The sequence below is a fragment of the Methylopila jiangsuensis genome (genome assembly GCF_027922305.1).
Lineage (GTDB): Bacteria > Pseudomonadota > Alphaproteobacteria > Rhizobiales > Methylopilaceae > Methylopila > Methylopila jiangsuensis.
The window spans coordinates 561,768-787,022 of sequence record NZ_BSFK01000005.1 but is presented as its reverse complement, the minus strand read 5'-3'; the positions used below and the strand labels follow the sequence as shown (position 1 = coordinate 787,022).

206 protein-coding genes, 7 tRNA genes and 2 pseudogenes (2 of these 215 running past the window's edge) are annotated in these 225,255 nt (G+C 70.3%); 112 read left to right on the top strand and 103 right to left on the bottom strand.

Annotated elements, in window-relative coordinates:
* From PKE85_RS05225 to PKE85_RS05200, 6 genes are all read left to right on the top strand, one after another.
* Positions 1–657 carry the 3' portion of a metal-dependent hydrolase gene (locus PKE85_RS05225; RefSeq protein ID WP_271203716.1) on the top strand. The gene continues 57 nt to the left of window position 1, outside the view, so the window shows 657 of its 714 coding nt (coding positions 58–714); the start codon falls outside the window, past its left edge; its stop codon occupies positions 655–657.
* Positions 654–953, top strand: a complete 300-nt coding sequence (locus PKE85_RS05220) for a hypothetical protein (protein ID WP_271203715.1) — start codon at positions 654–656, stop codon at positions 951–953. Before PKE85_RS05225 ends, PKE85_RS05220 begins: the two co-directional genes overlap by 4 nt.
* An 84-nt stretch (positions 954–1,037) precedes the next feature.
* Positions 1,038–1,325 (top strand): Asp-tRNA(Asn)/Glu-tRNA(Gln) amidotransferase subunit GatC, encoded by a 288-nt coding sequence (gene gatC, locus PKE85_RS05215; protein ID WP_271203714.1) that lies wholly within the window; start codon positions 1,038–1,040, stop codon positions 1,323–1,325.
* A 45-nt stretch (positions 1,326–1,370) separates the two neighbouring features.
* Positions 1,371–2,849 (top strand): Asp-tRNA(Asn)/Glu-tRNA(Gln) amidotransferase subunit GatA, encoded by a 1,479-nt coding sequence (gene gatA, locus PKE85_RS05210; RefSeq protein WP_271203713.1) that lies wholly within the window; start codon positions 1,371–1,373, stop codon positions 2,847–2,849.
* Positions 2,846–3,163, top strand: coding sequence for a chorismate mutase (locus PKE85_RS05205; RefSeq protein WP_271203712.1), 318 nt, complete (start codon positions 2,846–2,848; stop codon positions 3,161–3,163). Before gatA ends, PKE85_RS05205 begins: the two co-directional genes overlap by 4 nt.
* A 125-nt stretch (positions 3,164–3,288) precedes the next feature.
* Positions 3,289–3,735 carry an energy transducer TonB gene (locus PKE85_RS05200; protein ID WP_271203711.1) on the top strand — a complete coding sequence of 149 codons (447 nt, stop codon included), beginning with the start codon at positions 3,289–3,291 and terminating at the stop codon, positions 3,733–3,735.
* Positions 3,736–3,742: 7 nt separating this feature from the next.
* Here the strand turns inward: PKE85_RS05200 and PKE85_RS05195 are convergent, their stop codons facing one another.
* A complete protein-coding gene (locus tag PKE85_RS05195) occupies positions 3,743–4,354 on the bottom strand; it encodes a Uma2 family endonuclease (protein WP_271203710.1) in 612 nt (203 codons plus the stop codon).
* Between the two features lie 129 nt (positions 4,355–4,483).
* Here PKE85_RS05195 and gatB point away from each other — a divergent pair, with 129 nt between their 5' ends.
* The 3 genes from gatB to kdsA all read left to right on the top strand — a co-directional run bounded on the left by gatB (position 4,484) and on the right by kdsA (position 7,775).
* Positions 4,484–5,962, top strand: coding sequence for an Asp-tRNA(Asn)/Glu-tRNA(Gln) amidotransferase subunit GatB (gene gatB / locus PKE85_RS05190; RefSeq protein WP_271203709.1), 1,479 nt, complete (start codon positions 4,484–4,486; stop codon positions 5,960–5,962).
* Between the two features lie 4 nt (positions 5,963–5,966).
* Positions 5,967–6,776 carry a VOC family protein gene (locus PKE85_RS05185; RefSeq protein WP_271203708.1) on the top strand — a complete coding sequence of 270 codons (810 nt, stop codon included), beginning with the start codon at positions 5,967–5,969 and terminating at the stop codon, positions 6,774–6,776.
* A gap of 153 nt (positions 6,777–6,929) precedes the next feature.
* On the top strand, positions 6,930–7,775 hold the full coding sequence (gene kdsA / locus PKE85_RS05180; protein ID WP_271203707.1) for a 3-deoxy-8-phosphooctulonate synthase: 846 nt from the start codon (positions 6,930–6,932) through the stop codon (positions 7,773–7,775).
* Positions 7,776–7,886: 111 nt separating this feature from the next.
* Here the strand turns inward: kdsA and aroC are convergent, their stop codons facing one another.
* Positions 7,887–8,972, bottom strand: a complete 1,086-nt coding sequence (gene aroC / locus PKE85_RS05175) for a chorismate synthase (protein ID WP_271203706.1) — start codon at positions 8,970–8,972, stop codon at positions 7,887–7,889.
* A gap of 120 nt (positions 8,973–9,092) precedes the next feature.
* Between aroC and PKE85_RS05170 the strand changes: the two genes are divergently transcribed.
* The 5 genes from PKE85_RS05170 (at position 9,093) to argC (ending at position 13,542) form a co-directional block, all read left to right on the top strand.
* Positions 9,093–9,626 carry a 3'-5' exonuclease gene (locus PKE85_RS05170; protein ID WP_271203705.1) on the top strand — a complete coding sequence of 178 codons (534 nt, stop codon included), beginning with the start codon at positions 9,093–9,095 and terminating at the stop codon, positions 9,624–9,626.
* Between the two features lie 24 nt (positions 9,627–9,650).
* On the top strand, positions 9,651–9,866 hold the full coding sequence (locus tag PKE85_RS05165; RefSeq protein WP_271203704.1) for an alkylphosphonate utilization protein: 216 nt from the start codon (positions 9,651–9,653) through the stop codon (positions 9,864–9,866).
* Between the two features lie 223 nt (positions 9,867–10,089).
* The gene (locus tag PKE85_RS05160) at positions 10,090–11,310 is read left to right on the top strand and encodes an MFS transporter (protein ID WP_271203703.1); all 1,221 of its coding nucleotides are present in this window, start codon (positions 10,090–10,092) and stop codon (positions 11,308–11,310) included.
* Positions 11,311–11,390: 80 nt separating this feature from the next.
* The gene (gene acuI / locus PKE85_RS05155; RefSeq protein WP_271203702.1) at positions 11,391–12,374 is read left to right on the top strand and encodes an acrylyl-CoA reductase (NADPH); all 984 of its coding nucleotides are present in this window, start codon (positions 11,391–11,393) and stop codon (positions 12,372–12,374) included.
* A gap of 115 nt (positions 12,375–12,489) precedes the next feature.
* A complete protein-coding gene (gene argC, locus PKE85_RS05150) occupies positions 12,490–13,542 on the top strand; it encodes an N-acetyl-gamma-glutamyl-phosphate reductase (RefSeq protein WP_271203701.1) in 1,053 nt (350 codons plus the stop codon).
* Between the two features lie 24 nt (positions 13,543–13,566).
* Here the strand turns inward: argC and PKE85_RS05145 are convergent, their stop codons facing one another.
* The 3 genes from PKE85_RS05145 to PKE85_RS05135 form a co-directional block, all read right to left on the bottom strand.
* The gene (locus tag PKE85_RS05145; protein ID WP_271203700.1) at positions 13,567–14,229 is read right to left on the bottom strand and encodes a DsbA family oxidoreductase; all 663 of its coding nucleotides are present in this window, start codon (positions 14,227–14,229) and stop codon (positions 13,567–13,569) included.
* Between the two features lie 78 nt (positions 14,230–14,307).
* Positions 14,308–15,813 (bottom strand): AMP-binding protein, encoded by a 1,506-nt coding sequence (locus PKE85_RS05140; RefSeq protein ID WP_271203699.1) that lies wholly within the window; start codon positions 15,811–15,813, stop codon positions 14,308–14,310.
* A gap of 22 nt (positions 15,814–15,835) precedes the next feature.
* Positions 15,836–17,683 (bottom strand): extracellular solute-binding protein, encoded by a 1,848-nt coding sequence (locus tag PKE85_RS05135; protein WP_271203698.1) that lies wholly within the window; start codon positions 17,681–17,683, stop codon positions 15,836–15,838.
* Positions 17,684–17,926: 243 nt separating this feature from the next.
* Between PKE85_RS05135 and PKE85_RS05130 the strand changes: the two genes are divergently transcribed.
* Positions 17,927–18,625 (top strand): invasion associated locus B family protein, encoded by a 699-nt coding sequence (locus PKE85_RS05130; RefSeq protein ID WP_271203697.1) that lies wholly within the window; start codon positions 17,927–17,929, stop codon positions 18,623–18,625.
* A 117-nt stretch (positions 18,626–18,742) separates the two neighbouring features.
* On the opposite strand, the gene hspQ is transcribed toward PKE85_RS05130, so the two are convergent.
* From hspQ to PKE85_RS05110, 4 genes are all read right to left on the bottom strand, one after another.
* Positions 18,743–19,081: a heat shock protein HspQ gene (gene hspQ / locus PKE85_RS05125; RefSeq protein WP_271203696.1), complete on the bottom strand. Its 339-nt coding sequence runs from the start codon at positions 19,079–19,081 to the stop codon at positions 18,743–18,745.
* Positions 19,082–19,413: 332 nt separating this feature from the next.
* Positions 19,414–20,454: an HpcH/HpaI aldolase/citrate lyase family protein gene (locus PKE85_RS05120; RefSeq protein WP_271203695.1), complete on the bottom strand. Its 1,041-nt coding sequence runs from the start codon at positions 20,452–20,454 to the stop codon at positions 19,414–19,416.
* Positions 20,455–20,563: 109 nt separating this feature from the next.
* Positions 20,564–21,391 carry a lysophospholipid acyltransferase family protein gene (locus PKE85_RS05115; RefSeq protein WP_271203694.1) on the bottom strand — a complete coding sequence of 276 codons (828 nt, stop codon included), beginning with the start codon at positions 21,389–21,391 and terminating at the stop codon, positions 20,564–20,566.
* 113 nt (positions 21,392–21,504) lie between these two features.
* The gene (locus PKE85_RS05110) at positions 21,505–22,050 is read right to left on the bottom strand and encodes a hypothetical protein (protein ID WP_271203693.1); all 546 of its coding nucleotides are present in this window, start codon (positions 22,048–22,050) and stop codon (positions 21,505–21,507) included.
* Positions 22,051–22,275: 225 nt separating this feature from the next.
* On the opposite strand from PKE85_RS05110, the gene ispH reads away from it, so the two are divergent.
* From ispH to rnhA, 3 genes are all read left to right on the top strand, one after another.
* On the top strand, positions 22,276–23,238 hold the full coding sequence (gene ispH, locus PKE85_RS05105) for a 4-hydroxy-3-methylbut-2-enyl diphosphate reductase (RefSeq protein WP_271203692.1): 963 nt from the start codon (positions 22,276–22,278) through the stop codon (positions 23,236–23,238).
* 72 nt (positions 23,239–23,310) lie between these two features.
* A complete protein-coding gene (locus PKE85_RS05100; RefSeq protein WP_271203691.1) occupies positions 23,311–24,282 on the top strand; it encodes a homoserine kinase in 972 nt (323 codons plus the stop codon).
* Between the two features lie 68 nt (positions 24,283–24,350).
* Complete coding sequence (gene rnhA / locus PKE85_RS05095; protein ID WP_271204078.1) at positions 24,351–24,821, top strand: ribonuclease HI; 471 nt, start codon at positions 24,351–24,353, stop codon at positions 24,819–24,821.
* A gap of 101 nt (positions 24,822–24,922) precedes the next feature.
* On the opposite strand, the gene sseA is transcribed toward rnhA, so the two are convergent.
* Both sseA and PKE85_RS05085 read right to left on the bottom strand, forming a co-directional pair.
* Positions 24,923–25,771 carry a 3-mercaptopyruvate sulfurtransferase gene (gene sseA / locus PKE85_RS05090; RefSeq protein WP_271203690.1) on the bottom strand — a complete coding sequence of 283 codons (849 nt, stop codon included), beginning with the start codon at positions 25,769–25,771 and terminating at the stop codon, positions 24,923–24,925.
* Positions 25,768–26,805, bottom strand: coding sequence for a cysteine synthase A (locus tag PKE85_RS05085; protein ID WP_271203689.1), 1,038 nt, complete (start codon positions 26,803–26,805; stop codon positions 25,768–25,770). Before PKE85_RS05085 ends, sseA begins: the two co-directional genes overlap by 4 nt.
* Positions 26,806–26,991: 186 nt before the next feature.
* Here PKE85_RS05085 and PKE85_RS05080 point away from each other — a divergent pair, with 186 nt between their 5' ends.
* Positions 26,992–27,615 (top strand): cupin domain-containing protein, encoded by a 624-nt coding sequence (locus tag PKE85_RS05080; RefSeq protein WP_271203688.1) that lies wholly within the window; start codon positions 26,992–26,994, stop codon positions 27,613–27,615.
* A 3-nt stretch (positions 27,616–27,618) separates the two neighbouring features.
* On the opposite strand, the gene PKE85_RS05075 is transcribed toward PKE85_RS05080, so the two are convergent.
* Together PKE85_RS05075 and rpe are read right to left on the bottom strand one after the other, a co-directional pair.
* Positions 27,619–28,371 (bottom strand): HAD-IA family hydrolase, encoded by a 753-nt coding sequence (locus PKE85_RS05075; protein WP_271203687.1) that lies wholly within the window; start codon positions 28,369–28,371, stop codon positions 27,619–27,621.
* 1 nt (position 28,372) lies between these two features.
* On the bottom strand, positions 28,373–29,056 hold the full coding sequence (gene rpe / locus PKE85_RS05070; RefSeq protein ID WP_271203686.1) for a ribulose-phosphate 3-epimerase: 684 nt from the start codon (positions 29,054–29,056) through the stop codon (positions 28,373–28,375).
* A 196-nt stretch (positions 29,057–29,252) separates the two neighbouring features.
* On the opposite strand from rpe, the gene PKE85_RS05065 reads away from it, so the two are divergent.
* The gene (locus PKE85_RS05065; protein WP_271203685.1) at positions 29,253–30,029 is read left to right on the top strand and encodes a DeoR/GlpR family DNA-binding transcription regulator; all 777 of its coding nucleotides are present in this window, start codon (positions 29,253–29,255) and stop codon (positions 30,027–30,029) included.
* 18 nt (positions 30,030–30,047) lie between these two features.
* Here PKE85_RS05065 and queF read toward each other — a convergent pair whose 3' ends face one another.
* Complete coding sequence (gene queF, locus PKE85_RS05060) at positions 30,048–30,494, bottom strand: preQ(1) synthase (RefSeq protein WP_271203684.1); 447 nt, start codon at positions 30,492–30,494, stop codon at positions 30,048–30,050.
* A gap of 133 nt (positions 30,495–30,627) precedes the next feature.
* On the opposite strand from queF, the gene eno reads away from it, so the two are divergent.
* Together eno and PKE85_RS05050 are read left to right on the top strand one after the other, a co-directional pair.
* Entirely contained in the window at positions 30,628–31,914 is a 1,287-nt protein-coding gene (gene eno / locus PKE85_RS05055; protein ID WP_271203683.1) for a phosphopyruvate hydratase, read from the top strand.
* A gap of 7 nt (positions 31,915–31,921) precedes the next feature.
* Positions 31,922–32,509, top strand: a complete 588-nt coding sequence (locus PKE85_RS05050) for a hypothetical protein (RefSeq protein ID WP_271203682.1) — start codon at positions 31,922–31,924, stop codon at positions 32,507–32,509.
* 7 nt (positions 32,510–32,516) lie between these two features.
* Here PKE85_RS05050 and PKE85_RS05045 read toward each other — a convergent pair whose 3' ends face one another.
* Entirely contained in the window at positions 32,517–33,053 is a 537-nt protein-coding gene (locus PKE85_RS05045) for a hypothetical protein (protein ID WP_271203681.1), read from the bottom strand.
* A 70-nt stretch (positions 33,054–33,123) separates the two neighbouring features.
* Entirely contained in the window at positions 33,124–33,843 is a 720-nt protein-coding gene (locus tag PKE85_RS05040; RefSeq protein ID WP_271203680.1) for a DUF1428 domain-containing protein, read from the bottom strand.
* Between the two features lie 101 nt (positions 33,844–33,944).
* Between PKE85_RS05040 and PKE85_RS05035 the strand changes: the two genes are divergently transcribed.
* Positions 33,945–34,391 carry a MarR family winged helix-turn-helix transcriptional regulator gene (locus PKE85_RS05035; RefSeq protein WP_271203679.1) on the top strand — a complete coding sequence of 149 codons (447 nt, stop codon included), beginning with the start codon at positions 33,945–33,947 and terminating at the stop codon, positions 34,389–34,391.
* A gap of 13 nt (positions 34,392–34,404) precedes the next feature.
* Here the strand turns inward: PKE85_RS05035 and PKE85_RS05030 are convergent, their stop codons facing one another.
* Positions 34,405–34,842: a DUF2147 domain-containing protein gene (locus PKE85_RS05030; protein ID WP_271203678.1), complete on the bottom strand. Its 438-nt coding sequence runs from the start codon at positions 34,840–34,842 to the stop codon at positions 34,405–34,407.
* Positions 34,843–34,997: 155 nt separating this feature from the next.
* Positions 34,998–35,903, bottom strand: a complete 906-nt coding sequence (locus PKE85_RS05025; RefSeq protein ID WP_271203677.1) for a cation diffusion facilitator family transporter — start codon at positions 35,901–35,903, stop codon at positions 34,998–35,000.
* A 125-nt stretch (positions 35,904–36,028) separates the two neighbouring features.
* On the opposite strand from PKE85_RS05025, the gene recO reads away from it, so the two are divergent.
* Complete coding sequence (gene recO / locus PKE85_RS05020) at positions 36,029–36,754, top strand: DNA repair protein RecO (RefSeq protein WP_271203676.1); 726 nt, start codon at positions 36,029–36,031, stop codon at positions 36,752–36,754.
* Here the strand turns inward: recO and PKE85_RS05015 are convergent.
* Positions 36,751–37,764 carry an LLM class flavin-dependent oxidoreductase gene (locus PKE85_RS05015; protein WP_271203675.1) on the bottom strand — a complete coding sequence of 338 codons (1,014 nt, stop codon included), beginning with the start codon at positions 37,762–37,764 and terminating at the stop codon, positions 36,751–36,753. The two genes, recO and PKE85_RS05015, sit on opposite strands and share 4 nt — an antisense overlap.
* 155 nt (positions 37,765–37,919) lie before the next feature.
* On the opposite strand from PKE85_RS05015, the gene parC reads away from it, so the two are divergent.
* Entirely contained in the window at positions 37,920–40,163 is a 2,244-nt protein-coding gene (parC, locus tag PKE85_RS05010; protein ID WP_271203674.1) for a DNA topoisomerase IV subunit A, read from the top strand.
* Between the two features lie 118 nt (positions 40,164–40,281).
* Here the strand turns inward: parC and PKE85_RS05005 are convergent, their stop codons facing one another.
* On the bottom strand, positions 40,282–40,950 hold the full coding sequence (locus PKE85_RS05005; protein ID WP_271203673.1) for a MarC family NAAT transporter: 669 nt from the start codon (positions 40,948–40,950) through the stop codon (positions 40,282–40,284).
* A gap of 588 nt (positions 40,951–41,538) precedes the next feature.
* On the opposite strand from PKE85_RS05005, the pseudogene PKE85_RS05000 reads away from it, so the two are divergent.
* Positions 41,539–41,740 (top strand): annotated as a pseudogene (locus PKE85_RS05000) (transposase); the annotation flags it as partial.
* Here PKE85_RS05000 and PKE85_RS04995 read toward each other — a convergent pair.
* From PKE85_RS04995 to PKE85_RS04925, 15 genes and pseudogenes are all read right to left on the bottom strand, one after another.
* Positions 41,730–41,971: pseudogene (locus PKE85_RS04995) on the bottom strand (DDE-type integrase/transposase/recombinase); the annotation flags it as partial. The pseudogenes PKE85_RS05000 and PKE85_RS04995 sit on opposite strands and share 11 nt — an antisense overlap.
* Positions 41,972–41,998: 27 nt before the next feature.
* Positions 41,999–43,918: an iron ABC transporter permease gene (locus PKE85_RS04990; protein WP_271203672.1), complete on the bottom strand. Its 1,920-nt coding sequence runs from the start codon at positions 43,916–43,918 to the stop codon at positions 41,999–42,001.
* A complete protein-coding gene (locus tag PKE85_RS04985; protein ID WP_271203671.1) occupies positions 43,915–44,766 on the bottom strand; it encodes an ABC transporter substrate-binding protein in 852 nt (283 codons plus the stop codon). The genes PKE85_RS04990 and PKE85_RS04985 overlap by 4 nt, the downstream gene beginning before the upstream one ends.
* Positions 44,760–47,201, bottom strand: a complete 2,442-nt coding sequence (locus PKE85_RS04980) for a TonB-dependent siderophore receptor (protein ID WP_271203670.1) — start codon at positions 47,199–47,201, stop codon at positions 44,760–44,762. Before PKE85_RS04980 ends, PKE85_RS04985 begins: the two co-directional genes overlap by 7 nt.
* Before the next feature lie 103 nt (positions 47,202–47,304).
* Positions 47,305–48,231 (bottom strand): FecR family protein, encoded by a 927-nt coding sequence (locus PKE85_RS04975; protein WP_271203669.1) that lies wholly within the window; start codon positions 48,229–48,231, stop codon positions 47,305–47,307.
* A gap of 65 nt (positions 48,232–48,296) precedes the next feature.
* Complete coding sequence (locus tag PKE85_RS04970; protein ID WP_271203668.1) at positions 48,297–48,791, bottom strand: RNA polymerase sigma factor; 495 nt, start codon at positions 48,789–48,791, stop codon at positions 48,297–48,299.
* Positions 48,792–49,301: 510 nt separating this feature from the next.
* Positions 49,302–50,156, bottom strand: coding sequence for a cell envelope integrity protein TolA (gene tolA / locus PKE85_RS04965; protein ID WP_271203667.1), 855 nt, complete (start codon positions 50,154–50,156; stop codon positions 49,302–49,304).
* 3 nt (positions 50,157–50,159) lie between these two features.
* Positions 50,160–50,759, bottom strand: coding sequence for a biliverdin-producing heme oxygenase (locus PKE85_RS04960; RefSeq protein WP_271203666.1), 600 nt, complete (start codon positions 50,757–50,759; stop codon positions 50,160–50,162).
* Between the two features lie 41 nt (positions 50,760–50,800).
* On the bottom strand, positions 50,801–53,467 hold the full coding sequence (locus tag PKE85_RS04955; RefSeq protein WP_271203665.1) for a TonB-dependent receptor: 2,667 nt from the start codon (positions 53,465–53,467) through the stop codon (positions 50,801–50,803).
* Positions 53,468–53,583: 116 nt separating this feature from the next.
* Complete coding sequence (locus PKE85_RS04950; RefSeq protein WP_271203664.1) at positions 53,584–54,510, bottom strand: FecR family protein; 927 nt, start codon at positions 54,508–54,510, stop codon at positions 53,584–53,586.
* A gap of 114 nt (positions 54,511–54,624) precedes the next feature.
* Positions 54,625–55,143: a sigma-70 family RNA polymerase sigma factor gene (locus PKE85_RS04945; RefSeq protein ID WP_271203663.1), complete on the bottom strand. Its 519-nt coding sequence runs from the start codon at positions 55,141–55,143 to the stop codon at positions 54,625–54,627.
* 225 nt (positions 55,144–55,368) lie between these two features.
* A complete protein-coding gene (locus PKE85_RS04940; protein WP_271203662.1) occupies positions 55,369–55,902 on the bottom strand; it encodes a hypothetical protein in 534 nt (177 codons plus the stop codon).
* 133 nt (positions 55,903–56,035) lie between these two features.
* Positions 56,036–56,111, bottom strand: a tRNA-Ala gene (locus tag PKE85_RS04935).
* 163 nt (positions 56,112–56,274) lie between these two features.
* Positions 56,275–56,350 (bottom strand) — tRNA-Ala (locus tag PKE85_RS04930).
* Positions 56,351–56,511: 161 nt separating this feature from the next.
* Positions 56,512–56,910, bottom strand: a complete 399-nt coding sequence (locus tag PKE85_RS04925) for a TIGR02300 family protein (protein ID WP_271204077.1) — start codon at positions 56,908–56,910, stop codon at positions 56,512–56,514.
* 169 nt (positions 56,911–57,079) lie between these two features.
* On the opposite strand from PKE85_RS04925, the gene aroA reads away from it, so the two are divergent.
* From aroA to PKE85_RS04895, 6 genes are all read left to right on the top strand, one after another.
* Positions 57,080–58,429: a 3-phosphoshikimate 1-carboxyvinyltransferase gene (gene aroA / locus PKE85_RS04920; RefSeq protein WP_428981314.1), complete on the top strand. Its 1,350-nt coding sequence runs from the start codon at positions 57,080–57,082 to the stop codon at positions 58,427–58,429.
* Positions 58,426–59,058, top strand: coding sequence for a (d)CMP kinase (gene cmk / locus PKE85_RS04915; RefSeq protein WP_271203660.1), 633 nt, complete (start codon positions 58,426–58,428; stop codon positions 59,056–59,058). Before aroA ends, cmk begins: the two co-directional genes overlap by 4 nt.
* Before the next feature lie 300 nt (positions 59,059–59,358).
* On the top strand, positions 59,359–61,065 hold the full coding sequence (rpsA, locus tag PKE85_RS04910) for a 30S ribosomal protein S1 (protein WP_271203659.1): 1,707 nt from the start codon (positions 59,359–59,361) through the stop codon (positions 61,063–61,065).
* 135 nt (positions 61,066–61,200) lie between these two features.
* On the top strand, positions 61,201–62,166 hold the full coding sequence (sppA, locus tag PKE85_RS04905) for a signal peptide peptidase SppA (protein WP_271203658.1): 966 nt from the start codon (positions 61,201–61,203) through the stop codon (positions 62,164–62,166).
* Between the two features lie 51 nt (positions 62,167–62,217).
* Entirely contained in the window at positions 62,218–62,529 is a 312-nt protein-coding gene (locus PKE85_RS04900) for an integration host factor subunit beta (RefSeq protein WP_271203657.1), read from the top strand.
* Entirely contained in the window at positions 62,526–62,873 is a 348-nt protein-coding gene (locus PKE85_RS04895; RefSeq protein WP_271203656.1) for a LapA family protein, read from the top strand. The genes PKE85_RS04900 and PKE85_RS04895 overlap by 4 nt, the downstream gene beginning before the upstream one ends.
* Positions 62,874–62,895: 22 nt before the next feature.
* Here the strand turns inward: PKE85_RS04895 and PKE85_RS04890 are convergent, their stop codons facing one another.
* The 4 genes from PKE85_RS04890 to PKE85_RS04875 all read right to left on the bottom strand — a co-directional run bounded on the left by PKE85_RS04890 (position 62,896) and on the right by PKE85_RS04875 (position 66,820).
* Entirely contained in the window at positions 62,896–63,435 is a 540-nt protein-coding gene (locus tag PKE85_RS04890; RefSeq protein ID WP_271203655.1) for a TetR/AcrR family transcriptional regulator, read from the bottom strand.
* A gap of 41 nt (positions 63,436–63,476) precedes the next feature.
* A complete protein-coding gene (locus PKE85_RS04885) occupies positions 63,477–64,082 on the bottom strand; it encodes a glutathione S-transferase family protein (protein ID WP_271203654.1) in 606 nt (201 codons plus the stop codon).
* Between the two features lie 19 nt (positions 64,083–64,101).
* Entirely contained in the window at positions 64,102–64,503 is a 402-nt protein-coding gene (locus PKE85_RS04880; RefSeq protein WP_271203653.1) for a VOC family protein, read from the bottom strand.
* A 352-nt stretch (positions 64,504–64,855) separates the two neighbouring features.
* Positions 64,856–66,820, bottom strand: a complete 1,965-nt coding sequence (locus PKE85_RS04875) for an acetoacetate--CoA ligase (RefSeq protein ID WP_271203652.1) — start codon at positions 66,818–66,820, stop codon at positions 64,856–64,858.
* Positions 66,821–66,998: 178 nt separating this feature from the next.
* On the opposite strand from PKE85_RS04875, the gene PKE85_RS04870 reads away from it, so the two are divergent.
* Positions 66,999–68,702: an AsmA family protein gene (locus PKE85_RS04870; RefSeq protein ID WP_271203651.1), complete on the top strand. Its 1,704-nt coding sequence runs from the start codon at positions 66,999–67,001 to the stop codon at positions 68,700–68,702.
* A gap of 9 nt (positions 68,703–68,711) precedes the next feature.
* On the opposite strand, the gene PKE85_RS04865 is transcribed toward PKE85_RS04870, so the two are convergent.
* The 4 genes from PKE85_RS04865 to PKE85_RS04850 form a co-directional block, all read right to left on the bottom strand.
* The gene (locus PKE85_RS04865) at positions 68,712–69,533 is read right to left on the bottom strand and encodes an ABC transporter permease (protein WP_271203650.1); all 822 of its coding nucleotides are present in this window, start codon (positions 69,531–69,533) and stop codon (positions 68,712–68,714) included.
* A 37-nt stretch (positions 69,534–69,570) separates the two neighbouring features.
* Positions 69,571–70,494, bottom strand: a complete 924-nt coding sequence (locus PKE85_RS04860) for an ABC transporter permease (RefSeq protein ID WP_271203649.1) — start codon at positions 70,492–70,494, stop codon at positions 69,571–69,573.
* A gap of 14 nt (positions 70,495–70,508) precedes the next feature.
* The gene (locus tag PKE85_RS04855; protein WP_271203648.1) at positions 70,509–71,678 is read right to left on the bottom strand and encodes an ABC transporter ATP-binding protein; all 1,170 of its coding nucleotides are present in this window, start codon (positions 71,676–71,678) and stop codon (positions 70,509–70,511) included.
* Between the two features lie 185 nt (positions 71,679–71,863).
* On the bottom strand, positions 71,864–72,967 hold the full coding sequence (locus tag PKE85_RS04850; protein WP_271203647.1) for a polyamine ABC transporter substrate-binding protein: 1,104 nt from the start codon (positions 72,965–72,967) through the stop codon (positions 71,864–71,866).
* Positions 72,968–73,327: 360 nt separating this feature from the next.
* Between PKE85_RS04850 and PKE85_RS04845 the strand changes: the two genes are divergently transcribed.
* Together PKE85_RS04845 and PKE85_RS04840 are read left to right on the top strand one after the other, a co-directional pair.
* Positions 73,328–74,731, top strand: a complete 1,404-nt coding sequence (locus PKE85_RS04845) for a glutamine synthetase family protein (RefSeq protein WP_271203646.1) — start codon at positions 73,328–73,330, stop codon at positions 74,729–74,731.
* A gap of 10 nt (positions 74,732–74,741) precedes the next feature.
* Positions 74,742–76,022 carry an NAD(P)/FAD-dependent oxidoreductase gene (locus PKE85_RS04840; protein ID WP_271203645.1) on the top strand — a complete coding sequence of 427 codons (1,281 nt, stop codon included), beginning with the start codon at positions 74,742–74,744 and terminating at the stop codon, positions 76,020–76,022.
* Positions 76,023–76,172: 150 nt separating this feature from the next.
* Here PKE85_RS04840 and PKE85_RS04835 read toward each other — a convergent pair whose 3' ends face one another.
* Positions 76,173–76,880 carry a hypothetical protein gene (locus PKE85_RS04835; protein WP_271203644.1) on the bottom strand — a complete coding sequence of 236 codons (708 nt, stop codon included), beginning with the start codon at positions 76,878–76,880 and terminating at the stop codon, positions 76,173–76,175.
* Positions 76,881–77,232: 352 nt separating this feature from the next.
* Here PKE85_RS04835 and rplM point away from each other — a divergent pair, with 352 nt between their 5' ends.
* Both rplM and rpsI read left to right on the top strand, forming a co-directional pair.
* Complete coding sequence (rplM, locus tag PKE85_RS04830) at positions 77,233–77,712, top strand: 50S ribosomal protein L13 (RefSeq protein ID WP_271203643.1); 480 nt, start codon at positions 77,233–77,235, stop codon at positions 77,710–77,712.
* A 2-nt stretch (positions 77,713–77,714) separates the two neighbouring features.
* Entirely contained in the window at positions 77,715–78,191 is a 477-nt protein-coding gene (gene rpsI / locus PKE85_RS04825; protein ID WP_271203642.1) for a 30S ribosomal protein S9, read from the top strand.
* Between the two features lie 240 nt (positions 78,192–78,431).
* On the opposite strand, the gene PKE85_RS04820 is transcribed toward rpsI, so the two are convergent.
* Positions 78,432–79,580: a hypothetical protein gene (locus PKE85_RS04820; protein WP_271203641.1), complete on the bottom strand. Its 1,149-nt coding sequence runs from the start codon at positions 79,578–79,580 to the stop codon at positions 78,432–78,434.
* Positions 79,581–79,694: 114 nt separating this feature from the next.
* On the opposite strand from PKE85_RS04820, the gene PKE85_RS04815 reads away from it, so the two are divergent.
* On the top strand, positions 79,695–80,279 hold the full coding sequence (locus PKE85_RS04815) for a nitroreductase family protein (protein WP_271203640.1): 585 nt from the start codon (positions 79,695–79,697) through the stop codon (positions 80,277–80,279).
* Positions 80,280–80,306: 27 nt separating this feature from the next.
* Here the strand turns inward: PKE85_RS04815 and PKE85_RS04810 are convergent, their stop codons facing one another.
* A complete protein-coding gene (locus PKE85_RS04810) occupies positions 80,307–80,726 on the bottom strand; it encodes a hypothetical protein (protein ID WP_271203639.1) in 420 nt (139 codons plus the stop codon).
* 64 nt (positions 80,727–80,790) lie between these two features.
* On the bottom strand, positions 80,791–81,246 hold the full coding sequence (locus PKE85_RS04805) for an outer membrane protein assembly factor BamE (protein WP_271203638.1): 456 nt from the start codon (positions 81,244–81,246) through the stop codon (positions 80,791–80,793).
* 176 nt (positions 81,247–81,422) lie between these two features.
* Between PKE85_RS04805 and PKE85_RS04800 the strand changes: the two genes are divergently transcribed.
* The 12 genes from PKE85_RS04800 to PKE85_RS04745 all read left to right on the top strand — a co-directional run bounded on the left by PKE85_RS04800 (position 81,423) and on the right by PKE85_RS04745 (position 96,739).
* Positions 81,423–81,989: a ubiquinol-cytochrome C chaperone family protein gene (locus tag PKE85_RS04800; protein ID WP_271203637.1), complete on the top strand. Its 567-nt coding sequence runs from the start codon at positions 81,423–81,425 to the stop codon at positions 81,987–81,989.
* Positions 81,986–82,519: a YceD family protein gene (locus tag PKE85_RS04795; protein WP_271203636.1), complete on the top strand. Its 534-nt coding sequence runs from the start codon at positions 81,986–81,988 to the stop codon at positions 82,517–82,519. Before PKE85_RS04800 ends, PKE85_RS04795 begins: the two co-directional genes overlap by 4 nt.
* 119 nt (positions 82,520–82,638) lie before the next feature.
* Positions 82,639–83,721 (top strand): phosphate acyltransferase PlsX, encoded by a 1,083-nt coding sequence (gene plsX, locus PKE85_RS04790; RefSeq protein ID WP_271203635.1) that lies wholly within the window; start codon positions 82,639–82,641, stop codon positions 83,719–83,721.
* Positions 83,718–84,695: a beta-ketoacyl-ACP synthase III gene (locus PKE85_RS04785; RefSeq protein ID WP_271203634.1), complete on the top strand. Its 978-nt coding sequence runs from the start codon at positions 83,718–83,720 to the stop codon at positions 84,693–84,695. Before plsX ends, PKE85_RS04785 begins: the two co-directional genes overlap by 4 nt.
* A 141-nt stretch (positions 84,696–84,836) precedes the next feature.
* On the top strand, positions 84,837–85,181 hold the full coding sequence (locus tag PKE85_RS04780; protein ID WP_271203633.1) for an integration host factor subunit alpha: 345 nt from the start codon (positions 84,837–84,839) through the stop codon (positions 85,179–85,181).
* Positions 85,178–85,837, top strand: coding sequence for a MerR family transcriptional regulator (locus tag PKE85_RS04775; RefSeq protein WP_271203632.1), 660 nt, complete (start codon positions 85,178–85,180; stop codon positions 85,835–85,837). The genes PKE85_RS04780 and PKE85_RS04775 overlap by 4 nt, the downstream gene beginning before the upstream one ends.
* 126 nt (positions 85,838–85,963) lie before the next feature.
* Positions 85,964–87,895 carry an autotransporter assembly complex protein TamA gene (locus PKE85_RS04770; protein WP_271203631.1) on the top strand — a complete coding sequence of 644 codons (1,932 nt, stop codon included), beginning with the start codon at positions 85,964–85,966 and terminating at the stop codon, positions 87,893–87,895.
* 118 nt (positions 87,896–88,013) lie between these two features.
* Positions 88,014–93,884, top strand: coding sequence for a translocation/assembly module TamB domain-containing protein (locus PKE85_RS04765; protein ID WP_271203630.1), 5,871 nt, complete (start codon positions 88,014–88,016; stop codon positions 93,882–93,884).
* Positions 93,872–94,240 carry an Hpt domain-containing protein gene (locus tag PKE85_RS04760; RefSeq protein WP_271203629.1) on the top strand — a complete coding sequence of 123 codons (369 nt, stop codon included), beginning with the start codon at positions 93,872–93,874 and terminating at the stop codon, positions 94,238–94,240. Before PKE85_RS04765 ends, PKE85_RS04760 begins: the two co-directional genes overlap by 13 nt.
* Before the next feature lie 63 nt (positions 94,241–94,303).
* Positions 94,304–95,104, top strand: coding sequence for a hypothetical protein (locus tag PKE85_RS04755; protein WP_271203628.1), 801 nt, complete (start codon positions 94,304–94,306; stop codon positions 95,102–95,104).
* A gap of 142 nt (positions 95,105–95,246) precedes the next feature.
* Positions 95,247–95,780 carry an SRPBCC family protein gene (locus tag PKE85_RS04750; protein WP_271203627.1) on the top strand — a complete coding sequence of 178 codons (534 nt, stop codon included), beginning with the start codon at positions 95,247–95,249 and terminating at the stop codon, positions 95,778–95,780.
* 11 nt (positions 95,781–95,791) lie between these two features.
* Positions 95,792–96,739, top strand: a complete 948-nt coding sequence (locus PKE85_RS04745; RefSeq protein WP_271203626.1) for a YVTN family beta-propeller repeat protein — start codon at positions 95,792–95,794, stop codon at positions 96,737–96,739.
* 6 nt (positions 96,740–96,745) lie between these two features.
* Here PKE85_RS04745 and PKE85_RS04740 read toward each other — a convergent pair whose 3' ends face one another.
* From PKE85_RS04740 to PKE85_RS04730, 3 genes are all read right to left on the bottom strand, one after another.
* On the bottom strand, positions 96,746–97,123 hold the full coding sequence (locus tag PKE85_RS04740) for a response regulator (protein ID WP_271203625.1): 378 nt from the start codon (positions 97,121–97,123) through the stop codon (positions 96,746–96,748).
* A 73-nt stretch (positions 97,124–97,196) separates the two neighbouring features.
* Positions 97,197–97,469, bottom strand: a complete 273-nt coding sequence (locus PKE85_RS04735) for a hypothetical protein (protein WP_271203624.1) — start codon at positions 97,467–97,469, stop codon at positions 97,197–97,199.
* 104 nt (positions 97,470–97,573) lie between these two features.
* Positions 97,574–97,753: a hypothetical protein gene (locus PKE85_RS04730; protein WP_271203623.1), complete on the bottom strand. Its 180-nt coding sequence runs from the start codon at positions 97,751–97,753 to the stop codon at positions 97,574–97,576.
* A 434-nt stretch (positions 97,754–98,187) separates the two neighbouring features.
* Between PKE85_RS04730 and PKE85_RS04725 the strand changes: the two genes are divergently transcribed.
* Positions 98,188–98,433 (top strand): hypothetical protein, encoded by a 246-nt coding sequence (locus PKE85_RS04725; protein ID WP_271203622.1) that lies wholly within the window; start codon positions 98,188–98,190, stop codon positions 98,431–98,433.
* Between the two features lie 150 nt (positions 98,434–98,583).
* On the opposite strand, the gene PKE85_RS04720 is transcribed toward PKE85_RS04725, so the two are convergent.
* A tRNA-Ser gene (locus tag PKE85_RS04720) sits at positions 98,584–98,675 on the bottom strand.
* 111 nt (positions 98,676–98,786) lie between these two features.
* Entirely contained in the window at positions 98,787–99,053 is a 267-nt protein-coding gene (locus tag PKE85_RS04715; protein WP_271203621.1) for an SEL1-like repeat protein, read from the bottom strand.
* A gap of 425 nt (positions 99,054–99,478) precedes the next feature.
* On the opposite strand from PKE85_RS04715, the gene PKE85_RS04710 reads away from it, so the two are divergent.
* The 11 genes from PKE85_RS04710 to hflX all read left to right on the top strand — a co-directional run bounded on the left by PKE85_RS04710 (position 99,479) and on the right by hflX (position 112,614).
* Positions 99,479–99,781: an FAD assembly factor SdhE gene (locus PKE85_RS04710; RefSeq protein ID WP_271203620.1), complete on the top strand. Its 303-nt coding sequence runs from the start codon at positions 99,479–99,481 to the stop codon at positions 99,779–99,781.
* 299 nt (positions 99,782–100,080) lie between these two features.
* Positions 100,081–101,628 (top strand): 2-isopropylmalate synthase, encoded by a 1,548-nt coding sequence (locus PKE85_RS04705; RefSeq protein WP_271203619.1) that lies wholly within the window; start codon positions 100,081–100,083, stop codon positions 101,626–101,628.
* A 475-nt stretch (positions 101,629–102,103) separates the two neighbouring features.
* Positions 102,104–103,081: a tripartite tricarboxylate transporter substrate binding protein BugD gene (locus PKE85_RS04700; RefSeq protein ID WP_271203618.1), complete on the top strand. Its 978-nt coding sequence runs from the start codon at positions 102,104–102,106 to the stop codon at positions 103,079–103,081.
* A 118-nt stretch (positions 103,082–103,199) separates the two neighbouring features.
* A complete protein-coding gene (locus PKE85_RS04695) occupies positions 103,200–103,694 on the top strand; it encodes a tripartite tricarboxylate transporter TctB family protein (protein WP_271203617.1) in 495 nt (164 codons plus the stop codon).
* Positions 103,695–103,710: 16 nt separating this feature from the next.
* Complete coding sequence (locus PKE85_RS04690) at positions 103,711–105,228, top strand: tripartite tricarboxylate transporter permease (protein WP_271203616.1); 1,518 nt, start codon at positions 103,711–103,713, stop codon at positions 105,226–105,228.
* 85 nt (positions 105,229–105,313) lie between these two features.
* Positions 105,314–105,389 (top strand) — tRNA-Lys (locus tag PKE85_RS04685).
* A gap of 671 nt (positions 105,390–106,060) precedes the next feature.
* Complete coding sequence (locus PKE85_RS04680) at positions 106,061–108,322, top strand: sensor histidine kinase NtrY-like (RefSeq protein ID WP_271203615.1); 2,262 nt, start codon at positions 106,061–106,063, stop codon at positions 108,320–108,322.
* 34 nt (positions 108,323–108,356) lie between these two features.
* Positions 108,357–109,721 (top strand): nitrogen assimilation response regulator NtrX, encoded by a 1,365-nt coding sequence (ntrX, locus tag PKE85_RS04675; protein ID WP_271203614.1) that lies wholly within the window; start codon positions 108,357–108,359, stop codon positions 109,719–109,721.
* 142 nt (positions 109,722–109,863) lie between these two features.
* Positions 109,864–110,721, top strand: a complete 858-nt coding sequence (locus PKE85_RS04670; protein ID WP_271203613.1) for a D-amino-acid transaminase — start codon at positions 109,864–109,866, stop codon at positions 110,719–110,721.
* Between the two features lie 218 nt (positions 110,722–110,939).
* Positions 110,940–111,206 carry an RNA chaperone Hfq gene (gene hfq, locus PKE85_RS04665; protein WP_271203612.1) on the top strand — a complete coding sequence of 89 codons (267 nt, stop codon included), beginning with the start codon at positions 110,940–110,942 and terminating at the stop codon, positions 111,204–111,206.
* Between the two features lie 52 nt (positions 111,207–111,258).
* Positions 111,259–112,614 (top strand): GTPase HflX, encoded by a 1,356-nt coding sequence (hflX, locus tag PKE85_RS04660; protein WP_271204076.1) that lies wholly within the window; start codon positions 111,259–111,261, stop codon positions 112,612–112,614.
* A gap of 19 nt (positions 112,615–112,633) precedes the next feature.
* On the opposite strand, the gene PKE85_RS04655 is transcribed toward hflX, so the two are convergent.
* The 13 genes from PKE85_RS04655 to ssb form a co-directional block, all read right to left on the bottom strand.
* Positions 112,634–115,303, bottom strand: coding sequence for a nitrate reductase (locus PKE85_RS04655; protein WP_271203611.1), 2,670 nt, complete (start codon positions 115,301–115,303; stop codon positions 112,634–112,636).
* A 43-nt stretch (positions 115,304–115,346) separates the two neighbouring features.
* Positions 115,347–116,987 (bottom strand): sulfite reductase subunit alpha, encoded by a 1,641-nt coding sequence (locus PKE85_RS04650; protein ID WP_271203610.1) that lies wholly within the window; start codon positions 116,985–116,987, stop codon positions 115,347–115,349.
* Positions 116,988–116,994: 7 nt separating this feature from the next.
* The gene (locus tag PKE85_RS04645; RefSeq protein WP_271203609.1) at positions 116,995–118,788 is read right to left on the bottom strand and encodes a NirA family protein; all 1,794 of its coding nucleotides are present in this window, start codon (positions 118,786–118,788) and stop codon (positions 116,995–116,997) included.
* 13 nt (positions 118,789–118,801) lie between these two features.
* A complete protein-coding gene (locus tag PKE85_RS04640; RefSeq protein ID WP_271203608.1) occupies positions 118,802–120,016 on the bottom strand; it encodes an NAD(P)/FAD-dependent oxidoreductase in 1,215 nt (404 codons plus the stop codon).
* A gap of 11 nt (positions 120,017–120,027) precedes the next feature.
* Complete coding sequence (locus PKE85_RS04635; protein ID WP_271203607.1) at positions 120,028–120,825, bottom strand: ABC transporter ATP-binding protein; 798 nt, start codon at positions 120,823–120,825, stop codon at positions 120,028–120,030.
* 12 nt (positions 120,826–120,837) lie between these two features.
* Positions 120,838–121,752, bottom strand: coding sequence for a nitrate ABC transporter permease (gene ntrB / locus PKE85_RS04630; protein WP_271203606.1), 915 nt, complete (start codon positions 121,750–121,752; stop codon positions 120,838–120,840).
* 59 nt (positions 121,753–121,811) lie between these two features.
* Positions 121,812–123,122, bottom strand: coding sequence for a CmpA/NrtA family ABC transporter substrate-binding protein (locus tag PKE85_RS04625; protein WP_271203605.1), 1,311 nt, complete (start codon positions 123,120–123,122; stop codon positions 121,812–121,814).
* A gap of 359 nt (positions 123,123–123,481) precedes the next feature.
* Positions 123,482–124,585 carry a CmpA/NrtA family ABC transporter substrate-binding protein gene (locus PKE85_RS04620; protein WP_271203604.1) on the bottom strand — a complete coding sequence of 368 codons (1,104 nt, stop codon included), beginning with the start codon at positions 124,583–124,585 and terminating at the stop codon, positions 123,482–123,484.
* Positions 124,582–125,184, bottom strand: a complete 603-nt coding sequence (locus PKE85_RS04615) for an ANTAR domain-containing response regulator (protein WP_271203603.1) — start codon at positions 125,182–125,184, stop codon at positions 124,582–124,584. Before PKE85_RS04615 ends, PKE85_RS04620 begins: the two co-directional genes overlap by 4 nt.
* 58 nt (positions 125,185–125,242) lie before the next feature.
* Positions 125,243–126,511 carry an O-antigen ligase family protein gene (locus PKE85_RS04610; RefSeq protein ID WP_271203602.1) on the bottom strand — a complete coding sequence of 423 codons (1,269 nt, stop codon included), beginning with the start codon at positions 126,509–126,511 and terminating at the stop codon, positions 125,243–125,245.
* The gene (locus tag PKE85_RS04605; RefSeq protein WP_271203601.1) at positions 126,508–128,016 is read right to left on the bottom strand and encodes an undecaprenyl-phosphate glucose phosphotransferase; all 1,509 of its coding nucleotides are present in this window, start codon (positions 128,014–128,016) and stop codon (positions 126,508–126,510) included. Before PKE85_RS04605 ends, PKE85_RS04610 begins: the two co-directional genes overlap by 4 nt.
* Before the next feature lie 90 nt (positions 128,017–128,106).
* Positions 128,107–129,249 (bottom strand): glycosyltransferase family 4 protein, encoded by a 1,143-nt coding sequence (locus tag PKE85_RS04600; RefSeq protein ID WP_271203600.1) that lies wholly within the window; start codon positions 129,247–129,249, stop codon positions 128,107–128,109.
* A 168-nt stretch (positions 129,250–129,417) separates the two neighbouring features.
* Positions 129,418–129,927 (bottom strand): single-stranded DNA-binding protein, encoded by a 510-nt coding sequence (gene ssb / locus PKE85_RS04595; protein WP_271203599.1) that lies wholly within the window; start codon positions 129,925–129,927, stop codon positions 129,418–129,420.
* Between the two features lie 240 nt (positions 129,928–130,167).
* Here ssb and uvrA point away from each other — a divergent pair, with 240 nt between their 5' ends.
* Entirely contained in the window at positions 130,168–133,287 is a 3,120-nt protein-coding gene (gene uvrA, locus PKE85_RS04590) for an excinuclease ABC subunit UvrA (protein WP_428981313.1), read from the top strand.
* A 75-nt stretch (positions 133,288–133,362) separates the two neighbouring features.
* Here uvrA and PKE85_RS04585 read toward each other — a convergent pair.
* A tRNA-Lys gene (locus tag PKE85_RS04585) sits at positions 133,363–133,439 on the bottom strand.
* A gap of 25 nt (positions 133,440–133,464) precedes the next feature.
* The gene (locus PKE85_RS04580; RefSeq protein ID WP_271203598.1) at positions 133,465–133,734 is read right to left on the bottom strand and encodes a sulfurtransferase TusA family protein; all 270 of its coding nucleotides are present in this window, start codon (positions 133,732–133,734) and stop codon (positions 133,465–133,467) included.
* 194 nt (positions 133,735–133,928) lie between these two features.
* On the opposite strand from PKE85_RS04580, the gene fdnG reads away from it, so the two are divergent.
* From fdnG to PKE85_RS04565, 3 genes are read left to right on the top strand one after another with little or no spacing between them, the layout of a single operon-like run.
* Positions 133,929–137,015, top strand: coding sequence for a formate dehydrogenase-N subunit alpha (fdnG, locus tag PKE85_RS04575; RefSeq protein ID WP_271203597.1), 3,087 nt, complete (start codon positions 133,929–133,931; stop codon positions 137,013–137,015).
* 14 nt (positions 137,016–137,029) lie between these two features.
* Entirely contained in the window at positions 137,030–137,968 is a 939-nt protein-coding gene (gene fdxH / locus PKE85_RS04570) for a formate dehydrogenase subunit beta (protein WP_271203596.1), read from the top strand.
* Positions 137,968–138,633 (top strand): formate dehydrogenase subunit gamma, encoded by a 666-nt coding sequence (locus tag PKE85_RS04565; RefSeq protein ID WP_271203595.1) that lies wholly within the window; start codon positions 137,968–137,970, stop codon positions 138,631–138,633. Before fdxH ends, PKE85_RS04565 begins: the two co-directional genes overlap by 1 nt.
* A 116-nt stretch (positions 138,634–138,749) precedes the next feature.
* Here the strand turns inward: PKE85_RS04565 and PKE85_RS04560 are convergent, their stop codons facing one another.
* Positions 138,750–138,899 (bottom strand): hypothetical protein, encoded by a 150-nt coding sequence (locus PKE85_RS04560; protein WP_271203594.1) that lies wholly within the window; start codon positions 138,897–138,899, stop codon positions 138,750–138,752.
* A 296-nt stretch (positions 138,900–139,195) separates the two neighbouring features.
* Here PKE85_RS04560 and fdhE point away from each other — a divergent pair, with 296 nt between their 5' ends.
* The 5 genes from fdhE to PKE85_RS04535 all read left to right on the top strand — a co-directional run bounded on the left by fdhE (position 139,196) and on the right by PKE85_RS04535 (position 144,535).
* Positions 139,196–140,158, top strand: a complete 963-nt coding sequence (gene fdhE, locus PKE85_RS04555; RefSeq protein WP_271203593.1) for a formate dehydrogenase accessory protein FdhE — start codon at positions 139,196–139,198, stop codon at positions 140,156–140,158.
* A gap of 61 nt (positions 140,159–140,219) precedes the next feature.
* The gene (gene selA, locus PKE85_RS04550) at positions 140,220–141,644 is read left to right on the top strand and encodes an L-seryl-tRNA(Sec) selenium transferase (protein WP_271203592.1); all 1,425 of its coding nucleotides are present in this window, start codon (positions 140,220–140,222) and stop codon (positions 141,642–141,644) included.
* Positions 141,645–141,733: 89 nt separating this feature from the next.
* A complete protein-coding gene (locus PKE85_RS04545) occupies positions 141,734–142,477 on the top strand; it encodes a tetratricopeptide repeat protein (RefSeq protein ID WP_428981324.1) in 744 nt (247 codons plus the stop codon).
* Positions 142,474–144,426 (top strand): selenocysteine-specific translation elongation factor, encoded by a 1,953-nt coding sequence (gene selB, locus PKE85_RS04540; protein ID WP_271203590.1) that lies wholly within the window; start codon positions 142,474–142,476, stop codon positions 144,424–144,426. Before PKE85_RS04545 ends, selB begins: the two co-directional genes overlap by 4 nt.
* Before the next feature lie 13 nt (positions 144,427–144,439).
* Positions 144,440–144,535, top strand: a tRNA-Sec gene (locus PKE85_RS04535).
* A 78-nt stretch (positions 144,536–144,613) separates the two neighbouring features.
* On the opposite strand, the gene PKE85_RS04530 is transcribed toward PKE85_RS04535, so the two are convergent.
* Positions 144,614–145,858, bottom strand: a complete 1,245-nt coding sequence (locus PKE85_RS04530; protein ID WP_271203589.1) for a YeeE/YedE thiosulfate transporter family protein — start codon at positions 145,856–145,858, stop codon at positions 144,614–144,616.
* Positions 145,855–147,714, bottom strand: coding sequence for an ABC-F family ATP-binding cassette domain-containing protein (locus PKE85_RS04525; protein WP_271204074.1), 1,860 nt, complete (start codon positions 147,712–147,714; stop codon positions 145,855–145,857). The genes PKE85_RS04530 and PKE85_RS04525 overlap by 4 nt, the downstream gene beginning before the upstream one ends.
* Positions 147,715–147,859: 145 nt before the next feature.
* Here PKE85_RS04525 and PKE85_RS04520 point away from each other — a divergent pair, with 145 nt between their 5' ends.
* Positions 147,860–149,881 (top strand): PhoX family protein, encoded by a 2,022-nt coding sequence (locus PKE85_RS04520; RefSeq protein WP_271203588.1) that lies wholly within the window; start codon positions 147,860–147,862, stop codon positions 149,879–149,881.
* A 132-nt stretch (positions 149,882–150,013) separates the two neighbouring features.
* Here the strand turns inward: PKE85_RS04520 and PKE85_RS04515 are convergent, their stop codons facing one another.
* Positions 150,014–150,199 carry a CsbD family protein gene (locus PKE85_RS04515; RefSeq protein WP_271203587.1) on the bottom strand — a complete coding sequence of 62 codons (186 nt, stop codon included), beginning with the start codon at positions 150,197–150,199 and terminating at the stop codon, positions 150,014–150,016.
* Between the two features lie 49 nt (positions 150,200–150,248).
* Positions 150,249–150,575 (bottom strand): hypothetical protein, encoded by a 327-nt coding sequence (locus tag PKE85_RS04510; protein WP_271203586.1) that lies wholly within the window; start codon positions 150,573–150,575, stop codon positions 150,249–150,251.
* A gap of 202 nt (positions 150,576–150,777) precedes the next feature.
* Between PKE85_RS04510 and PKE85_RS04505 the strand changes: the two genes are divergently transcribed.
* The 3 genes from PKE85_RS04505 to PKE85_RS04495 all read left to right on the top strand — a co-directional run bounded on the left by PKE85_RS04505 (position 150,778) and on the right by PKE85_RS04495 (position 152,231).
* Positions 150,778–150,854 (top strand) — tRNA-Pro (locus PKE85_RS04505).
* A 274-nt stretch (positions 150,855–151,128) separates the two neighbouring features.
* Positions 151,129–151,887: an AzlC family ABC transporter permease gene (locus PKE85_RS04500; RefSeq protein ID WP_271203585.1), complete on the top strand. Its 759-nt coding sequence runs from the start codon at positions 151,129–151,131 to the stop codon at positions 151,885–151,887.
* On the top strand, positions 151,884–152,231 hold the full coding sequence (locus tag PKE85_RS04495) for an AzlD domain-containing protein (protein WP_271203584.1): 348 nt from the start codon (positions 151,884–151,886) through the stop codon (positions 152,229–152,231). Before PKE85_RS04500 ends, PKE85_RS04495 begins: the two co-directional genes overlap by 4 nt.
* Before the next feature lie 4 nt (positions 152,232–152,235).
* Here the strand turns inward: PKE85_RS04495 and PKE85_RS04490 are convergent, their stop codons facing one another.
* Genes PKE85_RS04490 through PKE85_RS04475 form a run of 4 tightly spaced genes read right to left on the bottom strand, consistent with a single transcriptional unit; the run spans position 152,236 to position 155,198 of the window.
* Positions 152,236–152,661, bottom strand: coding sequence for an HIT family protein (locus tag PKE85_RS04490; RefSeq protein WP_271203583.1), 426 nt, complete (start codon positions 152,659–152,661; stop codon positions 152,236–152,238).
* A gap of 53 nt (positions 152,662–152,714) precedes the next feature.
* Positions 152,715–153,902, bottom strand: coding sequence for a GNAT family N-acetyltransferase (locus PKE85_RS04485; RefSeq protein WP_271203582.1), 1,188 nt, complete (start codon positions 153,900–153,902; stop codon positions 152,715–152,717).
* Between the two features lie 35 nt (positions 153,903–153,937).
* Positions 153,938–154,729, bottom strand: coding sequence for a glycerophosphodiester phosphodiesterase family protein (locus tag PKE85_RS04480; RefSeq protein WP_271203581.1), 792 nt, complete (start codon positions 154,727–154,729; stop codon positions 153,938–153,940).
* Positions 154,730–154,733: 4 nt separating this feature from the next.
* Positions 154,734–155,198 (bottom strand): RidA family protein, encoded by a 465-nt coding sequence (locus tag PKE85_RS04475; protein ID WP_271203580.1) that lies wholly within the window; start codon positions 155,196–155,198, stop codon positions 154,734–154,736.
* Between the two features lie 163 nt (positions 155,199–155,361).
* Between PKE85_RS04475 and PKE85_RS04470 the strand changes: the two genes are divergently transcribed.
* Complete coding sequence (locus tag PKE85_RS04470; RefSeq protein WP_271203579.1) at positions 155,362–156,252, top strand: cell envelope integrity EipB family protein; 891 nt, start codon at positions 155,362–155,364, stop codon at positions 156,250–156,252.
* Positions 156,253–156,285: 33 nt separating this feature from the next.
* Here the strand turns inward: PKE85_RS04470 and PKE85_RS04465 are convergent, their stop codons facing one another.
* On the bottom strand, positions 156,286–156,927 hold the full coding sequence (locus PKE85_RS04465; protein WP_271203578.1) for a uracil-DNA glycosylase: 642 nt from the start codon (positions 156,925–156,927) through the stop codon (positions 156,286–156,288).
* The gene (locus tag PKE85_RS04460) at positions 156,924–157,511 is read right to left on the bottom strand and encodes a LabA-like NYN domain-containing protein (protein ID WP_271203577.1); all 588 of its coding nucleotides are present in this window, start codon (positions 157,509–157,511) and stop codon (positions 156,924–156,926) included. The genes PKE85_RS04465 and PKE85_RS04460 overlap by 4 nt, the downstream gene beginning before the upstream one ends.
* Positions 157,512–157,694: 183 nt before the next feature.
* Between PKE85_RS04460 and rpoZ the strand changes: the two genes are divergently transcribed.
* The 7 genes from rpoZ to era all read left to right on the top strand — a co-directional run bounded on the left by rpoZ (position 157,695) and on the right by era (position 164,131).
* Positions 157,695–158,078, top strand: a complete 384-nt coding sequence (gene rpoZ, locus PKE85_RS04455) for a DNA-directed RNA polymerase subunit omega (RefSeq protein ID WP_271203576.1) — start codon at positions 157,695–157,697, stop codon at positions 158,076–158,078.
* A 181-nt stretch (positions 158,079–158,259) separates the two neighbouring features.
* A complete protein-coding gene (locus PKE85_RS04450; protein WP_271203575.1) occupies positions 158,260–160,473 on the top strand; it encodes a RelA/SpoT family protein in 2,214 nt (737 codons plus the stop codon).
* A 13-nt stretch (positions 160,474–160,486) separates the two neighbouring features.
* Complete coding sequence (locus tag PKE85_RS04445; RefSeq protein ID WP_271203574.1) at positions 160,487–161,242, top strand: pyridoxine 5'-phosphate synthase; 756 nt, start codon at positions 160,487–160,489, stop codon at positions 161,240–161,242.
* Positions 161,239–161,640, top strand: a complete 402-nt coding sequence (gene acpS / locus PKE85_RS04440; RefSeq protein WP_271203573.1) for a holo-ACP synthase — start codon at positions 161,239–161,241, stop codon at positions 161,638–161,640. Before PKE85_RS04445 ends, acpS begins: the two co-directional genes overlap by 4 nt.
* Before the next feature lie 97 nt (positions 161,641–161,737).
* On the top strand, positions 161,738–162,490 hold the full coding sequence (lepB, locus tag PKE85_RS04435; RefSeq protein ID WP_271203572.1) for a signal peptidase I: 753 nt from the start codon (positions 161,738–161,740) through the stop codon (positions 162,488–162,490).
* A complete protein-coding gene (gene rnc / locus PKE85_RS04430; RefSeq protein WP_271203571.1) occupies positions 162,487–163,203 on the top strand; it encodes a ribonuclease III in 717 nt (238 codons plus the stop codon). The genes lepB and rnc overlap by 4 nt, the downstream gene beginning before the upstream one ends.
* Positions 163,196–164,131 carry a GTPase Era gene (gene era, locus PKE85_RS04425; RefSeq protein ID WP_271203570.1) on the top strand — a complete coding sequence of 312 codons (936 nt, stop codon included), beginning with the start codon at positions 163,196–163,198 and terminating at the stop codon, positions 164,129–164,131. The genes rnc and era overlap by 8 nt, the downstream gene beginning before the upstream one ends.
* A 36-nt stretch (positions 164,132–164,167) precedes the next feature.
* Here era and PKE85_RS04420 read toward each other — a convergent pair whose 3' ends face one another.
* Together PKE85_RS04420 and PKE85_RS04415 are read right to left on the bottom strand one after the other, a co-directional pair.
* Complete coding sequence (locus PKE85_RS04420) at positions 164,168–165,244, bottom strand: GGDEF domain-containing protein (RefSeq protein WP_271203569.1); 1,077 nt, start codon at positions 165,242–165,244, stop codon at positions 164,168–164,170.
* Positions 165,245–165,403: 159 nt separating this feature from the next.
* Positions 165,404–166,861, bottom strand: coding sequence for a DEAD/DEAH box helicase (locus tag PKE85_RS04415; protein WP_271203568.1), 1,458 nt, complete (start codon positions 166,859–166,861; stop codon positions 165,404–165,406).
* Between the two features lie 195 nt (positions 166,862–167,056).
* Here PKE85_RS04415 and PKE85_RS04410 point away from each other — a divergent pair, with 195 nt between their 5' ends.
* Positions 167,057–167,752, top strand: coding sequence for an alpha/beta hydrolase (locus PKE85_RS04410; RefSeq protein ID WP_271203567.1), 696 nt, complete (start codon positions 167,057–167,059; stop codon positions 167,750–167,752).
* A gap of 9 nt (positions 167,753–167,761) precedes the next feature.
* On the opposite strand, the gene PKE85_RS04405 is transcribed toward PKE85_RS04410, so the two are convergent.
* Positions 167,762–168,925, bottom strand: coding sequence for an FAD-dependent monooxygenase (locus tag PKE85_RS04405; RefSeq protein WP_271203566.1), 1,164 nt, complete (start codon positions 168,923–168,925; stop codon positions 167,762–167,764).
* Between the two features lie 229 nt (positions 168,926–169,154).
* On the opposite strand from PKE85_RS04405, the gene PKE85_RS04400 reads away from it, so the two are divergent.
* From PKE85_RS04400 to PKE85_RS04370, 7 genes are all read left to right on the top strand, one after another.
* Positions 169,155–170,105 (top strand): hypothetical protein, encoded by a 951-nt coding sequence (locus PKE85_RS04400; protein ID WP_271203565.1) that lies wholly within the window; start codon positions 169,155–169,157, stop codon positions 170,103–170,105.
* A gap of 13 nt (positions 170,106–170,118) precedes the next feature.
* Positions 170,119–171,093, top strand: a complete 975-nt coding sequence (locus tag PKE85_RS04395; RefSeq protein ID WP_271203564.1) for a quinone oxidoreductase family protein — start codon at positions 170,119–170,121, stop codon at positions 171,091–171,093.
* Positions 171,090–171,557, top strand: coding sequence for a nucleoside deaminase (locus PKE85_RS04390; RefSeq protein ID WP_271203563.1), 468 nt, complete (start codon positions 171,090–171,092; stop codon positions 171,555–171,557). Before PKE85_RS04395 ends, PKE85_RS04390 begins: the two co-directional genes overlap by 4 nt.
* A 67-nt stretch (positions 171,558–171,624) precedes the next feature.
* Entirely contained in the window at positions 171,625–172,089 is a 465-nt protein-coding gene (locus PKE85_RS04385) for a type II toxin-antitoxin system RatA family toxin (protein ID WP_271203562.1), read from the top strand.
* A complete protein-coding gene (gene thiL, locus PKE85_RS04380; protein ID WP_271203561.1) occupies positions 172,086–173,075 on the top strand; it encodes a thiamine-phosphate kinase in 990 nt (329 codons plus the stop codon). Before PKE85_RS04385 ends, thiL begins: the two co-directional genes overlap by 4 nt.
* 167 nt (positions 173,076–173,242) lie before the next feature.
* Positions 173,243–173,623: a hypothetical protein gene (locus tag PKE85_RS04375; RefSeq protein ID WP_271203560.1), complete on the top strand. Its 381-nt coding sequence runs from the start codon at positions 173,243–173,245 to the stop codon at positions 173,621–173,623.
* On the top strand, positions 173,620–174,873 hold the full coding sequence (locus PKE85_RS04370) for a molybdopterin molybdotransferase MoeA (RefSeq protein WP_271203559.1): 1,254 nt from the start codon (positions 173,620–173,622) through the stop codon (positions 174,871–174,873). Before PKE85_RS04375 ends, PKE85_RS04370 begins: the two co-directional genes overlap by 4 nt.
* A gap of 171 nt (positions 174,874–175,044) precedes the next feature.
* On the opposite strand, the gene mdoH is transcribed toward PKE85_RS04370, so the two are convergent.
* The 3 genes from mdoH to PKE85_RS04355 form a co-directional block, all read right to left on the bottom strand.
* The gene (mdoH, locus tag PKE85_RS04365) at positions 175,045–177,231 is read right to left on the bottom strand and encodes a glucans biosynthesis glucosyltransferase MdoH (protein ID WP_271203558.1); all 2,187 of its coding nucleotides are present in this window, start codon (positions 177,229–177,231) and stop codon (positions 175,045–175,047) included.
* Positions 177,219–178,763 carry an OpgD/OpgG family glucan biosynthesis protein gene (locus tag PKE85_RS04360; RefSeq protein ID WP_271203557.1) on the bottom strand — a complete coding sequence of 515 codons (1,545 nt, stop codon included), beginning with the start codon at positions 178,761–178,763 and terminating at the stop codon, positions 177,219–177,221. Before PKE85_RS04360 ends, mdoH begins: the two co-directional genes overlap by 13 nt.
* Before the next feature lie 141 nt (positions 178,764–178,904).
* Positions 178,905–179,492, bottom strand: a complete 588-nt coding sequence (locus PKE85_RS04355) for a hypothetical protein (protein WP_271203556.1) — start codon at positions 179,490–179,492, stop codon at positions 178,905–178,907.
* Between the two features lie 200 nt (positions 179,493–179,692).
* Between PKE85_RS04355 and glmU the strand changes: the two genes are divergently transcribed.
* Positions 179,693–181,063, top strand: coding sequence for a bifunctional UDP-N-acetylglucosamine diphosphorylase/glucosamine-1-phosphate N-acetyltransferase GlmU (gene glmU / locus PKE85_RS04350; RefSeq protein WP_271203555.1), 1,371 nt, complete (start codon positions 179,693–179,695; stop codon positions 181,061–181,063).
* A 13-nt stretch (positions 181,064–181,076) separates the two neighbouring features.
* On the opposite strand, the gene PKE85_RS04345 is transcribed toward glmU, so the two are convergent.
* The 6 genes from PKE85_RS04345 to PKE85_RS04320 all read right to left on the bottom strand — a co-directional run bounded on the left by PKE85_RS04345 (position 181,077) and on the right by PKE85_RS04320 (position 186,427).
* Positions 181,077–181,982, bottom strand: coding sequence for a hypothetical protein (locus PKE85_RS04345; protein WP_271203554.1), 906 nt, complete (start codon positions 181,980–181,982; stop codon positions 181,077–181,079).
* A 70-nt stretch (positions 181,983–182,052) separates the two neighbouring features.
* Positions 182,053–182,718 (bottom strand): leucyl/phenylalanyl-tRNA--protein transferase, encoded by a 666-nt coding sequence (aat, locus tag PKE85_RS04340; protein ID WP_271203553.1) that lies wholly within the window; start codon positions 182,716–182,718, stop codon positions 182,053–182,055.
* A 29-nt stretch (positions 182,719–182,747) separates the two neighbouring features.
* Entirely contained in the window at positions 182,748–184,115 is a 1,368-nt protein-coding gene (accC, locus tag PKE85_RS04335) for an acetyl-CoA carboxylase biotin carboxylase subunit (protein ID WP_271203552.1), read from the bottom strand.
* A 7-nt stretch (positions 184,116–184,122) separates the two neighbouring features.
* On the bottom strand, positions 184,123–184,596 hold the full coding sequence (accB, locus tag PKE85_RS04330) for an acetyl-CoA carboxylase biotin carboxyl carrier protein (protein WP_271203551.1): 474 nt from the start codon (positions 184,594–184,596) through the stop codon (positions 184,123–184,125).
* Positions 184,597–184,622: 26 nt separating this feature from the next.
* Positions 184,623–185,093, bottom strand: a complete 471-nt coding sequence (gene aroQ, locus PKE85_RS04325) for a type II 3-dehydroquinate dehydratase (RefSeq protein ID WP_271203550.1) — start codon at positions 185,091–185,093, stop codon at positions 184,623–184,625.
* A gap of 113 nt (positions 185,094–185,206) precedes the next feature.
* Positions 185,207–186,427 (bottom strand): threonine ammonia-lyase, encoded by a 1,221-nt coding sequence (locus PKE85_RS04320; RefSeq protein ID WP_271203549.1) that lies wholly within the window; start codon positions 186,425–186,427, stop codon positions 185,207–185,209.
* Positions 186,428–186,642: 215 nt separating this feature from the next.
* On the opposite strand from PKE85_RS04320, the gene PKE85_RS04315 reads away from it, so the two are divergent.
* Entirely contained in the window at positions 186,643–187,182 is a 540-nt protein-coding gene (locus PKE85_RS04315) for a TlpA family protein disulfide reductase (protein WP_271203548.1), read from the top strand.
* Positions 187,183–187,237: 55 nt separating this feature from the next.
* Positions 187,238–188,329 (top strand): transglutaminase-like domain-containing protein, encoded by a 1,092-nt coding sequence (locus PKE85_RS04310; RefSeq protein WP_271204073.1) that lies wholly within the window; start codon positions 187,238–187,240, stop codon positions 188,327–188,329.
* A gap of 9 nt (positions 188,330–188,338) precedes the next feature.
* Here the strand turns inward: PKE85_RS04310 and PKE85_RS04305 are convergent, their stop codons facing one another.
* Positions 188,339–188,980 carry a hypothetical protein gene (locus tag PKE85_RS04305; RefSeq protein WP_271203547.1) on the bottom strand — a complete coding sequence of 214 codons (642 nt, stop codon included), beginning with the start codon at positions 188,978–188,980 and terminating at the stop codon, positions 188,339–188,341.
* Positions 188,981–189,033: 53 nt separating this feature from the next.
* A complete protein-coding gene (gene parE / locus PKE85_RS04300; protein WP_271203546.1) occupies positions 189,034–191,085 on the bottom strand; it encodes a DNA topoisomerase IV subunit B in 2,052 nt (683 codons plus the stop codon).
* A 170-nt stretch (positions 191,086–191,255) separates the two neighbouring features.
* On the opposite strand from parE, the gene PKE85_RS04295 reads away from it, so the two are divergent.
* Entirely contained in the window at positions 191,256–192,200 is a 945-nt protein-coding gene (locus PKE85_RS04295) for an alpha/beta hydrolase (protein WP_271203545.1), read from the top strand.
* A gap of 6 nt (positions 192,201–192,206) precedes the next feature.
* Here the strand turns inward: PKE85_RS04295 and PKE85_RS04290 are convergent, their stop codons facing one another.
* Positions 192,207–194,090 (bottom strand): sigma-54 interaction domain-containing protein, encoded by a 1,884-nt coding sequence (locus PKE85_RS04290; protein ID WP_271203544.1) that lies wholly within the window; start codon positions 194,088–194,090, stop codon positions 192,207–192,209.
* A 179-nt stretch (positions 194,091–194,269) separates the two neighbouring features.
* On the opposite strand from PKE85_RS04290, the gene PKE85_RS04285 reads away from it, so the two are divergent.
* The 4 genes from PKE85_RS04285 to cynS all read left to right on the top strand — a co-directional run bounded on the left by PKE85_RS04285 (position 194,270) and on the right by cynS (position 197,894).
* On the top strand, positions 194,270–195,625 hold the full coding sequence (locus PKE85_RS04285) for a CmpA/NrtA family ABC transporter substrate-binding protein (protein ID WP_271203543.1): 1,356 nt from the start codon (positions 194,270–194,272) through the stop codon (positions 195,623–195,625).
* A gap of 2 nt (positions 195,626–195,627) precedes the next feature.
* The gene (ntrB, locus tag PKE85_RS04280; RefSeq protein ID WP_271203542.1) at positions 195,628–196,476 is read left to right on the top strand and encodes a nitrate ABC transporter permease; all 849 of its coding nucleotides are present in this window, start codon (positions 195,628–195,630) and stop codon (positions 196,474–196,476) included.
* A gap of 5 nt (positions 196,477–196,481) precedes the next feature.
* Positions 196,482–197,354: an ABC transporter ATP-binding protein gene (locus PKE85_RS04275; RefSeq protein WP_271203541.1), complete on the top strand. Its 873-nt coding sequence runs from the start codon at positions 196,482–196,484 to the stop codon at positions 197,352–197,354.
* A gap of 90 nt (positions 197,355–197,444) precedes the next feature.
* Complete coding sequence (gene cynS, locus PKE85_RS04270; RefSeq protein ID WP_271203540.1) at positions 197,445–197,894, top strand: cyanase; 450 nt, start codon at positions 197,445–197,447, stop codon at positions 197,892–197,894.
* 108 nt (positions 197,895–198,002) lie between these two features.
* Here cynS and gltA read toward each other — a convergent pair whose 3' ends face one another.
* Together gltA and gltX are read right to left on the bottom strand one after the other, a co-directional pair.
* On the bottom strand, positions 198,003–199,295 hold the full coding sequence (gene gltA / locus PKE85_RS04265) for a citrate synthase (RefSeq protein WP_271203539.1): 1,293 nt from the start codon (positions 199,293–199,295) through the stop codon (positions 198,003–198,005).
* 174 nt (positions 199,296–199,469) lie between these two features.
* Complete coding sequence (gene gltX / locus PKE85_RS04260) at positions 199,470–200,897, bottom strand: glutamate--tRNA ligase (RefSeq protein WP_271203538.1); 1,428 nt, start codon at positions 200,895–200,897, stop codon at positions 199,470–199,472.
* Positions 200,898–201,009: 112 nt separating this feature from the next.
* Here gltX and PKE85_RS04255 point away from each other — a divergent pair, with 112 nt between their 5' ends.
* The gene (locus PKE85_RS04255; protein WP_271203537.1) at positions 201,010–203,415 is read left to right on the top strand and encodes a ComEC/Rec2 family competence protein; all 2,406 of its coding nucleotides are present in this window, start codon (positions 201,010–201,012) and stop codon (positions 203,413–203,415) included.
* Here the strand turns inward: PKE85_RS04255 and lexA are convergent.
* On the bottom strand, positions 203,409–204,116 hold the full coding sequence (gene lexA / locus PKE85_RS04250) for a transcriptional repressor LexA (protein WP_271203536.1): 708 nt from the start codon (positions 204,114–204,116) through the stop codon (positions 203,409–203,411). The two genes, PKE85_RS04255 and lexA, sit on opposite strands and share 7 nt — an antisense overlap.
* A gap of 979 nt (positions 204,117–205,095) precedes the next feature.
* On the opposite strand from lexA, the gene PKE85_RS04245 reads away from it, so the two are divergent.
* From PKE85_RS04245 to PKE85_RS04205, 9 genes are all read left to right on the top strand, one after another.
* Positions 205,096–206,103: a septal ring lytic transglycosylase RlpA family protein gene (locus tag PKE85_RS04245; protein ID WP_271203535.1), complete on the top strand. Its 1,008-nt coding sequence runs from the start codon at positions 205,096–205,098 to the stop codon at positions 206,101–206,103.
* Positions 206,104–206,198: 95 nt separating this feature from the next.
* A complete protein-coding gene (locus PKE85_RS04240) occupies positions 206,199–207,407 on the top strand; it encodes a D-alanyl-D-alanine carboxypeptidase family protein (RefSeq protein ID WP_271203534.1) in 1,209 nt (402 codons plus the stop codon).
* Positions 207,408–207,421: 14 nt separating this feature from the next.
* Positions 207,422–208,087 carry a dTMP kinase gene (gene tmk / locus PKE85_RS17690; RefSeq protein ID WP_271203533.1) on the top strand — a complete coding sequence of 222 codons (666 nt, stop codon included), beginning with the start codon at positions 207,422–207,424 and terminating at the stop codon, positions 208,085–208,087.
* Positions 208,084–209,148 (top strand): DNA polymerase III subunit delta', encoded by a 1,065-nt coding sequence (locus PKE85_RS17685; RefSeq protein ID WP_271203532.1) that lies wholly within the window; start codon positions 208,084–208,086, stop codon positions 209,146–209,148. Before tmk ends, PKE85_RS17685 begins: the two co-directional genes overlap by 4 nt.
* 33 nt (positions 209,149–209,181) lie before the next feature.
* A complete protein-coding gene (gene metG / locus PKE85_RS04225; RefSeq protein ID WP_271203531.1) occupies positions 209,182–210,738 on the top strand; it encodes a methionine--tRNA ligase in 1,557 nt (518 codons plus the stop codon).
* Positions 210,735–211,553 (top strand): TatD family hydrolase, encoded by an 819-nt coding sequence (locus PKE85_RS04220; protein WP_271203530.1) that lies wholly within the window; start codon positions 210,735–210,737, stop codon positions 211,551–211,553. The genes metG and PKE85_RS04220 overlap by 4 nt, the downstream gene beginning before the upstream one ends.
* A complete protein-coding gene (locus PKE85_RS04215) occupies positions 211,550–212,347 on the top strand; it encodes an MBL fold metallo-hydrolase (RefSeq protein WP_271203529.1) in 798 nt (265 codons plus the stop codon). The genes PKE85_RS04220 and PKE85_RS04215 overlap by 4 nt, the downstream gene beginning before the upstream one ends.
* A 110-nt stretch (positions 212,348–212,457) precedes the next feature.
* Positions 212,458–213,876 carry an FAD/NAD(P)-binding protein gene (locus PKE85_RS04210; RefSeq protein WP_271203528.1) on the top strand — a complete coding sequence of 473 codons (1,419 nt, stop codon included), beginning with the start codon at positions 212,458–212,460 and terminating at the stop codon, positions 213,874–213,876.
* Positions 213,877–214,116: 240 nt separating this feature from the next.
* Positions 214,117–216,036, top strand: a complete 1,920-nt coding sequence (locus tag PKE85_RS04205) for a calcium-binding protein (RefSeq protein WP_271203527.1) — start codon at positions 214,117–214,119, stop codon at positions 216,034–216,036.
* 54 nt (positions 216,037–216,090) lie between these two features.
* Here the strand turns inward: PKE85_RS04205 and adhP are convergent, their stop codons facing one another.
* Both adhP and PKE85_RS04195 read right to left on the bottom strand, forming a co-directional pair.
* On the bottom strand, positions 216,091–217,113 hold the full coding sequence (gene adhP / locus PKE85_RS04200) for an alcohol dehydrogenase AdhP (RefSeq protein WP_271203526.1): 1,023 nt from the start codon (positions 217,111–217,113) through the stop codon (positions 216,091–216,093).
* An 18-nt stretch (positions 217,114–217,131) separates the two neighbouring features.
* Entirely contained in the window at positions 217,132–217,338 is a 207-nt protein-coding gene (locus PKE85_RS04195) for a hypothetical protein (RefSeq protein ID WP_271203525.1), read from the bottom strand.
* Between the two features lie 260 nt (positions 217,339–217,598).
* Here PKE85_RS04195 and PKE85_RS04190 point away from each other — a divergent pair, with 260 nt between their 5' ends.
* On the top strand, positions 217,599–218,690 hold the full coding sequence (locus tag PKE85_RS04190; RefSeq protein ID WP_271203524.1) for a GSCFA domain-containing protein: 1,092 nt from the start codon (positions 217,599–217,601) through the stop codon (positions 218,688–218,690).
* The gene (locus tag PKE85_RS04185; RefSeq protein WP_271203523.1) at positions 218,687–219,424 is read left to right on the top strand and encodes a hypothetical protein; all 738 of its coding nucleotides are present in this window, start codon (positions 218,687–218,689) and stop codon (positions 219,422–219,424) included. The genes PKE85_RS04190 and PKE85_RS04185 overlap by 4 nt, the downstream gene beginning before the upstream one ends.
* Positions 219,425–219,689: 265 nt before the next feature.
* Here PKE85_RS04185 and PKE85_RS04180 read toward each other — a convergent pair whose 3' ends face one another.
* The 5 genes from PKE85_RS04180 to PKE85_RS04160 all read right to left on the bottom strand — a co-directional run bounded on the left by PKE85_RS04180 (position 219,690) and on the right by PKE85_RS04160 (position 224,317).
* On the bottom strand, positions 219,690–220,397 hold the full coding sequence (locus tag PKE85_RS04180; RefSeq protein ID WP_271203522.1) for a hypothetical protein: 708 nt from the start codon (positions 220,395–220,397) through the stop codon (positions 219,690–219,692).
* 44 nt (positions 220,398–220,441) lie between these two features.
* Complete coding sequence (locus tag PKE85_RS04175) at positions 220,442–221,287, bottom strand: ABC transporter permease (protein WP_271203521.1); 846 nt, start codon at positions 221,285–221,287, stop codon at positions 220,442–220,444.
* Complete coding sequence (locus tag PKE85_RS04170) at positions 221,284–222,039, bottom strand: ABC transporter ATP-binding protein (RefSeq protein ID WP_271203520.1); 756 nt, start codon at positions 222,037–222,039, stop codon at positions 221,284–221,286. The genes PKE85_RS04175 and PKE85_RS04170 overlap by 4 nt, the downstream gene beginning before the upstream one ends.
* Positions 222,036–223,040, bottom strand: coding sequence for a YVTN family beta-propeller repeat protein (locus PKE85_RS04165; protein ID WP_271203519.1), 1,005 nt, complete (start codon positions 223,038–223,040; stop codon positions 222,036–222,038). The genes PKE85_RS04170 and PKE85_RS04165 overlap by 4 nt, the downstream gene beginning before the upstream one ends.
* A 62-nt stretch (positions 223,041–223,102) precedes the next feature.
* Positions 223,103–224,317: an ABC transporter substrate-binding protein gene (locus tag PKE85_RS04160; RefSeq protein WP_271203518.1), complete on the bottom strand. Its 1,215-nt coding sequence runs from the start codon at positions 224,315–224,317 to the stop codon at positions 223,103–223,105.
* A gap of 224 nt (positions 224,318–224,541) precedes the next feature.
* On the opposite strand from PKE85_RS04160, the gene PKE85_RS04155 reads away from it, so the two are divergent.
* Positions 224,542–225,255 carry the 5' portion of an ABC transporter substrate-binding protein gene (locus PKE85_RS04155; protein WP_271203517.1) on the top strand. It continues 372 nt past the right edge of the window, so the window shows 714 of its 1,086 coding nt (coding positions 1–714); its start codon is at positions 224,542–224,544; its stop codon lies beyond the right edge, outside the window.

The window sequence follows — 225,255 nt, the reverse complement described above, 5'->3', positions numbered from 1 at the left end:
GTGCTGATCGACCCCTTCCTCGACAACGGCCAGTTCAAGGGCGACAAGGCGGCCGCCGTGAAGGGCGTGACGCACATCCTGCTCACCCACGGCCATTTCGACCATGTGGGCGACACCGTCGCCATCGCGACCGAGTCCGGCGCCACCGTGGTGGCCGATTTCGATCTCGCCATGTGGATCGGCTCCAAGGGCGTGAAAGCGCTCGAGCCCATGAACACCGGCGGCTCGATCCCGCTTCCGGGCTTCCGCGTGACCATGACGCAGGCCTTCCACTCCTCCGCTCACCTCGACGAGAACGGCGTCTCCGTGGATCTCGGCGATCCGCACGGCCTGATCGTGACGCCGGACGGCGAGGACGAGCCGGTGGTCTACGCCATGGGCGACACCGGCATCTTCGGCGACATGAAGCTGATCAACGAGCTCTACGCGCCGACCGTCGGCTTCGTGCCGATCGGCGACCGGTTCACCATGGGCGCCAAGACCGCGGCCTACGCCTGCCGTCACTTCTTCGATTTCGACCTCGTGGTGCCGTGCCACTACGCCACCATGCCGATCCTGGACCAGAGCGCCGACCGCTTCGTGGAGCTGATGGACAGCGTGCGCGGCACCACCGTGAAGGTTCCGAAGATCGGCGAGGCGTTCGAGGTCGAAGGATGAGGGCGCTCGCCGCAGCTGCGCTCGGCGCGTTGATCGCCGGCTCAGGCATGGCTCAGGCGGCCTCGCCGGACGCCTGGAGGGAGCACGCCGCCGAGGTGGCGAAAGCCTGCGCCGCCGCGTCCGGCCTCGCGAAGGTCAAGCCGCGCGGACCCGCCGCCGAGTTCGAGGCCCATTCGGCGCTGCTGCTGGACGGCCGCGTCGCGTCCGGCGCCATGAAGGGAACGCCGGAGCGCATGGCCTGCCTGTTCGACAAGCAGACCCGCAAGGCCTCCGTGACGCCGGTCCAGGGCTGGTGAGTTCTTGTCGCCCCTGACGGGCGCATGCTAGAGCGCGCCATCAATCAAGCTTGATTGATGCTCAGAGTTGCTTGAAGGATCGAAATGTCCGTCGACGAAACCACCGTCCGCCGCGTCGCCAAGCTGGCGCGCATCAAGGTGGAGGACCACGAGGTCCCGAAGCTCAAGGGCGAACTCGACGCCATCCTCGCCTTCGTGGAGGAGCTGAAGGAGCTCGACGTGGACGGCGTGGAGCCCATGACCAGCGTCGCGCCCATGCGGCTGCGGCTGCGCGAGGACATGGTCAACGACGGCGAGGACGCCGAAAAGGTGCTGATGAACGCGCCCGCGCGGGAAGGCGACTTCTACGTCGTGCCCAAGGTCGTCGAGTGACCGCCGCCTCCGCCGCCCGCTGATCCGCCGAACCTCAGGCTTTCGATGTCCGACCTTCTCGATTTCACCTTCGCCGAAGCCCGCAAGAAGCTGGCGGCGAAGGATTTTTCCGCCGTCGAGCTGACGGGGGCCTATCTCTCCGCCATGGAGGCCGGCCGGGCCTTGAACGCCTATGTGCTGGAGACGCCCGAGATCGCGCTCGCCCGCGCCGCCGACTCCGACGCCCGCATCGGCCGCGGCGAGGCCGGCGCGCTGGAGGGCCTGCCGCTCGGCGTGAAGGACCTGTTCTGCACCGAAGGCGTGCGCACCACCGCCTGCTCCAACATCCTCGGCGAGTTCGTCCCGCCCTACGAGTCCTTCGTCACCGCGAAGATGCGGCGGGCCGGCGCGGTGATGCTGGGCAAGCTGAACAATGACGAGTTCGCCATGGGCTCGTCCAACGAGACCTCGCGCTTCGGCGCCTCGGTCAATCCGTGGCGGCGCGCGGGCTCGGACGCGAAGCTGACCTCGGGCGGCTCGTCCGGCGGCTCCTCCGCCGCGGTCGCGGGCGCGCTGTGCCTGGGCGCCACCGCCACCGACACCGGCGGCTCCATCCGCCAGCCGGCCGCCTTCACCGGCACGGTCGGGATCAAGCCCACCTATGGCCGCTGCTCGCGCTGGGGCATCGTGGCCTACGCCTCATCGCTGGACCAGGCCGGACCCATCGCCCGCGACGTGCGCGACGCCGCCATCCTGCTCGGCGCCATGGCGGGCCACGACCCCCGCGACAGCACCTCGGCCGACCGGGAGGTGCCGGACTTCGAGGCCGCCGTCGGCCGTTCGGTGAAGGGGCTGAAGATCGGCCTGCCGAAGGAGTACCGCGTCGACGGCATGCCGTCCGAGATCGAGGCGCTGTGGGAGCAGGGCGCGGCCTGGCTGCGCGCCGCAGGCGCCGAGGTGGTGGAGGTGTCGCTGCCGCACACCCGATATGCGCTGCCGGCCTATTACATCGTGGCCCCGGCGGAAGCGTCGTCGAACCTCGCCCGCTACGACGGCGTGCGCTACGGCGCCCGCGTGCCCGGCCGCGACATCACCGAGCTTTACGAGAACACCCGCGCCGCGGGCTTCGGCCCGGAGGTGCGCCGCCGCATCATGATCGGCGCCTATGTGCTCTCCGCCGGCTACTACGACGCCTATTACGTCCGCGCCCAGAAGGTGCGCAGCCTGATCAAGCGCGACTTCGAGACCGCCTTCGCCAACGGCGTGGACGCCATCCTGACGCCGGCGACGCCCTCCGCGGCCTTCGGGCTCGGCGACAAGGCCGACGCCTCGCCGGTGGAGATGTACCTCAACGACGTGTTCACGGTCACGGTGAACATGGCCGGCCTGCCGGGCCTCGCCGTGCCGGCGGGCAAGTCGGCGGACGGGCTGCCGCTGGCGCTGCAGCTCATCGGCCGTCCGTTCGACGAGGAGACGCTGTTCGCCACCGCCTCGGTGATCGAGGACGCGGCCGGCGGCGGCTTCCGGCCCGAGCGCTGGTGGTGAGCCTCCCTAAGCGCCCGGCCTACGCCTCCATGGACGAGGTGCGCGCCGCGATCGACGCGCTCGACGCGGAGCTGATGCCGCTCATGGCGGCCCGCGCCCACTGCATCGCCGAGGCCGCCCGCATCAAGAACGATCCCGAGATCGCGCTGGTGCCCTGGCGGGTGGAGCAGGTGGCCGACAACGCCCGCGACCTCGCCGCCGAACACGGGCTCGACCCCGATCTGGCGGAGAAGCTGTGGCGGGCGATGATGACCGAGTTCATCGCCCATGAGCGGCGGCTGATGGAGCGGGCCAAGGGCGGCGATCGCGACTGATCCTTCCGGTTGCGTCGGGCGCGTCCGTCGCGCTGGCGTCGGCGCCGTCCGTGCGCCACAGTGCGCGGCGGGGGCGGGCCGATCGACGGAGCGCCATTCGCGATTCTCGGTCTCAAGGTTCGTCCATGCGTCTCGTTCGCCGCCTCGCGCTTGGCCTCGCCGCGCTGTCCCTGCTGGCGTCGCCCGCCACGGCGGCCGGGCCGGGCTGGGCGAAATGCAGCGGCGATGTCGTGAACACCGGCGGAGCCCCGGAGCCGACCCGGCGGGACATCGAGAAGTATCACCGCACGATCGTCGGGATGATCATGATGCACATGCGCCCGCCGGGCGGCGCTTACCTGATCCGGGGACGGGGGCGCACGGTCGTGCGCTTCACGCTCGACCGAACCGGCAAGCTGCTGCGCGCCGAGGTCGCCGAAACGTCGGGAAGCGCCTCCTTCGATCGGGAAGCGGTCAAGATCGTCCGGCGGGCGTCCGACTGGTTTCCCGCAATGCCGGCGGGCTACCCCTGCGCGCAGAAAAGCTTCAGCCAGCCGATTTCGTTCTCTCAGCGAAGGACGCCTGTTTTTTGATCGAGCTTCACCCGCCGGGGGGGTCGCTGATCCCGCGGTAAAGCTCCGCCAGCGGCAGCGCGACGCCGAGGCCGTCCAGTGGCAGCGTCGCGTCCAGCCCTTCGATCTCGACCGGCGCGAGCGGGAACTCCCCATCCGCCCCTCGCGCCCACAGCGTGAGCTTCGGCGCGTTGGGGTCCGCCACCACATAGGCCTGCAGCGAGGGCAGGGCGAGATACTCGTCCCGCTTCACCACATGGTCGGCGTAGGCGGTGGAGGGCGACAGCACCTCGACGATCACGAGCGGCGTCTTCGACTCCAGCGCGCTTCCATCCGGTTCGGGGGCCTGCACCAGAACGTCCGGAAAGCGGATGCTGCCGCCCGTGCGCACGCCGAAGGCTTCGGCATGGACCTCATAGGCCTGCCCATCGAGGGCGCCCGACAGCAGATAGACGAACCGCGCTCCGAGCACCGAGTGGTTCCGCGTGACCCTCACCATCATGCCCACGGTCCCCCGGTCGTACTCGAACCTGCTTTCCTGCGTGTCGAGCCAGGCGAGAAACGCCTCCACCGGCACGGCCATGCCGGGCTGAAGCTCGGCGGCGTGGTGGTCGATCGCAGGGGCGTGACGGACGTTCATGGCGCGCCTCCTCTCGAGCGCGGACAAGGAGTTGTCATTCAAGCTAACCGGTTGTCACCTACGTTAACATAGGTCTAGGAACGTTCCCGAACGACTCCCCCTTCGATTGTCCAAGGCCGCGCCGTCCCGATGAACGCTCCCTCCCGCCTTCCCGCAAGCTCCCGGCTCATTTCCGGCGCCACAGGCGACTGGGAGGTGGTGATCGGCATGGAGATCCACGCGCAGGTGACCTCCGAGGCCAAGCTGTTCTCGGGCGCCTCCACCGGCTTCGGCGCGCCGCCGAACAGCCACGTGAGCCTGGTGGACGCCGCCATGCCGGGCATGCTGCCGGTGCTGAACCGGGAATGCGTGCGGCAGGCCATCCGCTCCGGCCTCGCCATCAACGCGGCGATCAACCTGACCTCCACCTTCGACCGGAAGAACTATTTCTACCCGGACCTGCCGCAGGGCTACCAGATCTCCCAGTTCAAGAGCCCGATCGTGGGCGAGGGCGAGGTCTCGGTGGACATGGGCGAGGGCGAGGCCATCACGGTCGGCGTCGAGCGCATCCATCTCGAGCAGGACGCCGGCAAGTCGATCCACGACCTCGATCCCGTCTCGTCCTATGTGGACCTGAACCGTTCGGGCGTGGCGCTGATGGAGATCGTGTCCAAGCCCGACATGCGCTCCTCCGACGAGGCCAAGGCCTACGTCACCAAGCTGCGCACCATCCTGCGCTACATCGGCGCCTGCGACGGCGACATGGACAAGGGCAACCTGCGCGCGGACGTGAACGTTTCCGTGCGCCGGCCCGGCGAGCCGCTCGGCACCCGCTGCGAGATCAAGAACGTCAACTCCATCCGCTTCATCGGCCAGGCGATCGAGGTGGAGGCGCGGCGCCAGATCGGGATCATCGAGGACGGCGGGACGATCGATCAGGAGACCCGCCTGTTCGACCCGAACAAGGGCGAGACCCGCGCCATGCGCTCCAAGGAGGAGGCGCACGACTACCGCTACTTCCCCGATCCGGACCTGCTGCCGCTGACCGTGGAGCAGGCGGAGGTGGACGAGCTGAAGGCCGCGCTGCCCGAACTGCCGGACGCCAAGAAGGCCCGCTTCGTGAGCGACTACGGCGTCACGGCCTACGACGCCATGGTGCTGACGCTGGAGCGGGAGAGCGCGGACTTCTTCGAGGCGGTGGCGGCCGCGGGCGATCCCAAGCTCGCCGCCAACTGGACCATCAACGAGCTGTTCGGCCGGCTGAACAAGGAAGGCCTCGGCATCGAGCGCAGCCCGGTCTCCGCCGCCCAGCTCGGCGGGCTGATCGGCCTGATCTCGGAGAACGTCATCTCCGGCAAGATCGCCAAGGACCTGTTCGAAATCCTCTGGACCGAGGGCGGCGATCCGCGCGAGCTGGTGGAGAGCCGCGGCCTCCGCCAAGTCACCGACACCGGCGCGATCGAGACGGTCTGCGACCAGGTCATCGCCGCCAACCCCGACAAGGTGGAGCAGGCCAAGGCCAAGCCCACGCTGATCGGCTGGTTCGTGGGGCAGGTGATGAAGGCCTCCGGCGGCAAGGCCAACCCACAGGCGGTGAACGACATCCTGAAGCGCAAGCTCGGGATCTGACGGCGTGGCCTCGCCGCGCGGGCTCGATCACATCGTCGTCCTGGTCCGCGATCTGGACGCGGCGGCCGAGGCGTGGGGCGCGCTCGGCTTCCGGGTCGGGCGCGAGAACCACCACCCCTTCGGCACGAAGAACCGGATCATCCAGTTTCCCGGCGTCTTCGTGGAGCTGCTGGCGATCGCCGATCGGGCGCTGGTCTCGGAGCATGGGCCGCGCTTCTTCTCCTTCGCCGCGTTCCATCGCGACCGGCTGGCGCGCGTGGGCGAGGGGCCGTCCGGCCTCGTGCTCGAAAGCCGCAACGCGGTCGCGGACGCAGAAGCCTTCGCCCGCGCCGGGATCGGCGATTTCGCGCCGTTCTTCTTCGAGCGCCAGGGCGTCCGGGCGGACGGCGCGGCCGTCGACGTGGCGTTCGAGCTCGCCTTCGCGGTGGACGCCGCCTCGCCGGACCTCTGCTTCTTCGCCTGCGAGCAGAAGCGGCCGGAGAACTTCTGGAGCGCGGAGGCGCAGGCGCACGCCAACGGCGGCGGAGAGGTCAAAGGCGTGATCCTGACGGCGGAGAACCCGTCCGATCATCACGTCTTCCTGCGCGCCTTCACCGGCATCGACGCCTTCCGCGCCACGTCGTCGGGCCTCGCCTTCGAGACCCCGCGCGGCGCGATCGAGGTGCTGACGGCGGAGGCCTTTCACCGCCGCACGGGACAGGATGTGAAAACGGGGCCGGAGCTCAAGCTCTCCGCGCTGCGGCTCTCCGCGCCGTCCGCCGCCGTCATCGCGCCGGAGCGCCTGTCGGGCCTGACGCTGCTGCTGGAAGCCTGAGCCCCGGGCTGCTAAGCCGACGCGGATCACATGCTCGGCGTCCTGCCCGCGCCTGTCGCGGGCGGCCACGCCTTCGACGCCGAGCGCTACGCCCCAAGTCGTGGATGCCCGGCGGATCGCCGGGCATGACGGCGCGTTTTGCGAAGAACCACCATGACCACACCCGCAGAGACCCGTCCCGCCGCCGTCGTCGAGGTCGGCTCCGTCCGCTTCGGCAACGACCTGCCGCTGGCGCTGATCGCCGGCCCCTGCCAGATGGAGAGCCGGGAGCACGCGCTGGAGGTGGCCTCGGCGCTGAAGGAGATCACGGCCAAGCTCGGCATCGGGCTCGTGTTCAAGACCTCGTTCGACAAGGCCAACCGCACCAGCGCCGCCGCCCAGCGCGGCATGGGGCTGGAGGCCGCGCTGCCGGTGTTCGCGGAGATCCGGGACAGCCTCGGCCTGCCGACGCTGACCGACGTCCACGACGCCCATCAATGCGCTCCGGTGGCCGAAGCGGTGGACGTGCTGCAGATCCCGGCCTTCCTGTGCCGCCAGACCGACCTGCTGCTGGCGGCGGCCGCCACGGGCCGCGCGGTGAACGTGAAGAAGGGCCAGTTCCTGGCGCCCTGGGACATGAAGAACGTGGTGGCCAAGCTCACCGGCGCCGGCAACCCGAACGTGCTGCTGACCGAGCGCGGCGCGTCCTTCGGCTACAACACGCTGGTCTCCGACATGCGCGCGCTGCCGGAGATGGCCAAGACCGGCGCGCCGGTGATCTTCGACGCCACCCATTCGGTGCAGCAGCCGGGCGGGCAGGGCACGTCCTCCGGCGGGCAGCGTGAGTTCGTTCCCGTGCTGGCGCGGGCGGCGGTGGCGGTCGGCGTGGCGGGCGTGTTCATCGAGACCCACCCCGACCCGGACCACGCCCCCTCCGACGGCCCCAACATGGTGCCGCTGAAGGAGATGCCGGCGCTGCTGGAACGGCTGATGGCCTTCGACCGGCTGGCGAAGGGCTGAGCGCTTCGACACCGCCGTCATACCCGGCTTCGCCGGGCATGACGGATATGACCGACTGACGCCGAGCCTGCTCTGACGAGCCCGTACCCTGAACGTGCGAGAGAAAACCCCTCAGCCGTTCTGGCCGCGGTGGCGCAGCAGGTGGTCGGCGAGCACGCAGGCCATCATGGCCTCGCCCACCGGCACCGCGCGGATGCCGACGCAGGGGTCGTGGCGGCCCTTGGTGGAGACCTCCACCTCGGCGCCGGTCGCATCGATGGAGCGGCGCGGCGTCAGGATCGACGAGGTCGGCTTAACCGCGAAGCGCGCCACCACCGGCTGGCCGGTGGAGACGCCGCCCAGCACGCCGCCGGCCTTGTTGGACAGGAACTCCGGATGGCCGTCGGCGCCGGCGCGGATTTCGTCGGCGTTCTCCTCGCCGGTCAGCCGCGCGACGGCGAAACCGGCGCCGATCTCCACGCCCTTGACCGCGTTGATGCTCATGAGCGCGGCGGCGAGATCGCCGTCGAGCTTGCCGTAGATCGGCGCGCCGAGCCCGGCCGGCACGTTCTCCGCCACAACCTCGATCACCGCGCCGATGGAGGAGCCCGCCTTGCGGATCCCGTCCAGATAGGCCTCCATCTCCTTCGCCGCGACCGGGTCGGGGCAGAAGAACGGGTTGCGGTCCACCTCGTCCCAGTCCCAGCGGGCGCGGTCGATCTCGATCTCGCCCATGGCCACCAGCGCGCCGCGGATGACCACGTCCGGGATGACGAGCTGGGCGATGGCGCCCGCCGCCACCCGCATGGCGGTCTCGCGCGCGGAGGAGCGGCCGCCGCCGCGATGGTCGCGCACCCCGTATTTCAGGTCGTAGGCGATGTCGGCGTGGCCCGGCCGGTAGCTCTGGGCGATGTTGGCGTAGTCCTTGGAGCGCTGGTCCACGTTGCGGATCAGCAGCCCGATCGGCGTGCCGGTGGTGGTGAGGAGGCCCGCGCCGTCGTCGATCACGCCCGACAGGATCTCCACCTCGTCCGGCTCGCGCCGCTGGGTGGTGAAGCGGGACTGGCCCGGCCGCCGCCGGTCGAGCGCGGCCTGAACGTCCTCGCGCCGGAAGGTCAGGCGCGGCGGACACCCGTCCACCACCGCGCCGATGGCGGGGCCGTGGCTTTCGCCGAAGGTGGTGACGCGGAACAGGTGGCCGAAGGTGTTGTGCGACATGGGGGGAGCCTATGCCACGGCCGGCGCTTGGGGAAAAGCGGCCCCATCGGCGTTTGAGGTTGCGCAAGCGGTGGACGGGGGTGTTAACCCTTTCAGGACGCGCGGAAATGACGGAATCACATGTCGACGCCCCTGGAACGCATCGCCGCCGGCGAGACGCCCTATGTCTTCTTCGACCTCGAGACCACCGGCCTGACGCCGAAACGGGACCGGGTGATCGAGATCGCCGCGCTCCGCTTCGATCGCGCCAGCGGCGAACTCGCGACCTTCCAGACGCTGATGAAGCCGGACCGGGCGATTCCAGCCTTCGTGCGCGCCATGACCGGCCTCGACGACGCCGCCTTCGTGGACGCGCCCGAGCCGAAGGACGCGCTGGAGCGGTTCTTCGTCTTCGTCGGACCGGCGCCGCTGGTGGCCTACAACATCCCGTTCGACCACGCCTTCCTGCTGGCGGAGGCGGAGCGGGCGGGGCTCACCGCCCCGGCCGAGACGGTGTGCGCCATGCGCTTCGCCCAGTCGCGGGTGAAGGACCTGCCGAACCACCGGCTGGAGACGGTGGCGAAAGCGCTTGATTGCCCGCGCCCGCGCGCCCGGCGCGCCATGGAGGATTGCCTTACGGGCCTGACCGTGTTCGAGAAGGCGCTGGCTATTTAACGTCAGCGACTCGGAGAATGCGTCATGGATGAGGTTCGGGACAGCAACGGCGCCCTGCTGGCGGACGGCGACTCCGTCACGGTGATCAAGGACCTCAAGGTCAAGGGCACCTCCGCGGTGCTGAAGCGCGGCACGCTGATCAAGGGCATCCGCCTCACCGGCGATCCGGCCGAGATCGAATGCAACGCGCCTAAGATGAAGGGGCTGGTGCTCCGGACGGAGTTCCTGAAGAAGGCGTGAGCCTTCGGCGGGGAACGGGAGGCGCGCGAAACACCTCGCGTCATGCCCGCCGAATGGCGGGCATGACGACGCGCGTTAAGGTCCGATCCCATCAGGATCGTAAGAGCCTCCGCGCCGCGCCATCAGCGGCCGCGATCGTTCGCATCATGGAGTTTCATGAGGCTGGAGCGACCGTCGGGCGTAGGGTGCCGCTCCGTCTTCTCCCCCGCCGCAGGGCCGCGCCATGTCCTCCTCCGTCCGGTCGCCGCTGATCGTCATCCTGTGCGGCTGCGCCATCGCGGCGCTGACCTTCGGGCCGCGCTCGGCGGTGGGCCTGCTGCTGACGCCGATCTCGGACAGCCACGGCTGGGGCCGGGACGTGTTCGCCATGTCCTTCGCCATCCAGAACCTGCTGTGGGGCGTGGGCCAGCCGTTCGCGGGCGCGATCGCCGACCGGTTCGGCGCGACGCGGGTGCTGATGGCGGGCGGCCTGCTTTATGCGGCGGGCCTCGCGCTGATGCCGTTCTCCACCGATCCGCTCGCCATGCACTTAAGCGCCGGCGCGCTGATCGGCTTTGGACTGGCGGGCGCCTCGTTCTCTCTGGTGCTGGGCGCCTTCGGCAAGCTGCTGCCGGCCGAGTGGCGCAACATCGGCTTCGGGCTCGGCACGGCGGCGGGGTCGTTCGGGCAGTTCGTGTTCTCGCCCTTCGCCTCGGCGCTGGTGCGGGGCTACGGCTGGGAGGCGACCGTGCTCGTCTTCGCCGCCCTAATGCTGCTGGTGGTCCCGCTGTCGCTGGCGCTCGCCACCCCGCGCTCCGACGCGGCCGGGGCGAGCCGCGCCGACGGGCCGGACACCGTGCTCGGCGCGCTCCGGGAAGCCTTCTCCACCCCAAGCTACTGGCTGCTGGTGACGGGCTTCTTCACCTGCGGCTTCCATCTCGCCTTCATCACCGCCCATCTGCCGCCCTACCTGCTGGACAAGGGCGTGCCGGCGGCGGTGGGAGGCTGGACGCTGGCGCTGATCGGGCTCGCCAACATCGTCGGCTCGCTGGCCTCGGGCGTGCTCATGGGGCGGATGCCGAAGCGCCTGCTGCTCTCCGCGATCTATTTCGCCCGCGCCGGCCTGATCGCGGCCTTCGTGCTGCTGCCGGTGACGCCCGCGAGCTCGCTTCTGTTCGGCGCCGGCATCGGGCTGCTGTGGCTCTCCACCGTGCCGCCCACCTCCGGCATCGTCGCCACCCTTTTCGGCGTGCGCTACCTGACCATGCTCTACGGCTTCGTGTTCTTCTCCCACCAGGTAGGCTCGTTCTTCGGCGTCTGGCTCGGCGGCCTGCTGTTCGAGCGCGACGGCAGCTACGACGTGGTGTGGTGGATCGCGATCGGACTCAGCCTCATGTCCGGGCTGGTGAATCTCCCGATCCGCGAGCGGCCGGTGGCGCGGGGCGCGCTGGCGCCGGCCGAATGAGTTCGGGGCGCGCGGGGTGACGAACCGCCGCCGCCCCTCTATCTACGCGAAGCCACAGATTTCCCGCACGAGGAGCCGTCATGTCCACCTTCAAGGCGCTGCGCATCGACAAGGGCGACGCGGGGCAGACGATCTCCACCGTCGATTTCGACGAGGCGGACCTGATGCCCGGCGACGTGACGGTGCGGGTGTCGCACTCCACCGTGAACTACAAGGACGGCCTCGCCATCACCGGCAAGTCGCCTGTGGTGCGGCGCTTTCCCATGATCCCCGGCATCGATTTCGCGGGCGAGGTGATCGCCTCGGACAGTCCTGAATTCGCCCCCGGCGACAAGGTGGTGCTGAACGGCTGGGGCGTGGGCGAGACCCATCTCGGCGGCTACGCCGAGATCGCGCGGGTGCCGGCCGAATATCTCGTGCCGCTGCCGGAGGGGCTGACCCCGGCCGAATCCATGGCGGTGGGCACCGCCGGCTACACCGCCATGCTCTGCGTGATGGCGCTGGAGCGGCACGGCGTGCTGCCGGCGTCCGGCCCGGTGATCGTCACCGGCGCGGCGGGCGGCGTGGGCTCGGTCGCCGTCGCGCTGCTGGCCAAGCTCGGCTACGAGGTGGTGGCCTCCACCGGCCGCGAGGAGGAGGCGGGCTATCTGCGCGATCTCGGCGCGGCCCGCATCCTGCCGCGCGAGGAGCTGCGCCATCCGGGCAAGCCGCTGCAGAAGGAGATCTGGGCGGGCGCCGTGGACAGCGTGGGCTCGGTGCCGCTCGCGAACGTGCTGGCGCAGACCAAATCCGGCGGCGCGGTGGCCGCCTGCGGCCTCGCCGCCGGCATGGACCTGCCGGCCTCCGTCGCGCCGTTCATCCTGCGCGGCGTGTCGCTGCTCGGCATCAACAGCGTCACGGTGCCGAAGCCGCTGCGGATCGAGGCCTGGGCCCGCCTCGCGCAGGACCTCGACCGCGAGAAGCTGAAGGCCATCACCCGCGTCATCGGGTTCGGCGACATCGTCGACACGGCGAAGAGCATCGTCGAAGGCAAGGTGCGCGGCCGGGTGGTGGTGGAGATCTGAGGGCGTCGAAACACGCCGTCACGAAACTGACGCCTGGGACAGCGTATCGCCAAGGCGCTATGGCTTTCCGCGCAGGGCCTTGGCCCTGCGCCCGACCGACCTGAAGGACTGAACGATGACCGCCCCGCTCAACGTCGCGATTCTCGGCGCCTCCGGCTACACGGGCTCGGAGCTCGTGCGCCTGCTGCTGCGCCACCCGCGCGTGGCGATCCGGGCGCTGACCGCGGACCGCAAGGCCGGGCAGTCCATGGCCGACGTGTTCCCCCAGTTCTACGGGCTCGACCTGCCGAAGCTCGTCACCATCGCCGAGGTCGACCTCGACGCGGTCGATCTGGTGTTCTGCGCGCTGCCCCACGGCACCACCCAGACCGTGATCGCCGACCTGTTCGCGCGGAAACCGTCGCTGAAGGTGGTCGACCTTTCGGCCGACTTCCGGCTGCAGGACCCCGCCGCCTACGCCGAGTGGTACGGCCACGCCCATCAGGCGCTGAAGCTGCAGGAGGAGGCGGCGTTCGGCCTCGTGGAGCTGAACCGCGAGGCGATCAGGGCGGCGCGGCTGGTGGCCAATCCCGGCTGCCACTCCACCACCTCCATCCTGCCGCTGGTCCCGCTGCTGCGCGCCGGGCAGATCGACCCGGACGGGATCGTGGTGGTGTCCGCCACCGGCATGTCCGGCGCCGGCCGCGCGGCCAAGGAGGAGATGCTGTTCTCCGAGGTCTCGGAAGGGACGCACGCTTACGGCGTCGGCCGCCACCGCCACACCGCCGAGCTCGATCAGGAGTTCGACCGGGCGGCGGGCAAGCCGGCGCGCGCCACCTTCACGCCGCTGCTGCTGCCCCAGAACCGGGGCATCTACGCCACCATCACGGTGACGCTCGCGGGCGGCGCGACGGCGGAGGACCTGCACGCCACGCTCGCCAAGACCTATGGCGGCGAGCCGTTCGTCTCCGTGCTGCCGTTCGGCCGCGCGCCCCAGTCGCGCCATGTGCGCGGCTCCAACCGGGTCCAGCTCGGCGTGGCGCCCGACCGGCGCCCCGATCGCGCCATCGTGCTCTCCACCCTCGACAATCTGGTCAAGGGCGCTTCGGGGCAGGCGGTGCAGAACATGAACCTCGTCGCCGGCTTCGACGAGACCGAAGGTCTCGGCCAGCTCGCGCTGTTCCCGTAAGACACCGGCGCGCGGAGGCGGGGCTCACGCCTCCGCGTCGTCCTCGTCGCCGAGCGCGCGGTCGATGGCCTCCACCAGCACCTCCGGCGGGTGCGCGCCCATCACCACCAGCTTTTCCTGGAAGATGAAGCAGGGCACGCCGGTGACGCCGATGGCCCGCGCCCTCTCGGCGGCGTCGCGGACCATGTCCACGTCGTCGTCGGTCTCCAGCCGCTCCAGCAGCGTGTCGGCGTCAAGCCCTGCGTCCTCCGCCGCGCGGCCGATCACCGCGTGGTCGGAGATGTCCTCGCCTTCGGTGAAATAGGCCTCGAACAGCCGCTCCAGCAGCGCGCTCTGCGCCAGCGGGCCTTCCTCCGCCGCCCACAGCAGCGCCCGATGGGCGTCCACCGTGCTCGGATAGCGCTCGATCTCGGCGAACAGGTAGGCGATGCCCTCGTCGCGGCCAAGCGCCGTCAACTGGTCCTGCGCGGCGCGCAGGCGCTCTGGGTCCTCGAACTTGGCTTCAAGATACGCCGCGCGCTCGAACCCCTCCGGCGGCGTGGAGGGATCGAGCAGGAACGGCTGCACGCGGAGCGTCGCCTCCACGTCGGGCCGCGCGGCGAGGGCGGCCTCCAGCCGGCGCTTGCCGAGCCAGCACCAGGGACAGACGGGATCGGCGTAAAGGTCGATGACGAGCGGCTGGGCCACGGCGGTTCGGCGCTCCGAAAGGGGATGTGTGTCCCGCCCATATAAGGGCGCCGGGCCCCCGCCGAAACCCGCGCGGCGTCAGGCCGCTCCGCGCGAGGCCTCCGGGGCCGCGATCGTCGGCGTGAAGGCCGGGCCGAAGCCCTCCGTCTCCAGGCGCGCGGCCACGTCCGTGGCGCGCTCCGAGGGCGCATGCAGGGTGAGCCGCAGCCGGGACCCGAGGTCCGCGTCGCTCTGGGCGTCGAGCGCGCCGGTCAGGCCCACGGCGGCCAGCGCGCGCTGGGCCTCCGCCTTCAGCACCGACAGCCCGCCCGCCTGCAGCACGCCGCGCCGGCCGCCGAGCGCGAGGCGGCCGGCGGCGTGATCCGCGAGCCCCACAAGGCCGGTGTCGAGCCAGCCCTCGGCGCCGAAGGCGAGCGCGGAGCCCGTCTCCACCGGAAAGGCCGCGGAGGGGCAGGCGGGGCCGCGCACGCCAAGCCGGCCGTCCTCGGCGACCCTGGTCTCGATCAGCGCGTCGAGCCCTTCAGGGGCTATGGCGCCGAGCGCGAGCGGCGCGGGGCGGCCGTGGCCCGGGCGCTCCGTCGCCACGAGGCCGAGCTCGCCGAAGGCGATCGCGTCCACGAACAAAGGCGCGGCCGCCGCCGGCTGCGCCGCGCTCGAGCGCGGGTCGGGGGCGCGCCATGCGGCGATCGCGGCGGTCAGCGTCACGCCCTTCAGCGCGCCATCCTTCACGAGACGGGGAAGGGCGGCGCCGGGCGCGACCAGCAGCGTCGCCTGCAGCCGCCGCGCGGCCTCGGCGAAGGCTTCGGTGCTCGACGGCTGGTGGAAGGCGGCGGCGCAGCGCGTCACGATCCACGGCGTGAAGCCGCAGGCGAGACCGGGCAGGCCGGCGAAATCGAGCGTGGAGAACAGCCGGTCGGCGCCTGTGAGCCTGGCGGCCAGCACGGGCGCAAGGCCGAGCGCCACCAGCTCGTTGTGGCTGCGAGGCACGGGGACCGCGCCGGCGTCGAAGGTGATGACGGCCACATGGTCGGCCGCGTCCATGGGGCGGTCGGCGCGCGCGAAACGTCCGGCGTGCTGCTCCAGGACCTCGTCGAGCGGCGTGGCGCCGTCAGGCTCGTCCGCGCCGAACACGCCGATGAACCGCAGCCGCTCCAGATCGACCGCCGCCTCGCAGACTGATTCCGCCGGGCGCCCGCCGGCCGCTTGGGTGCGGACCACCACCGCCTCCGCGCCCACGGCGGCGAGGGCCGCCGTGATTTCCCGCCGCCGCCAGGCGAGCGGCAGCAGCGCCGCCGTCAGCCCGGCCCGCCACAGCGCCAGGCAGACGAGCGCGGATTCGAACGACGAGCCAAGCTGCACGCCCACCACCGCGTCGGGCTTCAGCCGCCAGCCGGCGAAGGCGGCCGCGAGCGCGGAGACCGCCCGGTCGGTCTCGCGCCATGTGCCCTCGAACGGCAGCCGCGCGTCCACCAGCGCCAGCCCGTCCGGATCGCGCTGGGCGTTGTGGGTCAGCACCTCGTCGAGCGTCGACACCCCGGCGACGGGATTGACGAGGGCGGCGTGGGAGGCGGGCGCGAGGCGCATGGGCCGGAGGCTCCTTCGGGAATCAGCGTGCGGGCGCGTCGCGCCACCAGGTCTCGGGCGCAGGGCCGTAAAGCGGCGTGGTCTCGGGCCGCTGCACGGCGGTCCAGCGCGCGACCCACTGCTCCTTCGGGTGGAACAGCGGAACCACGTAGAAGCCGGACAGCAGCACCCGGTCGAGCGCGCGCACCGCGGATTCGAAATCCGCAGGCTCGCGCTCGGACAGCAGCGCGGCGATCATGGCGTCCACCGCCGGCTGCTTCACGCCCATGTAGTTGCGCTCGCCGGGCGTGTCGGCGGCCGCCACGCTCCAGTATTTCTTCTGCTCGACGCCCGGCGACAGGCTGGTGAGCCATTTGTACTGGATCATGTCGAAGTCGTAGGTCTGCAGACGCCGGAAGTGCTGGGTCGAATCCGCAAGCCGCACGGTCGCGCGCACGCCGGCGCGCTCGAGCCCGCGCGCATAGGCGAGAGCGAGCCGCTCCTGCTCCTTCTCCTTGACCAGAATTTCGAACCGGAACGGCTCGCCGGAGCCGTCGCGCCGCAGTTCGCCGTTCTGGACGCGCCACCCGGCCTCGGCCAGCAGGTCGAGCGCCCTGCGCAACTGCTCCCGATCGCGACCTGATCCGTCGGTGGACCCCGGCCGCCACGTCCCCGCCATCACGTCGTCGCGCACCACGCCCGGGAAGGGCGCCAGCAGCGCGCGCTCCTTCTCGTCGGCCGGGCGGCCGGTCGAGGCGAGGTGGGAGCCTTCGAAGTAGCTGCGGGTGCGTTCGGTGGCGCCGCCGTAGAGGTTGCGGTCCATCCATTCGTAATCGAACAGCAGGCTCAGCGCCTCGCGCACCCGCACGTCCGCGAACACCGGCTTGCGGGTGTTGAACACCAGCCCGTCCATCCCCCAGGGGCGGCCGGAGACGAAACGGTCCAGAGCCACCTCGCCGCGGCGGACGGCGGGGAAGTCGTAGCCGGTGGTCCAGCGGATCGGGTCGCTCTCGGGCAGGACGTCGATCAGCCCCTTCTTGAAGGCCTCGAACATGGTGTTGGAGTCCCGATAGTAGTCGTAGCGGATCTCGTCGAAGTTGTTCAGGCCGCGGTTCACGGGAAGCTCCGCGCCCCAGTAGTCGGGGTCGCGGCGCAGCGTCAGCGAGCGTCCCGGCTCCAGCGCGCTGATGACGTAGGGGCCGGAGCCGACGATCGGCTTCAGCGTGGTGTCCTCGAAGGTCTTCGGGTCGATCGCATGGGCGGGGAGCACCGGCATCAGGCCGAGAATCAGCGGCAGTTCGCGATCCTCGGAGTCCGCCAGGTCAAAGCGCACCGCGCGCTCGCCCTCGGCGGCGGCGGCTTTCACCCGGCGGTAGTTGGAGCGGTAGGACGGATGTCCGTGCTCCTTCAGAAGCTGGAAAGTGAACAGCACGTCCTCGGCCGTGATCGGCTCGCCGTCCGAGAAGCGCGCCCTGGGGTTCAGCCGGAACGTCACCCAGCTGCGGTCGTCCGGCGTCTCCACGCTTTCGGCCACCAGCCCATAGAGCGTGAACGGCTCGTCGAAGGAGCGGGCGAGCAGGCTCTCGTAAACCGCGCCGCGCAGCCCCTGCGCCTGCACGCCGCGATAGGCGTAAGGGTTCAGGGTGTCGAAGCCGCCGAGCCAGCCGTAGGTGACGCGGCCGCCCTTCGGCGCATCGGGCCGCGCGTAGGGCAGGCTGATGAAATCCTGCGGCAGCGCCGGCGCGCCGTGCATGGCGATCCCGTGGGCCGGCGTCGCCGCGGCCGGCGCCGCGAGCGCGAGAGCGCCGATGGCGAGCGCCGCTCCGAACGCGCGGCGCAAAGGCGTCGCGCCCCGCACGGCGCCGGACCGGGTGCGTCTCGGCTTGATCATTCGGCTCCGGGTCGTGATTCGTCCGCTTCGTTAAGAAGAGACTACCACAGGCCTGCGCCTCGACCCTTTGGCGCGCCGCAGGATAAGCGGTCACTCTCTCGCCGTATTTGCTCGACAGACAGCGGTCGCGCCGAGTAACGAGACGCTCGGCTCCGCGCTTGCGCGCGACGTGTTCCGCGGTCAGCGCGGCGGCCGTTGCGAAGCCGGTCGTCCCACACGACAGGAAGGAAATGCCGCATGATTATGGGTAGCCACTCGCGCCTCGCCATCCTCGCCGCCGTCCTTTCGATCGGCGCCGCGCTCCCGGCGGCCGCGCAGGAGAAGAAGGCGCCGGCCCCGGCGGCGGAGAAGCCGGCCGGCCCCGGCCCGATGTCCGCCGCGCCCGCCGCGGCGCCGCAGCCGAACTGGGTGAAGATCTGCAACACCGATCCGCAGGCCAAGAAGGAGGTGTGCCTCACCTCCCGCGACGTGAAGGCCGACACCGGCCAGACCGTGGCCTCGATCGCCATCCGCCAGATCACAGGCGAGAACAAGCGCTTCTTCCTCGCCGCCGTGCCGCCCGGCCTGCTGATCCAGCCCGGCGTGCGCGTGGCGGTGGACCAGAACGCGCCCGCCAACGGCAAGTACTCCATCTGCTTCCCGAACGCCTGCTACGCCGAGATCGAGGTCAACGACGCCTTCTTCAACAATCTGAAGAAGGGCAACAACCTCGTGCTGCAGGCCATGAACCAGCAGGCCAAGACGGTGAACTTCCCCGTGAGCCTCTCCGGCTTCACCAAGGCCTATGACGGTCCGGCGCTCGATCCGAAGGTGGTCGAGGCCGAGCGCGAGAAGGCCAACGAGGAGCTGAACAAGAAGGCGCAGGAGATGCGCGACAAGCTGCAGATGCAGGGCGGCGCGCAGGCGCCCGCCGCGGCCCCCGCGCCCGCTCAGGGCCAGTAAGCCGATCGAGGGCGGCGCGGAGAAGGGTTCGCGCCGCCTCTCGGTCATTCATGACAAAACGCCGGAACGCGTGAGCGTCCGGCGCTTTGTCATGTCGGGACGAACGGCGTTCCGCCGTCAGTGCCGCACGTCGTTGCGGACCTTGTAGGCGCCGTCGTCGGTGCGCTCGAACATGGCCTCCACCTGAGGGTGGCGCAGCGGCTCGCCGCTGTCGTCGGGCAGCAGGTTCTGCTCCGAGACATAGGCGACGTATTCCGTCTCCGCGTTCTCGGCCAGCAGGTGGTAGAACGGCTGGTCCCTGTCCGGGCGCACGTCCTCGGGGATCGAGCGCCACCAGTCCTCGGTGTTCGAGAAGGTGGGGTCGACGTCGTAGATCACGCCGCGGAACGGATAGACGCGGTGGCGGACCACGTCGCCGATGCGGAACTTGGCGTTGCGGAGCGGGGCTCGCGACATCTGCGGTTGGACCGTCGCCGGATACGTTTCGGGCGCGCGACCAAGCCAAAGCCCGGCGCGCAAGTCAATCCGATGCGACGGCATTGTGACGCCGGCGAGGCGGAGGCCGATCCGCGACGTCGCCTCGGACGCGCGGATCGTGGGTTTCGGCTTGGTCGCCCCGGCCTTGAAGCCTGTCTGGAAATTGCCGCAACGCGCGACTTAAACGACCGTCATGCCCGGCGAAGCCGGGTGTCCACGACGTTTCGCCGAGCGGACTTTTGAGCGTTCAAGTCCTGGATGCCCGAGACACGCTCGGGCATGACGCGAGGAGGACCTGACAGATAACGCCGTCAGAGCCCGTAGGCGGCGGCGAGCGTGGGCTCGCGATCGGCGATCTGCTTCGCCAGGTCGACGATCACCTTGGCCTGCTTCCAGGTGGCGTCGTCCTGCATCTTGCCGTCGAGCATCACCGCGCCGGTGCCGTCGGGCATGGCGTCCACGATGCGCTTGGCGAACTTCACCTCCTCCACGTCCGGAGAGAACACCCGCTTGGCGATCTCGACCTGGGTCGGATGCAGCGTCCAGGCGCCGACGCAGCCGAGCAGGAACGAGTTGCGGAACTGGGCCTCGCAGGCCTCCAGATCGGAGAAGTCGCCGAACGGGCCATAGAACGGCTTGATGTCGTTGGCGGCGCAGGCGTCCACCATCTTGGCGATGGTGTAGTGCCACAAGTCCTGCTGGTAGAAGGCGCGGGCGGCGTCGCCGTCCTTGTCGGTCAGAACGCCGTAGCCCGGATGGCCGCCGCCCACGCGGGTGGTCTTCATGCGGCGGGAGGCGGCGAGGTCGGCCGGCCCGAGGCTCATGCCGTGCATGCGGGGCGAGGAGCGGGCGATCTCCTCCACGTTCATCACCCCTTGCGCGGTCTCCAGAATGGCGTGGATCTGGATCGGCCGGGCCAGCTTGTGGCGCGCCTCGAGCTGCGCCAGCAGGCGGTCGAGATAGTGGATGTCCCAGGCGCCCTCGACCTTCGGCAGCATGATGACGTCGAGCTTGTCGCCGACCGCGCCGACGATCTCGATCACGTCGTCCAGCGCCCACGGGCTGTCGAGGGCGTTCATGCGGATCCAGAGGCCGGTCTGGCCGAAGTCGTTGGCCTTGGCCATCTCGATGAAGCCGGAGCGGGCGGCTTCCTTGGCGTCCGCCGGCACCGCGTCCTCGAGGTTGCCGAGCACCACGTCCACCTGCTTGGCGAGATCGCCCACGCGGGCGCGGATCTTCTCCACATGCGGCGGCACGAAGTGGATCATGCGCTCCACCTTCACCGGCTGCTCGCGCAGCGGCGCGGGCGCGCCGAGCGCAAGAGGACGATAGAACGCGCTCGGGACGATCATCGGCGGACCTTTCGTTGACAAGAACAGGCGAAGCGGAGGGTGGCGGCACCTTCGTCCCGGCTTCGCTGCGGCGCAACGCGGCTTTCGTCGGAAGCCTTCGCAGCCGCGGTCAGCGCCAGCGGCGCATGCCCCACATCCACTGCTCGGGCGTCTCGCGGATCCAGCGCTCGAACACCGCCATCATGGCTTCGGTGGCGGCTCGCACGTCCGCGTCGCGGTCGTTCGTGCGGGGCACCTCGATGGGCTCGCAGTCGAGGCGGAACCGCGCGCCCTTGAGGCGCGTCACCCGCCCGGCCATCAGCGGCGCGCCGAGCAGCCGCGCCACCAGCGCCGGAAACGGCGTGGAGCGGGCGGGCCGTCCGAAGAAGGGCACGTCCACGCCGCCGCCGTCGCGCAGGTCGGCCAGGATGACCATGGCTCCGCCGCCCCGCACATGGCTGATCAGCCGGCGGGGGGCGTCGGCGCCTCGCGGCAGCAGGCCGCCGGGGTAGAAGCCGATGCGGATGTGGCGCAGCATGGCGTCCACGATCGGATTGCGCAGGGCCTTGTAGATGCCCGCCGGCCGGAAGCCCGAGCGGCGGACGCCTTCGGCGCCGAACTCCCAGTTGCCGAAATGGGCCGAGACCACGACCAGCCCGCGCCCGTCGCCCTTCAGCGCCGCGAAATCCGCTATGGCGTGGTCCTCGAAGCGGGAGGCGTCCGCCGCCAGCCGATCCAGCAGGAACCCCTCCGCCATCACCCGGCCGAGGTTCTCCCAGGCGCCGAGGGCGATGGCCCTGCGCTCGGCCTCGGTCTTGTCCGGAAAGGCGTGCGTGAGATTCTCGAGCGCGCGGGCGTGGCGGCGGTTGAACGGCGCGAGCGTGCGCCAGACCCAGCCGTAGAACGCGGAGGCGGCGTCCACGCCCAGCAGCCTGCAGCTGCCCGCGACGATCGCCACGCCGATCGCCTCCAGCCGGTTCTGCAGCCGCCACGCGAACCCGCGCCTGCGCTTCAGGCCGCGGCCGGTCTTACGCGCCGGGGCGACGGGGGCTCCGTTGGCCGCTTCCCCGCTCAGAGCGCGCCCTTCGGATCGTAGCCGATCACGATCTTCCAGCCGATGAAGCGGTTGGCCGGGATCGGCACCACCACGCCGTCCTCGATGTGGGGGAAGTCGGCGTGCTGCTGGCCGGCGGGGATGGCGACCGTGATGGGGTGGATCCGCGAGTAGACCGGAGTTCCCTTCTCGTCGAGCACCGCGATGCGCAGCGGCAGGCGCACCGAGCCGGGGGCGCCCTTCGGCCCCACGATGAGCCGGCCGGTGACGCCGATGCGGATGGCGGCCTCCACGCCCAGCAGCGAGCACTCCCGCGCGGTGTCGGCGATGTTGGCCTGATAGCGGATGTCGAACGGGTCGTTGGAGTTCGGCGTCCCGTAGACGCGATAGGACTCGGCGCCCTGAAGAATCTCGATCTGCGGGCAGTTGCGCTTGATCAGGCTCTCGAAGCCCGGCTCCTGCCCTGCAGGAGCCGCCGCCGCGGGGGCCTGCGCCGCGGTTTCCGCCTGATCGCCGCCGATGCTGCTGCATCCGGCGAGAGCCGCCAGAAGGAGAGCGCCCAAGGCCGTCCGCCGCGCGCCGCCGTATCGCATAGGCTCATCCCCGAACTGAACGCCACCCGTGCGCAGGCCGGAAAGCCCCCGCGCCGCCGTTTTATAGCAAGGCGCAGGTTCGGACGAAAGCGCGACCGCGCCTTGACACCCCGCGCGGCCGGGGCCCATCTCCGGGCGGACGGCTGCGCGCCCCGGCGCGGGCTCCGCCTGTTCTGTCCGAGGATGTCCGGCGCCATGAGCGACGCCAAGCCCCCCCTTCGCATCCTGTTGTGCGCGCCGCGCGGCTTCTGCGCCGGCGTGGTGCGCGCCATCGACGTGGTGGAGGCGGCGCTGCAGCGGTTCGGGCCGCCGGTCTACGTGCGGCACGAGATCGTCCACAACCGCTTCGTGGTGGACGAACTGAAGCGCAAGGGCGCCGTGTTCGTGGACGAGCTCGACGAGGTGCCGGACGGCGACGCGCCGGTGGTGTTCTCCGCCCACGGGGTGGCGAAATCCGTTCCGGCGGCGGCGCGGCTGCGCAACCTGTTCGCCATCGACGCCACCTGTCCGCTGGTCACCAAGGTGCATCGCGAGGCGGAGATCCACCACAAGCGCGGCCGCATGGTGCTGCTGATCGGCCATGCGGGCCACCCGGAGGTGGTGGGCACCATGGGCCAGCTTCCCGATGGCGCCGTGCTGTTGGTGGAGACCGAGGCCGACGTGCCGGGGCTTAATCCCCCTGAGGGCGCGGAGCTCGCCTATGTCACACAGACCACGCTGTCGGTGGACGACACCGCGGGCGTGGTGGCGGCGCTCAAAAGCCGCTTCCCCGGCATCCACGGGCCGCACAAGGAGGACATCTGCTACGCCACCACCAACCGGCAGGAGGCGGTGAAGCGGGTGGCGCCCGACTGCGACGCGCTGGTGGTGGTGGGCGCTCCAAACTCGTCCAACTCCCAGCGGCTGCGCGAAGTGGCGGAGCGGGCGGGCTGCCCGGTGTCGCGGCTGGTGCAGCGCGCCGCCGACATCGACTGGGCGGAGTTTTCCGGCCTCGGGACCCTCGGGGTCACCGCCGGCGCCTCCGCGCCGGAGGTGCTGGTGGAGGAGATCATCGACGCCTTCGCCGCCCGCTACGAGGTGCGGGTCGAGACCGTGACCACGGCGGACGAGAGCGTGTTCTTCCCGCTCCCGCGCGAGTTGCGCCCGCCGGCGGCCTGACGGCGTCAGACGTTGCGGCGGCGCACCCGACGCCGTAGGAGAGCGGCTTCCGCCTGTCGATCCGAGTGCCCCATGGCCGTCTACACCGAAGTGCCCGACGAAGACCTCGCCGCGTTTCTCGCCGCCTATGACGTGGGCGAGGCGGTGTCGTTCAAGGGCATCGCCGAGGGGGTCGAGAACTCCAACTACCTGCTCGTCACCACAACGGACCGCTTCATCCTGACGCTGTACGAGAAGCGTGTGGAGCGGGGCGACCTGCCGTTCTTCCTCGGCCTGCTGGAGCATCTGTCGGCGCGGGGGCTCACCTGCCCGCAGCCGGTGAAGGCGCGCGACGGCTCCGTGCTGAAGGAGCTGTGCGGCCGGCCGGCGGCCATGGTCACCTTCCTCGACGGCGTGTGGGTGCGGCGGCCCACGCCGGAGCATTGCGCCGAACTCGGCCATGCGCTGGCGGCGCTGCACGAGGCGGGCCGGGGCTTTCCGCTCAAGCGGCCGAACGCGCTCTCGGTGGACGGCTGGCTGGCGCTCGCCGCCACCGCCCGCGGCCGCAGCGACGCGGTGACGCCGGGCCTCGACGCCCTGATCGCCCAGGAACTGGACCATCTCGCGCCGGCCTTCGCCGGCCTCGACCTGCCGTCGGGCGTCATCCACGCCGATCTGTTCCCCAACAACGTGTTCTTCCTGGGTGACCGGCTGTCGGGCCTGATCGACTTCTACTTCGCCTGCGACGACGCCTACGCCTACGACCTCGCCATCTGCCTGAACGCCTGGTGCTTCGATCCGGACGGCGGCTACGATCCGGCGAAGGGCGCGGCGCTGCTCGCCGCCTATCACGCCGCGCGGCCGCTTTCGGAGGCGGAGATCGCTGCGTTCCCGACGCTCGCCCGCGGCGCGGCCATCCGCTTCCTGCTCACCCGGCTGGTGGACTGGCTCGACACGCCGCCCGGCGCCATGGTGCAGAAGCTCGATCCGTTGGAGTATCTGGCGAAGCTGCGCTTCCACCAGCAGGCGGAGAGCGTGGCGGCTTACGGCTGGACGGCGCCGTGAGCCCGGTGTCCAGGGGTCCGCGGGTGAAGCGGTCGCTGCCCGAGGCGGCGGCGCCGCAGCCACCCGCGGTGACGGACCCGAACGTGGTGGAGATCTTCACCGACGGCGCCTGCTCGGGAAATCCCGGCCCCGGCGGCTGGGGCGCGATCCTGCGCAAGGGCGCGGTCGAGAAGGAGCTGAAAGGCGGCGAGGCTCCCACCACCAACAACCGCATGGAGCTGACCGCCGCGATCGCTGCGCTGGAGGCGCTGACGCGGCCCTGCGCGGTGGTGCTCCACACCGACAGCCAGTACCTGCGCGACGGCGTGACCAAGTGGATCCACGGCTGGAAGCGCAACGGCTGGCGCACCGCCGACAAGAAGCCGGTGAAGAATCAGGACCTGTGGGAGCGGCTGGACGCGCTGCTCAAGGTCCACGCCATCGACTGGCGCTGGGTGAAGAGCCATGCGGGCCACCCGGAGAACGAGCGCGCCGACGAACTGGCGCGCGAGGGCATGAAGCCGTTCCAGCCTAAGCCTCCGCAGACGACGGGCGGGTGAGCGCGCGGCTGGAGCGCCACCTTCATCCCTCCGCCGTCAGAACCGCCTGCGCCTGAAGAAACGCAGTCGCCAGATCAAGCGCGGCGCAGGGAAAGACCCGTTCAGCTTTTCGCCGGACCCGTCGCCACGGGCCTCTGACCCGCGCCCCATTCGGCCCAGGAGCCGTCATAGAGGCCTTCGGCCCTGCCGCCGGCGCCTTCCAGCGCGAGCGCGAGGATCGCGGCGGAGACGCCGGAGCCGCAGGTGGTGACGACGGGGCCGGAGACGTCCACGCCGGCGGCCTCGAACGCCGCGCGCAGCTCCGCCTCGTCCGCCAGCCGGCCGTTCTTCACGATCTGGTCGAACGGCACGTTGCGCGAGCCGGGGATGTGGCCGCTCGCAAGCCCCGGCCGGGGCTCGGGCACCTCGCCCCGGAAGCGGGCGGCGGGGCGGGCGTCCACCACCTGGAACGCGCCGGCCTCGAGGCCCGCCGCGACCTGATCCGCGTCGCGCACGGCGCTTTCGTCGAAGCGGGGCGTGAAGGTCGTGGCGGCGCGGGTGGCGTGGCCGGCGTCGAGCGGACGGCCTTCGGCGCTCCATTTCGGCAGGCCGCCGTCCAGCACATGGACGTTCTTCACGCCGAAGACCTTGAAGGTCCACCAGACGCGGGCGGCGGCGAACAGGCCGGCGCCGTCATAGGCGACCACGGTGGCGCCGTCGCCGATCCCGAGCTTGCCCACGGCCTCCGCGAACACCTCGGGGGAGGGCAGCATGTGCGGCAGGTCGGTGGAGAGGTCCGCGATCCCGTTGATGTCGAAATAGACCGCGCCGGGGATGTGCGCGCTGAGGAACTCCACCGCGCCGTCGCGGTTCGCGCCCGGCAGATACCACGAGCCGTCCACGGGGATGACGTCCGGATCGCCCAGACGCTCGGCGAGCCATGCGGTGGAGACCAGATTGGGATTGGTCACAGCAGCACCCTGTTCAGATCGACCGTTCCCGGCCGTTCGAGCCATGTGGGAACCGGCAGCTCCTTGGAGCGCAGGAACTCCGGGTTGAACAGCTTCGATTGATAGCGCGTGCCGTAGTCGCAGAGAACCGTCACGATGGTGTGGCCCGGCCCGAGCTCCTTCGCCAGCCGGATCGCGCCGGCGACGTTCACGCCGGTGGAGCCGCCGAGGCACAGGCCCTCATGCTCCAGCAGGTCGAACACGATCCGCACCGATTCCTCGTCCGGGATCTGGTAGGCGAAATCGACCGGCGCGTCCTCGAGGTTGGCGGTGATGCGGCCCTGGCCGATGCCCTCTGTGATCGAGGACCCTTCGGCCTTCAGTTCGCCCGTCGTATAGTAGCTGTAGAGCGCGGCGCCGGGCGGATCGGCCAGCGCCACCTTCACGGCCTTCGAGCGCTCCTTCAGCGCCATCGCCGTGCCCGCCAGCGTGCCGCCGGTGCCCACCGCCGAGACGAAGCCGTCGACCTTGCCGCCGAGGTCGTCCCAGATCTCCGGGCCGGTGGAATCGATGTGCGCCTGCCGGTTCGCCACGTTGTCGAACTGGTTGGCCCAGATCGCGCCGTTGGCTTCGGTCTTCGCCAGCTCCTCGGCCAGGCGGCCGGACAGCTTCACATAGTTGTTCGGGTCCTTGTAGGGGACGGCCGGAACCTCCACCAGCTCGGCGCCGGCGAGCCGCAGCATCTGCTTCTTCTCGTCCGACTGGGTGTCGGGAATCACGATCACGGTGCGGTAGCCGAGCGCGTTCGCCACCAGCGCGAGGCCGATGCCGGTGTTGCCGGCGGTGCCTTCCACGATCACTCCGCCGGGCCGCAGCGCGCCGCGTTTCTCGGCGTCGCGGATGATCCACAGCGCGGCGCGGTCCTTGACCGACTGGCCGGGATTCATGAACTCGGCCTTGCCCAGAATCTCGCACCCCGTGGCCTCGGACGCCCGGTTCAGGCGGATGAGGGGCGTGCGGCCGATGGCGTCGACGAGACCGCTGCGAACCTGCATGAAGAAACCCATTCAATAGATGAGGTGAATTGTGCGGTCCGCACGTTAGAGGGCCGGGCGGCGAATGAAAAGCGACCGGCCGTCGCGGCCCTTGTCTCTTTGGACGGGGCTGATCCGCGCCGGGACGGTTTATCGTAGAGCACAGAAAGTTTATGCACGGCGGTCGAAAGGCTTTTCAGAAGGGGCGTGGACGTGGGACAGCGGGTTTCGCCACACACGGACGACACCCAGACGCTGCTGGCGGCTTACGCGGCCGGGGCGCTCTCGCCCCATCTCCATGCGCTGGTCAACGCGCATCTGGCGCTGTCCGAAACCAACCGCGCCGCCGTGCTCGCGCTGGAGCGCACGGCGGGCGCCGACATCGAGGCCATGCCGGCGCCGAAGCCTCTGCGCGCGCCGCGCGACCACATGCTCGCCGCGATCTACGCCGGCGGCTACTACGGCCGCGGCCAGCCGCTTCAGCGTGATCCGGAGTTGCCGGAGGCGCTGTACCGGCTGACGGGGGCCGGATTGGACGCGCTCGACTGGCGTCCTGAATGGCCGGGCTTCCAGACGTGCCGCCTGTCGTTCGACGGCCTGTGCGACGCCCGCTTCCTCAAGGGCGCCCCCTGCGCCATCGTGCCCGAGCACGGCCATGAGGGGCTTGAGGCCATTCTGGTGCTGCGGGGCAGCTACGTGGACGGAGACCGCCGTTACGCAAAGGGCGATCTGGCGCTGTCCCGGAGCGTGGAGCCCCATAGCCCGGTGGCCGAGAAGGATGGTTGCCTGTGTTTCGTGGTGCATGAACGGCCGTCGAAGCGCTGCGGATGAGGCTCAGGCGGCGTCCGCTAGCTCGCGCAGCAGCGCCGGCGACACCAGCCTCGCATCCTGCCCCCGCCCGGACAGCCAGCGCGCGGGGGCGTCCGGCTCGCCGAGCGAATCGAACACCGCATCCGCGGCCGAGACATCCTGCCCCCCGCTGTAGAAGCTCGGCGTGACCAGGGTGGCGAGCCCCGCGGCCTTGGCGGAGGCCAGTCCCTCCTCGGTGTCCTCGATCGCGACCGCCTGCGCGGCGGCGAGCCGCAACTGCCGCAGCGCCAGCAGGAAGATGTCCGGCGCGGGCTTCTTCGCGGCGGCGAGATCGCCCGCCGCGATGACGTCGAACAGGTCCGGTCCGCGGACGCCGAGCGTCGCCTGCAGCAGCGCCTCCACATTGGGCAGGCTTGTGGTGGTGGCGATGGCGAGCCGAAGCCCCGCGCCTCTCGCCTCGTTGATCAGACGCGCGACGCCGGGGCGCAGCGGCACGGCTCCCGCGCGCACCTTGGCGGCGTAGCGGGCGTTCTTGGCGGCGTGGATGTCGTTGAGCCGCGCCAGCGCCTGCGCCGCCATGGGCGGACGGTCGTGCTCGATGAAGTGGCGCAGCCGCTCCTTGCCGCCCATGACGCGCAGCAGGCGGCGATAGGTGGCCTGATCCCAGAACCAGGGCAGGCCGAAGGCGGCGAAGGTTTCGTTGAGCGACTGGCGGTGGGTCTCCTCCGTCTCGGCGAGGGTGCCGTCAACGTCGAAGATCACCGCCTCGAGCGGCATGTCAGGCGATCCGGCCCAGCGCCGCGTCGGCGGCCGCCCGGATGGCGGCGATGTTGCCGGCGTAGGCCTGCGTTCCGCCCTTGAACACCGCGGAGCCCGCCACCAGCACGTCCGCGCCGGCGGTGACGCAGGCGCCGGCGGTCTCCGGCGTCACGCCGCCGTCGATCTCGATGCGGATCGGACGGTCGGCCACCATCGCTTTCAGCCGGCGGATCTTCTCCACCATGGCCGGGATGAACGCCTGGCCTCCGAAGCCCGGATTGACCGTCATCACCACGATGAGGTCGATCTTGTCGAGCACGTACTCCACCGCGCTCTCCGGCGTGCCGGGATTGATGGCGATCCCGGCCTGTTTGCCGAGGCCGCGGATCACCTGCAGCGAGCGGTCCACATGGGGGCCGGCTTCCGCGTGCACCGAGATGACGTCGCAGCCGGCCTTGGCGAAGGCTTCGAGATAGGGGTCCGCCGGCGCGATCATGAGATGGCAGTCGAACACGGCGTCGGTCCAGGGCCGCAGCCGCTTGATGACGTCGGGGCCGAAGGTGATGTTCGGCACGAAATGGCCGTCCATCACGTCGAGATGGACCCAGTCCGCCCCGGCCGCCACCACGTCCCGCGTCTCTTCGCCCAGGCGCGAGAAGTCGGAGGCGAGGATGGACGGGGCGATCAGAAGCGGCGAGGACATTGGACCCACACGAATTGCTGCGCTGCGGCATTGCTCTAGCGCGCCCGCGCCCGCGCGTACAGGGCGCCTGATGTGAAATACATTTCCCGATCTTCGCCAACAGGGCCTTAAAGCCGGCGACCTCGCGTCGCCGCCGCCGATGGGCTAGCGTCCGCGTGGATTTGTGTGGAGTTCAGGCGAGGATTCGGGAGCGGCGATGTCCCTGAAGCGTCAGACCGACATTCTTCAGGCGGTGCGCGCCCGAGGCAGTCTCAGCATCACCGAGCTGGCGGCGCGGCTCGACGTGTCGACGGAGACCATCCGCCGCAACATCCAGCCCATGCTCGAGTCCGGCGCGCTGCTCCGGTTCCACGGCGGGGTGATGGCGCCGGAGGCGGTGGAGGAGCCGCCGTTCCAGCGCCGCATGGCCGTGAACAACGAGTCCAAATGGGCGGTCGCCGCGCTGGCCCGCGACCGCATCCGGGACGGCGACAGCCTCATCCTCGACAACGGCACCACCTCCGCCTATGTGGCGGAGGCGCTGGGGAACCACTCCCGCCTCACGGTCGTCACCCATTCGGCGCCCATCGCCCACCGGCTGGCGGCGCGCAACGGCAACCGCGTGTTCATGGCGGGCGGCGAACTCGGCGGCGAGGACGCGGCGGCGTTTGGACCGGCGGTGCTGGACTTCATCCGCCAGTTCCACGTGCGCTACGCGCTGATCTCGGTCGGCGGCATCACCCGCGGCGGCGAGCTTGGCGACTTTCACCTGTTCGAGGCCGAGTTCGCCCGCGCCGCCATGGCGCAGGCGGAGGAGGCGTGGGTGATCGCGGACCGAAGCAAGTTCGGCCGCGAGGCGCCGGTGAAGGTGTGCGGCCTGTCCGAGGTGGACCTGCTGCTGTCCGACGGCGCGCCGCCGCCGGAGTTCGCGGCCCGCTGCGAGGAGGCCGGCGTGCGCGTCGTCACGCCGGACGCAGCCGCCGCGCCCGCCTGAGGTCGGGCCGGAAAGGCGTCAACCCCGGCCGCGATAGGGCGCCACGCCCTGGTCGGGCGCCCAGACGCCCTTGGGCAATTCTCCGATCTGGAAGAACACGTCGATCGGGATGCCGCCGCGCGGGTACCAGTAGCCGCCGATCCGGAGCCAGCGGGGCTTCAGCGTGTCCGCCAGCCGCTTGCCGATCGCCACCGTGCAGTCCTCGTGGAACGCGCCGTGGTTGCGGAACGCGCCCAGATAGAGCTTCAGCGACTTGGACTCCACCAGCCAGAGATCGGGAACGTAGTCGATCACGAGATGGGCGAAGTCCGGCTGGCCGGTCACCGGGCAGAGCGAGGTGAACTCCGGCGCGGTGAAGCGGGCGACGTAGTTCACGTCCGGATGGGGGTTCGGCACCCGGTCCAGCTCCGCCTCGTCCGGCGAGGCGGGCAGGCCGACGGCGCGGCCGAGCTGCAGGTCGGTCATCAGGCGAGGTCTCCTCGGAAATCCGGCTCTGGCATAATGCGGCGCGCGGCGATGCGCGACCTTTTCGAGAAGCTGCGCTTGGGCTAGACGTGCCGCGACCTTTCCTGAACGCGAGACCGGAGCCGCCGTCCCCATGACCGCCATCGTCGACATTCTCGCCCGCGAGATCCTGGACAGCCGCGGCAATCCGACCGTCGAGGTCGACGTGGTGCTGGAGGACGGCTCGTCCGGCCGCGCCGCTGTGCCCTCCGGCGCCTCCACCGGCGCCCATGAGGCGATGGAGCTGCGCGACGGCGACAAGAGCCGCTATCTCGGCAAGGGCGTCACCAAGGCGGTGGACGCGGTGAACGGCGAGATCTTCGACGCCATCGGCGGTTTCGACGCCGAGGAGCAGGTGAAGATCGACGAGACGCTGATCGCGCTCGACGGCACGCCGAACAAGTCCCGCCTCGGCGCCAACGCCATCCTGGGCGTGTCGCTGGCGGTGGCCAAGGCCGCGGCGGAAGCCGCCGACCTGCCGCTCTACCGTTACGTCGGCGGCGCCTCCGCCCGCGTGCTGCCCGTGCCGATGATGAACATCGTCAACGGCGGCGCCCATGCGGACAACCCCATCGACTTCCAGGAGTTCATGATCATGCCGGTCGGCGCGCCGACCTTCTCGGAGGCCCTGCGCACCGGCGCGGAGATCTTCCACACGCTGAAGAAGGCGCTGAAGGACGCCGGCCACAACACCAACGTGGGCGACGAAGGCGGCTTCGCGCCGAACCTGCCGTCCGCCGAGGCCGCGCTCGACTTCGTCATGAAGGCGATCGAGAAGGCCGGCTTCAAGCCGGGCGAGGACGTCCACATCGCGCTCGACTGCGCCTCGACCGAGTTCTTCAAGGACGGCGAATACGTCTACGAAGGCGAGGATAAGAAGCGCTCGCCGGAGAAGCAGGCCAAGTACCTCGCCAAGCTGGTCGGCAACTACCCGATCGTCTCGATCGAGGACGGCATGGCCGAGGACGACTGGGACGGCTGGAAGGAGCTGACCGACCTCGTGGGCGACAAGTGCCAGCTCGTGGGCGACGACCTGTTCGTCACCAATGTGGATCGCCTGTCCAAGGGCATCCGCAAGGGCACGGCCAACTCGATCCTGGTGAAGGTGAACCAGATCGGCTCGCTGACCGAGACGCTGGCCGCCGTCGACATGGCCCACCGCGCCGGCTACACGGCGGTGATGTCGCACCGTTCGGGCGAGACCGAGGACTCCACCATCGCGGACCTCGCGGTGGCCACCAACTGCGGGCAGATCAAGACCGGCTCGCTCGCCCGCTCCGACCGGCTCGCCAAGTACAACCAGCTCCTGCGCATCGAGCAGCAGCTCGGCGAGGTGGCGAAATACGCCGGCCGCGACGCCCTGAAGGCGCTGCGCGGCTGAGCTTGGGATGCTGATCCGGCGCGCGGATCTCGAGCGCATCGCCTCCGGCGAGGTGACGCTCGCGTTCCGGCGCTGGATCTGGCCGACCGTGAAGGCCGGCACGCGCCTGAAGACCGCATCGGGCGTCGTGGAGATCGTCTCGGTCGCCGTCGTCGAAGATGGCGACCTCAACGACGCCGAGGCCACGGCGGCCGGCTTCGCCTCCCGCGAGGCGCTGTTTCAAGACCTGCGCCAAGGCGAAGGCCGTGCGCTCCACCGCATCGCGCTGCGCTTCGCCGGGGCCGATCCGCGCGACGCGCTGCGGCTTGACGACGCGCTTGGCGCGGCTGAGGTCGCGGACATCGCCGGCGCGCTCGCGAGACTCGACCGGGCCGCACGGGGCGGAGCCTGGACGGGCGCGACGCTGGACATCATCCGGCGGCGGCCCGCGACGCGGGCGGCCGCTCTGGCCGCCGAACTCGGCCGTCCCACGGCGGATTTCAAACGCGACGTGCGCAAGCTCAAGAACCTCGGCCTCACCGAGAGCCTCGACATGGGTTACCGGCTCTCTCTCCGCGGCGAGGCGGCGATCCGGCGCCTCGCCCACGAGGCGTGAGACTCCGTCAGCGCCGGGCCTTGGCGTCGTCGTTCAGGGTCGTCAGGATGAAGGGAATGGGAAGCATCGTTTCGACGTTCTTCCGCACCGTGGCGGCGTCCTTTCCGGTGGAGACCAGCGTGAAACGGGTCTGTCCGTTGGAGACCAGCGCAAGCGCGGTCGGTTCCTCTCCGCCATCCGCGCGGCTGATGACCCAGACCGCGATCTGGGCGCGGATGGGCGCGACCTCCTTGGCGTAGACCGTCACGATCCTGAACGCGCGATAGGCGCCGCCGCTCGCCTGCAGCACCGCCGCGCCGCGCTGCTCCACATTGGCGCGGAACGCCGTCAGCGAGTCCTGCGCCCCGTCCGGCTGCCGCTTTGCGCTGACGAGCGAGCCGGGAACGCAGGCCTTCGCCTCGCATCGGAAGTAGATCGTTCCCGTCGCCGCGTTCACGGATGGAGTCCAGCCGTCGGGGGCCACGATCCGCTGCTGCGCGGCGGCGGGCGGCGGGAGCGTGCAGGCGAGGGCGAGCGCGAGGCCGGCGAGAGACTGGCGGAGCATGGCGAATCCGTTCGAGCGGAAGGCGACGCCGCCAGTCTGGTCTACGCCGCAGGCGCGCGGAAGCGGCCGCTCACGCGTCCACCAGCGTGGCGAAGCCGCCGTGGATCAGGCGCTTGCCGTCGAAGGGCAGGGCGCCGGCCTCCGGACCCATGCGCGGATCGGCCATGGCCTTGGCCCAGCCGGCGTCGCGCGCGGCTTTCGACGGCCATTCGATGAAGGAGTAGGTGATCGCCTCGCCGTCCTCGGCCTTCACCGCGCGCCGGTAGTCGGTGACCTCGCCGTCGGGCACGTCGTCGCCCCAGGCGTCGACCACACGGAGCGCGCCGTGCTCGATCAGCATCGCCGACTGGCTTTGGCGCAGCGCGTGATAGGCGTCCCTGTTGGCGGCGGGCACGGCGGCGACCATGCCGTCCACGTATCCCGTTCCATCCGCGCGGCCCTCGTCCACCAGCGGCGCGAAGCCCGCGAAGATCATGCGCTTGCCGTCGAACGGCATCTCGCCGCCCATCTCCGCCATGCGCGGATCGCTCATGATCTTCTTCTGCGCCGCGTCCCGGACCTCCCGCGAGGGGTATTCGATCCAGGAGAACACCACCACTTCGTCCTCCGTGGCCTTCACCGCGCGGCGGAAGTCGGTGAGCTTGCCGTCCGGCACGTCGTCGCCCCAGGCCTCCACCAGCCGGGTGGCGCCGAACTCCCGGAACAGCGGCGCGCAGCGGGCGGCGAGCGCCCGGTAGGGCTCCTTGCTGGCGACGGGGACGGCGACGATGAAGCCTTCGAGATAGGACATTGCGGTTCTCCTCGATCTGTTCGCGTTTCCAGAGGCTTGCGTGGGTTTGACGACCCCACTTCGTGCTTGACGAATTAAGTTGATATCAACATAATTAGCCCATGTCAAAAGCCGACGCCGTTCCGTTCGAAACCACGCTGTTCGTGAAGGACCATTGCCTGTGTCTGGCGACGCAGCGGGCGGCGCGGGCGCTCGCGCGGCGGTTCGACGAGGCGCTGAAGCCGGCGGGGCTCACCAGCGGCCAGTTCTCGCTGCTGCACGCCCTGAACCGGGAGGCGCCGCCCTCGATCGGGGCCGTGGCGAGCCTGCTCGCCATGGACCGCACCACGCTGACCGCCAACCTGAAGCCGCTGGAGCGCAGAGGGCTGCTGACGACGGCGGTCGATCCCGCCGACCGGCGCGGCCGGCGGCTTTCGCTCACCGACGCCGGCCGCGCGGCGCTCGCCGCCGCCATGCCGATCTGGCGCGCGACCCACGCGGAGATCGACGCGCGGCTTCAGGCGTTCGACGGCGAGGCCATGCGAAGCGCGCTCGGCGCGCTGGCGTGACGGAGGGAGGCGCTCAGCCGCGCTTCCAGACCTGCGTCTTGCAGACCAGGCCGCCCAGCGCGCAACCCTGCACCTTGAGCGCGCCGCCCTGTTCGGTGACATAGGCCTTATAGGTGCGGCCGTCTTCCGGGTTGTAGATCCGCCCGAGCCACTGGTCGCCGCTCGGCTTCATGCCGGTGAGGATCGAGAGGCCGATGATCGGCCGGTTCTGCTTGGCCTTGTCCGGGTTGTTGCGGTCGACCTTGGGCTGGCCGTCGGCGTCGTTGGGCTCGTTGAGCGCGATCACCGTGGCGCAGAGGCCGCCGCCGCAGTCGCTGATCTTCACCCGCGCCTTCGGGGTGGTCCATTGGCCGGCGGGATCGGCGCTGGCGGGGCCTGCGCCAAGGATCAGCAGCGCGGCGAGAGCGGCGAGGCCGGTCCGTCCGGCGCCCATCGACAGTGTGGTGGTCATGGCGTTTCGCTCCCGAATGCCGCCGTCCTCCGGTCGTGGGCGCCGGCGGTGGGCGGGGCGTCCCGAGGGACGCGCCTCGGATCATGCGCCGTCGCGGGAAACGCCGGAAGCCGTTCTTCGGGTGTATATGCGCACCTGCTGAAAACCGCCGCGCCTCAGTCCGCCCACTTGGGGTCGGCGGTGAAGGCGATGGTGAGCCAGCGGTCGCGGCCTTCGCCGCCGATCGCGGCGCCGATCTCGGCGCGGATCGCGTCCAGCTCCGCGAACGATCCCACCGCCCGGTCGGGCGCCGCGATCAGGTAGATCTCGATCACCCGCGAGCGGCCGACCTTGGCCACATAGGTGCGGCAGCCGAGGAAGCCGTGCCGTCCGGCCGCCGCCTCCGCCGCCTCCCGGACGTCGCGGTGCAGGTCCTCCGGGGCCACCAGCAGGATCTCCTTCACCGCGGCGATCACGGTGGAGGCGGGCGCGGGCATGAGGCCGGCGGTGAGGATCGCGAGCAGGGCGGGGTCGGCGTAGCGGGTCCAGTCCTCATAGCCCGCGCGCGACAGCAGGAAGGCGAGCCCGAAGGCCAGAAGCAGCGCCAGCGAGATCAGGCAGCTCATCAGCCAGCTCTTGACGTCGAGCGCGATCAGCGCCGAGCCGATGCTCCGGTTGGCGCGCCGCACGTAGGTCAGCATGCCGAAGCAGATCGCCGTGACCACGCAGGCGTAGATCAGCGCCCAGTCGAAGGCGAGCTCGTGCCCGCCGGAGAACAGCGCCGTGACGGAGCTGACGAAGGCGTAGAAGCAGATGACGGTGAGCAGGCCCCCGTTCACCGCCAGCACCAGCGGCTCCAGATGCCAGAACCCCATCTGGAACCGCTGGCTCGCCTCGCGGGCGATCAGCCGCGACACCAGCAGCGACAGCCCGGTCATGGCCGCGTCCAGCGCGCCGAACACGCCGTCGAACAGGATGGACAGCGAGCCGGACAGCATGCCGAACGCGACGCCGATCGCGCCGATCAGCACCGTCGCCGCGATGGAGACCTTCAGCACATGCTGTTCGCGGGCGGCGGTCATGGCGGAACTCCTTCAGCGGGAAAAACGGCGCCTCCTTCATACTGCGCCGCAGCATCAGGTTCGAGCGCCCGGCGCCGTGCTTTCCGAATCGTGACGCGGATCGTTCGCGGCGCCATGGTGCGGCCATGCAGTGGACCGACGACGGGCTGATCCTGGGGGGGCGCCGCCACGGCGAGACCTCCGTGGTGCTGGAGCTGTTCACCCGCGGCCATGGCCGGCACCTCGGGCTGGTGCGGGGCGGGCGCTCCCACCGGCTGCGGCCGGCGCTGCAGCCGGGGAACACCGTCGGCGTCACCTGGCGCGCCCGGCTGGAGGACCATCTCGGCGCCTTCGCGGTGGAGCCCGTCGCCGCGCGCGCGGGGCGGCTGATGGAGGCGGCGGCCTCGCTCCATGGCGTGCTGCATCTGGCGGGGCTGCTGCGCCTGCTGGCGGAGCGCGAGCCGCATGAAACCCTCTACGACGTGGCGACGGTGGTGGCCGACCGCCTGCACGACCCTCAGGCGGCGCCGGCGCTGCTGGCGCGGCTGGAGCTTGCGACCCTGTCCGAACTCGGCTTCGGGCTCGACCTCACGGCCTGCGCCGCCACCGGCGCGCGCGACGACCTCGCTTACGTGTCGCCGAAATCGGGCCGGGCGGTGGGCCGCGAGGCGGGCGCGCCTTACGCGGCGCGCCTGTTCCCGCTGCCGCCGTTCCTGCACCTTTCCGGCGCCAACGCCGCGCCGACCCGGGACGACGTGGCCGCGGCCTTCGCCATCACCGGGCATTTTCTCAACGCATGGGTGTGGGAGCCGCGCGGCCTCAAGCCCCCCGACGCCCGCGCGGCCTACCTTGCGGCGCTGGCGAAAGCCTAGCCGCAGGCTCTCAGCCGGGGCCTGGCCGCGAGGCCGCCCGCGTCCGCCAGGATGTCGTAGGAGCGCAGCCGCGCCTCCCGGTCCCAGATGGCGGCGGCGACGATGAACTCGTCGGCCCCGGTGCGCTCGCTCAGCCGCTCCAGCCCCTCGCGCACCGTCTTCGGCCCGCCCACGATGGAGCAGGACAGCATGTGCGACACCTGCGCCTTCTCGCGCTCGCTCCAGAAGCCGTCGATGTCGTCCAGCGGCGGCGGCAGCAGGCCGCGGGTTCCCCGGAACAGCCGGGTGAAGCTCTGCTGGGCGCTGGTGAACAGCCTCCGCGCCTCCGCGTCCGTGTCCGCCGCGATCACGTTGACGCCGACGGCCGCATAGGGACGGTCGAGCTGGGCGGAAGGCTGGAACCGCTCGCGATAGGCGCGCAGCGCCGGATCGAGGGAATCCGGCGCGAAGTGGGAGGCGAAGGCGTAAGGCAGGCCGAGCGCCGCGGCGAGCTGGGCGCCGAACAGGCTGGAGCCGAGGATCCAGAGCGGCACGTTGGTTCCCGTGCCCGGAACCGCCTGCACCCGGCGGCCCTCGTCCAGCGGGCCGAGCAGCGTCTGCAGCTCCAGCACGTCCTGCGGAAAGGCGTCGGCGGAGGTCATGTCCCGGCGCAGCGCGCGCAGCGTCTGCTGGTCGGTGCCGGGCGCGCGGCCGAGGCCGAGGTCGATGCGGCCGGGGAACAGCGTCGCGAGGGTCCCGAACTGCTCGGCGATCACGAGCGGCGCGTGGTTCGGCAGCATCACGCCTCCGGCACCGACCCGGATGGTGGAGGTGCCGGCCGCCACATGGCCGATGACCACGGCGGTGGCGGCGGAGGCGATGCCGACCATGTTGTGGTGCTCGGCGAGCCAGAAGCGGGTGTACCCCAGCGCCTCGACCCGGCGCGCCAGCTCCAGCGAGCGGTCGAGGGCGTCTGCGGCGTCCCCGCCTTCGGGAATGAAGGCGAGGTCGAGAACGGACAGAGCGGTCATCGAAGAGACCTCGGAAGTCGTTACGGTGTCGCCTGTCCAAGTCGTGCGTCCCACGCGCCCGGACAAGGCCCCGAACGCGGGGCGGCCATGCGCCTCAGCCACAGGCCCCAAGAGGTTCTTGCGCCGAATCGCCCGCGCGGAGTACGTCGGAAGCCATGAGCGACATCGCCCCTCCGCCGCAGGACGGCGTCCTGCCCGTCGAACTCCGGTCGGCGCTGGAGGAGCGCTATCTCGCCTACGCGCTCTCCACCATCACCCAGCGGGCGCTGCCCGACGTGCGCGACGGGCTGAAGCCGGTGCATCGCCGGGTGCTGTGGGCCATGCGCGAGCTGAAGCTCGACCCCGGCGCGGCGTTCAAGAAATGCGCCCGCGTGGTGGGCGACACCATCGGCAAGTACCACCCCCACGGCGACCAGTCGGTCTATGACGCGCTGGTGCGGCTGGCGCAGGATTTCGCCCAGCGCTGGCCCCTGGTGGAGGGGCAGGGCAACTTCGGCAACATCGACGGCGATAACGCCGCGGCCATGCGCTACACCGAGGCGCGGCTGACCGAGGTGGCGCGCCTGCTGCTGGACGGGCTGGACGAGGACGCGGTGGACTACCGCGCCACCTACGACGGCACGGAGAAGGAGCCGATCGTCCTGCCGGGCGCCTTCCCCAACCTGCTGGCGAACGGCAGCCAGGGCATCGCGGTGGGCATGGCCACCTCCATCCCGCCGCACAACGTGGCGGAGCTGGTGGCGGCGGCGAAGGCGCTGCTGGCCGACCCGGCGGCGGACACCGACGCGCTGCTCGCCCATGTGCAGGGACCCGACTTCCCCACCGGCGGCGTGGTGGTGGACAGCCCCTCGGTGATCGCGGAGGCCTACCGCACCGGCCGCGGCGGTTTCCGCACCCGCGCCCGCTGGGCGGTGGAGGATCAGGGCCGGGGAACCTGGATCGCGGTCGTCACCGAAATTCCCTACCTCGTGCCCAAAAGCCGGCTGGTGGAGCGCATCGCCGAGCTGATCAACGAGCGCAAGCTGCCGCTGGTGGCGGACGTGCGCGACGAGTCCACCGAGGACGTGCGCCTCGTGATCGAGCCGCGGGCCCGCACGGTGGACCCCGTGGTGATGATGGAGCAACTGTTCAAGCTGACCGAGCTTGAAAGCCGCATCCCGCTCAACATGAACGTGCTGGTGCGCGGCCAGACGCCCATGGTGCTCGGCCTCAAGGACGCGCTGCGCCAGTGGCTCGACCACCGGCGCGAGGTGATCCAGCGCCGCTCCCAGCATCGGCTGGACGCCATCGTGCGGCGGCTGGAGATCCTCGACGGCCTGCTGATCGCCTTCCTCAACGTGGACGAGGTGATCCGCATCGTCCGGCAGGCGGACGATCCCAAGGCCGACCTGATCGCCGCCTTCGCCCTGACCGAGACCCAGGCCGACGCCATTCTCAACATGCGGCTGCGCTCGCTCGCCAAGCTCGAGGAGATCGAGATCCGGCGCGAGCACGACAAGCTGACGAAGGAGGGCGAAGAGCTGCGCGCGCTGCTCGGCTCCGAGGCCCGCCAGTGGAAGCGCGTGGGCAGGGAGCTGGACGGGCTCGCCAAGACCTTCGGGCCGGACACTCCGCTGGGCAAGCGCCGCACCAGCTTCGAGCGCCCGCCGGACGGCGCCGCGGAGGCCATGGCCGAGGCGCTGGTGGAGCGCGAGCCGGTCACCGTGGTGGTGTCCGAAAAGGGCTGGATCCGCGCGCTCAAGGGCCACATCGCCGACGTCTCCGGCCTGACCTTCAAGGCGGACGACGCGCTGAAGCTGTCGTTCCACGCCGAGACCACCTCCAAGCTGATCGTGGCCGCCAGCACCGGCAAGACCTTCACGCTCGACGCCGCGAAGCTGCCCGGCGGGCGAGGGGCGGGCGAGCCGATCCGCCTGATGGTCGACATGGACGAGGGCGCCGAGATCGTGGACGTGTTCGCCCATGTTCCGGGCGCGCGGCGGCTGGTGGTGTCCAGCGACGCGCGGGGCTTCGTGGTCGCGGAGGAGCAGCTTCTCGCCACCACCCGCAAGGGCCGTCAGGTGGCCAACGTGGAGCCCGGCGTCACGCTGCTGCGGCTTGCGCCGGCGCAGGGCGACACGGTGGCGATCGTGGGCGAGAACCGCAAGCTGCTGCTGTTCCCGCTGGCGCAGGTGGCGGAGATGGCGCGCGGCCGCGGCGTGCGGCTGCAGCGCTACAAGGACGGCGGCGTGTCGGACGTGAAGGTGTTCACGCTGGCGGAGGGGTTCAGCTTCGTCACCAACAGCGGCGCCACCTGGTCGCTGAAGAGCGAGGACCTGCGCGACTGGCTCGGCAACCGCGCCGAATCCGGCCGCCTTCCGCCGCGGGGCTTCTCGGCGAAGAACAGGTTCGGCGGGTAGCCGGGGCGCCTGTTAATCATCTGTTAACCATGCGCCGCGAGGTTGGGTCCGTGGCTGCGGCCGAGGCGGCTCCCGCAAAACGACGGCGGACAACACGGGAGCCGCCTCAACCACCGCTTCAGGACGCGCCGCTAAAGCTCACCACGAACTCGCGAACGCCGGATGCGATGAACTGCACGGCGACGCAGGTGAGCAGAAAGCCCATGATCTTGGTGATGGCCTGGATGCCGTGCTCGCCGAGGAACCTCGCGATCCAGTTCGAGAAGATCAGCGCCACATAGGCGACCAGCACCGTCAGCGCGATGCCGACCAGCACGATGACGTGCCCGTCGATGGAGTGGCCTTCGGGGATCTGCGAGCCGTAGCTCATCACCACTGCGATGGAGCCGGGGCCGGCGAGGCTCGGCATGGCGAGCGGCGAGAACGAGAAGTCCAGCTCGGCGTGCTTGATCTCCTCCGCGTCGCCCTCCTCCAGAGGCTCTTCCTGCCCCTGTCCGGAAAACAGCATGCGGAAGGCGAGCACCATGATGATGAGCCCGCCGGCGATGCGGATGCCCGGTAGCGAAATGCCGAACAGCGCGATGATGCCGTTGCCGAGGAACAGGAACGCCGCGAGGATCAGGAAGGCGTAAAGACAGGCGAGGCGCGCCTGCCGCGCCCGCCAGTGCGGCGCCATGCGCTTGGTCAGCGCCAGAAACAGCGGGATGGTGCTGAGCGGGTTCATGATCGGCAGCAGGCCGAGCGTGATCACCGGCACATATTTGATCGCGTTGGCGATGAACTCCACGTCGCCTCCCTTGCCTTATCTGGACGTCGCGCGGAGTGAGCATCGGCTGCCTGCGGACGACCAAGACATCCGCCAAGCCCGGCCTGTGGTCAACGCATGAGACGGTGGGGCCTGTCCAACGCTAACGCGAGAACGGGCCCGGCTCTTTAGGGCGTGGCCCTGCCACCTTGCCCGGCGCAGGTTCGACGATCCGTCATGGAAGTGGTGGTGGAGGCCGTCGCCTACGAATTGATCTCACCCGGACCTCTTTCACCGCTCTGAGGGAGATCAGTAAAGCGATTATTCTCGCCCAGAGGTGTACAATTTACGGCTGACGAACGCTCATACTTGATAATCAAAGTGTAAAAGAATTGGTTGTCTTGACTATCGCCCGGAATGATAGCTGTCTCTGTATGTTCCGAATCGGAAGAATGTGATTTGCGCGGGAATTATAGTCAGGCTTCTCGGCGGCGACAAAAATGTCGTGGATCGCCAGAATCCGTCTGGCGTGAGAGACTGTCCCCTACATGCGGTGGGGACCCAATCAACTGTCTGGCGCTTTGGTCTGATTCCGTTCGGCGTTGAGTTTCGCCGCGACTGGAGGGTGTCCTGAGCGATCCGTTCTGGCTCCCGGACGAAGCGTGGTCGGCGCTGGAGCCGCATCCGCCGGGCAAGCCAGGGTCGATGACCGGCGGCGCTGATCTCGGGCGTCCTGCACATCCTGAAAACCGGGTCCGGCTGGCGGGACGTCCCGTCCCGGCACGGTCCCTCCAGGACGATCTGCAACCGCTATGCGCGTTGGGCGCGCCGCGCAGGATGAACAGGTCCGACAGGACGTCGATGACGTCGGTCGACCGGGGCCTCCGCCCGATCCGGATGGCGATGCATTCGCGCGTGAACTGGTTTGTCACGCTGAGCATCCTGAACGTGTGGCCGCCGTGGGTTCGATCCTCGACGAAGTCGTAGGACCAACGTGATTGGGTCGCTTCGGACGAAGCCGCAGGCGCGAGCCGTCGTTGAGCCACAGCCTCCCGCGTATGGGCTTGCTTCGTCGGCGGTCACCGCCGCGTCACCGCGAAAGAGCGACGAGCGCCGCGGCGCCTCCGAGGAGCATGGCGATGACGCCCGCGGGAACCTCATAGGGGAACAGCGCGACCCGTCCGATCCAGTCCGCGGCGGCGAGGAGGGCGCCGCCGATGAGGGCCGATCCTGCGAGCAGGCTCGCAGGCGAGCGGCATCCCGCGCTGCGCGCGGCATGGGGAGCGATCAGGCCGACGAAACTGAGGGGACCGATCACCAGCGTCGCGGCCGCGGTGAGGACGCTGGAGAGCGCGAGCGTCAGCGCCTGCGCCTGGCCGACGCGCAAGCCGGATGAGCGCGCGACCGATCCGAGCGGCAGCAACTGCAGCGGGCGGGCGAGAGCGAGCGCCGCCGCGAGGCCGCCTGCCGCCACGACGATGATGACAAGCGCTCGACTTGCGTCCGCCTGGTAGGTGGAGCCGCTGAGCCAGGTGACGGCGAGCGCCATGCGCGGATCGCCGCTCGCCAGCAGGAACGAGACGACGCCCGTGAAGGCTGACGCGACGCCGACGCCCAGCAGAAGAGGTTGCTCCGGCGGGGCTCCGCGCCCAACCCCTTTCAGCGCCCAGACGGCAGCGACGCCCGCGCCGAGACCGCCCGCGACGAGTTGAGCGCCTGCGCCCGCCATGGGCGCGACGTAGAGCAAGGCGAGGAACCCCAAGGCGGCGCCGGCGCTCACGCCGATCATATCGGGGCTCGCCATGGCGTTTCCGGTCATGCGCTGCAGCAACGCGCCCGCGACAGCGACGGCCATCCCCGCGCCGAACGCCGCGAGGGAGCGCGGGACGCGATAGTCGAACGCCTGATCCAGCGTCGCCAGGGTCCAACCGTCCGCCGTGCGCTCGACGACGAGCGCCACGGCCAGAGCGGCGAGGGCGGCGACGAGCAAGGCGCCCCACTGGGGACGCCGTCGCCGGGGCGGCGCTGAAAGCGGCGCAAGCGTCAGCGACGGACGGCGCATGCGGGCGGCGAGCGCCATCAGCAGCGGCGCTCCGAGCAGCCCCGTCGCCGCTCCCGTCGGCAGATCGAGCGGGATGAGCTTCACCATTTCGTCGGTGAGCCACAGCAGCCCGGCGCCGTAGATCGGAGTCCACAGCAGCCGCGCGCCGACGGTGCGGGCGCCGACCGCGCGGGCGAGATGCGGCGCGGCGAGGCCTACGAAGGCGATCGCTCCCACCTCGGCCGTGGTCAGCGCCGCAAGACCCGCCGCGAGCGCAAGACCCGTCAGGCGAATGGTTTTCGGGTCGCCGCCGAGCGCAGCGGCGCCTGCGTCGCGCAGCGCGGCCAGGGTGAAAGCGCGGACCAAGCCTGCGGCGGCAAGCCACGAAACGGCCAGCAAGGCGACGAGGTTCGACGTGGCGGACCAGTCGTTCTGCCGGAGCGAGCCGGAACTCCAGAGAAAGAGCGACCGCATCCACTCATGATTGAACAGAGCGATGAGCGTCGTCGCCGCGCTCGCCGCGAAACTCAGCACCAGGCCGGCGATCACGATGGTCGCCGGCTTCATGCCGCCGCGGGACGCGAGCGCAAGCGTGAACCCCACCGCCGTCAGGCCGCCGGCGAGCGCGACCAGCGACTGCGACGCGCCGCCCAGCCCCGCCGGCCCGAACAGGGCGAGCGCGAGCACGGCGCCCGCCGAGACGCCGGTGGTGGAGGGCTCGGCGAGCGGGTTGTCCAGCGCAATCTGCAGGATGAGGCCGGACAGCGCGAGCGCGGCGCCGGCGGCGAGCGCGACCGCCACGCGGGGGAACAGCGTGTAGTGGGCGATCATCGCGGACACGTCGCTCGGGGGCGGCGCCAGCAGCGCGGAAAGCCACTCGGCGGGAGGCAGCAGGCGCGTCGCGCTCACCGCGAACAGCGCCGCGGCGGCGGCGAACAGCGCGGCGGCGAAGAGCGAACGCGGCGTCATCGCGCGCTCTCGATCGCGTCCGCGAGCAGGGTCGCGAAGCGCGCCATGCTCGCGAGCCCGCCATAGACCCATACCGGCGGCAGCGTCACCACGTCATGAAACGCCGGCATGGCCCGCCACAGCGCGCTGCGCGCGAGCGAGACCGGAGGGCCTGGCGACAGCGCCACCAGTCTGGCGCCCTCGAAGCGGGCCAATCGGTCCAGCCCCAGCGTCGCGAAACCCCACATGTTGGTCGGGCCGGCGTAGGCGTTCGTCAGCCCGATCCGCTCGACCGCGGTCTGGAACAGCGAGCCTTTGCCAAACACGTCCGCTCTTCGGTCGTCCGCAAAATTGGCGATCAGGACAGGACGCTCCCCATGCGCGGCGAGGCGGGCGGACGCGCGAGCGAGCGTCACGTCGAGGCGCGCCAGCACGGCGGGCGCCTCGGCGGCCGCGCCGCAGGCGTCTCCAAGGCGTGCGAGCGCCTGAAGCGACCGGTCGTAGGGGCGCCGGTCAGCCTCGTAGATCGCGAGCTCCAGCGTCGGCGCGATGGCCTCCAGCCGAGCCTGTGGCGGCCCGTAATGGCGCAGGCGGACGATGAGGTCCGGTCTGAGGCTCGCGATGAGCGCAAGGTTCGGCTGCGCCCTGAGGCCGACGTCGACCACCGCCGTCGGCAACTGCGGCGTAGCGACCCGCGTCCGGTAGTAGGGCGCTTCAGCGACGGCGGCGGGGGTCACCCCCAGGAGAAGGGCGAGCTCCGTCAGCGCCCAGTCAAGCACCACGACGCGCGGGCCAGAAGCGTAAGCCCGCGCGCCTCCGACCAGAAGCGAAGTGGCGGTCAGGACCGACCGCCGGGTCCAGTTCACCACCGGTATTTCATCGTCGCATACACGGTGCGGCGGTCGCCATAATTGCAGCCATAAGCGGCTAGGCAGGTCGATACATACTTCTTGTCCAGAATATTGCTCGCGTTCACTTGCAGCGATACGCCTTTGAGTCTCTCGATCTTCCGGCCTAGGTCGTAACGCAGCGAGGCGTCGAACAGCGTCACGCCGGGCGTCTTGAACTGGTTCGCCTCGTTGCCGAACGACGCTCCAAAATACCGGGCCCCGCCGCCGAGGCTTAGTCCGTCCGCCGCTCCGGGACCGAAGGAGTAGTTCAGCCAGGCTCCCGCCTGATGCTTCGGCACAAAGGCCGGGCGATTGCCAAGCTGGGTTGCGGCGGTCGTGCGGGTGATCTCGGCGTCGGTGTAGGCGTAGGAGACGATGCCCTCGAACCCATGGCCGAGATTGGCCTTGCCTTCAAATTCAACGCCCTTGACCGTTATTTCTCCGGTCTGGGTCGCCGCGCCGGTCGTCGGATTGGTCGTGACCGCGTTCGTCTGCGTCAGGTGAAACGCGGACAGGCTGACAAGGCCGTCGAAACCGTCCGGCTGGTATTTCACGCCGGCTTCGACCTGCTCGCCTTCGGAGGGCTTGAACGGATCGCCGCCCACGTCGACGCCAGCCACCGGCAAGAACGACGTCGAGTAGCCGACAAACGGCGCCACACCGTTGTCGAACCGATAGCTCAAGCCGATGCTTCCGGTGAAGGCTTCGTCATCCGCCGTCACCCGACTGATCGCGTGGGTCGAGACGGTCTCGGTGGCTGTCCGGTTCTTCGCCCAGTCGTAACGGGCGCCGGCCTGCAGCGTCCAGGCGCGCCACGTGATCGTGTCCTGCAGGTACAGGCCCAACTGACGCTGGACCGCGTCGATGCGCGTCGCGACGGCCGGCTCCGTCACGGAAAGGCCGGCGCCGGGATCGAAGGCGTTGTAGTTCCCCAGGTTCAGGAACGCCAGGTTCGACTCGCGATAGGCCGCCTTCTCACGGGTGAAGTCGGCGCCAACGAGCAGCGTGTGCTCCAGCTCGCCCGTTGAAAAGCGCCCCTCCGCCTGATTGTCGACGGTGAACATCTGCGATCGCTCGGGGAACGCCCAAGCGTAGCGAAGGAGGTTGGTCGGCAAGCAGGTCGCAGCCGAAAAGCAGTAGCTCTGGACACGCCTCGTATGAGTGTCCACCTCGCCGTATCGCAGGTTCTGACGCAGCGTCCAGCCGTCGCTGAGCTCATGGGAGAGCTTGTAGCCCATGAACCACTGCTCGTTGACGAAGCGATCGTAGGAGGGTTCGCCGGTGAAGGTGCTCGAGGGGAGCTTGCCGTAGCCGGAGGAGGGGTAGAGCGTCCCTATGGCCGGCAGGGCCGGCGGGGCGCCGCCGCCTTTGTCGTCGATCTTCTGATAGTGCCCCAGCAGCGTCAGGGTGGTGCTCTCCGTGGGCTTCCAGGTGAAGCTCGGCGCGATGAAGAGCTTGTCGTCTTCGACGTGGTCGACCTGAGTGTCCGCGTCGCGGGCGAGGCCGATCAGCCGGTAAAGAAACCGTCCGTCCGCGTCGAGTGGTCCGGAGACGTCGAAAGCCGCCTGCTTGCGATCATGGCTGCCGCCGAGCAGTTCGATCTCGCCCCGCGCCGTCTCGGTCGGGGTCTTGCTCGTCATCGCCAGAAGACCGCCTGGGTTGCTCTGGCCGTAAAGGCCGGACGCCGGTCCTTTCAGCACCTCCACGCTTTCAAGCAGGTTCGGCTCGATGCGGGCCTGCGAGTAGCCTCGGGCGCCGAAGGGGAGGCGCAGCCCGTCCAGATACCGCCTCGGCGTGAAGCCGCGGACCGTCAGCCAGTCGTAGCGGGAGTCCGTGTCGCCATACTGCGTGACGACGCCCGGGGTGTAGCGGAGCGCCTGCGTGACGGTCTGCGCGCCCTGATCCTCCATCTGCTTTTGGGTGACGACGTTCACGACGCGCGGGGTCCGGACCAGCGGCGCGCCGGATTTCGTGGCGCCGGGGCTGACGCTCGCTGCGTAGCCCTGAGGCGCAACGCCCTGGCCAGCTCCCTCAACCGAGATCTCCGCGAGTTCGGTCGCGTCCTGCGCCGTGAGCGCGCCTTCGCGGCGCAGTTGCACCAGCGTCAGGGCGTGCAGTTCGATGTTCTCGTAGGACAGGCCGGTGCCCTCCAGGAGAACCCGCAACGCTTCCGTCGGCGGGAGATTTCCCTGCACGCCGGACGTCCTGACGCCCCGCACCGCCGATCCGGACGAGAGAAGCTTGCGGCCCGAAGCCTCGGCCCACTGCGTCAGCGCCGCTCCGAGCGGCCCGGCCGGGATCGAGAAGCGAACCCGGTCCTCCGCCTGCACCTGGCCCGCCGCCGCGCACAGGCTTGCGCCCGCCAGCGCGAAGGCGGCCGCCCGCCGTCGCCATGTTCCCGTCCGTCCCGCCATTTCAATCCCCGTTCGCCGTCGCGGCCGCGCGCGGCCTTCTTACCGACGAAGACGCCGGCGGACGGAACTTCGACACCGGCGTCCCGAGAAAAATTCCGGACTCTCACCGCGCCGCCGTTCGCACGATGGTCAGGAAGGGCAGCCGGGTGACGTGGACCGGAAGCGCCGCGGCGATGGCGTCCAGCAATGCGGGGGCGTCGTTGGTGGGAAAAGCGCCGGTCAGCCTCAACCGGCCGGCGTCGCCGAGCACGATGATCCGTCCTCCCACGTACCGGCTGACTTCATGGGCGACCTGCTCCAGCGGCTGGTCGTCGAAGACCAGAAGGCCCCTGCGCCAGGCGGTGGCCGCGCGCACGTCGACGGCGCGGGGCGCCAGGAGGCCGCCGTCCCGGATCTCCGCCTCCTCGCCCTCGCTGAGCTCGGTCTGATCGCCGGTGCGGACGTCGCTCGCCCGAACGCGCCTCTCGGTGACCAGCACGCTGGTCGCGTCATAGGCCTGTTCGACCGCGAAAGCGGTGCCGAGCGCCCGTGCTTCGAGATTCCCCGCCGCGACGATAAAGGGGCGGGCGGCGTCCGGCGACACCGTCACATGGAGGCGGCCGGAATAGAGCTTCAGCCTGCGCTCGCCGGGCGTCAGATCCACGTCGAAGCTCGTCGAGGCGTCCGCCTCCACGGTGGAGCCGTCCGCGAGGGAGATGGTTCGCCGTTCGCCCACGGATGTGCGTTCGTCCGCGAAAAAGGCGCCCGGCGGACCGAATGCTCCCACCGCGAACGCGCCGCCGAGGCCGATCGCCAGCGCCGCGAAGATCGCCACGGTTCCGCCGCCGGGCCGAGGCTTCAGAGCCGGGCCGAGACGCGCCCACAGCAGTTCGGCCCGTTCCGCCGCCGCCCGCCGCTCCGCGCTCGAGGCCTTCCAGTCTTCATAGGCCTCCCAGTCCTGCGCGACGGCGGAGCCGGAATGCAGGTGGACGATGCGCTCCAGCGCCGCCTCAGTCAGGGCGTCCAGCGTGTTCTTGGCGTCGTCCGTCATCGCCTGGGCGTTCTCCCGCGGTCTTCCCGTCTTTAAGACGTCTGGGGAGCAAAAGCCGACAGGGATCAGCCGGCCGCCGAGTCAAGACTTTGGAGGCAGACCTTGAGCGCCTTCATGATGTGCTTGCTGACCATGCTCGGCGAAACGGACAGGCGCGCCGCGATCTCGGCATGGGAAAGGCCCGCCACGCGGTTGAGCAGAAGCGCGGTCCGCGTCTTCGGCGGCAGGCCGTCGAGCGCGGCCCTGAGCAGCGCGAAATCCTGCCGGGCGATCAGGCTTTGATCGGCGAGCGGCGCGGCGTCCGCCAGCGTCGCCGCCTGCTCCAACGGCAAAGCGCGCCCCTGGCGGCGCTCCCGACGCACGAGATCGACGATCAGATTGCCCGCGATCCGCCAAAGGAAGAACTGGGACGCGGGCGCGTCGGAGCGCTCGTCTCGCCGGCTCGCGACATAACGGAGAAACGCCTCCTGCGTCAGATCGGCCGCGGCCTCCGGGTCGCGAAGGCGTCGATAGGCGTAGCGCCTGAGATCGTCGCTGTAGGCGCGAAAGAGCGCATCCATGTCGGCGGGCGCTTCCGTCCCGCCCCGAAACGAAACACTCATCATGCCGCCCTCAGCCCGGGGCTACATACCCAAATGATGAAAACCCTTCAAGATCAATGTTTTATATGAATTCCAAACTGCGGTGGACATCCTCGTAGCTTACGCGGAAGCCGGCTCGGTCCATCTGAGCCGGTCGACGACGGCGGCGAGATGGACGAAGCCCCGCGCCGTCATCGAGCGCCGGCGCATCGACTGCAACCACCTCAGGCCGCACTTGGCGCACGGGGGATTGACCGCCGGAAGCGGCGCGCCCGAGCCCCTCGGCCGTTCGCCTGCGCGACTTGATCAGCTCGCCGCACGGCCGCTCCCGCCGGCGCAGCAGATCGGCCATCAACCCGCTGGGCTCTCACAATGATCGAGGGACCAGAAGGGGCGCGCCACGGACCGATTCGAAACCTGAAGTTGCGAGGCCCGCTTAAGTCGCCCTGGAGCTCGAAAGATCGAAAGCGTCGACCTATAGGACGCGCCTTATCGAACGCTGAAGTGTACTGGCGCGGTGATCATTCTCTGCGCGCGGGGAGGCGGCGCCGGCACGGGCGAGGCGCGCCGGACGAGCGAAAGCACCGCCTGATCGAGCTCGGAATGACCGGACGACCGCGCGAGCGAGACCGACAGCACGTTGCCCTTGCCGTCGATGCGGAACCGCACGTAGGCCGTCCCCGTCTCCCCTCGGGCGCGGGCGGCGGACGGATAGAGCTTGCGCCGCTCCAGATGCGCCATCAGGCGGGCCTGCCAGGTCACGGGACTTTCGCCGGCGGCGCCGGAGGCGCTTGCGGAAGCGGCGGTGCGGTCCGACGGAGCGACCGGCGCGCTCGCCTGCTGTCGGTCGGCCGAGGCCTGACGCGGCGCGCTCGGAGCCGAGGGCGTCGCACGGGGCTTCCTGGGCTTTGGCCTTAGCGGCGTCTCTCCCAAGGTTCGGCGCACTTCGGGCCGCGCCGTGGGAAGCGGAACCTCGACCGCCTCGAGCTCCGGCAACTCCGGCTCGATCGCATCATCGGTCGTCGCCTCCGCGATCTCGTCGGGCTCCTCGGTCTCAGCCTCGTCGGGGATGGCTTCGGACCGCGAGGCGGCCGCCGCCTCGGCGGCTTCCGCAAACACTTCATCCGGCGCGGATTGCTCGGCGTCGGTCGCGACCGCCTCGGGCAGGGGCGCGAGATCGATCATGATCGCCGGCGGCGGGCCGGGAGGCAGGGCGATCGGCGTGGAACGCAACGCCCACCATGCGACGCCCGCGTGCAGGGCGACCACCCAGAGCGCGGCCGACGTCCAGCGCAGGACGTCATGGTCGGTCGCGCTCGCTGCGATCGAGGCCGTCCGACCCATGGCTCAGAAGGCTTTCGCCACCCGGCCTCGGATGCGGGCGAAGGCCGCCTGCGCGCCGCGCGAGGCGCGCGCGGCTCCGGTGGCGCCGAGCGGGGCGGCGTCGAGCGCTGCGGCGAATGTGCGCCAGCTCAGCCCGCGTCCCTCGGCGGCGGGCGCCAGATGCCGCGCGCCGAAGCTTTCGGACAGGCCGAGCCCCGCCGCCCGCTTGAGCAGGAACGCCGCGCCGAGATTGGAGCCCTCCGCCACGTAGAGCCACCCGAGCGCCTCGGCGACGTCGTGGGTCTCGCCCTGGGCGAAGACGGGAGCGTCGGCGTCCTCCGGGGATGGCAGGCCGAGATCGGCCAGGTCCTGAACGATCAGGGGCAGACGCCGCAGCGCGGGCAAGCCCGGAAGGAGCCGGATCAGCTCCGGGTCGCCATAGAGCTCGTCGATATCCCGGTGGAAGGAGCGCTGCACGTCGAGGAACCGGCCATAAAGGTCCAGGCTCGCGAACGGCCGCCCCGCCATGATCGCGGCGTCCAGTTCCTCGTGCTGCGCGGCGGTGTCCGCTTTCAGCCGTTTCGAGAGGCTATCGCCATGGCTGACGAGATCGAGCGTTTCCATTCGACTTTCCAGGATCGGAGCTTGGTTCGGGACGGGCCGGCTCAAAACTTCGCGGTGAGCGAGGCGGTGAAGGTCCGGCCGGGCGCCGGCTGCAGAACGAGAGACAGCGGGTCGACGTAGTATTTGTCCGTCAGGTTCTCGACCCCAACGTTCGCCGTGAAATACTCGTTGATCTTGTATGTGGCGAACACGTCCACGAGCGTGTACGGCTTCCAGTCCACCAAGGCGATGAACTGGCTCATTCCCTGCGCGGTGGCGTCGCCATGGCCGATGGCGCGCTTGCCCACATGCTGGACGCGGCCGCCGAGGGTGAGCGTTTTCCAGAACTCCTGCGAAGCCGTCAGGCTGAGCGAATACTCCGGCGGGACGTGGTTCGTGCTGTAGTCGGAGTAAAGCGACTTGCTTTCGCAAGCGTCGGCGGTGCGGCAGAAGGTGACGTCGAGATAATAGTTTGCCGTAAATTCGGCTTTGAAACCTGCGTTTTCGTACACGCCGGAAAACTTAAGACCTTCGAACTTCGCCCTGTCTATGTTGAAGATCTGCATGCCTGACACAAGCGCTCCGTTCAGCTCATAGCTTGTGTAGTGACGGGAAATGTAATTCTTGACGTCCCAGTTGAAGTAGCTGAGCTTCATCATTCCCTTGTCGTCGGCTGCGTACAGGCCCTCCTTGCGGAAGTTCGCTCCGATCTCCCAGTTGCGGGAGCGTTCGGGCTTCACGTTCGGACTAACGCCCATGGTGAAGCCGGTCGCGGCCTCGATGATGCTCGGGGCGCGAAGCGTGCTGGAGTAGTTCGTGTAGAGCTGAACCCCGGCGAGCGGCTCGACCGTCACGCCGACCGACGGGCTGAAGCCGCCCTCGCTGCGCTTGACGCGGTAGTCGTAGCCGCGATCCCAGTCCTCACCGGGGTCGTTGCGGTCCTTCGACCAGAAATGCGTGTAACGCAGGCCGCCGTTGAGCGTCAGCCAGTCGACCGGTTTGAACGAAGACTTCACAAAGCCGGCGGCTTCGTTGCGCACGGCGTCGCGGGGATCGAGCCAGGACATGACCGCACGGGTGCCTTTGCCCGGCCGAGTGTCCTCGCCGCGGTAGGCGACGCCGTAGGTGAGGTCGAGATCACCGTAGGCGAGGTGGAGCTTCGACAGGTTGGAGATTTCGCCGCCCCACATGTCGGTGTCGGAGCCGGGCCGGAAATCGCCCCGTTTATAGACGGCGTAGGAGACGGGGTTAGGGCCCCGGACCTCCAGTTGGCTCCAGTAAACGTTCGCCTTGAGGTCGATCAGCGGATTGTCGGCCGGCGCCCAGCGGTAGCGGCTCGTCAGCGTGTCGAGGTCGGTCTTCGAGGACAGCGCCAGTTGGTAGGGTTGCGAGCGTTCGTCGGTGAGGCGCGAAGCGAACTGCGACCCCGTGTCCGCGCGGAAGCCGGTGTAGCCCACCTGCAGGCTTTGGTCGTCGTCGAACCGCACCGTGCCCTTGAAGAGCCAAGACTTGGTCTCGAGCTGCGTGTTGAGCACCTCTTCGCCGGCGCGGTAGTTCGTGAGGCCGCCGTTCTCGACGTAATCGGTCCAGCCCTGGCACCAGCCGGTTGAGCTGCACACCGTCCTCGGCCCGGTATGGACCGGCTTCGCGCCGTCTCCTCCGTTCTTGCCGGCGAAGTAATTGCCCTGCTTGCGATAGGCGAAGCCGCCGATCAGCTCATAGTTCTCTTGCTTCACAGCCGCGACGGCGCTGCCGAACCCGCTGCTCGGCTCGAGGAAGCCCGGCCTGTCCATGCCATTGGACGACGGCGTGGCGACGGCCGGCGCGCCGGCCCAGCTCGGCCAGCTGTAGCCGCCTTGAGCATTGTCGCTCGGCTTGGTCGTATTGGTTCCGAAGCCGCCTTTCACCCGCACGCCGTAGTCCCGCCCATCCTCGACCAGGTCCGAGGCGTTCAGCGTGCGCATCGCGACCGTGCCGGCGACGCCGAAGGACGCCGCGTCGGAGCCCTTGATGATGTCCACTCCGCCAAGGAGGTCAGGGTCCATGTAGGTGCGGTTCGAGACGCCCTGATAGCCTTGATAGATCGTCATGGCGTTCTCCGCGCCGTCGATCGTGGTGGCGACGCGGCCCATGCCCTGCATGCCGCGGATGTTCACGTCGATCGCCCCGGCGCCGTTGCGGGCCTCGCCCGACAGGACGCCGGGCGTGCCGCGGAAGATGTCGGCCGGGCTCGATCCCCGGAAACGCTCGATCGTTTCGGCCGAGATGTGCGCGGTCGACGCCGGCGTCACGTAAGGCGCGTCCGCCGGCGAGACCCCTCCGGCGCCGGTGATCTGGATCGGGCTGAGCACCAGCGAGCCGTCCGCGTCGGGCGCGTCGTCCACGGAGGCGGCGGGCGCGGTGATGACGGCCGTTCGGGCCGAGGTGAGTTGGTAGGTCAGCCCCGTCCCGGCGAGCAGCCGGCGCAGGGCGGCGTCCGGGGTCGCGGGCCCGGTCAGGCCTGCGGTGGTCTTGCCCGTGGCGAGATCAGGCCGGTAGGCGAGCTGAAGACCGGCCTGACGCCCGAAAGCGGCGAGCGCGTCGCCGAGACGGCCGGCCGGAATCGAGAACGGGCGTTCGGGCGCCGTCTGCGCTTTAACGCCTCCAGACGTGGTCAGCGCCGCGCCCGCCAGCAAGCTCGCCGCAAGGCGCGCAGCGACGCCTCGTCCGTTCCGATGTCCCGATGTCACGCCCGTCGTCCCCGATGATTGATCGATCGACGGAGCGGCGCGCGTGCGTCCGATCCGTCCCGCTTTCGAGAACGAACGGCGCTTTGGAATTTCCTGCGCAGATGTGCTCCGCAGGCTCAGAAGCGGGACAGTACGACGAGCCAGGGGGTGACGGGGCGCGCCGATCCGCCAAGTGGCGCAACCGCCGCCACGAGCGCGTCGAGCGGCGCGGTTGGGTCGAACACGCCGCTGATCCGCTCGCCGCCGAGGGTCGCGTCCGCGATGACCACGCGCGCCGCGCTCCAGCGCGCGACACGGGCGGCCACCGAGGCTAGGGTGTCGCTGTCGGCGAAGATCAGCCCCTGGCGCCAGCCTGCGACCCTGTCGACCGGCGTGCGCCCGCGCTGCAGGCGGCCGTCGTCGCCAAACGCGCACCAGTCTCCCGGTCCGAGCCGGCCAGCGGCGGGCATCTCGACCAGCCCGCGCTCCACGCCGACGGTGACGACGCCCGCCTCTTCCCGGATCTCGAACGCCGCGCTCGCGGTGGAGGCCTTGACCCCGGCGGCGATGGCGACGAAGGCCTGGGCGCCGGGGAGGGGCTCGAAATAGGCCATGCCGCGAAGCAGCTCGACCGAGCGGCGGGTGTCGGAGAAATCGTAACGCAGGGCGGTCTCGGGCCCGAGCTCCGCCGGGCAGCCGTCCGGCAGGGTGACCTGACGGCGCTCCGCGACCCCCGTCGCCACGTCGGCGCGCGCCCGGACGATGGCGCCAGGGAGAACGACGGCCCCGGCGGCGCCGGCTGCGAGCGCCGCGCCGCCGCCGGCGAGGACGCGCCGGCGCGACGGAACGCGAGGTTGCGGCGCGCTCCGGGCGGCGAGCGCCTCGCCTCCCAACTCGTGCAGGCGGATCGCTTCGCCCCAGACCCGGCGGTGGTCTGCGCTGCGCGCGAGCCACCGCTCCGCGGTCTCGCGCGCGACCGGATTGTCGGGATCAGCCTGAAGCCGGAGCAAAAGATCAAACGCCTCGCTCCAGAGGCCGTCGTCGTCGCGCAGCAGCTCCGCCATCCTCGGTCCGGCTCACAAAAGGCCTTGCGCCCACGGCGCCGCCCGGTCGCTTACACTAGCGATAACGAGAGAGGATAGCGGATTTCTCGTTCGGGCGCGCCGCGACGGCTGCGATCACGCGCCGGCGGCCGTCCGGCTTCGGAGGTGGGAGTAGGCCTCCTTCACCAACGCTCCGGCGCGTGAGGTGGAGAGGCCAAGCTCGCGCCCAACCTCGGCCAGGGTGAGACCCTGCATCCGGTTGAGCTCGAACGCCCGACGTGTGCGCTCGGGCAGTTCGTCGAGGGCCGCCATCGCCAGCGCGAGGCGCTGCCGATCGGCCAACCGCCGTTCGGACGAGGGCTCGGGATCGGCCGCGAGCGCCAGCGCCTCCGGAGAAACGGAAGCGAACGGCGCGATGCGCTCCCGGCGGGCGGCGTCGAGCGCGAGGTTGCGGGCGACCATGGCGAGATAGCCCTCCGGCCGATCGTCCTGGCGGGCGTCCTGCGGGTCGTTGGTCGAGGCGGTCATCAGGCGCACGAAGGCGTCCTGGACGATGTCCCCGGCTGCGTCGGGCGACATCCCGCGCCGGACGAGGCCGCAGCCGATCGCCTTGGCGCTTTGGCGAAACAGGGCGTCGAGGTTCCAGCGGCGCATTACGGGTCCGGCGTCGATCGTCAGCTACGCCCTAGCGGTAACACGCCTTCCAAGAAAGGATAAACGTTTTCAATAGTTTATACTTGTTCCAATCCAATTGGGCATGCCAGTGAGACAGGCGAACGATCTCTCCGTTCTGATCCTTGAGCCCGAAAGCTGACTTGCGGTGCGGCTTTTGAACCCAAGAGGTTCTCGACCTTGTGGCGCTGCCGATAGAGCGCCTTTTCATAGGGAGTGAGGGACTGTCCAGCATCGGCTCGAGGGAAAGGCAGGGTTCTGCAGGCCGTGCGGCAGGCGGACCCGGAGCGCACGGCGCTTCTCGTCCTGCAGCGGAACCTGATGGATCCTGCGCTCGTGGCGACCTTCTGCGAGGAGTGCGCGGCGCACCTCAACCGCTTGCGCATCGAGCGCAACGCCGCGATCGAGGGCTACAGGGCCGAGCTCGTGAAGCTCGACCGGCAGGACGACCGGATGGTCCAGGCCATCAAGGACGGCTTCGCGACGCCCAAGCTCAAGGAGGACATGCACGTCCTGCTCGACCGGCGGAAGGAGCTGCGCTGGCTGCTGATGTCGACCCAAGAGGCTCCGGCGCCGCTGAACCCGAACATGGCGCTGCGCGAGCGGCAGGAGGTGGCGTCGCTGATTCGGGCGATGTCCGAACCGGACAGCCGGGCGGAGGCCACCGGCTTGGTTCGCGCGCTGGTCGAGCGCATCGTGATCACGCCCGATCCCAAGGACGGTCTCGTCATCGACGTGCACGGCGACCTCGCCGGCATCTTCAATGTCGCGATCGCCAAGGGCAGGAAGGGCGCAGAGCGGGAGATCGATTGGAGGCAGATTCGACTGGTGGTCGGACTGCCGGAGCCCCGTGGCGGGGCGACGTCGGGTACGTTGGTGGAGCCAGGCGGAATCGAACCGCCGACCTCTTGAATGCCATTCAAGCGCTCTCCCAACTGAGCTATGGCCCCACCGGGGTGCGGTCCGCTGCGGCGTTGGGATCGAGCCGCGGACCGGACGTAAAACTTGCAGTCGGCTCTGTTGTCGCCGGGTGTCGGCGAAGTCGGAGCCGCAGACGCGAACCTTGGCGGTCAGCGTCTAAAGTCAGCCTCTTGCGAGGGCGTGACGGAAAAATGGTGGAGCCAGGCGGAATCGAACCGCCGACCTCTTGAATGCCATTCAAGCGCTCTCCCAACTGAGCTATGGCCCCACCGGGGTGCGGTCTGATGCGGCGTTGGGATTAGGCCGCGGACCGGACAGTCAGTGCGTCCCGTCGAAACAGGAAGCGCCTCGCCTAGGCTTGAGGCCGGCGAGGCCGCCGCCCCATGTGGACCGGGGCGGCGCTCCTAGAACCACGATTCGATGCGCGGTTCAAGCCTCTTCGTCTTTTTCCCGATCGCCGATGATTTCCGTCACGTCGTCGTCGGAATCCTCGTCGGCCTCGAGGAACGCCTCGGCGTCGTCGTCGGCGTCCACATCCACGTCGTCGGCGTCGTCTTCGGCGCCGTCCTTGCCGCCGGAGCTCTCGGCGTCGGCGTCCTCCAGCGAGATGGTGTCGACGTCCTCGACCACCTCCTCATCGTCGGCGTCTTCGCGCGCGCTCGCCTTTTCGGCCGCGGCGCGCAGCTTCTTGGAGGCGATCGGCTCGAACGCGCTCATGGGATAGGCGACGCCGGTGTAGGGCGAGACGACCGGGTCGCGGTTGAGGTCGTAGAACTTGCGCCCGGTTTCGGGGCACACGCGCTTAACGCCGAGTTCGGGCTTGGCCAAGGCGTTCATCCTGCAGTGGTCGAGAAAACGAGCCGGTGGATTGACGCGGGCGGGCAGGGCTGTCAAGAGCCAAACGCCCGTCCGGGCCGTAGCAGGCGGCGCGGAGACGCGCTCTCCCGGCCGCGCCGTACCGTCGTTTCGCACCGTCTTGGGGGAGCCTGTCGCGTCCGTGTCCTCGGTTTCCGAACCTGTTGTCGCCGTCGCCCGCCGCTCCGGCCCGCTGAAGGGCCGCCTGCGGGCGCCGGGCGACAAGTCCATGTCCCACCGGGCGCTGATCTTCGGCCTGCTGGCGGTGGGCGAGACCCGAATCGAAGGCCTGCTTGAGGGCGAGGACGTGCTCGCCACCGCGCGCGCCTGCGCGGCGCTGGGCGCGGAGGTGGAGCGCCTCGGCGAGGGCCGCTGGCGGGTGCGCGGCGTCGGAGTCGGCGGGCTGCGCAGCCCCGACGCGCCGCTCGATTTCGGCAACGCCGGCACCGGCTCGCGGCTGATGATGGGCGTGGTGGGCGGGCACCCGATCACGGCGACCTTCGACGGCGACGCCTCGCTGCGCTCCCGCCCCATGCGCCGCATTCTCGATCCGCTGGCGCTGATCGGAGCGGAGGTGACCGCCTGCGCGGAGGGCGGCAAGCTGCCGCTGACGCTCAAGGGCCCGGAGACGGCGCTGCCGATCACCTATGAGACGCCGATGCCCTCGGCGCAGGTGAAGTCGGCGGTTTTGCTCGCGGGCCTCAACGCGCCGGGCGTCACCACGGTGATCGAGCGTGAGGCCACCCGCGACCACACCGAACGCATGCTGCGCGCCTTCGGCGCCGAAGTGACGGTGGAGCCCCACGGCGAGCACGGCCGTCTGATCCGGCTCGTCGGCCAGCCGGAGCTGCGGCCGGCCGTGGTGCGCGTGCCGGCCGATCCGTCCTCTGCGGCCTTCCCGCTGGTGGCGGCGCTGATCGCGCCGGGCTCGGAGGTGACGCTGGAGGGCGTGATGACCAACCCGCTGCGCACCGGCCTCATGCTGACGCTGAAGGAGATGGGCGCGGACATCGCGACCGAGAACCTGCGCGAGGAAGGCGGCGAAGAAGTCGCCGATCTTGTGGTCCGCGCCGGGCCGCTGAAGGGCGTGGACGTGCCGCCGGAGCGCGCGCCCACCATGATCGACGAATATCCGGTTCTCGCGGTCGCGGCCGCCTTCGCCGAGGGTGAAACCCAGATGCGGGGCCTGCACGAGCTGACGGTGAAGGAGAGCGACCGTCTCGCCGCGGTGCATGCGGGCCTCGTCGCCAACGGCGTCGCGGCCCGGGTCGAAGGCGACGACCTGATTGTAGAGGGACGTGGCGGGGTTGCGGGCGGCGGCGCGCCGGTGCGCACCCATCTCGACCACCGCATCGCCATGAGCTTCCTCGTCATGGGGCTCGGCGCCGACGCGCCGGTGACGGTGGACGACGCCACCATGATCGCGACCAGCTTCCCCACCTTCCTGCCCCTGATGACCGGCCTCGGCGCCGAGATGGAGACCAAGGCGTGATCATCGCGATCGATGGACCGGCGGCGTCGGGCAAGGGCACTCTGGCGCGGCGGATCGCGGCGGCCTATGGCCTGCCGCATCTGGATTCCGGTCTGCTGTACCGGGCGGTGGCGTGGTCTCTGATCGCCCGCGGCGTGGCGCTTGAGAGCGCCGACGAGGCGGAGGCCGCAGCCCGCGGGCTCGACGCGGCGGCGCTCGGCGATCCGGCGCTGCGCAGCGAGGCGGCGGGGGCGGGGGCCTCGGTGGTCTCGGCCTATCCGCCGGTGCGGGCCGCGCTGCTGGACTTCCAGCGCCAGTTCGCGGCGACGCCGCCCGGCGCCGTGATCGACGGCCGGGACATCGGCACGGTCATCTGCCCGCAGGCCGAGGTGAAGATCTTCGTCACCGCTTCGCCGGAAGAGCGCGCCCGCCGCCGCACCCGCGAGCTCGCAGGCCGGGGCGAGGCCGTGGACGAGGCGGCGATTCTCGCCGACATCCGCGCCCGGGACGAGCGCGACATGAACCGCACCGCCGCGCCGCTGAAGCCGGCCGCCGACGCCGCGCTGCTCGACACCACCGAGCTCGACGCGGACGCCGCCTTCGCCGCTGCGACCGCCATCGTGGAGGCCCGCGCGCTCAAGACGGTTTGACCGCGGCGACGATTGCGCCCAAGGCCTTGATCTGCTACCCACCGCGCACTCCGGGCGAAGGCTTGTCGCCGCCGGGGCCTGTCGGCATTGGCTTGCGCGCAGCGCGGCCGCCGCGGTCTCCATGAGCGAGAGCCATATCGGACGGATGAAGCTTCCGCGGTCGCGGCGTCCAGGCGCCGGCCCGCCGTTCGCGCCTCACTGAAGGCCGGACGGCGCGCAACCGACCCGCCGTCGCGCAACGCTTCTCGACCAACACCAACGCCGGCGCTTAGAACGCCCGAAGATCGGGCAGGAGATTTCATGAACGCCACTGCCGCCGCCCCCTCGCGCGACGATTTCGCCGCGCTGCTCGAAGAGTCGTTCGCGACCGCCGACGTCGCCGAAGGCTCCGTCGTCAAGGGCACCGTCACCGCGATCGAGAAGGACATGGCCGTCATCGACGTCGGCCTGAAGACCGAGGGTCGCGTCGCCGTCAAGGAATTCACCGGCCACGGCCGCGACAACCCGCTGAAGGTCGGCGACGTGGTCGAGGTCTATCTGGAGCGCGTCGAGAACGCTCTGGGCGAGGCCGTGCTGTCGCGCGACAAGGCGCGCCGCGAGGAGAGCTGGGTCAAGCTCGAGCAGGCCTTCAACGACAACCAGAAGGTCGAGGGCGTCATCTTCAACCAGGTCAAGGGCGGCTTCACCGTCGACCTGGAGGGCGCGACCGCCTTCCTGCCGCGCAGCCAGGTGGACATCCGCCCGGTGCGCGACGTGGGCCCGCTCATGGGCACGCCGCAGCCGTTCCAGATCCTCAAGATGGATCGCCGCCGCGGCAACATCGTCGTGTCGCGCCGCACCGTGCTTGAAGAGTCCCGCGCCGAAATGCGCCAGGAGCTGGTCCAGAACCTCGAAGAGGGCCAGGTCATCGAGGGCGTCGTCAAGAACATCACCGACTACGGCGCGTTCGTGGACCTCGGCGGCATCGACGGCCTGCTGCACGTCACCGACATCGCGTGGCGCCGCGTGAACCACCCGACCGAGCTGCTCCAGATCGGGCAGCAGGTGAAGGTGAAGATCATCAAGATCAACCACGAGACCCACCGCATCTCGCTCGGCATGAAGCAGCTGCTGGCCGATCCGTGGCAGGGCATCGAGGCCAAGTATCCGGCGGGCGTGAAGTTCACCGGCCGCGTGACCAACATCACCGACTACGGCGCCTTCGTGGAGCTGGAGCCGGGCATCGAGGGCCTGATCCACGTCTCCGAGATGTCGTGGACCAAGAAGAACGTCCACCCGGGCAAGATCGTCGCCACCTCCCAGGAGGTCGAGGTGATGGTGCTCGAGGTCGATCCGGTGAAGCGCCGCATCTCGCTCGGCCTGAAGCAGACCATGCAGAACCCGTGGGAAGCCTTCATCGAGAAGTATCCGGTCGGCTCCGAGGTCGAGGGCGAGGTCAAGAACAAGACCGAGTTCGGCCTGTTCCTGGGCCTCGACGGCGATGTGGACGGCATGGTCCACCTGTCCGACCTCGACTGGAACCGTCCGGGCGAGCAGGTGATCGAGGAGTTCAAGAAGGGCGACATCGTCCGCGCCCAGGTCCTCGACGTGGACGTGGAGAAGGAGCGCATCTCGCTCGGCGTGAAGCAGCTCGGCGGCGATCCGTTCGTGGAGACCGGCGAGCTTCGCAAGAACGCCGTCGTCACCTGCGAGGTGATCGAGGTGAAGGAAGGCGGTCTCGAGGTCCGCATTCAGGACACCGACCTGACCGCCTTCATCCGCCGCGCCGATCTCGCCCGCGAGCGCAACGACCAGCGCCCCGAGCGGTTCTCGGTCGGCGAGAAGTTCGACGCCCGCATCACCCAGTTCGACAAGAAGGCGCACAAGGTCTCCGTGTCCATCAAGGCTCTGGAGATCGCGGAAGAGAAGGAGGCCGTCGCGCAGTACGGCTCGTCCGACTCGGGCGCCTCTCTCGGCGACATCCTGGGCGCCGCGCTCAAGAAGCGTTCGGAAGGCTCCGAGGACTGAGGTCCTCAACCTCCGCGGCCGGCGGTCTCCGCCCGGCCGCGGACTTCGCGATTTCGAAGGCCCGCGCGGGAGTTCCGCGCGGGCCTTCGTCGTGTTAGGGACGGGGTCCGCTGATCCGCATCCGGAAGAACGCCCATGGCCCTCAACGCCGAAGCGATACTCGAGCGACGCGCGCTGCGGCGGCGCGTGGCCTTCTGGCGGGTGGCCGCCATCGCGCTGGTGGGCGTGGCGCTGGCGGCCGGCGCCTTCGCCAGCCGCGGCGCGACCAAGCCGGGGCCGCGCGGCGCACACATCGCCAGGGTCGAGCTCTCCGGCGTCATCATGGACGACGAGAAGCGCGCCAAGCTGCTCAAGAACCTCGATAAAAGCGACGCGAAGGGCGTGCTTCTGGTGATCAACAGCCCCGGCGGCGGCGTCACCGCGTCCGAGGACATCTACGTGGCCGTGCGCAAGATCGCCGAGAAGCGCCCCGTGGTGGCGGTGGTGCAGACCGTGGCGGCCTCCGGCGGCTACATCGCGGCGATCGCGGCCGACCACATCGTGGCGCGTCAGAACTCCATCACCGGCTCCATCGGCGTGCTGGCGCAGTATCCCAACTTCACCGGCCTTCTCGACAAGCTGGGCGTGGCGGTGGAATCGGTGAAGTCATCGCCGCTGAAGGCCGCGCCAAGCGGCGTCGAGCCCACCAGCCCCGAGGCGCGCAAGGCGCTGGAAACGCTGATTCTCGACAGCTACGCCTGGTTCAAGGATCTGGTGTCCGAGCGGCGCAAGCTCACCGGCGCGCAGCTCGCCTCCGTCACCGACGGGCGGGTGTTCACCGGCCGGCAGGCGATCGAGGTCAAGCTGGTGGACCAGCTCGGCGGCGAGGACGAGGCCATCGCCTGGCTCGCCACCAAGGGCGTGGACGATACGCTTCCGGTGCGGGAGTGGAAGCCGGAAGGCTCCGGTCTCGGCGCGCTCGGGCTGGCGCGCTCGGCGGCCGCCGGCGTGGCGGACGGTCTCGGCGCCCCGGCCATCGGGGCCGCGCTGCGCGGCGGGTCGGGCGGGGACGGGCTCGTCCTTGACGGGCTGTTGGCCGTCTGGCAAGCTGCCGCCCGATAATAATCAAATTTTACCGTGACTTAGGGGCTTCAAGCCCTGCGGGAGCGCCTTATGATCAAGTCCGAGCTGGTCGCGCGCATCGCCGCCGCCAATCCGCATCTCTACCAGAGGGACGTGGAGAACATCGTCAACGCCATCCTCGACGAGATCGTGGGGGCGCTGTCCCGCGGCGACCGGGTGGAGCTGCGCGGCTTCGGCGCCTTCTCCGTCAAGACGCGCCCGGCGCGCGTCGGGCGGAACCCGCGCACGGGCGAACATGTTTCGGTGGAGGGCAAGGCGGCGCCCTTCTTCAAGACGGGAAAAGAGATGCGTCTCAGGCTGAACAAGGACAATCCGGCGGCGGCGGAAGAGGCCTCGGCATGAGCTTCCGGCGGCTGTTGACGGGCCTGATCGGCCTTCCGCTCGCGCTGGTGCTGGTGCTGTTCGCGGTGGCGAACCGCGGGACGGTGTCGGTGAGCTTCGATCCGTTCTCGGCGGAGGCGCCGGCGCTGGCCTTTGACGTCCCGCTGTTCGTGGTGATCCTGCTCTCGGTCATGCTCGGCGTGCTGGTGGGCGGCGTCGCCGCCTGGCTGCGGCAGGGCAAATGGCGTAAGGAGGCCAAGACCCGCCGCGTCGAGGTCACCCGGCTTGAAAACGAGAACGACCGCGCCCGTCGCGACGTGGCCGTGGCCCGCGCCGCGCTGCCGGCGCCGCAGAAGGCGGCCTGATCGCCTCACGGCTCCGCCGCGCTCAGGCGCTGCGGTTCCCGAACAGAATGTGCGGCGCGGCGCGCAGCGCGGTTTCGAACGGGGCGCTGCTTGACGTGGCGCGCGCCAGGGTGAGCGCGCCCTGAATGAGCGCCACCACGGCCACGGCCGAAGCGCGGGCGTCGGCCGGCGCCGCGCCGCGCTCGTCCGCCAGCCGGGCCAACGCCTCGATCCAGCGCGTGAACCCGTCCTCAACGCGCGGCCTGAGCTTGTGCTCGTCCTGTCCCAGCGACAGCGCGCCCAGAAGGCAGCCGAGATCGCCGTTTCGATAATAGGCCGCAATTCCGTCCAGCCAGCGGGCGAAGCGCGCCTCGGGCGCGCCTTCGCCCGCCAGAGGCGCGAACAACTCCGCCCCGAGGCGGCGCTCCACGTCGTCGAGCGCCGCCGCGGCCATATCGGCCTTGCCGTTGGGGAAGTGGTGATAGAGCGCGGCGCGGCTGAGCCCGGTGGCTCGCGACAGGTCGGACAGGCTGGCGCCGTCCCAGCCCTTGGCCCGGAACACGTCGCGCAGCGCGGTGACCATGTCCGCCTTGCGCTCGGGCGGGGCGGGGGGCCGGCCGCGCCTCACGCGCCCGCGCGCTGGCCCGGCATCCCCACGTAGCCGGGAAGAGCCCGGATCCTGTCCATCCATCGCAGCACCGCCGGGTAGGGCGTGAGAGACACGCCGCCTTCCTCCGCCAGCGCCACGTAAGGGTAGCACGCCACGTCCGCAAGCGTCGGGCGGCCGAGCTCCAGCCATGCGCGCGCCTCCAGCCGGTCGTTGAGGATCGCCAGCACGCCGGCGGCCTTGGCGCGGGCGCGCTCCGCGTCGAGATCGTAGCCGAACTTCTCGCGCAGCCGGGCGTCGTTCGGCCCGCGGGCCACGTCGTTGGCGGCGGTGGAGAGCCATTGCGTGACGCGCGCGAGCCCCTCGGCGTCGGCGGGCAGCCAGTCGTCCCGATCGTGTTTGCGCGCGAGGTAGACCAGGATCGCCTGACTGTCCCGAAGGACGAGATCACCGTCCTCCAGCACCGGAATCTCGCCGAACGGGTTCAGCGTCAGGAAGTCGGGGCGCTTGTGGGCGCCGCCGAGGAAATCCACCGGGACGATCTCGAGATCGACGCCGATCAGCGCGCAGAACAGCCGCGCCTTGTAGCAGTTGCCGGACAGGTCCAGGTCATGGAGCTTCATGGGTTGGGTCCTCTTGCGTTCAGGCGGCGTCGAGCAGCTGGTTGAACTCCAGCACCGTCCCGTCCGGATCGCGGATGAACAGGGTGCGTCGCCGTCCGGCCAGCGTGACGGGCCCTTCGGTGATGGCGATGTCCTCGCGGGCGAGCAGGGCCTCGAGCGCGCCGAGGTCGTCCACCACGAAGGCCACATGGGTCAGGCCCGGCCACTTCACCGGCTCGTCCTGCAGCAGGTTCGACGCGCCGTCGCGGGCGACGCCGTTGAGGATGAGATTGATGCGGACACCGTCCGCCGTCGCCATCTCGTTGGCGTGGTGGGCCGGCAGGTCGATCTCCTCCCGGAAGCCGAGCCGCTCGTAGAACGCCACGGACCGGGCGCGGTCGCTGACGCGGATGCCCACGTGTTCATAGGCGTTGACGCGCATGGAAACAGCCTCCATTTATTAAACCGAACGTTTGGTTTAATAAATGGAGAGCGCAGGGCGCGCAAGGGGAGGGGAGCGTCGTGGGGCGAAGATCAGATGGACGCGCCTCCCGGGAGGGATGGGCCGGCTCGGGCGAGGCGTTGCGCGTCGGGCGGAACCGGCATGGCCGCGTTCTCTGGGGAGGGCATGACGGCGCGCCGGACGCCGCCTGATGTGCGCTCCGCCTCAGCGAACGGACGCGCGCCGGCCATCGTCCGAGCGACGGCGGGGCTTGGGAGAACAAGCCTTGGCGGCTGCGGCTTTGACTTGCTCCGGGTGAGGGCATGACGGCCGCCGTCACGCCCGCCGGCGGTCAGTCCTTCAGCGCGGCGAGGTCGGCGAACAGATCGAGCGCGTCCGGGTTGGCGAGCGCCTCCTTGTTCTTCACCGGGCGGCCGTGCACCACCTCGCGCACCGCGAGCTCCACGATCTTGCCGGACTTGGTGCGCGGGATGTCGGCCACGGCCACGATCTTCGCCGGCACATGGCGCGGCGAGGCGCCCTCGCGGATTCGGGTCTTCATGCGCTTCGCGAGGTCGTCGGACAGCTCCGCGCCCGGCGCCAGCCGCACGAACAGCACCACCCGCACGTCGCCGTCGAAGTCCTGCCCGATGGCGAGCGCTTCGACGATCTCCTCCATCTTCTCGACCTGGGCGTAGATCTCCGCGGTGCCGATGCGCACGCCGCCGGGGTTGAGCGTGGCGTCGGAGCGGCCGTGGATGATCAGGCCGCCATGCTCCGTCCATTCGGCGAAGTCGCCATGGACCCAGACGTTGTCGAAGCGCTCGAAATAGGCCGCGCGGTACTTGGCGCCGTCCGGGTCGTTCCAGAAGCCGATCGGCATGGCGGGAAACGCCTTCACGCAGGCGAGCTCGCCCTTGCCGGACGCCATGGGCGCGCCGTCGTCGTCGAGCACCGCGATGGCGAGCCCGAGCCCCGGCCCCTGGATCTCGCCGCGCCACACCGGCTCCAGCGGATTGCCCAGCACGAAACAGGACACGATGTCGGTGCCGCCGGAGATGGAGGCGAGCTGCACGTCGCTCTTCACCGCCTCGTAGATCCAGTCGAAGCTCGAATCCGCCAGTGGCGAGCCCGTGGAGGCGATGGTCCGCACGGTGGCGAGGCTGTGGGTGTCGCGGGGAATGAGGCCCTGCTTCTTCACCCCGTCGATCCACTTCGCCGACGTGCCGAAGAAGGTCATGGCCTCCTGATCGGCGTAGTCGAACAGAACCGCCGGGGTGGGATGGAACGGCGAGCCGTCGAACAGCAGCAGCGTCGCCTCCGCCGCCAGTCCCGAAACCAGCCAGTTCCACATCATCCAGCCGCAGGTGGTGAAGTAGAACACCCGGTCGCCGGGGCCGATGTCGGAATGGAGCCGGTGCTCCTTCAGATGCTGCAGCAGCACGCCGCCGGCGGAATGCACGATGCATTTCGGCACGCCGGTGGTGCCGGAGGAAAACAGCACATAGAGCGGATGGGCGAAGGGCAGCCGCTCGAAAGTGGGCTCGGTGGCGGCGAAGCGCCCGGTGAAGGCCTCCAGCGTCACGCCGGCGCGCAGGGACGCCGCCACCTCCTCCGCGTTCCCGAGATAGGGGAACACCACCACGGTCTCGACGGTCGGCAGCGCGTCCACGATCGGCTTCAGCTTGGCGGCGATCTCGATGCGCTTGCCGGCGTACCAGTAGCCGTCCACGGTGACGAACGCCTTGGGCTCGATCTGGCCGAAGCGGTCCAGCACGCCGCGCTCGCCGAAATCCGGCGAGCAGGACGACCAGACCGCGCCGAGCGAGGCGGTCGCAAGCATGAAGGCCACCGTCTCCGGCCGGTTGGGGACCATGGCGGCCACCCGGTCGCCGGGACCGACGCCGGCCGCCTTCAGCGCCTGCTGCAGCAACGACACCTGGGCGCGGAGCGTGTCCCAGCTCCAGCGCGCCTCGGCCTTGTCCTCGCCTCGGAACACGATGGCGTCGCCCGGGCCCGAACCGCGCAGCAGGTTCTCGGCGACGTTCAGCCGGGCGTCGGGGAAGAACGCCGCGCCGGGCATGGCGTCGCCGTTCTCGAGCAGCCTCTCGCCCTTGTGTCCGATGACGCCGCCGAAGTCCCACACCAGATCCCAGAAGCCCTCGCGATCCTCGATCGACCAGGCGTGCAACGCGCGGAAGTCGGACAGGTCCCGGCCGGCGCGCTCGCCGGCGAGCGCCGCGAAGCGGGCCAGCGCGCTCGCGGCCTTGCGTTCGGGCGAGGGCGTCCACAGCGGCGCGTCGGCGGCGTGGGTCATCGGCGGTCTCCGGGGAGCGGGTCGGACGGCTGTGCGCAACGTGGCACATCATAGGGCCGCCTTCGCGGTTGCGAAAAGCCGACCTTGGGCGGCGCCGTTTGGAACCGGCGCGCGAGCCGCGCTATAAGCGGCGCGCCTTGATCGCCCGGCCTGCGCCGGGATGGGAGACCCGGACCGGATGCGCCGCATCGTTCTCGGCCTCGCCGGGGCGGCGGTGGCGTTGGGTGTCGCGGGCGCGGCGCTCGCCGTGCGCGCGTCGTCGGCGGGCCTCGACGCCACACTGCTGACCGCGCTGCGCGCCGGCTCGGGCCTCGCGCTGGAGGCGAAGGACGCGCGGCTGACCCTGTGGCCGACCCCGCGCCTGCGCTTCGACGACGTGCGCGTCGCGACCGCCGAGGGCGCCCCCGTGGCTCGGCTGAAGGCGCTGGTGGTGAAGCCGGCGTTTATGTCGCTGGTCACAGGGCGCGCCTCCGTCACCGACGTCACGCTGCTGTCCCCCGTGATCCAGGCCGAAGCGGTCGATCTGGAGCGGCTCGCCCGCGCGCTGTCGGACGCGCAGCGGGGAACGCCGCCCTCCGTGCGGGTCGTGGACGGCGAGGTGCGCTGGGGGAAGGGCCAAGTCAGCGCCATCGACGCCGGCTTCGCCCTCACCCGCGGTGGGCAGCTTGCGGCCACCGGTGTCGCGCGCTTCCGCGACCGCACGGTCGAGGGCGCGATGACCGTGGACGACGTGTTCGCCGCCGCCCGCGGCGCGCGCAGCGACCTGCGGCTCAAGCTGGACGGCGACGGGCTGCGAATCGCCTTCGAAGGTCACGCCGTGCGGACCGAAGGCGGACGCCGGCTCGAGGGAGAGCTGGGCCTGCGCGCCCGGTCGCTGAAGGAGGTGGCGGCCTGGCTCGGCGCGCCGCTGCCGGCGGTGAGCGCCCCGCTCGCGGACGTCACGCTGTCGGGCCGGGGACTCATCGATCGCGCCGGGCTTGCGCTCGACGGCGCTGAGCTGGCGCTCGACGGCGCGCAGTTCGACGGCGCCGCCCGCTTCGGCAGAACGCCCGACGGCCGCCCGGACGTGGAGGCCACCCTCGACGCCGAGGCCATCGACCTGACGCCCTATCTCGGCGCCGTGTCGGACTCCCCCAGCGGCGACTGGCGCCGCCGGGGGATCGACGTCCGCACGCTCGCCGCCCTCAATCTCGACCTGCGATTGTCGGCCCGCCGCCTGAGGGCGGCCGCGATCACGCTCGGGCCCACGGCCGCAACCGTCAGCGTCGCCCACGGCGCGCTGGACATGGTGGTGGGCGAGGCCTCGGTCTATGGCGGCGTCGTGGGCGGCCGGCTGGCGCTGGAGCCCTATGGCGCCGCCGCCCGGCTGCGTCTGTCGCTCCGGGGCGCGGGGGTGGAGCTTGGACCGCTGCTCCGGGACGCCGCCGGCCAGGAGCGGCTCTCGGGCGAACTCTCCGGCGAATTCGCGGCGGAAGGGCAGGGCGCCACGCCGGGCGCCATTCTCCGCTCGCTCTCCGGCCGCGGCTCCGCCAGCCTGCAGGGCGGCGCCGTGGGCGGCCTGCGCGCGCGGGCGCTGGCGCTGCTGGGCCTCGGCGGCAAGATCGAGGTGCGCACGGCGGAAGGCTCCGCCACGGTGTCGGGCGGCGTCGCCCGCACCGGCGACCTGCGGCTCGGCGGCCCGTCCGCCGAACTGCGGCTTTCCGGCGAGGCCGATCTGCCCTCCGGCCGGCTGAACCTGACCGGCGCCCTCGCCGTCACCGAGGGCGCGACCATACCGGCCCGGGTGCGCGGCCGGATCGACGACCCGAAGCTGCGCCTCGACCCGCTCGGCGCCGACCGCCGCTCGGACGCGGGCGGCTTGCGCCCGGCCCCCGCGCCGTAAAGCCCGCCCTCAGCGGCCAGCCGCCGCCGCGCGCTCCGCCTTCAGCCGCTCGTTCTCCGCCCGCTTGGTGGCGATGGAGGCCGCGATCACGCCGATGGTGACGAGCCCGATCAGGATCGAGCACACCGCGTTGATCTCGGGCTTCACCCCGAGCCGCACCGACGAGTAGATCCGCATCGGCAGCGTGGTGGCGCCGGGGCCGGTGGTGAACTGCGAGATCACCAGATCGTCGATGGAGAGCGTGAAGGCCAGCATCCAGCCCGACACCACCGCCGGCAGGATGATGGGCAGCGTCACCACGAAGAAGGTGCGGAACGGCGGGCAGCCCAGGTCCATCGCCGCCTCCTCCAGGCTGCGGTCGAAGCTCACCAGCCGCGACTGCACCACCACCGCCACGAAGCACATGGAAAAGGTGACGTGGGCGATGGTGACGGTGAGGAAGCCGCGGTCGAGCCCGATCGCCACGAACAGCAGCAGCATGGACAGGCCCGTGATCACCTCGGGCATCACCAGCGGCGCATAGACCATGCCGGAGAACAGCGTGCGGCCGCGGAAGCGGCCCATGCGCGTCAGCGTCACCGCCGCCAGCGTGCCGAGCACCGTTGCCACGGTGGCCGACAGCAGGCCGAGCCGCACCGTGACCCAGGCGGCCTCCAGCAACTGCTCGTTGTGCAGCAGCGACACGTACCAGCGGGTGGAGAAGCCGCCCCACACCGTGACCAGCTGGCTGTCGTTGAAGGAGTAGAGCACGAGGATGACGATCGGCAGATAAAGGAACGCGAAGCCGAGCGTCAGCGCCGCCACGTTGACCGTCGAAAGACCCTTGGTCATGGGCGCGGCTCCGGTTGGGGCGAGGACGGGGCGGCGCTCATTTCTTGGCCTCCACTTCCCGGGACTGGACGTTCTGGTAGAGCGCGATCGGCACCACCAGAACCAGCAGCAGCAGCACGGCGATGGCGGAGGAGACCGGCCAGTCGCGGTTGGAGAAGAACTCGTTGTAGAGCGTCTTGCCGATCATCAGCGTCTCGGAGCCGCCGAGCAGGTCCGGGATCACGAACTCGCCCACCGCCGGGATGAACACCAGGAAGCAGCCCGCCACCACGCCCGGCAGCGAGAGCGGCACGGTGATCTGCCAGAACGACTTCCACGGCGGCGAGCCCAGATCGGAGGCCGCCTCCAGCAGGGTGTGGTCGAGCTTCTCGAGGCTGGCGTAGAGCGGCAGCACCATGAAGGGCAGGTACGAATAGACGATGCCGATGAAGACCGCCGTCTCGGTGTTCATGATGTAGAGCGGCTCGGAGATCAGGCCGATCTTCAGCAGGAAGGCGTTGAGCAGGCCCTCGGGGCTCAGGATGCCGATCCAGGCGTAGACCCGGATCAGCAGCGAGGTCCAGAACGGCAGGATCACCGCCATCACCAGCGCGGGCCGGATGCCCTTGGGGGCCTTCGCCATGGCGTAGGCCATGGGGTAGCCGATCAGCAGCATCAGCACGGTGGAGATGGCGGCGATGCGCAGGCTCGACACATAGGAGAACCAGTAGAGCTCGTCCTCGGTCAGCAGCCAGTAGTTCTCGAAATCGAGCCCGCTCCACCAGTCGACCACGCCCTGCCAGCCGAGGCTGAGATCGAGCAGCGGCTCGTAGGGCGGCTGGGCGATGGTGGTGTCGGACAGCGAGATCTTCAGGACGATGAAGAACGGCGCCAGGAAGAACACCAGCAGCCAGAGATAGGGCGTGCCGATGACCGCCCAGCGGCCGAGGGGGTTGGCGCCGGGCGCCTTGGGGTCGGCCATGGTCGCGCCCCCCCTCAGGCCGTCAGCAGCACGCCGGCGTCCGGCGCGAACCACACGTGCACCTTGTCGTCCCAGGCGATGGGCGCGCTCTCGGTGCGGGTGGCGTTGGCGCGGCTGACCCGCATGATGGTGTCCGAGCCTTCGAGCTTGACCAGGAACTTGGTCCAGTCGCCGAAATAGGCGATGTCCCACACCTCGCCCTTGAGCACGTTGACGGCGTCCGCCGGCGGCGGCTCGATGGCGATCCGCATTTTCTCCGGCCGGATCGCGAACGCCACCTCCGCCCCATCGGCGGGGCGGGCCTCCGGCGCCGCCACCGTGATGGGCGCCGCGGGGTCCTTCACCGCCAGCGACAGGCCGGCCGGCCCGGCGCCCGCGACCTTCGCCTCCAGGATGTTGATGTCGCCGATGAAGTCCGCCACGTAGCGGGAGTTCGGCTGCTCGTAGATGTCGCCGGGGGTCGCCACCTGCACCAGCTTGCCGTGGTTCATCACGGCGATGCGGTCGGCCACCGTCATGGCCTCCTCCTGGTCGTGGGTGACGATCAGGAAGGTGAGGCCGAGCTCCATCTGCAGGTCCATGAGCTCGAACTGGGTCTCCTCGCGCAGCTTCTTGTCGAGCGCGCCCAGCGGCTCGTCCAGCAGAAGCACCTTGGGCCGCTTGGCGACCGCGCGGGCCAGCGCCACGCGCTGGCGCTGGCCGCCGGAGAGCTGGTGCGGCTTGCGGGAGGCGAAGCTCTCCAGCTTCACCAGCTTCAGCATCTCCGTGACCCGCTCCGCGATCTCGGTCTTCGGCAGCCCGTCCTGCTTCAGGCCGAAGGCCACGTTCTGCTCCACGCTCATGTGCGGGAACAGCGCGTAGGACTGGAACATCATGTTCACCGGCCGCCGGTAGGGCGGCATGCCGGCGAGATCTTTGCCGCCGAGCGTGACGCGGCCCGATGTCGGCTCCTCGAAGCCGGCGAGCATGCGCATCAGCGTGGTCTTGCCGCAGCCGGAGGGGCCAAGCAGCGCGAAGAACTCCCGCTGGTGGATGTCGAGCGAGATGTCGTCCACCGCGACGAAGTCGCCGAAGCGCTTGGTCACGTTCTCGAACCGGATCAGCGGCACGGCGGACGGATCGAGCCAGGGCGCGAACGAGCGCCGGATCGGGCCGAGGGCTTTCTGGGCGGGCTTCAGCGCCATGGTGGGTCTCGGAAGGAGAGAGGGGCGTCGGACGAGTCGGGGCAGGGCGGCGCGGCGCATGGCCCCTGTGGGGACGGCCGCGCCGGCATGCGTCTCGAACGGCGCCCGGCCGCCGCAGGGGCGGCCGGGCCTTGCGATGTCCGCATCCCGGCGACGTCTTCACGCCTCCGGGAGCGTCTCGCGCGTCAGCGCCCGCTCTTGGCCCGGGTCCAGGCGCGGGTCAGCGCGCGCTGCACCTTGGAGTCCTCGATCGAGGACACGGTGTAGAGCCGGCCCAGCACTTCCGGCGTGGGGTAGATCGCCGGATTGGTCTTGATCGCCTCGTCCAGGAACTCCTGCGACTTGAGGTTGCCGTTGGCGTAGGACACGTAGTTCGAGGCCTTGGCCGCGACCTCGGGCTTCAGGATGTAGTTCAGGAAGATGTGCGCGTTCTCGACGTTGGGCGCGTCGGCCGGGATCGCCATCTGGTCGAACCAGAGCTGCGCGCCCTCGTTCGGGATGACGTAGCCCACGTTCACGCCCTTGCCGGCCTCTTCGGCGCGGGTCTTGGCCTGGAAGATGTCGCCCGAATAGCCGACGGTGACGCAGATGTTCCCGTTCGCCAGCGCGTTGATGTATTCGGACGAGTGGAACTTGGTGATGTAGGGCTTCAGCTTGCCGAGGTGCTCGGCCGCCTTCTCCACGTCCTTGACGTTGGTGAGGTCCGGCTTCAGGCCGAGATAGTTCATCACCGACGGGAGCAGATCCTCCGGGCTGTCCAGCAGCATCACGCCGCAGCTTTTCAGCTTCTTCAGGTTCTCAGGGTCGTAGACCAGCTTCCAGCTGTCCAGCGGCGCGTCGGGCAGCGCCTTCTTCACCTTGTCGACATTGTAGCCGATGCCGGTGGTGCCCCACATGTAGTTGATGGAATAGGCGTTGTCCGGGTCGTACCTGGCGATGCGCTCGTAGATCTCCGGCCAGATGTTGGTGAGGTTGGGCAGCTTCGACTTGTCGAGCTTCTGGAACACGCCGGCCTTGATCTGGCGCGACAGGAAGGTGGCGGTCGGCACCACCACGTCGTAGCCGGTCTTTCCGGTGAGAAGCTTGGTCTCGACGATCTCGTTGGAATCGAACACGTCGTAGACGACCTTGATGCCGGTCTCGGCCTCGAAGTCCTTGAGAATCTGCTCGTCGATGTAGTCCGACCAGTTGTAGACCCGGACCTCCTTGCTCTGGGCGAAGGCCTCGCCGCCGAGCCCCAACGCCAAGCCCACCGCCGCCAGCGTGAGCGCGAAACGTTTCGACGTCATTGCGTCGCCTCTCCTGTCGCAAGGCCCGCCCGCCGTGTTCCGGGCCGGCTTCAGGAAGGCTAGCCGCGCCCGTGGCGGCGCACAACCGTTTCTGCCTGATCGCGCGCCATGCCGCGTTTCGATGCGGCGCCGCAGCGGATTGATTTGAACCGCGGCCTCGGGCACGCTGATCTTGCGCCGCAAACCGGCGCCCGGCGGCCTCGGCGGCCGGATGCGGGCCCGCTTCCTCCGCCTTAACCGACCTGATCCGGGCGGGCCTCAGGCGCGACGCCCCCCGTCGCGCCATTCGTTTAGCCGGCTTGGGTCGGCGGCGGCGCGGGATGTCCTGCGGCGCGCGCCTTACCGACAAAATGGTGTTCGATGAGCAAGAAGAAGCGCAACAGCCTCAAGGAGGCGATCGCCGACCGACGCGGCGCGGCGACGCTGGAGGAGGCGCGCGCCTGGGTGCTCGAACGCGGCATCGAAGAGCTGGAATGCGTGGTGCCGGACCAGGCCGGCGTCGCGCGCGGCAAGATCATGCCGGCGGCGAAATTCTTCGCCTCGCCCACCATGAACATGCCGTCCTCGATTTTCCACCAGACCATCGCCGGCGGCTACGCGGACGACGACGCCATCGGCGGCGGCGACCCGGCGGACAGCGACGTGGTGCTGGAGCCGGACTTCTCCACGCTTTCGGTGGTGCCCTGGGCTTCGGACCCCACCGGCCAGATCATTCACGACGCCTTCCATCGCGACGGCCGCCCGGTGGAGGTGGCGCCGCGCCAGTTGCTGAAGCGCGTGGTCGACCTCTACAGCCACAAGGGCTGGACCCCGGTGATCGCGCCGGAGATCGAGTTCTACCTCGTCAAGCCCAACACCGATCCGGACTACCCGCTGGAGCCGCCGATCGGCCGCTCGGGCCGGCCGGAGACAGGGCGGCAGTCCTACTCGATCTCGGCGGTGAACGAGTTCGACGAGCTGTTCGAGGACATCTACGACTTCTCCGAGGCGCAGGGGCTCGAGATCGACACCCTGATCCACGAGGAGGGCGCGGCGCAGATGGAGATCAACCTCCGGCACGGGCATCCGCTCGCGCTGGCCGACCAGGTCTTCATGTTCAAGCGCACCATCCGCGAAGCCGCGCTGAAGCACGACATCTACGCCACCTTCATGGCGAAGCCGATCGCCAACGAGCCCGGCTCGGCCATGCACATTCACCAGTCGGTCACCGACGCCGAGACCGGCCGCAACATCTTCTCCGACGAGCAGGGCAAGCCCTCGGCCGAGTTCTTCTCCTTCCTCGCCGGCACCCAGAAGTACCTGCCGGCGGTGATGTGCGTGATGGCGCCTTACGTGAACTCCTACCGTCGGCTGACGCGCCAGTCGTCGGCTCCCATCAACGTGCAGTGGGGCTACGACAACCGCACCACCGGCATCCGGGTGCCGCCGTCGAGCCCGGCCGCGCGCCGGGTGGAGAACCGGGTGCCGTCCTCCGACGCCAACCCCTATCTCGCCATCGCCGCCTCGCTCGCCTGCGGCTATCTCGGCATGGTGGAGGGGCTCGCCCCGTCCGAGCCGATCGAGGGCTCGGCCCACGGGCTCGACTACGACCTGCCCCGCGGCCTGCTGGAGGCGGTGGCCGCGTTCGAGGACTGCACGCCGCTGTCGGACGTGTTCGGTCGCTCCTTCATCAACACCTACGGCGCGATCAAGCGGGCGGAGTTCGAAACCTTCATGCGCGTCATCAGCCCGTGGGAGCGGGAGTACCTGCTGCTGAACGTGTGAGGCCGGCGCCGTGACGGAGTTCCCCGCCGCCGGCTCCTATTACGAGGCCGTCAACCCCGCGCCGCCGCCCCGGCCGCGGCTGAAGGGATTCGCGCGCGCCGACGTGGCGATCATCGGCGCGGGCTTCACCGGGCTCTCGGCTGCGCTGCATCTGGCGGAGCGCGGCGTCTCCGTCGTGGTGCTGGAGCAGGCGCGGGTGGGCTGGGGCGCCTCGGGCCGCAACGGCGGCCAGCTCCATCCGGGCCAGCGGCTCGACCAGGATGAACTGGAACGGCTGATGGGCCTCGCCGACGCCCGACGGCTGTGGCGGCTCGCGGAGGACGCCAAGGGGCTGCTGCGCGGGCTGATCGCCCGCCACCATATCCACTGCCGGTACGAGCAGGGGCTGATCCACGCCGACCACAAGCCGGGCTTCGTGGCCCACGCCCACGCCTACGCCGCCAAGCTCCGGGAGGCTTACGACTACCCGCATGTGGAGGCGCTCGACCGGGAGCGCATCCGCGAGCTGGTGAAGAGCGACGCCTATCACGGCGGCGCCATCGACCACGACGGCGGCCATCTCGACCCGCTGGCGCTGGTCCAGGGGCTGGCGGACGCGGCCGAGGCCGCCGGCGCCCGCATCTTTGAGGGGTTCCGGGTGCGCCGTCTCATCCACGGCCGGCCGCACCGGCTGCAGGACGGCCAAGGCGCGGAGGTGGAGGCGGACACGGTGCTGGTCTGCGCCGACGGGCTGCTGGAGGGGGTGGAGCCGGCGGTCGAGTCGCATGTGATGCCGATCGCCAACCACATCGCCGCCACCGCCCCGCTGGGCGAGCGGCTGAGCGAGGTCCTGACCAGCCGGGCCGCGGTCTCCGACAGCCGCTTCGTGGTGTATTATTTCCGCCCGACTCCGGACGGCCGGCTGCTGTTCGGCGGCGGCGAAACCTACTCCACCACCCTGCCGAAGCGCATCGCGCCGATCGTGCGGGGGCATCTTCTGAAGGTGTTCCCGCAGCTTGAAGGCGTGGCGCTGGACCACGCCTGGGGCGGGGTTCTGGGCGTCACGCCCACGCGCCTGCCCTTCGTGCGCGAGGTGGCGCCCGGCGTGCTGACCGCCGCCGGCTATTCGGGGCAGGGCGTCCTGCTCGGGCCGATGTTCGGCAAGATCCTCGCCGACGCGGTCGCCGGACGGCTGGAGGGCTTCGACCTGCTGGCCAGGCTGCCCGTGCCGGCCTTCCCCGGCGGAACCTGGCTGCGCAAGCCGATCCTGGTGGCCGCCATGAGCTACTTCGCCCTGCGCGACCGGCTGTGAGGACGACGTCTTCCGACGCCGGTGCCGGAAGCGTTTGAGAGGCCCGCGGCCCGTCGCACGCGGAGGCTTGCGGCCGGAGGCTCGGAACGCCTTTCGCCCGGTCCCGGCCCAAAGCCGGACCGGACGGCTTGGCCGCCCGCGCTTCGGCCGTCAGTTCGGGGTCTGCTCGTCCTCGCCGAACAGCGCCTTGATCTTCTCGATGTAGGGCTTCACCACATCCACGTTGCCGGGGATCGGCTGGAAGCTTTCGAGCGCCGCGAACTGCTCGTCGAGGTCCTTCAGCGCCGCCTGCTTCTCGTCGTCGGACAGCGCGGCGTCGTTCTCGATCTCGGACTGGACCTTGCGCTTCTCGGCCCCGAGGTCGGTCTCGCCGCCCTCCGGGTCGCTGGCGCCGAAGGCGAGCAGCACGGACTGGGCGGTGTTGGCCCAGTCGGCGTAGGCGGCGAAGTTGTGCTTTTTCAGAACGGCGTCGATCTGGGCCTTGGCCTCGGGCTTGTCCAGATAGGCCGCCAGCGCGCCGACCGGATCCTCGGCCTCGCCGACCTCGGCCTCGTCGCTTTCCGGCTGATCCTTGGGGTTGGCGTCCTGAGCCTTGGCGTCCGGCTCCTCGGCGGCGAGCTTCTCGCGCAGGGTCTCGAACTCCGGCCAGGCGGCGAGGAACGCCTCCACCAGCGTCGGCGTCAGCGGGATCTGCTTCGGCTCCAGCTCGGCGACGGCCGCGCCGTCCGCCGCCGGCTGCTCGGCCGCGGGAGCCTGTTGCTCCAGCGCCGCCGCCGGCGCGGCGAGGCCCATGGCGCCGGCGAGAAGGGCGGGGAGCAGGGCGACGCGAAGCGCGCGGCGCGGAGCGGCGATGAGCATGACGTCCTCCAGACACGTGCGCGCCTTCCACAAGCGGGTGTGCGGCGGCCTCGTTCGATTCGGGACTATGCCCGCTCGCGCGCGGCGCGGCCATGACGGAAATGCCACGGACGGGCGGCTTCGTACGCCGGGATGCGCCCCGTTCCGGCGCAGGGCACCCGATGAAGGTCTGCGGGCCTAGAGTTTCAGCCGTCTTGCGCGAGGTAAATTGATACCATTTTTATAAACCATTGTTTTTCAAAGATATTCTGTGTCATGGGATGGTTGCTTTTCCGTCGTGGGTTCGGTATCACCTCGGTCGCCGCGCGGAGCCCGTCTTCGCGCGCTTTCGTTTCCAATCGAGGTTGATCCCATGCGACCCCAACTGGCCCGCTCCTATGTGGCCAAGCCCGCCGAGGTCGAGAAGAAGTGGGTCGTGATCGATGCGAAGGGCCTGGTCGTGGGCCGTCTCGCCTCTCTGATCGCGATGCGCCTTCGCGGCAAGCACAAGGCCACCTTCACCCCGCACGTGGACGACGGCGACAACGTCATCGTCATCAACGCGTCCCGGGTCGTGCTCACTGGCAAGAAGCGCCAGGACAAGACCTACTACTGGCACACCGGCTATCCGGGCGGCATCAAGGAGCGCAAGGCGCACCAGATTCTTGACGGCCGCTTCCCGGAGCGCGTCGTGGAGAAGGCCGTGGAGCGCATGCTCCCGCGCGGCCCGCTCGGCCGCAAGCAGCTCGGCAACCTCCGCGTCTACGGCGGCGAGAGCCACCCGCACGAGGCCCAGCAGCCGGTCGCTCTGGACATCGTGTCCCTGAACCGCAAGAACAGCCGGAGCGCCTGATCATGGCCGAGAACCTGCAGTCCCTCGGCGATCTGGGCGGCGCGCTCACCGCGTCCTCCGAAGCCCCCAAGCACGTCAAGAAGGTCGACGCCCAGGGCCGCGCCTACGCCACCGGCAAGCGCAAGGACGCGGTCGCCCGCGTCTGGATCCGTCCGGGCTCCGGCAAGGTCACCGTCAACAAGCGTCCGCTTGAGGTGTATTTCGCGCGCCCCGTGCTGCGCATGATCCTCGAGCAGCCGCTCGGCGTCGCCAACCGCAAGGACCAGTACGACATCGTCGTGACGGTCGCCGGCGGCGGCCTGTCGGGCCAGGCGGGCGCGGTGCGCCACGGCCTGTCCAAGGCCCTGACCTATTACGAGCCCGAGCTGCGCGGCGTCCTCAAGAAGGGCGGCTTCCTCACCCGCGACAGCCGCGTGGTCGAGCGCAAGAAGTATGGCCGCGCCAAGGCGCGTCGGAGCTTCCAGTTCTCCAAGCGCTGACCGGCGGACCTTCGGGTCCCGCCGCTCACACGGAAAAGGCGGGCTTCGGCCCGCCTTTTTTCGTATCGCGCCCCGGTTTGGGCGTGGGGTGCGGCGCGTGGGAGCTGCCTGAGAACTCCACCCTGCCGTCCTGCCCGAGCTTGGTTCTCGGGCGTCCACGGTTTGAGCGTGCAGGCCCCCGCTCAGGAAAAAATCATCCATGCCCGCGCTTCGCGCGCTGCGCTGATGTCCGAAGGAGCTTCAGCCGTCCGCGGCCTGGATCTCCACGGTGGCGTCGAAGCCGGCGCGCACCTCGAAGGTCTTCTGCTGCATGTGGCCGTAGCGGCGCACGATGGCGGTGTACTCGCCCTCCGACAGCACGATCGGCGGCAACTGGCCGATGGATTCCCGGATCACGTCGCCGCCCGGCGTGAGGATGGTCCAGGAGGTGTCGGACAGCTCCGGCCCGCCGGGCGCGTCCACCAGCTTCAGCGTCATGCGCGCGGCCTTGTGGTGCACCTGCGCCTCGACGAACTTGCCGGCCGGCACGTCCAGGTCCACCTCGACGATGGCGTTGGCGTCGCCATAGGACGAGACCACGTGATAGGCGCCCGCGGGCAGCCGCAGCACCTCGCCGGGCGGCGCCTTGTCGGTGACGGTGCGGGTCACGCCGCCCTCGTCGCGGGTGAGCGTGAAAGAAATCCGGTCTGCGGGGATCTTCACGTCGCCCACCAGCGCCGTCAGCCGCACCGCGCCGGTGGGCATGACGATGGTCTCTTCGCGGCCGGCGCGGGGGCCCACCACCACGTAGCGGGCGGTGCTCACCAGCCCGTAGACCGCGTGCACGATGTAGCCGCCGGGATCGAGATCGAAACGGGGCGCGGCGGATGAGGATTCGGCCACCAGCATGTGCTCGCCGTTGGCGTCCGGCCGGTCGGTGAACACGCGCCACTTCAGCCCGTTGGGGATCCGGCCGCCCTTGGCGTCGAAGGCGGCGTGCAGGGCAAGCGTCTGTTTCACGATGGTCGCGGCCGCCGCCGGCGGCAGCGCGGCGACGCCCGAGGGCGCGGCCGGGGAGGCGGGCGTCCCCGGTTTCGGCTGCGGGCCGAGCGCCGGCAGGTTCAGGCCGCCGAGCGGGTCGTTCGCGCCGGGCCGCAGGCTGCGCCCGCCAAGCGAGGGGGAGGGCAGCTGCGGCCGGGGCGACAGCAGGTCCGGGGCCTTGGTGGCCTCGGGGCCGATCAGGTTCATGCGGCCGGTGAAGCTGCCGCCATAGCTGAAGCCGCGCTCGCGCTCGGCGCCGCCCTTTTCGGGGCGCGATCCGGCTTCCTGCGCGCGCGCGGAAGCCGGCGCCGCGAGGGTGAGCGCGGCGGCGAGGCAGGCGCCAATCGGACGGGGGATCGAACGGGCCATAGGGCTGCGATGCCACCCCCGCGCCCCGTTGGCAAGTGCGCCGGCGTTGCGCGGGGCGGACGGGCGTGCGATGGCGCGGAGCCTGACCGCCACGGCCGACCGATCGAGGACACCATGAGCTCCGACGTCCAGAACCCCACCATCGCGCTGCTTTCGGCGCGGCGCTCCACCCCGGCGGTCGCCTGCGCGGAGCCGGGGCCTTCGCCGGAGCAGATCGACCTCATCCTGACGCTGGGCGCGCGCGTTCCGGATCACGGCAAGCTGGCGCCGTGGCGCTTCATCGTGATCGAGGGCGAGGCCCGCGCGGCCCTCGACGCCCGCCTCGCCGCGGCGCTCAAGGCGTCGGACCCGGAGGTTTCGCCGGGCCGTCTGGCGCAGCAGGCCGGCATGTTCTCCCAGTCCGCGCTGGTGATCGGCGTCGTCAGCCGCGCCGGCCCCCATGTGAAGATTCCCGAATGGGAGCAGGTTCTGTCCGCCGGCGCCGTCTGCATGAACATGGTGGTGGCGGCGAACGCGCTCGGCTTCGGCGCCCAGTGGCTGACCGGCTGGGCGGCTTACGCGCCGGAAGCGCTTGCAGTTCTCGGCGTGGGGGAAAGCGAGAAGGTCGCCGGCTTCATCCACATCGGAACGCCGACCCAGACGCTGCCCGACCGTCCGCGGCCGGAGCTGTCGGACGTCGTGACCCGCTGGGGCGCCTGAAACCCTCTTAAACGGGCGATCCGGAGCTCAGAGCCCCGGCGCTTCCTGCCAGCCGGTGGTGGTGAGCCGGCTGCGCAGACCGGCGCAACGCTCCACCGAGACGCCCGCGACCACCGGCACCCGGCGGCGGTTGGAGCGGGACAGCGCGTCGATCGTCTCCCGGCAGGCGATGATCTTCAGGCCCGGCGCGCGCAGCTTTCCCAGGTCGCGCTGGACGTAGGACGTGCCGGGAATGGCGAGGATCACGCCTCGTCCGCCCAGGATGACGCTGAAGCGCCGGCCGCGTCCGCCCTTCACGAAATCGGCGCCGGCGCGCAGGGCGCGCTGGAACGCCCGCGGGTCGTGATTCTCGATGCCGACGAACTGCGAATCGCCCGGCGCGGCGGCGGCCGGCTCCGGCGACAGGCCGAGAGCGGCGAGGGCGAGAAGCGCGGCCCGCAGGCGCATGGCGAAATCTCCGAAGCGAAGCGTGGATCGGGAGAAGCGGGGCGCGCGACCGCGCCCTCGCGCCTCACTCCGAGGAGAGGATGCCCTTGAAGGCCTGCTCCAGGAAGTTGGTCTCCTGGCCGGCGGTCGGGGTGACCTCGCCGATGAAGTCGAAGATCTGGCCGTCCTTCAGGCCGTAGTTGGCGATGCGCTCCACCCGGCGGTCCTTGTTGAAGTAGACCGCGAGCACGCGCTGATCGGTGATCTTGGCGTTCATGAACGCCACAGGGCGGTTCGTGGTCTGGGAGATGTAGTAGTAGACCTCGCCCTTGAGCGTCGCGGTGGTGGAGGGGGTGCCGAGCACCACCAGCACCTGGTCCTGGCTCGACCCGACCGGAACCTGCGCCAGAGCGCTCTCCGACAGGACATAGCCCTTCTGCTGGGTCTCGGCGCAGGCCGACAGCGTCCCGGCGAGGGCGGCGGCGATCGCGGCGGCCGCGGCGCGGCCGATCGGCGAGCGGGTCCGGTACGGCGTGGTCATGGGTCTGGCTCCTCCCCGAAACGCAACACGTCAGAGGGCGTCGGTTGGGGCCGGCCCCCGCAAAGGCGCGCCCGTCCCCAAGCTTGCGCCCTCGCCGCACTTGGCGTACCTCGCGAAAGAGCCCAGTTCAACAGGCGGACGCGATCCGCGGCCTCCGTTCGCGTCGGGTGAGGGCCATGATCTTCGCGCTGTTTCGCCGAAAGCCGGACGAGGACCGCGCCCGCGCGGTCTACGCCGACGTGGTGGCGGCGGCCCGGCGTCCCGAATTCTACCGCGATCTCGGCGTTCCCGACACGCCGGTCGCCCGGTTCGAGCTGATCGCGCTGCACGCCGCGCTGGTGATGCGGCGGCTGCGCGCGATCGACGGCGGCGCCCGGATTTCGCAGGGTCTGCTGGACGTCATGGTCGAGGACATCGAGGATTCCCTTCGCGAAATCGGCGTCGGAGACCCCTCGGTCCCGAAGCGGGTGAAGGCGCTGGTGGGCGGCTTCTACGCCTCGGCGCAGGGGCTCGACGCGGCGCTGTCGCCCTCGCCCGACCCCGTGGCGCTTGCGTCCCTCGTCGCCCGGCGCGTCTACGGCGTCTCGCATGAGATTCTGGACGACGCGCAGGGCGCGCTCGCCGCCTATGTGATCGCCTGCGACATGGCGCTCGCCGATCAATCCGACGCCGGGGTGGCGGCCGATGGTCCCGCCTTCCCGCCGGTGCCGCCCAAAAACTCTCCGGAGGGAGCTTCCGCGTGACCGAAACCGATTCGCCGTTCTCCCGTCCGCTTGTCGTCGCCACCGTTCCGCCGGAGGGGATCGACGTGGACGTCGTCGCGACCGAGGAGGAGCGCGCGGCGCTCGCCGCCCTCAACGACGCGCCGGAGATCGGCCGGCTGGAGGCGAAGCTGCACGCGCGGCCGTTCGGCGTGGCGGGAATCGCGGTCACGGGGCGCATTTCCGCCGAGGTGACGCGGATCTGCGTCGTGTCGCTGGAGCCGTTCCCGACTGAGGTGGAGGAGACGATCTCGGTGCGGTTCCTGCCGGCCGAAGCGCTGCCGCAGGGCCAGCCCGGCGAGGAGATCGAGCTTCCCGAGCACGATCTGCCGGATCCTTACGCGGACGGCGTGATCGACCTCGGCGCCGTGGTCAGCGAGTTCCTGACGCTCGGCCTTGATCCCTATCCCCGCAAGCCCGGCGCGGCCCTGCCGGCGGGCGCCGGGAGCGGGGAGGGCGTGTCGCCCTTCGCCGCGCTGTCGCGCCTGAAAGCGGTCGACAGCGACGATTGATCCCTCCCGCTCCGGCGCGGAAGGGTTGCCACGGCCCGGACAGACGCTATGGTCCCGCCGCCTGAGCCGGGCCGTTCCAACGCCCGCGCGGAACCCAAGGATCGCCGGTCGCACGCTCCATGACAGACAATGTCCGCATCGCGCTTGACGCCATGGGGGGCGATCACGGCCCCGCCGTCGTGGCGGCCGGCGCCGCGATCGCGCTCAAGCGCCGTCCCGATCTCAGCTTCGTCTTCGTCGGCGACGAAAGCCTCGTCGCGCCGCAGCTCGACGCGCATCCCGCGCTGAAGGCGGTGTCGGAGATCCGGCACACCGACGTCGCCGTGCGCATGGACGACAAGCCGAGCGTGGCGCTGCGCAAGGGACGCTACAAGTCCTCCATGTGGCTGGCGCTTGAGGCGGTGAAGGACGGCTCCGCCCACGCCGCCGTCTCCGCCGGCAACACCGGCGCGCTGATGGCCATGTCCCGCTTCTGCCTGCGCATGATGGCGGATGTGGAGCGCCCCGCCATCGCCGCCATGTGGCCGACGCTGCGCGGCGAGAGCATCGTGCTGGACGTGGGCGCCACCATCGGCGCGGACGCCCGCCAGCTGGTGGATTTCGCGGTCATGGGCTCCGCCATGGCCCGCATCCTGTTCGACATCGAGCGCCCGACCGTGGGCCTGCTCAACGTGGGCGTCGAGGAGATCAAGGGCGTCGAGCAGGTGAAGGAAGCCGCCCGCCTGCTGCGCGAGGACCCGTTCCCGAGCATCGACTTCCGCGGCTTCGTCGAAGGCGACGATCTCGGCAAGGGCACCGTGGACGTGGTGGTGACCGAGGGCTTCGCCGGGAACATCGCGCTCAAGACCGCGGAGGGCACCGCCCGCCAGCTCGCCTCCTACCTGCGCTCCGCCATGGGGCGCACCTGGCTGTCGAAGCTCGGCTACCTGCTCGCCCGCTCGGCTTTCGACACGCTGAAGGAAAAGATGGACCCCAGCAAGGTGAACGGCGGCGTGTTCCTCGGTCTCGAGGGCGTCGTGATCAAGAGCCACGGCGGCGCCGACGCGGAGGGCTTCGCCTCCGCCGTCGAGGTCGGTTACGAGATGGCCCGCTACGACCTCATCTCCAAGATCCGCCAGGGCATGGCGCACGAGAGCGACGGCCCCTACGTGGCGGACGCCGCCGGCGCCGAGATGCAGCGTCTCGCGGGAGCGACGCCGTGACCGCGCTCCGCTCCGTCGTGCGGGGCTGCGGCTCCTATCTGCCCGCCGAAACGCTGACCAACGCCGAACTGGCGAAGACGGTCGACACCTCCGACGAGTGGATCGTCCAGCGCACCGGCATCCGCGAGCGCCATGTGGCGGCGCCCGGCGAGATGACGTCGGATCTGGCGGTGGCCGCCGCCCGCGCGGCGCTGGCCGACGCCGGCATGGACGCCTCCGAGATCGACCTGATCGTGCTCGCCACCGCGACGCCCGACTACACCTTCCCCGCCACCGCCACCACGGTGCAGGCGGCGCTCGGCATCACCCACGGCTTCGCCTTCGACGTGCAGGCGGTGTGCTCGGGCTTCCTCTACGCGCTCACCGTGGCCGACAAGTTCCTGATCTCCGGCCAGCACAGGAAGGCGCTGGTGATCGGCGCCGAGACCTTCTCGCGCATCCTGGACTGGACCGACCGCACCACCTGCGTGCTGTTCGGCGACGGCGCGGGCGCCGTGGTGCTGGAGGCGCAGGAGCAGCCGGGCCTCGCCTCGGACCGGGGCCTGATCACTTCGCACCTGCGGTCCGACGGCCGGCATCGCGGCAAGCTGTTCGTGGACGGCGGCCCGTCCTCCACCGGCACGGTCGGCCATCTGCGCATGGAGGGCCGCGAGGTGTTCCGCCACGCGGTCGGCATGATCACCGACGTGATCGAGGCCGCCTTCGCCGCAACCGGGGAAAGCGCCGAGAGCATCGACTGGTTCGTGCCGCATCAGGCCAACCGCCGCATCATCGACGCCAGCGCGTCGAAGCTCGGCATCGCGCCCGAAAAGGTGGTGCTGACCGTGGACGTGCACGGCAACACCTCCGCGGCGTCGATCCCGCTCGCGCTCGCCGCCGCGCGCCACGACGGGCGCATCAAGGACGGCGATCTGGTGCTGCTGGAGGCCATGGGCGGCGGCTTCACCTGGGGCGCGGCGCTGCTGCGCTGGTGATCTAAAGACAAATTCTCCTTTTGCATCTGGCCGGCGACATTGACCGTCGCCTGTCAGGCACTTAGCCTTCGCGCACTCGAACGCGGGGCTTAAGATCGGCGCGTCGGCGCGGAGGCGGTCGAGAAGTCGTGGGGAGCTGAAATGACTGGGCGCACGGTGACGCGCGCGGATCTGTGCGAGGCGGTCTATCAAAAGGTAGGCCTCTCGCGCACCGAGTCCGCTGCGCTCGTGGAGATGGTTCTGAGCGAGATCGCGGATTGCCTGGAGAAGGGCGAGACCGTGAAGCTGTCCTCCTTCGGCTCGTTCGTGGTGCGCGAGAAGGGTTTGCGCGTCGGCCGCAACCCGAAGAGCGGGCAGGAGGTTCCGATCCCGCCTAGGCGGGTGATGGTGTTCAAGCCGTCCAACATCCTGAAGGCCCGCATCAACGGGATCGAGCCTGAGGCCGAAGAGGCCGAGCCCAAGCGGCGCAAGAACGGCGCGGCGTGACGGACGACGGACGGCCGGGCGCGGAAAAAGGGCCGGACGCCTTCCGCACGATCAGCGAGGTCGCGGACGATCTCGGCGTGCCCCAGCACGTGCTGCGCTTCTGGGAGACGCGCTTTCCCCAGATCAGGCCCATCAAGCGGGGCGGCAACCGGCGCTACTACCGGCCGAACGACGTCGATCTGCTGCGCGGCGTCAAGCATCTGCTCTACGGCGAGGGCTACACCATCCGCGGCGTTCAGCGCATCCTGCGCGAGCAGGGCCAGCGCCGGGTGGCGGGCTACGCCGATGGCGGCGCGCCGGCGCCCGAGCCCGAGGATATGGATCGCCCGGACGACGCGCCCGCCGAGCGGAGCGAGCCGCGGTTCGAGCCGGAGGCGGAGACGGTTTCCACGCCCGAGCCGCCCATGGTCGCCCGGCGCGATCTGGCGGGGCCGCTGAGCGGGCCGGAGATGTGGGCGCCCCAGCGCCGCGTCGCGCCGCAGTCCTTCGTCCCGCCGGCGGAACCATCTCAGGCCGAAGCCGCCGCGCCCGCCGATGACGGAAATGGCGCTGCGGCGAACGCCGGCCCGTCGCTGGCGCCGGAGCAGGTGAAGCGACTGCGCGCCGCGCTTCTCGAGCTCGACGCGTGCCGCCGCATCCTCGAAGAACGGTTGTGACGCTCTACAATCCGGGGCACAGGGGTGGCGTCGCCGCTCGTTAACCGGATATGAGGGGTATCTGGGGAGAGATGCGGCGGATGGTGTGGAGTTCGAGCGTTGCGTAGACGAAGCCCCCAACCCGGCATGCGCGGAGCGCTGCTGGCAGGAGCAGCCTGCCTGACGTTCGGCTCGATCCAGGCGCTGGCCCAGGGCCCGGCGCCGGACAGCCCGGCCAAGGCCGCGGCCGCCGCCGTCGTCCCCGGAGTGCCCTACGTCACCAGCGTCGTGGTGGACGGCGGCGATTCGGCCGTCGAGAAGATCGCCGCCGAAACCTCCAGCCTCAAGTCGCTGGAGAAGGACCCGCCGCCCGGTCCTCCGGGCCTCGTGGGCCGCGCCAAGCTCGACATCGAACGCATCACCGCAGCCATGATGGCGACCGGCCGCTACGGCGCGGCGGTGGACGTCACCGCAGCCGGCGTGTCGGTCAGCTCGCCTTCCGCGCCGGACGTCGTCCAGCGCGCGGCGCGGCCGGTGCCGATGGTCATCCGCATTCAGCCGGGGCCGGTGTTCACGGTCGGCCGCGTGCAGATTCTGGCGGCCGATCGCGGCCCGCACCGCCCGTCCGCCATCCGCCCCGAAGAGGTGGGCCTCAAGACCGGCGAGCCGGCGCCCTCGGGCGTGGTGTTCGCGGCCGAGGCCAGGATCGTCGACCGGCTGAGGGGCGAGGGCTTTCCCTTTGCGCGGATCGCCAACCGCGAAGCGGTGGCCGACCACGCCCGCAAGCAGCTCGACGTGACCATCAACGTGGCCTCCGGCCTGCGCGCGCCGTTTGGCGAGGTGGTGGTGCGCGGCACGAGGGAGGTCGACCCCAAGGTGGTGCGCGGCCGCGTGCCGTTCGATTCCGGCGACCGTTACGATCCGAAGAAGGTGGCCGAGCTGCGCGACGAGCTCGCCAAGCTCGACGTGTTCTCCTCGATCCGGGTGAAGGAGGGCGACGGCCCCGACGCGCAGGGTCGCGTGCCGGTCTACATCGACGTGGAGGAGAAGAAGTTCCGCTACGTGGGCGCCGCCGCCAAATACGGCACCACCGAGGGCGCGAGCCTCAACGCCTACTGGGGCCACCGCAACCTGTTCGGCGGCGCGGAGAAGTTCCGCATCGAGGCGACCACCGCGCGCCTCATCAGCAACGATCCGCAGAACTACGAGTACAGCCTCAAGACCTCGTTCGAGAAGCCGGGCATCTGGACCGGCTTCGACGACCTGCTGATCGACGTGGAGGCCATGCGCGAGCGGCCCGACGCCTACTGGCGCGACGGCGCCCGGGCGGCGGTGGCGGTGCGGCGGCGCATCTCCAGCCAGTTCTCGGCCCAGGTCGGGCTCGAGGTGGAGGGCTCCAGCATCCGCGACACCTTCGGGGAGCGCGAGTTCGTGCTGGTGGGCGCGCCCATGAGCGCCACCTTCGACAACACCAACAGCAAGCTGGACCCGACCGAGGGCGTGCGGGCCACGCTGATCGCCGCGCCCTACTTCAACTCCGGCAAGGGCGCGTCCTCGATCAACATCTTCAAGGGCCAGGTCTCGACCTACTGGGGCTTCGACGACGCCGGCCGCTACGTGCTGGCGGGGCGCCTCGGCGCGGGCGCGATCGTGGGGCCGACGGCCACCGACGAGGTGCCCGCTAACCGGCGCTTCTTCGCCGGCGGCGGCGGCTCGATCCGCGGCTTCGCCTATCAGAACGCCAGCCCCAAATGCGATTCCCGCGCGCCGCGGCCGAAAAACGCCCTGCGCTGCGACGACGACCAGCCCATCGGCGGCCGCAGCCTGCTGGAGGCCTCCGCCGAGATGCGCATCAAGGTCACCGACACCATCGGCATCGTGCCCTTCGTCGACGCCGGCGCCGCCTTCGACAAGGCCTATCCGGACTTCGGCGAGGACATCCGCGTCGGCGCGGGCATCGGTCTGCGCTACTACACGGCGATCGGGCCGATCCGATTCGACGTGGCGACGCCGGTGGTCGGCAAGGACAAGAACGACCCGACGGTCGCCTTCTACGTCAGCGTCGGGCAGGCGTTCTGATCGCCGCCACGCGCAGCCTCGCGGTATTCTGGTGGGGTCCCGGCGTGCGCGGGCGAAGAACGTCGTATAGGGTGAATGCGCGTCGCGCGAGACGCGGCGGAGCAGGAAACGGGCGTCCATGGCCATTCTGAAGCGGGCACTCCTCGTTCTTCTCGTCCTGGCCCTGCTGCCTGTGCTGGCGCTGGGCGGCCTGTTCCTGTTCGCGAAGACCGACGCCGGCCTCGCCACCATCGCGAAGCTCATCACCACCTATGGCTCGTCGGAGGACCAGAAGGTCGCGGTCGGCGCCATCGAGGGTTCGTTCCCGTCCGACCTCACCCTGAAGGATGTGCGTCTCGCCGACCGCGACGGCCAGTGGCTGTCGATCGACAGCGCCCGCCTCGCCTGGTCGCCCATGGCGCTGATCGGCCGCAAGCTCGAGATCGACGCGGTGGAGGTCGGCCGGGTCGCGGTGGCCCGCGCGCCGATCACGCCGCCGTCCACCGAACCCGAGCCCGCCGCCGATCCCGACGCCCCGCTGATCCCCGAACTGCCCATCGAGATCGAGCTGCGGCGCTTCTCGCTGCAGGAGCTCGATCTCGCCGAGCCGCTGATCGGCGTGCCCGCCAAGCTGACCGCGCTCGCCTCGCTGACGCTGCGGGAGCCCGCGCAGGGGCTGGCGATGCAGTTCGACGTGAAGCGCACGGACGGGGTCGCCGGCCAGTTCAAGGGCGACGCCGCCTATGTGCCGGCCACCGACCGGATCAAGCTCTCGCTCAGGGGCGGGGAGCCTGCGGGCGGCCTCATCGCCCGCGCGGCGCAGATCCCCGGCCTGCCGCCCATCGACATCGGCGTCGACGGCGGCGGCACGCTGGACGCGCTGAAAGCCCAGGCGGTGGTGACCGCCGGCGACCGCGGCCGCATCGACGGCCAGTTCGACCTCGGCCGCTCGGGGACCGAGCGGGCGCTGAAATTCACCATGGAGGGCGACGTCGCCCGGCTGTTGCCGCCGGCCTATGCGGAGCTCGCCGCCGGCGGAACCCGCATCGCGGTGGACGCCGTCGTGCCCGACGCCGGCGCCATCCGCCTCAACAGCGTCACCGTGTCGGGCGCGGCGCTGAAGCTCGGCCTCACTGGCGCGGTGGACCCCGACGCGAAGACGCTGGACGTGGCCTACGACCTCAAGGCCGGCGAGGCGGCGCGGTTCGCGAGCCTGCTGCCGCCGGGCGTGGGCTGGGGGACGCTCGCCGTGAAGGGCACGGCCAGGGGTCCGTTCACCCAGCCGGTGGTGGCCGCCGCGCTGGACGGGACCGGGATCAACGCGCCGCAGGCGGGCGTAGACACTGCGCGTCTCACGCTCGACCTGACGCCGAACGGCCCGCTGAACGAGGCCGGCTCGCGCGTGTCGGCCAAGGCCTCCTTACGCGCCGGCGGCGTGCGCTTCGCCAACGACGCGCTGATGGCGGGCGTCGGGCGCGACCTGTCGCTCGACGCCGACGTGGACAGCGACCTCAACGGCGCCGCCACCGTGAAGCGCGCCGATCTGGCGCTCGGGCAGGCCCGGGCGTCCTATGTGGGCGACGTTTCGCCCGAGGCCGCCAAGGGCCGCGCCACGCTCGCGGCCCCCGACATCGCCATGTTCTCTGCGCTTGCGGGCCGCACGCTCGCTGGCGCCGTCGATCTCGCGGCCGACCTCGACCTCGCCTACGACCTGTCGCGGCTGAACGTGGCGCTGAAGGGCGGCGCGACGAACCTCGCCACCGGGATCGCGCAGGTGGACGGGCTGACCGGCGGCGAGGTCGCGATCGACGGCGGCCTGCGCCGGGCGGAGAACGGCGCCTTCGCCTTTGACGCTCTTAAACTCAATGGCCGGCATGTGCGCCTGACGGCGAACGGCTCCGCCACCGACCAGAACGCCGACGTGCGCATCGACGGCGAGATCGCCGATCTGGCCAAGGTGGACGAGCGCGCCCGGGGCCGCGCGCTACTGGACGCCGCCATCACCGGCAAGCTCGACGCGCTGGCGGTGAAGGCCGCGCTCTCCGTGCCGGACGGCTCGGCCATGCAGCGCCCGATCAAGGATCTGAAGGTGGAGGTGGACGCCACCGACGTCACCGGCGCGGTGGGCGGCGTGGTGCGTCTCGGCGGCTCGCTGGACGGCAAGCCCGTGACCGGCTCGGGGCGCCTCGTCACGCAAGCCGACGGCGTGCGCCGGGTGGAGGGGCTCGACCTCGCCATCGCCTCGACCACGGTGAAGGGCGACGTGGCGGTGACCCCGGAGGGCCTCGCCACCGGCCAGCTCGCCATCGGCGCGCCGGACCTGTCGCAGGTGGGGGCGCTGGCGCTGACGGAGCTTGCGGGCGGCTTCAGGAGCGATGTCGTTCTGTCGGTCGAGAACGGCGTGCAGCGGGCCGTGGTCAAGGCCGACGGGGCTGACATCATCGCGCCCGGCGCACGGGTGAAGAGCTTCGACGTGGCCGCCACGGTGTTCAATCCCGTGGGCAAGATCTCCATCGACGGCGTGGTGACGGCGAACGGATTGGCCGCCGGCGGCCAGCTCGTGGACACGCTGTCGCTGAAGGCGGTGGGCCAGCCCGACCGCATGGACGTGACCGCGGACGTGGCGGGCTTCGGCTCCGCGCTCTCCACCGCAGCTAGGGTGCTCTACGCGCCGGCGGCCACCGTGATCGAGCTGTCGAAGCTCGACCTCAAGGGCGGCGGCCAGACCGCGGCGCTCGCCCGTCCCGCCCGGGTGCGGGTGGTGGAGCAGACGGTGCTGTTCGACAGCTTCGCGCTCAAGACCGGCAAGGGCGGCGCGCTGGACGTGGCGGGAACCGCCGGCCCGACGCTCGATCTCGACCTCAAGCTGCGCGAGCTGCCGCTGGCGCTCGCCAACGCCTTCGCGTCCGAGCTCGGGCTTGCGGGCGAGCTGACGGCGAACGCCAAGGTCACGGGCGAAGCGTCTTCGCCGGTCGCTGTGTTCGACGTGCGCGGCAAGGACCTCTCGGCGGCGCAGACGCGCGCCGGCGGCATGCCGCCGCTGCAGGTGGCCTCCTCCGGCCGGTTCGAGAACCAGCGCGTCACCACGGAGACGGTGATCACCGGCGCGGAGCGGCTGCGCATCTCGGCGGTGGGCTCCGCCCCCGTGGGCGAGGGCGATCTGGACATGACGGTGCAGATCCGCGAGGCGCCGCTGTCGCTCGCCAACGGCTTCTCGCCGGGCCTCGGCCTCGCGGGCCTGCTGAACGGCGACGCCCGCATCGGCGGCCCCATCGCGGCGCCGCGCGGGACCTATCAGGCCCGGATCGACGGCTTCACCTCGGCGGTGGCGAAGGACGTTCCCGCCGTCACCATCGAGACCAAGGGCCGGCTCGAAGGCCTGCGCGTCACCACCGACACCGCGATCACCGGCGGCGGCGGTGTGCAGGCTGCGATCAAGGGCGTGGCCCCGCTCGGCGCCGGCGACGTGAACCTCGACGTGGCGATCGCCCAGCTTCCGCTGGCGCTCGCCAACGCCTTCGCGCCCTCGCTCGGCCTCGGCGGCGCGCTGTCCGGAACCGCCAAGGTCACCGGCCCGGTGACGGCGCCGACCGGCGACTACGACTTCAGGATCGCCGGCCTCACCGCCGCGCAGGCCAGGGGGGCGGGGCCGTTCGCAGTCACCGCCAAGGGCCGGCTCGCCGACCGCCGCGTCACCACCGACATGGCGGTGACGGGCTCGGGCCTGCGCCTGACCGCGCTCGGCTCCGCGCCGCTCGGGGCCGGCGATCTGGACCTCGCCGTCGCCGCCCGCGACGTGCCGCTGTCGCTCGCGAACGGCTTCGTGTCCGGTCTCGGCCTCGCGGGCAAGCTGAACGCCGACGCCAAGGTGGACGGCCCGCTCTCCGCGCCGCGCGCCGCCTACACGGCCAAGGTCACGGACTTCACCTCGTCCCAGGCGCGGGGCGTGCCGGGCGTCGCCATCGACAGCCGCGGCGGCTTCGCCGACAACCGGGTGACCACCGACACGGTGATCTCCGGCGGCGGCGGCGTGCGCGCCACCATCAAGGGTTCGGCGCCGGTCGGCGCGGGCGATCTCGACATGGACGTCGCGGTGGCGGCGCTGCCGCTCGCCATCGCCAACGCCTTCCAGCCCTCGCTCGGGCTCGGCGGCACGCTGCAGGGCGGCGCCAAGGTCACAGGGCCGGTGAGCGCGCCGAAGGGCGGCTACGACTTCAAGATCACGGGCCTGACGACCGCGCCGGCCAAGGGCGTGCCGCCGCTGCAGGTGACCACCAAGGGCGAGCTGGAGGGAACCCGCGTCACCACCACCACGCTCGTCACCGGCGCGGGCGGCATGCGGGTGAGCGCGGTGGGCTCCGCGCCGCTCGGGGCCGGCGATCTGGACATGACGGTGGAGCTGCGCTCGGTGCCGCTGGCGCTCGCCAACGGCTTCTCGCCGGGGTTGGGCGCGCAGGGCACGCTGCAGGGCGACGCCCGCGTCACCGGGCCGATCTCCGCGCCCCGGGGAACCTATTCGCTGAAGGTGTCGAGCCTCTCGACCATGCAGACCCGCAGCGCCGGCGTGCCGCAGGCCCAGATCGACTCCCGCGGCGAGCTGCAGGGCCAGCGGGTGACCACCAACACCACCGTCACCGGCGCGGGCGGCCTGCGCGTGACCGCGGCGGGTTCGGCGCCGCTGGGGCAGGGCAATCTTGACCTTGCGGTCAACGGCCGCGCGCCGCTCGCCTTCCTCAACGACACGCTGTCAGTCTCCGGCGACCGCATCGACGGCGCGGCGACCTTCGACGTGAAGGTGTCGGGCGCCACCTCGAACCCGGTGGTGAACGGCACGGCGCGGCTCGACAACGCTTCCTACTCCAACCGGGCGTCGGGGGTGCAGCTGCGCGGCATCCAGGCGCTGGTGGTGGCGAACGGGCCGAACATTGAAATCCGCACCCTGCGGGCCACCACCCGCAACGGCGGCTCGATCTCCGGCTCCGGCCGGGTCGCGGTCAATCCGGCCGCGGGCTTCCCCGGCGACATCCGGATCACCACCCAGAACGCCGAGGTGGTTGGCACCGACATCGTCACCGCCGTGGTGGACAGCGACCTCAGCCTGCGGGGGCCGCTGGCCCGGCGCCCGGTGGTGTCGGGGCGGATCAGCACGCGCTCGGTGGAAATCCAGATTCCGGACCGGTTGCCGGCGCAGTACACGCCGCTCGACGGCGTGCGCTACAGGAACGCGCCGGCCCGCATCCAGCGCCAGCTCAACGCCGCCAACGCCGGCAAGCGGGCGGGCGGAAAGGCCGAGGACGGCTTCGTCGCGACGCTCGACATCGACGTGCAGGCCAACAACCGCATCTTCATCCGCGGCATGGGCATGACGGCGGAGGCGGGCGGCCAGATCAAGCTCACCGGCACCTCGGCCAATCCCCAGCCGGTGGGCGCGTTCGAGCTGCGCTCCGGCCGTGGCCAGATCGTGGTCATCGGCCAGCGGCTGACCTTCACCCGCGGCTCGCTGTCCTTCGCGGGCGACCTCGACCCCACCATCGACTTCCTGGCGGAGACCCAGGCCAAGGACGTGACCGCGCAGGTGGTGGTGACCGGCACGGCCTCGCGGCCGCAGATCACCTTCACCTCCCAGCCGGCGCTGCCCACCGACGAGGTTCTGGCGCGCCTGCTGTTCAACAAGGCGGCGGGCGAACTGAGCGCCAGCGAGGCGCTGCAACTCGCCCAGGGCATCGCGCAATACACCTCCGGCGGCGGCGGGGCGCTGGAGAGCGTGCGCAAGAGCCTCGGCGTGGACGTGCTGGACGTGACCGCCGGCGACGGACAGGGCAGCGGGCCTTCGGTCGGCGTCGGCCGCTACATCTCCGACAACATCTATCTCGGGGTGAAGCAGGGCACGACGCCGGAATCCAGCAAGGTGACGGTGGACATCGACGTCACCAAGAACATCAAGGTGCAGGGCGAGACCGGCGCCGCCGGAAACAGCGCGGCCGGCGTCGCGGTGGAGTGGGACTACTGACCTCCGCCAGCGGAGACCGGGGCGCGCCGACCGACGACGCGCGGGCCAAGGTCGAGGCCGTGGTGGCCGCGGTGCGCCTCCGCCTGCTGGCGGAGCTGCCGGCCCGCCTGGACCGATGCGCCGGGCTGGCGCAGGCGGCCATGGTGGGAGATGGCGCGGCGGGCGCAGCGCTCCGGATCGAGCTTCACAGCCTGGCCGGCGCGGCCGCGACCGTCGGCCTGCGTGCGCTCGGGTCGCAGGCCCGGGCGCTGGAGGCGGAGGCGGTCGCCGCGTCGGAGACCGGTCTCTGGCCGGATGCGTTCCTCGACCGCCTCGGGGCGCTTTCCGGCCTCATAGGCGAATCACCGGATTGCTGACGCATCGAGGTTGAGTCACGCTGTTCCTGCTCGCGTGAGGCGGGCGTGGGGCGGCGGGATCAGGTGCGGACGGTCGTTGGGGGGCTTGCGTCGGCGCTTGCGCTGTTCGGGGCCGAGGCGCAGGGCGGAGCCTTCACCCAGCAGGCGGGCGAGGGGCAGGCGTTCCTGTCCGGCTACGCCAGCGAGGGCGCGGCCTATTACGACCGCCGGGGCCGGCTGACGCCGCGCGGGCGGTTCTCCAAGCGCGAACTCCAGCTCTATGTGGAATACGGCCTCACCGACGCCCTGACCCTGATCGGCGCCACGGCGCTGCAGCGCATCTCCTCCGCGGACGAGTACGAGACGTCGCGCCGGCGCGGTTTCGGCCGCACGGAGCTTGGCCTGCGGGCGCGGCTGTGGACCGACGGGCGCTGGGTGGTGTCCGCACAGGCGGCCGGCGCGCTCGCCGGGGCGAAGCGCGGCGACGGCTTCGCGGCGGTGGGCGAGGCCGATGACCAGCTCGACGCCCGCGTGCTGGTGGCGCGCAGCTTCGAGGCCTTCGGAGGGCACGGCTTTGCGGACGTGGCGGCAGGCTATCGCGCGCGGGCCGGCGATCCCGCCGACGAGGCGCGGATCGACGCCACGCTCGGATGGCGCAAACGCGGCTCGCGCGTGCTGTGGCTGGCGCAGAGCTTCAGCGCGATCGGCCTTGGACGCTGGAGCGGGCCCTATGGGCTGCGGCAGAGGGTGCATAAAGTTCAGACCGGCGCCCTGTATGATCTGACATCGCGATTTTTCGTGCATGCGTCGGGGTTTGCATCCGTTTATGGACGCGATTCCTTGGATGAGAAGGGCGCGATGGTGGGCGTCGGTTGCCGATTTTGACGGGTAAGGCGAAGGAACAAGTGCCTAAGGGCTTTATCCTGCTCTTCAGCTTTGGTTGTATGCGGCTCGCGGCCGCGTGAGGCCGAACGGCGCCCGCCGCAGCCCCCGCGGCGCCGGCGACCGCGATGGAAGGAAACAACCGATGAAATTCCAGCTTCTCGCCGCTTCCGCGGCGCTCGTGTTCGCCTTCGCCGGCGCGGCGGAGGCCCATGGGCCGACTCGCCAGAAGACCAGCCGCTCCATCGAGATCAGCGCGTCGCCGGACAAGGTCTGGAAGGTGGTGGGCGACTTCCAGGACGGCAGCTGGATTCCGGTGGTGGAGAAGACCGAGGGGCAGGGCGGCAACGACAAGGACGCCACCCGCACGCTCACCCTGAAGGATGGCGCGACGGTCAAGGAGACGCTGACCAAATACGACGCCGAGAAGATGACCTTCGCCTACCGCATCACTGAAGTGGACGTGAAGGTGCTGCCGGTCACCAACTATTCCTCGCACATCACCGTGACGGGCGAAGGCGACAAAGCCACCGTGACCTGGAACGGCGCCTTCTACCGCGGCTATCCCAACAACGATCCCCCGGCCGAGTTGAACGACGCCGCCGCCATCAAGGCGGTGGACGACCTGTATGACGCCAGCCTCAAGTCGCTGAAGGACAAGGTCGAGAAGGGAAGCTGAGCGGCGCGCCGATGCGCCGGCTTTCCGCCGCCGTCCTGGCGCTCGGCCTCACCGTCGCGGGCGCGGCCCGCGGCGACGAGGCCTTCGTCACCAACCAGACCGGCGACGACGTGACCGTGCTCGACCTCGCCGCCGGCCGCGTGGTGGCGACCATCCCCGTCGGCGGCAAGCCGGCGGGGGTGGCGGTGGCGCCGGACGGGGCGCGGGTCTATGTGACGAGCCCCGAGGGCAAGTACCTCACGGTGATCGACGCCGCGGCCCGCACGGTCGCGGCCCGCATCCCGCTGGAGGGCGGGCCTCTGGGGGTCGCGGTCCATCCGGACGGGCGCACGGTCTATGTGGCGGACTGGTACGCCGCCCATGTGCTGGCGGTCGATCCCGTCGCCGGGAAGATCACGGCGCGGTTCGAGGTGGGCGCCTCGCCGTCCGGGCTTGCGGTGACGCCCGACGGCGCGTTGCTGCTCTCGGCCGACCGGGATTCCAACCAGGTCTCGATCGTCGATCTGGCGTCAGGCCGTCGCATCGGGACAATCGCCGTGGGCGAGCGGCCGTTCGGCGTCACCCTCGATGCGGAGGGCCGGCGCGCCTACGTCGCCAATGTGGCCTCGAACGACGTCTCGGTGATCGACGTGGCCGCGCGCAAGGTGATCGGAACCGTGAAGGTGGGCGAACGGCCTTACATGGTGGCGCTTGCGGGCGGACGCGGCTTCGTCACCGACCAGTACGCCTCCCAGGTGACCGCGTTCGATCTCGCGACGCTCAGGCCGCTGAAGGAGATCGAGGTCGGGGAATATCCCGAGGGCGTCCAGGCGTCGGCCGACGGCCGCAAGATCTATGTGGCGAACTGGTTCGGCAACACCGTGAGCGTGATCGACGTCTCCGCCCTCACGGTCGAGGCGGAACACGCGGTCGGCGACGGTCCCCGCGCCTTCGGGACGTTCCTGCGAAGGACGCCGTGACGCGGCTCAAGCCGCGCCGGGCATAAAGGCGCGGACCTGGGCGGCGAGCGTCATCGGATCGAACGGTTTGGCGATGACGCCGACCGCGCCGAGCGCAAGGAGGCGTTCCACTTCGCGCTCCTGCGTCCGCGCGGTGACGAACACCACGGGCGTCGACGCTCCGTCTTCGCGCTGGCGCAGATGGGCGAACGTTGTCGGCCCGTCCATCGCTGGCATCATGACGTCAAGCAGGATGATGTGTGGGCGAAAATCCACCACCGCTTCAAGCGCCGAGCGCCCGGACGGCAAAAACAGGGCGGAAATGTCGAGGTCTAGACTGAGGGCAATTTTGACGACGTCGCGGATGTCATCGTCATCATCCACGTAGAGCACGCGCAGCGCCATATCGGAACGGTCGAGATCAGCCGAAAGCACCCTTAAACCTGTATCTGAGCGCCTTGACGCGCGCTTTTCGAGTTTACGCGATCGCGCCCATGGCGGTCCAGAGAATGGCGCCGGACATGAGGGCGAGACCCACCATGTCTCCGGTGAGCAACTGGCGCTCGATGGCGTTGTGGGGCGCGGTGTTCAGCAGCGCGTCATCCACGAAGTCCACGTCTTCGGAGGCGTCGACGCTCTCTGCTGCGGCGAGCCGGCCGTCCGATGCGCCCGTTGCTTCAAGGCGCGGGTCGACAGAGACGGTGATGGCGTTGTCGAGATCGGCGGACTGGACGGGGAAAACGTAAAACATGATGACTGCTCGGGCCTTGTCTATGCGCTTTGAACGCGCATGGCCCGAGGACGGTTCCAGCGATCGCTGAATTCTTCACGCTTTCTTCAGAACTGGCGCCGCGGTCAGGCCGGCTCGAGCGCGCCGTCGTCGATGAGGTGCTCCAGCGCGCCGATGGCGACTTCGAGGTCCGCGATCTTGCGCAGCGCGCCCTCGGAGGGGAGGGTGCGCGCCTTGGCGGCGGCGGCGAGGAGTTCGATCTGCGCGGCCTTCATGCGCTCAAGCAGGGCCTTGTAGTCTTCCATACGGGCGAACGTTCCTCAGTGGTGACGTCATGCGCTGCGGCGTTTGGGGGACGCGCTTCGTCGCCGCAGGTCGCCGCGGGCGGCCAAGACATGGCCGGAGCCGCGGAATCCGAACCCGCGATCCCTCATCCCCCAGTGCTCGGGCAGCAGCGGATAGGTACTCAGTTCTCCGCGCCTTGGCTACCCCCAAGCGGCGGAGTGGAGGGGGATTTGGACGGGCGTTTCTCTCCCCTGCCGTGTTCGTTGCTGTGATACCGGGTCCTGACCCAGCCCCATGCGCCGTGCTGGCGCGCGCGTGGGGCCAAGCGGGAAGCTGGTTCGCCTCGTGGGGCGAGGCTCGAGATGGGCGCCCTGGCCGCGGCCGACCTTCCCCATGACGCTTGTTCTTTTTTTGTTCTCGTGGAATCCATGGCCGATCAGACGGGAGATGGACCATGACACGACTGGCGGAGGCCGCCGAGCCGGCCGATGAGCTGCTTCTTGACGAGCGGCTGGCCGCGAAGGCGGCGGAGATCGAGGACTTGATCGCCCGCGCTCATGGCGATCCGAGGGCCGCCATCGGCGCGCTGTTGGTCGAGCTCGCGGAGATCGAGCGGGCGCGCGCGGAGGCCGATCGCGCGGCCTCCCTGGGCTACCGCCGCGGGCTGCAGCCGGAACGGCCGGCGCGAGGGGCCGCCTGAACGGCGTGAAAGAAGCCTATCGCAGCATATCCCTAACGGTGGGCCGCATTTGGCGCGCGTGGGCCGGCTAACAATGCGGGTAACATGAACCAGTCGGCGCAGCGCCGATTGGTTCGGGAATGAGTGGACAAATTAGGCTGTCGGGTAGGGTGGCGGAGACGGAGGGATTCGAACCCTCGAGACCCGTTTCCAGGTCTGCTCATTTAGCAAACGAGTGCCTTCAGCCTCTCGGCCACGTCTCCAGCGCCGCGAAGGGGTACACGCCGGCGTGGGCGTGGTCAACGTGAGTCGCGCGTTTCCATAGCGCAGGGCGGGCGCCCCAGAGGGCAGGGGCCTCGAGCGAGGCGGGCGGCTCAGTTCAGGCCGAGCCAGCGGCGGGCGGCGCGCTGGGCTTCGGCGATCTCCTCCGCCGTCATCTCAAGCGCCAGCTCCTTGCGCAGACGGGCGGCCTCCGCCACGCCCTCGCGGGCCGCGAGGTTGAACCACTTGTGCGCCTCGACCCTGTTCACCGGTACGGCGCGGCCGATCGCGTGCATCATGCCGAGCTGAAGCAGCACGGCGCCGGACGCCGCCGCGCCAAGCGCGCCGCAGTCCAGGGAAGACATGTCGTAACGGGCCATGACGTTCGTCCTTCATCCTGCAGGAGCCGCCCAGGTCTTGCCTCGGAGCGACTTGTGTCTGCGGGCGATCGTCTTGGCGTCGCCCTGTTGATCTGGAGGATGACCTCGATTGTCTATCTTTGGATTAAAAGTCGAAGTAAATGCCGCAGAAACACTATAAAATGCAACGTAAACGACGGATTTCGTTTACCTTGCGTCCGGTGAATTCTGAGGGGAAACGGCTGCATCCAATCCTGGCGAAGACCTGTTCCCATTCAGGAAGCGGAAACCACGCCGTGCGGTTTCACGGGAGAACGTCGCGGAAGGGCTGGACAGACGAGCGCCGGAACGGCGCGAGCCGCGCAGCTTTTGACGGGGGCTCCGCGCTTTGCGACAACGCCCGCTCATCTCCCGCCCGCTATCGCCAAGCCGTCGAGCCCCCGCCCATGACCGGAACCACCCGCAGCGTCGAAGGCCTCGATCCGCGCCGGCGCCGGGCGCTCTACCGCTCGTGGCGGCGCGGCACCCGTGAGATGGACCTGATCATGGGCCGGTTCGCCGACGCGGAGATCGACCGTTTGACGGCGGCCGAGCTCGATCTGTTCGAGGCGCTGATCGAGCGGCAGGACCGGGAGCTGTTCTCGTGGATCTCCGGAACCGAACCGGTGGCGCCGGAGTGCGACACGCAGGTGTTCGCGCGGCTGAAGGCGTTCCACGCCGCTTACCCCACCACCGAGCACATCGGCTGAGCGCCCTCCCGAAGCCCGTTGATCGGCGCGGGCGATGGGAGTAAAGCTGTCCGCGAACGACACTTCGGACAACGTCATGCGCGTGAGCGGCGGCATCTTCGCGGACCGGACGGCGGCCTCTTTGGCCGGCGCGTCTCCGCGCGCGTTCGCTCTCCGTCTGCTCCTTACGCGCCCCTGAGGGCCGGCCGGGCGAGCGCGCCTTGGCCCTCAGGGGAGGCGACGCCGGACCAGACCACCAGACGAAACGCGACGCCGCCCGGAGCGAAACCGCCCGCGGCGCGACCGAAGGACACCACATCATGACCACCACCGACCGCGTCGTCATTTTCGACACGACGCTGCGCGACGGCGAGCAGTGCCCCGGCGCCACCATGACCTTCGAGGAGAAGCTCGAGGTGGCGGCGCTGCTGGACCGCATGGGCGTCGACATCATCGAGGCGGGTTTCCCCATCGCCTCCAACGGCGACTTCGAAGCGGTGGCGGAGATCGCCCGCCGCACCCGGAACGCGGTGGTGGCCGGCCTCGCCCGCGCCATCCCGGCGGACATCGCCCGCTGCGGCGAAGCGGTGCGCTTCGCGCAGCGCCCGCGCATCCACACCTTCGTCTCCACCTCGCCGATCCATCTGCAGCACCAGATGCGCAAGACGGAAGAGCAGGTGCTGGAGATCATCGCCGCCACCGTGGCGCAGGCGCGCAACCTGGTGGACAACGTGGAGTGGTCCGCCATGGACGCCACCCGCACCGGCCACGAGTATCTGGCCCGCGCGGTGGAGACGGCGATCAAGGCCGGCGCCACCACCATCAACCTGCCGGACACGGTGGGCTACGCCACGCCGGACGAGTACCGCGCCATGTTCGTGGCCATGCGCGAGCGCGTGCCCGGCGCGGACAAGGTGACCTTCTCCACCCATTGCCATGACGACCTGGGGCTGGCGGTGGCGAACTCGCTGGCGGGCCTCGCCGGCGGTGCGCGGCAGATCGAATGCACCGTCAACGGCATCGGCGAGCGCGCGGGCAACGCGGCGCTGGAGGAGGTGGTGATGGCGCTGAAGACGCGCCGTGACGCGATGCCGTACGAGACCGGCGTGGAATCGACCCTGCTCACCCGCGCTTCGCGGCTGGTGTCGGCCGCCACGTCGTTCCCGGTGCAGTACAACAAGGCGATCGTGGGCAAGAACGCCTTCGCCCATGAGAGCGGCATCCACCAGGACGGGATGCTGAAGAACAACGAGACCTACGAGATCATGACGCCGGCGTCCGTGGGCGTGACCAAGACCTCGCTGGTCATGGGCAAGCATTCCGGCCGCGCCGCCTTCAAGGACAAGCTGAAAGCGCTGGGCTACGAGCTGGGCGAGAACGCGCTGCAGGACGCCTTCGCCCGGTTCAAGGATCTGGCCGACCGCAAGAAGCACGTCTACGACGAGGACATCGAGGCGCTGGTGGACAACCAGATCGGCGCGAGCGACGACCGCATCAAGGTGCTGTCGCTCACCGTCATCGCCGGCACCCTGGGCCCGCAGCAGGCGACGCTGACGCTGGACATCGACGACGTCCACACCACGGTGCAGGCCTCCGGCAACGGCCCGGTGGACGCGATCTTCAACGCCATCCGCCGCGTGGTTCCCCACGAGGCCAATCTGGCGCTGTTCCAGGTGCACGCCGTGACCGAGGGCACCGACGCCCAGGCCGAGGTCTCGGTGCGGCTGGAGGAGGGCGACAAGACCGTGACGGCGCGCGTGGCCGATCCGGACACGCTGGTCGCCGCCGCCAAGGCCTATGTGGCGGCGCTGAACAAGCTCGCCGCCAAGCGGCAGAAGCTGAACCCGCAGGCGGCGATCAGCGCCTGACGGTGGACGTGCGGGCGGTCCTTGGGCCTCCCTGCGATCCGCGAACGCCGCCGCGCGCCATGTATGAGCCGGTTTGAGGTGCGCGGAAGCGCGCGGTTCAAACTCCCGTTACGCCCGGAAGAGCCGGGCGTAACGTTCCTGGTCGGGTTTGGGAGCCCGACATTTCCGCCCCGGCATCCCCCGCGATGGCGCAGGCGATGCTTCCGCGCCGAGCCGCGGTTGAGTCTTTCGCCGGCGCCGTCGAAGCTTTTCCAAGCCTCGAAAGCGCTTGGCGCAACATATGGGAACCATCAACGTCCGCGTGATCACGGATGTTGATGGCATGCCAGCAATCCGTGTTGCCTTCGACCTTCGTATGACCCATAAGCGACCTAAGTCTCGGTCAATATGACGCGGGGCGCGTTAGACTGCCGGCGAAAAGTCATACCGCGGACAACGCGGACAATCGCCTCGCCGGGGGCGCGATGTGGGAGAGATGTCCATGCTGAAAGTTATGGCCGCCGCCGTGGCGGCTTTCGGGGTTCTTGCGGGCTCCGCCGTCGCCGATACCTATCCGTCCCGCCCGATCACGCTGGTGGTGCCGTTCTCCGCGGGCGGGCCGACCGATACGGTCAGCCGCCTTGTGGCGGAAGCCATGGGCAAGGACCTCGGCCAGCAGATCGTGATCGAGAACGTGGGCGGCGCCGGCGGCACGCTCGGCGCCGGCCGCGTCGCCAAGTCCGACCCCGACGGCTACACGCTGCTGCTGCACCACATCGGCATGGCCACCAGCGTGCCGCTGTACCGCAAGCTGCCCTACGACACGCTGAACGCGTTCGAATATGTCGGCCTTGTCACGGAAGTGCCGATGACCATCGTCGGCCGCGGCTCCCTGGAGCCGACCGACCTCAAGAGCCTGATCGACTACGTCAAGACCAACAAGGACACCGTGACCTACGCCAACGCCGGCGTCGGCTCGGCGTCGCATCTGTGCGGCCTGCTGTTCATGAGCCGACTGGAGACGCCGCTGACGACGGTGCCCTACAAGGGCGCTGGCCCGGCCATGACCGACCTCGTCGGCGGCCAGGTGGACTTCATCTGCGACCAGACCACCAACACCACGAGCCAGATCCGCGCCGGCAAGATCAAGGCCTACGCCGCCACGGTGAAGGAGCGGCTGGCCTCGCTGCCTGACATTCCGACCGCGGCGGAAGCCGGCCTGCCGGACTTCAACCTCACCGTCTGGCACGGCATGTACGCGCCGAAGGGCACGTCGCCCGAGATCGTCGCCAAGCTCACCGCCGCCCTGCAGAAGGCGCTGAAGGACCCGAACGTGGTGAAGCGCTTCGCCGACCTCGGCACCACGCCCTCCACCGAGGCCGAGGCCACGCCGGACGCGCTCAAGGCCAAGCTCGTGTCCGAGATCGAGCGCTGGACCCCGGTCATCAAAGCGGCCGGCGTTTACGCCGACTGATCCCACCCGCCCAACGGCCCGCAAGCGATTGCGGGCCGTGTCCGTTCCGGCCGGAGGCGATCCGGCGCGGACGCGCCGGGCGACTTGGCGCGAAAGACTCTCTGGAAGGCTTTTTTCAATGCAGGCGAATTATCGCGACGTGGCCGCGGGCGGCGTCTTCATCGCCATCGCCGGGCTGTTCGCCCTTGGCACGCTCGATCTGAGGATCGGCACCGCGCTGCGCATGGGCCCGGGCTATTTCCCGCTGGTGCTCGCGGGCGTGCTGGCCCTGATCGGGGCCATCATCCTGATCAAGGCCATCGGTCGTCCGAGCGCCTCGTTCGGCGAGGTGTCCTGGCGCGGCTCGGCGCTCATCCTGATCGCGCCGATCGTGTTCGGCCTCACCGTGCGCTGGCTCGGCCTCGCGCCGTCGGTGGCGCTCGCGGTGCTGATCGCGTCCTTCGCGAGCCGCCGGTCCACCGTGAAGCTCGCGGTGATTCTCACGCTCACCCTCACGGTGTTCTGCGTGGTCGTGTTCCAGAAAATGCTGGGCGTGCCGATTCCCATCTTCGCGGGCCCGCTTGATTCCCTGAACGCGGTGGTCGCGCCCGTGTTCGCCCTGTTCGGCGTCTGAGCGGAGACGACACGCCATGGACATCGTCACCGAACTGTTCTCGAATCTGAGCCTCGGCTTCGGCACGGCGGCGCTGCCGGTCAACATCGGCTTCTGCTTCCTCGGCGTGCTGCTCGGCACGCTGATCGGCGTGCTGCCCGGCATCGGGCCCACCGCCACCATCGCGATGCTGCTGCCGATCACCTTCAACTTCGAGCCGGCGACCTCGCTGATCATGCTCGCCGGCATCTATTACGGCGCGCAGTACGGCGGCTCGACCACGGCCATCCTGATCAACCTGCCCGGCGAAAGCTCCTCCGCGGTCACCGCCATCGACGGCTACCAGATGGCCCGGCAGGGCCGGGCGGGTCCGGCTCTCGCCACCGCGGCGCTGGGCTCGTTCTTCGCCGGCTCGGTCGCCACGATCCTGATCGCGCTGTTCGCGCCGCCGCTCACCGAAATCGCGCTGAAGTTCGGTCCGGCCGAATATTTCTCGCTGATGATGCTGGGTCTGGTGGCGTCGGTGGCGCTCGCCAGCGGCTCGGTGCTGAAGGCGCTCGGCATGGTCGTCATCGGCCTTCTGCTCGGCCTGGTGGGGTCGGACGTCAACACCGGCGCCCAGCGCTTCACCATGGGCTTCCTGGAGCTGGCGGACGGGCTGAACTTCGTGGCGCTCGCCGTCGGCGTGTTCGGCATCGCGGAGATTCTCCGCAATCTGGAGAACGAGAGCGACCGCGAGGTGATGGTGAAGAAGGTCACCAACCTCTGGCCTTCGAAGGAGGACTTCAAGGCCATGATCGCGCCGACGCTGCGCGGCACGGCGCTGGGCTCCGTGCTCGGCATCCTGCCCGGCGGCGGCGCCGTGCTGTCGTCCTTCGCCGCCTACACGGTGGAGAAGCGCATCTCCAAGACGCCCGAGCGCTTCGGCAAGGGCGCGATCGAGGGCGTGGCCGCGCCGGAATCGGCCAACAACGCGGGCGCGCAGACCTCGTTCATCCCTATGCTGACGCTGGGCATTCCGGCCAATCCCGTGATGGCGCTGATGATCGGCGCCATGATCATCCAGGGCATCCAGCCTGGGCCGAACGTGGCCACCGAGAAGCCGGAGCTGTTCTGGGGCCTGATCGCCTCCATGTGGATCGGCAACCTGATGCTGGTGCTGCTGAACCTGCCGCTGATCGGGCTGTGGGTGCGGCTCCTGACCGTGCCCTACACCATGCTGTTCCCGGCCATCGTCGCCTTTTGCTGCATCGGCGTCTACAGCGTGAACTCCAACGCCTTCGACCTCTATGCGGTGGCCGCGTTCGGCCTGCTCGGCTACGTGCTGGTGAAGCTCGACTGCGAGCCGGCGCCGCTGCTGCTGGGCTTCGTGCTCGGGCCGATGCTGGAGGAGAACCTGCGGCGCGCCATGACGATCTCCCGCGGCGATCCCACGGTGTTCGTCACGCGTCCGCTCTCGGCCACGCTGCTGCTGATCGCGGTCGCCGTTCTGGTGATCACCTTCCTCCCGGCGGTGCGCGCCAAGCGGGATGAAGTTTTTCAGGAAGAGGCCTGACAAGGGGCTGGACAGAGGTGAGGCGGCTCGGTATACACCGCCTCACCTCAGCGATGCGGCGTCCCGCCGGTCCCCAAGGACTTTCGGGCGCATAGCTCAGTTGGTAGAGCAGCTGACTCTTAATCAGCGGGTCCTAGGTTCGAGCCCTAGTGCGCCCACCACTTCATCTTCCTGAAGTGGTCGCCTCATCGCCAAGGTGTTAAAGACGACGACTGCACCGTGTTTCTACACGCAGCGTCGTCAATTTCTCTCTCCCGATTTTTCCAGACCTGTTGCGTGGATCGGCTAAGGCCTTTCCCCTGAATGGCGGCGCTTCTTTCGCCGTCAGGCGAGCCGCCTGTCCCCGCGTTGTCGGCGCTCGCACGTGGTCGTCGGGCGCGGCGGCTTTGCGCGTCCGCGCACCCCTTGCGTCGGGGCGTCGTCGACCGGCGATCCCTTGGCGCTTTCCGCGATTCATCGGAACCGGCGCCTGCCCATGATTCGTGAGAGGCGCGTTCGCCTCCGCGCCTGATTCTGCTCATTGCTGCGTCCGGGCCGCCGCTGGCGACGGCAGGCTCTCCGCGCCGCAACTTGGAAAGGGTGGGGCGCCTTCGACCCGACGAGAGCGGGAAGAAAGAAACAGCCCGGTGGTCGCAGGGGCATGCGTCAGGCTGGGCCGGACGGTCGAAAAGCGTCCGGGACGGCGCGTCATCCACAACCGGAGCCACCACGAAGTTGTCGCATTTCGACAACAGTGTGCTCCCGTTGCATCATGGCGTCGCGGCGACTCGCATCGGGGAGAGCGCCGCCCGGCGACGCCCGGTTGTGAGACCTCCGCCCCGTTCGAGACCGCATGCCCAGCGACGCGCCCGCCGCCGCCACCACCGACCTGCCGATCGCCAGCCTCGAGCGCCGCGGGCCGGGCGTGCTCGGGCCGGTCTGCGTCATCGCCGCGCTGATTTCGGCGCTGGTCACCTTCGTGGTGCTGACCGGGCGGTTCGACATCGAGCCCACCGAGGAAGCCAGCCGCATCGCGGTCTATGTGAACGGCTTCTTCGTCGGGCTGCTGCTGCTCGTCATCCTGTGGGAGGCGCGGGCCTTCGTCATCGCCCGCAAGCGCGGGCTCGCCGGGTCCCAGATCCACGGCCGGCTGGTGGCGCTGTTCTCGGTGGTGGCGGTCACGCCGGCGGCGCTGCTCGCCATCTTCGCCGTGGTCACCATCGACAGGGGCTTCGACAGCTGGTTCTCCACCCGCGTGCGGGAGATCGTGGAGAACTCGCGCACGGTGGCGCGCGCCTATCTGGAGGAGCACGCTCGCTCCATCCGCGGCGAAATCCTCGCCATGTCCAACGACGTGAACCGGGCGCGGCCGCTGTTCGACAACGACCGGGAGCGTTTCGCCGAGTTCTTCACCGCCCAGGCCACCATCCGCGGCCTGCCCGAGGCGCAGCTGCTGCGGCCGGACGGCGCGGTGGTTCTGAGGGCCAACATCAAGATCGGCCGCGAGTTCCCCCGCGCGCCGCTGCTGGACGTGCAGCAGGCGGCGGCGGACGAGCCGACCCTGCTCGCGCCCGGCCGCCAGAACGCCATCGGCGCCGTGCTGAAGCTCTCCGGCTATGACGATCTGGTGCTGTTCGTCGCCCGCCCCGTGGACCCGCGCGCCAACAGCTATCTCCAGCTGGTGGAGCAGGGCGCGGAGGAATACTCGATCCTCACGGATCGCAGGCCGCGCATCCAGGCCACCTTCGCGCTGCTCTATCTGGTGGTGGCGCTGTCGCTGCTGCTGGCGGCGATCTGGTTCGGCCTCGCCTTCGCCAACCGGCTGGTGACGCCGATCCGCCGGCTGATCTCCGCCGCCGATCAGGTCAGCCAGGGCAATCTCTACGTGCAGGTGCCGGAGACGAAGAAGCAGGGCGGCGATCTGGGCGGCCTCGCCGAGACCTTCAACAAGATGACGGCGGACCTGCGCACCCAGCGCAACGAGCTGGTGGAGGCCGCCGACCAGATGGACAGCCGCCGCCGCTTCACCGAGGCCATGCTGGCCGGCGTCAGCGCCGGCGTCATTGGCATCGACCCGCAGGGGCGGATCACGCTGATGAACCGCACCGCCGAGAAGCTGCTGGGCTCGCGGGAGGAGAAGCTGCTCGGAGCGCCGCTGGCGGAGGCCGCGCCCGAGCTCGCGCCGCTGGTGGAGGCCGCGCTCGGCCGGGCGCAGAAGCTGGTGCAGGGCCAAGTGAACATGCTGCGCGGCGGCCGGGAGCGCAACCTGAACGTGCGATTCACCACCGAGACGTCCAGCGCCGACGAGCACGGCTACGTGGTCACGCTCGACGACATCACCGAGCTGGTGGCGGCGCAGCGCACCTCCGCTTGGGCGGACGTGGCCCGCCGCATCGCCCACGAGATCAAGAACCCGCTGACGCCGATCCAGCTCTCCGCCGAACGCATCCGCCGCAAATACGGCAAGGTGATCGTGGAGGAGCGCGAGGTGTTCGACCAGTGCACCGACACGATCATCCGCCAGGTGGACGACATCAAGCGCATGGTGGACGAGTTCTCCTCCTTCGCGCGCATGCCCAAGCCCACCATGGAGGAGGAGGACCTCGCCAAGGTGGTGAAGCAGGGCGTGTTCATGATGCGGGTCGGCTATCCCGACATCCGCATCGAGCTGGAGGGCGTGGACCAGCCGGTGCTCGCCCGCTTCGACCGCCGGCTGGTGGCGCAGGCCGTCACCAACATCGTCAAGAACGCGACCGAGTCCGTGCACGCGGTGCCGGAGGACGTCCGCGGCGAGGGCCGCATCGACGTGGCCGTGCGGCGCGAGGGCGACCTCGCCGTGATCGACGTGATCGACAACGGCGCCGGCCTGCCGGTGGAGAACAGACAGCGGCTTCTGGAGCCCTATATGACCACGCGGGAGAAGGGCACGGGCCTCGGCCTCGCCATCGTCGGCAAGATCATGGAGGAGCACGGCGGCGGCGTGGAGCTGCTGGACGCGCCCTCCGTGGCCTCCGGCGGGCGCGGCGCAATGGTGCGGCTCTGGTTCCAGGCCCGCGCCGGCGACAGCGCCGCTGTGCCCAACGTCGCGCCCAACCGAGGGGCCCCCGCGGCCTGAACACGACCAAGAAACGGAGTTTTCAACCCGTCCCATGGCGACCGACATTCTCATCGTCGACGACGAAGCCGACATCCGCGAACTCGTCGCCGGCATCCTCCAGGACGAGGGCCACGGCACGCGCACGGCCCGCAACTCCGACGAGGCGCTGGCCGAGGTGGCCAAGCGGCGGCCCCAGCTCGTGTTCCTGGACATCTGGCTGCAGGGCTCCAAGCTCGACGGGCTCGAGATTCTCGACCAGATCCACGCCGAGCACCCCGATCTTCCCGTGGTCATGATCTCCGGCCACGGCAACATCGAGACCGCGGTGGCGGCCATCAAAAGCGGGGCCTACGACTTCATCGAGAAGCCGTTCAAGGCCGACCGGCTGGTGCTGATCGCCCAGCGGGCGCTGGAGGCTTCGCGGCTGAAGCGCGAGCTCAAGGACCTGAAGCGGGGCTCCGCCCATGGCAGCCGCTTCGTCGGCCGCTCCACGGTGATGAACCAGCTGCGCACCGCGATCGACCGCGTGGCGCCCACCAACAGCCGCATCCTGATCACCGGCCCTTCGGGCGCCGGCAAGGAGCTGGCGGCCCGCACCATCCACGCCGCCTCGTCACGGGCGGCGGGGCCGTTCGTGCTGATCAACGCCGCCGCCATCACGCCCGAGCGCATGGAGGAGGAGCTGTTCGGCGTCGAGGGCGTGAACGGCCACCGCAAGGTCGGCGCGCTTGAGGAGGCGCACGGCGGCACGCTGTTCATCGACGAAGTGGCCGACATGCCGCGCGAGACCCAGAACCGCATCCTGCGGGTGCTGGTGGAGCAGACCTTCACCCGCGTCGGCGGCTCCACCAAGGTGTCGGTGGACGTGCGCATCATCTCGTCCTCGGCGCGTAATCTCGAAAGCGAGATCGCCGAAGGCGCCTTCCGGGAGGACCTGTTCCACCGGCTCGCGGTGGTGCCGGTGCGGGTGCCGGGACTAGCCGAGCGGCGGGAGGACATCCCCGAGCTGATCGACTTCTTCCTGGACCAGATTTCTTCCGCCACCGGCCTGCCCAAGCGCGACATCGGCGAGGACGCCATGGCGGTGCTGCAGAGCCACGACTGGCCCGGCAACGTGCGCCAGCTCCGCAACAACGTGGAGCGGCTGATGATTCTGGCGGGCGGCGATCCCAACGCCGTGGTCACCGCCAGCATGCTGCCGTCGGAGATCGGCGCCATGGTGCCGCCCATGCCCCAGGGCGCCGGCGGCGAGCAGCTCATGGGGCTCGCGCTGCGCGAGGCGCGGGAGATCTTCGAGCGGCAGTATCTGATGGCGCAGATCAGCCGCTTCGGCGGCAACATCTCCCGCACCGCCGAGTTCATCGGAATGGAGCGCTCCGCGCTCCACCGCAAGCTCAAGGCGCTGGGGATCGGCTGAGGCGCCGCTGGGCGCCACGGCGTCGGGTTTCACGCGTTCGTCATGCCCGCCGCAGGGCGGGCATGACCGTGGGCGCGCCTGAATCTGATTTTCCGGTCCGCCGAGAAGGACCGGCCACCTCTCATCGAACGGAAGCGGCTCCATGTCCCGCATCGCCTACGTCAACGGCCAGTACGTCCCCCACGCGGAGGCCGCCGTGCACATCGAGGACCGCGGCTACCAGTTCGCGGACGGCGTCTACGAGGTGTGCGAAGTGCGGGACGGCGCGCTGATCGACGCGCCCCGCCATCTCGCCCGGCTGTGGCGCTCGCTGAAGGAGCTGCGCATCCGCGCGCCCATGGGCGAGGCGGCGCTGCGCGTGGTGCTGCGCGAGACCGTGCGGCGCAACCGGGTGCGGGACGGCATCGTCTATCTGCAGGTGACGCGCGGCGTCGCCCGCCGCGACCATTATTTCCCCTCCGACGCCACGCCGCCGGCGCTGGTGGTCACCGCCCGCGCCCATGACCGGGCGAAGATGGACGCTGGCGCCGAGGCCGGGATCAGGGTCATCACCGTGCCCGAGAACCGTTGGCCGCGAGTCGACATCAAGACCGTCGGCCTGCTGCCGAACGTGCTGGTGAAGCAGCAGGCGAAGGAGGCCGGCGCCAAGGAGGCCTGGTACGTGGACGCCGAGGGCTACGTCACCGAAGGCGGCTCCACCAACGCCTGGATCGTGACGCAGGACGACGTCATCGTCACCCGGCCGGCGGAGAGCGGCGTCCTGCGCGGCGTCACCCGCACCACGCTGTTCGATCTGGCCGAGAAGCTGCAGATGCGGATCGAGGAGCGGCGCTTCACCGTGGCGGAGGCGAAGGCCGCGAAGGAGGCGTTCAACACCGCCGCCACCGCGCTGGTGACGCCGGTGGTCGCCATCGACGGCGCGCTTGTGGGCGAGGGGCGTCCCGGCCCGGTGGCTCTTGGGCTGCGCCGCCGGTTTCATGAGTTCGCCGAGCGGGATTAATCCCCAGAAAGACGACGCCGAGCCCCGCTCAAAGTGACGCCGTGACCATCTCGCTCTTGCGAAGCGCAGGCCGCCCGGCGTTAAATGCGGCCGCGGGTTCGCCCGCGGGACGCAGTGTCCGACGCTCGGGGGAGCCTGAATTCTGGCGTGCGCGCAAGGCGCTCTTTCCCACGGCGGGCGCTTTGTGTCGGTCGAGCCTTTAACGGAAGAAGAAAAACATGGCTGCCGAGCGTACGCAGAACCTTCAGGACACGTTTCTCAACAATGTCCGCAAGAACAAGATCCCTCTGACGATCTTTCTGGTCAACGGCGTGAAGCTGCAGGGCGTCGTAACCTGGTTCGACAACTTCTGCGTGCTTCTGCGCCGGGACGGCCACTCGCAGCTTGTCTACAAGCATGCGATCTCGACCGTGATGCCGGGCCACCCGATCCAGCTGTTCGAGCCCGAGGACGAGGCGGAGACGCCCGCCCGGGGCGGCCGCTGACGGCCCGCGGCGCGTTCGTCGCGGTCAGGATGACGGCGTGAGCGACGACGACATGTTCGAGGACGGCGACGACCGTCCCGTGCGGGGCTACGAGACCCGGCGGGCGGACCGCACGCGCGCGCTCGTGGTGACGCCCGCGTTCCGGGGCCTCGTCGAAGGTCCCGTCCGCAGTCCGGAGGCGCGGCTGGAGGAGGCGGTCGGGCTCGCGCTCGCCATCGACCTCGACGTGCGCGACCGCCGGCTGGTGATGCTGCAGCAGGCGCGGCCGTCCACCTTCATCGGCAAGGGCAAGGTGGAGGAGCTGGCCGAACTGGCCAAGGCCGAGGACATCGAGCTGGTGGTGATGGACACCGCGCTCACGCCCGTCCAGCAGCGCAATCTGGAAAAGGCGCTCGGCGCCAAGGTGCTGGACCGCACCGGCCTCATTCTGGAGATCTTCGGCCAGCGCGCCCGCACCAGGGAGGGCGTGCTGCAGGTGGAGCACGCGCATCTCACCTGGCAGAAGAGCCGGCTGGTGCGCTCCTGGACCCATCTGGAGCGGCAGCGCGGCGGCTTCGGCTTCCTCGGCGGTCCCGGCGAGACCCAGATCGAGGCCGACCGCCGGATGATCACCGAGCGTATCCTCAAGATCGAGCGCGAGCTGGAGCAGGTGAAGCGCACCCGCGGCCTGCACCGGGCGGGGCGCAAGCGCGTGCCCTATCCGGTGGTGGCGCTGGTGGGCTACACCAACGCCGGCAAGTCGACGCTGTTCAACCGCCTGACCCGCGCCGAGGTGATGGCCGCGGACATGCTGTTCGCCACGCTCGACCCCACGCTGCGCTCCATCACCCTACCGCACGGCGCCCACGCCATCCTGTCCGACACGGTGGGCTTCATCTCCGAGCTGCCGACGCAGCTCGTGGCCGCCTTCCGGGCGACGCTGGAGGAGGTGATCGAGGCCAACGTCATCCTCCATGTGCGCGACATCAGCCACGAGGACGCGGAGGCGCAAGGGGCGGACGTGATCGCGGTGCTGCGCGATCTCGACATCGACCCGGACGACAGCCGGCGGGTGATCGAGGTCTGGAACAAGATCGACCTGCTGGACGAGGGCGCGCGGGAGCATCTTCTCGCCACCGCCGCCCGGCGCGAGCCGGAGGCGCGGCCCGTGCCGGTCTCCGCGCTGACCGGGGAGGGCGAGGACGTCCTGCTCGCCGCGATCGAGGCCCGGCTGTCGGTCGGCCGCGAGACCGTGATCGTCACCGTGGCGCCCGAGGACGGCGCCGGCGTGAACTGGCTGTTCCGCCACTGCGACGTGATGGAGCGCCGCGCGCTGGAAAACGGCGCGACGCGGGTCACCGTGCGCATCGAGCCCGAACGGATCGAGGGCCTGCGCCGCCGCTTCGCCGCGGTGGAGGACGCGGCCTGAGCGAAGCGCGCCAAGGGCGCTAAGCTTCGACCACCACCCGCTGCGCCGCCAGCATGCGGCGGATTTCCGGCAGGCAGGAGCCGCAGTTGGTGCCGGCCCGGGTGGCGGCGCCCACCGCCGCCGCGTCGCCGCAGCCGGATGCGATCGCGCGCTCGATCTCGCCCTTGGGCACCCCGTGACAGGCGCAGACCAGAGGCCCTGTGGCGGCGCCGTCGCTGGCGCGCCCCGCCAGCAGGAGGCCCCGCACCTGACCGTCGGTGAGCCGGGCGCCGAGCTTGTCGCGGAGATAGGTCCAGCTGCTTTCCGGCCGGGCCGGGCCGACGAACAGGCAGGCTTCGAGCGCTCCGTTCCGGAACATGGCGATCCGACGCACGCGCCGGGCCGCATCCACATATTCGACCAGCTCGTCGTCCGGCGCCATGTGCGGGAACAGCGCCGCCACCTCCGGCTCGGCCGCAAGCGCGAACAGCAGGCCGTGCCCCCCCGGCGCGGCCGCCTTGGCCCACCACGCGGCGGCGTCGAGACCGCCGAGGCCGCTCCGCGCCAGGGCGAACCCCTGCAGCGGGAAGCTGACGGGCGCCACGGCGACCGGGGTCGCCTTGGCGTCGGGCTGGCCCGAGAACGGATCGGTGACGGCGTGCACCAGCGCGCCGACGCGGCCGCTCGATGAGGTCTCGCCGGTCCAGTGGATCGGCGCGAACGGCGCGCCCCGCCGGGCGCCTGGATCGACCTTCGCCCGCAGCACCACCGCGCCGTGCGGGCTTGTCACCCGGGCGAAGCCGCCGTCGGCGACGCCTTCGCGCGCCGCGTCGTCCGGGTGGATCTCGAGGAACGGCTCGGGCAGATGGCTGCCGAGGCGCGGGCTTTTGCCCGTGCGGGTCATGGTGTGCCACTGGTCGCGGACGCGGCCGGTGTTGAGCCGGTAGGGATAGGCGTCGTCCGTCCCCGCGCCGGGCGTGATCGGCGCCACGGCCACGAAGCGTGCGCGGCGGTTGGGGGTGAAATAGCCGCCCTTGGCGAAGAAACGGGTTTCGTCCCGGACCGCGCTCTGGCGCGCCGGCCACTGGGTCGGGCGAAGCTGGTCGTAGTCGCGGGTGTCGAGCCCGGCCAGCGCGCCGATGTCGAAGTCCCGCGTTCCGTCGTTCTCGAAGGCGGAGAGCGCGGCGTGCTCCCGGAACACCTCGCCCGGAGTGCGCCAGCCGAAGGCGTCCTCGAAGCCGAGCCGCCGGCCCACCTGCGCCACCGCCCACCAGTCCGGCCGCGCCTGTCCGGGCAGGGCGAGGAAGGGCCGCTGGCGCGAGATGCGGCGCTCGGAGTTCGTCACCGTGCCGTCCTTCTCGCCCCAGGCGGCGGCGGGCAGGCGGATGCGGGCGCCGGCGTTGACGGTGTCGTTGGACGCCACGTTCTCGGACACCACGAACAGGTCGAGCTTGCGCAAAGCCGTGCTCACGGCGTCCGCGCGCGGCAGCGAGGCGGCGGGGTTGGTGCCCATCACCCACAGCGCCTTGATCTCGCCGCGCCCGATCGCCTCGAACATCTCGACCGCCTTCAGGCCGGGCGCGCGGGCCATGCGCGGCGCTCCCCAGAAGCGCCGCACCTTCTCGATCGACTCCGCGTCGAACTCCATATGCGCGGCCAGCGTGTTGGCGAGGCCGCCCACCTCGCGGCCGCCCATGGCGTTGGGCTGGCCGGTGAGCGAGAACGGGCCCATGCCCTCCCGGCCGATGCGGCCGGTGGCCAGATGGACGTTCAGGATGGCGCCCACCTTGTCGGTTCCCTGCGCCGACTGGTTCACGCCCTGACTGTAGAGCGTCACCGCCCGCTCGGTCGCGGCGAACAGGTCGTAGAAGGCGGCGACCTTCGCCGCCTCCACGCCGCAGGCGGCGGCTACGGCGTCCACGCTTGGCGCCAGTTCGCGAGCGCGGATCAGCGCGGCGTCGAAGCCCTCGGTGTGGTCGGCCACATAGGAAGCGAAAACCGCGCCCCGCTCCGCCAGCGCGACCAGCAGGCCGCTGAACAGGATGGCGTCCGTGCCGGACGCGATCGGAAGATGCAGGTCGGCCTCTTCCGACGTGGCGGTGCCGCGGGGGTCGATCACCACGAACCGGGTTCCGCGCGCGGCGCGGGCGGCCAGCATGCGCTGATGCAGCACCGGGTGGCACCAGGCGGCGTTGGAGCCGACGAAGACCAGAAGATCGGCGGTCTCCAGGTCGCGGTAGGTTCCGGGCACCGTGTCGGAGCCGAAGGCGCGCTTGTGCCCCGCCACCGAGGACGACATGCAGAGCCGGGAGTTGGTGTCCACATTGGCGGAGCCGAGGAAGCCCTTGAACAGCTTGTTCGCGGCGTAATAGTCCTCGGTCAGAAGCTGGCCGGAGAGGTATATGGCGATCGCTCCGGGGCCGTGGGCGTCGAGGACGCGGCGGAAGCCGGACGCCGTTTCGTCGAGCGCGTCATCCCAGCTCACCCGCCGGCCGTCGATCTCCGGATGCAGCAGGCGCCCGTCCAGCGCCAGCGTTTCGCCCAGCGCCGAGCCCTTGGAGCACAGCCGCCCGAAGTTGGACGGGTGCTCGCGGTCGCCCGCGATCGTCGCCCCGCCCAGGTGGTCCGGCGTGGCGAGCACGCCGCAGCCGACGCCGCAATAGGGGCACGTGGTGCGCACCGGGCCGGGGTCGGGAGCGCGCATGTTCATGGACGCGCCTTCCCGGTGGGGGTTTGCTGCGGTTCACGGGCCATCAGTAGACGTCCGCCTGATAGCGCCCGGCCGTCTTGAGCTCGGCGACGAAGGCCTTGGCCGCGTCCGGCGCCAGCCCGCCATGGGCGGCGGCGATCTCCACCAGCGCCTTCTCCACATCCGCGGCCATGCGCTTGGCGTCGCCGCAGACGTAGAAGTGGGCGCCGCGCCCGAGCCAGTCCCACAGCTCGGCCCCGGCCTCGCGCATGCGGTCCTGCACATAGACCTTCTGCGCCCCGTCGCGGGACCAGGCCAGCGAAAGCGTGGTGAGCGCGCCCTTGGCCTGAAGCTCCTCCAGCTCATCCCGGTAGTAGAAGTCGGTGGCCTCGTGCTGATGGCCGTAGAACAGCCAGGCGCCGCCGGCCGCGCCGGTGGCCATGCGGTGGCGCAGGAAGGACCGGAAGGGCGCGATGCCCGTGCCGGGTCCCACCATAATCACCGGCGTGGCGCCGTCCGCGGGCAGGGCGAAGCCGTGCGCCTTCTGCACATAGACCTTGAGCTGGTCGCCCGGCGCCACCCGATCGGCGAGGTAGGTGGAGGCGAGGCCGAGCCTTTCACGGTCGCCGATGCGGTAGCGCACGGCCGCCACGGTGAGGCTGACCTTGCCCGGATCAGCGGACAGCGCCGAGGAGATGGAGTAGAGCCGCGGCTGCAGCGGATCGAGCGCCGCGAGCAGCTCCGCCGCCGGCGGGGTCGCGGCCGGGAACTTCTCCAGCGCCGCCAGCACGTCCAGCGTCTCCAGATCGCCGTCCGGGTCCTCGCCCTCGGCGAGCTTGGCGAGCCGCGCCTTGTCGTCGGGGTTTTCGGCGTAGGCGCCCAGCAGCTCGAACAGCGCGTCGGGCGCGGCCCCGAGAGAGACCTTCTCCGCGAGCCAGACGCCCAGCGGCGCCGTCGCGCCGTCATGGGCGACCGCGGTCGCCGCGTCGAGGCCGAGCCGGGCCGCCACGGCGGCGCACAGCGCCGGCGCGTTGGTGGCGAACAGGCCGAACGAGTCGCCGGGCTCGTAGGTCAGGCCGCAGGCCGACAGGTCGATCTCGACGTGGTTCGTCGCCTTGTCGGAGCCTGCGCCGCTGACCGCGCGCTTCGAGAGAAAGGCGGCGAGGACCGGCGCCTCGCGCGAGCGGCCGGGTTCGATGGCCGCCGCCGCCATCGGAACGGGGGCGGGCGCCGCCGCCGGCTTGGGCGCCGCCGCGCCGCCGCGCTCCTCTGCGAGCTTCTTCAGCATGCGGCTCGTTTCCTTGCCGCCGGGCGCGCAAAGGTTGAGCTTCGTCTCCTCGCCCTTGGCGAGGGCGTCGGCGTAGGTGTCGCAGAGATAGCCGCACTGGCCGCAATCCTGCTGGGCCATGGCCGCCATCATGCGGCGGCGAAGGGGGCGGCCGTCGGCGAGCTTCATGCGCTCGTCCATGGGCATGGAGGCGTCGTGCCAGGGCGCGCCGTCGTCCTCCTCCGGTTCCGCGAGCGGCGTCTCGCCCGGCAGCGGCGAGCCGAGCAACGCGGTGGCGGCGTCCCGGGACAGCGCCTGCACGCCGCCGTCCAGCGACAGCAGCCCGGCGAAGAAGCCGTTGAGCCAGGCGCGCTGCTCCGGGCTGAACGGGGCGTTTTCGGGAACGAGCGGAGGAAGCACGGCGGTCTGCGCGGTCATGGGCGGCTCACGCGGTTTCGAGATCGAACAGGGTCTTGAGCGCATCCGCCTCGTGGCGGCGCGTGAAGGCGGCGAAGGTCTCGTCCGGCGCGGCGCGGCCGGCCAGATAGCCGCGCAGCATCTTCTCCACCACGGCGGGGCAATCCTCGCCCTTCACGTCGCGCAGCAGTTCTCGGGCGATGAAGGCGTCGGCGCCGAAGCCGCCGCCGACGAGAATGTGGAAGCCCTCCACCGTGTCCTCGTCGTTCACCGGCACCTTGGCGGCGATCAGGCCGATGTCGCCGATGTAATGCTGGGCGCAGGAGTGGTGGCAGCCGGTGACGTGTATGTTCACAGGCGTATCCACGGCGATCACGCCGTCCACATGGTCGGCGATCAGATCGGCGAAGCCCTTGGTGTCGGAGGCGGCGAACTTGCAGCCGCGGTTGCCGGTGCAGGCGACGAGCCCCGCCCGCACGTTGGAGGCCTTGGTCGCAAGCCCGAGCGCCGCGATCTCCGCCTCGACCGTGGCGACGTCGGCGTCCTTCACCCCGGAGAGCAGCAGGTTCTGCCAGACGGTGAGGCGCACGTCGCCGTCGCCGTAGCGCTCGGAAATGGCGGCGAGGCCCCGCATCTGGCCGCAAGTGAGCTTACCGAGTTTCAGCACGACGCCGACCCAGTTCAGACCCGGCTGCTTCTGGGGATGGACGCCGATATGCGCGAGCCGGTCGCTCTCGGGGCGGGGCGCGGCGGCCTCCGCCGGCAGGCGGGCGAGGGGCGCGCCGAGAACGGTCTCCACCTCGGTGAGAAACTTCTCGAACCCCCAGGCGTCGAGCACGTATTTCAGCCGCGCCTTGGCGCGGTCGGAGCGGTCGCCGGAGGCGATGAACACCCGGACGATGGCGTCCGCCACCTTGATCGCCTGATCGAGCGGAACCACCACGCCGGTGTCGCGGGCGAAATCCTTGTGGCCGGTGATGCCGCCGAGCGCGAGCCGCCACCAGACGCCGGGCGCGACGCCGAAGCCGTCCCGGATCTCCACCGCCTGGAAGCCGATGTCGTTGGTGTCCTCCAGCGCCGCGATGCGGCCAGCGCCGTCGAAGGCCACGTTGAACTTGCGCGGCAGGCCGTAAAGCGCGCGGTCGTTGAGGATGTGGTGGTGCCACTCGCGGGCGTAAGGCCGCGTGTCCACCAGCTCCTGCGGATCGACGCCGGCGGTCGGCGTGCCGGTGACGTTGCGGATGTTGTCGGCGCCCGAGCCTTTGGCGGTCAGACCGAGGTCCACCAGCCCCTCGATGAAGGGCACGCCATCCGCCGCGCCGATCTCGCGCACCTGCAGGTTGGCGCGGGTGGTGACGTGGGAGTAGCCGCCGCCATGGGTCTCCGCGAGATCGGCGACGCCCCGGAACTGCCACGCCTTGAGGATGCCGTTGTGGATCCGCAGGCGGCACATGTAGGCGTCCTGGGTCGGGCCCACATAGAACAGCCCGTGGAAGCGGATGCGGAAGTCGTCGAGCTGCTTGGCGAACTGGCCGTCCTTCGCCATCTGCTTGAAGCGGCCATAGGCGTCGAAGGGGTGCTCGTCGCGCTTGGCCTTTTCCTGCGGAACCAGCTTCCTGCCGGCCTTTTCCTGCGCCGCCATGGCCTTGAGGTGGATGGCGTCGGGGCCTGAGGGCTCCGCCTCGACGGGCGCCGCGGAAGCTGGACCGAAGGGCGGCACGCCGCCGAAGCCGGGCGCGCCCCGCGCGCCGCGCACCGCCTGGACGCCGGAGACGAAGCCTTCGAGATACCGTTTCTGGTCGGGGGAGAAGTCGCCGCTCATAGACATGGATCCTTTACGCGGCCGCCCCGAAGCTGCGGCCGAAGGCGAGGTCGTCGCGCAGGGGGCCGAGGGGCGCGGCGCGGGCGATGAGATCGAGGTACCAGAGCGCGTCGGAGGCCTCGCCGACGAGGATCGCGCCTGTCAGGCGGTCGTCGCGGACGATCAGCTTGCGGTAGCAGCCGTGGCCGGGGTCGGAGAGCAGCAGGGCGTCGTCGCCCGGCTCGGCCTCGATCGCGCCGGCGGAAAACACGGACACGCCCGACACCTTCAGATTGGTGGAGAGCAGGCTGCCGGCGTAGGCCGCCGCAGGGTCGCCCGCGAGGCGGGCGGCGAGCGCGCGGGCCTGCTCATAGGCCGGGGCCACCAGCCCGTAGACCACGCCGCGATGTTCGGCGCATTCCCCGAGGGCGAACACGCCGTCCGCGGACGTGGCCAGACCGTCGTCCACCACCAGCCCGCGCTGCACGGCGAGGCCGGCGGCCCTGCCCAGCGCCACGTTCGGCCGCACGCCGCAGGCCATCACCAGCATGTCGCAGGGGAGAACCTCGCCGTCGGCGAGCTCCAGCCCCTCCACCGCCGTGTCTCCCGTCACGCGGCGGCTCTGGGCGCCGAGACGGAAGCGCACGCCCTTGGCCTCCAGCGCCCGGCGCAGCGTCGCCGCGCCCTGCGCGTCGAGCTGGCGCTCCATCAGCCGGTCCATGAGATGGACCACCGTGGTCTCGCAGCCGAGCAGCGCCAGCCCATAAGCCGCCTCCAGCCCCAGCAGGCCGCCGCCGATGACCACGGCGCGCGCGCCGGGGCGGGCCAAGGCCTTCAGCTTCATGGCGTCGCCATGGTCGCGGAACACCAGCACCTGCGGCAGGTCCGCCCCCGGCAGCGGCAGGCGGATCGCCTCCGAGCCGGTGGCGAGCACGAGCTTGTCGTAGGGCGCGACGCGGCCGTCGCGCAGCTCCACCCGGCGGCGGTCGCGGTCGATGGCGCGGGCGGGAACGCCGGTGAGCAGGCGGAAACCGTTCGCGCCGTACCAGGCCCGGTCGCGGAACCGGATGTCCTCGTCGCTGGCCTCGCCGGCCAGAAGCGAGGACAGCAGCACCCGGTTGTAGGCCGGCTCCGGCTCCGCGCCGATGACGGTGACGGCGTAGCGGCCGGGGCAGGCGGCCTGAAGCTCCTCAAGCAGCTTCAGGCCGGCCATGCCGTTGCCCACGACGACGAGGCGTTCGCGCTTCATGGCGGGGCTCCTCAGGCCGCCTCGACGAAGCGGTGGCGCTCGTAGAGGAACTTCAGCACCTCCGCGCGGGCCGCGATGTAGTTGCGGTCGGACACCAGCTCCAGCCGCTTGCGCGGCCGCTCCAGCGGCACCTCGAGGATTTCGCCGATGCGGGCCGAAGGGCCGTTGGTCATCATCACGATGCGGTCCGAGAGCAGCACGGCCTCGTCCACGTCGTGGGTGATCATCAGCACCGTGTTGTTGAGCTCCGCCTGGATCTGCATCACCTGGTCCTGCAGGTGGGTGCGGGTGAGGGCGTCAAGGGCCCCGAAGGGCTCGTCCAGCAGCAGGACCTTGGGCTGCATGGCGAGCGCCCGGGCGATGCCGATGCGCTGCTTCATGCCGCCCGAGATCTCGGACGGCCGCCGGTCCTTGGCGTGGGCCATGTTCACCAGCTCGATCTGGCGCATGGTCCAGTCGTGGCGCTCGGCCTTGCTCTTGGTGCGGGCGAAAACCTTGTCGACCGCGAGCGCCACGTTCTCGTAAGCGGTCAGCCACGGCAGCAGCGAATGGTTCTGGAACACAACCGCGCGGTCCGGTCCGGGTTCGTCCACCACGGCGCCTTCGAGGAAGACGACGCCCTTGGTCGCCCTGGTCAGACCGGCGACGATGTTGAGCAGGGTGGACTTGCCGCAGCCGGAATGGCCGATGATCGAGATGAACTCGCCCTGCTCCACGTCGAGCGAGATGTCCTTCAGCACCTCGTTGGTCATGGAGCCGCGGGTGAAGCTCTTGTCCACCTGCTGGATGGTCAGGAACGATTGGGCCATGGGCTCGTCTCCTCAGGCGTTGGCGGTGCCGCGGGTGACCGCGACGGCGATGAGGGCGACGATCCGGTCGAGCACGAAGCCGACGGCGCCCACGTAGACGAGCGCGAGGATGATGTCGCTGATGCGCGACGAGTTCCACGCGTCCCAGATGAAGAAGCCGATGCCGACGCCGCCGATCAGCATTTCCGCCGCGACGATGGCGAGCCAGCTCAGTCCGATGCCGATGCGCAGGCCCGTGAAGATGTAAGGGGCAGCCGCCGGAAGCATGATCTTGTGGAAATACTCCCAGGCGTTCAGGCGAAGAACCTGAGCCACGTTCTTGTAGTCTTGCGGGATGTTTCGGATGCCCACCGCGGTGTTGATGATGACCGGCCAGATCGCGGTGATGAAGATGACGAAGATCGCCGAAGGCTCGCCGTCGCGGAACGCCGCCAGCGACAGCGGCAGCCAGGCGAGCGGCGGGATGGTGCGCAGCACCTGGAACACCGGATCGAGGCCGCGCATGGCCCAGGTGGAGCCGCCGACCAGCGCGCCCAGCGCGATGCCGAACACGGCCGCTAGCGTGTAGCCGAGCGCCACCCGCTTCAGGGAGGCGTAGAGCTGCCAGCCGAGGCCCTTGTCGTTGCCGCCGTTGTCGTAGAACGGATTGGCGATCAGCTCCCAGGTGTCGGACACCACCGTCGAGGGCGCCGGCAGCGACGAGCCGGGCGAGGAGCACAGCATCTCCCACAGCAGCAGCAGCGCCGCGATCGTCAGCAGCGGAGGAATAAGGTTCTGCGCAAGCTCGACCCCGCGCGCCTTCAGGCGCGGGGACAGCAGCGCGCTCTTGGGCTGCGCTTTCGGCAGGGCGACCACATGGGCCGTGGTCTGCGGGCCTTGCGTCTTCAGCGGCGTCACGTTGGACGACGCGGCGGCGGTCTGCGTCATGAGGGCTCTCCGGTGTTTCAGGCCGGGAGCGGCCGGCGGGCGGCCGCTCCCGTCGGGGATCAGGCCGCCTTCTTGATCTCGAGGCTGTCGAGATAGGCCATCGGGTTTTCAGGATCGAAGACCTTGCCGTCGAAGAAGGTCTCCTTGCCGCGGGACGTGGTCTCGGGCGCGCCGGTCACGCCGAGGTCCTTGGCGGCGTCGCGCCACAGGTCCTCGCGGTTAACCTTGTCCACCAGCGCCTTGGCGTCGAGGGTGGAGGGCAGGTAGCCCCAGCGCATGTCCTCGGCGATGAACCAGAGGTCGTGGCTCTTGTAGGGGTAGGAGGCGTTGTCCGCCCAGTAGTGCATCATGAAGGGGCTGTTCTCGACCACGGGCTTGCCGGCGCCGTAGTCGAACGTGCCCTTCATGCGCGCCACGGTGTCGGCGACCGGAGCGCCGATCCAGTTGCGCTTGGCGCAGATGGCGGCGAGCTCTTCCTTGTTCTCCATTTTCTCGCACCACTGCTGGGCCTCCATGACCGCCAGCAGCAGGGCCTTCGCGGCCTTGGGGTTCTTGTCCACATAGTCGGCGCGCAGCGCGAGGGCCTTCTCGGGATGCTTGTTCCAGAGCTCGCCGGTGGTCAGGGCCGTGTAGCCGATCTTCTGGTTCTTGAGCTGCTCGTTCCACGGCTCGCAGACGCAGAAGCAGTCCATGGTGCCGACCTTCATGTTCGCCACCATCTGGGCGGGCGGCACGACGATGGTCTGGATGTCCCGGTTGGGGTCGACGCCCCCGGCAGCGAGCCAGTAGCGGATCCAGAGATCATGGGTGCCGCCGGGGAAGGTCATGGCGGCCTTGACCTCCTTGCCGGAGGCCTTCTTCTTCTCAAGCGCCGTCTTGAACGGCCTGGTGTCGAGGCCGAGCTGGAGGTCGGCGTATTCCTGGCCGACCGAAATGCACTGCCCGGCCACGTTCAGCCGGCTGAGAATGTACATCTCCGTCGGGCGGTTGTTCTGGGTCATCGCGCCGGTGGTGATGAGGTAGGGCATCGGCGTGAGGATATGCGCGCCGTCGATGCCGCCGCCGCCGGAGCCGAGCACGATGTTGTCGCGCGTCGTTCCCCAGGACGACTGCTTGGCCACCTCGACGTCGGTCATGCCGTATTTGTCGAAGAAGCCTTTTTCCTTGGCGACGAACAGAGGTCCTGCGTCGGTCAGCGCGATGAAGCCGAGCTTGGCCTTGGTGGTTTCCGGGCCGGCGCCCTGCGCGAACACGCCCGAAGGCGACAGAGCGCGCGCAGCCGCAAGCGTCGCCGCAACGCCCGCGCCGGCGCGAAGGACCGTGCGGCGGCTGAGGCCCGAAGTCAGAAAGGTCGAGACGTCTTTGGTCATCTCAGTCGTCGGCTCCATTTGCGCCCATCGGCGCCGTGGTCGTCGGACGACCGCTCCCCGCGAAGCGATCGGAAAATAAAAAAGCCGCTGTCCGGACATGCGAGATCGCGTGTCAGATCAGCGGCTGTGCTGGGGCCCATCGTTGGGCGGGTGAAAGCGGCGTCTTCGTCGGCGCGGGCCTTCGCGTATTGCTATGCAGAAGGCGTGCCAACTCACGCGCGAATGCGCTGGAGCTTCGAATTTGAAGGATTTTAGTTTCGGGTGGCGATTCCGAGCGGTTCGCCGCACCCCATTTGGCGCCGCAGCAAAACGCAGACGGCGCCTTAATGCTGGGCGCTGCTCAACTAAGGCGCACGGGATCACACGCCGGGAAAGACGCCCAGCGGATCTTCCAGGAGAGACGGCGGCGGGGTTCCGGCCGCCCGATCAAACAGGTCGGGACGGTAGACCGACGCGGCGCGCGCGGCCTCGCCCTCCTCGCCGCTCGCCTGGCGCCAGCGGGTCATCTGCGCATAGAGCCACAGCGCATGGCGCGGATCGGGCCGCAGAGCGTGATCGCGGCCGAAGATCTGGTAGTCGTCATGGGCGCGCACGCCGCGCCCCACCTGCAACCGGCCGTCGAGGGCGGCGCGGATGACGCCGGGCGGCACATCGAGCCGGTGCGGCGACGACAGCAGCGTGGCGAGGTCGTCGCGGTTGGCCGGATCGTCGCACCATTGGGCCGCGTTGAGGCAGGCGCGCACCAGCGCGTCCGCGCGTTCGGGCGCCTCGGTCAGCCAGCTCTCGCGGACCGCGAGCACCTTCTCCGGACAGCGCGCCACCAGATCCACGCCGAGATGGATGATGCGCCCCAGTCCCAGGCTGACGGCGACCGCGTTCCACGGCGCGCCGACGCAGAAGCCGTCCACATGGCCGTGCTCCAGCGCGTCCACCATGTAGGGCGGCGGCACCACCGCCAGGCGCACGTCCTCGTCGGGCGTCAGGCCCGCATCCGCCAGCCACAGCCGCAGCAGATAGTTGTGGCTGGAGAATGGAAAGGTCATGCCGAGCGTCGGCTGCTCGTCGCCCCGGACGCGGCGGGCGCGGACCAGCGCCGCGAAGGCGGCCCCCGTCGCCCGGGGGTCGAACAGGTTCGCGTCCGGCGCGAAATGATCCATCAACTCGTCATAGAGATCGGGGGAGAGCGTGATGGCGTTGCCGTTGAGGCCGCAGGTGACGGGCGCGGCCAGCGGGGCCTGCAGCGCGCCGAGGCCGAGCGAGGTGGCGATGGCGAGCGGCGCCAGCAGATGAGCCACGTCGAAATGCCCGAGCGTCAGCCGGTCGCGGATGTTCGACCACGACACCTCCCGCGCCAGATCGATGGCGAAGCCTTCAGCCGCGGCGAAGCCCACATCCGCCGCGACGATGGGGATCGCGGCGTCCACGAGCGGTATGAAGCCGATGCGAACACGGTCCAGGCTCATCCCAGCAACTCCGCGGCGGTGACCACCGATTGCGCGATCTCGGCGATCTTCTTCTTCTCGTTCATGGCCACCTTGCGCAGCAGGCCGTAGGCCTCCTCTTCGCCGATGTTGCGGCTGCGCATGAGGATGCCTTTGGCGCGGTCCACGACCTTGCGTTCCTCCAGCTGGCTCTTGGCGTGCTCCAGCTCGGAGCGCAGCTTCGAGAAGGCGTGGAAGCGGCTGATGGTGGTGTCGAGGATCGGCTTGATCCGCTCGCGCCTGAGTCCGTCGACCACGTAAGCGGAGACGCCGGCGTCGATGGCGGCCTCGATCGCGGCGGAATCAGTCTGGTCCACGAACATGCCCACCGGCCGGCGCACCGCGCGGCTAACCTGGAACATCTGCTCCAGCACGTCGCGGCTCGGGTCGGCGAGGTCGATCAGGATCACGTCCGGATCGATGGCGTAGATGCGCTCCAGCAGATTGGCGTGGTCGGCGATGCGCATGATGTTGGCGTGGCCGGCGTCCCGCAATCCTTCCTCAAGGATGGCGGCGCGCACGGGGCTGGCGTCGATCAGCACGATCTTGAGCGGGCGGTCGGGTATGGCTCTGTCCGTCATGGGCGTCACGAGGCGGCGGTCGGACCGGCGCAGGCGCGCGCCAGCCCGTAAAGAACGCTCAATTCGCCGTCGGCGCCATCCGGCGCGGCGTCGCGGCGCCCACGCGCCGTTTCTCGTGCCGGGCGGTGGCGGCGATCAGGCCCCAGGTTATGCCGAGCAGCGCCCATTGATGGCGCCAGTGGTCCACGTCGATCACCCAGGCCTCCATCATCAGCACGAGCCAGGTGGAGTAGGCGCAGATGAAGACGGGGCGCCATGGCGTTGGCGACAGCACGTAGCGGCCGCCGTAGATTGCGGTCACGATCACCAGCGCCACCAGCGAGATGCCCCCGAGCCAGCCATAGGACAGGAAGGCGTTCAGGTAGGTGTTGTGCACGTCCGAGCCGAACAGGCGCGCGAACTCGTAGATGCCGATGCCGAGCGGCTGCACCAGCGCGATCTGGGCGCCCAGCAGGTGTCGGCCGAAGCGGCCGTAGCGGCCCACGTCGTAGCCCTGTTCGAGGCTGGCGCGCTCCGCGAACAGGTTCGACACCGAGGGCAGGCTGAGCAGCACCAGGATCAGCAGCGCCGCGCAGACCGCCGCCCCGCAGCAGATGAGCAGGATGCGCGCCCGGCGCGCGGGGCTCGGCGAGGCGAGGATGGTGAGGCCCGTCATCAACGCCGCCGACGCGATCAGATGGCCCCAGGAGCCGCGGGAGAAGCTGAGGAAGATGCCGCTGACGATGACGCCGAGCGGGATCAGGATGAAGATCAGCTGCCGGAGCCGGTCGGCGGCGTAGAGCCGCTGGATCAGGATCAGCGCCGGGAAGATCAGGTAGGGCGCGTAGACGTTGGGGTCCTTGAACGCGCCCTTGGCGCGGCCGTAGAGCAGGAACTTGTCCGATCCCGGCCCGAGGTGGAAATAGCCGATGATGGCGAGCGCCCCGCCGAAGACGGCCGCCACCACCCAGGCGTTGGCGATCAGCCGCGCCCGCGCCTCCGTGCGGTCGGCGAGAAACAGCGCGTAGAACACGCCGGTCACCGCCAGAAACACGCCGACGATGGTCCATTTCAGCGTGTCGGGCCGGCTGATCACCAGCGACAGCGTGAGCACGGCGCCAAGCTGGTAGAGCGCGACCAGCGTCACGAACGGCAGCAGCGTCCGCGGCAACGTCAGCCCGGTGAGCGAAAACAGCACGATCGCCAGCACGAACAGCAGGTCGTAGGGCGCCGGCTCGAACATGACGACGAAGCTCGTCAGCACGGCGAGCGCGACCAGCCCCTCGCGCAGGGTCTCGACGCCGATCGTCAGCGGGCGCGGAGCCCCGAGGGCGCGCGCCTGGCTCAATAGGCGTTGTCCGTCTTGGCGAGCGCGAACGGCGTCTTGATGAGGATCATGGCGTCGAACAGGATCGACCAGTTCTCGATGTAGTAGAGGTCGTGGTCGATGCGGCGCTTCAGCTTCTCGCTGGTGTCCACCTCGCCGCGCCAGCCGTTGATCTGGGCCCAGCCGGTGACGCCGGGCTTCACCTTGTGGCGGGCGAAATAGCCGTCCACCACGTCGTTCCACAGCGTCTCGGAGGTGTGGGCGTTGACCGCGTGCGGGCGCGGGCCGACCAGCGACAGCTCGCCCTTCAGCACGTTGAACAGCTGCGGCAGCTCGTCGATGGAGGTCTTGCGGATGAATCGCCCGACCTTGGTGACGCGGCTGTCGTTCTTGGTGACGACGGTCTTGGCGTCCGGGTCCGCCATCTCGTGCCGGAGCGAGCGGAACTTGAAGACGTCGATGACCTCGTTGTTGAAGCCGTAGCGCTTCTGGCGGAAGAACACCGGGCCCGGGCTGTCGAGCTTGATGGCGATGGCGGTCGCGATCATCAGCGGGGCCAGCGCGATCAGCGCGAGCGTCCCGACGATCAGGTCGAAGGCGCGCTTGATCACGAAGTCCCAGTTCGCGATCGGCTTTTCCGCGAGCTCCACCATGGGGATGGCGCCCACATAGGAATAGGCGCGCGGGCGGTAGCGCAGCTTGTCGGTGTGGGCCGACAGGCGGATGTCCACCGGCAGCACCCAGAGCGTCTTCAGGATTTCGCGCACCCGGCCGGCGGCCGAGACCGGGATGGTCACGATCAGCAGGTCGATGCGCGCCACCCGGCCGAACTCCACCAGCTCCGCCACGGTGCCGAGCTTGGGATAGCCCGCCACGATCGCCGGCGAGCGGTCGTTGGAGCGGTCGTCGAACACGCCGCAGATGTGCACGTCGTTGCCGGGCGTGCTTTCCAGCGCCCGGATCAGCTCGGCCGCGGGCTCGCCGCCGCCTACGATCACGGCCTTGCGGCCGAGCCGCCCGTCCGCCGCCCAGCGGCGCACCAGCGCCGTCAGCACCAGGCGGGAGATCAGGAAGGACAGGGCGCCGAGCACGAACCACAGGCCGAGCCAGCGCCGCTCCACCGAGCCGCCGAAATCCAGGAAGCTGCCGACCACCGCGAAGCCGGCGAAGGTCAGCGTCCAGGCGCCGAGCATGCGGCCGAGCTGTCCCCCGAACACGCGGAACGCCACCACATGATAGGCGTCCGCGGCCTGGGCGAAGATCAGCGTCAGCACGACCGCCGCCAGCGTCGCGACCGGATAGGGCCAGGGCGCCGCGAGCGCGCCGTCATGGAGCAGGGCGTAGGCGCCGGCGGCCGTCAGCGCGACGCCCAGCACGTCGATCAGCCGCACGGCGCCCACCAGCAGAACCTGGGAGATGGAGGACTGGCGGAACTGCTCCGCGATCTCGCGCGCCTGATCGTTCAGCCGCGTCTGGCGCGGCTTCTCGGGGCGGGTCTCGGGAGGAGCGGTCTCAAGCGTCGACATGGATGTCCCAGTCACGACGGTGATCTTCGATCGAACGACCGGAAGATGCCATGCAGGCCACAATAAGAGCTTACGCGCGGCATGTGGACGTTAAATCGACGCCGCCTGAAGCGCATCGCGGTAAACGGTTTCCACCCGCGCGGCCATCCCGGCGCGGGAGAACTCGTCGCCGATGTGGTCGCGCAGCAGGCGCGCCCGCGCCCTGGCGGCGGCGGGATCGCGCAGCGCCGCGGCCATGGCGGCTGTCAGCGCCGCGCCGTCGCCGGGGGCGACGAGGGCGTCCGCATGGGGGCCGAAGATTTCCGGAATGCCGCCGGCGGCGGTGGAGACGATCGGCAGGCCGGCCGCGATCGATTCGAGCACCACATAGGGCATGGATTCCGCCCGCGACGGCACCACGATCGCCCGGCCCATGGCGAAGGCGCGCCGGGCGGGCGTGGAGGGCGCGAACCGGACGAGGGCGGACAGGCCGCGCTCGGCCACCATGGCGCGGTAGCGGGCCTCGTCCGGCCCGTCGCCGACGATGGTGGCGGTGGCGGGCAGCCCCTGGGCCTTGAGCGCGGTCAGGGCGTCGATCAGCACGTCCACGCCCTTCAGGTCGCGCAGCATGCCGAGGTAGAGGAAGTCGGTGGCGTCCTCGTCGGGCGCCACCGGATCGAACTCGTCCGGCGCGAGGCCGTTGCGCACCACATATGTGGGGCAGCGCGGGGCGCCGACCTTCTCCACATAGGTCCGCGCCTCGTAGGCGCTCACATGGATCATGGCGTCGGTCAGACGCTCCAGCGCGCGTTCGATGCGGAAATAGACCCGCCCCTCCAGCGCGCCGGCGTCGTAATGCAGGCTGCCGCCATGGGGCGCATAGATTTTCGCCACCGGCCGGGAGCGGCCGAGCCACGCTCCCACCAGCCGGCCGAACACGCCGCCCTTGGCGCCGTGGGCGTGGACCACGTTCGGGGCGAGGGGGGAAAGCAGCGCATGCACGCGGGACAGCGCCGCCACGTCCGACGGCGCCACATGGCGCGCGATCGGCAGCCGATGCGCGCCGAGCGACAGGCGGGGCGCGAGCGCCGCGATCTTGGCGTCCTCGAACGGTCCGATCGTCAGGCTGTCGCAGACGAAGCCGACGTCGTGCCCGCTCTCGGCCTGCGCCTCGGCCAGATCCGCGATGTGGCGGAAAATGCCGCCGACCGGCGAGCGGACCAGATGCACGATCCTCAGGGGTTGGAACGTCATGACCCGGCCCTGGCGGACTTCTGATTCCTTCAGGCCGCGACCGCGCTCCGCACCTGCGCGCCGCAGCGCCGGGAAGCCCGGCGCGCGGACCTTAAGGGCGCGTCGGTAAAAAACCCGTGTCGCCGATGCGAAAAAGGCCCGCCAGGATTTGGACGGGCCTTGGATGGGTCAGAACGGGATGTCGTCGTCCATGGAGTCGCTGTACCCGCCGCGGCCGCCGCCGGAGGAGGGCGCGGGCGACGAGGGCTTGCGGTTCTCGATCGGGCTCGACCGGCCGAAGCTGTCGCCGCCGCCCTCATAGGCGTCGTCGCCGCCGGACCCGCCGCCGCGGCCGTCCAGCAGCGCCAGTTCGCCGCGGAAGCGCTGGATCACGATCTCCGTGGTGTAGCGCTCGGCGCCGGACTGGTCGGTCCACTTGCGGGTCTGGAGCTGCCCCTCCACATAGACCTTCGAGCCCTTGCGCAGATACTGCTCCGCGATTTTCGCCAGGTTCTCGTTGAAGATCACCACGGAGTGCCACTCCGTCTTTTCCCGGCGCTCGCCGCTCTGCTTGTCGCGCCAGTTCTCCGAGGTGGCGATGCGCAGGTTCACCACCGGCTCGCCGGAGTTCATGCGGCGCACCTCCGGGTCGCGGCCGAGATTGCCCACCAGAATGACCTTGTTGACGCTGCCCGCCATGACGACCTCCAGATGTTCGCGCGCGCACCCTAAACCCGGCGCGGCGGCGCGTCGCGCCGGGTCCGGGCTTGTCCACAACGGCTTGCGCGGGCACTGTTTCGATGGACAGAAGCTTTTGTTCCTTTTATGTTCCTTAACATGGCGTCCGGTCGCCTACAAGCCGCTGGCTTGACGGCAGGCTGCGGCGACCGACCTGACAGCCGGACGGCGGCGCTCCGATCCGCCACGGGATGATGCGGCATGACCAAAGAACGTTCACGGACCGGCGCCGGCCGGACGCCGAAGGCCGGCCCCAAGGCCGAGCGCGCCCCGGCGTCGCCCAAGCCCGCGCGTTCCGACGTCGCCAAGGCCAAGGCGCCCGCCAGCGCCGTGAACGCTGCGCCCGCCAGCGTTAAAAGTACGGACTCCGCCGGCGCCAGGGCCAAGACTCCCGCCGCGCTTGAGGCCGCGTTCGACGCCGCGGCCGAGGCGCGGTTGTCCGTGCGGGACGGCCGGATGATCTCGGTGCGGGGCGCCCGCGAGCACAACCTCAAGAACGTCGATCTCGACATTCCCCGCGACCGGCTGGTGGTGTTCACCGGGCTGTCGGGCTCGGGCAAGTCGTCGCTCGCCTTCGACACCATCTATGCGGAGGGCCAGCGCCGCTACGTGGAGAGCCTGTCGGCCTACGCCCGCCAGTTCCTGGAGATGATGCAGAAGCCGGACGTGGACCAGATCGACGGCCTGTCGCCGGCGATCTCCATCGAGCAGAAGACCACGTCGAAGAATCCGCGCTCCACCGTGGGCACCGTCACGGAAATCTACGATTACATGCGCCTGCTGTGGGCGCGGGTGGGCATCCCCTATTCGCCGGCCACCGGCCTGCCGATCGAAAGCCAGACGGTCAGCCAGATGGTGGACCGGCTGCTGGCGCTGCCCGAGGGCTCGCGGCTCTATCTGCTCGCGCCGGTGGTGCGCGGCCGCAAGGGCGAGTACCGCAAGGAGATCGCCGAGTTCCAGAAGAAGGGCTACCAGCGGCTGAAGGTGGACGGCGCCTTCTACGAGATCGCCGACGCGCCCACGCTCGACAAGAAGCTGAAGCACGACATCGACGTGGTGGTGGATCGGGTGGTGATCCGCGGCGACATCGCGAGCCGCCTCGCCGACAGCCTGGAGCAGGCGCTGGGGCTCGCGGACGGCATCGCCATCGCCGAATTCGCCGACCAGACCGACGGGGACGGGAACCCGAAGCGGCTGACCTTCTCGGAGAAGTTCGCCTGTCCGGTGTCCGGCTTCACCATCGCCGAGATCGAGCCGCGGCTGTTCTCGTTCAACAACCCCTTCGGCGCCTGCCCGGCCTGCGACGGCCTCGGCGCGGAGCTCGCGGTTGATCCCAATCTGGTGGTCCCGGACGGCGGCGCCACCCTGCGCAAGGGCGCCATCGCGCCCTGGGCGCGCTCCACCTCGCCCTATTACATCCAGACGCTGGACGCGCTCGCCAAGCATTACGGCTTCGCGCTCACCGTCCCCTGGGCCGACCTGCCGGAGAAGGCGAAGAACGTCATCCTCTACGGCTCCGGTTCGGAGAAGGTGCGCTTCGTCTATGACGACGGTCTGCGCTCCTACGACACGGTGAAGACCTTCGAGGGCGTCGTGCGCAATCTGGAGCGGCGCTACAAGGAGACGGAGAGCGACTGGTCCCGCGAGGAGATCGGCCGCTACATGTCCGACGTGCCGTGCCTCGTCTGCGAGGGCTACCGGCTGAAGCCCGAGGCGCTGGCCGTCCGGGTCTCGGACCGGCACATCGGCGCGGCGGCGCGGCTGTCGGTGCGGGCGGCGCACGCCTGGTTCGAGGACCTCCCGCGGCATCTGACGCCGAAGCAGAACGAGATCGCCTACCGCATCCTGAAGGAGATCCGCGACCGGCTGCGCTTCCTGGTGGATGTGGGGCTCGATTACCTGACGCTCGCGCGCAATTCCGGCTCGCTCTCCGGCGGCGAGAGCCAGCGCATCCGGCTCGCGAGCCAGATCGGGTCGGGCCTGACCGGCGTGCTCTACGTGCTGGACGAGCCCTCCATCGGCCTGCACCAGCGCGACAACGAGCGGCTGCTCGGCACGCTGGAGCGGCTGCGCGACCTCGGCAACACCGTGATCGTGGTGGAGCACGACGAGGACGCCATCCGGCTCGCCGATTACGTGGTGGACGTGGGGCCGGGCGCCGGCGTCCATGGCGGCCGCATCATCGCGCAGGGGACGCCCGACCAGGTGATGGCCGACCCGGCGAGCCTCACTGGCAAGTACCTCACCGGCGAACTGATGGTGCCGACGCCGCCGAAGCGCCGCCCGTTCGATAAAAAGAGGACGCTCAAGGTGGTCGGCGCCCGCGCCAACAACCTGAAGGACGTGACCGCCGAGATTCCGCTCGGCTGCTTCACCTGCGTCACCGGCGTGTCCGGCGGCGGCAAGTCCACGCTGCTGATCGACACCGTGTTCAAGGCGGCGGCGCGCAAGCTGAACGGCGCCAACGAGAACCCCGGCGCGCACGAGCGGATCGAGGGGTTCGAGGCGATCGACAAGGTGATCGACATCGACCAGTCGCCGATCGGACGCACGCCGCGCTCCAACCCCGCCACCTACATCGGCGCCTTCACGCCGATCCGGGACTGGTTCGCGGGGCTGCCGGAGTCCAAGGCGCGCGGCTACCAGCCGGGGCGGTTCTCGTTCAACGTCAAGGGCGGGCGCTGCGAGGCCTGCCAGGGCGACGGCGTCATCAAGATCGAGATGCACTTCCTGCCGGACGTCTACGTCACCTGCGACGTGTGCAAGGGCAAGCGCTACGACCGCGAGACGCTGGAGGTGCTGTACCGCGGCAAATCCATCGCCGACGTGCTGGACATGACCGTCGACGAGGCGGCGGAGTTCTTCAAGGCGGTGCCCTCCATCCGGGAGAAGATGGAGACGCTGGCGCGGGTGGGGCTCGGCTACGTCAAGGTGGGCCAGCCGGCCACCACGCTGTCCGGCGGCGAGGCCCAGCGGGTGAAGCTCTCCAAGGAGCTGTCCCGCCGCTCCACGGGCCGCACGCTCTACATCCTCGACGAACCGACCACGGGCCTGCATTTCCACGACGTGGCCAAGCTGCTGGAGGTGCTGCACGAGCTGGTGGACCAGGGCAACACGGTGGCGGTGATCGAGCACAATCTCGAGGTCATCAAGACCGCGGACTGGATCGTGGACATGGGCCCGGAAGGCGGCGACGGCGGCGGCATGGTGGTGGCGGTCGGAACGCCCGAGCAGATCGCCCGCGCGAATGCGAGCCACACCGGCCGCTTCCTCGCCGAGGTGCTGCGCCGGCGCCCGCTGAAAAAGCAGGCGGCGGAATAGGCGGGCGGCGCGGGCATGCGGTCTCACATGAGACTGCATGCGCTTCAAAAACTATCGCCAAGTCGTTGATTTGTCTGGTGAGCGCGCTGGGACTCGAACCCAGGACCTACTGATTAAAAGTCAGTTGCTCTAACCAACTGAGCTACGCGCCCGCGCCATGTCAGCGCGGCGCGGACACTAGAGGGGCGAAGGCGCGCTTTCAAGCGGCTTGGGCGCGGCTTTCTCGATTACGAACAGGAATTCCCCGCCGTCGGTTTCGGTCGTGACCAGCGTATGCCCCGTCTCCCGCAGGAAGTGGGGGATGTCGACGCCTGCAAGCGGGTCGTCGACGCGCGCGAAGATCCGCTCGCCGGGCGCCAGTCCGGCCAGCGCCTTGCGGACGCGCAGCACGGGCAGCGGGCAGCGCAGGCCCCTGAGGTCGAGCGTGGCAGCGGATTCGCCGATCACTTTTTCATCCTTCTCCGTTTTTGATGCGACCTAAATATCTGATTTTTCATTGTATTATGCGCAGTTTCAGAATTTTTCCGGTTTGACATTCGAATTGGTCAAATCCTACTATCGGGCGATAGCGCCAAGCGATGGCGTTGCATTGGCGCGGCGACCGAGGGGTCGTTCGCGCATTCGAAGGAGGATCCTTCCCGATGACGATCGGTGAAGTCTCACGGCGCGGCTTTCTGAAAGCGGCCGGTGTGGGCGTCGCCGGGACCACGCTTGGGGCGATGGGGTTCGGCGGCGCCGAACAGGCCATGGCCCAGGCGGTGCGGCCGTTCAAGCTGGCCCGCATGACGGAGACCCGGAACATCTGCCCCTACTGCTCGGTGGCCTGCGGCGTCATCATGTACAGCCTCGGCGACCGCTCCAAGAACACGCGCTCCGCGCTGATGCACGTGGAGGGCGATCCCGACCATCCCACCAACCGCGGCACGCTCTGCCCCAAGGGCGCAGCGCTGCTGGACTTCGTGCATGCGGAGACCCGGCTGAAGTATCCGATGCACCGCAAGCCGGGCTCGGACACATTCGAGCGGGTGTCGTGGGACTTCGCGCTGGACCGCATCGCGCGTCTGATGAAGGACGATCGCGACGCGAACTTCCAGACCACCAACAAGGACGGCCTCACGGTCAACCGCTGGACATCGGTGGGTTTCCTGGCGGCGTCCGCCACAACCAATGAAACCGGCACGCTGACCTACAAGGTCATGCGGTCGCTCGGGACCCTGCCGTTCGACAACCAGGCGCGCGTCTGACACGGACCGACGGTGGCCAGTCTGGCCCCAACATTCGGTCGCGGCGCCATGACCAACGCATGGGGCGACATCAAGCACGCCGACCTCGTGGTCGTGATGGGCGGCAACGCGGCTGAAGCGCACCCGTGCGGCTTCAAATGGGTGGTCGAGGCCAAGGCGCATCGCGGCGCCAAGCTGATCGTGGTCGATCCGCGCTTCACGCGCACGGCGTCGGTCGCCGATTTCTATTGCCCGATCCGGCCCGGCTCGGACATCGCCTTCCTGGGCGGCGTCATCAACTATCTGTTGTCCAACGACAAAATCCAGAAGGACTACGTCAAGGCCTACACCAACGCCACCTTCCTGGTGAAGCCGGAGTTCGGCTGGTCCGAGGGTCTGTTCACGGGCTACAACGAAGAGAAGCGCGACTACGACCGCTCGTCCTGGGACTACCAGATGGACGAGCAGGGCTTCGCCAGGGTCGACGAGACCATGACGGACCCGCGCAGCGTCTTCCAGCTCATGAAGCAGCACTTCGCCATCTACACGCCGGAGCTGGTGGAGCGCGTCTGCGGATCGCCTCGGGACAAGTTCCTGAAGGTCTGCGAGATGATCTCGGAGTGTTCGTCGCCGACCAAGACCATGACGTCGATGTACGCGCTCGGCTGGACGCAGCATTCCAAGGGCGCGCAGAACATCCGCGGCATGGCGATGGTTCAGCTTCTGCTGGGCAACATCGGCGTGCGCGGCGGCGGCATGAACGCGCTCCGCGGCCACTCCAACATCCAGGGCCTGACGGACCTCGGCCTGCTGTCCAACATGCTGCCCGGCTATCTCAATCTCCCCACGGAGAAGGAGAAGGACTTCGGGACCTACATGTCGACCCGCGGCTTCAAGCCGCTGCGTCCCGGACAGACCAGCTTCTGGCAGAACTACAAGAAGTTCTTCGTCTCGTTCCAGAAGTCCATGTGGGGCGACAGGGCGACGGCGGAGAACGACTGGGCCTACGACTGGCTGCCCAAGCTGGACGTCACCTACGACGTGCTGCGCACGTTCGAGCTGATGAACCAGGGCAAGGTCACCGGCTATTTCTGCCAGGGCTTCAACCCGCTGATGACCTTCCCCAACCGGGGCAAGATCACCGCGGGCCTCGCCAAGCTGAAATGGCTGGTGACCATGGACCCGCTCGACACCGAGACCTCGCGGTTCTGGGAGAACCACGGCGAGTTCAACGACGTGAAGACGGCGGACATCCAGACCGAGGTGTTCCAGCTGCCCACCAGCTGCTTCGCCGAGGACGAGGGCTCGATCGTGAACTCCGGCCGCTGGCTGCAGTGGCACAACGCGGCTGTGTCGCCGCCCGCGGAAGCGCGGTCCGACGTCTTCATCATGGCGGGGCTGCATCTCCGGCTGAAGGAGCTGTACCTCAAGGAGGGCGGCGCTTTCCCCGATCCGATCGTGAATCTGCGCTGGCCTTACGCCCAGCCGGAGGAGCCTTCGGCGGAGGAGCTTGCGAAGGAGATGAACGGCCAGGCGCTGTCGGACGTGTTCGACCCGACCGACCCGACCAAGGTGCTGGTCCAGAAGGGCAAGCAGGTGGACACCTTCGCGCAGCTGCGCGACGACGGCTCCACGGCCTCGTTCTGCTGGATCTACGCCGGCTGCTTCACCGAAGCCGGCAACCAGACCTCGCGGCGCGACACCTACGATCCCGGCGACACGGGGCTCGCGCCCCGCTGGGCCTGGGCGTGGCCGGTCAACCGCCGGATTCTCTACAACCGCGCCTCGTCGGACGTGTCCGGCAAGCCGTGGGACGAGAGCCGCAAGCTGGTGTGGTGGTCGGGCGAGCGCTGGACGGGTTACGACGTGCCGGACTACGGCCCGACGGTGAAGCCCGAGCAGGCGGTCGGCCCCTTCATCATGAACCCGGAGGGCGTGGCGCGGCTGTTCACCCGCGGCATGATGCGGGACGGCCCGTTCCCGTCCCATTACGAGCCGTTCGAGTCGCCGGTGGCCAACGTGATCAACCCCAAGATCCGCGGCAATCCCGCCGCGCGCATCTTCAAGGCCGATCTCGAAGCCCTCGGGTCTCCGGACCAGTTCCCCTACGTGGGCACCAGCTACCGCCTGACGGAGCATTTCCATCAGTGGACCAAGCACGTCTGGGTCAACGCGGCGCTGCAGCCGGAGTTCTTCGTGGAGATTTCGGAAGAGCTCGCGAAGGAGAAAGGCATCGAGAAGGGCGGCTGGGTCCGGGTGTGGTCCAACCGCGGCTCGCTCAAGGCCAAGGCGGTGGTGACCAAGCGCATCAAGCCGCTGATGGTGGACGGTCGGCCGGTCCATGTGGTGGGCATTCCCCAGCACTGGGGCTTCATCGGCAAGACGAAGAAGGGTCACAACCCGAATTCGCTGACCCCCTTCGTGGGCGACGCGAACATCGAGACGCCGGAATACAAGGCGTTTCTGGTCAACATCGAGCCGACCTCGGCTCCGGCGGTCGCGTGAGGGAGGGCTGAGAGATGGCTTCCTACCAGTCCCTCGACATCAAGCGCCGCTCGGCCTCCACCTCGACGCCGCCGACCGTGCGGTCGACCGGCCTCGAGGTGGCCAAGCTGATCGACGTCTCGAAATGCATCGGCTGCAAGGCGTGCCAGTCGGCCTGCCTGGAGTGGAACAACCTGAAGGAGGAGGTCGGGGTCAACACGGGCGTCTACGACAACCCGCACGACCTCACCCCCAACAGCTGGACGCTGATGCGCTTCAGCGAATGGGACAACCCGGACAACGGCAATTTCGAGTGGCTGATCCGCAAGGACGGCTGCATGCATTGCGCCGATCCGGGCTGCCTGAAGGCCTGCCCCTCGCCGGGCGCGATCGTGCAGTACACCAACGGCATCGTGGATTTCGTGTCGGAGAACTGCATCGGCTGCGCCTATTGCGTGAAGGGCTGCCCCTTCAACATTCCGCGCATCAGCCAGGTGGACCGCAAGGCCTACAAGTGCACGCTGTGCTCCGACCGGGTCTCGGTCGGCATGGGCCCGGCCTGCGCCAAGGCCTGCCCCACGGCGGCGATCATGTTCGGCACCAAGGAGGACATGAAGGATCAGGCGGCCCAGCGGATCGTGGACCTCAAGTCCCGCGGCTTCGCCAACGCCGGGCTCTATGATCCCCAGGGCGTCGGCGGCACCCATGTGATGTACGTGCTGCATCACCTGGACAAGCCGGAGATCTACGCCGGCCTGCCCAAGGACCCGCAGATCAGCCCGCTGGTCTCGGCCTGGAAGGGCGGGGCGAAGCTGCTGGCGCTGGGGGCGATCGCCTTCGCGGCCGTGGGGGCCTTCTTCCACCACACCATCGTCGGCCCCAACCGCGTCACCGACACGGACGAGGCCAACGCGGCGGATCTGGCGGAAGAGGCGAACGGCGCCGAGCCTACGCCCGAGACGAGGACGCTCTGATGGCGATCGAGATCGAACGCCGGCCGCTGATCGTGGAGCGGACGGAGGTGAAGCGCTACTCCGCTTCCGCCCGCGTCAACCACTGGATCACGGCGATCTGCTTCGTGCTGCTCACCTTGAGCGGGCTGGCGCTGTTCCACCCCAGCCTGTTCTTCCTCACCGACCTCTTCGGCGGCGGCGCCAACACCCGCGCCTTCCACCCCTGGATCGGCGTGGTGCTGGTGGCGAGCTTCTCGGTGCTGTTCGTCCGGTTCTGGCGGCTCAACCTCTGGAACCGCGACGACACCAGGTGGATGACCCAGATCGGCGACGTGGTGAAGGGCGAGGAAGAGCATCTTCCGGAGCTCGGCAAATACAACGCCGGTCAGAAGATGGTGTTCTGGGGCACGTCGCTGCTGCTGATCGTGCTGCTCGCCTCGGGGCTGGTGATCTGGGACCAGTATTTCCACGGGCTGGTCTCGATCAACGTCAACAGGCTCGCGGCGCTTACCCACTCTCTGGCGGCGATCGGGGCGATCCTGATCATCATCGTCCATATCTACGCCGGCATCTGGGTCAAGGGCACCGTGCGGGCCATGACGCAGGGGCGGGTCACCGGCGGCTGGGCCTGGCGGCACCACCGCAAGTGGCTGCGGTCGGAGGTGAAGGACGAGGGCGACCACTGACGCCGGCCGGCGTCGGTTGCGAAACGGAACAGGGCCGCCCGCGCGCAGCGGACGGCCCTGTTTTCGATTGGACGCGAAAGGGCGGCGAGCCCCCGCGTGAAGACGCGCCGATCGGATCAGAGGCCGAACGGGTAGTCGCGATGGGCGCGGTGCAGGGCGCGGCCGGACTCTTCGAAGAACGCGGTCAGTTCGGTGAACAGGCGGGCGACCAGGGCGCCGAAACCGGTGGCTTCGGCGGGGGCGGCATGAACGATCGTGGTGGGCATCGGGATCATCCTTTAGTCTAGTATTCTCTGGGTTGGTATTTGGCATGCCAGATGATCGCGCGGTACGGCCAAGTTGGCATGCCAGATGCGCGCGCCAAGCGGAGCGCGGTTAAAGCCCATCAATCTGTGCGGCCGTTTCGCGGCGTCGGCCTCGCCGGTCAGGCGCGCTGGCGGCGTTGGACGGGGGCGAGGCCCGACGCCATATGACGAGGGCGGGAATGCGGGCGCCGGCTTCGGCCGGACCCCGCCGCCGCTGAAGCGAGACGCCGCCGCGTGCGGCTGAATGGAGCATGCGCATGGCCGGTCCCACCTCACTCGCCCCGACGCCGTCCGACATCGGCGGCGTGGCGCAGCCGGTTTTCGCCGTCCTGCCGGACCCGTCGCGGCTGTTCCTCGACCGGGCGGAGCGGTTCGAGGCGCTCGCGCCCGGTCATCCGCTGGAGGCCTATCTGCGCTTCCTGGGCGCGTTGAGCCGCGCCCAGCACGCAATCGTCGCCGAACTGCCGCCTGCGCCGGCGCCCGATCCGGACCTGCTGGCGCGCGCGCAGGATTTCGCCATGCCGCCGCTTGACCGCGCCCGCACGCGCATGGACGACGGCGTCCATGCTGCGTTCGAGCGGCTGCTCGACCACGCTGAAGCGATCCCCATGCCGGAGCCCGCGGCGGAGGCCGTGCGCCGGTTGCGCGACAGCGGTCGTGAGGGCCGGGAGGCGGTGCTGAACGACGCGCTGGACAGCGCGGCGGGCGCGGACGCGCTGGCGGAGCATGTGTTCGCCGCCGCAGCGCTTCAGGCCCATTTCGCCCGCCTCGCCGCCGCGCTGGATGTGGACAGGCTCCAGCCGGTGGGCCTCGGCGTCTGTCCCTGCTGCGGCGGGCCGCCTTCGGTCAGCCTCGTGGTGGGCTGGGGGCCGGTGCACGGCGTGCGCTACGTCTCCTGCGCGCTGTGCGGAACGCTGTGGAACCACGTGCGGGTGAAATGCGTGGCCTGCGAGTCCACCGAGAAGATCAGCTACCATGCGCTGAGCGAGGACGGCGAAACCCTGGCCGGCGGCGCCATGGTGAAGGCGCGCGAGGACGAGACGCCGATCAAGGCCGAAACCTGCGACGTCTGCGGGCTTTACGTCAAAATCTTCCACCAGCACCTTCAGCCGTCGATTGACCCTGTGGCCGACGACGTGGCCTCGCTCGGGCTCGATCTGAAGGTGCGGGAGGCCGGCTGGGCGCGGGCGGGTTTCAACCCATATCTGCTTGGGTATTAATCGGCCTGAAGCTGCGGGGCGCACGACAGCCGCTCCGCGCCGCGCCCTGCGTCGGATGCCCATGAACGATCAGCCTTCGTCCCGCCCTCCGCTTCCCGCCGTCGACCGGGTGCTCGCCGCCGACGCCGCCCGCGTGGCCGAGGAGCGCTTCGGCCGGACCGCGACGGTGGCGAGCGTGCGCGCCCGGCTGGAGGAGGCCCGCGCCGCCTGGCGCGCCGGGGCGGCGGCGGACATATCAGCGGATCGGCTGGCGCAGGTCGCGCTCGCCGCGCTGGAGGCGTCGGAGACGCCGAGCCAGCGCCGCGTGCTGAACCTCACCGGCACGGTGCTGCACACCAACCTCGGCCGGGCGCTTCTGGCGGAGGAGGCGATCGCCGCCGTCACCATGGCCATGCGCTCGCCCACCGCGCTGGAGTTCGACGTGGCAACCGGCCGACGCGGCGAGCGCGACGATCATGTGCGCGGCCTGCTGCGGGAGCTGACCGGCGCGGAGGACGCGGTCGCGGTCAACAACAACGCCGCCGCCGTGCTGCTCACATTGAACGCGCTCGCGGAGGGCCGCGAGGCGGTGGTCTCCCGCGGCGAGCTGATCGAGATCGGCGGCGCGTTCCGCATGCCCGCCATCATGGCGCGCGCCGGCTGCGTGCTGCGGGAGGTGGGAACCACCAACCGCACCCATCTCGCGGACTACGAAGACGCCATCGTCCCGGCCACCGGCCTGCTGATGAAAGTGCATCCGTCCAACTACCGCATCGAGGGCTTCACCAAAGAGGTGACGGCGCGGGAGCTGGCGCCGCTCGCCCGCGCCCGCGGCCTGCCGCTGATGGACGACCTCGGCTCCGGCGTGCTGGTGGACCTCGCGGCCTATGGCCTGCAGCCGGAGCGCACGGTGCGGCAGGCGGTGGCGGACGGGGCGGATGTGGTCACCTTCTCGGGCGACAAGCTTCTGGGCGGGCCGCAGGCGGGGCTCGCGGTCGGCCGGGCCGATCTGATCCGGCGGCTGGCGAAGAATCCGCTCAAACGCGCGCTGCGGCTGGACAAGCTGCGGCTCGCGGCGCTGGAGGCTACGCTGAAGCTTTACCGCGACCCCGACCGGCTGGCCGAGCGGCTGCCGACGCTGATGCTGCTGACCCGGCCGGCGGCGAGGCTGAAGGAGCAGGCCGCGCGTCTGAAGCCCGCCTTCGAGGCCGCCGTCGGCCCGGACGTCGCGGTGGAGGTGGCGGAGCTCCACAGCCAGATCGGCTCCGGCGCGCTGCCGCTGGCGTCGATCCCGAGCGCGGGGCTGACGCTCGCGCCCTTGGGCGCGCGCCGGTCCGGCTCCGCTCTGCTGGAGCTTGCGGCGGCGTTCCGGGCGCTCGCCGCGCCCGTGATCGGGCGCATCGCCGACGAGCGGCTGATCTTCGATCTGCGCGGAATGGACGACGCGGCGGCGCTTGAGGCCGGTCTCGCCGAGCTCGCCCGCGCCCGCGCGGAGGCCGCAGCATGATGGGGGACTGGATCGGCCGCGTGCTGTCGCGCCTCGGCGCGCCGGGCGCGGAAGACAGGGACGCGGACGAGCCCGACGTGGCCGACCAGATGGAGGCGGCCTATGACGCCGCGGAGATGGGCGACCACGCCACGGCGGTCGCGCTGTGGCGGCCGCTGGCGGAGGACGGCGTCGCCCGCGCCCAGGCCAACCTCGGCGCCTGCTACGCCGAGGGGCTCGGGGTGGAGCGCGATCCCACGCAGGCGGCCAACTGGCTGGAACGGGCCGCCGAGGCCGGCGATCCGCTCGGCCAGCGCAATCTGGCGGCGCTGCACTTCAAGGGCGAGGGCGTGGCGCAGGACGACGCGGCCGCGCTCGATCTCTATCGGGCGGCGGCGGAGCAGGGCGACGGCCCGGCGCAGGACATGCTGAGCTGGATGCTGCTGGAGGGGCAGGGTTCTGTCGCCGCCGACCCGGTGGCGGCGCGGCGCTGGGCGCTGGAGGCGGCGGCGCAGGGGGTGGCCAGCGCCATGACGCGGCTCGGCCTCATCGCCCACAACGCGCTCGGCATGGAGCGCGATCCGGTCGAGGCCGCGCGCTGGTGGTCCGAGGCCGCCCGCCGGGGCGAGCCGGACGGACAGGCCATGCTGGGCGCGGCGCTGCACATGGGGCAGGGCGTGGAGCAGGACAGCCGGGCGGCTTACGTGTGGCTGCTGCGGGCGGACGCCGGCGGCGGCGCGCTGGCCGCGCCGTTCCTCGGCCCGGTGCGGTCTCTGCTGTCGGAGGAGGACGCGGAGAAGGCCGAGGCCATCGCCGCCCGGCCGCTGCCCGCGGCCGAGGAGCCGGCGGCGTGATCGTCGGCACCGCCGGACACATCGACCATGGCAAATCGGCGCTGGTGAAGGCGCTGACCGGCGTCGAGACCGACCGGCTGAAGGAGGAGAAGGCCCGCGGCATCTCCATCGACCTTGGCTTCGCCTATTCGCCGCGCGCCGACGGCCAAGTGCTCGGCTTCGTGGACGTGCCGGGCCACGAACGCTTCGTGCGCAACATGCTGGCGGGCGCGAGCGGGATCGACCTCGTGCTGCTGGTGGTGGCCGCCGACGACGGCCCCATGCCCCAGACGCGGGAGCATCTCGCCATCGTCGACCTGCTCGGCGTGCGCCGGGGGCTGGTGGCGCTGACCAAAACCGATCTGGTGGACGCCGCGCGCCTCGCCGAGGCCGAAAGCGAAGTCGTGGCCCTGCTGGGGGGAACCGGGCTTGAAGGCGCGGACATCCTGCCCGTCTCCGCCGTCACGGGCGACGGCGTGGCCGCCTTGTCCGAAAAGCTCGACGCCCTGCGCGCGCAGACGCGGGAGCGGCCGGCGGAGGGCCGGTTCCGGCTCGCGGTCGACCGCTGCTTCACGCTGCAGGGCGCGGGCACGGTGGTGACGGGCGCGGTGCGCGACGGCGTGGTCCGGGTGGGCGATCCGGTGATCGTGTCGCCGTCCGGCCTGACGGCGCGGGTGCGCGCCATCCACGCCCAGAACCGCGCCGCGGAGGAGGGCCGGCCCGGCGAGCGCTGCGCGCTGAACCTTGCGGGGCCGGGCGTCGCGAAGGACGCCATCCGGCGCGGCGACGTGGTCTGCGCCGCGGAGCTGCACGCGCCCACGGAGCGCATCGACGTTTCGCTCCGGCTGCTTTCGGGCGAGCCCCGGCCCATGGCCACATGGACGCCGGCGCGGCTGCATCACGGCGCGGCCGAGATCGCGGCGCGGGTGGTCCCGCTCGACGGCGACCACATCGCGCCCGGCGCGGAGGTGCGCGCGCAACTGGTGCTGGAGCAGCCGCTGGCCGCGGCGGCGCTCGACCGTTTCGTGCTGCGCGACACCTCCGGCCAGCGCACCGTCGCGGGCGGCCGCATTCTCGATCTCCGCGCTCCCGCCCGCCGCCGCCGTTCGCCCGAACGGCTGGCGCAGCTCGCGGCGCTGGCGAAGGACGACCCGGCGGAGGCGGTGGCGGAGCTGCTGGCGGTCCCGCCGGGGACCGTCGATCTCGACGGTTTCGCCCGCGACCGCAATCTCGGGCCGGGCGCCGCCGCGCGTCTGGCGGAGACGCTCGATCTGGTCCGCCTCGCCGGTCCCAGGGGCGCGGCGGCGGTGGTGACGCGCGACGTCTGGGACGCTTTCGCCGCCGATCTCGCCGCCCGGCTCGCCGTCTTTCACGCCGACAGTCCCGATCTTCAGGGCGTGGGCGCCGAACGCCTGCGGCTGATGGTGGAGCCGCGGCTCGCGGCGCCGGCCTTCCTCGGCGCGCTGGCCAGGCTGCAGCGCGAAGGCGCCATCGCGGTGGACGGCGCCTGGGTCCGGCGGCCCGAGCACACGGCGCGGCTCGCGCCCGCCGACGAGGCGCTGTGGGCGGAGATCGGTCCGCGGCTTGGGGGCGCCACGCGGTTCCGCCCGCCGCGGGTGCGCGATCTCGCCCACGAACTGGGCGAGGACGAGGCCGACATCCGCCGCGCGCTGAAGCTGGTGAGCCGGCTGGGGCAGGCGGACGAGATCGCCCACGACCATTTCTTCCCGCGGGAGGTGACGTCGGAGCTGGTGGAGGTCGCCTGCGCCGCGGCCGCCGCGGACCCGCGCGGCGTCCTCACCGCCGCCGCGTTCCGCGACAGGCTCGACAACGGCCGCAAGGTCGCCATACAGATCCTCGAGTTCTTCGATCGTCACGGCGTCACCATCCGCCGGGGCGACGAACGGCGGATCAACAGCCGCCGCCGCGACCTGTTCCGCCGCGCGCCCGTGACGGAACAGGAGGCGTGAGCCGATCGCGTTCGGAGGAGAAGCGTCCCCGGTGGGGCGGCCGGCCTTCAAAGCCGGAGGGGGCCGTCAGACGGTCTTCGGTGGGTTCGACTCCCACTCTCTTCCACCAACCGGCGTCGCTGTCGGTCCGAATCGCGCCGACGAGAGCGGGGCATCGTCCCTCTCCAGCCTTCGGTCCGTCGCCGCGTCAGCCGCCGAGCGGGTCTTTCTGGTCTTCGGGCAGTTCCTTCGTGGGCACGGGCGACGGGGCGGTCACGGACTGGCGCGGGTCGAGCTTCAGGGCCGCGATGACGCCGAGGGAGGCGAAGGCGAGGAAGACCCAGCCGGACAGCGCTCCGACCGCCACGCCGGCGATGGCCTCGCCGGTGACCGCGCCGAGCGCCGTCATGGCGCCCCAGCCGAGCATCAGCCCGCCGACCGCCATCTCCGCCGCCTCGCGCCGGTCGAAGCCGGTGAGCGAGAACCGGCCGGAGGCGACCGCGCAGGCGAAGGCGCCGAACAGGAAGCCGAAGACGATGACCACGTGCTCGCTCGCCTCGATGCGGGCGATCAGCGGGATCACCAGCCCGCCGACGCCGTCGTCGAGGCCCGGCAGATGCGGGGGCGTCAGGCCGAGCGCGGTGGCGAGGGCGCGGGCCACGGTGGCGCATTCGGCGATCAGGCCGAGCGGTTCGCCCGCGGCGTAGCTGGCCGCCACCAGCGCGCCCAGCAGCGCGCCGGCCCAGACCGCCGGCCAGGGCTCCACCAGAATCCGCACCGCAAGCGGGCGCTGGTCCGGCTCATGCCGGGGCCGGCGGCGCCACAGCAGCGCGGCGAGCGCGGCGACCAGGGCGAGCTCCAGCGCAAGCGTGGTCCAGAGATCGAGGCCGAGCAGGGCCGGGATCCACGGCCGGGGCGCGTGCTCGATGGCGACGCGCCAGCTCCACGGCCAGCTCATCAGCCCCAGCATGAAGCCGACAAACGTGGCGATCAGCGCCGGCGCCGCCACCAGCGAGCCTTCGCTCAGGCGGCGCAGATGCACCATCACGCCGCCGCGGGCCACCACCGAGCCCACGCCGAACACGAAGGCGGCGAGCGGCAGCAGCCAGTCCACCGGTCCGATGCGGGCGTTGGCGGGCGGCGACAGGCCGAGGCCCGCGAGCCCGCCCAGCGTCAGCGCGGCGGCCACCGCCAGCGCGGCGAGGAAGCCCAGAAGCTGCCGGCCGTCGTTCAGCATCAGCAGGTCGCGCCAGGCGCGCACCAGCGACAGCTCGCCCCGCTGCAGCGCTATCCCGAACACCACCCCCGCCACCAGCGCCCAGCTCCGATCGCCGAAGCCGCCGTCCGCGACCGTGAGCGCGGCGCAGGCGAGGGCGGCCGCCAGCATCACGGCCGCGGCGGTCCACGGTCGCGGCTGCGACAGGTGCTTGAGTATGAGCGGCCGCGTGGTCACGCGGCGGCGGCTTCTTCCAGCGAGGCGCTGGCCTCGAGCCACTGCTCCTCGGCCTCCGCCATGGCGCGCTCGCACTCGGCGCGCTTGGCGCCCAGCGTCGCGGCCTTCTGGGGCTTGCCCGGAAAACCGCCGCCGGCTTCGAGCTCGGCGTCGATGCGGGCGATCTCCGCGCGGCAGGAGGCCATCAGCTCCTCGAGCTGCGTCACCTTCTTCTTCAGCGCGCCCACGTCGAGGCGCTTCGGCGCGGGCTCCGACGACTTGCCCGAGCCCTTGCCGGCCTTCTTCGGCTTGGCCGCGTCCGACAGGATGTAGCGGCGGTAGTCGTCGAGATCGCCGTCGAAGGCCTTCACGCCGCCGTCGCCCACCAGCCACAGCCGGTCGGCGGTGGCGTCGAGCAGATGGCGGTCGTGGCTGACGAGGATGACCGCGCCGGGGAATTCGTTCAGCGCCTGCGCGAGGCTCTCGCGGCTGTCGATGTCCAGATGGTTGGTGGGCTCGTCGAGGATGAGCAGGTGCGGCGCGTGGAACACCGCGAGGCCGAAGGCGAGGCGGGCCTTCTCGCCGCCGGACATCTTGGCGACCTTGGTGTTGGCCTTGTCGGCGGGAAAGCCGATCTGCGCCGTCTTGGCGCGCACCTGCGCCTCGTTCGCGGTGGGCATCTTGGCGCGGATGTGGTCGTAGGGGCTCTGGTCGACGTTCAGGTCCTCGACCTGGTGCTGGGCGAAGAAGCCCGCCAGCATCTTCTCGGACTTGTTGACCCGGCCTTCCTGCGGCGCGAGGCGGCCCGCCAGCAGCTTGGCGAAGGTGGATTTGCCGTTGCCGTTGGAGCCGAGCAGGGCGATGCGGTCGTCGGGGTCGATGCGCAGGCTCAGCTTGTGCAGGATGGTGCGGTCGCCGTAGCCCACCGACACGCCGTCGAGCGCCACCAGCGGCGGCGCCAGCTCCCGCTCCGGGTCGGGGATGCGGAACGGCACGACGCTGCTCTCCACCACCGCGGTGATGGGCTGCATCTTGGCGAGCCGCTTCATGCGGGACTGGGCCTGCGTGGCTTTGGAGGCCTTGGCCTTGAAGCGGGCGATGAAGGCCTCGAGGCGCTTGCGCTCCTCGTCCTGGGCCTTGGCCGCCTTCTGGTCCAGCGCCAGCTTCTCGCGGCGCATGCGGTCGAAGGCGTCGTAATTGCCCTTCCAGACGTTCAGCTTGCCGTTGTCGAAGTGGAGGATGTGGTCCACCGACGCGTTCAGCAGGTCGCGGTCGTGGCTGATGACGAGGACCGTGCGCGGATACTTCGCCAGATAGTCCTGCAGCCAGAGCGTGCCTTCGAGGTCGAGATGGTTGGTGGGCTCGTCCAGCAGCAGCAGGTCCGGCTCGGAGAACAGCACGGCGGCCAGCGCCACGCGCATGCGCCAGCCGCCGGAGAAGTCGGAGCAGGGGCGGGCCTGCGCCTCGTCGTCGAAGCCGAGGCCGGACAGGATGCGCGCCGCCCGCGCCGGGGCCTCATAGGCGTCTATGTCGATCAGCCGGGTCACGATGTCGGAGATGCGGTCCGGGTCGGTGCAGGTCTCCGATTCCTTCATCAGCGCCGCGCGCTCCACGTCGGCGGCGAGCACCACGTCGATCAGCGCCTCGGGGCCGGAGGGCGCCTCCTGCGCCACGCGCCCGAGGCGCAGGCCCTTCGGCATGGAGACGTCGCCGTCGTCGGGGGCGAGTTCGTTCGCCAGCACTTTGAACAGCGTGGTCTTGCCCGTGCCGTTGCGGCCGACCACGCCCACGCGCGCGCCCTCGGGCAGGAAGGCGCTCGCCTTGTCGAGCAGGACGCGGCCGGCGACGCGGCAGGTGATGTCGGTGATGTTGATCATGGCGCGCCCCTTGTGCCGCGCGGCGCGCAGGCCCGCAAGAAGAAGCGCGGTCCAGGACGTCAAACCAGTGACATCTCCGCAGGGCAGATACGAACGGTTCCAGAATGTGGCGCGGTTCCGCGCCCGCACGAAGGCTTGTCCGCCCATGTCCCAGCGACCGACCGCCGCCGAAGCCGCCCGCGCCCGCGCCGTCGCGGCCGAAACCTGCGAGATCGAAGGCGTGGACCGGCCGGGCCTCCATGCCGACGCCGGCGCGCGGCCGGCGAACGAGAGCTTCGCCGCGGTGCTTGGCCGTCATCTGCATCGGCGGGCGTTTCTCGCCGGCGCGGCCGGCGCCGCCGCGGTTCCCGTGCTGCTGACCGCGGGGGAGGTTCGCGCGGACGCCACGGCGGCCGGCTCCGATCCGCTCGCCTTCGCGCCGATCGCGCCGTCGAAGGAGGATCGTCTGATCACGCCCGAGGGCTACGACCATCAGGTGCTGATCCGCTGGGGCGATCCGCTGTTTGAGGACGCTCCGGAGTTCGACGCCGGCGCCCAGACGCCCGAGGCGCAGCGGCGGCAGTTCGGCTTCAACAACGATTTCGTCGGCGTGTTTCCGGTCGAGGGCGGCCCGAACCTGCTGCTGGTGGCGAACCACGAGTACACCAGCGGCGAGGACATGTTCGCGCCTTACGAGCCGGGCGTGAACCGCGCCCAGGCCGAGATCGAGATGGCGGCCCACGGCGGCTCGGTGGTGGAGATCGCGCCGGGGCCGGACGGCTGGCGCGTGGCGCGCGGCTCGCGCTTCAACCGTCGCATCGACGCCACGACCCCCATGGCCATCGCCGGCCCCGCCGCCGGCCACCGGCTGCTGCGCACCGCGGCCGACCCGGAGGGCCGCACCGTGCTTGGCATGGTCAACAACTGCTCCGGGGGCAAGACGCCGTGGGGCACGTGGCTGACCTGCGAGGAGAACTTCAACTACTACTTCGCCAACGCCGAACAGGCGCAGGACCCCGACCTGAAAGCCGTCCATGCCCGCTATGGCGTCAGCAGGAAGGAGTCGCCCGCGCGCTGGGAGGCCTTCTTCGACCGGTTCGACGTGACCAAGGAGCCGCACGAGGCGTTCCGCTTCGGCTGGGTGGTGGAGATCGACCCCTACGATCCCGCCTTCCAGCCGGTGAAGCGCACCGCGCTCGGCCGCATGAAGCATGAGGCGGCCACCACGGCGCTGGCGAAGGACGGCCGGGTCGCGGTTTACACCGGCGACGACCAGCAGTTCGACTACGTCTACAAGTTCGTCTCAAGCCGCGCGTTCGATCCCGCCGACCGCAAGGCCGGTTTCGGCCTGCTGGACGAGGGGACGCTTCATGTCGCCAGGTTCCACGACGACGGAACCGGCGAGTGGCTGCCGCTGACGATCGACAATCCGGCGCTCAAGGGCCGCTTCGCCGACCAGGGCGAGATCCTGATCAAGACGCGGCTCGCCGCCGACGCCGTGGGCGCCACCGCCATGGACCGGCCCGAGGACGTGCAGCCGAACCCGGTGGGCGGCAAGGTCTACATGACCATGACCAACAACAGCAAACGGCCCGCGCCCGGCGAGCCGAAGGGCGCCGACGCCGCCAATCCCCGCGTCGCCAACCTGAACGGCCACATCATCGAGCTGGTCGAGGACGGCGGCGACCACGGCGCGACCCGCTTTCGCTGGAGCGTGTTCCTGCTCTGCGGCGACCCGGCCGTGGACCTGAAGACGAAACCGGAAGAGATCCGGGCGGGGCTCCCCACCGCCGCCACCTTCTACGCCGGCTACGCCGACCCCTCGACGCTCAGCAAGATCGCCTATCCGGACAACATCGCCTTCGACCCCCATGGCAATCTCTGGATCGCCACCGACGGCCAGCCGAAGACCGAGGGCATCGGCGCGCCGAACGACGCGCTGCACGCGGTTCCGACCGAAGGGCCGCACCGGGGCCATCTGCGCCAGTTCCTCAGCGCGCCCAGCGGCGCGGAGGTGTGCGGGCCGGAGTTCACCGACGACGGCCGCACGCTGTTCTGCGCCATCCAGCATCCGGGCGAGGGCGGTCTGGTCCCGAACAAAGTCTCGTCCTGGCCGGACGGAGAGTCTCTGCCGCGCCCCGCCGTGGTCGCCATCCGCCGCAAGGACGGCGGCCTGATCGGCGGGTGAAGCCTGGCGGGGCCTGCCGTCCTGCCGCCAAAGGCGAAGCGAGGCCGGACCGATTCCTGCATCGAGCGCGGCTGAAACGACGAAAGGCCCGGGCTGAGCCCGGGCCTTTCGCACGCGGAATGCGGTTTTCGGTCAGTGACGAGCGGCGGATTTCACGGCCTCGGTGGCCTTGCCGACGGTCTTCTGGGTCTTGCCTTCCACCTGCTCCACCTTGCCTTCGGCCTCGAGCTTGTGGTTGCCGGTGGCCCTGCCCACGGCTTCCTTGCCCTTGCCGACGGTTTCCTTGATGGCGCCCTTGACGGTGTTGCTGTCGACCATGAGTGCATCTCCTCTGTGTTTTAGGTGTGACGTGACGTCTGTGGTGGCGTCAGGCCATGAAGCGGCCGATCACGAAGCCCACGAACAGAGCGCCTGCGGCCGCGCCCAGCGGGTTGCGCCGGATGGCCTGCTCAAGCGATTCGGAACGCGCCTCTAGATCGTCCGAGGCCTCGTCGAAGGCGCGCTGTCCACGCCGTCCGGCGCGGCGCACCGCGTGCTCCGTTCGATCCGAGATCCGCTCCACGGTGTCCGCGACGCTTTCGCCCGCGCTGCGAGCGCCATCTCCGGCTTTTCGGCCAGCGTCCGATACGCCGTCCGCCAGATCGTCGGCGGAATCAGAAAGGTCTTGCTGAGCCATGGGCGTGACGTCCTCCATGCCAAAAGTTCGCCCAACAAAGCGGTGCTCCTCGCCAAGTGGCGGAAGATGCAGCGCTTTTGCGTTGCGATCGCTCCTAGAACGTCTCGCCTGCGCCAAAGGTTCCGGATGGTTTGACGCTCAGGCTGGGGAAAATCGTCCTTGAGGGTTGAGCGCGCTTGCGCGCCGTCCCGGTCCCTCCTATAAGGGCCGCCATCGGCCACGGAGTGTAGCGCAGCCTGGTAGCGCACCTCGTTCGGGACGAGGGGGTCGCAGGTTCGAATCCTGCCACTCCGACCAGCCGACCTGTTGAGACCTTTGGGCTTTCCCGAAGCCCGCGCAAAGGGTCTCGATGTCCGCCGTGACGGCGTCCATCATCCAGCCTGCGAACGAGAACCGCGTTTGCGGTGCGCCAGCCTGCGTCCGGCGCCAGCCGCCGCATCCGGCGCATGTGGCGATCACCCGCTCAAATTTGGTCTGCTTCTCTGGAAAACGCGCCTTGTGGAAAGCGTCCGCGCCGCGTTAAGGGCTGGCGGCGGCTTTTGCGCCGCAGCAGAGCAGGGCCGGCGATCCCATGACCGATCCCAACCACGACGAGTCGCCGGAGCGCGCCGGGGCGGAGCGTAGCGATCTGGCCTGGGCCTGGGCGGGCGCGAAAGGCGGCCTGTCCACGCCAGGAATCGTGCTGTTCGGCTCGTTCTTCGGTTTCGGCGCCATGACGCATGATTTCGGCTGGCCGCTGTGGATCGCGACCTTCTCCACCCTCCTGGTCTGGGCGGCGCCGGCGCAGGTGGTGCTCGCGGGCGCGCTGGCGAGCGGGGCGGGGCTCGCCGCCGCCACGCTCGCCGTGTCGGTGTCCGGCGTGCGGTTGCTGCCGATGGTGGTGTCGATCCTGCCAGTGCTGCGCTCCGAGCGCACCACCTTCGCCGGTCGGCTGTTCGCGGCGCATTACGTGGCGGTGACGGCCTGGTTCGAAGGGCTCCGGCTGACGCCCATGCTGCCGCGTCCGGCGCGCATGCCGTTCTTCATCGGCCTGTCCAACATGCTCACCTTCGGCAGCGCGCTCGCCACGGCGGCGGGCCATGCGGCGGCGGGCCTGCTGCCGCCGGCGCTCTCCATCGGGCTTCTGGCGCTGTCGCCGCTCTATTTCCTGCTGTCGCTGGAGCGGAGTTCGCGCACGCTCGGCGAGCGGCTGGCGCTGGGCTTCGGCCTCGTGCTCGCGCCGCTGTTCACGATGCTCACGCCGAAATTCGACCTGCTGCTGGTGGGGCTGGTCGGCGGCACGGCCGCCTTCGCGATCGAACGCGTCGCGGGCCGGAAGCGCGCGTCATGAGCCACGCGGCGCTCGATCCCGCCACCCTGCTGCTCGCAGTGGTGCTGGCGTTCCTCGCCAACGACCTGTGGCGCGTTCTGGGCGTGCTGTTCTCGGCGCGGATCGACGAGGACAGCGGCCTGTTCGCCTGGGTGCGGATGGTGGCGACCGCGCTCGTGGCGGCGCTTGTGGCGAAGCTGCTGCTTTATCCCGCGGGCGAACTGGCGCTCGCGCCGCTGTGGCTGCGGCTCGCGGCGGTGAGCTGCGGCGTCGTGGGCTACGCCGTCGCCCGCCGCTCGCTCGCGGCGGGCATCCTCGCCGGCGAGATCGCGCTCATCGGCGGGGTGTGGGCGCTGGGCGCCTGAGCCGTCAGGCGTCGAGCGCGGCGCGGACCTTGTCGGCGTGCAGCGCCAGAACCTCGGGGCTCTCCATCTGGCCGGTGTGGGGCTTCAGCGGCACGTCGGTGAAGCGCGGCAGCACATGGACATGGGTGTGAAAGATCACCTGTCCGCCGGCGCTTTCGTTGAACTGCTGGATGGTGACGCCTTCCGCCCCGAAGGCGGCTTTCACCGCTGACGCGAGTTTCGCCACCGCCTCGAACAGGGGCGCGATGGTTTCCGGCGCGATGTCGAGCATGTTGCGCGAGGGCGCTTTGGGAATCACCAGCACATGGCCGTCGGCGCGGGGCATCACATCCATGATGGCGATTACGGCGTCGTCCTCGTAGACCTTGTGGCACGGCAGGTCGCCGCGCAGGATCTTGGCGAAGACGTTGTCGTTGTCGTAGTCGGCCATCGGGTCCTCCTCCGCTTCCGGGGCCAAAGGCATGCGGACGCGGCCGCCCCACGTCAAGCGTCGTCGCCGCCGCCTTCGGTCGCATGACGGAACGGCGAAGATTCGGTTAACGCCTGACGCTCCTGCGCCACATGCTTCCGCTCGCGCGCGAGGTAGTCCGCGACCGCCCGTTGCAGGCCGGCGTCGGCGAACAGATGGGCGGAACGGGTGATCTCCGGCAGATAGCCGCGGGCGAGCTTGTGCTCCCCTTGGGCGCCGGCCTCCACCCGCGGCAGCCCGCGGGCGATGGCCGCGTCGATCGCCTGGTGGTAGCAGAGCTCGAAATGCAGGAACGGCCGGTCCTCGACCGCGCCCCAGTAGCGGCCGTACAGCGCGTCGCCGCCGATGAAGTTGAGCGCGCCGGCGATGGGGCGGCCGTTCTCCTCCGCCAGCACCAGGAGCGCGGCCTCCGGCATGGTCTCCCCGATCAGGCTGAAGAAGCGGCGGTTGAGATAGGGGCGGCCCCATTTGCGGGCGCCGGTGTCCATGTAGAAGCCGAAGAAGGCGTCCCAGTCCGCCTCGGTCAGGTCGGCGCCGGTGACGTGGCGCACCGTCAGCCCGTCCGCCAGCGCTTCCCGCCGCTCCCGCTTGAGCTGCTTGCGCTTGCGGGAGGCGAGGGTGGCCAGGAAGTCGTCATAGGAGCCGTAGCCATCGTTCCGCCAGTGGAACTGCCGGTCGGTGCGGGGCAGGAAGCCGCCCGCCGCGAGTCCCTCCTGTTCTTCTTCGGTCGTGAATGTGACGTGGACGGACGAGGTCTCCGTCTGGCGCATCAGGCCCCGGAGCGCCGCGGCGAGGCCGGAGCGGGCCAGAGCGCGGTCGCGACCAGGCGCCGCCATCAGCCGAGGCCCGGTCACGGGCGTGAACGGCACGGCCACCTGCAGCTTGGGGTAATAGTCGCCGCCCGCGCGCTCATAGGCGTCGGCGAAGGCGTGGTCGAACACGTATTCGCCCTGGCTGTGGCCCTTGACGTAGCAGGGCGCGACGCCGGCGAGCCCGTCGTCGTCCTCCAGAACCACATGGCAGGGCGTCCAGCCGCTGCGGCCGCCGACGCAGCCCGCGTCCTCCAGCGCCTTCAGGAAGCGGTGATCGACGAAGGGGTTGTACGCCGCGCCGCCCGCGCGCGCGCAGGCGTTCCAGTCCTCGGCCGAAATCTCGGCGATGCGTTCGACGATGCGGGCGCGAAAGGCGGGGTCGGAGGCCATTCGCCCTCAGGGACGGTGGATCGGAGACGCCGAAACTAGCCGGCCTCGCGACCTTCGTCCAAGGGGGTCGGCGCGGGGCCGTTCGGCGTGAAGCCCTCGAACACGATCTGGTCGGCGCCGCTCGCGGCTTTCGCCACGTCCTCGGGCGTGCGCACCGTCCAGGTCATCACCGGCCGGCCCGAGCGCCGCGCGGCGCGCACCGCGAAGCGGTCGAGATCGCGCACATGCCAGGACAGGAAGTCGGGCCGCGTCGCCCGCCAGTGCAGGATGTTGCGCGCGAACAGGCGCTGCGCTCCGGTGAGATGCGCCCAGGCCGGATCGGCGTTGGAGAAGGCCTCGCCCACCACGCCGCGGGGAATGTGCGGCGCGAGCTGGCGGGCGAGCACCAGCGCGCGCGGATCGAACGACTTGATGGCGAGCGGGCCGCCGCGTTTGCCCGCGATCTCCGCCACCCGGCGGGCGAGGCGGGTGTCGCCGGAGCGGGACGACTTGACCTCGATCACCAGCGGAACCCGGCCGCCCACCAGCTCGATGCACTCGTCGAGCGTCATGATGCGGTCGGCCGAATCGCGCAGCGCGATCTCCCTCAGCCGCGCCAGCGGCCGTTCGGCCACCGCGCCGCTGTCCTCGGTCAGCCGTTCCAGCGTGGCGTCGTGAAACACCACCGCCTCGCCCTCTGCCGAGCCCTGCACGTCGATCTCGACGGCGTAGCCCCGCTCGACGGCGGCCGCCACCGCGCTCGGCGTGTTCTCGATCACGCCTGCGGCGCGGTCGTGCAGGCCGCGATGGGCGATCGGGCGCGCCACCAGCCAGTCGAGCGGGCGCATGGCGTCAGGCGATCTCGAGCACGGCGTCGATCTCCACCGCGGCGCCCAGCGGCAGCGCGGCGACGCCGACGGCGGAGCGGGCGTGGCGGCCCCTGTCGCCGAGCGCGGCCACGAGGAAGTCGGAGGCGCCGTTCACCACCTTGGCGTGGTCCGTGAACTCCGGCGTCGAGGCCACGAAGGCGCCGAGCTTCACCACCCGGACCACGCGCTCCAGATCGCCCAGCGCGGCGCGGGCCTGGGCCAGGATGTTGATGGCGCAGAGCTTCGCCGCCGCCTGCGCGTCCTCGATGGAGACGCCGTCGCCGAGCCGGCCGGTGAGCGACAGGCCGTCCGGGCCCATGGGAAGCTGGCCCGAGATGAAGAGCTGGTCGCCAGTCACAACCGCCGGCACGTAGTTCGCGACCGGCGCGGCGGGGGTCGGCAGGGTGACGCCGAGTTCGGCGAGCTTGGCTTCGATCGGTCCGGCCATGGGGCGGGGCTCCTGAATAACGGGCGACGGATGGGGGTGTGGCGCAAGCGCTCCCCGCGGGCAAGCGGGAGATTGGTCCAGCGTCCGCGACCCATTTCCGCCATGCTGCGCGGCATGATGGGCGCGTGGACGCCGTTGCGTCGCGACGCGGACGCGCGCCACAATGACCGCCGAAGGTTTGATTGCGAGGCTCGACACTGTGGCGACGACCCTGACTGCGACGTTCCGGCCCGTTCTGGTCGCCTCCGCGGCGGCCGCCGCGCTGCTGGCCCCCATGCCCGCCGCATGGGCGGACGCGGCGCTGGCGCCGCACCGGGCGATCTACGAGCTCAAGCTGAAGGAGACGCGCGGCTCCAGCGGCGTGGACCGCATCCGCGGCCGCATCGTCTACGAGTTCACCGGCGACGCCTGCGACGGCTATGCGCTGAGCTTCCGTCAGGTGACCGAGATCGGCAGCGGTGAGGGCGACACCAACGTCTCGGACCTGCGCGCCGCCACCTGGGAGGACGGCAAGGCCCAGAGCTTCCGCTTCACCGCCCAGAACTATCTGAACCAGCAGCTCGACAAGGACACCGACGGCCGCGCCGAGCGCGCCGCCGACGAGGTCAGGGTGACGCTCAAGAAGCCGAACAAGGGCGAGAAGGAGTTCGACGGACGGACGCTGTTCCCGACCGAGCACCTGAAGCGCATCATCGCCGCCGCCGAAAAGGGCGAGACCCTGATCGAGGCGCCGGTCTATGACGGCTCCGAGACCGGCGAGAAGAGCTACGACACCCTGGCGGTGATCGGCCGTCCGCTGGAGGGCGAACCCGCGGACGTGGAGGAGGCCGCCAAGCGGCCGGAGCTGCGCGCCGCCAGGCGCTGGCCGGTCTCGGTCAGCTACTTCGAGAAGGGCAAGCGCGACGAGGGCGGCGAACAGACGCCGGTCTACGCCATGAGCTTCGACCTCTACGAGAACGGCGTCAGCCGGGCCATGAAGATCGACTACGGCGACTTCGTGCTGGACGGCGAGCTGAAGGAGCTGACGTTCCTGAAGCCGAGCGACTGCAAGTAACGCGGCTTAACCCCGGGCTTCCGCGCTTTAGCCTCAGCCCAGATGCTCGCGCACGTCCCGGAACACCGCCTCGAACATCTCCGTGGTCAGCACGCCCGTGTTCGTGTTGTAGCGGGAGCAATGGTAGCTGTCGAACAGCGTCAGGGCGCCTGCCGGGTGGCGGGCGCCGTGGCCGAAGGGCGCGGCCGCGAGGCGTAAGGACAGCGCGCGGCACACGCTGTCATGGGCGATGCGGCCGAGCGCCACCACCGCCGAGCGTTCCCCAAGCGCCGCAAGTTCGCTTTCGAGGTAGGGCCGGCAGGTCGCGATCTCCGGCCCCGTGGGCTTGTTCTGCGGCGGCACGCAGCGCACCGCGTTGGTGATGCGGGCGCCGACCAGCGTCAGGCCGTCGTCGGGCCGCTCGTCATAGACGCCGTCCGCGAAGCCGAACTTCAGCAGCGTGGCGTAGAGCAGGTCGCCCGCCCAGTCGCCGGTGAAGGGGCGCCCCGTCCGGTTCGCCCCCTGAAGGCCCGGCGCGAGGCCCACGATCAGCAGCCGCGGCGCCTGCGGCCCGAAGGAGGGGACCGGCGCGTTCCACCATGCGGGGCGGGCCGCCCGCTGCTCCTCCCGGAACGCGACCAGACGCGGGCAGGCCGGGCAGTCGCGCGACGGCTCGGCCGCCGGCGCCGCGCTCACGGCTGGGGCGTGGTGTCGATCGCCGCCTGGCGGCGGGCCTCGCGCGCCGCGCGCTCGGACGGGTCGCGGCCGACCTTGGCGTTGAGGTCGGCGAGATCGAGGAAATGGTCGGCCCGGCGGCGCAAGTCGTCGGCGATCATCGCCGGCTGGGTGGTGACGGTGGAGACCACGGTCACGCGCACGCCGCGCCGCTGCATGGCGGCCACCAGCGGGGTGAAGTCGCCGTCGCCGGAGAACAGCACCATGTGGTCGATGTGCTCGGCCATCTCCAGCGCGTCGATGGCGAGCTCAATGTCCAGGTTGCCCTTGACCTTGCGGCGGCCCTGGCTGTCCGTGAACTCCTTGATCGGCTTGGTCACGACCGTGTAGCCGTTGTAGTCGAGCCAGTCGATCAGCGGCCGGATGGTGGAGACCTCCACGTCTTCGGCGAGCGCGGTGTAGTAATAGGCGCGGATCAGGTAGCCGCGGCCCTGGAACTCGCGGAGCAGGCGGCGGAAGTCGATGTCGAAGCCGACGCCGCGGGCGGTGGCGTAGAGATTCGCGCCGTCGATGAACAGGCCGAGGCGTTCGTCCGAATAGAACATGGGGATGTGCGCTTTCCGAAAAGGCGTTGGTCGGGAAAAGAGGGGGGCTTGGGCCTGCGCCGCCGGACGGAGAAAACCCCCGCCGGATGTCGCGCCTGTCACGGTCCTTGCCACAGGAGCGGCCTCGCGGTAAAGACCGCGTTCAATCCTGAACTTTGTCGTGGAGAGAGGAGCGGACGCCCCATGGCCCGCGTCACCGTCGAAGATTGCATCGACAAGGTCGATAACCGGTTCGAGCTCGTGCTGCTCGCCGGCCATCGCGCCCGCCTGATCGCCTCCGGCTCGCCGATCACCGTTGATCGCGACAACGACAAGAACCCGGTCGTCGCGCTGCGCGAGATCGCGGACGAGACCGTGCAGCCCGAGGATCTGAAGGAAGACCTGATCCACTCGCTGCAGAAGTACGTGGAAGTGGACGAGCCGGAGGCCGAGACGGTTCCGGCGCTGGCGGGCTCCGCCTCCTCCGACGACGACGGCAACGTCAGCTTCGACCGCATGACGGAAGAGGACCTGCTGCGCGGCCTTGAAGGCCTCGTGCCGCCGGCGGAGACCGACGACGAGGAGTGACGCCTTCGCGTCGCAACCCGTTCCGCATGTCTGACGAGCGCCGCGGCGGCCAAGGCCCTGCGGCGCTTTTGCTTTGTGGCTTTCGCGAACTTGTGCGCGGCGCCGAACGCAACGATATCTGGAACGGTTCCGCGGCGGTCTCCGCCGCCCTCCCGTTCTCCAGCGTCCGGCGTGCCTTGACATGATGCGGCAGTACGAGCTCGTCGAGCGCGTCAAAGCCTACAATCCCAACGCTGACGAGGCGTTGCTGAACCGCGGCTACGTCTACGCCATGAAGGCGCACGGCGCGCAGAAGCGCGCCTCGGGCGATCCCTATTTCTCCCATCCGCTGGAGGTGGCGGCGATTCTCACCGAGCTGCGGCTCGACGACGCCACCATCGTCGCGGCGCTGCTGCACGACACGATCGAGGACACCGACGCCACCCGCGACGAGCTGGACGCGCTGTTTGGCCGCCAGATCGGCGCGCTGGTGGACGGGCTGACCAAGCTCAAGAAGCTCGATCTCGTCACCAAGGAGGCGGCGCAGGCGGAGAACCTGCGCAAGCTGCTGCTCGCCATCGCCGACGACGTGCGGGTGCTGCTGGTGAAGCTCGCCGACCGGCTGCACAACATGCGCACGCTGCATTTCGTGCCGCCGGCCAAGCGCGCCCGAATCGCGCAGGAGACCGTGGAGCTTTACGCCCCGCTCGCGGGCCGCATGGGCATGCAGGGCATGCGCGACGAGCTGGACGATATCTGCTTCCGCACCCTCTACCCGGACGCCTACGCCACCATCGTCGACCGGCTGAACGCCCTGCGCGAGCGCAGCGTCGACTCCATCGCCGACATCCAGCGCGCCTTCGAGGAGCGCTTCGCCGCCGCCGGCATGGACGTGCAGATCACCGGCCGGGCCAAGAAGCCCTATTCGATCTGGCGCAAGATGGAGCGCAAGTCGGTCGCGTTCGAGCAGCTGTCCGACATCTTCGGCTTCCGCGTCATCGCGCCCGACGTGCCGAACTGCTACCGGGCGCTCGGCGTGCTGCATTCCGGCTGGCCCACGGTGCCGGGCCGGTTCAAGGACTACATCTCCACGCCGAAGGAGAACGACTACCGCTCGCTCCACACCACCATCGTGGGGCCGGGCCACCAGCGCGTGGAGCTGCAGATCCGCACCGAGGCCATGCAGCGCTTCGCCGAATACGGCATCGCGGCGCACGCGCTCTACAAGGACGGACTCGGCGGCAACAACGACGCGCTGGCGCGGGAGAGCCGCGCCTACGGCTGGCTGCGGCGCACGGTGGAGCTGCTGGCGGAGGGCGACAATCCGGAGGAGTTCCTCGAGCACACCAAGCTCGAGCTGTTCAACGATCAGGTGTTCTGCTTCACGCCCAAGGGCCGCCTGATCGCGCTGCCCCGTGGCGCGACGCCGATCGACTTCGCCTACGCCGTCCACACCAATGTGGGCAACGGCTGCGTCGGCGCGAAGATCAACGGCAAGACCGAATCGCTGGTGGTGGAGCTGAAGAACGGCGACGAAGTGGAGATCATCCGCTCCGACGCCCAGACGCCGCCCGCCGCCTGGGAGGCGGTGGTGGTCACCGGCAAGGCCCGCGCGGCGATCCGGCGCGCCACCCGCGCCGCGGTGCGGGCGCAGTACGCCGGCCTCGGCCGCCAGATCGTCCAGCGCGCCTTCGAGCGCAACGGCAAGGCGTTCACCGACGAAAAGCTGAAGATGTCGCTGCACCGGCTGGCGCGCGTCAGCATCGACGACGTGCTGGCGGCGGTCGGGCGCGGCGAGATGCATTCGCTCGACGTGGTGCGCGCGGTGTACCCGGAGGTGCAGGACGAGCGGCCCCAGACCTCGCTCGGGCTGCCGGCGCCGGCCAACGGCTGGTTCGGACTGGAGCATGCGGGCGCGCTGCGCTTCAAGGCGCCCGGCGTGGAGCCCGCGGACGGGCCCCAGCCCTCGATTCCGATCCGCGGCCTGCGCGGCGATCTGCCCGTGCGCTTCGCCCCCGACGGCGGCGCCGTGCCGGGCGACCGCATCGTCGGCATTCTCGATCCGGGGCAGGGCATCACCATCTACCCGATCCAGTCTCCGGCGCTGAAGGAGCACGACGACCATCCCGAACGCTGGCTGGACGTGCGCTGGGACGTGGATCTGGCGAAGCGCGAGCGCTTCCCCGTCCGCATCGTGGTGACCTCCATCAACGAGCCGGGGTCGCTGGCCCGCATCACCCAGATCATCGGCGCCTATGAGGCGAACATCGACGACGTGCGCATGATCTCGCGCTCGCCGGACTTCCACGACATCGTGTTCGATCTCGGCGTGTATGACGTGAAGCATCTGGGCGCCATCATCGCCGACTTGCGCCAGGCGCCGGTGGTGAGCAACGTCCAGCGCGTCAATGGCTGAAGAAGAGTTCGATATGGCGGGACTGATCAGGCTCGGGGTCAACATCGACCACGTCGCGACCGTGCGGAACGCCCGCGGCGGCGCCCATCCCGATCCCGTGCGCTTCGCGAAGCTCGCGGCGGAGGCGGGCGCGGACGGAATCACGGCGCATCTGCGCGAGGACCGCCGCCACATCCGGGACGCGGACATCGACCGGCTGCGCGCCGAGGTGGACCGTCCGCTCAATCTCGAGATGGCGGCGACGCCCGAAATGCTTGCGATCGCGCTCCGGGTGAAGCCGCACGCGGCCTGCCTCGTGCCCGAGAAGCGCGAGGAGCGCACCACCGAAGGCGGGCTCGACGTGGTCGGCCAGAAGGCCGCGATCGCGCCTGTGGTGAAGGAGCTCGCCGCCGAGGGCGTGCGCGTCTCGCTGTTCGTGGAGGCCGACGAGGCCGCGCTGGAGCAGTCCGCGCTGCTGGGCGCCGCGGTCGTGGAGCTGCACACCGGCACGTGGTGCGAGGCTCTTGTGGCCGGCGCGCACGGCGAGGCGGCGCGGGAGTTCGCCCGGCTCGCCGCCGGCGCCCGGCTTGCGGCCCGGCTCGGGCTCGAGGTGCATGCGGGCCACGGGCTCGATTACGCCTCCGCGCGGACGCTCGCCGCGCTGCCGGAGATCGCGGAGTTCAACATAGGCCATTTCCTGATCGGCGAGGCCATCGCCGTCGGGCTGCCGGAGACCATCCGCCTCATGAAGGCCGCCATGGCCGAAGGGCGGGAGGCGCGCGCGGCGTGATCCTGGGCGTCGGCACCGATCTCTGCGACATCCGCCGCATCGAGCGTTCCATCGAGCGGTTCGGCGAACGCTTCCTTGAGCGCGTGTTCACGGAGACCGAGCGGGCGAGGGCGCAGGCGCACAAGGCGCCCGCCGCGGCCTACGCCAAGCGCTTCGCCGCCAAGGAGGCCTGCGCCAAGGCGCTCGGCTGCGGATTCGGCCAGCATGCGGCCTGGCGGGAGATCGGCGTCGAGAACGACGCCGCCGGCCGGCCGGCGCTGGCGCTCACCGGCGCGGCGCGCGAGACGCTTGAGCGCCTGACGCCGCCCGGCCACGCCGCGCGTCTCACCGTGTCGCTGAGCGACGAGCCGCCGCTCGCGGTCGCCTTCGTGGTCATCAGCGCGGAGCCGGTCGCGTGAGCCGGCGCCTGAACCTTTGGGCGTCGATTGCCGTTTGCGGCGCTGGAGAGTATCACGGCCACCGATCCGGCCCGCGGCCGCCCCAGACGGAAAAGCGATGAGCGTGACCACCGACAAGAAGCAGGGCGCCGACGGCGGGTTTGTCGAGATCATCAAGATCGTCGTGCAGGCGCTGCTGATCGCGGTCGCCATCCGCACGGTGCTGTTCCAGCCGTTCAACATCCCGTCGAGCTCGATGGAGAAGACGCTGCTGGTGGGCGACTACCTGTTCGTCTCCAAATACGCCTACGGCTACAGCCGCCATTCGCTGCCCTTCAGCCCGCCGCTCGGCCATGGGCGCATCTTCGGCTCCGTGCCGAAGCGGGGCGACGTCGTGGTGTTCAAGCTGCCGACGGACAATTCCACCGACTACATCAAGCGCGTGATCGGACTGCCCGGCGACCGCATCCAGATGATGGACGGCGTGCTGTTCATCAACGAGAAGGCGGTGCCGAAGCAGCGCATCGAGGATTACGTCGAGGGCTCCGGCGGCCAGACCCGCCGCATCCCCCGCTACCGCGAGACGCTGGACAACGGCGTGTCCTACGAGGTGCTGGACCTCGTGGAGAACGGCTTCCTCGACAACACGCCGGTCTACACCGTGCCGGACGGCCATCTGTTCATGATGGGCGACAACCGGGACAACTCCACCGACAGCCGCGTGCAGTCGGCGGTGGGCTACGTGCCGATGGAAAATCTGGTCGGACGCGCCGAGGTGCTGTTCTTCTCCGTCGACAAGGCTCCGGCCTGGGCCGTGTGGCAGTGGCCGTGGTCCGTGCGCTGGGGCCGCATCGGCATGTCGTTGCGATGAGGAAGCGAGCGATCGCCCATGCGGAGGTCGAGACGCGGATCGGGCATGTCTTCGCGGATCGCGCGCTGCTCGAACGGGCGCTGACCCACATCAGCGCCGCCACCTCCTCCGAGGGGCGGCTCGGCAGCTACCAGCGGCTGGAGTTTCTGGGCGACCGGGTGCTGGGGCTCGCGGTCGCCAGCATGCTGATCGAGGCGTTTCCCACCTCCGACGAGGGCGAACTCTCGCGCCGCCTCGCGGAGCTGGTGCGGGCGGAGGCCTGCGCGGAGGTCGCCGGCGCCATGGATCTGGCGCCCTTCATCCGGCTCGGGCCCGGCGAGCAGGGCTCGGGCGGGCGGCGCAAGATCGCGATTCTGGCGGACGTGTGCGAGGCGGTGGTCGGCGCCGTCCATCTCGACGGCGGCTATGAGAAAGCGGCGGCGCTGGTGGACCGGTTCTGGCGGCCGCGCATGCTGGCGCCCCGGCGCCCCTTGCGGGACGCCAAGACCGAGCTGCAGGAATGGGCGCAGGGGCGGGGCCTCGCCACGCCGCTCTATCAGGAAATCGAGCGTTCGGGTCCGGACCACAACCCGCATTTCCGCGTGGCAGTGATGGTGGACGGGCTGGGCGAGGGACTGGGCGCGGGCCGTTCCAAGCGCGCGGCGGAGCAGGATGCGGCGCGGGCGCTGCTGGCGCGCGCGGGCGTCGCGATCGAGGGACGAGAGCATGTCTGACACGTCATCGCACGAGGTGGTTCAGCCGGAAGGCGAAACCCGCTGCGGCTTCGTGGCGCTGGTCGGCGCGCCGAACGCCGGCAAGTCCACGCTGCTGAACGCGCTGGTCGGGGCCAAGGTCTCCATCGTCAGCCACAAGGTCCAAACCACCCGCGCGCTGGTGCGCGGCCTGGTGATCGCGGACAACGCGCAGATCGTGTTCGTGGACACGCCCGGCATCTTCGCGCCCAAGCGGCGGCTCGACCGAGCCATGGTCACCACCGCCTGGGGCGGCGCCGGCGATGCGGATCTGGTCGGCCTGCTGATCGACGCCCGCAAAGGGCTCGACGACGACAACCTTGCGATCCTCGACAAGCTCGGCGAAACCGGCCGGCGCAAGGTGCTGATCCTCAACAAGATCGACACCGTGCGCCGCGACACGCTGCTGGCGCTGGCGCAGGAGGCCGCCGCCCGCACGCCGTTCGAGCGCGTGTTCATGGTCTCGGCGCTGACCGGCGACGGCGTTCAGGACCTGATCGCCTATTTCGCCGAGGAGATGCCGGCGGGGCCGTGGCTCTATCCCGCCGACGACATCTCCGACCTGCCGCTGCGGGCGCTCGCGGCGGAGATCACCCGCGAGAAGCTGTTCGCCCGCCTGCACGACGAACTGCCCTACGCCTCCACCGTGGAGACCGAGAAGTGGGAGGTCCGGCCCGACGGCTCCGCCCGCGTGGAGCAGACGATCTATGTGGAGCGGGAGAGCCAGAAGCGCATCGTCATCGGCAAGGGCGGCCAGACGGTGAAGGACATCTCCATGCAGGCGCGCAAGGAAATTTCCGAGATCGCCGAGACCACCGTGCACCTGTTCCTGTTCGTGAAGGTGCGCGAGAACTGGGGCGACGATCCCGAGCGCTACCGGGAAATGGGGCTGGAGTTCCCGCGCGGCTGACTGTGAGTCCGGCCGGCGTCCTGCGCCGGCTGTCTCTCAGGCGATGATCCTGATGTTGGCGACGTCGTCGTTGCGCGCGAGCGCGTCGGTTTCGGCCACCACCAGATTGCGGCCGTTGCGCTTGGCGGCGTAGAGGCAGCGGTCGGCGCGGTCGATGACGGTCTGGCCCGTGTCGCCGCTGCGCCAGGTCGCGACGCCCACCGACACCGTGACCCGGCCGAGATGCTCGCCGGTGGAGCGTTTCACCAGATCCTTGGTCATCACGGCCCGCCGGACGCGCTCGGCCACCGCGATCGCGCTGTTGACGTCGGCGTCCCCCAGCACGATGGCGAACTCCTCGCCGCCGAACCGCGCCGCCAGATCCTGCGTCTTCACGTTCTGCTTCAGCGACAGCGCCACCAGCCGCAGCACCTGATCGCCGGTGAGGTGGCCGAAGGTGTCGTTGAAGGTCTTGAAGTGGTCGATGTCGATCACGAGCACGGAAAACGGCCTGCCGTCCGCCGCGTCCTTGAGCGCCCGATCGAGGGTGCTCTCGAGGAACTTGCGGTTGGCGAGGCCGGTCAGCGGATCGGTGAGAGACTCCACGCGGACCAGCTCAAGCGCATGATGCAGCTCCTGCATCTCGTCCTGGGCCTCTCCCAGGCGACGCTCCAGCTCCACCGTCTTCGAGACGGTGGCGTTGGTGGCGGCGAGCAGGCTCTGCGCCAGGGCCTCGAGAGGCCCTCCTGCGGAGCCCATGCGCCGCGCCCGCTCGCTGATGCTTTCGAGCTTCTGGACGTAATCGATGGTGTTCCCGCGCGCGTCCTTGAGGATGCCCGCCACCTGGACGATCTCGTCCAGAATGCGCGAGCCCACATGGTCGACCCGATCGGAGAGCCGCAGCGGGGAGAGATAGGTCTCGTAGAGACTGTCGAGTTCGTCCTCGGTGATCGTGGGCGAACGCTCCAGCGCCTCGTTGATCGCGCGGTTGAGCGCGGCGTTGTAGCCGGTGGCGTAGGTGTACCAGAGTTCGTAGTTGCGCGGCAGGGCGGGGTGGCGATGCGCCCGGAGACGGCGCACCGCGGCGTCGCAGAAAATCAGCGTACGCTCGTAATCGGTCGCGTTGCGCCGCATGCAGCCTTGGCCCCCGCCGGCTTCCCGCGCCGCCGATCCTGATGGACCGACCTGCGGCTCCCCAAGTGATAAGAAAACAGTAAGGGAGTTAAGTTCCGGTTAAGGCGGCGCAGCGTATCCGAAAACCCAAGTATAAAGCTGATCGTCTGAATAGAACGATCAGCTCCGTTTGGCGCGGATCGGGCGAGCCAAGAAGGCCGGCAGATGCTCGCCGAATCCAACGCTGGCGTTATCGGCATCGTCCGGGGCGCGGCGCCCTCGCGGCGCGACGTCCGGCGTCGGTTTCGCCGGCGCCGGCTGAACGGCGACCTTTGTCCGGGCTTCCGTTTTCGGCGGGCTGGACTTCGAATCTGCAGCGCTTCGGCCCTTGCGGGCGCCGTCCTTGGGCGCGACCTGCGCGACCGTCTTCTCGGCGGGCTCGTCCTTGCGGCGAGCGCCGCCGCTGCGCCGGCGACCCGACGATCGGGAGCCGTCCGAAAGCGCCTCGCCGGAGAGCGCGTCGCCCTGCCAGGCGATCTTGGCGTTGGTCAGCTTCTCGATGGCGTCCAGATGCTTGCCGTCCGAAGGCGCGACCAGGGTGATGGCCACGCCGGTGCGGCCGGCGCGGCCCGTGCGGCCGATGCGGTGAACGTAGTCCTCGGGGTGGATCGGCACGTCGTAGTTGATGACGTGGCTCACGTCCGGAATGTCGAGGCCGCGGGCGGCCACGTCGCTCGCCACCAGCAGGTCCACGTCGCCGACCTTGAAGCTTTCGAGCGCCGCCATGCGGGCGCGCTGGTCCATGTCGCCATGCAGCGCCGCGACCCGGAAGCCGTGCTTGTCCAGCGACTTCTGCACCACCGAAATGTCCCGCTTACGGTTGCAGAACACGATGGCGTTCTTGAAGTTCTCCTGATCCTGAGCCACGTGGCGCAAGGTTTCGCGCTTGGCGGCCGGATCGTCCTCGGTCGCCACGAGAAGCTGGGTGATCGAGGCGTTGGCGGAGGAGGCGCGGGCCACCTCGACGCGCTCCGGATCGCGCAGGAACTGCTGGGTCAGGCGCTGGATTTCCGGCGGCATGGTGGCCGAGAAGAACAGCGTCTGGCGCGACGGCGGGATCAGCTTGCAGATGCGCTCGATGTCCGGGATGAAACCCATGTCGAGCATGCGGTCCGCCTCGTCGATGACGAGGATCTCGATGCCGGTCAGGAGCAAACGGCCGCGCTCGAAATGGTCCAGCAGACGACCGGGAGTCGCGATCAGCACGTCGACGCCGCGGGTGAGCTTGGCGTCCTGATCGCCGAACGAGACGCCGCCGATCAGCAGCGCCATGGAGATCTTGTGGTTCTGGCCGTAGCGGACGAAGTTTTCCTCGACCTGGGCGGCGAGTTCGCGCGTCGGCTCAAGGATGAGCGTGCGCGGCATGCGCGCCCGGGCGCGGCCCTGCTCCAGCTTGGTCAGCATCGGCAGCGTGAAGGACGCCGTCTTTCCGGTTCCAGTCTGGGCGATGCCCAGAACGTCGCGCCCGGCGAGCACATGCGGAATGGCGCCGGCCTGAATCGGCGTCGGCTGGGTGTAGCCGGACGCCTCGACGGCGGCGAGCACCTTCGGGCTCAGTCCGAGTTCGGAAAAGGTCATGTCGTCCTTGGAAATCGAAATCGAGTCTGGCGGAATCGGACCTGAGGCGCGAAACGCGCCGTCGCAGGAAAACGCCATCGTTCACCGCGACTTGCGATCTGTGGCGGAGATGCGGCATCTAGGCTGTTTTGTCAATCTCTGTGGCGGCGCGATCTGGCCTGCGCGCCGTTTCATCGCGGCGGAGGAGCAGGAATCATGGCGGAAGAACTGCCGGTCGTCTTCGTTCCCGGCCTCGGTTGCACGGCGCGACTGTTCGCGCATCAGATCGCATCGCTTGGGGAACGGCGATGCCGCGTCGCCGACCACGCCCGCCACGACGCGATCGGCGCCATCGCGGAGTCCGTGCTGGCGGAGGCGCCGGAGCGCTTCGCGCTGGTCGGGCTCTCCATGGGCGGCTACGTGGCGTTCGAAATCCTGCGCCGGGCACCCGACCGGGTGGCGCGTCTCGCGCTGCTGGACACCACCGCCGAGCCCGACACGGAGGAGGGCCGGGCCCGCCGCCGCACGCTGATCGCGGCCGCGCGGAAGAACAAGCTCGGCTCGATCCATCAGGCCACCTTCGCCCGCTATGTGGACCTCACGCGGGAAGGGGACGCGGCGCTTGAGGCGCTGGTGCGGGAGATGCTGTTCGAGACCGGCGCTCCCGCTTTCGCCCGCCAGATGACGGCGATCCTGACCCGGCCGGAGCAGGCCTCCGTGCTGCCGGGCCTCCGCTGCCCGACGCTGGTGCTTGTGGGCGAAAACGATCTTCCGACGCCGCCGGAGCACGCACGCCGGATGGCCGCGGCCATTCCTGACGCGCGGCTCGTGGTCCTGCCGGGCGTCGGGCATCTGTCGGCGATCGAGGCGCCGGAGGCGGTGAGCGCGGAACTGGTCGCGTTTCTGGGCTGAGGCCGCGCGTTACCCGCCGACGCCCTGCCGCATCACGAAGCGGCGCAGCGGGCCGATAGCCGCGAGCGCCGTGAGGCCGATCCCCCGCGCCAGATGCACGGGCGGCGCGACGCTGAGCAGCGAGCGGTTGAGCAGGTCGGTGGCGAGCGTGCGGCTGTGGACGTCGCCGGCCCGGTCGCGCTCATAGCCGGCCATCGCCCCGGCGTCGCCGGGGTCACGCCCCTCGGCGCGGGCGAGCGCCGTCTGGCGAGCCGCCGCCGCCGCGTCCCGCACCCCGAGATTGAGCCCCTGCGCGCCGATCGGCGGCAGAACGTGGCCGGCTTCCCCCACCAGCAGCGTGCGCCGCGCCGCGAGCCGCGTCGCGGAGCCCACCTCCACCGGGAACGCGCCGATGGGGCCGGCGAGCCGGATGTCGCCCAGGAGGCGCCCGGTGCGGCGCGTCAGCTCCGCTGCGAAGGTCGTGGGCGCTTCGGCGCGCAGGGCTTCCGCCCGTTCCGGCGTCACCACCCACACCACACTGGAGGCGAAGCCGCCCGGCATGGGCACCAGCACGCAGGGGCCTTCCTCGCACTGGAATTCGGTGGAGACGTCGTGGTGGCCTGAGCTGTGGGCGATGGAGAAGGCCAGCGCGGTCTGGTTCTGGGGCGTCAGGTCGAGCGCGATCCGCGCCGCCTCCCGCAGCAGCGAGCGGCGGCCGTCGGCGGCGATCGCGAGTTGCGACGCCACCGCGCCGCCCTCGTGCCGGATGACGACCGCGTCCGGGCCGGGCCGGCTCTCCAGCGCCGGGCTCTCGATGCGACTGAGGCCCGGCTCGGCCTCGGCCGCCCGCTCCAGCGCGGCCACCAGCGCCACGTTGGGCACGTTCCAGCCGAAGGCCTCCAGCCCGAGTTCGGCCGAGTCGAAGGTCACCTCCGGCGTGCGGATCAGCCGGCGGCCGCCGTCCACGATCCGGAGCTTGCGCAACGGCGCCGAGGCGTCCGCCACCTCGGCCCAGACCCCGGCTTCGCGCAGGATCGCAATGGAGCGGTCCAGCAGGGCGGTGGTGCGGGAATCCGGCTGCGCCTTGGGCGCGATCAGCGTCGTGCGCGCGCCGGTCCGCGCTGTGAGCAGGGCGGCCAGCAGGCCGGCGGGGCCGGCGCCCACCACCGTCACGTCGCTCGTCGTCTCCGTCATGTCCGGCTCCTGTGATCGGCGGCACCATAGCGCGCCGGGCGCCGGACGCCACCGCGACGGCATCGTGATCGCCGCCGATGCGGGACGCGACCTTGAGGCGGCGGCGGGCGGGGCTATTTCGCTTCGCGCGCCGCCATGGGTCCTGATCTTGCCCGCCGCGCCGCCCCGTGCCACCGCTGTCCGGGGCCGGCTTCACGCCGGTCCCCCGTCCGTTCAGAGGGTTCCCCGCATGCGTCGAACGCTTCTTCTCACCGCCGCGCTGGCGGGACTTCTCTCGGCCGCGCCGGCCTTCGCCGACGATCTGGTCCGGGCGCGGGTCGACAATCTGAGCCACCCGACCAAATGCGCCGAGTTCGACAACGTCTATTTCACGCTCACCAATCCGGGCGTGCGCGCGTTCCGCATCGAGGTGACGCCGCCGGTCTATCTCGCCGATCTCAAGACCGACGACACCGCGCCGAACTTCGACCATTGCGAGGCCATGAAGGACGACCCGAAGTTCAAGTTCGAGCCGAAGAAGCTGACGCTTTACGAGGACGCCGACACCCGCATTCTCGGCTTCACCCATGAGGTGTCCTGGCGGGCCAGGGGCGCCGAGGTGGTGATCGGCGACGTGGACGAGCGCGATATCCACCTGGTCCAGGTGCAGAAGAAGGTCGGCGACACATTCCAGGAATACCTCGTCGTCTATCCGTTCGATGGCTACTGGCGCGCCAAGCCGATTCCGCCGGAGCGCTTCCCGGAAGCGGCCTACGGCACGTCGTTCCTTCTCGGCCCGATCGAGGAGCAGCACCGCCCGATCGTGGACATCGACCGCATCGAGATCGACGGCAAGAACCTCGTCTTCAAGCTGAAGTTCGCGCGCGGCGGGACCGGCGAGCTGAAGGTGGAGAAAGCCGAGCGCGACGGCGTCGGCCTCGCGGTGAAGCTGGACGGCCTCCCGGCGGCCTCGGACAAGCAGGCGCCCTTCGCCGGCATCCGCTCCATGTTCGTGACCCCCGACAACGCCGATACCGCCCGCGTGGTGTGGCGCATGGACGGGGGGCTGTTCACGGAGAACGTGATGGACTTTAAGTCCACCTCGACGGACGACGTGCGCTTCGATCGCGTCGAGCTGTCGAAGCACAACACCAGCGCGCCGGACGTGAGCTTCCGCGGCTTCCGCGGCGCAGCCGAGTGAGGAGGGCCGGTCCATGGCCAAAGCGATCCGCGTCAACGCCGCCGGCGGCCCCGAGGCGCTGAGCTTCGAGGACATCCACATCCCAGCGCCGAAGGCCAACGAGGCGCACATCCGCCACACGGCGATCGGCGTGAACTTCATCGACGTCTACCAGCGCACCGGGCTCTATCCCGTGCCGGCGCCCTTCACGCTCGGACTGGAAGGCGCGGGCGTGGTGGTGGCGGTGGGCGAGGGCGTCACCGATCTCGCCCCCGGCGACCGGGTGGCCTATGCGGGCGGCCCCAACGGCGGCTACGCCACCGAGCGGGTGATCGCGGCCGACAAGCTGGTGAAGCTGCCGGAGGGCGTCAGCGACGAGGTCGCGGCCGCGGCCATGCTCAAGGGCCTCACCGCCCAGATTTTGCTGCGCCGGGTGTTCCGCGTCGGGCCCGAGCACACGATCCTGTTCCACGCCGCCGCCGGCGGCGTCGGCCAGATCGCGACTCAGTGGGCGAACCATCTCGGCGCCACCGTGATCGGCACCGCCGGCGGACCGGAAAAGGTGGCGCTCGCCAAGTCCAGGGGATGCGCCCATGTCATCGACTACCGCACCGAGGATTTCGTCGCCCGCGTCGCCGAACTGACGCATGAGAAGAAGGCGGACGTGGTCTACGACTCGGTCGGCAAGGACACGTTCCCCGGCTCGCTCGACTGCCTGAAGCCCCACGGGCTGTGGGTCAGCTTCGGCCAGTCTTCGGGCGTCGTGCCAGATTTCCCCATCGGCCTGCTCGGCCAGAAGGGCTCGCTGTTCGCGACCCGGGCGAGCGTATTCAACTATGTGGGCACCCGGCCGGAGCTGCTGGCGGCGGCGGAGGACCTGTTTTCGGTCATCGCCTCCGGCGCGGTGACGGTGGACATCGGCGCCAGCTATCGCTTGAGCGAAGCGGCCGAGGCCCATCGGGCGCTGGAGAGCCGCGCCACCACCGGCTCCACGATCCTGATCCCATGACCGAGCTGGAGCTTCTTCGGCGCGCGGCGGAGCTGTCGCGCGTCCACAGTCTGGCGGGCGAGGGCGCGCCCTTCGGGGCGATCGTCGCCACGCCGGACGGAGAGATCGTGGCGGAAGGCTGGAACGAGACCTTCGCCGCCAACGACCCGACGGCGCATGCGGAGGTGGTCGTCATCCGCCGCGCGGCCCAGGCGCTCGGCCGTTTCGACCTGTCCGGCCACGTGATCTACGCCTCCTGCGAGCCGTGCCCCATGTGCCTCGGCGCCATCTTCTGGGCCCGGCTCGACCGGGTGGTGTTCGCCAACAGCCGGGACGACGCCGCCCGTTTCGGCTTCGACGACGCCGCGCTCTACGAGGAGGTGGCCCGCCCGCTGGACCGCCGCCGCATCCGCTGCGAGCACGTTCCGCTCGACGACGCGCTCGCCGTGTTCGGAGAATGGGCCCGCCGGGCTGGCCCCGCGTGAGGCGACAAGCGGGCGGCGAGCCCCTATATGGCTTGAGTTCCTTCCGCGCCTGACGCTCACGAGACCGATGCCGAGCTTCCGCACCTCCCGCCGCGTGTCCCATTCCGCCGACGAGATGTTCGACCTCGTGGCCGACGTGGAGAAATATCCGCTGTTCCTGCCGCTGTGCGAGGCGCTGAAGGTGCGCTCCCGGACGGAGGGCGACCAGCGGCCGGTGCTGATCGCCGACATGACGGTGGCGTACAAGGTGTTCCGCGAGACCTTCACCAGCAAGGTGACGCTCGACCGCGAGACGCGGACCATCACCGTCGCCTATCTCGACGGCCCGTTCAGCCATCTGGAGAACCGCTGGTCGTTCGAGCCTCGGCCCGAGGGCGGCTGCGAGGTGCGGTTCTTCATCGACTGGGAGCTGCGCAGCCGCACCCTGTCCATGCTGGTGGGCGCCGCCTTCGAACGGGTGTTCCGCCGCTACGCCGAGGCCTTCGAGCAGCGCGCCGACCGGGTCTACGGCGTGAAGCCGGCGCTGGCGTGAGCGGCCGGCTGGACGAATTCGGGCTCATCGCCCGCTATTTCCGCCCGCTCGCCACCGCGCCGGGGGCGGCGGGCCTCACCGACGACGCCGCCACCATTCCCCACGCCTTCGGCAAGGAGCTGGTGGTCACCACCGACGCGGTGGTGGCGGGCGTGCATTTCTTCCCCGACGATCCCGCTGACGCCGTGGCGCGCAAGGCGCTGCGGGTGAACCTGTCCGACCTCGCCGCCAAGGGCGCCCGGCCCACGGGCTATCTGGTCACGCTCGCCCTGCCGGACGTGTGGGACGAGGACTGGCTCGAAGCCTTCTCCGAAGGCCTCGCCATCGACCAGGAGGAGTTCGGCGTCTCGCTGCTCGGCGGCGACACGGTGCGCTCTCCCGGCGGGCTCGTCATCTCCATCACCGCCTTCGGCCACGCGGCGGAGGGCCATGTGCCCCGCCGGGACGGCGCCGCGCCGGGGCAGCGGCTCTACGTCACCGGCACCATCGGCGACGCCGCGCTCGGCCTGATGCTGCGGCAGGACGAACGGCTCGGCCGGCTGTGGGACCTGAGCCGCGCCGAGAAGGAGGCGCTGCTCGACCGCTACCTGCTGCCCGAGCCGCGGGTGGCGCTGGCAAGCGTGGTGGGCGCCTATGGAACGGCCTCCATGGACGTGTCGGACGGGCTGATCGGCGACGTGCGCAAGCTCGCGGAGGCCTCCCGCGTGGGCGCGGTGATCGACGCGGTGCGGGTGCCGCTGTCCTCGGGCGTGGCGCGCGCCGCCCGGCTCGATCCTCCGGCGCTCGGCTCCGCGCTCACCGGCGGCGACGACTACGAGATCCTGCTCGCCATCGACCCGGAGGACGCGGAGGCCTTCGAGGCCGAGGCGATCTCGCTCGGCGTGCGGGTGGCGGACATCGGCGTGCTCACCGAAGGCTCGGCCGTGCGCGTGGAGCGCCACGGCCGGGAGATGATCTTCCAGCGCGGGAGCTGGAACCACTTCTAGCCTCCGGCGCGCCGCCCCCGCGCAAAGCCCGGCGCCGCACGCGCCATTTGAGATCGCCGGGCGAACCCTGTATGCCGCGCAGACGGGGCCCGCTTAAGCGCCTGAGATCGCGAGGTTCGCCGGCGCTTTTCGTCCCCCTTTCCGTCCACCCTCTTCCTGTGGGCTCCATGGCCGGCGCGACGCTTGATTTCGACGACTGGGTGAAGGCCGAATTCGCTCGAGGCGGAGCCTTCACGGCGCTGACCGTGCTGGTGGAGATATCCGAGCGCGACGCGGCGCCGGTGGCCTCCACCTTCTTTCACGTCATCGGCGACGAGGTGGAGTGGACTGCGGTGCGCCGCATGTTCGCCACCGCCCCCGGCGCGTGGGACGGCGCGGCGTTCTTCATCGGGCGCTCCTCCGCCGGCGGGCCGCTGGAGGAGCCGCTGGCGCGGATCGAGCTGCGGCGTATGGAGGCCATGATCGACGACGACCGTCTGGCGCTGAACGAGGGCGCCTTCTTCGACCGACGGGGCCGGCGCATGCGCATCGACGAGACCGACGCGTGACCGACGCGGCGTTCACCGACATCTGCGCCGATCCCGGCCTGCTCGACATCGAGAGCGCGCGGGCGCAGGCGGCGGCGCTGGTCGGCGGGCCGGTGGGCGTTGAGGAGCTTGCGTTCGCGGAGCTGCGCGGCCGGGTGCTGGCCGGGCCGGTGGCGAGCCCGACGCCGCTGCCGCCGTTCGATCATTCCGCCATGGACGGTTACGCCGTGGCCGATCCCGCCCGCCTGCGCCATGTGCTGCGCGGGCGGCTCGCCGCGGGCTCGGAGGGCCTGCGCGACGCGCTCGCGCCCGGCGAGGCGGTGCGCATCTTCACCGGCGCGCCGCTGCCGCCCGGCGCCCGCGCCGTGGTGATGCAGGAGCGGGTGACGCGAGAGGGCGACGACATCACGCTTCGCGCGGCGCTGGAGGAGGGGGCCAACGTGCGCCGCCGGGGCGAGGACGTGGCGGAGGGCGACGTGCTGGTTCCGGCTGGCGCGGCGATGGACGGTCGTCACCTCGCCATTCTGGCGGCGGCGGGCGTCAGCCGCGCCCTGGTCCGGCGTCGCGTGGTGGTGGGGCTGCTCTCCACCGGCGATGAACTCACCGAAGCCGGCGCGCCGCTCCGGCCCGGCCGCATCTACGACGCCAACCGCCCCATGCTGGCGGGCATCCTCGCCCGGCCGGCCTACGACGTCGTGGACCTCGGCGTCGGCCCGGACGAGCCCGAGGCCCTGACGGCGCTGCTCGAACAGGCCGGCGCGCGCTGCGACGTGATCGTGACCAGCGGCGCCACCTCCGTCGGCGACGAGGACCATCTCGCGGGCGCCGTCGCCGCGGCGGGCGGAACGCTCGGCCTCGCCAGGGTGGCGATCAAGCCGGGCAAGCCCATCGTCGCCGGCCGGGTGGGGCGGGCGGCGCTGGTTGGGCTGCCGGGCAACCCGTTCGCCGCGCTCGTGGGCCACATGCTGATCGGACGCGTGGTCCTGGAGCGGCTCGCGGGCGTCGAGGCGCGTCCGCTGCGTCCGCTGTCCGTGGAGGCGGGCTTCGCCCAGAAGGGGCCCGGAGGCCGCACGGAGTTCGCGCCTGCGGTGCTGGACGGCGTGGGACCCGGCGGGCTGCCTCGGGTGAGGAAGCTCGGCCGCGGCGGCTCCGCCCGGCTCGCGCCCCTGATCGCTGCGGAGGGGCTCGCGGTCATTCCCGCCGGACGGGCGGAGGTGCGCGAGGGCGACCTGATCGGCTTCCTGTCCTTCGAAGCGGCGCTTGAGGTCTGACGGGGCGGGCCAAAAAAAAAGCCGCCCGGGGCGCGGGCGGCTGGGGATTGAAGAGAGTTCAGTTACGGGGTCGGAAAACGCCCGCGGAGGGTTTACGCCGGTTAGAACGCCGCCTCCGCGGGAAGGTTCCGTTCGCACGAACTTTTTCTACGAAGCGCCCGGTCGGACGGATCATGGCCGATCGCCCGCCTCCGCCGCCGGCAGGCGCGCCAGCAGATCGAGCAAAGCGCGGTCGTGCAGCACGATGGCGCGCTCCTTCGGCGTCAGCCAGCTCTGCGCTTCGGCCAGCGTCTCCGCCTCGGACAGCTTGGCGCCGGCGATGACCCGGTCGGCCTCGATCGCGCCGCGGGGGCGGCGGGGCGCCGGAGGCAGCATGCGCTCATGCGCCTCGAAGAAGGCGGGATCGGCGTGCAGCGCCGCGAGCCCGTCCACGTTGTCGGAGCCCGCCTCCGCCAGCTTGCGGCCGCTCTCGCGGGCGAGCGCCGCGATCTCCGGCGTTTTGGTCTCCTCGGGAATCAGCAGCAGGCCGAGTCGCTTCAGCGCGAGGCCCGAGCCCAGATGGCCGGAGAGCCACGACAGCGGGATCGCCATCAGCAGGCCCGCGATGGTGGGCGACATCCAGCCCGCAAGCGACGGCGCGATCATCAGCGCGGTGATCAACGTCACCACGCCGAGCGCGGTGTGCCAGCGGTGCCGGCGCACGATGTCGGAGAAGGGGATCGAGCCGTCGTCGCGCCGCTGGGGGTTCCAGCCGGTGGCCTGACCCAGCAGGATCTGGAACACCGAGCCGGACTGCACCAGCATCATCACCGGCGCGATCAGCGACGACATGATGATCTCGATCACCGCCGAGACGATGATGCGGATGAAGCCGCCGCCCGCGCGCCGGGCCGGGCCGTCCATCAGGTGGATGATCAGGCCGAACAGCTTGGGCGCGATCAGGATCGCCATGGTGGCGCCGAACAGCTGAAGCGCGCGTTCGGCGTCGAAGCGCGGCCAGGCCGGGAACAGCGAGAACTCGTCGGTGAAGTATTCCGGCCGGATGAAGTTCGCCTGCAGGGCGAGCGCGAGGCCGCAGAGCAGCATGAACATCCAGAACGGCGAGGCCAGATAGGAGAAGATGCCGTTCAGGAAGTGGTGCCGGGACAGCGGATGCAGGCCGCGGGTGGTGAGCAGGGCCGAATGCTGCAGGTTGCCCTGGCACCAGCGCCGGTCGCGCTGGCCCACGTCGATCAGCGACGGCGGGCTCTCCTCGTAGGAGCCTTCGATCCGGGGCAGCATGTAGACCGCCCAGCCCTTGCGGCGGATCAGCGCCGCCTCCACGAAGTCGTGGGACAGGATCAGCCCGCCGAAGGGCGGCTTGCCGGGCAGGTCCGGCAGGCCGGCGCCTTCCGCGAAGGCCTGCACGCGGATGATGGCGTTGTGGCCCCAGTAGTTGCCGTCGCGGCCGTACCAGACCGAGATGCCGGCGGCGATCACCGGCCCGTAGACCCGGCTCGCGAACTGCTGCAGCCGGGCGAACAGCGTGTTGCGGTTGATGACCAGCGGCAGGGTCTGGATGATGCCGGCGTCCGGGTCGTTCTCCATGGCGGAGGCGAGCGCGATCACCGCATGGCCGGTCATCAGGCTGTCGGCGTCGAAGATCAGCATATGATCATACGCGCCGCCCCAGCGGACGACGAAGTCCTCGATGTTGCCGGCCTTGCGGCGGTGGTTCTTGGCGCGGTGGCGGTAATAGAGGTTGATGTCCGGCCCGAGCTGCGCGCGCAGCAGCAGGAACGCCTTCTCCTCCGCGATCCACACGTCGGGATCGGTGGTGTCGGAGAGCAGGAAGTAGTCGAAATGCGGGTTGAAGCCGAGGCGGCGGATGTCCTCGGCGACCGCGCCCACCGCGCCGAACACCCGGCTCGGCTGCTCGTTGTAGATCGGCATCACCACCGCGGTGCGGGACGACAGCGTGGCCGGCAGCTCCGGCTGCTTCAGCGCCGCGCGGCCGAACAGGGCGCCGAAACCCACGATGGAGCTGGCGAAGGCGAGCGCGATCCAGGAGAAATTGACCACGAACAGGACGAGCAGCGCCCATTCGAGAACGGTGACGCCGCCGACCTCGACCACCCGGTACATCTGCGAGGCGCCGATGACGACGGTGGCGAGCGTGACCGCCGCCACCACGAGCCGGCTGAAGACGGGCGTCCGCCAGCCGGCGGGGTTCGCGAGCGGCCGGACCTGATCCTTCGACCAGCTCTTCAGCGGCTGGGCCGGCATCTCCAGCGGCCGTTCGGGCGGCAGCGCGGGCGTGAAGGGCGTTTCGGGCGCGGCGGCCCGGAGCGGTTCGGCGTCCGTCGTCATGCGGTCCATCGATACAGCCAGGTCTCGCTGACCGGCTTTCCGTCGGCTTCAAGCACCATGCGCAGCTCGCTCAGCTCCTCGTTGCCAGGATCAAGGTCGAAGGTGACGCGGTAGCCTTTGATCTCGGGATTGTGGCGGCCTTGCGGATCGCGGATCTGGCCGACCGTCGCGCTCACCATGGGGCGGATCTGCGCGGCCCGGTTCGGGTCGGCCACGGCGTCGCCTGCGAAATCCACCACGAAGCGGCGCCGCCGCCCGCCGGCCGCGCCGCAATAGGTGCCCGCGCACACCGCGCCCGCGGGCCGGTCGGGCGGCGTCCAGCACCAGTGCAGGCGATAGGCGCGGGAGAAACGCTCGCCCGGCTTCAACGGGGCCTTGGGCCGCCAGTAGCAGTAGATGTTCTCGTTGACGTCGGACTCGGTCGGGATCTCGAGCAGCTGGAACTGGCCCTCGTCCCAGTCGCCGATCGGCTCCACCCAGGCGCTCGGCATGCGGTCGTAGCGGCGGTTGAGGTCGTTGTAGGCCGGAAAGGCGCGCTGCCGCTGCAGCAGGCCGAAGCCGCGGGGATTTCTGTCCGTGAACACGCTGATCTGAAGCTCGGTCGGGTTGGACAGCGGACGCCAGATCCATTCGCCGCCGCCGTTCCAGATCTGCAGGCCCTCGGAACGGTGCGCCCGGCCGCGGACGTCATCGACGCCGGCGCGGTCGTTCGGGCCGAAATAGAACGTGGAGGTCATGGGCGCCACGCCCACATGGCCAAGCTCCTCCCGCGGGAACAGCGTGAACTCCACGTCGACTACGGTGATCTCGCCCGGCCGCAGCGTCAGGCGGTAGGCGCCGGTCACCCGGCGGCTGTCGAGCAGGGCGTAGACCTCCAGCGTGTTGGCGGCGGCCTGCGGACGCTCCACCCAGAGAGCGCGGAACAGCGGGAACTCCTCGCCGTTGGGCTCGCCGGTGTCGATGGCGAGGCCGCGGGCGGAGGCGCCGAACACCTGGCCCCGCGCCAGAGCGCGGAAGATGGCGCCGCCCTGGAACTGGGCGAACTCCCGGAGCGCGCCTTGCGCGTCGATGGCGGCGCTCGCGGAGATGCCGGAGAACGGGAACGGCCTGTCCGCGGGCGGCGGGGGGGCGCGCCCGAAGTCGAACCACGAGGCGTCGTTCGGCGCCGGCCGGACCTTGCCGTCCTCGATCAGGGAGACGCGCACCGGCGAGCGGTAGATCCAGCCGCCCGGCAGCAGGTCCACGGTGACGCCGCGATTGTCCTGCGCCCAGATGGAGCGGCCGGGCGCGGTCCTGATGGAGCGGAACACGTCCTGCGCCAGATCGGCGTAGCCGTTGGGAAGCTGGCTCGCCGGCGCCTCATAGGGCCGGGTCGACAGCAGGCGCGCGGTCTCGTCCAGCGCCTCCCGCGAGAACGGCGCGTTCTCCGCGAACAGGTCCGGCGGAGGCGGCGGCGCGTCGGGCTTCGGCGCGTCCTGCGCGCGGGCCGTGGCGATCATGGGCGCGGCGAGCGCGCCTGCGAGGAAGCTGCGACGGTTCATGGGCGATGAAAGACACGGGCGTCACCGCCCGTCTGAGAGCCATTCGACATTGAGACGAGGCCTGAATAATGCTGCAGACAGGGATGATTTCCAATGCGCCGGCGCCGAAATATCGCTCACGGCCGAAGCCTGGGGCGAAAATCACAGCTTCTCGATCGGCTCGCCGGTGAAGGGGGCCGCGCCGCAGGGCGTCGCCGGCCCGGCGAGTTCGACGCAGGCCCTGCCGGCCGCCTCAGAGGTGGCGAAGGGACCCGCCAGCAGCTCCACCGCGCCGCCCGGACGCCGGGCCAGCCGAAGCGACAGCCCCGAGAGCGCGCGGGGATAGCGGGCGCCCAGGGCGCTCCAGCGGCGGCGCGCCGCATCCGTCGACATCTCCACGCCGAGCGCCAGCGCGAACGCCCCGGCGCCGGCGCCGATCGAGCCTGTGGTGTCCGTCGGGCGCTGGGCGATGGCGGCGATCTTCATCTCGCCGACGCCGCGTTCGAGCAAGGCCATGCGGCGGGAAAGATCGTCGCGCTCCGCTGCGATGCGTCGCACCTCGCGCTCCAGCCGCTCCACCTGCTGCGCCGAAGCGTCCGCCACGGCGTCCTCGTGGCCGGCGCCGCGGAACGCCGCGAAGCCGGCGGCGGCCAGCGCCGCGGCCATCACCACGCCCCACACCATGGGCGGCGTCGGCCGGTCGAGCCGGTGGACGACGTCATAGGGGTCGGGAAGGGGGTCGTGGGTCACGCGCGGATCCCGATGGCGGCATGCGGCTCCGCCGATGCCGGGGAGAAAACATTGGTGCGCGGACGATACCTGAGTCGGATGATCGACCGCGTGGAAATCCATCGTCGCGCGAGGTTGCGGGGCGTGGCGAATTGCGGCCAAGGTTCCTCCGCGTCCTGATTCAGCGGGCGCGCCGCCACGCCGAAGATCCGGGACCGCTTATGACCGCCTCCGCCGCCCGCCGTTGCCTCACCATCGTGCTTGCGGCCGGCGAGGGCACGCGCATGCGCTCCGACCTGCCGAAGGTGCTGCACCGCGCCGCGGGCCGGTCGCTGCTCGGCCATGTGCTGGCGGCGGCGCGGGACGCGGGCTCCGAGGCGCTGGCGGTGGTCGTTGGACCGGGCCGGGAGGACGTGGCGGCGGAGACGAAACGGCTCGCCCCCGAGGCCCGCGTCTATGTGCAGGAGGAGCGCCGGGGCACCGCCCACGCCGTGCTCGCCGCCCGCGAGGCGCTGGCGGAGGGCTATGACGACGTGCTGATCGTCTATGGCGACACGCCGCTGGTGCGGGCCGAGACGCTGAGGCGCCTGCGGGCGCCGCTCGCCCGCGGCGCCGGCGTGACGGTGCTGGGCTTCGAGGCGCAGGACCCCACCGGCTACGGCCGGCTGATCTCCGAGGGCGCCAATCTGGTGGCGATCCGCGAGGAGAAGGACGCCACCGACGCAGAGCGCGCCATCCGCCTGTCCAATGGCGGGCTGATGTCGCTGTCTGGCGCCCATGCGCTCGACCTGCTCGACCGCATCGGCGACCAGAACGCCAAGCGCGAGTTCTATCTCACCGACGTGGTGGAGGTGGCGGTGAGGTCGGGCCTCGTGGTGGCGGTGGAGGCCGCGCCGGAGGCGGAGGTGCAGGGCGTCAATACCCGCGCGCAGCTCGCCGCCGTGGAGGCGGCGTTCCAGAACCGCCTGCGCGCCGCGGCGCTGGAGGGCGGCGCCACCCTGATCGCGCCGGAGACGGTGTTCTTCTCCCACGACACCGCCCTCGGCCGCGACGTCATGGTGGAGCCGAACGTGGTGTTCGCCCCCGGCGTCTCCGTGGCCGACGGCGCTGTGATCCACGCTTTCAGCCATCTGGAGGGGGCCGAGGTCGGACCCGGCGTCTCGGTCGGCCCGTTCGCGCGGCTGCGGCCGGGGACCAGGCTCGGCGCGGGCGCCAAGGTCGGCAACTTCGTCGAGGTGAAGAACGCCCAGGTGGAGGAGGGCGCCAAGCTCAACCACCTCACTTACGTGGGCGACGCCCGCGTCGGCGCGCGCGCCAATCTGGGCGCCGGAACCATCACCTGCAATTACGACGGCGTGTCCAAGTTCCGCACCGACATCGGCGCCGACGCCTTCATCGGCTCGAACACCGCGCTGATCGCGCCGGTGACGGTGGGCGACGGCGCCTATGTGGGAACCGGCAGCGTGGTGACGGAGGACGTGCCGGCGGACGCGCTCGCGATCGCCCGGTCGCGGCAGGTGACGAAGCCGGGCCGCGCCGCGTCCCTGCGCGCCGCTCAGAAGGCGAAGAAGGCGGCGAAGACGAAGGACTGACCGTCGTCTGCGCTCAGGGGCGCTGGAGGACGAGGCCGCGCTCGGTGACCACCACCCAGCGGCCGTCCCGGCGCTCCACGGCGCGGACGCGGCCGAACTCCGGCGTGTCGTCGCCGCGCTTCACCTCGATCAGGCCGTGGCGGCCGTCGAGCCGGGCGACGCCGTCCCGCACCTCGAGCACGGTCCAGTTCTTCACGATCGAGCTCGAGGGATCGGCCGGCGCGACGCTGCCGGTGGTCTCGGGATCGGAGGCCTTGGCGCCCGCGTCCGCGACGGTGGCGGCGGACGCCTTCTCGATCTTCTCAACCCGGTCTCGCAGATCGGCGAGCTGCGGGCTTTCGGCTGGCTTCACGGGCTCGGCCTTGGCGGTCTCCACGGTCGCGGCCTGCGCCCTGGCGGCCTCGACCATCTTCGTCAGCTCGTCGATCTTGCCCGCGGAGGCCTGACGCGAGGCGTCGAGCGTCTTCTCCAGTTCGGCGATCCGGGCCTTGAGACCTTTGACCTCCTCCTGTCCCGCCGCGGTCTTGGCGAGCGCGGCCTGGCCCTTCTTCGACTGATCCAGCGCCCGGCGCAGCCGCGTCATCTCCGCCTGCATCTTGGCGACCTTGCGGTCCATGGCGGCGTCGCGCTCGTTCTGGCCGGTGGGGTCCAGCGCGGCGGCGAGCCCCATGGCGCGGGCGTCCAGCGCCGCCACATCCTCGACGCCGTCGGTCATCATCGGCGTGGTCGCGAGCGTCGCGGCGCCCGTGACCATGGCGGCGACCGCGATCGCCGCGGCGGCGTAGGGCAGGGCGGGACGCAGGCGGTGGAGCAGGGACGGTTCGGGGATCAGGTCGATGGTCGGCCGGCGCGACGACCAGAACGTGGCCGAACGGTCGTCCTCGACGACCAGAGACGCGCGGCGGTAGTGAGCGTTCATCGGCGGTACTCGCACAGGCGGCGCCTTGGGCGCGACCCCCCGAGTTTCCGCTGGCGTGGTTACCGAAGGCTTACAGCTCGGCAAGCGCCTCCGCGCCCGTGACCGGGCGGCCCTTCGGCCAGCAGAAGAAGTCCGCGTCGTGGGCGAGCGCCTCGTCCAGCATGCGGTGATAGGCCCGCTTCGGGGCCTCGATCGCTCCGAAGGAGCGCAGGTGGTCGGTCACGAACTGGGTGTCGAGCAGACGGAAGCCGCCGCGCCGCAGCCGGGCCACAAGATGCGCCAGCGCCACCTTGGAGGCGTCGCGCTCGGTGTGGAACATGCTCTCGCCGAAGAAGGCCGAGCCCAGCCTGACGCCGTAGAGCCCGCCCACCAGCCGCCCGTCGCGCCACGCCTCCACGCTGTGGCCGTGGCCCATGGCGTGGAGATCGCCGTAAAGCCGACGGATGCGGCCGTTGATCCACGTCTTGAGCCGGTCGGGCGCGGGCGCGGCGCAGCCGTCCATCACCGCCTCGAACGCGGTGTCGACCCGGATCTCGAACAGGTCCGAGCGCACGGTGCGGGCGAGGCGGGAGGAGATGCGGAACCCGTCCAGCGGAATCACGCCCCGGAGTTCCGGCTCGATCCAGAACAGGCCCGGATCGTCCGCACTGTCGGCCATCGGGAAGATGCCGCAGGCGTAGGCCTTCAGCAGAACCTCCGGCGTGATCTCCACCAGCACGTCGTTGACCCGCGTCATCGCCTGCCCGGTCCGCCCTCCTGAGGCGCTTAAGCCTCGCCGCCGCCGCCGGCGGTCTCCGCCAGCATGGTCTCCAGCCAGTGGATGTCGTAATCGCCGTCCTGGATGGACGGGTTGCGCACCAGCCGGCGGAACAGCGGCAGCGTGGTGTCCACGCCGTCCACCACGAACTCGTCCAGCGCCCGGCGCAGCCGCATCAGGCATTCGGCGCGGTTGCGGCCGTGGACGATGAGCTTGCCGATCATGCTGTCGTAGTTCGGCGGGATCGAATAGCCCTGATAGGCGGCGGAATCGACGCGCACGCCGAGGCCGCCCGGCACGTGGTAATACTCGATGCGGCCGGGGGAGGGCCGGAAGGTCTCGGCGTTCTCGGCGTTCACCCGGCATTCGATGGCGTGGCCGCGGAAGGTCACGTCCTCCTGGGCGATCGAGAGCCGCGCGCCGCTGGCGATGCGGATCTGCTCGTTGATCAGGTCGATGCCGGTGATCATCTCCGTCACCGGATGCTCCACCTGGATGCGGGTGTTCATCTCGATGAAGTAGAACTCGCCGTTCTCATACAGGAATTCGATCGTGCCGACGCCGCGGTACTTCAGCTCGCGCATGGCGTTGGCGACGGTCTCGCCGATGGTCTCACGCTCTTCCGGAGTAAGCGCGGGCGAGGGGGCTTCCTCCCACACCTTCTGGTGCCGGCGCTGCAGCGAGCAGTCGCGCTCGCCCAGATGGATCGCGGCGCCTTCGCCGTCGCCCAGCACCTGCACCTCGATGTGGCGCGGGTGGATGAGGTACTTCTCCAGATAGACCGCGTCGTCGCCGAAGGCGGCCTTGGCCTCGGAGCGGGCGGTCTGAAGCGCCTCGGACAGGTCGTCGGCGGTCATCGCCACCTTCATGCCGCGGCCGCCGCCGCCAGAGGCGGCCTTCACCAGCACGGGGAAGCCGATGCCCTCAGCGACCCGGCGGGCCTCGTCGTCGTCGGTGACGCCGCCGTCGGAGCCGGGCACCACCGGGATGCCGAGTCTCTTGGCGGTCTGCTTGGCGGCGATCTTGTCGCCCATGATGCGGATGTGCTCGGGCTTCGGCCCGATGAACACCAGGCCGTGCTCCTCGAGGATTTCCGCGAAGCGCGCGTTCTCGGACAGGAAGCCGTAGCCGGGATGGACCGCATCCGCGCCGGTGATCTCGGCCGCGGCCAGCAGCGACGGGATGTTCAGATAGCTGTCGCGGGCGGCGGGCGGCCCGATGCAGACGCTCTCGTCCGCGAGCCGCACATGCATGGCGTTGGCGTCGGCGGTGGAGTGCACCGCGACGGTGGCGATGCCGAGCTCCTTGCAGGCGCGCAGGATGCGCAGCGCGATCTCGCCGCGGTTGGCGATCAGGACCTTCTGGATGTTCGGCATCGCCGGATCAATCCACGATCAGAAGGGGTTCGCCGAACTCAACCGGCTGGCCGTCGGTGATCAGAATCTCGCGCACCACGCCGGACTTGGGCGCGGGGATGGCGTTCATGGTCTTCATGGCTTCGACGATCAGCAGGGTCTGGCCCTGACGGACGGACGAGCCGACTTCGACGAAGGCCTTCGCGCCGGGCTCGGGCGCGAGATAGGCGGTGCCGACCATGGGCGATGTCACCGCTCCCGGGTTCTTGGCGGGATCGTTCGCGGCCGGCTCCGCCGCGAACGGCGCGGGCTGGGTAGCCGGGACCGAGGCGACGGGCGCCGGCGCGTAGACGGTGGCCTGCGCCTGAACATGGCGGGCGACGCGGATGCGAAGGTCCTCGACCTCGACCTCGATCTCGCTGAGGTCGCTCTCGGAGAGCAGCTTCGCGAGTTCGCGGATCAGCTCCGGGTCGATGGAGGATTTGGCGGTGGGCTTGCTCATGGGATGTCGCTCTCCGACGGGCGGGATCACGCCGTGATCGGCTCGGATGATGGGTCGGGCCGCGCGATGCGGCGGGCGAGGGCCTGGAGCGCGAAGTCATAGCCGTCGGGCCCTAACCCCACGATGACGCCGGCCGCGACCGGAGACACGTAGGAGTGGTGACGGAAGCTTTCGCGGGCGTGCACGTTGCTCAGGTGAACCTCGATCGCGGGAACGCCTACGGCGCGCAGCGCGTCGTGGATGGCCACGGAGGTGTGGGTCAGGGCGCCGGCGTTCAGCACGATGCCCTGCGCCGCCGTCCGCGCCTCCTGAATCCAGTCCACCAGATCGCCTTCGTGGTTCGACTGGCGCACGTCCACGGTCAGGCCCAGCCGCGAACCGGAAGCGCGGCACAGCTCCTCAAGGTCGGCCAGCGTGCCGGCGCCATAGATGGCGGGCTCGCGCAGGCCGAGGAGGTTCAGGTTGGGACCGTTGAGGACGAAGACGACCGGGGTCAAAAGCGAGCCGTTGCGGGGGTCGATCAGAAGCGCCGCCCGGCGATCCGGGCGTTCGCGGCGTGCCGTCCTTATAGGCAAGGCCGCGCCGGAACCCAAGCGATTCCGACTTTCGATCAGCCGCCGGCCCCGCTGTCGAGCCTGCGGCAGGGCAGCCCGATCTCCCGGAACGCGGCGAGGATCGCCTCCGCATGGGCGTGGTCGCGGGTCTCCACCGTCACGTCCAGCGTGGCGCCCTTGGCGGGCACGTCGAGGAACTGGCGCTGGTGATGCACCTCGATGATGTTGGCGCCGAGCTCGCCGAGCTTGCCCGAGATCAGGCCCAGCATGCCCGGCCGGTCCGCGATGGTCATGCGGAAGGCCAGGATCTTCTGGTCGCGCTCCAGCTCCCGCACCATGATCGAGGCGAGGATGCGCGGGTCGATGTTGCCGCCGCAGAGCACGAGGCCGACCTTGCGGCCGGCGAAGCGGGCCGGCTGGGCGAACAGGGCGGCGAGGCCCGCGGCGCCCGCGCCCTCGGCCAGCGTCTTCTGGTGGATCAGGTAGGCGTTCACCGCCCGCTCCAGCTCCGCTTCCGACACCAGCACGATGTCGTCCACCAGCCGGGCCACGATCTCCCGCGTCAGCACGCCCACGTTCTTGACCGCGATGCCTTCGGCGAGCGTCGGCCCGCCCACCGGCAGCTCCTCGCCGCGCAGCGCGTTCCACATGGCGGGATAGAGCGCGGCCTCGACGCCGATCACCTCGATCTCCGGCTTGATCGCCTTGGCCGCGATCGCCATGCCGGAGATCAGCCCGCCGCCGCCGATCGGCACGACCAGACAGTCGAGGTCGGGATCGGCGGCCAGCATCTCCATGGCGATGGAGCCCTGGCCCGCGATCACGTAGGGGTCGTCGTAAGGGTGAACGAAGGTGAGGCCGCGCTCCAGCGCGATGGCGCTGGCGCGCACCTGCGCCTCGGCCACGGTCTCGCCGTCCAGCACCACCTCGGCGCCGAAGCCGCGGGTGGCCGCCACCTTCACATGCGGCGTGGTGTCCGGCATCACGATGGTGGAGGGAATGCCGAGCCGGGTGGCGTGGTAGGCGACAGCCTGGGCGTGGTTGCCCGCCGACATGGCGATGACGCCGCGGGCGCGCTCCCCCGGCGTCAGCCGCGACAGTTTGGAGACCGCGCCGCGTTCCTTGAAGGCGTTGGTGACGTGGAAGTTCTCGTACTTCACCCGCACGTCCGCGCCGGTGAGCGCGGAAAGTTTCGGCGCCGCCAGCATGGGCGAGGGCGACACGGCCCCTTCCAGCAGCCGGGCGGCGGCCTCCACGTCGGCGAACGTCACGGTCATCAGGGCGGTCTCGGCGGAAAGAGTGCGGAAGGAGTATGGAACGGGCGCGCGACCATATACGGGCCGCAGCCCCGCCGCATCCTCCGCCGCAGGGCCGAACGCGCCGATCACGATTGCTCGGATCGCGGGGCTGCGGCGTTGACCGGGCGCCGTCCTCGCCCCATCGTGACAATTGACCGCAGCCGATGGGCTGTCCGGGAGCAGGAGCCTGCCGCGTGACGGCGATCCGATCTTTCCGCCCGCTGGCGTTGCTGACGCCGCTGATCGCGCTGGCGGGCGCCGCCGTCGCGTCCGCGGAGGAGATCGCCTTTTCGCCGTTCGCGCCCCCGGCGCCGGCCCCCGCCGCGACGCTTGAGCGTCCGGCGCTCGACGGCGCCACGCTTGCGCTGAAGGCTCGGCCCGACCGGACTGTGCTGTTACACTTCTTCGCCACATGGTGCGCGCCCTGCCGGGTGGAGCTGCCGGAGCTGGCCCGCTTCGCGGCCGAGCACGGGGAGCGGATCACGGTGATCGGCGTCGACGTGGGCGAGCCTGCATCTCGGGTGGCCCGCTTCGTGGAGCCGTTCGGGCTCGGCTTTCCCGTCGCCGTGGACGAGGACCGGGGCGCTGCGCGGGCGCTCGGCGTCAAGGTTCTGCCGACCACGATCGCGCTCGCGCCGGGCGGCGCCGTGGCGCGGGTGGCGAGCGGCCCCGTGGACTGGCGCGCGCCCGCGACCGTCGAGGCTGTCACGGGACTCGAGGCGCATCCGGAATGAGATCGAAGCCAAGACGGCGCAGACCGTCGACGAACAGGAAGGACGAGACGAGATGATGGACCGCAGAACCCTGCTGCAGAGCGGCGTCGCCGCGGCGGCGCTGGCCGCCGTTCCGACCATCGGCCGGGCGCAGGGCGCCCCCGCGTTCGCTCCCAAACCCGGCGCCTGGCGCACGTTCGAAATCCGCACCGAGGTGGAGCTTCCGCCGACAAAGGGTGCGGCCAGGGTGTGGGTTCCGACCGCCAACTTCCGCGCCGACGACTGGACCCGGCCGGAAGGCTCCAGCTTCGACGGCAACGCCGCGCAGGCGAAGCTGGTGGAGGGCGGCGCCGGTCTGGTGCAGGCGGAATGGCGCGAGGGCGCCGAGGCGCCGAAGCTCGCGGTGGTGAGCCGGGTCGCGACCCGCGATCGCAGCGTCGACCTCGCGGCCACGGGCGCGCCGGCCTTGTCCTCCGCCGACCGTGAAGCCTATCTCGCCGCCACCGAGCTGATCCCCACCGATGGCGTCGTGCGCAAGACCGCGCTTTCCATCGTCGGCGGCGCGGCGACCGACAGGGAGAAGGTCAGAGCGATCTACGAGTGGGTGGTCGCGAACACCTTCCGGGACGCCAAGGTGCGCGGCTGCGGCCTTGGCGACGTGGCCTCCATGCTGGAAAGCGGCAACCTCGGCGGCAAGTGCGCCGATCTCAACGCGCTGTTCGTGGGGCTGGTGCGCGCGGTCGGCGTTCCGGCGCGCGACATCTACGGCATCCGGGTCGCGCCCTCGCGCTTCGGTTACAAGAGCCTCGGCGCCAATTCCGAGACCATCACCAAGGCGCAGCACTGCCGGGCCGAAGTGTGGCTCGACGGGCCGGGCTGGGTTCCGGCCGATCCGGCGGACGTGCGCAAGGTGGCGCTGGAGGAGCCGCCGGCCAATCTGAAGCTGGACGATCCGAAGGTCGATGCGGCGCGTGCGGCGTTGCTGGGCGCCTGGGAGACCAACTGGATCGCCTTCAACGACGCCCACGACGTAGCGCTGCCGGGCTCCAGCGGGCCGAAGCTCGGCTTCCTGATGTACCCGCAGGCCGAGACCGCCGCCGGCCGGCTGGACTGCCTGGACGCCGACGGCTTCCGCTACAGGATCACCGCGAAGGAGATCACGGCGTAACCGCCGCGCTCAGTTCATCGCCGGACCGAAGCGGATCTCCCCCGGCGCGCCGAGGATCAGCACCCAGGTGTCGCGCAGCCCGTCCCGGTCGGGCTGCGTGTCGAGGAACAGCGTGACGCCGCCGGTGGAGCCGCGTTCGGCGCGGATGTCGCCGAAGGTGAGCCGCGCGGCGTCGTTGTCCTCGATCTCGCGGGTCTCGATCACGCGCCCGTCCGGCTCGGTCAGCCACTGGGCGTAGAAGCGCTTGCGGGTCCCGTCGATCACGCCGATGACCCGGGAGAAGCCCTTGCCGTCCGCCGTGCTCCACGGGCTCGCGACCCGCGCCACCGTGACGTTGGCGGCGACGCCGAGCGGATCGTCGGCGGACGCTTCGGGCTCGGGCTCCTCCGATGGCGCGGGCGCGTCCGGTTCGGGCGGCGGGGCGGGAGACGGCGCCTGCGGCGGCGTCGTTTCGTCCGGCCGGATCGGGTCGGGCGACAGCTTCTCCTGCGGCGCCTTCGGCGACGGGGAGGGCGGCGGCGGGGTCTGGGCGAAGGCGAAGGACGCCGCGAGCGTGGCGGCGAGGGCCGTCAGGGACAGCAGGCTGCGGGGCATGAGCGTGGCCTTGTCGATCGAGCCGGTCATGATCTTCAGGCCCAGCATGACCGTCAACAGCGACGCCGGTGTGGCCGGAGCCGTTCACGATCTCCGGCGCGGGTCGCCCGTCAGATGTCGACCAGATCGCCCGCGAAGGCCGCGCGCTCCTGGATGAAGCGGAAGCGCGCCTCCGGCTTCGTGCCCATCAGCCTGTCCACCGTGTCGCGGGTGTCCTCGCGGGCGGCCTCGGCGATCTCGACCTTCAGCAGCGTGCGCTTCGCCGGCGCCATGGTGGTGTCCCGCAGCTGCGCCGGCAGCATCTCGCCGAGGCCCTTGAAGCGGCCGATCTCCACCTTCTTGTTGCGGAACGCCTTGCTGGCCAGAAGCTCGTCCTTGTGGGCGTCGTCCCGGGCGTAGACCGTGGTCCCCCCATGGCTCAGCCGGTAGAGCGGCGGCACGGCGAGGAACAGGTGGCCGTTGCGGATCAGCTCCGGCAGCTCCCGGAAGAAGTAGGTCATGAGCAGCGAGGCGATGTGGGCGCCGTCCACGTCGGCGTCGGTCATCACGATCACCCGCTCGTAGCGCAGGTCGGCCTCCGAATAGCGCGCCCGGGCGCCGCAGCCGAGCGCCAGCAGCAGGTCCGCGAGCTGCTGGTTCTGGGCCAGCTTGTCGGCGCCGGCGCTGGCGACGTTCAGGATCTTGCCCCGCAGGGGCAGCACGGCTTGCGTGGCGCGGTCCCGCGCCTGCTTGGCGGAGCCGCCGGCCGAATCGCCCTCCACGATGAACAGCTCCGAGCCCTTGGAGCCCGCCTGGCTGCAGTCGGCGAGCTTTCCCGGCAGGCGCAGCTTGCGGGTGGCGGTCTTGCGGGCCACGTCCTTTTCCGCGCGGCGGCGCAGCCGCTCCTCGCCGCGGGAGATGACGTGCTCCAGCAGCCGGTTGGCCTGCTGGGGCGAGGCCGCGAGCCAATGGTCGAACGCGTCCTTTACCGCCGTCTCGACGATGCGCGCGGCCTCCGGCGTCGCCAGCCGCTCCTTGGTCTGGCCCTGGAACTCCGGCTCGCGGATGAAGGCGGACAGCATCGTGGCGGCGCCGTTGATCACGTCCTCGCCGGTGAGGATCGCGGCGCGCTTCACGTTGGTCAGGTCCGCGTAGGCCTTGAGGCCCCGCAGCAGCGCCATGCGCAGGCCCTGCTCGTGGGTGCCGCCCTCGGGCGTCGGGATGGTGTTGCAGTAGGAGCGGGAAAAGCCGTCGTCGCCGTCGTCGGTCCAGGCGACGGCCCATTCCACGGCGCCGTGGCCTCCCGCCTTCTTGTGGGCGCCGGTGAACAGCTCCGCCGCCTGCGAGCGGCCGGCGAGGCTCGCGGCCAGATAGTCCTTCAACCCGCCGGGGAAGTGCAGCTCGGCCTTGTCCGGCGTGTCGCCGGCGTCGGCCAGCAGCTCCGCCGGGCAGCTCCAGCGGATTTTGACGCCGGAGAACAGATAGGCCTTGGAGCGCGCCATCTGGAACAGGCGCGCGGGCTTCAGCCGCGCGCCTGCGCCGAAGATCTGCTCGTCCGGCCGGAAGGTGACGCGGGTGCCGCGCCGGTTCGGCGCCGCGCCAGCGGGCTCAAGCGGCCCCAGCGGCAGGCCGCGCGAAAAGCTCTGCCGGTAGAGCTTCTGGTTGCGCGCCACCTCCACGTCGAGCCGCTCCGACAGGGCGTTCACCACCGACACGCCCACGCCGTGCAGGCCGCCGGAGGTCTCATAGGCCTTGCCGTCGAACTTCGCGCCGGAATGCAGGGAGGTCATGATGACCTCGAGCGCGGACTTCTGCGGGAACTTCGGGTGCGGGTCCACCGGGATGCCGCGGCCGTTGTCGGTGACGGTCACCGAGCCGTCGAGGCCGACCTCCACCGCGATGAAGCTGGCGTGGCCGGCCACCGCCTCGTCCATGGCGTTGTCGAGCACTTCGGCGAACAGGTGGTGCAGCGCCTTCTCGTCGGTGCCGCCGATGTACATGCCGGGGCGGCGGCGCACCGGCTCCAGCCCCTCCAGCACCTCGATGTCATGGGCGTCGTAGGAGGCTTCCGCGGGCGCTTCGGCGCGGGGCGCGGGCTTCTGACGCGCCGGCCTGACCGCTGCGCCCTCATGAGGCGCAAACAGTCCTTCGCCGCCCGTTTCCGCGTTGTCGCCGCCCGCCATCCGCCGTCCGTATCCGATTCGTTCGATCCGCTCGTGGCGCGACCATGCCACAAGCGCGCGCCCGACGGCGCCCGCGAGAGGCTCAGGGCGGCGATGCGCCGCCGTGTTTTCGCTTCAATCGCCCGGCGCTATCGCGGATCATGCCGCGGCGCAGCGTAGGGAGACGAGCGATGGACGGACCGGTCAGCGCGCAGGCGCGCATGCTGAACCTCGTTCTGCGCTTCGCGGTCAAGCCGCGGCTGGAGCGCGATCCCGACCTGATCCGCCTGCGGCGCGAGGTGGACGCGATGGCCCGCGTCGCGCCGGATTTCCCGCGCAACGTGGTCCGGCGCCCGGCCATGATCGGCGGCGTCGCCGCCGAGCGCCACGCCGCCACGGCCCATGCGGGCGGCCGCACGCTGCTCTATCTCCACGGCGGCGCCTTCGTGGCCGGGTCGCCGCGCACCCATCGCGGCATCGCCGGGCGGCTGGCGCGGGGCGTCGGCGCGGAGACCGTCGTGCCGGATTACCGGCTCGCGCCCGAGCACCCGTTCCCGGCCGCGCTCGACGACGCGCTCGCGGTTTATGAGGCGCTGCTGCAGGAGTGCGTCGCGCCGGGCGCTCTCGCGCTCGTGGGCGACAGCGCCGGCGGCAATCTGGCGTTCGCGCTGCTGCTGCGGCTGAAGGAGGAGGGCCTGCCCTTGCCCGCGGCGGCGGTGGGGCTGTCGCCCTTCGTGGACATGACCGGCAGCGGCGACAGCATGAGCGGCAACGCCGGGCTCGACCCCTTCCTCGACGCCGCCGGCCTGCCGCTGGTGTTCGAAGCCTACGCCGCTGGCCGCGATCCCCGCGACCCATTGCTGTCGCCGCTGTTCGGCGATCTCGCCGGCCTGCCGCCCTGCTTCCTGCAATGCGGCGGCAGCGAGATCCTGCGCGACGACGCGGTGCGGCTGCACGGGGCGCTTGCGGCCGCAGGCGTCGCGGCGAAGCTGGAGGTCTGGCCCGAAATGCCCCACGTCTGGCAGGCCTTCGCCCGCTTCCTGCCCGAGGCCCGCGCGGCCATCGCCCGCGTGGTCGCGTTTCTGGACGCGAACATGGCGCCGGCGGACAAGGGAGCCCTTGCGGCGGTGGCGTGAGAGGCGTCACTCCGGCCGGCGCGGAATCCCAAGCGTCTTCATGCGCGAGGCGAGGGTGGTGGGCTTGACGCCCAGCCGCTCCGCCGCGCCGCCGGGGCCGGAGACCTTGCCGCCGGCCTGGGTCAGCGCCGCCAGGATGCTGGCGCGGTCGCGGGCGCGGCGGTCCGCCTCGGACAGGATGGCGTCCGGCGCCGGCGCGGCCGGAGAGGCGAGGGCGGCGCGGCGCGGGGCGGCGTCCGGCAGGTCGATCCGCACCCGGCCGTCGCGGGCGAGGATCACTGCGCGCTCGATCACGTTCTCAAGCTCGCGCACATTGCCCGGCCAGTCGTAGGCCACCAGCCGGCGCATGTCGCCTTCGCTGAGCGACAGCCGCGCGGCGCCCTCCCGGCCTTCGCCGTGGCGCTTCAGGGCGTGCAGCGCCAGCGGCGGCACGTCTTCCGGGCGTTCGCGCAAGGGCACGGAGTGGATCGGGAACACGTTCAGCCGGAAGAACAGGTCGCGGCGGAAGGTTCCCTTGCGCACCTCCGCCTCCAGGTCCCGGTTGGTGGCGGCGATGACGCGCACGTCCACCGCGCGGGTGCGCTCCTCGCCCACGCGCTCCACCTGGCCCTCCTGCAGCACGCGCAGCAGCTTGCTCTGCAGCTCGATCGGGATTTCCCCCACCTCGTCCAGAAACAGCGTGCCGCCGTTCGCCAGCTCGAAGCGGCCGACCCGGTCTCGCAGCGCGCCGGTGAAGGCGCCCCTGGCGTGGCCGAAGAACTCGCTCTCGAACAGCTCGCGCGGGATCGCGGCGCAGTTGACGCGGATCATGGGCCGCTTGGAGCGTCCGCTCGCCTCGTGGATGGCGCGGGCGATCAGCTCCTTGCCGGTGCCGCTCTCGCCGGTGATCAGCACGGTGGCGTCGGTGGGCGCCACCAGATCCACCTGCCGCAGCACCGTCTGGATCGCGGCGCTGGCCCCGATCACGCCGCGATGGCGGCTTTCGGTGCGGATCTCCTCCTGCAGATAGGCGTTTTCAAGCTCCAGCCGCTGGCGCAGCGCCTCCACCTCGGCGAGCGCGGCCTTGAGCCGGGCCTCCGCCGCCCGGCGCTCGCCGATGTCGCGGAACACCACCACCGCGCCGACGATGCGGCCCCGGTCGCGGATCGGGGTCGAGGTGTACTCCACCCAGAGCGGTTCGCCGTCCTTGGTCCAGAACACCTCATCGGTGACATGATGCACGGCCCCGTCCCGGAACGCGCCGTAGATCGGGCAGTCGTCGTGGGGGTAGTGGGTTCCGTCCGCGTGGCGGTGATGGACCGTGGCGTGCATGTTCCGCCCCACCAGCTCCTCCGCCCGCCAGCCCAGCATGCGCTCGGCGGCGGGGTTCAGGAAGGTGGTGACGCCGTCGGCGTTGACGCCGTAGACCCCTTCGCCCGCGGCCTTGAGGATGAGCTGGTTCTCCCGCTCCACGTCCTGGAAGAAGCGCTCCACCCGCCGCCATTCGGCGATGCCGTCCCGCATGTAGAGGTCGGCCTCGGCGTTGGCGTCGCGGCGGCGGCGCTCGTCCAGATCGCACAGGGTGAACAGCAGTCCGGCGGCGGCGGGCCCCCCGAGGCGCACGCCCACATACTCCAGCCGCAGCGCGCGCTCGTCCGGCCGGCTCGGCGTGAGCGAGCGGGTCCAGTGCGTCCCTTGCGTCAGCACCGCCTCGGTGAACACCACCAGCGCCGGAAGCTGCCCCGGATGCAGCGCCGACAGCGAGGCGCCCACCAGCGCCTCCACGGGCCGGTCCAGCAGCGCCGCCGCCCGGGCGTTGGCGGCGAGGATGCGATCGGCGAAGGGATCGACGATCAGGCCGGCGTCGGCGGAGGCGTGAAAGGCGGCGGCGGGAAGGGCGGGCGATGACATGTCGTAAATCTACGACATTTCGTCGGACGTATAACGAAAAATCGTAAGTCACGATATTTCGTTACTGATCTGGCGCGCCTGAGGTCGTTGGGAATTGAACGTGTCGGGGATCTCGGCCGGGTTGGCACGCATCCTGCGAAAGGATGGGCAGAGTTTTTCAGACGGAGCCCGTCACGCCGATGAGCGTCTTCCAGAACCCGTTCGATTCCCGCTTCCGCCTCACCGGCGGCTGCTCCTGCGGCCGCCACGCCACGGAGGCCGAGCATGCGGCCGAAACCCGCGACGCCGACGAGCGCGCCGCGCGCGTCGTCGAGGGCGCCGTCATGCGCGCCCTGTTCCCGCACGACGCCACCCGCCGCGCCTTCCTGACCGCGGTGGGCGCCGGAACCGCGGCCGCGGCGGTGAGCGCGCTGTTCCCGCTGGCGACCGCGACGGAAGTGTTCGCGCAGGGGCTGAAGCCCGAGAAGACCGACCTCAAGGTCGGCTTCATCCCGATCACCTGCGCCACGCCCATCATCATGGCCGCGCCCATGGGCTTCTACGAGAAGCAGGGGCTGAAGGTGGACGTGGTCAAGACCGCCGGCTGGGCGGTGATCCGCGACAAGGCCATCAACAAGGAGTACGACGCGGCGCATATGCTGTCGCCCATGCCGCTCGCCATCTCCATGGGCGCCGGCTCGAACCCGATCCCGTGGTCCGCGCCGGCGATCGAGAACGTCAACGGCCAGGCCATCACCCTGTCGGTGAAGCACAAGGACCGCCGCGATCCCAAGTCGTGGAAGGGCATGAAGTTCGCCGTGCCCTTCGACTACTCCATGCACAACTACCTGCTGCGCTACTATCTCGCCGAGCACGGGATCGACCCGGACACCGACGTCCAGATCCGCGCCGTGCCGCCGCCCGAGATGGTCGCGAACCTGCGCGCCGACAACATCGACGGCTTCCTCGCGCCCGATCCCGTCAACCAGCGCGCGGTCTATGACGGCGTCGGCTTCATCCACATGCTGTCGAAGGAGATGTGGGCGGGCCATCCCTGCTGCGTGTTCTCGGCCTCGAAGCAGTTCGTCACCGAAACGCCCGGCACCTATCAGGCGCTGCTGAAGGCCATCATCGAGGCGACCGCCTACGCCCAGAAGGCGGAGAACCGTAAGGAGATCGCCGCCGCCATCGCGCCCGCGAACTATCTCAACCAGCCGGTGACGGTGGTGGAGCAGGTGCTGACCGGCACCTACGCCGACGGGCTCGGCGGCGTGAAGAAGGACCCCGAACGCATCGGCTTCGATCCGTTCCCGTGGGAGAGCTTCGGCGTCTGGATCCTGACGCAGATGAAGCGTTGGGGTCAGATCAAGGGCGACGTGGACTACGCCCGCATCGCCAACGAGGTGTTCCTCGCCACCGACGCCAAGAGGCTGATGGCCGAAGCCGGCCTGACGCCGCCGGAAGCCACCACCAAGACCTTCTCGGTGATGGGCAAGCCGTTCGATCCGTCCAAGCCGGAAGAGTATGTGGCGTCCTTCGCGATCAGGCGGGGCTGAGGATGACCGCATCCCTCACCCTGCGCGCCGGCCTGCTGTCGCTGCTGATCTTCGCGGCCTTCGTCGGCGCGTGGCACGTCGCCACCCTGCCGACGGTGGGCGCCGCGGCGGGCGACGTCGATCCCGAATACGCGGCGCTGGTCTCGGGCGCCGCGGCGCAGGGCGCGAAGAGCGCGTTCCCGACGCCCATGGACGTGGCCGCGACGATCTGGGGCCATCTGAAGGACCCGTTCTACGTGCGCGGCGCCAACGACCAGGGCGTCGGCATCCAGCTCGCCTATTCGCTCGGCCGGGTTCTGCTTGGCTACGCCATCGCCGCGGCTGTCGCCATCCCGCTCGGCTTCCTGATCGGCATGTCGCCGCTGCTCCACCGGGCGCTCGATCCCTTCATCCAGATCCTGAAGCCGATCTCGCCGCTCGCCTGGATGCCGCTGGCGCTCTACACCATCAAGGACTCCAACATCTCCGCCATCTTCGTGATCTTCATCTGCTCGCTGTGGCCGATGCTGATCAACACCGCCTTCGGCGTGGCGAGCGTGCGGAAGGAGTGGCTGAACGTCGCCGCGACGCTTGAGGTCGGGGGCCTGCGCAAGGCGTTTCGCGTCATCCTGCCGGCGGCGGCGCCCACCATCATGACCGGCATGCGCATCTCCATCGGCATCGCCTGGCTGGTGATCGTGGCGGCCGAGATGCTCGTGGGCGGCACCGGCATCGGCTACTTCGTCTGGAACGAGTGGAACAACCTCTCGATCGGCAACATCATCACCGCGATCCTGCTGATCGGGCTCGTGGGCATGGCGCTCGACCTGGCGCTCGCCCGGGCGGCGCGGCTCGTGGCCTACGTGGAGTGAGCCCCATGACCAAGCCCCTGATCTCGGTGGAGGCGCTCGCCAAGCGCTACCCGAAGCGCGGCGGCGGCGAGACCACGGTGTTCGAGGACATCTGGCTGCCGATCCACCCCGGCGAGTTCGTCTGCCTCATCGGCCATTCCGGCTGCGGCAAGACCACCATCCTCAACGTGCTGGCGGGCCTCGACCGGCCGACCGACGGCGCGGTGATCGTGGACGGGCGGGAGATCTCCGGCCCGAGCCTCGACCGGGCGGTGATCTTCCAGGGCCACTCCCTGCTGCCCTGGATGACGGCGCTGGAGAACGTGGCCTTCGCGGTGTCGTCGCGCCATCCGGAGTGGAGCCGGGAGAAGGTGCGCGAGCACTGCCGGTTCTACCTCAACCTCGTCCATCTCTCGGGCGCGGAGGACAAGAAGCCGTCCGAACTTTCCGGCGGCATGAAGCAGCGCGTGGGCATCGCCCGGGCGCTCGCGATCGAGCCCAAGATGCTGCTGATGGACGAGCCGTTCTCGGCGCTCGACGCGCTCACCCGCGGCAGCCTGCAGGACGAGGTGCGGCGCATCTGCACCGAGACCCGGCAGACGGTGTTCATGATCACCCACGACATCGACGAGGCCATGCTGCTGGCCGACAGGATCGTGCTCATGACCAACGGGCCGCAGGCGAAGATCGCCGAAGTGGTGGAGAACACGCTGCCGCCGGACCGCAGGCCCGCAACCATGCACAAGCACCCGAACTACTACCCCTTGCGCAACCACCTGCTCGATTTCCTGGTCACGCGCTCGAAGACCTTCGCCCAGGACATCGCCGGCAAGCCTTACGACCCCCGCAAGGTTCCCGTCGTGCGGCCGGTTCCCGCCGAAGCGCTCGCCGCGGTCTGACCGCGTCAGCCGCGCCCCCTTCACCGTCGCGCCGAAGACCGGCGCGGCGAACGCTCCCTCCTTGTCCCACCTTAAGAAAAGGACCGCGCCATGAACCGCGCCGACGTCACCGACCTCATTCTCTCCGCCAAGCGCCTCAAGGGCCTGACCTGGAAACAGATCCACGAGAAGGTCTCGGTCTCCACCTCGCCGATCGTCGTCACCGCCGCGCTGCTCGGCCAGATGCGGCTGGAGCCCGGCGAGGCCGCCAAGGCGGCGGAACTGTTCGAACTGCCGAAGGAGGCGGAGATCCTGCTGACCGAGATCCCCTATCGCGGGTCGCTGCCGCAGGTGCCGCCGACCGATCCGCTGATCTATCGCTTCTACGAGCTGGTGCAGGTCTACGGCACAACCTGGAAGGAGCTGATCCAGGAGGAGTTCGGCGACGGCATCATGTCCGCCATCGACTTCGACATGACCATGGAGCGCCAGCCCGACCAGAAGGGCGACCGCGTCAAGCTGGCCATGTCCGGCAAGTTCCTGAGCTACAAGCGCTATTGAGCGCCGCGCGACGGGCTTGAAGCCCGTCTTGCGTCGCGCCTCCTGCTGCCGTCATGCCCGGCGTACGCCGGGCATGACGCTTGACGTAGCGTCCCAGGCGCCGCGCGATCAGCGGCGCTGGTCGATGGGCGTGTAGTCGCGGAAGGCCGCGCCGGTGTAGAGCTGGCGCGGGCGGCCGATGCGCTGGGAGGGATCCTCCACCATCTCCTTCCACTGGGCGATCCAGCCCACCGTGCGCGCCACGGCGAACAGCACGGTGAACATGTCGGTGGGGAAGCCCATCGCCTTCAGCGTGATGCCGGAATAGAAGTCGATGTTCGGGTAGAGCTTCTTTTCGATGAAATAATCGTCCTTGAGGGCGATCTGCTCCAGCTGGATCGCCACCTCGAGCAGCGGATCGTCCTTGATGCCGAGCTCCTTCAGGACCTCATGGCAGGTCTTCTGCATGATCTTGGCGCGCGGATCGTAGTTCTTGTACACGCGGTGGCCGAAGCCCATCAGGCGGAAGGGATCGTTCTTGTCCTTCGCCTTCTTCACATACTGATCGACCTTGTCCGGCGTGCCGATCTCGCTCAGCATCTTCAGCGCCGCCTCGTTGGCGCCGCCATGGGCGGGGCCCCACAGACAGGCGATGCCGGCGGCGATGCAGGCGAAGGGGTTGGCGCCCGAGGAGCCGGCGAGGCGCACCGTCGAGGTGGATGCGTTCTGCTCGTGGTCGGCGTGCAGCACGAAGATGCGGTCCATGGCGCGGGCCAGAACCGGGTTCACCTTGTACTCCTCGCAGGGCACGGCGAAGCACATGTTGAGGAAGTTCGAGGAAAAATCGAGCGCGTTCTGCGGATAGACGAAGGGCTGGCCGATCGAATACTTGTAGGCCATCGCGGCGAGCGTCGGGATCTTCGCCACCATGCGGATGGCCGCGATCTCGCGCTGGTCGGCGTCGGTGATGTCGGTGGAGTCGTGGTAGAAGGCCGAAAGCGCGCCGACCACGCCGCACAGCACCGCCATGGGATGGGCGTCGCGGCGGAAACCGGAATAGAACCGCGACATCTGCTCGTGCACCATGGTGTGGCGCGTCACCAGACGGTCGAAATCCGCCTTCTGGGCCGAAGTCGGCAGTTCGCCGTGCAGCAGCAGATAGCAGGTCTCGAGGAAGTCGCCGTTCTCCGCCAGCTCGTCGATGGGATAGCCGCGATAGAGCAGCACGCCTTCGTCGCCGTCGATGTAGGTGATCTTCGACTCGCAGCTCGCCGTGGAGGTGAAGCCGGGGTCATAGGTGAACAGACCCGTGTGCTTGTACAGGGTCTGGATGTCGAGCACGTCCGGACCGACCGAGCCCTGTCGAATGGGCAGATCGAGCTCCGCGTCTCCAACCTTCAGTTTTCCGGTGGTTTCGGCCATGTCGGTGCCCCTCGAGCTTCGCGCTTTGGACTGCCCTCGGGCGGGGGTCGACCACTGGCTCGCCTGAGAGCAGGGCGACTTTAGGAGGGCGTGCTTTTGGCGTATCGCAAGTCTTGCTGCGGCGCAAATAGGGCTCGCGCCGCTTTTGGGCAGGCCTTCTTTTTCAGCTTTCGTTCACATCTGCGCCTGATCGCGGATGCGCGCCAGGCTTTCGTCGCGGCCGAGCGCCACCAGCACGTCGAAGATGCCGGGCGAGGTCTTGCGGCCGGTCAGGGCGGCGCGCAGCGGCTGGGCCAGAGCCCCGAGCTTGACCTGCGCCTCGTCCGCGAGCGCGCGCACCTCGCCCTCCGCCGCGGCGGCGGTCCATTCGGGCAGAGCCTCCAGACGGGGCAGGAGACGGCCGAGCAGCGCGCGCGCGTCCGGCGTCAGCAGCGTTTCGGCGGCGGCCTCCACAGCCAGCGGGCGCTCGTCCGTGAGGAAGCGCGCGCCGTCAAGCAGTTCGACCAGCGTCTTCGCGCGCTCCTTGAGGCCGGGCAGGGCGCTTTCCAGCGCCGGCCAGCGGCCGGTGGCGTCGAGCCGCGCCGCCGCCTCCGGCCCGCCGGGCAGATGCGGCAGGGCGGCCTTTAGCGCCGCCAGCAGCTCGGCGTCGGGCGTCGCGCGCATGTAATGGCCGTTGAGGTTCGACAGCTTCGCCATGTCGAACCGCGCGGCGGAGCGGCCGATCTGGCCCACGTCGAACCACGCGATCGCCTGTTCCGTGGAGAAGATCTCGTCGTCGCCGTGGCTCCAGCCCAGCCGGGCCAGATAGTTGCGCACCGCCGCCGGCAGGAAGCCCATCTCCCGATAGGCCTCGACGCCGAGCGCGCCGTGGCGTTTGGAGAGCTTGGCCCCGTCCGGCCCGTGGATCAGCGGGATGTGCGCCATCTTCGGCACGGACCAGCCGAGCGCCTCGTAGATCTGCGTCTGGCGGGCGGCGTTGGTGAGATGGTCCACGCCGCGGATGACGTGGGTCACGCCCATGTCGTGGTCGTCCACCACCACCGCCAGCATGTAGGTGGGCGTGCCGTCGGAGCGCAGCAGCACCAGATCGTCGAGATCCTTGTTCGGGATCACGACCCGGCCCTGCACCAGATCGTCCACCACCGTCTCGCCCTCCTGGGGCGCGCGCAGGCGGATGGCCGGCGCCCGGTCGGCGGGCGCGTCCGAGGCCGGGCGGTCGCGCCAGCGGCCGTCGTAGCGGGGCGGGCGGCCCTCGGCCATGGCCGTGGCGCGCATCTCCTCGAGCTCCTGCGCCGTGGCGTAGCAGCGATAGGCGCGGCCCGCGGCCAGCATCTGCTCCACGGCTTCGCGGTGGCGGTCGGCGCGCGCGAACTGGAAGATCGGCTCGCCGTCCCAGTCGAGCCCCAGCCACTTCAGCCCGTCGAGGATGGCGTCGATCGCCTCCGTGGTGGAGCGGGCGCGGTCGGTGTCCTCGATGCGCAGCAGCATTTTGCCGCCCTGCGCCTTGGCGTAGAGCCAGTTGAACAGCGCGGTGCGCGCGCCGCCGATGTGCAGGAAGCCGGTGGGCGACGGCGCGAAGCGGGTGACGACGGTCTCGGTCACGGGCGGTCTCGGACAGGCGGAAGGCGGAAAACGAGCGGCGCCGCGCGACGTCTCCTGCGCGCGGCGGGCGGCCCGTGTAGCATGGGCGCGCAACGGGGGAAACAGCGCGGCCATGGGCTCCGACCGGCGGCACGAGAGGGGACGCGCGCGCGCCGCCGCGCTGCCGGGCGCGCGGGCCGGCTGGCGGCTGCCCGGCCTCAGCCTGGAGGCGCCGCGGGCGTGGCTGTGGGCGCGGCTCGTGGAGGAGGCTGACGCCGGCCGTCCCGCGCTGTGGGCGCCGGTGGCGTTCAGCGTCGGCGTCGTGGTCTATTTCGCCGCCGGGCGGGAGCCGGAGCTCTGGGCGGCCGTCCTGCTGGCGGCTATGGGCGCGGCGGCCGTGCTTGCGGCCCGGCGGCGCTTCCTCGCGCTCGGGCTGGCGCTCGCCTTCGCTTTCGGCGCGTTCGGATTTCTCGCGGCGAAGCTCGCCGCCGAGCGCGCCGCCGCGCCGCGGCTGGAGCGGGCCCAGCGCGCCGAGGTCGTGGGCCGCGTGCTCAAGGTGGAGCCGCGGGATCGCGGCCACCGGCGGGTGACGCTGGCGGTGGAGAGCTTCGGCGCACTTGAGGCCGGGGCTCGTCCCCGGCGGGTGCGGGCGACGCTCGGGCCGGAGCCCCGGATGACGGCCGGGGACCGCCTCTCCCTGTCGGCCTTCTGGCGGCCGCCGCAACAGCCCCTGCGCCCCGGCGGCTACGACTTTGCGCTGATGGCCTATTTCGACGGGATCGGCGCCACCGGCGCGCAGGCGAGGGACGTTCGGCTGCGGGACCGGCCGCCGGAGGAGGGCATGGAGCGGGTCTCAGCGGCGCTGGAGCGGTTGCGCGAGCGCCTGACCGAACGCATCGCCGCCACCGTCGGCGGCCCGGAGGGCGCGGTGGCGGCGGCCCTCGTCACCGGCGTGCGCGGCCCGATCCCGCAAGCGGTGGAGGACGATCTGCGCGCCGCGGGCCTCAGCCACATCCTGTCGATCTCCGGCCTGCACATGGCTCTGGTGGCGGGCACGCTGTTCTGGCTGGTGCGCGCCCTGTTCGCCGCCTCCGAACGGGCGGCGCTGCGCCTGCCGGTGAAGGCGCTCGCCGCCGCCGTGGCGCTTGCCGGCGCCACCTTCTATCTCGCGCTCTCGGGCGCCGAGGTCGCGACCCAACGCTCCTATCTGATGGCCGGCATCGTGTTCGCGGCGATCCTGATCGGCCGTCCGGCCGTGACGCCGCGCAATCTGGCGCTGGCGGCGCTGCTCGTGCTGGCCCTCGCGCCGCAGGCGCTGCTCGGCCCGAGCTTCCAGATGTCGTTCGCGGCCGTCGCCGCCCTGATCGCGACCTTCGAGGTCTGGTCCGCGCGCAGGCGTGAGGCGGAGCCGGGCGGGCGGTTCGAACGCCTGCTCGCCGCGGCGTCCCGCATCGCGCTCGCCGCCGTGGTCACCACGCTGGTGGCGGGGCTCGCCACCGCGCCCTTCGCCGCCTACCACTTCCACCGCGTGACCCCTTACGCGCTCGCCGGCAACGCGCTGGCGACGCCGCTGATCAGCCTGATCGTGATGCCGAGCGTGGTGGGCGGCCTGCTGTTCGCGCCGCTGGGGCTCGACGGGCCGTGGTGGCGGCTGATGGGCTTCGGGCTCGAAGGCGTGCTCGCCATCGCCCGCATGGTCGCCTCCTGGCCCGGCGCCGAGCGCATGTCCGGCGCCTTCAGCGCCACCGCGCTGGTCCTGTTCGCGCTCGGTCTCGCCTGGCTGTGCCTGTGGCGCACCGCGCTGCGCGGCGCGGCCGTGGTCCCGCTCGGCGTGGCGCTGGCGCTCAGCGTCTGGCCCCACCGGCCGGATGTGGTCATCCATCCCGAGGGGCGGGCGATGGCCGCGCGGGGGCCCGACGGCGAACTCCGGCTTCTGGGCGTGGGTCCCGGCGGCTTCGCGGGCAAGGTCTGGCTCGCGGCCGACGGCGTCGATCCGGAAGCGCGCGCCAAAGCGGCCAAAGAGGCGCGGGCGGAGCGGAACGTCAGCGCGGCTCAGACCCGCCGAAAGGGGCGCGAAAACGCGCATCAGGGAGCGCCGCCGTCTCCGTTCAAGCCGCGCTGCGACCGCTACGGCTGCATCGCGCCGCTCGACGGCGGCGGCGAGGCGGCGCTGATCTGGGACCCGCGCGCCTTCGACGAGGACTGCCGCCGCGCGGCGCTGGTGGTGACGCGCCTGGACGCGCCCGCAGCCTGCGGCGACCACGCCGCCGTCATCGACCGGCGCGTGCTGGCGGCGACCGGCGCGCTTGAACTCACGCGCCAGGGCGACCGCTTCCACGCGGTGGCGGGGCGGGCGCCGGCCTCGGACCGGCCCTGGTCGCGCGCCGCAGAATCGGCTCCCCCGGACGCGCTCCGGCTGAGCTTTGCGCCGCGTCGGAACTCTCCCGCCCTGGCGTCGCCTGCGGCGGACGGCCTGTCTCCGGTCGATCCGACCGACCCGGACGACGACGCGGACCTGAATCCCGACGACGATCAGTAGCGGCGGATCAGCCCGACCAGCCGGCCCTGGATCGCCACGCGGTCGGGGCCGAAAATCCGCGTCTCGTAAGCCGGGTTCGCGGCCTCCAGAGCGATCGAGGCGCCGCGCTTGCGCAAGCGTTTCAGCGTGGCCTCCTCGTCGTCCACCAGCGCCACCACGATGTCGCCGCTGTCGGCGGCGGTCTGCTTGCGGATCAGCACCAGATCGCCGTCCAGGATGCCCGCCTCGATCATGGAGTCGCCGCGCACCTCAAGCGCGAAATGCTCGCCGCTGGACAGCATGTCCGGCGACACGGCGATGGTGTGGCTCTTGGCCTGGATCGCCTCGATCGGGACGCCCGCGGCGATGCGGCCCATCACCGGGATCGCCACCATGCGGGCGTCGTCGTCCTCGTCGGGGCGGGCAGGCCGGACCTTGCCCAGATTGCCCTCGATCACATTGGGCGTGAAACGGCCGGTCGCGGGCCGCGTGACGACAGGCGCGGCGGCCTCCGGCAGCTTCAGCACCTCCAGCGCCCGCGCCCGGTTGGGCAGCCGCCGGATGAAGCCACGCTCCTCCAACGCCATGATCAGGCGATGAATTCCCGATTTGGACTTCAGGTCCAGCGCATCCTTCATCTCGTCGAAGGAGGGCGGGACGCCCGTCTCCTTCAGACGCTCATGAATGAAGCGCAACAGCTCGTACTGCTTCCGGGTCAGCATGGCCGTCTCCGCGGCGACTCAAAACAAATCATGAACAAGTACTAACTGTTCTATGTGTGTTCCGCAAGCGGTTAATCTCGAATGAACATGACAGGGGGAGCGACGTCGCCATCTGCCGTCGGGTTCGAATGCGCGGCCTTTGCTGTCTGAACTGCCGTGATCTGAGGCATCGTGGACGGTGGTGGCGCAGGCCCGAGGAGACATCCAGCAGAGCCTGGAGTGCGGTCGTTCCCCGTTGCCGTCGCGCCCCAGGTTCCGAGCGCGGCGCGGGCGCGCGGCGACGCGCGGACCAGCGTCCCGTTCAGAAGCTCGTCGCGCAGCCGGCGGTTGAAGCTCTCGATTCCACGCTCCGGCGCGGGTTCGGCGTGACCGGGGTCACGATCGGCGGACGCGTTCCCATCGTCGGCGCGCGCCCGCCGCAGCGCATGACCGTGCGCCGGTCACGCCGCCCCGCCCTCAAAGCCCGTCTGGAATCTCTGTCGCATCGTCATATCCGGGCTTGGTCGACGGCCTCGAGGACGTGACGCTCCAAGATTCCGCATGACGAAAAGTCGCGGCGGTCTGGCTTCGCTGGGTGTTACGGGAGGCTGATGTCGCGCGCTGTGGCGACGTCCAAACAGGTTCTTAGCGCTTTCGCAACCATTCGCGGCGCATCCTCGGTTCGCGGCCGTGTTGCGTGCGCCGCGGGCTGACCGGCTCCCGCCGGAAGAGCGCCGCACGGGTTGCGCCACGCTCTTGCCACAATTCACCGACTTGTTCTATCGCGTATGTGGCGGCCCTGTGGCGCGCCACGTGTGGGCTTCTCTCAAGCCCTCGACCGTCGCGGACGACGCGGCTCCGGTTCGCCGGACCCCAATGTCCGGACGGCGTGTGAAGGAACGACGGAATGACCGATGGCGTGACGACGGCGGATCACAGGCAGCGTCGCGCAGGGCATTCGAACCGGCTTTCCTCTCGAACTCTTCTCTCTCTCGCGGCCGTGACCGTCGCCGGCGCCCTGTCGGCCTGCTCGGCCCAGACCGCGCGCACGCCGGTGGCGCAGGCTGTTCCCGCCGCCGCCGCATCCGAAGCGGTGAAGACGGCGTCGGCCGCGCCTGCGCCCCGCGCGGCCCCGACGCGCCTTGCCGTCGTTCCCGGACGGCGCACGCCGGGCGTGATCGCGAGCTCCAAGACGGCGAGCCCACGGACGGTCGGCGTCGGCCTCGCCTCCTGGTACGGCGGCAAGTTCCATGGCCGCCGCACGGCGAACGGCGAGATCTACGACAAGACCGCGCTGACCGCCGCGCACCCCTCGCTGCCGCTGCCGTCCTATGTGCGGGTGACCAACGTCTCCAACGGCCGTTCGCTGGTCGTGCGCGTCAACGATCGCGGGCCGTTCCACAAGGGCCGGGTGATCGACGTCTCCGCCCGCGCGGCCGACATGCTCGGCTTCCGCAGCTCCGGCGTCGGCGCCGTGAAACTGGATTACGTGGGCCCGGCCGATCCGAACGGCAGCGACGAGCGCAAGCTGCTCGCGAGCTATCGCGATCCGGGCGTCCCGGCCGGCGGCGTGCAGGTCGCTTCGCTTACGGCCCCCGCGCCGTCCGACGCGGCCTTCGCAGGCGCCCCGGCCGCGCCCACGCCGCGCGTCGCCACCGTGATCCCGCCGGCGGCGCCGGTCGCGGCCGCCACCGTAAGCGCCTACGCGGCCCAGCCGAAGCTGGCGACGGCCGCGCCCCGTCCGCGCCCCGCGGGCGTTCAGGCCGCGCCTGCGCCCAAGCGCGTGATCGCGCCGAGCGAGCCGGTTCTGGCCTCGGTGGCTCCGCCGCTCGCGACGCCCGCCGAAACCGGCGCGCCCGAACCCGTCGCCGCCGCGCCGGAGAGCGTCCATCAGGTGGACGGCGCCGCGGTCGCGAGCCGCATCGCCTCCAGCTTCGAGGGCTTCGGCGACGCCGGCGCCATGGATGGCCTGCGCGGCTCGGCCTCCGCCTTCTCCACCCTGCGCTAAGGCGGGCCGGGCCGATCGCGGTCCTCCACCCGCATTGTGACTTCCGTCGCATCGCCGTATCCTTGTCCGGGAACGGGCGACAGCGTGGCGGCGTGATGAACGATCTATCCGGTTTTTCGGTCCTGCCGCGCCTGCGCGTCGTTCTCGCGGGGCTGGCGATGGTCGCGCTGACGGCGCCCGCCTCCGCCGCGCCCGCCGCCAAGGACGGCCGCACCGAGGCGCCGATCGCCTTCCTCTACGATCTCACCTCCGACGCCGTGCTGTTCGCCAAGCAGCCGGACCTGCCGTCGCCGCCCGCAAGCATGGCGACGCTGATGACCACGGAGCTGACGTTCCGGGCGCTGGAGGCGGGGAGCCTTAAGGAAACGGACACGTTCCGCATCAGCGAGGACGCCTGGCGCAGGGGAGGGGCGCCCTCGCGGGGGTCGGCCATGTTCGCCAAGCTGAACTCGCAGGTGGCGGTGTCCGATCTGCTGCGCGGCATGATCGTGCAGTCGGGCGGCGACGCGGCCATCACGCTTGCGGCCGGCATCGCCGGATCGGAGCCGGCCTTCGCCGATCTCATGAACGCCCGCGCCCAGGAGCTGGGGCTGGCGCGCTCCCGCTTCCGCAACGCCACCGGCCTGCCGGATCCGGAGCAGGTGATGACCGCGCGGGACATCTCCCGCCTCGCCGCCCATCTCATCCGCGCCTATCCCGAGCGCTACGCCCTGTTCGCGGAGCCGGAGTTCACCTGGAACAAGATCGCCCAGCGCAACCGCAACCCGCTGCTGTCGGACTATCCCGGCGCCGACGGGCTCAAGACCGGCTACACGGCGGATTCGGGCTATGGGCTGGTGGGCTCGGCCAGGCGCGACGGGCGACGGCTGATCGTGGTGCTGAACGGCCTCGAGTCCTCCAAGGCGAGGGCGGAGGAGGCGCGCAAGCTGCTGGACTGGGGCTTCTCCGCCTTCGAGACCAAACGCCTGTTCGACGCGGGCGAGACCGTGGCGGAGGCGCGCGTGTTCGGCGGCGCGACCCGCCATGTGCCGCTCGCGGCGGACGCGGCCGTGGACGTGCTGACGCCGAAGAACGACGACGCGCGGGTGATCGCGCGGGTGGTCTATGACGGGCCGCTCACAGCCCCGGTGCGCAAGGGCGACCGGATCGGCGTGCTTCGGGTGTGGCGCGGCGAGATGCTGACGGTGGAGACGCCGCTGCGCGCGGCGGAGGACGTGGGCGAGGGCGGTCTCGGCCGCCGGGCGGTGGACGGCGCGATGGAGCTCGTCGGCGACTGGATCCATCAGGTCGTCGCCCGCATCTGATGGAGCCGCAGACCGTGTTTCAGGCTGCGCCGCGCGGCCGGTTCATCACTTTCGAAGGCGGTGAAGGGGTGGGCAAATCCACCCAGATGCTGCGGCTCGCGGAGCGGCTGCGCGCCGCGGGCGTCGAGGTCGCCACCACGCGCGAGCCCGGCGGCTCGCCCCGCGCGGAGGAGCTTCGGGAGGCGCTGCTGTCGGGCCGGCTGAAGCGTTTCGGCCCGCTGGCGGAGACCGTCGTCATCGCCTCCGCCCGCGCCGACCATGTGGATCGCCTGATCCGTCCGGCGCTGAAGCGCGGCGCCTGGGCGCTGTGCGACCGCTTCATCGATTCCACCCGCTGCTACCAGGGCGCGGTGGGAGGCGTCGCGGCGGAAACGCTGAGCGCGCTGGAGCAGGTGGCGGCGCGGGACGCGTTTCCCGACCTCACCTTCGTGCTGGACGCGCCGGCGATGGTGGGGCTGGAGCGGGCGCGCCGCCGCGCGGGGCAGGGGGCCGCGCCGGACCGGTTCGAGGCCGAGGACGCCCGCTTCCACGAGCGGCTGCGCGAGGCCTTCGTCGCCATCGCCCGCGCCGAGCCCGGCCGCTGCCGCCTGATCGACGCCACACAGGCGCCCGACACCGTGGCCGCCCACATCTGGGACACGGTGGTGCGGCGCTGGCCGGAACTGGAGCCGCGCCCATGAGCGACGCCGACAATGGCCCGCCCGAATCCGACCGCCGCGAGGGCGTGCGCCGCCCCCGCGAGACGCTGGACCTGTTCGGCCACGGAAGGGCGGAGGCGGAGCTCCTCGCCGCCTTCGCCTCCGACCGCATGCACCACGCCTGGCTGATCTCCGGCGCGGAGGGCGTGGGCAAGGCGACGCTCGCCTACCGGCTGGCGCGCTTTGCGCTGGCGCATCCCGATCCCTCGGCTCCGGAGGTGGCGGCCGCGCGCGGCCTCGCCGTGCCCGGCGACCACCCGGCCGCCCGGCGCATCGCGCGGCTGGCGCATCCCGACCTGCTCGTGCTCCGTCGCGGCTGGAACGCGGACCGCAAGGCGTTTTACGGCGAAATCCGCGTCGACGACGTGCGGCGCGCCACCGGCTTTTTCGGGGCCACGGCGGGCGAGGGCGGCTGGCGGGTGGCGATCGTGGACGCCGCTGACGACATGAACGGGGCCGCCGCCAACGCCCTGCTGAAGGTTCTGGAGGAGCCGCCGCCGCGGGCGATCTTCCTTCTGCTCTCCGCCGCGCCGCGTTCGCTGCCGGCGCCGGTGCGTTCCCGCTGCCGGGCGCTGGCGCTGTCGCCGCTCTCCGCCGCCGAGACGTTCGGCGTGCTCAAGGGCCTTGAGGCGGCGGAGGAGCATGACGACGAGGCGCTGAGGCTCGCGGCCGACCTCAGCGAGGGCAGCGTGGCCCAGGCGCTCAACCTGCTCGCGGGCGACGGGGCCGCGCTGCACGGCACGGTGCGCGCGCTGCTGGGCAAGCTGCCGGCGGTCGACGTGAAGGCGGCCCACGCGCTCGCCGACGACCTCGCCAAACGCGGCTCGGAGGAGCGCTTCCGCCTGTTCGTGGGGCTGGTGTCCGACTGGCTGCACGAGCGGGTGCGCGCCGGCGCCGCGGCGCGGGAGCCGCGCCTTGCGCGGCTGGCGGAGGTGTGGGAAAAAACCGCCCGCGCGGCGCGGGACATCGAGATCTACAATCTCGATCGCCGGCCCTTCGTCCTCGAGACGCTTTCCGAGCTCGCCGGCCTCGCTCGCCGCTGAGGCCGGCTCGCGCATTTCACGAGTCCGCATCCGATGGCGCCCGCCAAAGAGCCCTACTATCTCACCACCGCGATCGCCTATCCCAACGGCGCCCCGCACATCGGCCATGTGTACGAGGTGATCGCCAGCGACGCGATCGCCCGGTTCCACCGGCTGGAGGGGCGCGAGGTGCGCTTCCTCACCGGCACCGACGAGCACGGGCTGAAGATGGCGCAGTCGGCGGCGCGGGAGGGCGTGACTCCGTTCGAGTGGGCGACCCGCAACGCCGACCGCTTCCGCGCCATGGACGAGCTTTACGGGGTTTCGTTCGACCGCTTCATCCGAACCACCGACGCCGACCACATCGCCGCGAGCCAGGAGCTGTGGCGGCGCATGGCGGCCAATGGCGACATCTATCTCGGCCGCTACGAGGGCTGGTACTCGGTGCGGGACGAGGCCTATTTCGACGAGGCCGAGACCACGCGGCATCCGGACGGCCGCCGCACCGCGCCTTCGGGCGCGCCGGTGGAATGGGTGATCGAGGAGAGCTACTTCTTCCGCCTCTCGGCCTATCAGGACCGGCTGCTGAAGCTCTACGAGGACGAGCCCGGCTTCATCGGCCCGGACGCGCGCCGCAACGAGGTGCTGGCCTTCGTGAAGCGCGGCCTCGCCGACCTCTCCATCAGCCGCACCACCTTCGACTGGGGCGTGCCGGTGCCGGACGATCCGAAGCACGTGATGTACGTCTGGGTCGACGCGCTGACGAACTACGTCACCGGAACCGGCTTCCCCGAGGACGAGGACAGCTTCCGCCGCTGGTGGCCGGCGGATCTGCATGTCATCGGCAAGGACATCATCCGCTTCCACACGGTGTACTGGCCGGCGTTCCTGCTTTCCGCCGGGCTGCCGACGCCGAAGCGCGTGTTCGCCCACGGCTTCCTGAACAACAAGGGCGAGAAGATGTCGAAGTCGGTCGGCAACGTGCTCGACCCCTTCACCTTCGCCGAGACCTACGGCGTGGACGCGGTGCGCTACTTCCTGCTGCGGGAGACGCCGTTCGGGCAGGACGGCTCCTACAGCCACGAGGCCATCGTCGGCCGCATCAACGCCGACCTCGCCAACGACCTCGGCAATCTGGCGCAGCGTTCGCTGTCCATGATCGCCAAGAACAGCGAGGGCAGGGCGCCTGAGCCCGCCGCCTTCTCGGAGGCCGACCGGGCCATGCTCGCGAGCGTGGACGCCTTGCCCGGCCTCGTGCGCAAGGCCTTCGACGATCTGGCGCTGCATCAGGCGCTGAGCGCCATCTGGGCGGTGGTGGCGGAGGCGAACCGCTACTTCGCGGGGCAGGAGCCCTGGGCGTTGAAGAAGACCGATCCGGCCCGCATGGCGACCGTGCTCTACGTGACGGCGGAAACCGTGCGCAACGTGGCGCTGCTGGCGCAGCCCTTCACGCCAGCCTCCGCCGCGAAGCTGCTCGACCTGCTGGGCGTGGCCGAGGACGCGCGCGGCTTCGACCGGCTTGGCGAGGCCGGCCGCCTTGCGCCGGGAACGGCCTTCCCCGCGCCGCAGCCGGTGTTTCCCCGCTTCGTGGAGCCGGAGGTCGCGGCGTGAGCGCGCTGGTCGACAGCCACTGCCATCTGGACTTCGACGATTTCGCGCCCGAGCGGGACGCGATCGTGGAGCGGGCCCACGCCGCGGGCGTCGGGCTGATGGTGACGATCTCCACCCGCGTGCGCCGGTTCGAGCGCGTGCTGGAGCTGGTGGAGCGCTACCCGTCGGTGTTCGGCACGGTCGGCACCCATCCGCAGAACGCCCATGAGGAGCTCGACGTCACGGCGGACGAGCTCGTCCGGCTGGCGGAGCACCCGAAGATCGTCGGCTTCGGCGAAGCCGGTCTCGATTTCCATTACGACACCAGCCCGCCCGAGGCGCAGGAGCAGGGTTTTCGCGCTCACATCGCCGCGGCCCGCGTGGCGCAGCTTCCGCTGGTCATCCACGCCCGCGCGGCGGACGAGGCCATGATCCGCGTGCTGGAGGACGAGATGGGGAAGGGGGCGTTCCCCGCCCTGCTGCACTGCTTCTCCTCCGGGGCGGAGCTGGCGCGGCGTGGCGTGGCGCTCGGGCTTTACGTGTCGTTCTCGGGCATCCTGACCTTCAAGCGCTCCGAGGACATCCGCGCCATCGCCGCCGAGGTGCCCGCCGACCGGCTGCTGGTGGAGACCGACGCGCCCTATCTCGCGCCCGAGCCCTACCGCGGCAAGCGCAACGAGCCGGCCTACACCGCCAACACCGCCGCCGTGCTCGCCCGGGTGCGCGGCTGGACCGAGGCCGAGACGCGCCGCGTCACCACCGACAATTTCTTTCGTCTTTTCAGCAAGACGCCGCGCTCCGCTCTGGTGGCGCATGAAGCGGCGGGGGCGGCGTGACCAACCCCGCCGTCACCATTCTCGGCTGCGGCTCCTCCGGCGGCGTGCCGCGGGTGGCGTCGGGCTGGGGCGCGTGCGACCCAAACAACCCCAAGAACCGCCGCCGGCGCTGCTCCATCCTGGTGGAGCGCGAGGGGCCGGCGGGCGTGACCCGCGTGCTGGTGGACACCGGGCCGGACCTGCGCGACCAGCTTCTGGGCGCCGGGATCGACCGCCTCGACGGCGTGCTCTACACCCACGAGCACGCCGACCACACCCACGGCATCGACGACCTGCGCCCGCTCGCCATCGACATGCGCACCCGCGTGGACGTGTGGGCCGACGCCCGCACCAGCGCCTTCCTGCACGCCCGCTTCGGCTATGTGTTCCACACGCCGCCCGGCAGCGACTATCCGCCGATCCTCAACGAGCACCGCCTGACCGCCGGAGAGCCCACCACGATCACGGGGAAGGGCGGACCGGTGACCGCGCTGCCGTTCGACCTGCATCACGGCCGGGAGACCATGGCGCTCGGCTTCCGCTTCGGGGGCGTCGCCTACACGCCGGACGTCAACGACATCCCCCTCGCCTCGCAGCGATTGCTGGAGGGGCTTGACGTCTGGATCATCGACGCGCTGCGCGAGACGCCGCATCCAAGCCATTTCACGCTGGCGCAGGCGCTGGAGTGGATCGAGCGCCTGCGCCCGAAACGCGCCGTGCTCACCAACCTGCACACCGACCTCGACCATGACGCCCTGCAGGCGCGGCTGCCGGCCGGGGTCGAGCCGGCCTATGACGGGATGCGCATCGGCTGAGAGCGACGCGGCGCGACGCCGCAGATGCGCCCCCTGAAGCGGACCTGAGGAGGATTGCGCCGCAAAATATGATAATTCCGATGGACTTTATATTTTAAGGCGTCCGTCTCATGGCTTCCACGATCGCAAATGCGAACCCTCGTTCCGTCCTCATCGTCGGCGGGGGGCTGAGCGGCGCGTTGCTGGCGCTGCGCGCGCTTGAGATCCCCGGCAACGACGTCGTGCTGATCGAAAAGGGCGCGGCGCTTGGCCGGGGCGTGGCCTATGGCGCCTGCGATCACGCCCATCTGCTCAACGTGCCGCTGTTCCGCATGGAGGTCGGGCTGTCGCCCAGCTTCGAGGACTGGCTGCGCGCGAACCGGCCGCACGAACTGGTGGCGGACGAAGGCGAGGTGAAGGACGTCTTCGTCACCCGCCGATCGTTCGGCGAATACGTCGAGGCGGTCGCCGAGCGCCGGGTGGAGGAGGGGCGCCTGAAGCGCGTCCGCGGCGAGGCGGTGGAGATCGGGCGCGATGGAGGCCCCTACGTTCTGCTTCGGGACGGACGGGTGCTGCGCGGGGAGCGGGTGGTGCTCGCCACAGGAAATCAGGCTCCGAAGACGCCGCGTCTGAAGGACGACGGCGTGCTGGACTCCCCGATCTTCATCCCGGACCCGTGGGACCTGCACAAGGACCGCGCCCCGTCCCCCGAACAGACCGTGCTCCTGATCGGAACCGGCCTGACCATGGTGGACGTGGCCCTGCGGCTCCACCGCAGCGGGCATGCCGGTCCGATCGTGGCGGTGTCGCGGCATGGGCTGCCGCCGCAGCGCCATGTCCATGGCGGGCAGTGGCGCAACGTTTTCCAGAACGACCCGCCGCCGCTGCGTCAGGCGCTGAAGCTGCTGCGCGCGGAGGCGCGCGAAGCGGCGGCGCAGGGCGTCCCCTGGCAGCGGGTCATCGACGCCATACGCCCGAGCCTCGCCAACATCTGGATCTCCTGGACGCTGGACGACCGACGGCGCTTCCTGCGCCATTGCCGCACGCTGTGGGACGTGCGCCGACATCGCATGGCCAAGCCCGTGGCCGACCAGATCGACGCGCTGCAGGCCTCCGGCGCGCTCGCCATCCGCGCCGGCCGGATCGCAAGCCTCAGGCGTCACGGGGCCGGCGCGCTGGTGACGCTGCGTCCGCGCGGAGGGGGCGAGGCGGTCGCGATCGCGGCCGACGTCATCATCAACTGCACCGGCCCGCGATCGTCCTTCGACGACCTGAACGAGCCCGCCTACATGAGGCTCAAGGAACGGGGGCTGATGGTCCCCGACGAACTCGGGCTCGGCGTGAAGACTTTCGGCTGCGCCCTGATCGACCGCTACGGCATGCCCTCGGAATGGCTCTACGCCATCGGCCCGATGACCCGGCCGGAATGGTGGGAGATCACGGCGGTGCCGGAGATCTCGGCCCAGAGCCACTATCTGGCGAAGGGCCTCGGACAGCCTAGCCAGACCGCGCTGCTTCGGGACTTCGTCGACCTCGGCGCCGGCATCTGACCGCCGCAGAGCCTATGAGGATCAAGGGGAAGGGCGGTCCGGCGACCGCGCCGCCGGTCCGCCTGCCCGGCGGCGTCGAGGCGGCCCATGACGGGATGCGGATCGGCAGGTGATGCCCGGAAGGCGCAGCACGGTTTCCGCGTCACAGCCTTCGACAACTTTCGATTGAATCCGATTGACATCGCCGAGGCGATCTCGCCAACGTCCCCGCCGCTTCACACACGCATTGCGGGAACGGACATGGCGCTGACGGCGACTCTCACCAAGGGCGTCCTGACGGTTTCAGGGGTGTCCGCGGCTCCGACCTCCGAGCGTTTCGTAACCGTCTCTCTCTCCGGCGAAGGCGCCGAGGTGACGGACAACGGGGTGCTGGGCGTGACCGTCCCGGTCCGCGGCGCCGTCGCCGGCGTCACGACGCTCGACCTGCGCGGGCTGGACGCCGCGCACACCTTCACCTTCGCGACGTTTCAGTCGCCGCTTGTCAAAGCCTTCGGCTCCAACGGCTCCGACGAGTTCTATCTCTGGTCCAATCAGGGCGATCTGACCATCGACGGCCGCAACGGCGACGACATCATCGAGGGAGGCCGCGGCGACGACCGCATTCTCGGCGGCAACGGCGCGGACCGTCTCAGCGGCGGCGGCGGGAACGACACGCTGACGGGCGGAAGCGGAAACGACGCCCTCAACGGCGGCGAGGGGGCCGACATCGCGGTCTATGCGGGGCGCCGATCCGACTACGACCTCAGCATGGCGGACGGAGCCTACGTCCTCACAGGCAAGGGCGGCCGCGCGATCGACGGACGGGACACGCTCGTCAGCATTGAGAAGGTCCGGTTCGCGGACCAGGTTCTGGACCTGTCCGCCCCGCCGACGAGCCTGAAGGCCTCGGTCGCCAAGGGCGTGCTGACGGTGTCCGGCGTGTCCGCCTCCCCGGAGTCCAGCCGAACCGTTCATGTGGAGATCGGCGTGGGCGCCAAGGTGACGGACAACGGCGCCACGGCGGTTGGCGTTCCCGTGACCGGCGTCAACGCCCTCATCAAGACCGTCGACTTGCGCGGACTCGACGCCGAGAACGCCTACGTCACAGCATCGGCCGGGTCGCGCCTGCTCAAGGCCTTCGGTTCAGATGGACATGACGGCCTGAACTTCTGGCTCAATCAGACCGCTCTGGTCATCGACGGCCGCAACGGCGACGACGTGATCGCGGGCGGTTCGGGCGACGATCGCATTCTGGGCGGCAACGGCGCGGATACGCTTGGCGGCGGCGCCGGGAACGACACGCTGACCGGCGGAAGCGGAAACGACGAGCTTTATGGCCACGACGGGACCGACGTCGCCGTCTACGCCGGGCGGCGGTCGGACTACGATCTCAGCGTCGTGGACGGCGTTTACATTCTGTCCGGAAAGGGCGCGCGCGCCCTCGATGGGCGGGACACGCTCGTCAGCATCGAAAAGCTCCGGTTCGCCGACCAGACGCTCGATCTGGCGCCGATCCCGACCGATCTGGCGGCGACCGTCACGAAGGGCGCCCTCGTGGTTTCGGGCGTGGCGGCGTCTCCGGACTCCATACGCTCCGTGGCCGTGCATCTCACCGGGCAGGGCGCCACGGTGACGGACAACGGTCTCGGCTGGACCGAGGTGGCCGTGAAGGGCGCGGCGTCGAGCATCACGACGCTCGATCTGCGCGGGCTGAAGACCCAGTTCACCGAGGTGACCTCGACCTTCCAGTCGCCTCTGCTGAAGGCGTTCGGCTCGGACGGCTCCGACGCCTTTTTCCTTTGGTCGGCGCAGAAGGATCTGACCATCGACGGCCGCAACGGCGACGACCTCCTCAGCGGCGGCGCGGGCGACGATCGCATTCTCGGCGGCAACGGCGCGGACAGCCTCGACGGCGGCGACGGCGACGACACGCTCACCGGCGGCGCCGGCGCCGATTATCTATACGGCGGCCGCGGGTCCGACGTCGCGGTCTACGCCGGGCGCCGGTCCGACTATGATCTCAGCGTGGTGGATGGCGTCTACGTGCTCGCAGGCAAGGGCGCGCGGACCATCAAGGGCCGCGATACGATCGCCGAGATCGAGCAGATCCGCTTCGCCGACCAGACCATCGACCTGCCGCATCCCAACGACTACGTCGGCTCCGCCGCGCTCTTCGGCTGAACCGGCGTTCGAGGTCTCTTCCCGCAGCAGGCGGGGAGGGACCTTTGCCGATGGTCACAGCTTCAGGACGATGCGGCCGTCGATCTCGCCGGCCTCCATGCGCTCGAAGATGGCGTTGATGTTCTCGAGCTTGTCCCAAGAGAAATGGGCGGCGACCGCGCCGTCCCCGGCGAAATCGAGGGCCTCCTCCAGGTCCTGCCGCGTGCCGACGATGGAGCCGCGCACGGTGATGCGCTTCAGCACGGTGTCGAAGATCGGCATGGCGAAGCGGCCGGGCGGCAGGCCCACCAGCGACATGGTGCCGTGGGGGCGCAGCGCTCCGAACGCCTGCTCGAACGCCGTGGGCGACACCGCCGTGACCAGCACGCCGTGAACGCCGCCGAGCTTCGCCTGAATCTCAGCCGCCGGGTCGGTCTCGCGGGCGTCGACCACCAGTTCCGCGCCGAGGCTGCGGGCAAGCTCCAGCTTCTCGGGATGGACGTCGATCGCCGCCACATGCATCCCCATGGCGCGCGCGTATTGCACGGCCATGTGGCCGAGGCCCCCGACGCCCGAAATGGCGACCCATTCGCCGGGCTTCACCTCCGCTTCCTTCAGGCCCTTGTAGACCGTGACCCCGGCGCAGAGGATCGGCGCCGCCGGGCCCCAGTCCAGCCGGTCGGGGAGGCGGCCCACATAGTTCGGGTCCGCCAGCGCGTATTCCGCGAAGCTGCCGTTGACCGAGTAGCCGGTGTTGCGCTGATCAGCGCACAGCGTCTCCCAGCCCGTGCGGCAATGGGGGCAGTAGCCGCAGGCGGTGTGCAGCCACGGCACGCCGACCCGATCGCCCTCCTTCACCCGCTTGACGGCGCGGCCGACCCCGACGACCACGCCGACGCCCTCATGCCCCGGAATGAACGGCGCGGTCGGCTTCACCGGCCAGTCGCCCTTCACGGCGTGGAGATCGGTGTGGCACACGCCGGTCGCCTCGATCCGCACGAGGATCTGCTCCGGCCCCGGCTCGGGAACCGGCAGTTCCTCGATGACGAGCGGCTGGCCGAGCGCGCGCACGACGGCGGCCTTCATCATGTTGGCCATGACTTTAGCTCCTCGTTTTCAGGACCTGGACGACAGATTGCGCCAGGCGCTGCGGGTCCATTCCGCGACCGGCGACCAGAACGCCAGGACCGCGACCCCGAAGGCCAGCAGCGTGATGGCGACGAAGGCGTTCACGATGCCGAAGTTGGGCGCGTCGCTGGCGACGAACAGGCTGGTGACGAAGCTGGCGAGCGCAAGGGAAATGCGGGCGAAGGCTTCGAGCATGGCGTAAGCTCCCATCGACCGCCGCCTTCAGGAGGACGGCTCGGGCATCATGACTCCACTTGCCGCCGCCGTCTTTGATCGAACGCATGTTTTGAGATCCGAGACGCGGCGATTGGGCCGGGCAGCCCGCCGAGGCAACCGTCCCGATTGCGGAAAGCCCGCACTTGCGGCGCCGCCTCTGAAGTGAACAATGGCGTCAGCACATCCGGCGGCCCCTGGCCGACGGCGGGACGACATCAGCACAGCGGGGAGCGCGAGCCATGAATCCCTATATCGGATTGCCGGCGGACCGATTCTGGAAGACCGGCGTCGTCACCGAAGACCCGGCTCAGATTTCGCTCTACGACAAGAAGTTCGACATCGCCGCCGAAGACGGCATCTTCACCGCCGGCTCCTGCTTCGCGCAGAACGTCACGCGCTGGCTGAAATCAAAGAAGCTGAATTTTCTCGACGGCGAGCCCGCGCCGCTGCGCATGTCGGATGATCTTGCGCTCAAGTATCAGTACGGCGTCTATTCCTGTCGCTACGGCAACATCTACACCGCCCGACAGCTCAAGCAGATCCTGCTGGAGGCGCGGGGGTCGCTCGATCTCAGCGACCGCATCGTCTGGCGGCGCAAGGACGGCAAGTATGTGGACGCGCTGCGCACGACCATCGACCCGAACGGCTTCGACACGCCGGAGGAGGTGATCGCGCACCGCAGGCAGCATCTTTCGGCGGTCGCCAAGACCCTGAAGCGCACCAAGGTGTTCGTGTTCACGCTCGGCCTGACGGAAGCCTGGCTGACCGCCGACCGCAGCGTGGTCTATCCGGTCGCGCCCGGCGTCTCCGGCGGCGACTATGATCCCGCAGCCTACGTGTTCCACAACTTCACCATGGCGGAGGTGCTGGAGGACATGCGGTTCTCCATCCGCCTGATCAAGCGGTTCGCGCCGTCCTGCAAGTTCATCCTCACCGTATCGCCGGTGGCGCTGGCCGCGACCGCCGAGCCGCGTCACGTGCTGGTGTCGACGATCTACTCGAAGTCGGTGCTGCGGGCCGTGGCCGGGCAGCTCGCCGATGAGAACCCGGACGTGGATTATTTCCCGTCCTACGAGCTCATCACCAACATCACCTCGCGCGGCATGTTCTACAACGCCGACTGCCGCACGGTGACCCAGACCGGCGTGGGCTCCGCCATGCGCATGTTCGGCGACGCGCATTTCCCGGAAGTGATGGCGGGCGCCGCGCCGGCCCCTGCGCGTCCCGCCGCGAGCGCTGCGGCGAAACTCGCCTCGGCGAAGCCACGCGACATCTGCGAGGAGGAGCTGCTCGCAGCCTTTCACCCGAAGCTGAAGGAGCTGGCGCGATGACCCTGTGCGTGCTCGGAAACTCCCATGGGGTGTGCGTGAAGCGCTACGTCTCTGGCCGCGCGCCGCATCTGGACATCGACTTCTACCTCGCGGTCGGCTCGGCGTTCGATGACGCGGGCTTCGAGTTGGAGGACGGCGTCATCTCGTCGTCCTCGCCTATGGTCCGGCAGATGTTCGCCGTGACCTCCCGCGCCAAATCGACCAAGATCCGGCTCGCGGACTACGACGGCTTCCTGTTCGTGGGCGAGCCGGCGTTCCGCATGCATCTGAACGTAAACCGCTACGGCACCGAGAAGGCGTTCGACCCTGCGGTTCAGCGGCGCATGATCGGCCACGCCCAGTACCGCGACTACGTGGTCGATATGGTGAGTCACGGCTCCGGCCCGGATCTGCTGCGCCGGGTGCTGGCCGGCAAGGCGAAGCACGCGACCGTCGCCGTCGCCATGACCCCGAACTACACGCAGTCGCAGTTCCAGGAGAAATACCCCAAGCGCCGCAACGCCTCGACCATCCACGCCATGTATGATCTGGCGGATGACGCGCTCGCCGGCCATTTCGCCTCGCTCGGCGTGACCTACCTGCCGCAGCCCCGCGAGACCATGACCGAGGAGGGCTACACTCAGGAGCGCTTCCGCCGCGACGAAACCCACGCCAACGAAGATTACGCCCGGCTGGTGCTGGAGCAGTGGCGGGGCTCGGCGGCGGCGGCGACGGCGGGAGGCGCCGCCGCCTGAAAGGATGGGCCCTTGCCGCGAGCAGCCACGGCCGGGTCCGTGGTCCGCGGCGCCGCGCAGCGTGCGTTCAAGGCTGCGCGAGGCCTGTTCGATCTTGTCCAGAAACGACGTCTGAATCCCTGACGGCCAGGCCTCCAGCTCCGGCTGCGAAGACCCCGTGTGCTTGCGCAGGCGGGCCGCCGCGTCCTCCTGGCGCGGCTGGTCGGGATCGGGCGCAGGTCCGGCGTCGGTCCTGAGGCGGGGCGTTCGGCCCGGATCGGCCCTTTCAGTCCATCAGCGCCTGAATGGCGCGGCCCCGCTCGAAGGCCAGCTGCTCCAGAATCACCGGGCTTTCGCAGACATAGGTGAGCGCCTGGGCGCGCTCGTCGTAGATGCGCGTGTCCCAGGTCAGCGTCTGCTCCTTCTGCTGCAGCTCCGGCGACATCTGGGCCGCCATGTCCTTGCCCTTGCGGTCGGACGCGAGCTGCAGGCTCTCCGTCTTGATGCGCTCCGACAGGTCGCGCTGCTTGCGGGCGTAGCGCTCGATGCCGGCGATCACCGCCGAGCGCGAAGCGTTGATCTCGGAGAACACGCCTGCGAACAGCAGCGTCAGCTTGGCGTTCTTGTCCGCGCCGGCCGCGTGCGCGAAGCGCCGCAGAACGGTCTCCGCCTCCTCCGTCTTGGTCCGGCGCGCGACGAGCGTGGGGATGGTCTCCCGCACCAGCGCGTCGTCGCGCCACGCGGTCAGCGCCGCGTCGAGCGGCGGTCCGGCCCACATCTGTCCGTAGCTGAGCTCCGCGACCCGGGGCTGCACGCAGGGCCAATCGGCATGATCCGCCTGTTTGCCCTGTCCCGGCTGGACCGCGCGGGGCGTGGGCGCGGGCAGGGGCGTCTTCGGGCCTGCGGCGGGCGCCTCCTGAGCGAAGGCGGCTGGGCCGCCAGCGGCGCCGAGGGCGAGCGCGGCGGCGAGGACGGCGGGGCGGATCAGGCGCATGGGGCAGGGTCTCCCGAAACGGAGGGGCGCGAGGCGTGCGGCCGTCATCGCGCGCCGCCCGGCCCGCCGCGGCGGGCGGTGAGGCCGGCGGACGGATCGTAGGCGATCACGGCGGCGATGAGGGAGGCGGCCGCGAAGCCGGCGACCACGGCGAGCGAGGTCCACTCCACCTGGCCGTAGAGCGCGAAGCGGATCAGCTCCACCGCGTGGGTGAAGGGATTGAAGCGGCAGATGTCGTAGAGCAGCACGCTCGACTGCTGCACCCGCCACAGCGGATAGAGCGCCGACGAGGCGAAGAACATGGGGAAGATGACGAAGTTCATCACGCTGGCGAAATTCTCGAGCTGCTTGAACAGCGACGACATGGCGAGGCCCATGGCCCCCAGCATGAGGCCGGACAGGACCAGCGCCGGCAGCACCGTGAGATAGCCCCAGCTGGAATCCGGCCGCACCTCCCAGAACCACGCCACCAGCAGGAAGGCGTAGACCTGCAGCAGCGACACCGCGACCCCCGCCAGCAGCTTGGCGACCAGCAAGTGCCAGCGCGGATAGGGGCTCACCAGCAGGATGCGCATGGCGCCCACCTCCCGGTCGTAGACCATGGACAGCGACGACTGCAGCCCGTTGAACAGCTGGATCATCGCGATCAGGCCCGGCGCGATGTAGACCTCGTAAAGCACGTAGGTCTCGTAGGGCGGGATGATCGAGACGCCGAGCGTGGCGCGGAAGCCGGCGGCGAAGATGAACAGCCACACCAGCGGCCGCACCAGCGCCGAGAGGAAGCGCCCGCGCTGGTGCACGAAGCGCAGGCCCTCGCGCCACACCACGCCCCAGAGCGAGATGGCGTAGCCGCGCAGCGTGAGCGCGCGGGGAGCGGCGGTGCGGCTCATGCGGCGTGGCCCCGACTCGCGCCCGGCTCCACCAGCGCCAGGAAAGCCGCGCCCACGTCGTCCGCGCCGCCCTGCGCTTTCAGGCCCGCCACGTCGCCGGAGAACGCGACCCGGCCCTGATGCAGCGCCACCACGCCGTCGGCGGCCTCGATCTCGTCCACCAGATGGGTGGCCCACAGCACGCCCACGCCGTCCTCGGCGATCAGGCGGCGGGTCTCCGCCAGCAGCGCGCGGCGGGAGCCGATGTCGAGGCCGACGGTGGGCTCGTCGAGCAGCAGCAGGCTCGGCCCGTGCAGCAGCGCGCGGGCGATCTCGACCCGTCGCATCTGCCCACCGGACAGCGACCGCACGCGTTCCCCCGCGCGGTCGGCGAGGCCGAACCTCTCCAGCAGCGCGCGCGCGCGCCCCCTGGCCTCGCGCCCGCCGATGCCGTGCAGCGCCGCGTGGTACTGCAGGTTCTGCATCACGGTCAGTTCGAGGTCGAGCGTGCGGGCCTGGAACACCACGCCCAGCCGGGCCAGGGCCTGGGAGGGCGTCCGGCGCACGTCGAAGCCTTCCACCCGGATCGCGCCGGAGGCGTTCTGATAGAGTCGGGTGACGAGCGAGAACAGCGTGGTCTTGCCGGCGCCGTTCTGACCGAGCAGGGCGGTGAAGGCCCCGGACGGCGCCACGAGGCTCACGTCGTCCAGCGCCTTGCGGGCGCCGAAGGCGTGGCTGACGCGCTCCACCTCGAGCGCGGGCGCGCTTGTCATGGCACGGACACCGCGCCCCAGGGCGATCGGCCGGTGGTGACGGATTTGGTCACCTTCTCCGCCGCCACGTCGATGATGGAGATGTCGTTGGAGTTGCCGTTGGTGGTGTAGAGCCGGCTCTCGTCCGGGGAGAAGGCGAGCTGCCACACCCGCTGGCCGACCAGCAGGTACTTGCGGATCGCGAAGGTCTCCGTGTCCACCACCGCGACCCGGTTGGCGGGGCCGAGCGCGACGTAAGCGGTCTTGTTGTCCCTGGTGATGCGGATGCCCACCGGCTGGATCGCCTCCGCGGTCACGCCGGGAATCTCGAAGGTCAGGCGCTTCACCACCTGATGGCTCTTGGGGTCGATCACCGACACCGTGCCGCCCACCTCCGCCGAAACCCAGACATGCTTGTTGTCGGGCCGGAACTCGGCGACGCGGGGGCGGCTGTCCACCAGCACGTTCTCGACGATCTCGTTGGTGTCGGTGCTGATGAAGTGCGCCATGTTCGTCGTTTCCGACGTGTTCACGAGGATCTTGCCGTCCGGGCTGATGCCCATGCCCTCGGGCTCCACGCCGACGGGGATCTCCGCGGTCTTCTGGCCGGTCGCGGTGTCCACGATCGTGACCATGTTGTCGTCTTCGTTGGCGATGTAGAGCGGATTGCCCGACGGGTGCAGCACGAACAGCTCCGGGTCCGGGCCGGAGGGCAGGGTGCGCACCAGCGCGTAGGTCGCGGCGTCGTAGACCTCGACACGGTTGTCGTCGCTGACGCAGACATAGATCAGCTTGCCGTCCGGCGAGGCGGTGATGCCGCGCGGACGCCGCCCGGTCTTGATGGTCTCGATCGGCTTCAGCGAGGCGCCGTCGATCACGGTCACGGTGTGGTCGCGCTCGTTGCTGACGAAGATCTTCTCCGCGCTCGCCGGGCCGGCGAAGCCTGTAAGGGCCGTAAGGCCGAGGCCGGCCGCCAGCAGCCGGGCGGGCAGCGCGCGCGGGCGGGCAGGGGGTATTCTCATCGATCTCTCCCAATGCGCGGCGGTGGCCCCGGGGCTCCGCGCGTCTGTTCTTGTGCCTGCGATCATTTCGCGAACGAGCAACGGCTTTCGGGCCTGTCGAAGCCCAGCGTGTCCAGGGGATTGGTCTGGTGCAGGAAGCCCTCCTGCGGCGAGACCGAGACCATGGCCGCCGGCTGGGCCAGCACGATCGGCTGGCGAAGCTGGTGGTCCCACGGCCGGTAGCTGAAGGACTGGCCCTTGAAGCCGGCGAGCTCGAAATCCGGTCCGAAGATGAAAGCCTGCAGAGTCTTCAGGTCGTTGGATTTCGTGCGTGCGGCGGCCTCGCCGATGGTGCGCATGGCGAGCCACATCTGGAAATCAAGCGGCCGCATGCCGCGCTTCGACTGGCGCCAGAACCGGTTCTGAAGCTGCGAGGCCCCCCAGTTCTCCAACGTCATGTGCCATGTGGTGGGGGTCAGCCCCTGGGTGCCGGCGGTGGGGCGCGGGTCCCAGGTGCGCCAGCCGATCAGGTCGCCGAACTCGCCCAGCTCGTCGGCGATGACCGCGATGTCGTAGGAGACGTTCTGGGTGAAGACCGGAATCTCGGCCTGGGCGGTGGCGCGGGCGTCCGGACCGAAGTTCCAGACCCGTTCCTCCACGATCTTGGCGCCGAACTTCCGGGCCGAACGCTTCACGTCGGCGGCGTATTTGCGGTCGTCCGCGGTGCGGCCGGTGAGCAGCAGCCAGTTGGTCCAGCGCCGCACGGCGAGATACTGCGCCAGCCCGTCGGTCAGCATGGCGCGGTTCGGCGCGGTGTGGAGGATGTTGGCGCGGCAGTCCTCCTGCCGCAGCTCGTCGTCGCGCGCGCCGGCGTTGAACAGGATCACGTCCCGCCCCTTCGCCGCGTCCGCCATCTTCAGCAGCTCGTCGGCGGGAGCCGCCACCACGATGAATTTCGCGCCGCCGTCCACCAGTCGCTGGAAGGCCGGCATGGGATCGTCGGCGTGGGGCACCAGCTCCTCCGCGATGGCGAAGGTCTGCTTCAGGAACCGCCCCGTGGTGTTGTTGTCGGCCACTCCGAGCGCGGCGCCGGCGACGCCGTCGTCCTGCGGCGGCAGGGTGGCGAGCGAATCCCACCACGGCGGCGGCGCCGGGAAGTGGCGCAGCACGCCGAAGCGGAACTCCAGCGGCGCGGGCTTTGCGGGCGCGGACGGCGCTTCAGGAGCGCCCTGCGCCGCGGCCGGCGACAGGCCTCCCAGAAGCGCGCCGACGCACAGCGCCGCCAAGGCGAGCCGCATCACGCGGGCGCCCGCAGCATGAACATGTGGGTACGCGACATCGGCTCATTCCTCCCGGCGGCGGTGGGGGCCGCGCGCCACGCTGTTCTATAGGCCAAGTCGTTTTGGCGTTGGCGGTGATTTCTTCAACGTGGTATCGCCATTCGGGAACTATTCCACCCATTCGTGGGCCGGATTGCAATATATAAGAAAATTATAAGAATATAATTCCGTCTGGACAGGATGTGACGCGCTGTCTGCGGCGGGAGCCGATCGTCGCCGACAAGGCGCAGATCGGAGAGGAGGAAGCCGCGACCATGATCCCAACGCCTGTCGCCAATGCTTGTTTCGACCGGCGTCGCCTGCTGGGTCTCGGCGCCGCGGCGACGGCCGCCGCGGTGTCCGGCGTTCGCCCGGTTTCGGCGGCGCGTCCGCTGTCGCTCGCCACGCTGAAGTTCGGCACGGTGAGCTGGCTGCTGGACACGCTTTCGGCGGAAGGCTTCGACCGGCGCGAGGGCTTCGCCATGGCCCGGACCGAACTCGCCTCCACCCAGGCCGTGACGGTGGCGTTGCAGGCGGGGCAGGCGGACCTGATCGTCAGCGACTGGGGCTGGGCCATGCGCCGGCGCAACGATGGGGAGCCGCTGCGCTTCGCGGCCTACTCCTCCGCGCTCGGCGCGCTGATGGTTCCGGCGGATTCGCCCATCGCCGCGCTGAAGGACCTGAAGGGCAGGAAAGTGGGCGTGGCCGGCGGCCCGCTGGACAAGAGCTGGCTTCTGCTGCGCGCCCGCGCCCATGACGAGGTGAAGGGCGACATCGGCGCCATGCTGGAGCCGGTGTTCGGGGCGCCGCCGCTGCTGTCCGAGCAGCTTCGGCTCGGCCGCATCGACGCCGTGCTCACTTTCTGGCCGTTCGCGGCCAGACTCGACGCCGAGGGCTTCCGCCGGCTGATCGACGTG

Coding starts and splice junctions, on each gene's coding strand:
- PKE85_RS05220 (WP_271203715.1), top strand. CDS start 654: ATGAGGGCGCTCGCCGCAGCTGCGCTCGGCGCGTTGATCGCCGGCTCA.
- gatC (WP_271203714.1), top strand. CDS start 1,038: ATGTCCGTCGACGAAACCACCGTCCGCCGCGTCGCCAAGCTGGCGCGC.
- gatA (WP_271203713.1), top strand. CDS start 1,371: ATGTCCGACCTTCTCGATTTCACCTTCGCCGAAGCCCGCAAGAAGCTG.
- PKE85_RS05200 (WP_271203711.1), top strand. CDS start 3,289: ATGCGTCTCGTTCGCCGCCTCGCGCTTGGCCTCGCCGCGCTGTCCCTG.
- PKE85_RS05195 (WP_271203710.1), bottom strand. CDS start 4,354: ATGAACGTCCGTCACGCCCCTGCGATCGACCACCACGCCGCCGAGCTT.
- gatB (WP_271203709.1), top strand. CDS start 4,484: ATGAACGCTCCCTCCCGCCTTCCCGCAAGCTCCCGGCTCATTTCCGGC.
- kdsA (WP_271203707.1), top strand. CDS start 6,930: ATGACCACACCCGCAGAGACCCGTCCCGCCGCCGTCGTCGAGGTCGGC.
- aroC (WP_271203706.1), bottom strand. CDS start 8,972: ATGTCGCACAACACCTTCGGCCACCTGTTCCGCGTCACCACCTTCGGC.
- PKE85_RS05170 (WP_271203705.1), top strand. CDS start 9,093: ATGTCGACGCCCCTGGAACGCATCGCCGCCGGCGAGACGCCCTATGTC.
- PKE85_RS05165 (WP_271203704.1), top strand. CDS start 9,651: ATGGATGAGGTTCGGGACAGCAACGGCGCCCTGCTGGCGGACGGCGAC.
- PKE85_RS05160 (WP_271203703.1), top strand. CDS start 10,090: ATGTCCTCCTCCGTCCGGTCGCCGCTGATCGTCATCCTGTGCGGCTGC.
- acuI (WP_271203702.1), top strand. CDS start 11,391: ATGTCCACCTTCAAGGCGCTGCGCATCGACAAGGGCGACGCGGGGCAG.
- argC (WP_271203701.1), top strand. CDS start 12,490: ATGACCGCCCCGCTCAACGTCGCGATTCTCGGCGCCTCCGGCTACACG.
- PKE85_RS05140 (WP_271203699.1), bottom strand. CDS start 15,813: ATGCGCCTCGCGCCCGCCTCCCACGCCGCCCTCGTCAATCCCGTCGCC.
- PKE85_RS05135 (WP_271203698.1), bottom strand. CDS start 17,683: ATGATCAAGCCGAGACGCACCCGGTCCGGCGCCGTGCGGGGCGCGACG.
- PKE85_RS05130 (WP_271203697.1), top strand. CDS start 17,927: ATGGGTAGCCACTCGCGCCTCGCCATCCTCGCCGCCGTCCTTTCGATC.
- hspQ (WP_271203696.1), bottom strand. CDS start 19,081: ATGTCGCGAGCCCCGCTCCGCAACGCCAAGTTCCGCATCGGCGACGTG.
- PKE85_RS05120 (WP_271203695.1), bottom strand. CDS start 20,454: ATGATCGTCCCGAGCGCGTTCTATCGTCCTCTTGCGCTCGGCGCGCCC.
- ispH (WP_271203692.1), top strand. CDS start 22,276: ATGAGCGACGCCAAGCCCCCCCTTCGCATCCTGTTGTGCGCGCCGCGC.
- PKE85_RS05100 (WP_271203691.1), top strand. CDS start 23,311: ATGGCCGTCTACACCGAAGTGCCCGACGAAGACCTCGCCGCGTTTCTC.
- PKE85_RS05085 (WP_271203689.1), bottom strand. CDS start 26,805: ATGCAGGTTCGCAGCGGTCTCGTCGACGCCATCGGCCGCACGCCCCTC.
- PKE85_RS05075 (WP_271203687.1), bottom strand. CDS start 28,371: ATGCCGCTCGAGGCGGTGATCTTCGACGTTGACGGCACCCTCGCCGAG.
- rpe (WP_271203686.1), bottom strand. CDS start 29,056: ATGTCCTCGCCGCTTCTGATCGCCCCGTCCATCCTCGCCTCCGACTTC.
- PKE85_RS05065 (WP_271203685.1), top strand. CDS start 29,253: ATGTCCCTGAAGCGTCAGACCGACATTCTTCAGGCGGTGCGCGCCCGA.
- queF (WP_271203684.1), bottom strand. CDS start 30,494: ATGACCGACCTGCAGCTCGGCCGCGCCGTCGGCCTGCCCGCCTCGCCG.
- eno (WP_271203683.1), top strand. CDS start 30,628: ATGACCGCCATCGTCGACATTCTCGCCCGCGAGATCCTGGACAGCCGC.
- PKE85_RS05050 (WP_271203682.1), top strand. CDS start 31,922: ATGCTGATCCGGCGCGCGGATCTCGAGCGCATCGCCTCCGGCGAGGTG.
- PKE85_RS05045 (WP_271203681.1), bottom strand. CDS start 33,053: ATGCTCCGCCAGTCTCTCGCCGGCCTCGCGCTCGCCCTCGCCTGCACG.
- PKE85_RS05040 (WP_271203680.1), bottom strand. CDS start 33,843: ATGTCCTATCTCGAAGGCTTCATCGTCGCCGTCCCCGTCGCCAGCAAG.
- PKE85_RS05035 (WP_271203679.1), top strand. CDS start 33,945: ATGTCAAAAGCCGACGCCGTTCCGTTCGAAACCACGCTGTTCGTGAAG.
- PKE85_RS05030 (WP_271203678.1), bottom strand. CDS start 34,842: ATGACCACCACACTGTCGATGGGCGCCGGACGGACCGGCCTCGCCGCT.
- PKE85_RS05025 (WP_271203677.1), bottom strand. CDS start 35,903: ATGACCGCCGCCCGCGAACAGCATGTGCTGAAGGTCTCCATCGCGGCG.
- recO (WP_271203676.1), top strand. CDS start 36,029: ATGCAGTGGACCGACGACGGGCTGATCCTGGGGGGGCGCCGCCACGGC.
- PKE85_RS05015 (WP_271203675.1), bottom strand. CDS start 37,764: ATGACCGCTCTGTCCGTTCTCGACCTCGCCTTCATTCCCGAAGGCGGG.
- parC (WP_271203674.1), top strand. CDS start 37,920: ATGAGCGACATCGCCCCTCCGCCGCAGGACGGCGTCCTGCCCGTCGAA.
- PKE85_RS04990 (WP_271203672.1), bottom strand. CDS start 43,918: ATGACGCCGCGTTCGCTCTTCGCCGCCGCGCTGTTCGCCGCCGCCGCG.
- PKE85_RS04980 (WP_271203670.1), bottom strand. CDS start 47,201: ATGGCGGGACGGACGGGAACATGGCGACGGCGGGCGGCCGCCTTCGCG.
- PKE85_RS04975 (WP_271203669.1), bottom strand. CDS start 48,231: ATGACGGACGACGCCAAGAACACGCTGGACGCCCTGACTGAGGCGGCG.
- PKE85_RS04970 (WP_271203668.1), bottom strand. CDS start 48,791: ATGGATGCGCTCTTTCGCGCCTACAGCGACGATCTCAGGCGCTACGCC.
- tolA (WP_271203667.1), bottom strand. CDS start 50,156: ATGGGTCGGACGGCCTCGATCGCAGCGAGCGCGACCGACCATGACGTC.
- PKE85_RS04960 (WP_271203666.1), bottom strand. CDS start 50,759: ATGGAAACGCTCGATCTCGTCAGCCATGGCGATAGCCTCTCGAAACGG.
- PKE85_RS04950 (WP_271203664.1), bottom strand. CDS start 54,510: ATGGCGGAGCTGCTGCGCGACGACGACGGCCTCTGGAGCGAGGCGTTT.
- PKE85_RS04945 (WP_271203663.1), bottom strand. CDS start 55,143: ATGCGCCGCTGGAACCTCGACGCCCTGTTTCGCCAAAGCGCCAAGGCG.
- rpsA (WP_271203659.1), top strand. CDS start 59,359: ATGAACGCCACTGCCGCCGCCCCCTCGCGCGACGATTTCGCCGCGCTG.
- sppA (WP_271203658.1), top strand. CDS start 61,201: ATGGCCCTCAACGCCGAAGCGATACTCGAGCGACGCGCGCTGCGGCGG.
- PKE85_RS04900 (WP_271203657.1), top strand. CDS start 62,218: ATGATCAAGTCCGAGCTGGTCGCGCGCATCGCCGCCGCCAATCCGCAT.
- PKE85_RS04895 (WP_271203656.1), top strand. CDS start 62,526: ATGAGCTTCCGGCGGCTGTTGACGGGCCTGATCGGCCTTCCGCTCGCG.
- PKE85_RS04890 (WP_271203655.1), bottom strand. CDS start 63,435: ATGGTCACCGCGCTGCGCGACGTGTTCCGGGCCAAGGGCTGGGACGGC.
- PKE85_RS04885 (WP_271203654.1), bottom strand. CDS start 64,082: ATGAAGCTCCATGACCTGGACCTGTCCGGCAACTGCTACAAGGCGCGG.
- PKE85_RS04880 (WP_271203653.1), bottom strand. CDS start 64,503: ATGCGCGTCAACGCCTATGAACACGTGGGCATCCGCGTCAGCGACCGC.
- PKE85_RS04875 (WP_271203652.1), bottom strand. CDS start 66,820: ATGACCCACGCCGCCGACGCGCCGCTGTGGACGCCCTCGCCCGAACGC.
- PKE85_RS04870 (WP_271203651.1), top strand. CDS start 66,999: ATGCGCCGCATCGTTCTCGGCCTCGCCGGGGCGGCGGTGGCGTTGGGT.
- PKE85_RS04865 (WP_271203650.1), bottom strand. CDS start 69,533: ATGACCAAGGGTCTTTCGACGGTCAACGTGGCGGCGCTGACGCTCGGC.
- PKE85_RS04860 (WP_271203649.1), bottom strand. CDS start 70,494: ATGGCCGACCCCAAGGCGCCCGGCGCCAACCCCCTCGGCCGCTGGGCG.
- PKE85_RS04855 (WP_271203648.1), bottom strand. CDS start 71,678: ATGGCGCTGAAGCCCGCCCAGAAAGCCCTCGGCCCGATCCGGCGCTCG.
- PKE85_RS04850 (WP_271203647.1), bottom strand. CDS start 72,967: ATGACGTCGAAACGTTTCGCGCTCACGCTGGCGGCGGTGGGCTTGGCG.
- PKE85_RS04845 (WP_271203646.1), top strand. CDS start 73,328: ATGAGCAAGAAGAAGCGCAACAGCCTCAAGGAGGCGATCGCCGACCGA.
- PKE85_RS04835 (WP_271203644.1), bottom strand. CDS start 76,880: ATGCTCATCGCCGCTCCGCGCCGCGCGCTTCGCGTCGCCCTGCTCCCC.
- rplM (WP_271203643.1), top strand. CDS start 77,233: ATGCGACCCCAACTGGCCCGCTCCTATGTGGCCAAGCCCGCCGAGGTC.
- rpsI (WP_271203642.1), top strand. CDS start 77,715: ATGGCCGAGAACCTGCAGTCCCTCGGCGATCTGGGCGGCGCGCTCACC.
- PKE85_RS04820 (WP_271203641.1), bottom strand. CDS start 79,580: ATGGCCCGTTCGATCCCCCGTCCGATTGGCGCCTGCCTCGCCGCCGCG.
- PKE85_RS04815 (WP_271203640.1), top strand. CDS start 79,695: ATGAGCTCCGACGTCCAGAACCCCACCATCGCGCTGCTTTCGGCGCGG.
- PKE85_RS04810 (WP_271203639.1), bottom strand. CDS start 80,726: ATGCGCCTGCGGGCCGCGCTTCTCGCCCTCGCCGCTCTCGGCCTGTCG.
- PKE85_RS04805 (WP_271203638.1), bottom strand. CDS start 81,246: ATGACCACGCCGTACCGGACCCGCTCGCCGATCGGCCGCGCCGCGGCC.
- PKE85_RS04800 (WP_271203637.1), top strand. CDS start 81,423: ATGATCTTCGCGCTGTTTCGCCGAAAGCCGGACGAGGACCGCGCCCGC.
- plsX (WP_271203635.1), top strand. CDS start 82,639: ATGACAGACAATGTCCGCATCGCGCTTGACGCCATGGGGGGCGATCAC.
- PKE85_RS04780 (WP_271203633.1), top strand. CDS start 84,837: ATGACTGGGCGCACGGTGACGCGCGCGGATCTGTGCGAGGCGGTCTAT.
- PKE85_RS04770 (WP_271203631.1), top strand. CDS start 85,964: ATGCGCGGAGCGCTGCTGGCAGGAGCAGCCTGCCTGACGTTCGGCTCG.
- PKE85_RS04765 (WP_271203630.1), top strand. CDS start 88,014: ATGGCCATTCTGAAGCGGGCACTCCTCGTTCTTCTCGTCCTGGCCCTG.
- PKE85_RS04750 (WP_271203627.1), top strand. CDS start 95,247: ATGAAATTCCAGCTTCTCGCCGCTTCCGCGGCGCTCGTGTTCGCCTTC.
- PKE85_RS04745 (WP_271203626.1), top strand. CDS start 95,792: ATGCGCCGGCTTTCCGCCGCCGTCCTGGCGCTCGGCCTCACCGTCGCG.
- PKE85_RS04740 (WP_271203625.1), bottom strand. CDS start 97,123: ATGGCGCTGCGCGTGCTCTACGTGGATGATGACGATGACATCCGCGAC.
- PKE85_RS04735 (WP_271203624.1), bottom strand. CDS start 97,469: ATGTTTTACGTTTTCCCCGTCCAGTCCGCCGATCTCGACAACGCCATC.
- PKE85_RS04730 (WP_271203623.1), bottom strand. CDS start 97,753: ATGGAAGACTACAAGGCCCTGCTTGAGCGCATGAAGGCCGCGCAGATC.
- PKE85_RS04725 (WP_271203622.1), top strand. CDS start 98,188: ATGACACGACTGGCGGAGGCCGCCGAGCCGGCCGATGAGCTGCTTCTT.
- PKE85_RS04715 (WP_271203621.1), bottom strand. CDS start 99,053: ATGGCCCGTTACGACATGTCTTCCCTGGACTGCGGCGCGCTTGGCGCG.
- PKE85_RS04710 (WP_271203620.1), top strand. CDS start 99,479: ATGACCGGAACCACCCGCAGCGTCGAAGGCCTCGATCCGCGCCGGCGC.
- PKE85_RS04705 (WP_271203619.1), top strand. CDS start 100,081: ATGACCACCACCGACCGCGTCGTCATTTTCGACACGACGCTGCGCGAC.
- PKE85_RS04700 (WP_271203618.1), top strand. CDS start 102,104: ATGTCCATGCTGAAAGTTATGGCCGCCGCCGTGGCGGCTTTCGGGGTT.
- PKE85_RS04695 (WP_271203617.1), top strand. CDS start 103,200: ATGCAGGCGAATTATCGCGACGTGGCCGCGGGCGGCGTCTTCATCGCC.
- PKE85_RS04690 (WP_271203616.1), top strand. CDS start 103,711: ATGGACATCGTCACCGAACTGTTCTCGAATCTGAGCCTCGGCTTCGGC.
- PKE85_RS04680 (WP_271203615.1), top strand. CDS start 106,061: ATGCCCAGCGACGCGCCCGCCGCCGCCACCACCGACCTGCCGATCGCC.
- ntrX (WP_271203614.1), top strand. CDS start 108,357: ATGGCGACCGACATTCTCATCGTCGACGACGAAGCCGACATCCGCGAA.
- PKE85_RS04670 (WP_271203613.1), top strand. CDS start 109,864: ATGTCCCGCATCGCCTACGTCAACGGCCAGTACGTCCCCCACGCGGAG.
- hfq (WP_271203612.1), top strand. CDS start 110,940: ATGGCTGCCGAGCGTACGCAGAACCTTCAGGACACGTTTCTCAACAAT.
- hflX (WP_271204076.1), top strand. CDS start 111,259: ATGTTCGAGGACGGCGACGACCGTCCCGTGCGGGGCTACGAGACCCGG.
- PKE85_RS04655 (WP_271203611.1), bottom strand. CDS start 115,303: ATGAACATGCGCGCTCCCGACCCCGGCCCGGTGCGCACCACGTGCCCC.
- PKE85_RS04650 (WP_271203610.1), bottom strand. CDS start 116,987: ATGACCGCGCAGACCGCCGTGCTTCCTCCGCTCGTTCCCGAAAACGCC.
- PKE85_RS04645 (WP_271203609.1), bottom strand. CDS start 118,788: ATGAGCGGCGACTTCTCCCCCGACCAGAAACGGTATCTCGAAGGCTTC.
- PKE85_RS04640 (WP_271203608.1), bottom strand. CDS start 120,016: ATGAAGCGCGAACGCCTCGTCGTCGTGGGCAACGGCATGGCCGGCCTG.
- PKE85_RS04635 (WP_271203607.1), bottom strand. CDS start 120,825: ATGGCCCAATCGTTCCTGACCATCCAGCAGGTGGACAAGAGCTTCACC.
- ntrB (WP_271203606.1), bottom strand. CDS start 121,752: ATGACGCAGACCGCCGCCGCGTCGTCCAACGTGACGCCGCTGAAGACG.
- PKE85_RS04625 (WP_271203605.1), bottom strand. CDS start 123,122: ATGACCAAAGACGTCTCGACCTTTCTGACTTCGGGCCTCAGCCGCCGC.
- PKE85_RS04620 (WP_271203604.1), bottom strand. CDS start 124,585: ATGAGCCTGGACCGTGTTCGCATCGGCTTCATACCGCTCGTGGACGCC.
- PKE85_RS04615 (WP_271203603.1), bottom strand. CDS start 125,184: ATGACGGACAGAGCCATACCCGACCGCCCGCTCAAGATCGTGCTGATC.
- PKE85_RS04605 (WP_271203601.1), bottom strand. CDS start 128,016: ATGTCGACGCTTGAGACCGCTCCTCCCGAGACCCGCCCCGAGAAGCCG.
- PKE85_RS04600 (WP_271203600.1), bottom strand. CDS start 129,249: ATGACGTTCCAACCCCTGAGGATCGTGCATCTGGTCCGCTCGCCGGTC.
- ssb (WP_271203599.1), bottom strand. CDS start 129,927: ATGGCGGGCAGCGTCAACAAGGTCATTCTGGTGGGCAATCTCGGCCGC.
- uvrA (WP_428981313.1), top strand. CDS start 130,168: ATGACCAAAGAACGTTCACGGACCGGCGCCGGCCGGACGCCGAAGGCC.
- fdxH (WP_271203596.1), top strand. CDS start 137,030: ATGGCTTCCTACCAGTCCCTCGACATCAAGCGCCGCTCGGCCTCCACC.
- PKE85_RS04565 (WP_271203595.1), top strand. CDS start 137,968: ATGGCGATCGAGATCGAACGCCGGCCGCTGATCGTGGAGCGGACGGAG.
- PKE85_RS04560 (WP_271203594.1), bottom strand. CDS start 138,899: ATGCCCACCACGATCGTTCATGCCGCCCCCGCCGAAGCCACCGGTTTC.
- fdhE (WP_271203593.1), top strand. CDS start 139,196: ATGGCCGGTCCCACCTCACTCGCCCCGACGCCGTCCGACATCGGCGGC.
- selA (WP_271203592.1), top strand. CDS start 140,220: ATGAACGATCAGCCTTCGTCCCGCCCTCCGCTTCCCGCCGTCGACCGG.
- PKE85_RS04545 (WP_428981324.1), top strand. CDS start 141,734: ATGGAGGCGGCCTATGACGCCGCGGAGATGGGCGACCACGCCACGGCG.
- PKE85_RS04525 (WP_271204074.1), bottom strand. CDS start 147,714: ATGATCAACATCACCGACATCACCTGCCGCGTCGCCGGCCGCGTCCTG.
- PKE85_RS04520 (WP_271203588.1), top strand. CDS start 147,860: ATGTCCCAGCGACCGACCGCCGCCGAAGCCGCCCGCGCCCGCGCCGTC.
- PKE85_RS04515 (WP_271203587.1), bottom strand. CDS start 150,199: ATGGTCGACAGCAACACCGTCAAGGGCGCCATCAAGGAAACCGTCGGC.
- PKE85_RS04510 (WP_271203586.1), bottom strand. CDS start 150,575: ATGGAGGACGTCACGCCCATGGCTCAGCAAGACCTTTCTGATTCCGCC.
- PKE85_RS04500 (WP_271203585.1), top strand. CDS start 151,129: ATGACCGATCCCAACCACGACGAGTCGCCGGAGCGCGCCGGGGCGGAG.
- PKE85_RS04495 (WP_271203584.1), top strand. CDS start 151,884: ATGAGCCACGCGGCGCTCGATCCCGCCACCCTGCTGCTCGCAGTGGTG.
- PKE85_RS04490 (WP_271203583.1), bottom strand. CDS start 152,661: ATGGCCGACTACGACAACGACAACGTCTTCGCCAAGATCCTGCGCGGC.
- PKE85_RS04485 (WP_271203582.1), bottom strand. CDS start 153,902: ATGGCCTCCGACCCCGCCTTTCGCGCCCGCATCGTCGAACGCATCGCC.
- PKE85_RS04480 (WP_271203581.1), bottom strand. CDS start 154,729: ATGCGCCCGCTCGACTGGCTGGTGGCGCGCCCGATCGCCCATCGCGGC.
- PKE85_RS04475 (WP_271203580.1), bottom strand. CDS start 155,198: ATGGCCGGACCGATCGAAGCCAAGCTCGCCGAACTCGGCGTCACCCTG.
- PKE85_RS04470 (WP_271203579.1), top strand. CDS start 155,362: ATGACCGCCGAAGGTTTGATTGCGAGGCTCGACACTGTGGCGACGACC.
- PKE85_RS04460 (WP_271203577.1), bottom strand. CDS start 157,511: ATGTTCTATTCGGACGAACGCCTCGGCCTGTTCATCGACGGCGCGAAT.
- rpoZ (WP_271203576.1), top strand. CDS start 157,695: ATGGCCCGCGTCACCGTCGAAGATTGCATCGACAAGGTCGATAACCGG.
- PKE85_RS04450 (WP_271203575.1), top strand. CDS start 158,260: ATGATGCGGCAGTACGAGCTCGTCGAGCGCGTCAAAGCCTACAATCCC.
- PKE85_RS04445 (WP_271203574.1), top strand. CDS start 160,487: ATGGCGGGACTGATCAGGCTCGGGGTCAACATCGACCACGTCGCGACC.
- lepB (WP_271203572.1), top strand. CDS start 161,738: ATGAGCGTGACCACCGACAAGAAGCAGGGCGCCGACGGCGGGTTTGTC.
- rnc (WP_271203571.1), top strand. CDS start 162,487: ATGAGGAAGCGAGCGATCGCCCATGCGGAGGTCGAGACGCGGATCGGG.
- era (WP_271203570.1), top strand. CDS start 163,196: ATGTCTGACACGTCATCGCACGAGGTGGTTCAGCCGGAAGGCGAAACC.
- PKE85_RS04420 (WP_271203569.1), bottom strand. CDS start 165,244: ATGCGGCGCAACGCGACCGATTACGAGCGTACGCTGATTTTCTGCGAC.
- PKE85_RS04415 (WP_271203568.1), bottom strand. CDS start 166,861: ATGACCTTTTCCGAACTCGGACTGAGCCCGAAGGTGCTCGCCGCCGTC.
- PKE85_RS04410 (WP_271203567.1), top strand. CDS start 167,057: ATGGCGGAAGAACTGCCGGTCGTCTTCGTTCCCGGCCTCGGTTGCACG.
- PKE85_RS04405 (WP_271203566.1), bottom strand. CDS start 168,925: ATGACGGAGACGACGAGCGACGTGACGGTGGTGGGCGCCGGCCCCGCC.
- PKE85_RS04400 (WP_271203565.1), top strand. CDS start 169,155: ATGCGTCGAACGCTTCTTCTCACCGCCGCGCTGGCGGGACTTCTCTCG.
- PKE85_RS04395 (WP_271203564.1), top strand. CDS start 170,119: ATGGCCAAAGCGATCCGCGTCAACGCCGCCGGCGGCCCCGAGGCGCTG.
- PKE85_RS04390 (WP_271203563.1), top strand. CDS start 171,090: ATGACCGAGCTGGAGCTTCTTCGGCGCGCGGCGGAGCTGTCGCGCGTC.
- PKE85_RS04385 (WP_271203562.1), top strand. CDS start 171,625: ATGCCGAGCTTCCGCACCTCCCGCCGCGTGTCCCATTCCGCCGACGAG.
- PKE85_RS04375 (WP_271203560.1), top strand. CDS start 173,243: ATGGCCGGCGCGACGCTTGATTTCGACGACTGGGTGAAGGCCGAATTC.
- mdoH (WP_271203558.1), bottom strand. CDS start 177,231: ATGGACCGCATGACGACGGACGCCGAACCGCTCCGGGCCGCCGCGCCC.
- PKE85_RS04360 (WP_271203557.1), bottom strand. CDS start 178,763: ATGAACCGTCGCAGCTTCCTCGCAGGCGCGCTCGCCGCGCCCATGATC.
- glmU (WP_271203555.1), top strand. CDS start 179,693: ATGACCGCCTCCGCCGCCCGCCGTTGCCTCACCATCGTGCTTGCGGCC.
- PKE85_RS04345 (WP_271203554.1), bottom strand. CDS start 181,982: ATGAACGCTCACTACCGCCGCGCGTCTCTGGTCGTCGAGGACGACCGT.
- aat (WP_271203553.1), bottom strand. CDS start 182,718: ATGACGCGGGTCAACGACGTGCTGGTGGAGATCACGCCGGAGGTTCTG.
- accC (WP_271203552.1), bottom strand. CDS start 184,115: ATGCCGAACATCCAGAAGGTCCTGATCGCCAACCGCGGCGAGATCGCG.
- accB (WP_271203551.1), bottom strand. CDS start 184,596: ATGAGCAAGCCCACCGCCAAATCCTCCATCGACCCGGAGCTGATCCGC.
- PKE85_RS04320 (WP_271203549.1), bottom strand. CDS start 186,427: ATGACCGTGACGTTCGCCGACGTGGAGGCCGCCGCCCGGCTGCTGGAA.
- PKE85_RS04310 (WP_271204073.1), top strand. CDS start 187,238: ATGGACCGCAGAACCCTGCTGCAGAGCGGCGTCGCCGCGGCGGCGCTG.
- parE (WP_271203546.1), bottom strand. CDS start 191,085: ATGGCGGGCGGCGACAACGCGGAAACGGGCGGCGAAGGACTGTTTGCG.
- PKE85_RS04295 (WP_271203545.1), top strand. CDS start 191,256: ATGGACGGACCGGTCAGCGCGCAGGCGCGCATGCTGAACCTCGTTCTG.
- PKE85_RS04290 (WP_271203544.1), bottom strand. CDS start 194,090: ATGTCATCGCCCGCCCTTCCCGCCGCCGCCTTTCACGCCTCCGCCGAC.
- PKE85_RS04285 (WP_271203543.1), top strand. CDS start 194,270: ATGAGCGTCTTCCAGAACCCGTTCGATTCCCGCTTCCGCCTCACCGGC.
- ntrB (WP_271203542.1), top strand. CDS start 195,628: ATGACCGCATCCCTCACCCTGCGCGCCGGCCTGCTGTCGCTGCTGATC.
- PKE85_RS04275 (WP_271203541.1), top strand. CDS start 196,482: ATGACCAAGCCCCTGATCTCGGTGGAGGCGCTCGCCAAGCGCTACCCG.
- cynS (WP_271203540.1), top strand. CDS start 197,445: ATGAACCGCGCCGACGTCACCGACCTCATTCTCTCCGCCAAGCGCCTC.
- gltA (WP_271203539.1), bottom strand. CDS start 199,295: ATGGCCGAAACCACCGGAAAACTGAAGGTTGGAGACGCGGAGCTCGAT.
- PKE85_RS04255 (WP_271203537.1), top strand. CDS start 201,010: ATGGGCTCCGACCGGCGGCACGAGAGGGGACGCGCGCGCGCCGCCGCG.
- lexA (WP_271203536.1), bottom strand. CDS start 204,116: ATGCTGACCCGGAAGCAGTACGAGCTGTTGCGCTTCATTCATGAGCGT.
- PKE85_RS04240 (WP_271203534.1), top strand. CDS start 206,199: ATGAACGATCTATCCGGTTTTTCGGTCCTGCCGCGCCTGCGCGTCGTT.
- PKE85_RS17685 (WP_271203532.1), top strand. CDS start 208,084: ATGAGCGACGCCGACAATGGCCCGCCCGAATCCGACCGCCGCGAGGGC.
- metG (WP_271203531.1), top strand. CDS start 209,182: ATGGCGCCCGCCAAAGAGCCCTACTATCTCACCACCGCGATCGCCTAT.
- PKE85_RS04210 (WP_271203528.1), top strand. CDS start 212,458: ATGGCTTCCACGATCGCAAATGCGAACCCTCGTTCCGTCCTCATCGTC.
- PKE85_RS04205 (WP_271203527.1), top strand. CDS start 214,117: ATGGCGCTGACGGCGACTCTCACCAAGGGCGTCCTGACGGTTTCAGGG.
- adhP (WP_271203526.1), bottom strand. CDS start 217,113: ATGGCCAACATGATGAAGGCCGCCGTCGTGCGCGCGCTCGGCCAGCCG.
- PKE85_RS04195 (WP_271203525.1), bottom strand. CDS start 217,338: ATGCTCGAAGCCTTCGCCCGCATTTCCCTTGCGCTCGCCAGCTTCGTC.
- PKE85_RS04190 (WP_271203524.1), top strand. CDS start 217,599: ATGAATCCCTATATCGGATTGCCGGCGGACCGATTCTGGAAGACCGGC.
- PKE85_RS04185 (WP_271203523.1), top strand. CDS start 218,687: ATGACCCTGTGCGTGCTCGGAAACTCCCATGGGGTGTGCGTGAAGCGC.
- PKE85_RS04180 (WP_271203522.1), bottom strand. CDS start 220,397: ATGCGCCTGATCCGCCCCGCCGTCCTCGCCGCCGCGCTCGCCCTCGGC.
- PKE85_RS04175 (WP_271203521.1), bottom strand. CDS start 221,287: ATGAGCCGCACCGCCGCTCCCCGCGCGCTCACGCTGCGCGGCTACGCC.
- PKE85_RS04170 (WP_271203520.1), bottom strand. CDS start 222,039: ATGACAAGCGCGCCCGCGCTCGAGGTGGAGCGCGTCAGCCACGCCTTC.
- PKE85_RS04165 (WP_271203519.1), bottom strand. CDS start 223,040: ATGAGAATACCCCCTGCCCGCCCGCGCGCGCTGCCCGCCCGGCTGCTG.
- PKE85_RS04160 (WP_271203518.1), bottom strand. CDS start 224,317: ATGCGGCTCGCCTTGGCGGCGCTGTGCGTCGGCGCGCTTCTGGGAGGC.